The organism is Corynebacterium nasorum, assembly GCF_032821635.1.
GTDB classification, from domain to species: Bacteria; Actinomycetota; Actinomycetes; order Mycobacteriales; family Mycobacteriaceae; genus Corynebacterium; species Corynebacterium kefirresidentii.
On record NZ_JAVBIE010000004.1, the window covers coordinates 1 to 200,524 of the forward strand.

The 200,524-nt window shown below is 61.1% G+C and carries 189 protein-coding genes, 7 tRNA genes, 1 other RNA gene, 7 pseudogenes and 1 riboswitch; of the genes and pseudogenes, 75 read left to right on the forward strand and 129 right to left on the reverse strand.

The genetic code is table 11. The annotated features are described in order from the left end of the window. Positions 1–364: 364 nt before the first annotated feature. Positions 365–678: pseudogene (locus RAE07_RS04420) on the reverse strand (DMT family transporter). Positions 679–686: 8 nt separating this feature from the next. Continuing rightward, positions 687–752: riboswitch (guanidine-III (ykkC-III) riboswitch) on the reverse strand. Positions 753–783: 31 nt separating this feature from the next. On the opposite strand from RAE07_RS04420, the gene RAE07_RS04425 reads away from it, so the two are divergent. Both RAE07_RS04425 and RAE07_RS04430 read left to right on the forward strand, forming a co-directional pair. Beyond that, complete coding sequence (locus RAE07_RS04425) at positions 784–1,632, forward strand: NAD(P)-dependent oxidoreductase (RefSeq protein ID WP_284835591.1); 849 nt, start codon at positions 784–786, stop codon at positions 1,630–1,632. Positions 1,633–1,748: 116 nt separating this feature from the next. Continuing rightward, a pseudogene (locus RAE07_RS04430) lies at positions 1,749–2,821 on the forward strand (HNH endonuclease signature motif containing protein). Between the two features lie 99 nt (positions 2,822–2,920). Here the strand turns inward: RAE07_RS04430 and RAE07_RS04435 are convergent. From RAE07_RS04435 to RAE07_RS04475, 9 genes are all read right to left on the reverse strand, one after another. Further along, positions 2,921–4,300 carry a protoporphyrinogen oxidase gene (locus RAE07_RS04435; RefSeq protein WP_317001406.1) on the reverse strand — a complete coding sequence of 460 codons (1,380 nt, stop codon included), beginning with the start codon at positions 4,298–4,300 and terminating at the stop codon, positions 2,921–2,923. Further along, on the reverse strand, positions 4,301–5,335 hold the full coding sequence (gene hemE, locus RAE07_RS04440; RefSeq protein WP_317001407.1) for a uroporphyrinogen decarboxylase: 1,035 nt from the start codon (positions 5,333–5,335) through the stop codon (positions 4,301–4,303). Between the two features lie 37 nt (positions 5,336–5,372). Beyond that, positions 5,373–5,864: a tellurium resistance protein TerC gene (locus tag RAE07_RS04445; RefSeq protein ID WP_239208699.1), complete on the reverse strand. Its 492-nt coding sequence runs from the start codon at positions 5,862–5,864 to the stop codon at positions 5,373–5,375. Beyond that, a complete protein-coding gene (locus RAE07_RS04450; protein WP_239208701.1) occupies positions 5,861–6,544 on the reverse strand; it encodes a CCDC34 family protein in 684 nt (227 codons plus the stop codon). The genes RAE07_RS04445 and RAE07_RS04450 overlap by 4 nt, the downstream gene beginning before the upstream one ends. Positions 6,545–6,553: 9 nt before the next feature. Then, a complete protein-coding gene (gene hemB / locus RAE07_RS04455) occupies positions 6,554–7,537 on the reverse strand; it encodes a porphobilinogen synthase (RefSeq protein ID WP_200288314.1) in 984 nt (327 codons plus the stop codon). Between the two features lie 28 nt (positions 7,538–7,565). After that, the gene (locus RAE07_RS04460) at positions 7,566–9,242 is read right to left on the reverse strand and encodes a bifunctional uroporphyrinogen-III C-methyltransferase/uroporphyrinogen-III synthase (RefSeq protein WP_232212573.1); all 1,677 of its coding nucleotides are present in this window, start codon (positions 9,240–9,242) and stop codon (positions 7,566–7,568) included. Between the two features lie 208 nt (positions 9,243–9,450). Then, positions 9,451–10,338: a hydroxymethylbilane synthase gene (gene hemC / locus RAE07_RS04465; RefSeq protein ID WP_316330965.1), complete on the reverse strand. Its 888-nt coding sequence runs from the start codon at positions 10,336–10,338 to the stop codon at positions 9,451–9,453. Next, on the reverse strand, positions 10,339–11,673 hold the full coding sequence (locus tag RAE07_RS04470) for a glutamyl-tRNA reductase (RefSeq protein ID WP_316330964.1): 1,335 nt from the start codon (positions 11,671–11,673) through the stop codon (positions 10,339–10,341). A gap of 73 nt (positions 11,674–11,746) precedes the next feature. Further along, positions 11,747–11,989, reverse strand: coding sequence for a glutaredoxin family protein (locus RAE07_RS04475; protein WP_200288316.1), 243 nt, complete (start codon positions 11,987–11,989; stop codon positions 11,747–11,749). 88 nt (positions 11,990–12,077) lie between these two features. On the opposite strand from RAE07_RS04475, the gene RAE07_RS04480 reads away from it, so the two are divergent. Continuing rightward, complete coding sequence (locus RAE07_RS04480; RefSeq protein ID WP_239204749.1) at positions 12,078–13,115, forward strand: HAD family hydrolase; 1,038 nt, start codon at positions 12,078–12,080, stop codon at positions 13,113–13,115. A gap of 87 nt (positions 13,116–13,202) precedes the next feature. On the opposite strand, the gene RAE07_RS04485 is transcribed toward RAE07_RS04480, so the two are convergent. From RAE07_RS04485 to RAE07_RS04505, 5 genes are all read right to left on the reverse strand, one after another. After that, entirely contained in the window at positions 13,203–13,304 is a 102-nt protein-coding gene (locus RAE07_RS04485; protein WP_003855542.1) for a 30S ribosomal protein bS22, read from the reverse strand. A 239-nt stretch (positions 13,305–13,543) separates the two neighbouring features. Then, complete coding sequence (locus RAE07_RS04490; RefSeq protein ID WP_005527601.1) at positions 13,544–13,732, reverse strand: helix-turn-helix domain-containing protein; 189 nt, start codon at positions 13,730–13,732, stop codon at positions 13,544–13,546. 225 nt (positions 13,733–13,957) lie between these two features. Further along, complete coding sequence (proC, locus tag RAE07_RS04495; protein WP_316327921.1) at positions 13,958–14,749, reverse strand: pyrroline-5-carboxylate reductase; 792 nt, start codon at positions 14,747–14,749, stop codon at positions 13,958–13,960. 72 nt (positions 14,750–14,821) lie between these two features. Next, complete coding sequence (locus RAE07_RS04500; RefSeq protein ID WP_316330963.1) at positions 14,822–15,922, reverse strand: Rv0497 family membrane protein; 1,101 nt, start codon at positions 15,920–15,922, stop codon at positions 14,822–14,824. A gap of 9 nt (positions 15,923–15,931) precedes the next feature. Next, positions 15,932–16,861, reverse strand: coding sequence for a Ppx/GppA family phosphatase (locus RAE07_RS04505; protein ID WP_080971159.1), 930 nt, complete (start codon positions 16,859–16,861; stop codon positions 15,932–15,934). A gap of 33 nt (positions 16,862–16,894) precedes the next feature. Here RAE07_RS04505 and RAE07_RS04510 point away from each other — a divergent pair, with 33 nt between their 5' ends. Further along, a complete protein-coding gene (locus tag RAE07_RS04510) occupies positions 16,895–17,821 on the forward strand; it encodes a DUF3109 family protein (protein ID WP_284835593.1) in 927 nt (308 codons plus the stop codon). On the opposite strand, the gene RAE07_RS04515 is transcribed toward RAE07_RS04510, so the two are convergent. The 4 genes from RAE07_RS04515 to mshA form a co-directional block, all read right to left on the reverse strand. Beyond that, positions 17,818–18,525: a response regulator transcription factor gene (locus RAE07_RS04515; RefSeq protein ID WP_049358745.1), complete on the reverse strand. Its 708-nt coding sequence runs from the start codon at positions 18,523–18,525 to the stop codon at positions 17,818–17,820. The two genes, RAE07_RS04510 and RAE07_RS04515, sit on opposite strands and share 4 nt — an antisense overlap. After that, entirely contained in the window at positions 18,522–19,784 is a 1,263-nt protein-coding gene (locus tag RAE07_RS04520) for a sensor histidine kinase (protein WP_200288320.1), read from the reverse strand. Before RAE07_RS04520 ends, RAE07_RS04515 begins: the two co-directional genes overlap by 4 nt. 63 nt (positions 19,785–19,847) lie before the next feature. Beyond that, entirely contained in the window at positions 19,848–20,594 is a 747-nt protein-coding gene (locus tag RAE07_RS04525) for a phosphoglyceromutase (RefSeq protein WP_023020469.1), read from the reverse strand. 40 nt (positions 20,595–20,634) lie between these two features. Next, the gene (gene mshA, locus RAE07_RS04530) at positions 20,635–21,900 is read right to left on the reverse strand and encodes a D-inositol-3-phosphate glycosyltransferase (RefSeq protein ID WP_301732886.1); all 1,266 of its coding nucleotides are present in this window, start codon (positions 21,898–21,900) and stop codon (positions 20,635–20,637) included. Positions 21,901–21,966: 66 nt separating this feature from the next. Between mshA and RAE07_RS04535 the strand changes: the two genes are divergently transcribed. The 4 genes from RAE07_RS04535 (at position 21,967) to RAE07_RS04550 (ending at position 27,490) form a co-directional block, all read left to right on the forward strand. After that, a complete protein-coding gene (locus RAE07_RS04535) occupies positions 21,967–23,682 on the forward strand; it encodes a long-chain-fatty-acid--CoA ligase (protein WP_023020467.1) in 1,716 nt (571 codons plus the stop codon). Between the two features lies 1 nt (position 23,683). Next, positions 23,684–24,169: a methylated-DNA--[protein]-cysteine S-methyltransferase gene (locus RAE07_RS04540; protein WP_023020466.1), complete on the forward strand. Its 486-nt coding sequence runs from the start codon at positions 23,684–23,686 to the stop codon at positions 24,167–24,169. A 70-nt stretch (positions 24,170–24,239) separates the two neighbouring features. Beyond that, the gene (locus tag RAE07_RS04545) at positions 24,240–25,949 is read left to right on the forward strand and encodes a long-chain-fatty-acid--CoA ligase (protein WP_023020465.1); all 1,710 of its coding nucleotides are present in this window, start codon (positions 24,240–24,242) and stop codon (positions 25,947–25,949) included. 11 nt (positions 25,950–25,960) lie between these two features. Further along, complete coding sequence (locus RAE07_RS04550) at positions 25,961–27,490, forward strand: AMP-binding protein (protein ID WP_316330961.1); 1,530 nt, start codon at positions 25,961–25,963, stop codon at positions 27,488–27,490. On the opposite strand, the gene RAE07_RS04555 is transcribed toward RAE07_RS04550, so the two are convergent. Continuing rightward, positions 27,487–28,743, reverse strand: coding sequence for a YihY/virulence factor BrkB family protein (locus RAE07_RS04555; RefSeq protein ID WP_316330960.1), 1,257 nt, complete (start codon positions 28,741–28,743; stop codon positions 27,487–27,489). The genes RAE07_RS04550 and RAE07_RS04555 overlap by 4 nt on opposite strands. 71 nt (positions 28,744–28,814) lie before the next feature. Between RAE07_RS04555 and RAE07_RS04560 the strand changes: the two genes are divergently transcribed. Further along, the gene (locus tag RAE07_RS04560) at positions 28,815–29,291 is read left to right on the forward strand and encodes an S-ribosylhomocysteine lyase (protein WP_023020462.1); all 477 of its coding nucleotides are present in this window, start codon (positions 28,815–28,817) and stop codon (positions 29,289–29,291) included. Positions 29,292–29,435: 144 nt separating this feature from the next. On the opposite strand, the gene RAE07_RS04565 is transcribed toward RAE07_RS04560, so the two are convergent. Continuing rightward, complete coding sequence (locus tag RAE07_RS04565; RefSeq protein WP_239208715.1) at positions 29,436–30,542, reverse strand: UDP-N-acetylmuramate dehydrogenase; 1,107 nt, start codon at positions 30,540–30,542, stop codon at positions 29,436–29,438. A 24-nt stretch (positions 30,543–30,566) separates the two neighbouring features. Between RAE07_RS04565 and RAE07_RS04570 the strand changes: the two genes are divergently transcribed. The 3 genes from RAE07_RS04570 to RAE07_RS04580 all read left to right on the forward strand — a co-directional run bounded on the left by RAE07_RS04570 (position 30,567) and on the right by RAE07_RS04580 (position 32,852). Beyond that, the gene (locus RAE07_RS04570; protein ID WP_200288327.1) at positions 30,567–31,058 is read left to right on the forward strand and encodes a DUF2505 domain-containing protein; all 492 of its coding nucleotides are present in this window, start codon (positions 30,567–30,569) and stop codon (positions 31,056–31,058) included. A gap of 20 nt (positions 31,059–31,078) precedes the next feature. Continuing rightward, a complete protein-coding gene (locus tag RAE07_RS04575; RefSeq protein WP_239208717.1) occupies positions 31,079–31,891 on the forward strand; it encodes a class I SAM-dependent methyltransferase in 813 nt (270 codons plus the stop codon). A gap of 109 nt (positions 31,892–32,000) precedes the next feature. Further along, the gene (locus RAE07_RS04580; RefSeq protein ID WP_034655702.1) at positions 32,001–32,852 is read left to right on the forward strand and encodes an LmeA family phospholipid-binding protein; all 852 of its coding nucleotides are present in this window, start codon (positions 32,001–32,003) and stop codon (positions 32,850–32,852) included. Here the strand turns inward: RAE07_RS04580 and RAE07_RS04585 are convergent. The 8 genes from RAE07_RS04585 to RAE07_RS04620 all read right to left on the reverse strand — a co-directional run bounded on the left by RAE07_RS04585 (position 32,849) and on the right by RAE07_RS04620 (position 39,656). After that, positions 32,849–33,352: a beta/alpha barrel domain-containing protein gene (locus RAE07_RS04585; protein WP_023020457.1), complete on the reverse strand. Its 504-nt coding sequence runs from the start codon at positions 33,350–33,352 to the stop codon at positions 32,849–32,851. The genes RAE07_RS04580 and RAE07_RS04585 overlap by 4 nt on opposite strands. Continuing rightward, the gene (locus RAE07_RS04590; protein ID WP_200288329.1) at positions 33,352–33,642 is read right to left on the reverse strand and encodes a DUF2516 family protein; all 291 of its coding nucleotides are present in this window, start codon (positions 33,640–33,642) and stop codon (positions 33,352–33,354) included. Before RAE07_RS04590 ends, RAE07_RS04585 begins: the two co-directional genes overlap by 1 nt. Before the next feature lie 5 nt (positions 33,643–33,647). Beyond that, positions 33,648–34,085 carry a CGLAU_01105 family protein gene (locus tag RAE07_RS04595; protein WP_259824741.1) on the reverse strand — a complete coding sequence of 146 codons (438 nt, stop codon included), beginning with the start codon at positions 34,083–34,085 and terminating at the stop codon, positions 33,648–33,650. A 19-nt stretch (positions 34,086–34,104) separates the two neighbouring features. Continuing rightward, positions 34,105–35,439, reverse strand: coding sequence for a DUF445 domain-containing protein (locus RAE07_RS04600; protein ID WP_317001410.1), 1,335 nt, complete (start codon positions 35,437–35,439; stop codon positions 34,105–34,107). A gap of 250 nt (positions 35,440–35,689) precedes the next feature. Further along, positions 35,690–36,064: a hypothetical protein gene (locus RAE07_RS04605; RefSeq protein ID WP_023020453.1), complete on the reverse strand. Its 375-nt coding sequence runs from the start codon at positions 36,062–36,064 to the stop codon at positions 35,690–35,692. A gap of 56 nt (positions 36,065–36,120) precedes the next feature. Beyond that, positions 36,121–36,870: a succinate dehydrogenase/fumarate reductase iron-sulfur subunit gene (locus RAE07_RS04610; protein ID WP_023020452.1), complete on the reverse strand. Its 750-nt coding sequence runs from the start codon at positions 36,868–36,870 to the stop codon at positions 36,121–36,123. Beyond that, entirely contained in the window at positions 36,870–38,885 is a 2,016-nt protein-coding gene (locus RAE07_RS04615) for a fumarate reductase/succinate dehydrogenase flavoprotein subunit (protein WP_317001411.1), read from the reverse strand. The genes RAE07_RS04610 and RAE07_RS04615 overlap by 1 nt, the downstream gene beginning before the upstream one ends. A gap of 15 nt (positions 38,886–38,900) precedes the next feature. Next, entirely contained in the window at positions 38,901–39,656 is a 756-nt protein-coding gene (locus RAE07_RS04620; protein WP_023020450.1) for a succinate dehydrogenase cytochrome b subunit, read from the reverse strand. Between the two features lie 369 nt (positions 39,657–40,025). On the opposite strand from RAE07_RS04620, the gene ramB reads away from it, so the two are divergent. Further along, positions 40,026–41,435, forward strand: a complete 1,410-nt coding sequence (ramB, locus tag RAE07_RS04625) for an acetate metabolism transcriptional regulator RamB (protein ID WP_200288334.1) — start codon at positions 40,026–40,028, stop codon at positions 41,433–41,435. Positions 41,436–41,570: 135 nt separating this feature from the next. On the opposite strand, the gene lpdA is transcribed toward ramB, so the two are convergent. Then, positions 41,571–42,983, reverse strand: a complete 1,413-nt coding sequence (lpdA, locus tag RAE07_RS04630) for a dihydrolipoyl dehydrogenase (RefSeq protein ID WP_023027802.1) — start codon at positions 42,981–42,983, stop codon at positions 41,571–41,573. A 534-nt stretch (positions 42,984–43,517) separates the two neighbouring features. On the opposite strand from lpdA, the gene RAE07_RS04635 reads away from it, so the two are divergent. The 7 genes from RAE07_RS04635 (at position 43,518) to rfbA (ending at position 52,295) form a co-directional block, all read left to right on the forward strand. Next, a complete protein-coding gene (locus tag RAE07_RS04635) occupies positions 43,518–44,894 on the forward strand; it encodes an alpha/beta hydrolase (protein WP_023020446.1) in 1,377 nt (458 codons plus the stop codon). 51 nt (positions 44,895–44,945) lie between these two features. Next, complete coding sequence (locus RAE07_RS04640) at positions 44,946–46,025, forward strand: alpha/beta hydrolase (RefSeq protein WP_317001412.1); 1,080 nt, start codon at positions 44,946–44,948, stop codon at positions 46,023–46,025. A 45-nt stretch (positions 46,026–46,070) separates the two neighbouring features. After that, the gene (locus RAE07_RS04645; RefSeq protein ID WP_317001413.1) at positions 46,071–47,396 is read left to right on the forward strand and encodes a M1 family metallopeptidase; all 1,326 of its coding nucleotides are present in this window, start codon (positions 46,071–46,073) and stop codon (positions 47,394–47,396) included. Positions 47,397–47,537: 141 nt separating this feature from the next. Then, the gene (locus RAE07_RS04650) at positions 47,538–49,019 is read left to right on the forward strand and encodes an HNH endonuclease signature motif containing protein (protein ID WP_301732898.1); all 1,482 of its coding nucleotides are present in this window, start codon (positions 47,538–47,540) and stop codon (positions 49,017–49,019) included. Between the two features lie 73 nt (positions 49,020–49,092). Further along, on the forward strand, positions 49,093–50,088 hold the full coding sequence (rfbB, locus tag RAE07_RS04655; protein WP_301732952.1) for a dTDP-glucose 4,6-dehydratase: 996 nt from the start codon (positions 49,093–49,095) through the stop codon (positions 50,086–50,088). A 2-nt stretch (positions 50,089–50,090) separates the two neighbouring features. Next, entirely contained in the window at positions 50,091–51,446 is a 1,356-nt protein-coding gene (locus tag RAE07_RS04660; protein WP_317001415.1) for a sugar nucleotide-binding protein, read from the forward strand. Beyond that, positions 51,447–52,295: a glucose-1-phosphate thymidylyltransferase RfbA gene (gene rfbA, locus RAE07_RS04665; RefSeq protein ID WP_248099230.1), complete on the forward strand. Its 849-nt coding sequence runs from the start codon at positions 51,447–51,449 to the stop codon at positions 52,293–52,295. It abuts the gene before it with no gap. A 3-nt stretch (positions 52,296–52,298) separates the two neighbouring features. Here the strand turns inward: rfbA and RAE07_RS04670 are convergent, their stop codons facing one another. The 3 genes and pseudogenes from RAE07_RS04670 to RAE07_RS11975 all read right to left on the reverse strand — a co-directional run. Then, the gene (locus tag RAE07_RS04670; protein ID WP_086588734.1) at positions 52,299–52,913 is read right to left on the reverse strand and encodes an MBL fold metallo-hydrolase; all 615 of its coding nucleotides are present in this window, start codon (positions 52,911–52,913) and stop codon (positions 52,299–52,301) included. Then, positions 52,913–53,998 (reverse strand): S-(hydroxymethyl)mycothiol dehydrogenase, encoded by a 1,086-nt coding sequence (locus RAE07_RS04675; RefSeq protein WP_317001416.1) that lies wholly within the window; start codon positions 53,996–53,998, stop codon positions 52,913–52,915. Before RAE07_RS04675 ends, RAE07_RS04670 begins: the two co-directional genes overlap by 1 nt. Positions 53,999–54,050: 52 nt before the next feature. Beyond that, positions 54,051–54,479: pseudogene (locus tag RAE07_RS11975) on the reverse strand (SGNH/GDSL hydrolase family protein); the annotation flags it as partial. A gap of 4 nt (positions 54,480–54,483) precedes the next feature. On the opposite strand from RAE07_RS11975, the pseudogene RAE07_RS04685 reads away from it, so the two are divergent. Next, positions 54,484–54,975, forward strand: a pseudogene (locus RAE07_RS04685) (AMP-binding enzyme); the annotation flags it as partial. A gap of 66 nt (positions 54,976–55,041) precedes the next feature. Here the strand turns inward: RAE07_RS04685 and RAE07_RS04690 are convergent. Both RAE07_RS04690 and RAE07_RS04695 read right to left on the reverse strand, forming a co-directional pair. Further along, positions 55,042–55,117: transfer RNA gene (locus RAE07_RS04690), tRNA-Thr, on the reverse strand. A gap of 88 nt (positions 55,118–55,205) precedes the next feature. Then, complete coding sequence (locus tag RAE07_RS04695; protein WP_317001417.1) at positions 55,206–56,444, reverse strand: DNA polymerase III subunit delta'; 1,239 nt, start codon at positions 56,442–56,444, stop codon at positions 55,206–55,208. Between RAE07_RS04695 and RAE07_RS04700 the strand changes: the two genes are divergently transcribed. After that, on the forward strand, positions 56,443–57,975 hold the full coding sequence (locus RAE07_RS04700; RefSeq protein ID WP_317001418.1) for an adenylate/guanylate cyclase domain-containing protein: 1,533 nt from the start codon (positions 56,443–56,445) through the stop codon (positions 57,973–57,975). The two genes, RAE07_RS04695 and RAE07_RS04700, sit on opposite strands and share 2 nt — an antisense overlap. 12 nt (positions 57,976–57,987) lie before the next feature. Continuing rightward, positions 57,988–59,226, forward strand: coding sequence for a DUF418 domain-containing protein (locus tag RAE07_RS04705; protein WP_234288133.1), 1,239 nt, complete (start codon positions 57,988–57,990; stop codon positions 59,224–59,226). Here RAE07_RS04705 and RAE07_RS04710 read toward each other — a convergent pair. Together RAE07_RS04710 and topA are read right to left on the reverse strand one after the other, a co-directional pair. Beyond that, the gene (locus RAE07_RS04710) at positions 59,176–59,757 is read right to left on the reverse strand and encodes a hypothetical protein (RefSeq protein WP_239207854.1); all 582 of its coding nucleotides are present in this window, start codon (positions 59,755–59,757) and stop codon (positions 59,176–59,178) included. The two genes, RAE07_RS04705 and RAE07_RS04710, sit on opposite strands and share 51 nt — an antisense overlap. Before the next feature lie 18 nt (positions 59,758–59,775). After that, the gene (gene topA, locus RAE07_RS04715; RefSeq protein WP_317001419.1) at positions 59,776–62,751 is read right to left on the reverse strand and encodes a type I DNA topoisomerase; all 2,976 of its coding nucleotides are present in this window, start codon (positions 62,749–62,751) and stop codon (positions 59,776–59,778) included. Between the two features lie 248 nt (positions 62,752–62,999). Between topA and RAE07_RS04720 the strand changes: the two genes are divergently transcribed. Beyond that, positions 63,000–63,629, forward strand: a complete 630-nt coding sequence (locus RAE07_RS04720; RefSeq protein ID WP_023020430.1) for a DedA family protein — start codon at positions 63,000–63,002, stop codon at positions 63,627–63,629. A gap of 17 nt (positions 63,630–63,646) precedes the next feature. Here the strand turns inward: RAE07_RS04720 and RAE07_RS04725 are convergent, their stop codons facing one another. Beyond that, positions 63,647–63,850: a cold-shock protein gene (locus RAE07_RS04725; protein ID WP_023020429.1), complete on the reverse strand. Its 204-nt coding sequence runs from the start codon at positions 63,848–63,850 to the stop codon at positions 63,647–63,649. A 177-nt stretch (positions 63,851–64,027) separates the two neighbouring features. Here RAE07_RS04725 and sftH point away from each other — a divergent pair, with 177 nt between their 5' ends. Further along, complete coding sequence (gene sftH, locus RAE07_RS04730; protein WP_317001420.1) at positions 64,028–66,391, forward strand: DNA 3'-5' helicase SftH; 2,364 nt, start codon at positions 64,028–64,030, stop codon at positions 66,389–66,391. Positions 66,392–66,414: 23 nt separating this feature from the next. Here the strand turns inward: sftH and RAE07_RS04735 are convergent. From RAE07_RS04735 to ssd, 7 genes and pseudogenes are all read right to left on the reverse strand, one after another. Further along, positions 66,415–66,741 (reverse strand): annotated as a pseudogene (locus RAE07_RS04735) (Rv3654c family TadE-like protein). Beyond that, complete coding sequence (locus RAE07_RS04740; RefSeq protein ID WP_317001421.1) at positions 66,734–67,048, reverse strand: hypothetical protein; 315 nt, start codon at positions 67,046–67,048, stop codon at positions 66,734–66,736. The pseudogene RAE07_RS04735 and the gene RAE07_RS04740 overlap by 8 nt, the downstream one beginning before the upstream one ends. Positions 67,049–67,104: 56 nt before the next feature. Continuing rightward, complete coding sequence (locus tag RAE07_RS04745) at positions 67,105–67,293, reverse strand: DUF4244 domain-containing protein (RefSeq protein WP_023020425.1); 189 nt, start codon at positions 67,291–67,293, stop codon at positions 67,105–67,107. A 24-nt stretch (positions 67,294–67,317) separates the two neighbouring features. Next, the gene (locus RAE07_RS04750; RefSeq protein ID WP_317001422.1) at positions 67,318–67,914 is read right to left on the reverse strand and encodes a type II secretion system F family protein; all 597 of its coding nucleotides are present in this window, start codon (positions 67,912–67,914) and stop codon (positions 67,318–67,320) included. Then, positions 67,911–68,699, reverse strand: a complete 789-nt coding sequence (locus tag RAE07_RS04755) for a type II secretion system F family protein (protein ID WP_317001423.1) — start codon at positions 68,697–68,699, stop codon at positions 67,911–67,913. Before RAE07_RS04755 ends, RAE07_RS04750 begins: the two co-directional genes overlap by 4 nt. Beyond that, on the reverse strand, positions 68,692–69,870 hold the full coding sequence (locus tag RAE07_RS04760; RefSeq protein WP_316330945.1) for a TadA family conjugal transfer-associated ATPase: 1,179 nt from the start codon (positions 69,868–69,870) through the stop codon (positions 68,692–68,694). The genes RAE07_RS04755 and RAE07_RS04760 overlap by 8 nt, the downstream gene beginning before the upstream one ends. Beyond that, complete coding sequence (gene ssd, locus RAE07_RS04765; RefSeq protein WP_317001424.1) at positions 69,867–70,934, reverse strand: septum site-determining protein Ssd; 1,068 nt, start codon at positions 70,932–70,934, stop codon at positions 69,867–69,869. The genes RAE07_RS04760 and ssd overlap by 4 nt, the downstream gene beginning before the upstream one ends. Positions 70,935–71,396: 462 nt before the next feature. Between ssd and RAE07_RS04770 the strand changes: the two genes are divergently transcribed. Further along, a complete protein-coding gene (locus RAE07_RS04770) occupies positions 71,397–72,278 on the forward strand; it encodes an HAD family hydrolase (RefSeq protein WP_316330943.1) in 882 nt (293 codons plus the stop codon). On the opposite strand, the gene RAE07_RS04775 is transcribed toward RAE07_RS04770, so the two are convergent. Continuing rightward, positions 72,275–72,991, reverse strand: a complete 717-nt coding sequence (locus RAE07_RS04775) for an oxidoreductase (protein WP_316330942.1) — start codon at positions 72,989–72,991, stop codon at positions 72,275–72,277. The genes RAE07_RS04770 and RAE07_RS04775 overlap by 4 nt on opposite strands. 108 nt (positions 72,992–73,099) lie before the next feature. Here RAE07_RS04775 and RAE07_RS04780 point away from each other — a divergent pair, with 108 nt between their 5' ends. Further along, entirely contained in the window at positions 73,100–73,603 is a 504-nt protein-coding gene (locus tag RAE07_RS04780) for a phage holin family protein (protein ID WP_023020417.1), read from the forward strand. 136 nt (positions 73,604–73,739) lie between these two features. Next, a complete protein-coding gene (locus RAE07_RS04785) occupies positions 73,740–74,654 on the forward strand; it encodes an alpha/beta fold hydrolase (RefSeq protein ID WP_239204827.1) in 915 nt (304 codons plus the stop codon). Here RAE07_RS04785 and RAE07_RS04790 read toward each other — a convergent pair. The 4 genes from RAE07_RS04790 to nth are packed head-to-tail and all read right to left on the reverse strand — an operon-like array spanning position 74,651 to position 77,832. Further along, a complete protein-coding gene (locus tag RAE07_RS04790; RefSeq protein ID WP_316330941.1) occupies positions 74,651–75,847 on the reverse strand; it encodes a MarP family serine protease in 1,197 nt (398 codons plus the stop codon). The genes RAE07_RS04785 and RAE07_RS04790 overlap by 4 nt on opposite strands. A 57-nt stretch (positions 75,848–75,904) precedes the next feature. Next, positions 75,905–76,606 carry an NUDIX hydrolase gene (locus RAE07_RS04795; RefSeq protein ID WP_023020414.1) on the reverse strand — a complete coding sequence of 234 codons (702 nt, stop codon included), beginning with the start codon at positions 76,604–76,606 and terminating at the stop codon, positions 75,905–75,907. Beyond that, positions 76,603–77,166: a TlpA family protein disulfide reductase gene (locus tag RAE07_RS04800; RefSeq protein ID WP_316330940.1), complete on the reverse strand. Its 564-nt coding sequence runs from the start codon at positions 77,164–77,166 to the stop codon at positions 76,603–76,605. Before RAE07_RS04800 ends, RAE07_RS04795 begins: the two co-directional genes overlap by 4 nt. Before the next feature lie 9 nt (positions 77,167–77,175). Next, on the reverse strand, positions 77,176–77,832 hold the full coding sequence (gene nth / locus RAE07_RS04805; RefSeq protein ID WP_316330939.1) for an endonuclease III: 657 nt from the start codon (positions 77,830–77,832) through the stop codon (positions 77,176–77,178). Between the two features lie 341 nt (positions 77,833–78,173). Between nth and glxR the strand changes: the two genes are divergently transcribed. Next, on the forward strand, positions 78,174–78,857 hold the full coding sequence (gene glxR, locus RAE07_RS04810; RefSeq protein ID WP_005323128.1) for a CRP-like cAMP-activated global transcriptional regulator GlxR: 684 nt from the start codon (positions 78,174–78,176) through the stop codon (positions 78,855–78,857). 176 nt (positions 78,858–79,033) lie between these two features. On the opposite strand, the gene RAE07_RS04815 is transcribed toward glxR, so the two are convergent. Genes RAE07_RS04815 through RAE07_RS04830 form a run of 4 tightly spaced genes read right to left on the reverse strand, consistent with a single transcriptional unit; the run spans position 79,034 to position 80,854 of the window. Then, positions 79,034–79,849 carry an MBL fold metallo-hydrolase gene (locus RAE07_RS04815; protein ID WP_200288356.1) on the reverse strand — a complete coding sequence of 272 codons (816 nt, stop codon included), beginning with the start codon at positions 79,847–79,849 and terminating at the stop codon, positions 79,034–79,036. An 18-nt stretch (positions 79,850–79,867) separates the two neighbouring features. Continuing rightward, positions 79,868–80,326 (reverse strand): RidA family protein, encoded by a 459-nt coding sequence (locus tag RAE07_RS04820; protein WP_239207842.1) that lies wholly within the window; start codon positions 80,324–80,326, stop codon positions 79,868–79,870. Beyond that, positions 80,327–80,485: a Sp36 family protein gene (gene sp36, locus RAE07_RS04825; protein ID WP_005323131.1), complete on the reverse strand. Its 159-nt coding sequence runs from the start codon at positions 80,483–80,485 to the stop codon at positions 80,327–80,329. A 45-nt stretch (positions 80,486–80,530) separates the two neighbouring features. Next, a complete protein-coding gene (locus RAE07_RS04830; protein ID WP_023020408.1) occupies positions 80,531–80,854 on the reverse strand; it encodes a WhiB family transcriptional regulator in 324 nt (107 codons plus the stop codon). A gap of 144 nt (positions 80,855–80,998) precedes the next feature. Between RAE07_RS04830 and RAE07_RS04835 the strand changes: the two genes are divergently transcribed. Continuing rightward, the gene (locus tag RAE07_RS04835) at positions 80,999–83,488 is read left to right on the forward strand and encodes a transglycosylase domain-containing protein (protein WP_200288357.1); all 2,490 of its coding nucleotides are present in this window, start codon (positions 80,999–81,001) and stop codon (positions 83,486–83,488) included. 30 nt (positions 83,489–83,518) lie between these two features. Here RAE07_RS04835 and RAE07_RS04840 read toward each other — a convergent pair whose 3' ends face one another. Beyond that, the gene (locus RAE07_RS04840) at positions 83,519–83,983 is read right to left on the reverse strand and encodes a GatB/YqeY domain-containing protein (RefSeq protein ID WP_023020406.1); all 465 of its coding nucleotides are present in this window, start codon (positions 83,981–83,983) and stop codon (positions 83,519–83,521) included. 33 nt (positions 83,984–84,016) lie between these two features. Between RAE07_RS04840 and RAE07_RS04845 the strand changes: the two genes are divergently transcribed. Then, on the forward strand, positions 84,017–84,907 hold the full coding sequence (locus RAE07_RS04845; RefSeq protein WP_200288358.1) for a metallophosphoesterase: 891 nt from the start codon (positions 84,017–84,019) through the stop codon (positions 84,905–84,907). Between the two features lie 78 nt (positions 84,908–84,985). Then, positions 84,986–85,062 (forward strand) — tRNA-Pro (locus RAE07_RS04850). A 34-nt stretch (positions 85,063–85,096) separates the two neighbouring features. On the opposite strand, the gene RAE07_RS04855 is transcribed toward RAE07_RS04850, so the two are convergent. Together RAE07_RS04855 and RAE07_RS04860 are read right to left on the reverse strand one after the other, a co-directional pair. After that, a complete protein-coding gene (locus RAE07_RS04855) occupies positions 85,097–86,461 on the reverse strand; it encodes a CitMHS family transporter (RefSeq protein WP_317001425.1) in 1,365 nt (454 codons plus the stop codon). Between the two features lie 457 nt (positions 86,462–86,918). After that, positions 86,919–88,367: a hypothetical protein gene (locus tag RAE07_RS04860; RefSeq protein WP_317001426.1), complete on the reverse strand. Its 1,449-nt coding sequence runs from the start codon at positions 88,365–88,367 to the stop codon at positions 86,919–86,921. Positions 88,368–88,452: 85 nt separating this feature from the next. Between RAE07_RS04860 and RAE07_RS04865 the strand changes: the two genes are divergently transcribed. Next, positions 88,453–89,040, forward strand: a complete 588-nt coding sequence (locus RAE07_RS04865; RefSeq protein ID WP_317001427.1) for a hypothetical protein — start codon at positions 88,453–88,455, stop codon at positions 89,038–89,040. 91 nt (positions 89,041–89,131) lie between these two features. On the opposite strand, the gene RAE07_RS04870 is transcribed toward RAE07_RS04865, so the two are convergent. Then, positions 89,132–90,682, reverse strand: coding sequence for a catalase (locus RAE07_RS04870; protein WP_316331003.1), 1,551 nt, complete (start codon positions 90,680–90,682; stop codon positions 89,132–89,134). A gap of 105 nt (positions 90,683–90,787) precedes the next feature. On the opposite strand from RAE07_RS04870, the gene RAE07_RS04875 reads away from it, so the two are divergent. Together RAE07_RS04875 and RAE07_RS04880 are read left to right on the forward strand one after the other, a co-directional pair. Further along, positions 90,788–91,330: an RNA polymerase sigma factor gene (locus RAE07_RS04875; protein WP_200288363.1), complete on the forward strand. Its 543-nt coding sequence runs from the start codon at positions 90,788–90,790 to the stop codon at positions 91,328–91,330. 284 nt (positions 91,331–91,614) lie between these two features. Then, positions 91,615–93,021: a YkvI family membrane protein gene (locus RAE07_RS04880; protein ID WP_317001428.1), complete on the forward strand. Its 1,407-nt coding sequence runs from the start codon at positions 91,615–91,617 to the stop codon at positions 93,019–93,021. 108 nt (positions 93,022–93,129) lie between these two features. On the opposite strand, the gene RAE07_RS04885 is transcribed toward RAE07_RS04880, so the two are convergent. Next, positions 93,130–94,161, reverse strand: coding sequence for an aspartate-semialdehyde dehydrogenase (locus RAE07_RS04885; RefSeq protein WP_317001429.1), 1,032 nt, complete (start codon positions 94,159–94,161; stop codon positions 93,130–93,132). 32 nt (positions 94,162–94,193) lie between these two features. Continuing rightward, the gene (locus RAE07_RS04890; protein ID WP_317001430.1) at positions 94,194–95,459 is read right to left on the reverse strand and encodes an aspartate kinase; all 1,266 of its coding nucleotides are present in this window, start codon (positions 95,457–95,459) and stop codon (positions 94,194–94,196) included. A gap of 224 nt (positions 95,460–95,683) precedes the next feature. Here RAE07_RS04890 and RAE07_RS04895 point away from each other — a divergent pair, with 224 nt between their 5' ends. After that, positions 95,684–96,562 carry a DMT family transporter gene (locus RAE07_RS04895; RefSeq protein WP_200288367.1) on the forward strand — a complete coding sequence of 293 codons (879 nt, stop codon included), beginning with the start codon at positions 95,684–95,686 and terminating at the stop codon, positions 96,560–96,562. On the opposite strand, the gene RAE07_RS04900 is transcribed toward RAE07_RS04895, so the two are convergent. Beyond that, entirely contained in the window at positions 96,559–97,686 is a 1,128-nt protein-coding gene (locus RAE07_RS04900; RefSeq protein ID WP_317001431.1) for a mannosyltransferase family protein, read from the reverse strand. The genes RAE07_RS04895 and RAE07_RS04900 overlap by 4 nt on opposite strands. Positions 97,687–97,905: 219 nt before the next feature. Between RAE07_RS04900 and leuA the strand changes: the two genes are divergently transcribed. From leuA to RAE07_RS04935, 7 genes are all read left to right on the forward strand, one after another. Then, positions 97,906–99,723, forward strand: a complete 1,818-nt coding sequence (leuA, locus tag RAE07_RS04905) for a 2-isopropylmalate synthase (RefSeq protein WP_248099251.1) — start codon at positions 97,906–97,908, stop codon at positions 99,721–99,723. Between the two features lie 44 nt (positions 99,724–99,767). After that, positions 99,768–100,544 (forward strand): hypothetical protein, encoded by a 777-nt coding sequence (locus RAE07_RS04910; protein ID WP_259824771.1) that lies wholly within the window; start codon positions 99,768–99,770, stop codon positions 100,542–100,544. A gap of 108 nt (positions 100,545–100,652) precedes the next feature. Next, positions 100,653–102,845 carry a hypothetical protein gene (locus RAE07_RS04915; protein WP_317001432.1) on the forward strand — a complete coding sequence of 731 codons (2,193 nt, stop codon included), beginning with the start codon at positions 100,653–100,655 and terminating at the stop codon, positions 102,843–102,845. A 51-nt stretch (positions 102,846–102,896) separates the two neighbouring features. Next, a complete protein-coding gene (locus RAE07_RS04920) occupies positions 102,897–104,297 on the forward strand; it encodes a 3'-5' exonuclease (protein ID WP_524535618.1) in 1,401 nt (466 codons plus the stop codon). Between the two features lie 27 nt (positions 104,298–104,324). Further along, a complete protein-coding gene (locus RAE07_RS04925; protein WP_239207834.1) occupies positions 104,325–105,602 on the forward strand; it encodes a Mur ligase family protein in 1,278 nt (425 codons plus the stop codon). Continuing rightward, complete coding sequence (locus tag RAE07_RS04930; protein WP_317001433.1) at positions 105,595–106,368, forward strand: type 1 glutamine amidotransferase; 774 nt, start codon at positions 105,595–105,597, stop codon at positions 106,366–106,368. Before RAE07_RS04925 ends, RAE07_RS04930 begins: the two co-directional genes overlap by 8 nt. Before the next feature lie 109 nt (positions 106,369–106,477). Beyond that, positions 106,478–107,578, forward strand: coding sequence for an HNH endonuclease signature motif containing protein (locus tag RAE07_RS04935; protein ID WP_316330995.1), 1,101 nt, complete (start codon positions 106,478–106,480; stop codon positions 107,576–107,578). 48 nt (positions 107,579–107,626) lie between these two features. On the opposite strand, the gene RAE07_RS04940 is transcribed toward RAE07_RS04935, so the two are convergent. From RAE07_RS04940 to ffs, 6 genes are all read right to left on the reverse strand, one after another. Beyond that, a complete protein-coding gene (locus RAE07_RS04940; protein ID WP_316330994.1) occupies positions 107,627–108,283 on the reverse strand; it encodes a recombination mediator RecR in 657 nt (218 codons plus the stop codon). 128 nt (positions 108,284–108,411) lie between these two features. After that, the gene (locus tag RAE07_RS04945; protein ID WP_317001435.1) at positions 108,412–108,723 is read right to left on the reverse strand and encodes a YbaB/EbfC family nucleoid-associated protein; all 312 of its coding nucleotides are present in this window, start codon (positions 108,721–108,723) and stop codon (positions 108,412–108,414) included. Between the two features lie 62 nt (positions 108,724–108,785). Then, entirely contained in the window at positions 108,786–111,077 is a 2,292-nt protein-coding gene (locus tag RAE07_RS04950; RefSeq protein ID WP_200288375.1) for a DNA polymerase III subunit gamma and tau, read from the reverse strand. An 18-nt stretch (positions 111,078–111,095) separates the two neighbouring features. Then, positions 111,096–111,677, reverse strand: coding sequence for a hypothetical protein (locus tag RAE07_RS04955; protein ID WP_239207830.1), 582 nt, complete (start codon positions 111,675–111,677; stop codon positions 111,096–111,098). Then, complete coding sequence (locus RAE07_RS04960; RefSeq protein ID WP_317001437.1) at positions 111,640–112,911, reverse strand: aspartate aminotransferase type Ic; 1,272 nt, start codon at positions 112,909–112,911, stop codon at positions 111,640–111,642. Before RAE07_RS04960 ends, RAE07_RS04955 begins: the two co-directional genes overlap by 38 nt. A 60-nt stretch (positions 112,912–112,971) precedes the next feature. After that, an RNA gene (ffs, locus tag RAE07_RS04965) (signal recognition particle sRNA small type) lies at positions 112,972–113,070 on the reverse strand. A gap of 179 nt (positions 113,071–113,249) precedes the next feature. On the opposite strand from ffs, the gene RAE07_RS04970 reads away from it, so the two are divergent. Continuing rightward, a tRNA-Ser gene (locus RAE07_RS04970) sits at positions 113,250–113,338 on the forward strand. 90 nt (positions 113,339–113,428) lie between these two features. Here the strand turns inward: RAE07_RS04970 and RAE07_RS04975 are convergent. Genes RAE07_RS04975 through gluQRS form a run of 3 tightly spaced genes read right to left on the reverse strand, consistent with a single transcriptional unit; the run spans position 113,429 to position 116,251 of the window. Continuing rightward, positions 113,429–113,764 (reverse strand): hypothetical protein, encoded by a 336-nt coding sequence (locus RAE07_RS04975; RefSeq protein WP_317001438.1) that lies wholly within the window; start codon positions 113,762–113,764, stop codon positions 113,429–113,431. 10 nt (positions 113,765–113,774) lie between these two features. After that, on the reverse strand, positions 113,775–115,355 hold the full coding sequence (locus RAE07_RS04980; RefSeq protein ID WP_200288377.1) for a cation:proton antiporter: 1,581 nt from the start codon (positions 115,353–115,355) through the stop codon (positions 113,775–113,777). Between the two features lie 11 nt (positions 115,356–115,366). Further along, a complete protein-coding gene (gene gluQRS / locus RAE07_RS04985) occupies positions 115,367–116,251 on the reverse strand; it encodes a tRNA glutamyl-Q(34) synthetase GluQRS (protein WP_317001439.1) in 885 nt (294 codons plus the stop codon). Between the two features lie 33 nt (positions 116,252–116,284). Here gluQRS and RAE07_RS04990 point away from each other — a divergent pair, with 33 nt between their 5' ends. Beyond that, on the forward strand, positions 116,285–116,959 hold the full coding sequence (locus RAE07_RS04990) for a queuosine precursor transporter (protein ID WP_524535619.1): 675 nt from the start codon (positions 116,285–116,287) through the stop codon (positions 116,957–116,959). Here RAE07_RS04990 and tgt read toward each other — a convergent pair. The 6 genes from tgt to RAE07_RS05020 form a co-directional block, all read right to left on the reverse strand. Further along, positions 116,944–118,188, reverse strand: a complete 1,245-nt coding sequence (tgt, locus tag RAE07_RS04995; RefSeq protein WP_284799283.1) for a tRNA guanosine(34) transglycosylase Tgt — start codon at positions 118,186–118,188, stop codon at positions 116,944–116,946. The genes RAE07_RS04990 and tgt overlap by 16 nt on opposite strands. 2 nt (positions 118,189–118,190) lie before the next feature. Then, positions 118,191–120,746, reverse strand: a complete 2,556-nt coding sequence (locus RAE07_RS05000; RefSeq protein ID WP_239207825.1) for an MMPL family transporter — start codon at positions 120,744–120,746, stop codon at positions 118,191–118,193. A 204-nt stretch (positions 120,747–120,950) separates the two neighbouring features. Next, positions 120,951–121,038, reverse strand: a tRNA-Ser gene (locus tag RAE07_RS05005). A gap of 90 nt (positions 121,039–121,128) precedes the next feature. Further along, entirely contained in the window at positions 121,129–121,329 is a 201-nt protein-coding gene (locus RAE07_RS05010; protein ID WP_005323174.1) for a CsbD family protein, read from the reverse strand. Positions 121,330–121,380: 51 nt separating this feature from the next. Beyond that, positions 121,381–121,812, reverse strand: coding sequence for a nucleoside deaminase (locus RAE07_RS05015; protein WP_200289076.1), 432 nt, complete (start codon positions 121,810–121,812; stop codon positions 121,381–121,383). Positions 121,813–121,837: 25 nt separating this feature from the next. Further along, positions 121,838–122,317: a tRNA adenosine deaminase-associated protein gene (locus tag RAE07_RS05020; RefSeq protein WP_239206280.1), complete on the reverse strand. Its 480-nt coding sequence runs from the start codon at positions 122,315–122,317 to the stop codon at positions 121,838–121,840. 39 nt (positions 122,318–122,356) lie between these two features. Here RAE07_RS05020 and RAE07_RS05025 point away from each other — a divergent pair, with 39 nt between their 5' ends. Then, positions 122,357–123,385: a prephenate dehydrogenase gene (locus tag RAE07_RS05025; protein WP_023020372.1), complete on the forward strand. Its 1,029-nt coding sequence runs from the start codon at positions 122,357–122,359 to the stop codon at positions 123,383–123,385. Here the strand turns inward: RAE07_RS05025 and RAE07_RS05030 are convergent. From RAE07_RS05030 to RAE07_RS05070, 9 genes and pseudogenes are all read right to left on the reverse strand, one after another. Continuing rightward, a pseudogene (locus RAE07_RS05030) lies at positions 123,382–124,407 on the reverse strand (trypsin-like serine protease). The gene RAE07_RS05025 and the pseudogene RAE07_RS05030 sit on opposite strands and share 4 nt — an antisense overlap. Before the next feature lie 2 nt (positions 124,408–124,409). Then, a complete protein-coding gene (locus tag RAE07_RS05035) occupies positions 124,410–125,333 on the reverse strand; it encodes a DUF418 domain-containing protein (protein ID WP_200288382.1) in 924 nt (307 codons plus the stop codon). Between the two features lie 168 nt (positions 125,334–125,501). Next, on the reverse strand, positions 125,502–125,693 hold the full coding sequence (locus RAE07_RS05040) for a hypothetical protein (protein ID WP_200288383.1): 192 nt from the start codon (positions 125,691–125,693) through the stop codon (positions 125,502–125,504). 61 nt (positions 125,694–125,754) lie between these two features. Beyond that, positions 125,755–125,827: transfer RNA gene (locus tag RAE07_RS05045), tRNA-Arg, on the reverse strand. 120 nt (positions 125,828–125,947) lie between these two features. Beyond that, positions 125,948–127,021: a GTP-binding protein gene (locus RAE07_RS05050; protein ID WP_200288384.1), complete on the reverse strand. Its 1,074-nt coding sequence runs from the start codon at positions 127,019–127,021 to the stop codon at positions 125,948–125,950. A 42-nt stretch (positions 127,022–127,063) separates the two neighbouring features. Then, positions 127,064–128,638, reverse strand: coding sequence for an SLC13 family permease (locus tag RAE07_RS05055; RefSeq protein WP_200288385.1), 1,575 nt, complete (start codon positions 128,636–128,638; stop codon positions 127,064–127,066). Positions 128,639–128,896: 258 nt separating this feature from the next. Then, on the reverse strand, positions 128,897–130,261 hold the full coding sequence (mgtE, locus tag RAE07_RS05060; RefSeq protein ID WP_023020367.1) for a magnesium transporter: 1,365 nt from the start codon (positions 130,259–130,261) through the stop codon (positions 128,897–128,899). Between the two features lie 138 nt (positions 130,262–130,399). Beyond that, a complete protein-coding gene (locus RAE07_RS05065) occupies positions 130,400–130,708 on the reverse strand; it encodes a DUF202 domain-containing protein (protein ID WP_200288386.1) in 309 nt (102 codons plus the stop codon). Further along, a complete protein-coding gene (locus RAE07_RS05070; RefSeq protein WP_200288387.1) occupies positions 130,701–131,063 on the reverse strand; it encodes a YidH family protein in 363 nt (120 codons plus the stop codon). The genes RAE07_RS05065 and RAE07_RS05070 overlap by 8 nt, the downstream gene beginning before the upstream one ends. A 117-nt stretch (positions 131,064–131,180) precedes the next feature. On the opposite strand from RAE07_RS05070, the gene RAE07_RS05075 reads away from it, so the two are divergent. From RAE07_RS05075 to RAE07_RS05085, 3 genes are all read left to right on the forward strand, one after another. Then, a complete protein-coding gene (locus tag RAE07_RS05075) occupies positions 131,181–131,942 on the forward strand; it encodes a hypothetical protein (RefSeq protein ID WP_200288388.1) in 762 nt (253 codons plus the stop codon). A gap of 28 nt (positions 131,943–131,970) precedes the next feature. Next, positions 131,971–132,354 carry an NUDIX hydrolase gene (locus RAE07_RS05080; RefSeq protein ID WP_200288389.1) on the forward strand — a complete coding sequence of 128 codons (384 nt, stop codon included), beginning with the start codon at positions 131,971–131,973 and terminating at the stop codon, positions 132,352–132,354. 98 nt (positions 132,355–132,452) lie between these two features. Next, the gene (locus tag RAE07_RS05085; RefSeq protein ID WP_023020362.1) at positions 132,453–132,659 is read left to right on the forward strand and encodes a hypothetical protein; all 207 of its coding nucleotides are present in this window, start codon (positions 132,453–132,455) and stop codon (positions 132,657–132,659) included. Between the two features lie 80 nt (positions 132,660–132,739). On the opposite strand, the gene RAE07_RS05090 is transcribed toward RAE07_RS05085, so the two are convergent. Beyond that, positions 132,740–132,828: transfer RNA gene (locus RAE07_RS05090), tRNA-Ser, on the reverse strand. A gap of 108 nt (positions 132,829–132,936) precedes the next feature. Here RAE07_RS05090 and hisC point away from each other — a divergent pair. Both hisC and RAE07_RS05100 read left to right on the forward strand, forming a co-directional pair. Next, the gene (gene hisC, locus RAE07_RS05095; protein ID WP_200288391.1) at positions 132,937–133,989 is read left to right on the forward strand and encodes a histidinol-phosphate transaminase; all 1,053 of its coding nucleotides are present in this window, start codon (positions 132,937–132,939) and stop codon (positions 133,987–133,989) included. Then, the gene (locus RAE07_RS05100; protein ID WP_023020361.1) at positions 133,990–134,382 is read left to right on the forward strand and encodes a phage holin family protein; all 393 of its coding nucleotides are present in this window, start codon (positions 133,990–133,992) and stop codon (positions 134,380–134,382) included. Here the strand turns inward: RAE07_RS05100 and RAE07_RS05105 are convergent. After that, positions 134,379–134,639: a MoaD/ThiS family protein gene (locus RAE07_RS05105; protein WP_200288392.1), complete on the reverse strand. Its 261-nt coding sequence runs from the start codon at positions 134,637–134,639 to the stop codon at positions 134,379–134,381. The two genes, RAE07_RS05100 and RAE07_RS05105, sit on opposite strands and share 4 nt — an antisense overlap. Before the next feature lie 58 nt (positions 134,640–134,697). On the opposite strand from RAE07_RS05105, the gene RAE07_RS05110 reads away from it, so the two are divergent. The 4 genes from RAE07_RS05110 to RAE07_RS05125 are packed head-to-tail and all read left to right on the forward strand — an operon-like array spanning position 134,698 to position 137,765. Further along, positions 134,698–135,834: a molybdopterin molybdotransferase MoeA gene (locus RAE07_RS05110; RefSeq protein WP_200288393.1), complete on the forward strand. Its 1,137-nt coding sequence runs from the start codon at positions 134,698–134,700 to the stop codon at positions 135,832–135,834. Next, a complete protein-coding gene (locus RAE07_RS05115) occupies positions 135,831–136,310 on the forward strand; it encodes a MogA/MoaB family molybdenum cofactor biosynthesis protein (RefSeq protein WP_023020358.1) in 480 nt (159 codons plus the stop codon). The genes RAE07_RS05110 and RAE07_RS05115 overlap by 4 nt, the downstream gene beginning before the upstream one ends. Further along, positions 136,300–136,761 carry a molybdenum cofactor biosynthesis protein MoaE gene (locus RAE07_RS05120; protein ID WP_023020357.1) on the forward strand — a complete coding sequence of 154 codons (462 nt, stop codon included), beginning with the start codon at positions 136,300–136,302 and terminating at the stop codon, positions 136,759–136,761. Before RAE07_RS05115 ends, RAE07_RS05120 begins: the two co-directional genes overlap by 11 nt. Then, complete coding sequence (locus RAE07_RS05125) at positions 136,758–137,765, forward strand: ThiF family adenylyltransferase (RefSeq protein ID WP_317001442.1); 1,008 nt, start codon at positions 136,758–136,760, stop codon at positions 137,763–137,765. Before RAE07_RS05120 ends, RAE07_RS05125 begins: the two co-directional genes overlap by 4 nt. Positions 137,766–137,782: 17 nt before the next feature. Here the strand turns inward: RAE07_RS05125 and RAE07_RS05130 are convergent, their stop codons facing one another. Both RAE07_RS05130 and RAE07_RS05135 read right to left on the reverse strand, forming a co-directional pair. Beyond that, a complete protein-coding gene (locus tag RAE07_RS05130; protein WP_317001444.1) occupies positions 137,783–138,037 on the reverse strand; it encodes a PLDc N-terminal domain-containing protein in 255 nt (84 codons plus the stop codon). A gap of 317 nt (positions 138,038–138,354) precedes the next feature. Beyond that, positions 138,355–138,442 (reverse strand) — tRNA-Ser (locus RAE07_RS05135). Positions 138,443–138,608: 166 nt separating this feature from the next. Here RAE07_RS05135 and RAE07_RS05140 point away from each other — a divergent pair. Then, positions 138,609–139,565 carry an NAD(P)H-quinone oxidoreductase gene (locus RAE07_RS05140; RefSeq protein WP_317001472.1) on the forward strand — a complete coding sequence of 319 codons (957 nt, stop codon included), beginning with the start codon at positions 138,609–138,611 and terminating at the stop codon, positions 139,563–139,565. Here RAE07_RS05140 and RAE07_RS05145 read toward each other — a convergent pair. Beyond that, positions 139,562–140,818 (reverse strand): aminotransferase class V-fold PLP-dependent enzyme, encoded by a 1,257-nt coding sequence (locus RAE07_RS05145; protein ID WP_317001445.1) that lies wholly within the window; start codon positions 140,816–140,818, stop codon positions 139,562–139,564. The genes RAE07_RS05140 and RAE07_RS05145 overlap by 4 nt on opposite strands. 212 nt (positions 140,819–141,030) lie before the next feature. On the opposite strand from RAE07_RS05145, the gene wzm reads away from it, so the two are divergent. Continuing rightward, a complete protein-coding gene (wzm, locus tag RAE07_RS05150) occupies positions 141,031–141,882 on the forward strand; it encodes a galactan export ABC transporter permease subunit Wzm/RfbD (RefSeq protein ID WP_051138321.1) in 852 nt (283 codons plus the stop codon). 46 nt (positions 141,883–141,928) lie between these two features. Further along, complete coding sequence (gene wzt, locus RAE07_RS05155) at positions 141,929–142,732, forward strand: galactan export ABC transporter ATP-binding subunit Wzt/RfbE (RefSeq protein WP_023020351.1); 804 nt, start codon at positions 141,929–141,931, stop codon at positions 142,730–142,732. On the opposite strand, the gene RAE07_RS05160 is transcribed toward wzt, so the two are convergent. Continuing rightward, a complete protein-coding gene (locus RAE07_RS05160; protein WP_317001447.1) occupies positions 142,729–143,397 on the reverse strand; it encodes a GNAT family N-acetyltransferase in 669 nt (222 codons plus the stop codon). The genes wzt and RAE07_RS05160 overlap by 4 nt on opposite strands. A 93-nt stretch (positions 143,398–143,490) precedes the next feature. Between RAE07_RS05160 and glfT1 the strand changes: the two genes are divergently transcribed. Continuing rightward, positions 143,491–144,408 carry a galactofuranosyltransferase GlfT1 gene (gene glfT1 / locus RAE07_RS05165; RefSeq protein ID WP_301732956.1) on the forward strand — a complete coding sequence of 306 codons (918 nt, stop codon included), beginning with the start codon at positions 143,491–143,493 and terminating at the stop codon, positions 144,406–144,408. Positions 144,409–144,529: 121 nt separating this feature from the next. On the opposite strand, the gene RAE07_RS05170 is transcribed toward glfT1, so the two are convergent. From RAE07_RS05170 to RAE07_RS05180, 3 genes are read right to left on the reverse strand one after another with little or no spacing between them, the layout of a single operon-like run. Then, positions 144,530–144,970, reverse strand: coding sequence for a GtrA family protein (locus RAE07_RS05170; protein ID WP_317001448.1), 441 nt, complete (start codon positions 144,968–144,970; stop codon positions 144,530–144,532). Between the two features lie 11 nt (positions 144,971–144,981). Further along, on the reverse strand, positions 144,982–145,890 hold the full coding sequence (locus RAE07_RS05175; protein WP_200288398.1) for a plasmid pRiA4b ORF-3 family protein: 909 nt from the start codon (positions 145,888–145,890) through the stop codon (positions 144,982–144,984). 9 nt (positions 145,891–145,899) lie between these two features. Further along, positions 145,900–146,364 (reverse strand): hypothetical protein, encoded by a 465-nt coding sequence (locus tag RAE07_RS05180; RefSeq protein ID WP_200288399.1) that lies wholly within the window; start codon positions 146,362–146,364, stop codon positions 145,900–145,902. A 34-nt stretch (positions 146,365–146,398) separates the two neighbouring features. Between RAE07_RS05180 and RAE07_RS05185 the strand changes: the two genes are divergently transcribed. The 5 genes from RAE07_RS05185 (at position 146,399) to RAE07_RS05205 (ending at position 154,705) form a co-directional block, all read left to right on the forward strand. After that, positions 146,399–146,674, forward strand: a complete 276-nt coding sequence (locus RAE07_RS05185) for a hypothetical protein (RefSeq protein WP_200288400.1) — start codon at positions 146,399–146,401, stop codon at positions 146,672–146,674. A gap of 126 nt (positions 146,675–146,800) precedes the next feature. Continuing rightward, on the forward strand, positions 146,801–148,216 hold the full coding sequence (dprE1, locus tag RAE07_RS05190; RefSeq protein WP_239279094.1) for a decaprenylphosphoryl-beta-D-ribose oxidase: 1,416 nt from the start codon (positions 146,801–146,803) through the stop codon (positions 148,214–148,216). Positions 148,217–148,253: 37 nt separating this feature from the next. After that, positions 148,254–149,012, forward strand: a complete 759-nt coding sequence (gene dprE2, locus RAE07_RS05195) for a decaprenylphospho-beta-D-erythro-pentofuranosid-2-ulose 2-reductase (RefSeq protein WP_023020343.1) — start codon at positions 148,254–148,256, stop codon at positions 149,010–149,012. 180 nt (positions 149,013–149,192) lie between these two features. Beyond that, entirely contained in the window at positions 149,193–151,169 is a 1,977-nt protein-coding gene (locus RAE07_RS05200; RefSeq protein WP_284798786.1) for a galactan 5-O-arabinofuranosyltransferase, read from the forward strand. Between the two features lie 74 nt (positions 151,170–151,243). Then, positions 151,244–154,705: an arabinosyltransferase domain-containing protein gene (locus RAE07_RS05205; protein WP_317001449.1), complete on the forward strand. Its 3,462-nt coding sequence runs from the start codon at positions 151,244–151,246 to the stop codon at positions 154,703–154,705. Here RAE07_RS05205 and RAE07_RS05210 read toward each other — a convergent pair. The 3 genes from RAE07_RS05210 to RAE07_RS05220 form a co-directional block, all read right to left on the reverse strand. Further along, positions 154,644–156,020, reverse strand: coding sequence for a PepSY-associated TM helix domain-containing protein (locus RAE07_RS05210; RefSeq protein WP_317001450.1), 1,377 nt, complete (start codon positions 156,018–156,020; stop codon positions 154,644–154,646). The genes RAE07_RS05205 and RAE07_RS05210 overlap by 62 nt on opposite strands. A gap of 63 nt (positions 156,021–156,083) precedes the next feature. After that, a complete protein-coding gene (locus RAE07_RS05215; RefSeq protein ID WP_317001451.1) occupies positions 156,084–156,977 on the reverse strand; it encodes an alpha/beta hydrolase in 894 nt (297 codons plus the stop codon). A gap of 39 nt (positions 156,978–157,016) precedes the next feature. Next, entirely contained in the window at positions 157,017–158,951 is a 1,935-nt protein-coding gene (locus RAE07_RS05220) for a M13 family metallopeptidase (RefSeq protein ID WP_317001453.1), read from the reverse strand. Between the two features lie 42 nt (positions 158,952–158,993). On the opposite strand from RAE07_RS05220, the gene RAE07_RS05225 reads away from it, so the two are divergent. Both RAE07_RS05225 and RAE07_RS05230 read left to right on the forward strand, forming a co-directional pair. Continuing rightward, positions 158,994–159,575, forward strand: a complete 582-nt coding sequence (locus tag RAE07_RS05225; RefSeq protein WP_239207801.1) for a hypothetical protein — start codon at positions 158,994–158,996, stop codon at positions 159,573–159,575. Beyond that, positions 159,576–160,427, forward strand: coding sequence for a PrsW family intramembrane metalloprotease (locus RAE07_RS05230; protein ID WP_317001454.1), 852 nt, complete (start codon positions 159,576–159,578; stop codon positions 160,425–160,427). A gap of 58 nt (positions 160,428–160,485) precedes the next feature. On the opposite strand, the gene RAE07_RS05235 is transcribed toward RAE07_RS05230, so the two are convergent. The 12 genes and pseudogenes from RAE07_RS05235 to RAE07_RS05290 form a co-directional block, all read right to left on the reverse strand. After that, on the reverse strand, positions 160,486–161,352 hold the full coding sequence (locus tag RAE07_RS05235; RefSeq protein WP_248099296.1) for a hypothetical protein: 867 nt from the start codon (positions 161,350–161,352) through the stop codon (positions 160,486–160,488). Between the two features lie 27 nt (positions 161,353–161,379). Continuing rightward, positions 161,380–161,697 carry a DMT family transporter gene (locus RAE07_RS05240; RefSeq protein ID WP_023027792.1) on the reverse strand — a complete coding sequence of 106 codons (318 nt, stop codon included), beginning with the start codon at positions 161,695–161,697 and terminating at the stop codon, positions 161,380–161,382. Next, positions 161,694–162,053 (reverse strand): DMT family transporter, encoded by a 360-nt coding sequence (locus RAE07_RS05245; protein ID WP_023020326.1) that lies wholly within the window; start codon positions 162,051–162,053, stop codon positions 161,694–161,696. Before RAE07_RS05245 ends, RAE07_RS05240 begins: the two co-directional genes overlap by 4 nt. After that, on the reverse strand, positions 162,050–162,355 hold the full coding sequence (locus RAE07_RS05250) for an MGMT family protein (protein WP_023020325.1): 306 nt from the start codon (positions 162,353–162,355) through the stop codon (positions 162,050–162,052). The genes RAE07_RS05245 and RAE07_RS05250 overlap by 4 nt, the downstream gene beginning before the upstream one ends. A gap of 5 nt (positions 162,356–162,360) precedes the next feature. After that, positions 162,361–163,188, reverse strand: coding sequence for a VOC family protein (locus tag RAE07_RS05255; protein WP_023020324.1), 828 nt, complete (start codon positions 163,186–163,188; stop codon positions 162,361–162,363). Continuing rightward, on the reverse strand, positions 163,189–163,473 hold the full coding sequence (locus RAE07_RS05260; RefSeq protein WP_023020323.1) for an RNA-binding S4 domain-containing protein: 285 nt from the start codon (positions 163,471–163,473) through the stop codon (positions 163,189–163,191). Between the two features lie 35 nt (positions 163,474–163,508). Then, entirely contained in the window at positions 163,509–164,444 is a 936-nt protein-coding gene (locus tag RAE07_RS05265; RefSeq protein ID WP_023020322.1) for a CE1 family esterase, read from the reverse strand. Then, positions 164,437–164,766 (reverse strand): YbjQ family protein, encoded by a 330-nt coding sequence (locus RAE07_RS05270; RefSeq protein ID WP_023020321.1) that lies wholly within the window; start codon positions 164,764–164,766, stop codon positions 164,437–164,439. Before RAE07_RS05270 ends, RAE07_RS05265 begins: the two co-directional genes overlap by 8 nt. A 9-nt stretch (positions 164,767–164,775) precedes the next feature. After that, complete coding sequence (locus RAE07_RS05275; RefSeq protein WP_317001456.1) at positions 164,776–165,450, reverse strand: LysE family translocator; 675 nt, start codon at positions 165,448–165,450, stop codon at positions 164,776–164,778. 136 nt (positions 165,451–165,586) lie between these two features. Next, positions 165,587–165,733 carry a hypothetical protein gene (locus RAE07_RS05280; protein ID WP_023020319.1) on the reverse strand — a complete coding sequence of 49 codons (147 nt, stop codon included), beginning with the start codon at positions 165,731–165,733 and terminating at the stop codon, positions 165,587–165,589. A 20-nt stretch (positions 165,734–165,753) separates the two neighbouring features. Further along, positions 165,754–165,954, reverse strand: a pseudogene (locus tag RAE07_RS05285) (LysE family transporter); the annotation flags it as partial. 251 nt (positions 165,955–166,205) lie between these two features. Beyond that, positions 166,206–166,556 carry a VOC family protein gene (locus tag RAE07_RS05290; RefSeq protein ID WP_034656146.1) on the reverse strand — a complete coding sequence of 117 codons (351 nt, stop codon included), beginning with the start codon at positions 166,554–166,556 and terminating at the stop codon, positions 166,206–166,208. A gap of 113 nt (positions 166,557–166,669) precedes the next feature. Between RAE07_RS05290 and RAE07_RS05295 the strand changes: the two genes are divergently transcribed. Beyond that, positions 166,670–167,395 carry a TIGR02391 family protein gene (locus RAE07_RS05295; RefSeq protein WP_200288405.1) on the forward strand — a complete coding sequence of 242 codons (726 nt, stop codon included), beginning with the start codon at positions 166,670–166,672 and terminating at the stop codon, positions 167,393–167,395. A gap of 916 nt (positions 167,396–168,311) precedes the next feature. Here RAE07_RS05295 and RAE07_RS05300 read toward each other — a convergent pair. From RAE07_RS05300 to betA, 5 genes are all read right to left on the reverse strand, one after another. Further along, complete coding sequence (locus RAE07_RS05300) at positions 168,312–170,204, reverse strand: heavy metal translocating P-type ATPase (protein ID WP_200288406.1); 1,893 nt, start codon at positions 170,202–170,204, stop codon at positions 168,312–168,314. Further along, the gene (gene cmtR, locus RAE07_RS05305) at positions 170,201–170,560 is read right to left on the reverse strand and encodes a Cd(II)/Pb(II)-sensing metalloregulatory transcriptional regulator CmtR (RefSeq protein ID WP_150851294.1); all 360 of its coding nucleotides are present in this window, start codon (positions 170,558–170,560) and stop codon (positions 170,201–170,203) included. The genes RAE07_RS05300 and cmtR overlap by 4 nt, the downstream gene beginning before the upstream one ends. An 82-nt stretch (positions 170,561–170,642) precedes the next feature. Beyond that, positions 170,643–170,795: an alkane 1-monooxygenase gene (locus RAE07_RS05310; protein WP_200288407.1), complete on the reverse strand. Its 153-nt coding sequence runs from the start codon at positions 170,793–170,795 to the stop codon at positions 170,643–170,645. A 344-nt stretch (positions 170,796–171,139) separates the two neighbouring features. After that, positions 171,140–171,259: a chemotaxis protein gene (locus RAE07_RS05315; protein ID WP_200288408.1), complete on the reverse strand. Its 120-nt coding sequence runs from the start codon at positions 171,257–171,259 to the stop codon at positions 171,140–171,142. A 179-nt stretch (positions 171,260–171,438) separates the two neighbouring features. Next, the gene (gene betA / locus RAE07_RS05320) at positions 171,439–173,214 is read right to left on the reverse strand and encodes a choline dehydrogenase (protein WP_200288409.1); all 1,776 of its coding nucleotides are present in this window, start codon (positions 173,212–173,214) and stop codon (positions 171,439–171,441) included. 333 nt (positions 173,215–173,547) lie between these two features. Here betA and RAE07_RS05325 point away from each other — a divergent pair, with 333 nt between their 5' ends. Both RAE07_RS05325 and RAE07_RS05330 read left to right on the forward strand, forming a co-directional pair. Then, positions 173,548–175,797: a choline BCCT transporter BetT gene (locus RAE07_RS05325; protein WP_259824801.1), complete on the forward strand. Its 2,250-nt coding sequence runs from the start codon at positions 173,548–173,550 to the stop codon at positions 175,795–175,797. A gap of 45 nt (positions 175,798–175,842) precedes the next feature. Further along, entirely contained in the window at positions 175,843–177,420 is a 1,578-nt protein-coding gene (locus tag RAE07_RS05330) for an aldehyde dehydrogenase family protein (RefSeq protein ID WP_317001458.1), read from the forward strand. Between the two features lie 141 nt (positions 177,421–177,561). On the opposite strand, the gene RAE07_RS05335 is transcribed toward RAE07_RS05330, so the two are convergent. After that, complete coding sequence (locus tag RAE07_RS05335; RefSeq protein ID WP_317001459.1) at positions 177,562–178,107, reverse strand: NADPH-dependent FMN reductase; 546 nt, start codon at positions 178,105–178,107, stop codon at positions 177,562–177,564. Between the two features lie 38 nt (positions 178,108–178,145). Further along, positions 178,146–178,835, reverse strand: coding sequence for an alpha-ketoglutarate-dependent dioxygenase AlkB (locus RAE07_RS05340; RefSeq protein WP_317001460.1), 690 nt, complete (start codon positions 178,833–178,835; stop codon positions 178,146–178,148). Between the two features lie 150 nt (positions 178,836–178,985). Here RAE07_RS05340 and RAE07_RS05345 point away from each other — a divergent pair, with 150 nt between their 5' ends. Both RAE07_RS05345 and RAE07_RS05350 read left to right on the forward strand, forming a co-directional pair. Then, positions 178,986–179,453 carry a MepB family protein gene (locus RAE07_RS05345; protein ID WP_317001461.1) on the forward strand — a complete coding sequence of 156 codons (468 nt, stop codon included), beginning with the start codon at positions 178,986–178,988 and terminating at the stop codon, positions 179,451–179,453. Positions 179,454–179,793: 340 nt separating this feature from the next. Continuing rightward, positions 179,794–180,504, forward strand: a complete 711-nt coding sequence (locus tag RAE07_RS05350) for an ASCH domain-containing protein (protein WP_259824803.1) — start codon at positions 179,794–179,796, stop codon at positions 180,502–180,504. Positions 180,505–180,598: 94 nt separating this feature from the next. Here the strand turns inward: RAE07_RS05350 and RAE07_RS05355 are convergent, their stop codons facing one another. Then, positions 180,599–180,928: a hypothetical protein gene (locus tag RAE07_RS05355; protein ID WP_234288138.1), complete on the reverse strand. Its 330-nt coding sequence runs from the start codon at positions 180,926–180,928 to the stop codon at positions 180,599–180,601. A 170-nt stretch (positions 180,929–181,098) separates the two neighbouring features. On the opposite strand from RAE07_RS05355, the gene RAE07_RS05360 reads away from it, so the two are divergent. Both RAE07_RS05360 and RAE07_RS05365 read left to right on the forward strand, forming a co-directional pair. Further along, positions 181,099–181,764 carry a sugar O-acetyltransferase gene (locus RAE07_RS05360; protein WP_200288415.1) on the forward strand — a complete coding sequence of 222 codons (666 nt, stop codon included), beginning with the start codon at positions 181,099–181,101 and terminating at the stop codon, positions 181,762–181,764. Next, a complete protein-coding gene (locus tag RAE07_RS05365; RefSeq protein WP_317001463.1) occupies positions 181,765–184,032 on the forward strand; it encodes an ATP-dependent RNA helicase in 2,268 nt (755 codons plus the stop codon). It abuts the gene before it with no gap. On the opposite strand, the gene RAE07_RS05370 is transcribed toward RAE07_RS05365, so the two are convergent. After that, positions 184,033–184,803, reverse strand: a complete 771-nt coding sequence (locus tag RAE07_RS05370; RefSeq protein WP_200288417.1) for a TSUP family transporter — start codon at positions 184,801–184,803, stop codon at positions 184,033–184,035. 113 nt (positions 184,804–184,916) lie between these two features. Here RAE07_RS05370 and RAE07_RS05375 point away from each other — a divergent pair, with 113 nt between their 5' ends. Further along, a complete protein-coding gene (locus RAE07_RS05375; protein WP_200288418.1) occupies positions 184,917–186,008 on the forward strand; it encodes an AbrB family protein in 1,092 nt (363 codons plus the stop codon). Here the strand turns inward: RAE07_RS05375 and RAE07_RS05380 are convergent. Together RAE07_RS05380 and RAE07_RS05385 are read right to left on the reverse strand one after the other, a co-directional pair. Then, on the reverse strand, positions 186,005–187,675 hold the full coding sequence (locus RAE07_RS05380; protein ID WP_317001464.1) for a DUF885 domain-containing protein: 1,671 nt from the start codon (positions 187,673–187,675) through the stop codon (positions 186,005–186,007). The two genes, RAE07_RS05375 and RAE07_RS05380, sit on opposite strands and share 4 nt — an antisense overlap. Before the next feature lie 69 nt (positions 187,676–187,744). Continuing rightward, the gene (locus RAE07_RS05385; RefSeq protein WP_034656137.1) at positions 187,745–188,314 is read right to left on the reverse strand and encodes an LOG family protein; all 570 of its coding nucleotides are present in this window, start codon (positions 188,312–188,314) and stop codon (positions 187,745–187,747) included. Positions 188,315–188,422: 108 nt separating this feature from the next. On the opposite strand from RAE07_RS05385, the gene RAE07_RS05390 reads away from it, so the two are divergent. Further along, positions 188,423–189,556, forward strand: a complete 1,134-nt coding sequence (locus RAE07_RS05390; RefSeq protein ID WP_239207773.1) for an ROK family transcriptional regulator — start codon at positions 188,423–188,425, stop codon at positions 189,554–189,556. Here the strand turns inward: RAE07_RS05390 and RAE07_RS05395 are convergent. From RAE07_RS05395 to RAE07_RS05440, 9 genes are all read right to left on the reverse strand, one after another. Beyond that, on the reverse strand, positions 189,539–190,135 hold the full coding sequence (locus RAE07_RS05395) for an HAD-IA family hydrolase (RefSeq protein ID WP_317001467.1): 597 nt from the start codon (positions 190,133–190,135) through the stop codon (positions 189,539–189,541). The two genes, RAE07_RS05390 and RAE07_RS05395, sit on opposite strands and share 18 nt — an antisense overlap. Before the next feature lie 13 nt (positions 190,136–190,148). Further along, positions 190,149–190,502 (reverse strand): hypothetical protein, encoded by a 354-nt coding sequence (locus RAE07_RS05400; RefSeq protein ID WP_200288422.1) that lies wholly within the window; start codon positions 190,500–190,502, stop codon positions 190,149–190,151. An 82-nt stretch (positions 190,503–190,584) separates the two neighbouring features. Beyond that, the gene (locus tag RAE07_RS05405) at positions 190,585–191,085 is read right to left on the reverse strand and encodes a ferritin (protein WP_023020290.1); all 501 of its coding nucleotides are present in this window, start codon (positions 191,083–191,085) and stop codon (positions 190,585–190,587) included. Positions 191,086–191,370: 285 nt separating this feature from the next. Next, a complete protein-coding gene (locus RAE07_RS05410) occupies positions 191,371–192,852 on the reverse strand; it encodes a SulP family inorganic anion transporter (RefSeq protein WP_284798802.1) in 1,482 nt (493 codons plus the stop codon). A 21-nt stretch (positions 192,853–192,873) separates the two neighbouring features. Further along, a complete protein-coding gene (locus tag RAE07_RS05415) occupies positions 192,874–193,386 on the reverse strand; it encodes a phosphoribosyltransferase (protein WP_005326355.1) in 513 nt (170 codons plus the stop codon). Between the two features lie 73 nt (positions 193,387–193,459). Continuing rightward, positions 193,460–194,863, reverse strand: coding sequence for an AMP nucleosidase (amn, locus tag RAE07_RS05420; protein ID WP_034656130.1), 1,404 nt, complete (start codon positions 194,861–194,863; stop codon positions 193,460–193,462). A gap of 233 nt (positions 194,864–195,096) precedes the next feature. After that, a complete protein-coding gene (locus RAE07_RS05425) occupies positions 195,097–196,245 on the reverse strand; it encodes an MFS transporter (RefSeq protein WP_317001468.1) in 1,149 nt (382 codons plus the stop codon). A gap of 884 nt (positions 196,246–197,129) precedes the next feature. Next, positions 197,130–197,843 carry a response regulator gene (locus RAE07_RS05435; protein ID WP_200288998.1) on the reverse strand — a complete coding sequence of 238 codons (714 nt, stop codon included), beginning with the start codon at positions 197,841–197,843 and terminating at the stop codon, positions 197,130–197,132. Beyond that, positions 197,836–200,415 (reverse strand): ATP-binding protein, encoded by a 2,580-nt coding sequence (locus RAE07_RS05440; protein ID WP_317001469.1) that lies wholly within the window; start codon positions 200,413–200,415, stop codon positions 197,836–197,838. Before RAE07_RS05440 ends, RAE07_RS05435 begins: the two co-directional genes overlap by 8 nt. Positions 200,416–200,524: the final 109 nt, after the last annotated feature.

Here is a 200,524-nt window from a genome sequence, read left to right on the forward strand (position 1 = left end):
CTCCCCACCCTCTCACCCCTCGCGACCTGCCGCAGGAAGACACGGCGCCTCCTTCGCCGTCGACCGCGGAACCTTCGCCGCCAACCGCGACGCCCGCGCCTGAGTCCGCGCCGGCCCCTCGCCCAGAACCGGGCCTGGCTCCCGCTCCGGCGCCTAGGCCCGCGCCGGCGCCCCCACCGCGACCAGCAGCGCCACGCCCTCCCGCGCGGGATAAGAGCGGACTGCCGAACCTCAACATTCCGCCGCATGAGGTACGCGGGCGCATCGAGGACGCGGTGCCTGATATGCCGGCAGTGCCCGCCGTGCCTGCGCCCGCCCCACCGCCTGCGCCGCCGCTGCCTCCCGCGCCGCGGATTCCGGGTCTCTAACTCACCGCTTTCAGCCCCACGATGCCGCCGATGATCATGGAGAGGAAAAACACCTTCCACACCGTGGCGACCTCGTGCCCGGCAGCGAAGGAATAGATAACCGCCCCGACGCGCCAACACCCGCCCACACCGCATAGGCCGTGCCTACCGGGATGCTGCGCATCGCCCACGCCAGCCCGCCCATGGAAATCGCGCAGGCCACGAGGAAAATAAGCGAGGGCCACAAACGCGTAAAACCTGCGGATTTATCCAATGCCGCCGCCCACACGGCCTCGACTGCGCCGGAGAAAATCAAGATGAACCACGTCATAACTGCTTCCTGGCCGTCTTGTCGCGTTGCCGGGTACGGCTCCCCCGTCCGGGGCTCGCGCAAGACGCGGCGAACCTGCACCCAATGATGGCACACTGGGAAACCATGAGGATTGCATTTCTTGGAACTGGCCGCATGGGAACCGAACTAGCCCGCCGCCTGCTCAATGAGCAAGACGGCATCGAATTGACCGTCTGGAACCGCACCGCCGAGCGTGCCCAGCCGCTGGTGGAGGAAGGCGCCGAGCTTGCCGCCTCGCCCACCGAGGCCGTAGTGAACGCCGAGGTCATCATCACCTCGCTCTTCGGGCCTGACGATGTCCGCGAGGTCGTCGTCGAGCCGCAGCTCATCCCCGCCGGCGTGACCTGGATCGATACCACCACCGTCTCGCCCAACGATGCCCGCGAATTCGCCGCCGCCGTGGAAACCTACGTCCACGCCCCGGTCGTCGGCACGCTCGGCCCGGCCCGCGAGGGCAAGCTCGGCATCTATGTGGGCACGCCTGACGACGCCCGCCGCGAGCAAGCCATGTCCCTCGCCGAGTCCTGGGCGGGAGAAGACAAGCTCATCGGGGTGGAGGCGGCGGCCACGGCGGCCATCGGAAAGCTGCTGGCGAACCTCGCGCTCGCCGTCACCGCCGAGGGCCTGCTCGAAGCCCTGCAACTCGGCGAATCCGAGGGCCTAGACTCCGAGGTTGTGCTGCAAATGCTTGATATCACCGGTCTGGCCTTCATCGCCAATATGAAGGCGCCATTTATCACCGGCGAGCGCAATACCGACCCGGGCGATTTCACCGTCGACGCCCTGGCTAAGGACGCGAAGCTCATGGAAATGACCTCCACCAAGCCGCTGCCAGCCCTTACCGCCGCCATTGGCCGCTTCGAGGAAATGCAGGCGATGGGCCACGGCAATCAGGACTTCTCCTCCATCTTCGTCTTCCGCAATAAGGGCTAGTTATCCACAGGCCCGCAGCGAGTGCGGGCCGAAATTCGCCCTTCCGGCCCTAGTTATCCACAGATTCGCGCGCTCGCCCTCGCACGGATTGCGCGCGGTGGCTTAGGCTGCGGGGCATGACAGCTCTTCAGACCTATCTCGCGGCCTTGGCGCCCGGCATCGATATCGTTGCCGGGTGCGCTGGCATGTCTGAAGACCAGCTGTGCGCCGCCGGCGCGCCCAATAAAACGGCCCGCACCTTGCTCACGCTTGCCGACGCCCTCTTTGCCCCCACCTCCTTTAGCCGCCTCCAACGCCAGGCAGTTAACGCCGCGCGCGAGCGCGCCCACCCGCTGCCCACGCTGGAAGTAATCGAGCGCTACGCCGCCCGCGCCAAGACTAAGCGCGACGCCTGGCGCCTGCGCGTAGAGCTATGCCGCACTGCCGCCGATACCGAGGAAATGGAAAAGCTCGCGCGCAAAAAGCTGCGCGAGCTCAATCCCCCGGCCCCTCCGCGCCCCGGCGTGCGCATCCGCCGGCGCAAGGACGCGCCATGGACTCTCGCGATTACCGGGCCTTCCTCGCTCATCGCGGACTTGGAATCCAGCCTGGACGAGGACGCGCCCCTCGATTCCGTTGCGGAGCTCTTCTCCCCTTCCGGCGCCGCCCCAGCCACCCGTCCAACCATTACGACGAATGCAATTATCACGCTCGACGAACTCGACCGCATCATCGACGGCGACGGCGAAGAAATCACCATCCAGCTCACCGACGGTGCCCGCCTCACCGGCGCGGAACTTGTCTCGCGCACGCTGGCAGAGCGCGGGCTTATCACCCTCGTCCATCCTTACGAAGGTGCGGTCAACCTCTACCGGACGGAACGCATGGCCAGCGAAAAGCAGCGGCTCATGGCTGCCGCCGAAACCCTGTGTGCCCGTGGCCCGCGTGCAACTACCCGGCGGATAAATGCCAGGTGCATCACCTGCAAGCGTGGCGACACGGCGGCGAGACCAACATGTCAAACCTCGCCACCTGCTGCCCGTACCACAATGGTGTCAATGACGATGACCCGAATGCCCCGCCTGTCCGCGGGCGACTCGTTCGCCGCCGAGGTCGCGTGGTATGGCAACCGCCATGGGCCGATACCGCCGCATCGCCGTCCAGCCCGAACGAGCCAGTGCAACCGACCCCGCCGGATCCACCGCACTAGCACTCATGCCGCTAGGCAGCAGGATGCCCTGCTGCCACTTTGGCATGCCCGCACCACGCCACAGCGTATGACCCGGAATGCACGAATCGTGCGGCACCGCTAGCCGACGATGCGCGCGGCGGCGGCGCGGGCATCCGCAATGACGTTGGGCACTCCAACGCCGCCGGCCCAGGCGCCGGTGACATCGACTCCCGGCGTCGCCGCGAGGGTACCGCGTGCGCTGGCCACAGTTTCGAGGTGCCCGGCGTCGTAGCGCGGCAGGCCGCCGAACCAACGCTGGGTGAAGATCTCCGCGACACCCGCGGCGCGGCCGTCGAAGCCGGTGAGTCGCTGGAGGTCATCGAGGGCATAGTCGACGAGGTCGTCTTCTTCGGCGCGGACGATGGCGTCGTCGCCAAAGCGGCCGAAGGAGGCACGTACAAGGGCACCGCCACGCTCAGCCAAGTGCGGCCACTTGCGGGAGGAAAGTGTAAAGGCCTTGGCGTGCACATCGTCTTGGTCGGTGGCCACGAGAATGCCGGAATTCTGCGGCAAAGCGTTTCCCGAAGGGTCTGTATCGGACTCGAATTTCAACCCCACGACGGCCGACGCCGCCAACTTCACTCCCTTCAGCCGTCCCGCCGCCTGCGGGGCGACCTTGCTAAGAAGTCGCGCCGCGGTCGGAGCCGGGGTAGCCACCAGCACGCGATCAAACGGCGCCGCATCGGCCGGTGCTCCGGACAGATGAAATTTCTCGCCCTCGCGAGTGATGCCGGAGATAAAAGTATCGAGGTAGATCTTGGCGCGGGATTGCTCGGCCAGTGCCTCATAAAGCTGCGCGTAGCCGCCGCGAAAAGTCTGGAAGACGGGGCCGCCGCTGCGGGGCGCGGCCGCGCGGGCCTCCTCCAGCGTGCGGACCGCGGCCGAGAGAGTCACTGGGCCGCGCTCGGACAGCGCGTCGAGGGTCTCCGCCAGCGCCGGGATGGTCGCGCGCAAACCCAGATCATCGGCCGAACAGGAGTACACGCCGCCGAGGAGGGCGGAGATAACGTGGTCGACGAGGTCGTCGCCAAACTGCTGGCGCACCAGCTGGCCTACAGAAACGTCGCTGCCCGCCGTCCACTCGAAGGGCTCCTCATTGTCGATGCGGCGCGCGGTCTCGGCCGAGACCAAATGCGCGACCGGCTCCGAGTGCGAAGGAATGCCCATCATTCCGCCGCGCGGCAACGGCTTGAGCTCGCCGGAGTACACCAGCGAGTGCAGACCGGAGGGCTCGACCAAGCTATCGCCGAGACCGAGGGATTCGATAAATTCCACGGCATCGCGCCGGCGGGCGAGGAAGGCCTCGGCGCCCATGTCGGTCGGGCCGTCGTTAAACGGCACAGAGTACAGCTTGCCACCGATCCGGCCGGCGGCCTCGAAAACCTCGACGTCGTGGTCACGCAGCTCGTAAGCGGCCGTCAAGCCCGCCAGGCCGGCACCGATAATCGCAATACGCATTTAGCCCTCCTCGTGGATGATAGATACGGCGCGGGTGATGGCCTCCGCGTCGGTGGTTGGCAGGACCCCGTGGCCGAGGTTCCAGATGTGGCCGTCGATATAGCCGCGCTCGCGCGCCCGATCGACCTCGCCGCGGATGGTGCGTACGGCCTGGCGCACGGCGTCGTCGCCGGCAAAAAGCATGGCCGGGTCAAGGTTGCCCTGCAGCACGCGGGCGCTCACGCGCTCGGCCGCAGCATCCATGGGCACGCGATAGTCGACGCCCATGACCTCCGAACCCGCCTCCGACATTGCTGGCAAGAGCTCGCCGGTTCCGACGCCGAAGTGGATGCGCGGAATGTCCACGCCGGCCAGGATTTCTCGCGAATACGGCAAAACGAATTCGCGGTAGTCGCGCTCGTTGAGGTAGCCCGCCCAGGAATCGAAAAGCTGCATGGCGTCGATGCCGGCGTCGACCTGCACCTGCAGGAAGCGGGTGATGGTAGGCACCAGGCGGCGCATGAGCAGATGCCAGGTCTCCGGCTCGGCGTGCATGAGGGCCTTGGTGCGCTCGTGGTTCTTAGACGGCCCGCCCTCAATGAGGTAGCTAGCCAGCGTGAACGGCGCACCAACGAAGCCGATAAGCGCTTGGGTTTCGGTGAGCTCGGTCAGGATGCGGGCGATGCCTTCGGTGACCTCGGGGACATCGGCCTCTAGCAGCGGCAGCTTGCCGACGTCCTCCCTACTCCGCACCGCCTGCTCCATCACCGGCCCGCGACCCGGCACGATGTCGACCTTGACGCCGGCGGCTTTGAGCGGGACGACGATATCGGAAAATAAAATGGCAGCATCAACGTCATGGCGGCGCACCGGCTGCAGGGTAATTTCTGCTAGCAGTTCTGGCATGAAGCAGGAATCGAGCATGCTAATCCCCTCGCGGGCGGCGCGGTATTCCGGCAGCGAACGGCCAGCCTGGCGCATGAACCAGACTGGGGGTCGGGAGGGGGTGCGGCCGAGGGCGGCGTCGATAAGCGGGGCACGATTAAGTCGAGACATGCCCCAATTATGAATCAAAAGTTGGAGTGGGGGCTAATTAGCCACGCAAGCTGCGGTCCTTAATAAAGCGGTTGGACTGCGGCTGGAAAAGCAGCGCGAGGGCGATGATCAAGGAAATGGGGATAATCAGCAGGCTAAGCCCGCCAATGCCAAGCGCCAGGGCGGCGATATTATTAAAGAGCGCGATGGCGATGACAATGGTGATGATGCGGCGCGCCCACTTGGACCCGCTGGCCAGCTGCGCGGCAAAGAGCGCCAGCACGACGGCGCCGACGGTATTGGTCACCGCAACAAATAGGCGATTTGAATGGAGATACTCCGCGACCTGCGGGTTCTGGGGCTCTACCTGCGGCCCGCCCGAGCCGAAGATGCCCACCAGGCCGCTGACCAGCATGAGCACGGCGCTGACGACGAGCACCCAATAGGCCCAGCGCAGCGGCCGCGGCCAGGCGTCGAGGTTCTGGCTGGCGGAGGTATTTCTGGCCGCGCGGTTATAGTCCCGGGGTCCGGGCCGCTCGGTATTGCTCATCGCTTGTCCTCCCGGTCAGTGCGCTTGCTACGCTGGTCATCCTTGGCACGCTTGCGTTCTTGCTCGGCGCGCTTCTTCTCGCGCTGCGCTTGTTCGAGTTCCTTTTCCAGCTCGCGCATCTGCTCGAGCTCGCCGGTGTAATCCAAGGTATCGACCCGCACGGAGAAAATCAGGCCGAGCACCGCCGCGACGCCGACCAGGATCTGCACCATGCCATCGGCAGCAAAGAGCCAATCGGGCACATCAGCGCCGGCCGGGGTAACCATGAAGGTCAGCAGGATGCGGAAGCCAAAATACAGCGAGAAAGCGAACCACACGCGCCGCGAGGTACCGGCCCGCTTGCCGCGACGCGCCAAGGACCGCAGCAGGAAGGCCAGCAGCACGATAATCGCCAAGGAAATGGCTGCCGAAAGGGCGACGGAGGCGTAGGCGGCGGTGCGGAGGAAGGCGTCGGAAAGCTGGGCTTCATCGACGCCGGCCGGTGCGGACTTGGCCATCTCCTTGGCCTGCGACATGAGTACGTCGTGGTTGAGCAGCGTCAGCACCACGTTGAGCACCTGGTGCACGGCCTCGCCGCACAGCGCGCCCATCCACAGCCACAGCATGTACGCCACGGATTCCGGGCGTTGCGTGCGCGGCGAGCGCGGAGCAGGGGCGGACGACGGGGGCGTAACAGTCACAGGGATCCTTTACTTGAGCAGGCGGGCGGCTTCGGTAGCGAAGTAGGTGAGAATCTGGTCGGCACCGGCGCGCTTGAACGCGGTTAGGGACTCGAGCATGATGGCCTCGCCATCAATCCACCCATTGGCGGCCGCGGCCTTGACCATCGCGTACTCGCCGGAGACCTGGTAGACCGCAACCGGCACGGGAGAAGTCTCCGCCACGGCCGAAAGCACATCCAAGTAAGGCAGGCCGGGCTTGACCATGACGAAGTCCGCGCCTTCTTCGATGTCGAGCTCGACCTCGAGCAGGGATTCGCGGAAATTGCGCGGATCCTGCTGGTAGGTGCGGCGGTCGCCCTCGAGGGAGGAGCCGACGGCGTCGCGGAACGGGCCGAAGAAGGCGGAGGCATACTTGGCGGAATAAGCCATGATGGCCACGTCCTCGTGGCCGGCCTCGTCGAGGTCGGCGCGGATGGCGGCCACCTGGCCGTCCATCATGCCGGACGGGGAGACGATGTGGGCGCCGGCGCGGGCCTGGGAGCGGGCCATGTCTTGGTAGAGCTTGACGGATTCGTCGTTAAGCACGCGGCCCTTGTCATCCAGCACGCCGCAGTGGCCGTGGGAGGTGAATTCGTCAAGGCAGGTATCGGCCATCACGATGAGGTCATCGCCGAATTCCTCGCGCAGGCAGGAAATGCCGCGGTTCAAAATGCCCTGCGGGTCCCACGCGACGGAGCCGGTATCATCCTTGTCTTCCTCGAGCGGAACGCCGAAAAGATCGACGCAGGTCACGCCGGCTTCTAGCGCCTCTTCGGTCGCGCGGCGCAGGGAATCAAAAGTGTGCTGGTAAACGCCCGGCATGGAGGGAATCTCGCGCGGGGCGTCGAGACCGTCCACGATGAACATGGGCAAAATCAGGTCCGAGGGGCGGACCTGGGTTTCGGCCACAAGGTTGCGCATCGCGGGGGTGGTGCGCAGGCGGCGTGGGCGGCGGGCTGGGAAGGTGCTCATTGGGTACTCCTTAGAGCGAGACTAAAACTTATGCCTTGTCGACCTTAGTAGCCTTCTTGCGCGAGCGGCGCTTCTTCCTCGGCGCGGGAAGGTTTCCGGCGGCGCGGAGGGCGGCGACGTGGTCTGCGAGGGCGTCGACAAGTGCGGGTACGTCCGCGACCTCGGGCACGACATCAACGCGCAAGCCCATCTCTTCCGCGGCCGCTCTTGCCGACGGCCCGATACACGCAATGATCGTCCGCTGGTGCGGTTTGCCCGCAATGCCCACCAGGTTGCGCACGGTGGACCCAGAGGTGAAGGCGACGGCGTCGAAGCCGCCGGTCTTGATCATGTCGCGGATCTCGGCCGAAGGCGGGGCGGCGCGGACGGTGCGGTAGGCCACGACGTCATCGACTTCCCAGTCGAGGGCCTTGAGCCCATCCACGAGGGTATCGGCCGCGATATCGGCGCGCGGGAGCAGGACGCGGCCGACGGCGTCGATATCTTCCACGAAGTTGGGGAAGACATCGAGCAGGCCCTCGGCGTTCTGCTTTTTCTTGTGCGGTAAAAGCTCCGGGACCATGCCCTTGGCGCGGATGGCGGCCGCTGTCTTGGTGCCCACGGCCGCGAGGTGGACGCCGGCGAAATCGCGGGCGTCGAGGCCCAGCTGGGCGATCTTATCCCACACCGCGCTCACTGCGTTGACGGAGGTAAAGACGATCCACTTATAGCGGCCCTCGACGATGCCCTTGATGGCACGATCCATCTGTGCCGGATTGCGCGGCGGCTCGATGGAGATGGTGGGCACGTTTTGGGGAATGGCTCCGTAGCCGGCCAGGCGCGCGGACATCGGGCCAGCCTGCTCCTTAGTGCGCGGCACGAGCACGCGCCAGCCGTAGAGGGGACGGTTTTCCCACCAGGAGTATTTGGTGCGGTCGTCGATGCTGCGGCCGAGGGTGACCACGAGCGGGCCGACAAGGTCAGCGTCGAGCTTGCCCATGGTGCCCAGAGTGGTCTCGTAGGTGCGCTGCAGGCGGGTGGTGCCGTGCACGGTGACAAAAGCCTCGGTCTCGGCCGGCATGCCGCGTTGTTGTAGCTCTTCGGAGATGACCGGCAGGTCCTCCTTCGTGGCCTGCAGAACGATGGGCTGCGTGGCGTTGGCCAATGCGTCCCAATCGGCACCGTTGGTGACATCGGCCTCGGTATAAGTCGAGCCGAGTGCAATGCCAGCAAAGGACGGCACGGTCGACGGCAGGGACATGCCCGGCACGACCTGGAATTCCAGGCCTGCGGAGGCCACGGCATTGATTTCGGCCTTGATGGACTCGCGGTGCAGCGGGTTGCCGGTCACGAGGCGGATGACATCTTCGCCGTCGGCCTCAACCAAGCATTCACGCAGCTGTCCGACGATATCCTCTCCCGGTTCATACAGCACCGCCGCCGTTGGCGGGGCGGGGCGGGGCGGCTTGCGGCGCGCGCCCTTGGCCTTGGCGTCGGCGCACATTTGGGCGTATTCGGCCTCGGCGGCGTCGAGAAGCTCTTGCGGAACGGGCAGGGCGGCTGCGACGGCATCGCGCACCCCCTGCATGACCTCTGGATCGGTCACGGCGATGGCACTATTTGCCAGAACCTCGCGGGCGCGGACGGTCAGCAGGTCGGGATTACCTGGACCAGCGCCCACAAAGACGATCTTGCCCAATTGGGTGTCTGGCGCGGCATTGCTCATAAAGTTCTTTTCTAAATTCGGGCGCGCGGCACCGCGCACGGACATGATCGCATGCGGTGTGGTTCCCCGCGCCGGCGGTGGGTGACACGGTCATAACGGCCAAAATCCCAGGCCTTAAGTCCTGGGATGCCCTTAAAGGGGGCCGGATCATTGCGGGACAATGATTTGTGGTATCTACACCTTAAATTATTAGCGCCTAAAGGCGAAATTACTTGCCCAGCAGCTCGGCCGCACCACCGGCGAAAAGCTCGTCGGAAACGCGCGCGCCGAGCTCGGCGGCTTCGGCCGCAGGCCCGGAGGCGGTGGCAGTAAGCTGACGCGAACCATCGAGCGCAAAGACGCCACCGCGCACGGTGAGCTGGTCGCCGTCCCAGCGCGAGGTGGCGGCCACCGGCGCGGTACAGCCGGCCTCAAGGCGGGCCAGCACGGCGCGCTCACCGGCCGCGGCGGCCGAGGCGCGGTCATCGACGATGGCATCGAGGGCCGCGGCAGCCTCGGTTCCGGCCACAGCCTCGATGGCGAGGGCGCCCTGGGCCGGCGCCGGCATGAAGACGGAGGGCTCGAAGATTTCGGTGGCGCGGTCCGCGTAGCCGCCGCGCAGCAGGCCGGCATAGGCCAGCAAGACGGCGTCGAGCTCGCCGTCGGTGACCTTGGACATGCGGGTATCGATATTGCCGCGCAGCGGGCGAATCTCCAGGTCGGGGTGGATGGCGGCCAGCTGGGAGATGCGGCGCGGGGCGGAGGTACCCACGCGCGCGCCCTGCGGCAGCTGCGCCAGGCTCAGGCCATCGCGGGCGACGAGCGCCTCGCGGGAATCCTGGCGCTGCGGCACCACGAGGCGGAAGCGATCATCGGGCGCGGTGGGCAGGTCCTTAAAAGAGTGGACGGCGATATCGCACTCGCCGGCATAGAGGGCCTCGCGCAGCGCTTGGGTAAATACGCCGACGCCGATACGCTCGACCGGTGCCATATTGACGTCGCCGGCGGTGGTGACGATGTGGAGCTGGGAGTCAAAGCCGGCGTCGATAAGCCAATCGCGGACGTGGCCCGCCTGGGTGGTGGCAAGCTTGGAGCCGCGGGTACCAATCTGAAACATTTAGGCCTCCTTAGTCATGGTGGGCAATTCATTAACGGCCACGGACACTCCGGAGCCTTCCAGTTGCAGGCCAAAAAGTTCCTGCAGGGCATTCTCGCTGCTGACACTGCTTTCCGACGCCGCCAGTTTCTTCGCCCGCACCGTTGGTTCATGCAGCAGCTTATCGGCCACGCGCTTGAGGGCGCGCTGGACGTCCTCAAGTTGCTTGCCCGAGATTTCGGGGTGCTTATGTTGCAGGCGTGCGGCCTCGCATTCCACGAGGTCGGCCGCGCGGCGGTGCAGGGCGCTCACGGCCGGGACGACATCGCGTACGCGCTGCGCAGAGGTATAGGCTGCCAGCTCTTCGTCGACGATGCGGCGGGCCTGCGCGTGCGGGCTGGTGCCGGCCGCGACGTCGGTATCCGCGGCCGAGAGCGACTTGCTCAGGCGCTCGATATTGACTAGATCCACGCCCTCGGCCGCGGCGGCGGCATCGTCGATATCGCGCGGCAGGGAGAGATCGATGAGCATGAGCTCGCGACCGGCGGGAATGTCGGTGGCCTCGATGGTGAAGTTATCGGCGCCGGTGGCGGAGATGGCAAGGTCGACGTCGGAAAGCGCGGCGGCACGTTGGGAAAAGTCCACGACGCGGGCGGCAACGCCCGCCTCCTCGGCGTGGCTGGCCAGGCGCTCGGCGCGCTCACGGGTGCGGTTGGCCAGCACCAGCTCCTTGACCCCCAGCCGGCCGGCGTGGGTGGCGGCGAGCGATGCCATAGCGCCCGCGCCGAGGACCAACGCGGTCTTGCCGGCCAAGTCCTCAGCGTCTAGGCGCTGCAGGGCTTGGTCGAAGGCGAAGGACACCATGGAGGAGCCTGCCTCATCGATGTCGGTCTCGGAGTGCACGCGCTTGCCCGCCCGTAGTGCCGACTGCGCCAGCGCGTGGATGCGCGGTCCGGCCGTGCCCTGTTCGGAGGCGGCCTGGTAGGCGCTGCGCACCTGGCCGATGATCTGCTGCTCTCCTACCACCATGGAATCCAGCCCAGAGGTCACCGACATCAGGTGCTCGGCCGCGGCGTCGGCATAGCGCACGTAGAGGTAGCTGCGCAGCTCCTCCTCGCTCACGCCCGATACTTGGGTGATCACGCGCACGACTTCCTGCACGCCGGCGTGGAAGGAGTTGGTGACGGTGTAGACCTCCATGCGGTTGCAGGTGGAGATGATCATCGCCTCTGAAAGTGAGTCGGCCGCCACCAGTTTCCCGCAGGCGGAATCCTGGACCGCACTATCCATGCTCAGCTTCTCCAGCAGCGCCACTGGCGCCGACTGGTGGGACATGCCCACGACGAGCACGCTCATGCACAACACTCCTCAACCATTTGATTGATTTTAACCCACCAAAAGAGTACCCGTCGGTGGCAGGGATCCCGAATTATCTGCTTAGCTCGGCCGCGAGCTCGGCATTGTCTACTTCCCAGCAGGCGAACTCTTCGCCGTCGATAACCACGACGGGTACGCGATCACCGAACTCCATGGCCAGCTCCGCATCCTCATCCACGTTACGCACGGCAAGCTCCGCACCTGCCTGCGTGACAACGGGGGTAATCTGCTCCCTCACGCGCGCACAAGAACCGCAGGTGGTGCGCACCATGAGCTCGACGAAATGCTGAGACATATTCTCCTCACAGGGACGGCGGCGGTCGAAACCATTACTATGGACACGTTAGTCCACCCCGCGTTTGCGAAAGCTGTTTGTCTGACTCGTGTCCGCTACCACTCCCCCAGGGTTCCCTGAAACTCCCCGCGAATTCTTGGCCAACTGGACCGCTTCGCGCGGCAATCTGCGTAATTTTTTAGAAAACCAGGCGCTCGCCCCGCTGGATGAGGAATCCCAGCGCACCGCCGGCGAAGCCGCGGCCGCGGCGGCATTGGAAGAATTCGGGCTGGAGCTAGAGGATTTTGCCTCCGGTGTGGATTCGGTAACCGGCTCTTATGACGCGGCGGGCGCGCAGCGTATTACCGCCCAGGACCCGGACGTACCGGTAGATGTGGGCGCGGCGGCGTTTTTCGACGTCGACAATACCCTCATCCAAGGCTCCTCCCTCGTGGAATTCGCCTTCGGGTTGGCGCGCAAGCGCTACTTCCGGTTATCAGAGATCTTGCCGATTGCGTGGAAGCAGCTTAAATTCCGCGTCTCCGGCAGCGAAAATGCCCGAGACGTCGCCGCCGGCCGTGCGCAGGCGCTGGAGTTTGTCAAAGGCCGCAGCGTCGACGAGCTGGTCGATCTATGCGAGGAGATCGTGGACGCCTCGCTCGCACGCCGCGCATACCCTGGCACTACCCAGTTAGCAGAAATGCACTTAGCCGCCGGCCAGCAGGTGTGGTTGGTCACGGCCACCCCGGTGCAGCTAGCGCAGGTGCTCGCGCGGCGATTCGGGTTTACGGGAGCGCTCGGCACCGTCGCGGAGGTCAAGGATGGCAAGTTCACCGGCCGGCTGGTCGGCGATATCCTGCACGGCCCCGGCAAAAAGCACGCCGTAGCCGCGCTCGCGACCATCGAGGGCTTGGACCTTTCGCGCTGCACCGCGTATTCGGATTCCGCCAACGACGTGCCCATGCTGTCCATGGTCGGTACCGCCGTGGCCATTAACCCAGACCGTAAGCTGCGCACCATCGCCAGCGAGCACGGCTGGCTGGTGCGCGACTATCGATCAGTGCGCCGCGCTATCCGCACCTATGGCCTGCCGGCCCTGGCCACCGCTGCCTTTTCCTATGGCGGCTGGCGCTACTACCGGCGGTAGCGAGGGCGGTAGCGGGCGCTGGGGGGGACATCGGCAAGCATGCAAAAACCCTCCGCACAATGGCGGAGGGCAAGAAGCGGGCTGGGTTTACTTGCCCAGCTTACGGCGCTGCACGCGGGTGCGGCGCAGCATCTTGCGGTGCTTCTTCTTGGACATGCGCTTGCGGCGCTTCTTAATGACGGAACCCATAGAGTCCTCACTTTCAAATAGTACGTACTGTCAAACTTGTCAGCGCTAAAACGGCGAAGGTGCACTCTTGCCGCCGTGGCCACACGGACCGCGGGCCACATCAGCGAGCCGACACGAATGCACACCATCTTACCCAGCTCCCAGCCCGTGACCAAAAAGGGCCCAGGAGAAAGAACAGCGCCCACCACCGCTGACCACGATGGCCAGCAGAGGTGGGCGCTGTCTAGTGCGGCGCGAGCCTAGGCTCCGTAGACGGATGCCTCCAAGTACTCGTTGACGGCGGACTCGTGGACGCGGAAAGAGCGTCCAACGCGAACAGCCGGCATTTCGCCTGCGTGAACCAAACGGTAGACGGTCATCTTGGAGACGCGCATAATCTCGGCGACCTCCGCGATCGTCAGAAAGGTTCCCTTATCTTCATTTGCCATATATATCTAACCCTTCAGCTCGGTGCGCGCTGTAGGCTTCCCCTCCCACAGGACTTCACGCACGTGCTTGTCCTAGCCTATCGTGAAACATGTGACTAATGCGACCCAAGTGCCAAATTTCTTCACAGCATTCATTAGGGTTTACCCCGAAAGCGCTGCTTAACACCCGCCCCAACGCTCCCGGGCGGGTACACCCCCACCACGGGAAGGTCGCGCACGGAAGCTTTAGCCAAGCTCCTTAGCCTTGTCGGAGCAGGCCTCTGCCGCGCGGTAGAACGCTCCGCGCAGGCCGGACTCCTCCAGCTCGCGAACAGCGGCCGCGGTGGTGCCGCCCGGCGAGGTCACTCCGGCACGCAGCTGGGTGGCCGAGCGGCCAGAGCTAGCCAACATCTCGCCGGAGCCGACCGCGGCCTGAGCGGCAAGCTTCTCAGCGACGTCGCGGGGAAGGCCGAGCTGCACGCCGGCGTCGACAAGCGCCTCTGCCACGAGGAAAAAGTATGCCGGGGAGGAGCCCGCCAGCGCGGTGGCGGCGTCGATATTCTTCTCTGGGATAACCGCAACCTCGCCAACGGCTTCGAGCAGCTCGCGCACGCCGTCCATCTGGGCATCGCTCACATGCTCGCCGGCCGCGCAGGTGCACATGCCGCGGCGCACCAACATGGGGGTATTGGGCATGACGCGCACCACCGGCTGGCCTTCGCCCACCGCACCCTGCAGCTGCTCTAGCGTTAGGCCTGCGGCCATGGAAACGACCACGGCGTCCTTCGCCGGCGACAGGCCTTCGAGCAGTTCCAGGATGGCGTAGGGCTTCACGCACGCGAAGATATAGTCCGCGCCGTCTACCGCGGCCACATTATCGCTGGTGGTATTCACGCCATAGGTCTGTTCGAGTTCTTGGCTGCGCGATTCGGTGCGATTGGTAACCGTGATATCCGAGCCCGCAAAGCCCGATGCCACGAGTCCCGAGGTCAAAGCCTCACCGATTTGTCCGCCGCCTAAAATTGCAATCTTTGTCATAGTCTCCACCATGCCAAAAATGTGGAACCCCGGCTACCACGTGGGGTAACCGGGGCATCGACAAGCGCGGGGTTAAAGCATAACCAATAGCAGCGGGCCGAAGGTAAGGACGAGGCCGGTAAAGCCGGCCAGGAACATGGAGAAACCATCGCGTGCGGTGCGCAGCGCGTGGGTCACACCGACCATAATCGCGGTGACGCACAGCGCTAGGACAGCCACGACCAGGCGTGGGAAGTTATCCCACAGAATCTCAAAGCCCTTGAAAATGACAATCGCCAGCAGGATGCCCGCGAAAATCATCAGCAGGATGGATACCGGGTTGAGCTTCTCGTGCTCTTCTTCCACCCAATCCTCGTTGTCCTCGACCTTGGGTAGGTTGCCGGTTTCCTCTGCGCTCTTGGCGACGCCCGTCTTCTTCGACGCTGGCACCGCCGCCGCGGCCGCTCCAGCACCTGCCGCTCCAGCGCCCGCTGCCGCAGCTCCTGCTCCGGCCGCCTTCGCGCGCTTGTCATCCTTAGGCTTTTCAGCAGCAGGCTTCGCAGTGCCCTGCTTTTCAGCACGGGCCTTGTCTGCGGCTGGCTTCTTTGCCGCTGGTGTGTCCGCAGCAGACTTTGCCGCAGCAGGTTTAGCCTCGCCCGCCTTATCCACCCGCTGGATTACCGCGGTGTCATCGGCTGAAGGCTGGTTCTTCTTCGCCGCGTCCGGTGCCGCGCCGGTAGCAGCAGGCTTCTGTGCGGCCGGAGTAGCGGACGAAGCAGCTGCAGTCTTTGTGGTGGGCCTTGCGGCAGGCTTGGTAGTCTGCGCCGCCTTAGCTGCGGGCTGTGCCGCGCGCTTTGCCGCCGGCTTTGCGGCTGGGTCCGCGGCGGGCTTCTTCGTGGAATCGGCACCGGCCTTCCCGGCAACCGCCTTCTCGGCACCGGCCTGTTCGGCTGACTTGGGGGAACGGATGACGGGGGCGTCTTCGTCGATAGAGACGGAGGTGTGCTTGGCCTCAGCAGGAGAAGCCTTGACCTTTTTGAGGTTGCCGGTCAGCTCGGCAACGGAAATGCCGCCTTCATCCAGGCTGCGGCGGTGGCGACGAGAACGGTTATCTTTCTTGCTTTCCTTCTCGCCGCGGGCTTTGTTATTGCGAGCCAGCAGCTCTGCCACGGTCAACTTATTCTGGTCAGCCATGATCTCTTCCTATTCCAATCCCTTGTCGGTCCGGCGCAAAATGACGCCCTCACGCAGCGCCCACGGGCAGATTTCCAGCTTCTCGATTTCCAAGGCTCGCATGGATGCCTCGGCCACCAGAGCGCCGGCAACGATTTGGTGCGATCGGTTAGAACTTACACCTTCTAGGTCCGCTCTGTCTGCCGCAGTCATGCGGGAGATGAAGGAAATTAGCTGACGCAGACCCGGTGCAGTCAGCGTGCGCTTGACGTATGGGCCGGCAGACGAGGGTGCAGAGCCGGTAAGTCGTGCAAGCGTACGGAAGGTTTTAGAGGTGCCCACGGCGAGGCCGGCGGGACCCATCGCCTTCATCTGTGCGGCAACGTCCTCAAGCTCCGCATCAATAAAATCGCGCAGCGCACTTACCTTCTTCTTCTCTGGCGGGTCGGTATCGAACCAATTATGGGTCAACCGGCCGGCACCTAGGTCGAGGGAGAAGGCAAGGTCGGGGTGCTCATCAGTACCGGTGGAAAGTTCCAGCGAGCCGCCGCCGATATCCAGATTGGTGATACGGCCAGCGGACCAGCCATACCAGCGACGCGCGGAGAGGAAGGTCAGCTGGGCTTCTTCCACGCCGGAGAGGATTTGCAGGCGCACGCCAGTATGCTTTTCCACCTCATCGAGAACCTCCTCCGAATTGGGCGCGGAGCGCACCGCCGAGGTAGCAAAGGCAATGAATTCAGCGCAGCCCAGCTTTTCACCCAGCTCGCTAGCTTCAGCTACGGCACTGACCAGCTTCTTTACACCCTTTTCATGGATGTTGCCCTTCTTATCCAGCTGTTCTACCAGCCGGAGCGGGGTCTTCCAATCACTCATCGGAGTCGGCCGTCCGCCCGTCGCGGCATCGACCGCAACAAGGTGGACAGTATTGCTTCCGACGTCTAATACACCTAATCGCACACTAATAGCGTAGTAGGTCTACCGTGGTTAGGTGTGAATCGCCCAAAATCTGACACGGTATATCTAGGTTTTCCCGCGAGCTCGCCCGCGGCGGCGTCGATAAGAGCGGGCCGCGAAGAGGCCCCCGATTTCCCGCGGGAGTGGTTTGAATTTACCAATCCGAACGACCCACACCACGTCTTTTCCATCGACCTGACATGGGTGGAATCGCACTACAGCTGCCAGTTTGGTACTTCGGCATGCCGGGGCATCGACAAGCGCCAGCCCGAAGTGGGCTGCTGCGTGCATGGCGCTTATATGGCTGATGAGGAAGACCGCGACCAGCTTTATGACGCCGTCGCGCGCATGCCCGCCGAATATTGGCAGCTGCGCCCAGCGGGGGTAGATGAATTCCTCGCGCAAGACGATACGGATGAATTAGAGCCGTGGCTGGAATGGGACGAGCTCGACGGCGAGGACGGGGAACCGGAGCCGGCCCTTAAGACGCCGATTGTGGATGGCGCGTGCATTTTTGCCAACCGCACCGGTTGGGCAACGGGCACGGGCTGCGCGCTGCACCAGTGGGCGGTGGATGCTGGCGAAGAGCTCACGGTGGTCAAGCCGGAGGTGTGCTGGCAGCTACCGCTGCGCCGGTACGAGGATTATGAAGAACGCCCGGATGGGCAGGAGATTTTACGCACCCAGATAGGCGAGTATGACCGTCGCGGCTGGGGCAATGGCGGCGAAGATTTTGATTGGTATTGCTCAGCCGATTCCGCCTGTCACGCCAACCCGCTGCCGATGTGGCAGTCGCACGAGGACGAGCTGGTAGCACTAATGGGCCGCGAGTCTTATGAAATTTTGGCCACGCACTGCAAGGCCCGAGCGGCGGCGGCCGAACACGGCGTCCAGCTCACGCAGCACCCGGCCAGTGTGAAGGCCGGGAGCCTGCAGGCGGAAAGCCCGCAGGCGGAAGATTAGAGCTCGAATTTATAGCCCAGACCGCGCACAGTAACCAAGTGCTTCGGGCGGGAGGGCTGTTCCTCAATCTTGGAGCGGAGGCGCTTGACGTGGACGTCGAGCGTCTTGGTATCGCCGACATAATCAGCGCCCCAAATGCGGTCAATGAGCTGACCGCGGGTGAGCACGCGGCCGGCGTTGCGCAATAGGTACTCCAAGAGGTCGAATTCCTTGAGAGGCATGGATACCGGCTCATCGGCAACGGTAACGGTGTGGCGCTCCACGTCCATCTTAACGCGGCCGCCTTCGAGGATCTGCTCGGCTACCTCTTCTTCGGCCTCGGCCTCGGCACCGGCTCCAGAATCATGGCCGCGGCGCAGTACCGCACGGATGCGGGCGATAAGCTCGCGGGAAGAATAAGGCTTGGTGACGTAGTCATCGGCGCCCAGCTCGAGGCCGACGACCTTATCAATCTCGGAGTCGCGCGCGGTGACCATGATGACGGGCACGGACGAAGTAGTGCGCAGCTGTTTGCATACCTCGGTGCCGGACATGCCGGGCAGCATGAGGTCCAAAAGGACGATATCGATGTCGTTTGCGGCAAACTTTTCCAGCGCGGTAGGGCCATCATGCGCGATGATGGGTTCAAAACCTTCCTTGCGGAGGAGGAATGCCAGCGGATCTGCCAGCGACTCTTCATCTTCAACGATGAGGATGGTGGTCATTGTGCTTTATCCTTTCGACGTGCTGCAACGCGTGCCACTGCACGCGGGAGCCCAGGCGCCGCCGCGTCGACGGCATCCCTTTTCTCATTATCCTTCATGCCAGCTTCCTGCGCTGGCTTTTCTTCCCTGTAGATGGGCAATTCAATGGTGAATGTAGAACCCGTACCCGGCCGGGACCATAGTTTGATATTGCCACCATGGTTGGCCACCACGTGTTTAACAATTGCTAATCCTAGGCCAGTGCCTCCGGTCTGCCGCGACCGGGCTTGGTCTACACGGAAGAAGCGTTCAAAAACACGTTTCTGGTCATCCGGTGCGATGCCAATGCCACGGTCCGTGACGCGGATGAGTACGACCCCACCATCCACCACCTTTTGGGAGACAGACACCGGCATTTTCTCCGGCGAGTAGTTAATCGCATTGGAGACCAGGTTGGATAGTGCTGTTACCAGCAGGGATCGATCGCCTTTAACCTGCACGCCGACAGAGGCGCCGCGGTTGAGCTCGATGGAACGGGCCTCGGCAGCAAGGTGGTTGCGCGAGAGGGCTTCATCGATGAGATCATCTACGGCCAGCGGTTCCATCTCCGGCAGGGCCTCGGCGCCCTGCAGCTTGGACAGGGAGATAAGTTCGCTGACCATATCGGCCATGCGGTTGGCTTCCTTATAGACCTTATTGCCAAAGTACTCCACGGTCTCTTGGTCACCGGGATCTTGTAGCAGGGCCTCTGCCAGCAAGGCAATGCCGCCGACGGGTGTCTTGAGCTCGTGGGAGACGTTCGCCACGAAGTCACGGCGGGCGGACTCCATGCGGACATTTTCGCTTTCATCGGTGCCGTAGACGATGACAAAGCGGCCGTCATTAAGAGTCAGTGGCTTAATCACCGCCCTGACCTGCGTGACGCGGTGTCCCGTGCGCCGTTTGGGAATAGCTATGTCAACGGTGCGGGTCTCCTTGTCTTCGAAGACCTCCTGCGCGGTCTCCCATACCTCTGGGTTAACGGCGCGGTCATGCACCAAGGACATCTCATGCGCGGCCGGATTAGACATGACGATTTCCTGGCTGCGGTCCAGCACCGTCAGCGCCGTCGGCGAGCCTTGCACGGCCAAGTGCAGCACCTGGCTAACCGTCGTAACCTGATTGGCCCCGACATCGGTAGCCTGGCGGTAGCGCGCAATGCGCCCGCGCGCCCAGGACATCGCCGGCAGCGCCAACCCGCAGGCCACCACGCCGGCGGCAAAGGAAAGAATCAATTCCACGTGTCTAGCCTATCCATCACAAAGTCCCCAGGGAATACTCCCCGGGGACTTTAGCGCAGTTACTTACTTACCGCCCTGCGCAGCAACGGCGGCGGCACCGGCAGCAGCAGCTTCCGGATCCAGGTAGGTACCGCCTGGGTTTGCTACCGAGCCGTCCTCGGTAATCTCATAAACCAGCGGGATGCCGGTGGGGATATTCAATCCGGCAATATCATCATCAGAAATATTGTCCAGGTGCTTGACCAGTGCGCGCAGGGAGTTACCGTGAGCGGCGATGAGCACGGTCTCGCCCTTCTTGGCGCGCGGGAGGATTTCCTCTTCAAAGTACGGCACAAAGCGGGCGACAACATCCTTGAGGCACTCGGTCTGCGGGACCTTATCTAGGTCTGCGTAGCGCGGGTCATTGGCCTGCGAGTATTCGGAGTCATCGGCCAGCTCTGGCGGGCGCGTGTCATAGGAGCGGCGCCATGCCATGAACTTTTCCTCGCCGTACTCTTCCTTGGTCTCAGCCTTATTCAGGCCTTGCAGGGCGCCGTAGTGGCGCTCGTTGAGACGCCAATCGCGCACTACTGGGATCCAGTGACGATCGGCGGCATTGAGCGCGATATTTGCGGTGCGGATAGCGCGGCGCAGAAGAGAAGTATAAAGGACGTCCGGCAGAATGCCTTCCTGCGCGAGCAGCTCGCCGCCGCGCTTGGCTTCCGCCTCACCCTTTTCGGTCAGGTCTACATCGACCCAGCCAGTGAACTGGTTGGACTCATTCCACTTGGATTGGCCATGGCGAAGGAGAATTAGCTTTCCGTTAGTCATGTTTCCAGCATGCCACGAAATGGCTCCCAGCGTAGGAGGTTTAATCTCCACTTGCCCGCCGTTGATGGCAGTCTGGAACCTCGATATGGCTGGCCTCGTCATAGATTTCTGCGAGCGCTGCGGCGGAGCTGGCCCAGCTAAAACGCGCGGCGTGGGCGACGGCGGCTTCGCCCATGGCGATGCGCATGGGGTCGTCGTCAAGCAGGCGGGCCAAGGCATCAGCCCAATCCTCCGGATCGTGCGAGTGCACCAGCAGGCCAGTTTCCCCGTCAGCCACGGCAATGGGTAGCCCGCCGACGGCGGCAGCAACCACCGACGTGCCAGAGGCTTGGGCCTCCAGAGACACTAGGCCGAAGGACTCGTTATAGCTGGGCACCGCCACAATATCAGCCGCGCGGTAGACCCCCACCAGTTCCTCCGGCGGGCGGGCACCCAAAAAGCGCACCCGCTTATCGACGCCCAACTCACGCGCCAAGTCCCTATATGCCTCCGGCGCTGTATTGGCCCCCGACGGGCCACCGCAGATAACCACCCGCAGGTTGCGGGCCGGCTCGCGGCGGAAGAGCTCGGCCGTGGCGCGGATGAGTACCTCCGGGCCTTTGAATTTTTGTAAGCGGCCGACAAAGGCCACCACCTTGGTGTGCAGCGGAATGCCCAACTCGCGGCGGGAGCGCTCGGTATTGCGGTCCGTGCCAGGGGTAAAAAGCTCTACGTCGGCGCCGGGCGAGACCACGCGAATATTGGCTCTCTCGGCATCATAATGTTCGGCCAAGTCGCGGGCTTCTTGCTCGGTATTGACCACCAGCAAGTCCGCGTTATCCACCAATTGCTGTTCGCAGATGCGGCGGGCTTCGGACTCCAAGGTGTCATCCGCCGTCCGCGAGGCGTTTTTCACCGCGGCCAAGGTATGCGCTGTGTGAATAAGCGGGATACCCCAGAGATCCCGCAACAGCCAGCCCACCTGGCCAGAAAGCCAGTAGTGGGAGTGAATAAGGTCATATTTTTTACCCTGCCATTTGGCAAATTGCACCATGCCGCCGGCGAAAGCGGCCAGCTGGGTAGGGAGATCCTCTTTATCTAGCCCCTCGTACGGGCCCGCGACGATATTGATAACGCGCAGGCTAGGCTCCACCGCAATGATTTCGCCTTGGCTGGGCCGGGTGGCGCGGGTATAGACGTCTACCTCGATTCCCCGGCGGGCCAATTGGCGGGCAATATTGAGGACGTAGACGTTCATTCCACCCGCATCCCCTGAGCCAGGCTGCTCGATAGGGGATGTATGCATAGAAATCATGGCGATGCGCATGGCGCTCCATTCTAGCGGCGCTATACTGGCCCCTGCCAGAAACCTACGCTACCGAAAGGTCACGTTTTGTCCGCATATGAAACAAAGGCTTGGCTCCAGTATTACCCGGAATGGACACCGCATACGCTGGACTACGGCGATACCACGCTGCTGGATATTTATGACAACAACCTAAAAATCAACGCGGATCGGCCGGCTACCTATTTCTTTGGCCGTACGCAGTCCTATGCTGAGCTAGACCGCCAGGTTCGCGCAGCGGCCGCGGGCCTGAAGGCCTTCGGCGTGCGGCCAGGTGACCGCGTAGCGATCGTCGCGCCCAACTCGCCGCAGTACATCGCGGCGTTTTATGCCATTCTGAAGCTCGGTGCGCAGGTGGTACTGCATAACCCGCTCTACACCGCCCACGAGCTGGAAGGACTCTTCCAAGATCACGGCGCGCGCATCGCCATCGCTTGGGACAAGGCCGCGCCCACGCTGGAGAAGCTGCGGGCAACCACCAACCTGGAAACGGTCGTGTCCATCAACATGATCAACGCCATGCCCACCCTGCAGCGCGCCGCTTTGCGCCTGCCTATTCCGCCGCTCAAGTCCAAGCGCGAGCAGCTATCTTCCCCGGCGCCAAATACCGTGCCGTGGGAAACTTTGGTGGGCAACGCAATCGGTGGCGACGGCAGCGATATCACCACGCCGGAAGACGTGGACAAGGACACCATCGCGCTCATCATGTATACCTCTGGTACCACCGGCGCCCCGAAGGGCGCCATGCTCTCGCACGGGAACCTGTTTTCCAACCTCCTGCAGGGCAAGGCGTGGGTACCGGGCTTGGGCGATAAGCCCGAGCGCATGCTCGCCGCCCTCCCCTTCTTCCATGCTTATGGCCTGACCATGAACGTGACCCTGGCGCAGTTTATCGGCGGCGAGCTGGTTATCCTGCCTAAGCCAGATATGTCGCTCATTATGCAGCTGATGAAAAAGCACACCCCAACCTGGGTACCGGGCGTGCCGACGCTCTACGAGCGCATCGTGAAGGCCGCCGAGGATCAAGAAATCCCCATCAAGGGTGTGCGCGCGGCCTTCTCCGGCGCATCTACCCTGCCTTCGGACACGGTCAACAAGTGGGAGAACTACACCGGCGGCCTCTTGGTGGAGGGCTACGGCCTCACCGAGTGCTCGCCGATTATTGTGGGCAATCCCATGAGCACCGACCGCCGCCCAGGCTACGTGGGCATTCCGTTCCCGGATACCCAGGTGCGCATTGCCAACCCGGATAACCTGGACGAGACCCAGCCGGACGGCGTCGAAGGCGAGGTGCTGGCCCGCGGTCCGCAGATCTTCAAGGGCTACCTCAACAACGAGGAGGCCACCGAGGCCGCCTTCCACGGCGAATGGTTCCGCACCGGTGACATGGGCGTCATGGAAGAAGACGGCTTCATCCGCCTGGTCAGCCGCATCAAGGAAATCATCATCACCGGCGGCTTCAACGTGTATCCGGGCGAGGTGGAAGAAATCCTGCGCGAGCACCCGAGTATCGATGACGTCGCCGTGGTCGGCCGCCCACGCGAAGACGGCTCCGAGGACGTCGTGGCCTGCCTCGACCTCGCCGATGGCGCCGCCCTGGACCCGGAGGGACTCAAGGACTACTGCCGCGAGCGCCTGACCCGCTACAAGGTCCCGCGCACCTTCTACCACTTTGAGGAGCTGGCCAAGGACCAGATGGGCAAGATCCGCCGCCGCGAGGTCCAGGCAGACCTCATCCGCCGCCTCGAGGCCGAGCAGAATTAACTTGTTCCGCCTAATCGATAGCCCCCTCGGACCCCTGCGTTTGCAGGCGAGCCCGCGGGGGGTTTCCCGCGTCGAATTCACCGCGGCCAGCACCCTGCAGGAAGCGGTGGGCGGTGTAGAGGAAGGGGGCATCGAAAAGCGCAGCGCGGACGTGCTCGACGCCGCCCAGGCACAGCTCGCGGAGTATTTCGCCGGCCAGCGCCGCGCCTTCGAGCTGCCCCTCGACCCGCCTGCGACGACCGACTTTCGCGCCGCAGTGCATGCGCAACTGGCCGAGATTGGCTATGGGGAGACGGTCACCTACCGCGACGTCGCCAAGCTGCTGGGCCGGCCCGGCGCGACGCGGGCCGTGGGCAGTGCGTGCGGTGCCAATCCCCTGCTCATCGTGCGGCCATGCCACCGGGTGCTGCGCAGCGACGGCGGGCTCGGCGGCTATGCGGGCGGTCTGGAAGCCAAACGTTTTTTGCTGACACTGGAAGAAAACTAGAGGGCTTCTTCACGTTTTCTCTATACTGATTTTTTAAAACTAATTATTTACCCAAACGAAAGGTTTTTGCGTGTCCGCTTCCACCTCCCGAGCTTGGCTCGATCACTACAGCGAATGGACCCCTCACACGCTGGACTACGGTAATAAAACCATCGTCGACTATTACCGCGATAACCTGCGGGTCAACGCCAATAAACCCGCCACCTATTTCTTCGGCCGCACGCAGACCTACGCGGAGCTCGACGCCCAAGTGCGCGCCGCCGCGGCCGGGCTCAAGGCTTTTGGTATTCGCCCAGGCGACAAGGTGGCCATCGTGCTGCCCAACTGCCCTCAGCACGTCGCGGCCTTCTATGCGGTGCAGCTACTTGGTGCCACCGTGGTCGAGCACAACCCACTTTATACCGCCCACGAATTGGAAGGCCTTTTCCGAGATCATGGTGCCCGCGTAGCAATCTCTTGGGATAAAACCGCCTCCACGCTGGAAAAGCTGCGCTCGACTACCCCGCTAGAGACCATCGTCTCCGTCAACATGGTCGATGCCATGCCACCACTCAAGCGCCTCGCGCTCCGCCTGCCTATCCCACCGCTAGCTGCTAAACGCGAGCAGCTCACCGAGCATGCACCAAACACAGTAGCGTGGTCTACCCTGATCGGCTCAGCTATTGGCGGCGACGGCAGCGCCCTAGAAATGCCACGCATCAGCCAGGCTGACGTCGCGCTCATCCTTTACACTTCCGGCACCACCGGAAAACCCAAAGGCGGAATGCTCTCGCACGGTAATCTCATAGCTAATTGCGTCCAAGGCCAAGCTTGGGTTCCAGAAATGGGAAAGCACAAAGAGCGCTTCCTCGCCGCATTACCGATGTTTCACGCCTACGGCATGACCACACTGTGCATTTTTAGCGTGTACATGGGCGCCGAGCTTATCTTGCTTCCTTCCCCACAAATGCCGCTCATCCTGGACATCGTGAAAAAGCGCACGCCTACCTGGCTGCCAGGGGTTCCCACCCTCTATCAGAAGATCATGGACGCAGCCGAAGACAAAGACGTGGACTTAAGCGGCATCCGCAACGCTTTTTCCGGTGCCGCTACACTGCCCGTAGAAATCGTGGAACGGTGGGAGTCCATGACCGGCGGACGACTCGTAGAAGGCTTTGGCATGACCGAGTGCTCCCCCGTGTTAATTGGCAACCCAATGAACGGAAAGAATCGCCCTGGCTATGTGGGGCTCCCATTCCCAGATGCCGAGGTACGCATTGCCAATCCGAAGAATCTGGATGAAACCCAGCCTGATGGCCAGCCAGGCGAGTTGCTCGCGCGTGGTCCGCAAATTTTCCAAGGCTATTTTGGCAACCAAGAAGCAACAGAGGAGTCCTTCCATAACGGCTGGTTCCGCACCGGAGACATGGCAGTCATGGAAGAAGACGGCTGGGTCCGCCTAGTCAGCCGCATTAAGGAAATCATCATCACCGGCGGCTTCAACGTCTACCCCGCAGAGGTAGAAGAGGCAATTGCAGAGCACCCCGACGTGGTGGATGTCGCCGCCGTGGGCCGCCCGCGCCAGGATGGCTCCGAGGATGTCGTCGGCTGCGTTACCCTGCGCGATGGCGCCGTGCTCGATCCCGAGGGCTTGAAGGAATTCTGCCGCGAGCGCCTCACCCGCTATAAGGTGCCGCGCACCTTCTATCACTTCGAAGATCTGGCGCGCGACCACCTGGGCAAGATTCGCCGCCACCAGGTGCGCAAGGACCTACTCGAGCTGCTGGAGGCAAAGGCCTAAACTTAGCGGCTATGGCAGAAATTCACTATGGCGCTACCTTGACGGATTTCCTCGCGGCGGCCGTCGCGAGGTTTCCGCAGCGCCCCGCCACCTACTTCGCCGGCCAGACACTGACCTATGGCGAGCTCGATGCCCAGGTGGCAGCCGCGGCTGGGGTCCTGCACGAGATGGGCGTGCAGCCCGGCGACCGCGTGGCGCTCCTGCTGCCCAATTGCCCGCAGCACGTGGTGGCATTCTTCGCCATCCTGCGCTTGGGCGCGGTGGTGGTGGAGCATAACCCGCGCTATACCGCGCACGAGCTCACCCCGCTGCTCGCCCACCATGGCGCCCGCGTGGCTATCGCCTGGGAGGACATCGCCCCCACCGTTTCCGCGCAGGTAGAGACCACCATTTCCGTTTCCCTTAGCGAGCCGCTTCCCCTCAGCGGCACCCCGGTGGAGACGCACCCCGCCACGCTTGCCGACGCTGCCCTTATCCTCTACACCTCCGGCACCACCGCCCGCCCCAAGGGCGTGGTCTTAACCCACGGCAACCTCGCGGCGAACTGCCTGCAGCTAGAAACCCAGGCCCCGCTGCGCGCTGGCCACGAGCGCTTCCTGGCCGCGCTGCCCATGTTTCATTCCTATGGCCTGACAATGAGCGTGTTGCTCGCGGTGCGGTGTGCGGCCGAGATCATCCTGCTTGCCGCTCCACACACCGACGCAGTGACGGAAGCGCTTGCCACCCGCCGCCCCACCTGGATGCCGGGCGTGCCGACCATCTACGAGCGCGCCATGAACTACGCTGCCACTGCCGCTGATTCCGAGTCTCCCTCGGATCTCGGCGGGGTGCGCTATTCCATCTCGGGCGCGGCCTCGCTGCCCTCGCGCATCATCGACCCGTGGGAGGCACGCACCGGTGGCATGTTGGTGGAAGGTTATGGGCTTACAGAAACCTCTCCTGTGCTGACCATCAATCCCCTTGATGACACCCGGCGCGCCGGCACCATCGGCCTGCCTTTGCCGGACACACAGCTGCGCATCGGCGATCCTGCCGATCTCAGCCGTACCCAACCGGATGGCGTGGCCGGCGAGATCCTCGCCCGCGGCCCGCAGGTTTTTGGCGGTTACCTTGCCGACGCCCCCGCTACCGCAGCCGCCTTCCACGAGGGCTGGTTCCGCACCGGTGACATGGGCGTGCGCGAACCCGATGGCTATATCCGGTTGGTGGGCCGCATTAAAGAAATCATCATTACCGGCGGCTTCAATGTTTATCCCGGCGAGGTGGAGGAGGCTTTAACTTCCCACCCCGATATCGCCCAAGCCGCCGTCGTAGGCACTCCCCGCTCCGATGGTTCTGAGGACGTCGCTGCCTGCGTGGTCCTGTCTCCTGGTGTCCGGCTCGACGAAGCCGCCTTGCGCGAGCACTGCCGCGGGCTGCTGGCGCGTTATAAGGTACCGCAAAGATTCTTTGCCATGGATAAGCTTGCCGGTGATCAGCTAGGCAAGCTGCGCCGCCGCGATGTCCGGCGCGATCTCCTCGCCCGCCTTCACCGCGACTAGTCCGCGTCGTTTTCTGCTCTGCGCACCGCTTGTTTGTAAATGCGCTCGGACCGTTCTTCCAGGTCATGTTGGGCACGGGCTTGGGATTTGGCGGCGGCATCGGAACGCGGCGGGGCCTGAATATGCCGCGCGGCGTGCAGACCCAGTTGCAGTTCTTTGGCGCGCAATACCTCCGCATCGATTTTGATACCCAAAATGAGCATCGTATTAGATAGCCATACGGCCATGAATACGGCCATGATGAGGCTGAAGGCTCCGTAGACGCTGGCCCCAGCAAAGCGCTGGGTATACAGCGCGAAGGCTCCCCACACCACGACATTGGTGCTAAGCGCCACCACGGAACCGAGAGTTATCCAGCGGAAGCGCGCCGGCCGCACATTCGGGGAAAAGTGGTACAGGATGGCAATCAACGTCAGCACGACCACCACGGTGAGTGGGAAGCGCAGCCAATTCCACACCGGCATAAAGATGCCGCCCAAAAAGTCCGCGGTGCCTTGCATCTCTAGCTTGCCGGCCAGCGGTTCGACCACACCGCTGACAATGGTATCGCGCAGCAGGTTAGCAAAAAGCACGATCACCGCGCCGATGACCAGGACGATAGTAAGCCCCCACATGAGTGCCCAGGTGCGGATTATTCCGCGGCCCTCTACCCGCCCGTAGACGGTATTGGCGGTGCGCGAGAAGGCACGCACATAGGCCGAGGCGGCAAAAAGAGAAACCAGCACGGATACCACCAGCGCGAAGGTGCCTTGGGCTGTGGAGCCAATGATGGAGCCCACGAGGTGCTCGGCCTGCTCCGTCATCGAACTGGGCACGTAGTCTGCAATGAACTGCGAGGTTAATTCATGTACCTCGGCGCGCCGAGAGGAAAAGATGAGCGTGGCTATCGAATAGGCCGCGAGCACCGTAGGAGCAAAGGCCATGAGCGTGAAATACGTCATCGTGGCGGCGCGATCCATCAAGGCATCGTGGAAGAAGTCCGCCCACACGCGGCGGAGCACCAGCCCCCAGCTTTCCTTGCGCAAGCGGTTACCGCGGGCCAGCGGGTCCACATTTTCGGTGTGGCCTTCGATCTTGACCACGGTGGGCGCGGTACTCGGCACGATTTTATCCGCGCCCTCATAGACGGATTCTCTTACCGGAGTGGCTGAAGCGCTCGGCCGTGCAGTGGCGGACGGGTCGCCAGCAGACAGATCGTCGGCCGCCATGTTCGCGGCGCCAGGAACCTCGGCGGAATCGTCCAGTGTGCTCATATTATCCCAGCGTATGCGGTAAAGAATCTATTTCAGGAAGTGACACTCAGCTGTGATTACACTGGAGAAGCATGACTGAACAGAATGATAAGAAGCTCAACGTGAAGTCCTTCGAACTCGACCACCGCCTCGTCAGCGCACCGTATATTCGCGTGGCCGACCGCACGGATTTGGGTGGCGGCGTCGAAATCATTAAGTACGACTTGCGCTTCTGCCAGCCTAATCAGGATCACCTTGATACCAAGGCGCTGCATTCGGTGGAGCACATGATGGCCAACTTCATGCGCAATTACACCGATAAGCTCATCGGTTTTGCCCCAATGGGCTGCCGTACCGGCTTCTACGCCATCACTAATGGCATGGAACAAGACGAGCTGCTGCGCGCGGTAGAAGGCGCGCTCAACGATATTCTTAACGCCACCGAGGTACCCGCAGCCAACGAAGAGCAGTGCGGCTGGGGTGCGCACCACAGCCTGGAGGGTGCGCAGGAGGCGGCCCGCGCTTTCCTAGGTGCTAAGGATGAGTGGCTTCAGGTCATGGCGGCCTAATCCAGAAACCTTCGCGGGCGCGACAAACGCGACAGGCGCCACGCCCGCAAAGCGGCCACGATAGACCCGAAAACCGTGTGGTTTAGGGCGCTATCGTGGCTGCTTTATAGGTTTTAGGCCCCAGTGTGCAGGGGCAACCCCACGCTACTCGTCGAGGGCGAGGCCAATCCAGACGGGTTCGGGCACGAGCTCCACGCCGAAAGCATCGCGGACGCCATCGCGGATGGTGCGGGCAAGGTCCACGATATCGGCAGCCGTAGCCTCGCCGCGGTTGGTAAGCGCCAGCGTGTGCTTTGTCGAAAGCGTAGCCCGGCCAGAGCCTGGGTAGCCCTTGGCAAACCCGGCGCGATCAATGAGCCAGGCCGCGGAAAGCTTTTCCCGGTCGGCCTCGGAGGAGGGGTGGCGGGGCATGGAGTCTGCGGTGGCGTCGCCAAGCGAGGCACGAACCTTGGCCTGCACGGCGTCGGCAAGAGCGGAGTCCACCACCGGGTTGGTAAAGAAAGAGCCGGCGGACCAGGTGTCATGATCGGAAGGGTCGAGCACCATGCCCTTGCCGCGGCGCAGTTTTAAGACCTCCTCGCGGACCTCGGCCACGGGGCGGCGCTCGCCGGGGTTCTGAGTAAGTTGGCCAAAGCGCAACGGGCGGGATAAGCCATCGTTGTTGAGCTGGAGTTCTACCTCGAGCACGACGGCGCGGCCGGTGAATTTCAAGTTGGAATAGCGATACGCCAGCTCCAGATCGGAGGCGGGGACCCACTCATCGGTATCGGTGCGGCGATTATAGAGGCGCACGCGGGTAAGTACCTCGGAGATTTCCGCGCCATAAGCACCCACGTTTTGCACCGGAACCGCGCCCACCGTGCCGGGGATGCCGGACAGGCACTCGATGCCACCCAGGCCAAGCTGAACGGAGCGGGCCACCACGTCATCCCAGTTGGCGCCCGCCTGCGCGCGCACCAGACCGGATTCGGTGTCCATGGACACCTCAGCAAAGTCGAGGATGACGGCGACGACGTCCACGGAGCCATCGGCCACCAAGAGGTTGGAGCCGCCGCCAACGACTATGAACTTCACCGCAGCGCGATCCAGGGCGCGGACAACGGACACGGCGGCATCCGGCTGCGAGCAGCGCAGTGCGGCCTGCGGTTTTCCACCCACACGCAGCGTAGTCAGATCCGCAAAGGTGGCGGTAGAGTCCAGTTCCACGCCGTCGATCGCTGTGAGCTGTTGCGTCAAAGATTTATCAAGCACGCCTACCAAGGTAGTCTGTTAAGCATGTCAACCCGTAGTGAAAACACCGTAACCATCAATCAGCCCATCGAAAAGGTGCACAAGGCGCTGCTCACCAAGGAATACTGGGAGTTCATCGTGGCCAACCTCTCCCCTGAGGCGGGTCAGGTGCACGACTTCAGCGATAATGTTGCTACCCTTTTCGAGGTTCTGCCGACCACCCTGCTGCCAGAGGCAGTGCGCGCCATGGTCTCCCAAGACCTCAAGGTCAAGCGCGTGGTCACCGTCGGCGAGCTCAACGGTGAAGCCGCTGACGTTAACTACACCGCAGATGTCAAGGGCACCCCGGTGGACTTCAAGGGCGATATCTCCCTGGCTGGCGAGGGCGAGATGACCAAGCTGTCCTACGTCAACGAGATTTCCGTCAATATCCCGATGATGGGCGCCGCCATCGAGCCGAAGGTGGGCGAATCCCTGGCTGAGCTCTTCGATAACGAAGGCAAGCTCACCGAGCAGTGGATCTCTGAGAACGCCTAAGTTCTACAGCACCGAAATCTATGGCCGACCACGCACATAATCTGCGCGCTAGCGCAGCTGCGGGTCGGCCTTTTGGCGTTATTACCCGCGGCACCACCAATCACAATCGCCTGCGCCGCTGCGATAGATGGATGCTCGCGCATCCGGAGATTTCCACGCTGCTGCGGCACGTGGAAAAGCCGCTCGCGCTCGACGTAGGCTACGGGGCCTCGCACGCCACCACCGTGGAATGGGCAGGGTGGCTGCGCCGGGCGAATCCGCAGGTAGACGTCCGCGGGCTCGAAATCCACCCGGACCGGATCCTGCCACCGCGCGACGGCGTGCGCTTCGAACTTGGCGGCTTTGAACTGGCCGGCTACCGGCCACAGCTGGTGCGCGCATTCAATGTGCTACGCCAATACGACGTGGACCAGGTCCAGGAGGCCTGGCAGACGGTGTGTTCTCGGCTTGCCCCCGGTGGCTTCTTTGTGGAGGGCACCTGCGATGAGCTGGGCCGGCGCGCGGCCTGGTTGCTGCTGGATGCCCACGGCCCACGGACTCTCACCCTGGCGTGGGACCCGTTCGATGTGGCGCGGCCCTCAGACATCGCCGAGCGCCTGCCCAAAATCCTCATTCACCGCAACGTTCCCGGCGAGCCCATCCACGAGCTGCTTAAGGCCGCCGACGAGGCCTGGGACCACGCGGCGGGGTGGGCGCCCTACGGCCCGCGCGTGCGTTGGCGCATGGCACGAGCCACGCTTGCCGACGCCCCCTTTACTATCCACACCATCCGCCGGCGCCTGCGCGATAATGTGCTGACCGTGGACTGGGAGTCCGTCGCGCCACGGGACTAAACGCGCCGCGCGATGATGGCAGCTGGGGCAGCTGTGAAGTGCCTAGCAATGTGCCCGAGAACTCCCGCAAACTTTGCCCCGCGCCGTCTCATGCGCCACACTGGTACGCATGGCTTCGAAGAAATCGGCGGGTTCACTCGCCTGGAAAATCATCATTGGCATCCTCGTGGCACTACTCGTGCTCATCCTCTTGGCCGAGTTCGGCCTGCGCTGGTTCATCGGTCACCAGATGACCTCGCAATTTAACCAGGCTGCCGAGGAAGAAGGTATCCAGGTCAAAGAAGATCCCTCCGTCAGCTTTGGCGGCAGCCCGCTGCTCGTCGGGCTATTTAAGGGCTCCATTTCCCAAATGGACATGACCACGCCGTCCACCCTGCAAATCGATGGAACTGATATCAAGGGCCAGCCTGCCTCAGAGATCCACGTAGAAGATATGAGCACCGACCAGGAGAATCCGGTGGCCGGCAAGCTGCGCGCTTCTACCACCGTGCCGGATGACTACCTGCTGGCGTCTTTCCAGAAGGGCATTTCCGAGCAGGCCGGCAGCGAGAAGGTGGGCAATATGGTGGTCACGGAGATTAACGCCAATGAGCAAGACCACGTGCTGGACGTGAAGTTTGCCGGCGGCCTTGCCAACCTCTCGCTGGAGCCCACCGCCCACGATGGAAAGCTCGATATCCGCGCCACCGAGGCCTCCATCTTTGGCCTCGAGCTGCCGGATCAGGCCACCGAAGCCATCTCCTCCGCCCTGCAAAATGGCATGTCGGATCAGTTCGTGGGTTCTGACATGAACGTCGATTCCGTAGAGGTGCTCGATGGCGAGCTCAAGCTCACCATCACCGGCACCGATGTCCCGATGAACGACATGGATAAGTTCGCCGGCGGCGGTGACTCCGCGGGCCAGGGCGGCGCCACGGGCAATGGCGCGCCGCAGCAGGACGCGCAGGAGAAAGCCGCCTAAACCGCGGGAGCGGGAAACTCGAGGACCGGAAGTGTGGCAGCGGCCAACTCCGGTCCTTTTTTCTTGCCTTCTTCACCGGCCGCGGATTCCGCGTAATCCGCGGCCTTGCGGCTGCGCACAATGAGGCGCTGGTAGCCGGCTTGATGGGCGGCTTTAAGGGTGGCGTCGGCAAGCGGGGCGTCCGGCACGATGAGGCCCAAGCGGGCCGGATCCGGGCAGGCCTCGCGGATGGCAATGAGCTCGGAGAGCACGGCATTGGCATCCGTTAAGGTCTCATCGAGGCTGACCCATACCTCGCTGGCGCCCGATTGGATGGCCAGGCGCGCCTCGGAGGCCTTGATGAGAGTATGGTGGCGGCCGGTAGGATACCCCGCGACAGAAATAATATCGGCCGCGCCCGCGCCTGCGGCAAGGGAAACATGGTGCGGGGAGACAAGGACGGTGTTATCGGCGGCGCGCTCCTTGACCGTCGCGGCCGGGGCGTCAAGCAAATTAAGCATTAGTAGCTGTAGTCGCCGTTGATAATGGCCTTGAGCTGCGGGCGCACATCAAACCAGTACACGCCGGTAATGACCGCGCCGATCCAAGACAGGAATGGCATGCCGGTGGCCATCGCTACCGCCGAGCCCGCCAGCAGGCCTACCCACACCCACTTACCTTGTCGGTCACCGGCTCGGAAGGCATCCTCGCGGGTGGTGGCAGCGAGGACCGCGCCGATGATGGCGGTCAGGGCGAGGATGCGCAAAATATAGGCATCCAAGGAGTACGCAATTTCAAAAAGTGAATTCATGCAGGTTAATTCTGTGGGTCGTCGGTGTCGATTACTTCGCCATCGATAATATTATCGCCCTGCGAAGGAGCCGAATCCTGGCCAGGGCGCGCCGCATTCTTCTTTTCCGCGCGGCGGGCCTGGGCGGAATTATAGGCGTCCATGACGCCCTCGCGGGTCTCGTTATAGGCGGTGGAGAACTTGCCCTTAGCGGCGTCGAAAGCAGCGGACTCACGGGTGCCATCGGCGGCCTTCTTCACAGTGGCACCGAGCTCCTTCGCGGTGGCAGTGGCCTTATCCACCAAGCCCTCCTTGCCGGAGGCGCCATAGGGGCTTTTGGCCTCCGCGCCTTGAGCGTGCTGTTCGCGCTCCTCCTGCAGGCGGCCGCCGAAGTCCTTGGCTACGTCAAAGGCAGCGCTGCCAGCATCCTTCAGGGAATCAAAAATCTTCTTATTATCGCTCATTGTTCATTACTCCTTTTGTCTAAGCGCCAAAGATAAGGTGATTGATTGCGAATATCACCAATCCTGCCAGGGAACCGACGACGGTGCCGTTCAAACGAATAAATTGTAGGTCCTTGCCCACCATGAGCTCGATATTCTGGGAGGCTTCCTCCGCATCCCAGCGCTTGATGGTCTCGGGGATAATCGCGATGATTTCCGGCGCGAATTTCTCCACGGCATAGCGCGCGGCTTTGTCCACGAGCGCATTTGCCTGGTCCAGAAAATCAGAGTCCTCGAGCAGGCGGTGCGCCAGCTCCTTGACCTTGGCCGTAATCTTTTGGCGCAGGAAGGACTCCGAGTCATTGAGCTGGTCAATGAGAGTGGTGGAGACCGTGCGCCACATGGCCGCGGGTGCCTGCTGTGCTTGGTCAGAGGCGAGCATCTCTTGCTTGATGCCCTCGATGCGCCCGCGCATGTCCTCGTCCCACTGCAGATCGGATGCCAGTTTGGACAGGTTACGGCGAATGGCTAGGCGGGCCTCGTGGTTACCATTGCGGCGGACCTCATCGGCGAATTCTACGAGCTCGGTATAGACCTTCTCCCCCACCATCTCGCGCGCAAACCGCGGTGCCCAGCCCGGCATGCGCTCATCGATGGCCGTGACCACGGTGGACTCCATGCTTAAAATCTTGCCGTGTGCCCACTCAATGAGGTCATCCTCCAGGGGGCGCGCCTTCCCATCTGCAATATAGCCCTCCAGCAGCCTGCCCAGCGGCGGGCCCCATTCCGGTTCGGCTAGGCGGTCCATGACCTGGGTGCGGATGAAATTCTCTGCCTCTTCCGCATCCAAATCCGACACCACGCTGGCCGCACGCTCACCAATCCACGCGGAGACCTCCTCCGCCTTGCCGGGCTCGACTCCCTGGCGTGCCAGCCACAATGGCAGCTCCGCCTCGCGCACCTTGGCGCTCAGCGCATCTGCGGTCAGGAAGTTTTCCTCCACAAAGTCACTCAGGGCATCGCCCACGCGGTCCTTATTATTCGGAATCAGCGCCGTATGTGGGATGGGCAGTCCCAACGGCCGGCGGAAAAGCGCGGTCACTGCAAACCAGTCCGCCAGGCCACCCACCATGCCGGCCTCCGCCGCTGCACGCACGTAGCCCACCCACACAGGTGCCCCGCTTTCCGACGCCTGCCACCACGAACACCCCAAAAAGATCACCGCGGCACCAATCAGGAACGACAGCGCAATCGCCTTCCACCGCCGCAAGTCCGCCCGCCGGGCCTCCTGGTTACCAGCCTGCGGCACGGGAGCAGCACCCGACGATGCCGATGTCGTAGCCGTTTCGAGGCCTTCGTCCGCGCGGTGGGTCATGAGTTCTCCTTGGGGTTGTGAAGGTGCTTTCGAGCTTCATTCTCTAACACTAGTGCCAGCAACGAACATGCTCGGTGGCAGTCGTCGTTGCAATGATGTCCTGAATCGCCGCCTGGTCCATCTGACATTGCCACTTGGGTACTGAGAGATCACGCAACCCCCGCCTCCTTGCATGGATTGCATGCTGTGGAGACGGGGGTGACGTCGAGTCAGTACAGAAACTTAGGCATTGCCTGGTACAGCAAGCGCCTTAGTTAGCTCGGCCAGTTTCCTTGCGGTACTTGCGGTAGTAGCGGCGGCCATAGTGGACGGTGCTGAAGGCGGCGATAGCCACAACGGCTAGAGCGATGATGCCGATGATGGTGGTCAGGGTGTAGTCACCCTCGCCGGCGGTGCCCAGCGGGGTATCCCACACGCCGAGGCCCCAGATGAGGATTCCGGCAGCCGGGAGGCAAGACAGGATCAGACCCATGCCCACCCAGGTGGAGGTGCGAATGAGGGAAGAATGAGGAGCACCGAAGGAAACTGGGTCGTAGCCTTCAATGTAGGTGTCCTGAATCTTTCCGGAGAACTCCGGGTAGGTCTCGCTGGTGTAGTCAGCGACTGCGTGGGTGTTATCGCTCATGGCGGAGTCTTTCTGTCTTTCTCTCGTTCCTTGTATTCCTACGGAATAACCTTAGCTTAGTCGTCCTTGCCACGGAAAGCAGCACGTGCACGTTCGCGGGTAACCGCGGAAACTGCGGTCAGCGGAACGCCGGCCGGGCAAACATCAGCGCACTCACCGTAGAGGGAGCAGTGGCCGAAGTTGGCTTCTAGGTCATCGACCATGTTGCGGGCACGGCGGCCACGCTCTTCCTTACCCAGCGGCATGAGGGAGAGGTGCACCAGCTTCGCACCGGTAAACAGGTGAGCAGCACCATTCGGGCAGGCAGCAACGCAGGCGCCGCAGCCGATGCAAGCGGCGTGGTCCAGCGAGTACTCGGAAGTCTCATGATTGACGTGCAGGGTATCCGCATCCGGAGCGGTACCAGCGTCCATGGAAACGTAGCCGCCCTGCTCCATCACGTGATCCAGTGCCGCACGGTCGACGATCATGTCCTTGATAACCGGGTAGGCAGCGGAACGGAATGGCTCCAGCTTGATGGTCTGTCCTTCGGTGAAGTTGAACAGGCGCTGCTGGCAGGCCGGGGTGTTCTGTCCAGGGCCGTGTGGACGGCCGTTGACGGTCAGACCACAGGTACCACAAATGCCCTCACGGCAGTCAGAGGCGAAGGCGAAGGGCTCCTCGCCGCGCTCAATGTAGCCCTCGTTGACGTGGTCCAGCAGCTCCAGGATAGACATCTGCTCAGAGGCATCGTCCACCTGGACGGTCTCGAAGTGGCCTTCTTGGGTCGGTCCGGCTTGACGCCAGATCTCAAGTGTCAGTTTCATTACTTGTAGTTCCTTGTCATCAGCGGGATCGAATCAAAGTACAGCGGCTCGGCGTGGCGGATGAACTCGTTCTTATTAGCGCCCGGCTCCCAGGCGGATACGAAGCACCAGTTCTCGTCGTCGCGTTCTGCCTCGCCGTCCTCGGTGAGGTGGTCCTCGCGGAAGTGAGCGCCACAGGACTCGTCGCGGTCCAGGGCGTCAACACACATGAGCTCGCCCAGGTCCAGGTAGTCGGCAACGCGCAGGCCGTATTCCAGCACCTGGTTCATGTCGTTGGCCTCGCCCGGGATGCGGACATTAGCCCAGAAGTCCTCGCGCAGCTCACGGATCTTGGTGATGGCTTCCTTGAGGTCTTCCACGTTACGGGACACACCGCAGCCGTGGTACAGGATGTCGCCTAGCTGGCGGTGGTAGTAGGAAGGACCGTGCGGGTTCTCGCCGCGCACGCCCATGAGGCGGTCGATGCGCTCTTGGGACTGGGCCAGGGTTGCCTGTGCCTCTGGGGAATCCTCAGCCAGCTTCTCCTCATTGAGGTGGTCAGCCAGGTAGTTCGGGATGGTAAACGGCAAGGTGAACCAGCCGTCAACGGAAGCCGAAAGCAGGGAGTTAGCTCCCAGTCGGTTAGCACCGTGGTAGGTCCAGGAGCACTCACCGGCAGCAAAGAGGCCGTCGATGGAGGTCATCTCGTTGAAGTCGGTCCACAGGCCACCCATGGTGAAGTGGCAAGTCGGAGCGATGCGCATTGGAGTCTCGTAGGCGGACTCGCCAATGGCCTCTTCGTACATCTCGATGAGGTTGGAGTAGCGCTCGCGGATCTTGTCCTTGCCCAGGCGCTCGATGGCGTCGCGGAAGTCCAGGTACACCGAGTTGTGCAGTGGGCCAACGCCCAAGCCGGCGTTAATCTGCTGGGAGATGGCACGGGAAGCAACGTCACGCGGAACCAGGTTGCCGAATGCCGGGTAGCGGCGCTCCAAGAAGTAGTCGCGCTCTTCTTCCGGAATGGTATTCGGGTCGCGGTCGTCGCCCTCCTTCTTCGGGGACCAAATGCGGCCGTCGTTACGCAGGGACTCCGACATCAGGATGGTCTTGGACTGCCAATCGGAGTTGACCGGTAGGCCCGTCGGGTGGAACTGCACGAAGGCTGGGGAAGCCAGGTAAGCACCGCTGTCGTACGCACGCATCATGGCGCTGGCGTTGGAGTTCTTAGCCAGGGTGGACATGTGGTAGACGTTGCCGTAGCCGCCGGTACCCAGCACGACTGCGTGGCCGGTGAAGGCCTTGAGCTCACCGGTGATCAGGTTGCGGGTAACGATGCCGCCAGCACGCTTCTTGCCATTGTCGTTGTAGACGATGATGTCCTGCAGGTCGTTGTGAGCGAAGAGCTCCACGTTGCCCAGGCCAATCTGGCGGTAGAGCGCCGAGGTGGTGGACAGCTGCAGCTGCTGGCCTGTTTGGCCACGGGTGTAGTAGGTACGGGAGACCTGCACACCACCGAAGGAACGGGTAGCCAGGGTGCCGCCGTACTCGCGAGCGAATGGTGCACCGATGGCATTCATGTGGTCAATAACGCGAACGGATTCGTTGGCCAAGCGCCAGCAGTCGGACTCGCGGCAGCGGTAGTCGCCACCCTTGACGGTGTCCTTGGTGTGGCGGTAGGCGGAGTCATTGTCCACCTTCTTGGCACGGGAGGCGTTGACGCCACCCTGCGCGGCGATGGAGTGCGCGCGGCGCGGGGAGTCGTGGTAGGTAAATACCTTTACCTTGTAGCCCAGCTCGCCCAGTGCGGCCGCAGCGGCGCCGGCGGATAGGCCGGTACCAACCACGAGGACCTCAAACTTGCGGCGGTTCAGCGGGGAAACCAGCTGCATGTGGTCCTTTTGGTGGGACCACATATCCTTCATTGGCACGCCGTGCGGCTCATTGGATTCCAGAATGTTGCCGGCAGATACGCCCGGAACGATGGACTGCGGATGCGAGAACTTGGGGTGCTCGCGCTTGAGTTCAATATTAGTCATGGGTTTCTAACTCCTTTAGCTGACCAAGCCCAGGGCAACGGACAAAGGCATAACGATGTTGCCGATGCAGACAACGGCCGGGATGACGTACGCCAGGATCAGGAAGGTCTGACGCCACTTCGCACCGGTAATACCCAGGTCAGAAGCAGCGAGGCGAATGCCGTGGGTGAGGTGCAGGAACAGGAAGCACATGGCGATCACATACACGATGGTGACCGGCCAGCGGCTAAAGGTTGCGATCATATTGGCCTTCACCGCACCCTCCACAAAGTCACCTGGGGCGATGGGCTGTACGCCCAAGGTCAGGTCTAGCAAGTGGAAGATGATGAACAGCAGCAAGACGATGCCGGTAACCAGCATGGACTTGGTAGCGAAGGAATCAAGGCCGCCCATCAGGTTGCTACGGCGGAACTTGCCGCGGGACGCCTTGGAACGTGCGGTGAGAGCAAACGCACCATAGATGTGGGCGATGATGGCAACCAGCAGGACTGCGCGGATGATCCACAACGCACCCTCATGCGGGAACAGTGGCTCGCCCATGGAGCGCAGGAATGCACCATATTCATCAAGAGCCTCGTCGCCGCCCTCAGCCGGCAAGTACAGCTTCAGGTTGCCGGCCATGTGGCCGACGACGAACAGTGCAAATAGCAGGCCGGTGACGGCCATGATGAGCTTCAGAACCCAAGAGGGCACTCCCGGCTTCTGACGGATTGGTTCGTTAGTAATGTGACCGTGAGCTACTGCCTCACGGTCGGGATTTCTTAAAGTCATGACACCTCCATTGTCGTCCTCACCTTAACTGGGCTTAACCGCTGGTTACCAGTCAATTCCGGCGGCGTTTCATCTAACGGTACGGCGGTACGGTTAAACTCAGAATTCTTTTAGGTAAGGGTTGCCTTAGATGGCCGGATTCAAAACGCCACTACCTTGGCTGCTCGCAATTTCGCAATATTGACGTTGCGTAAATCTTCCTCCAGTTGTGAACTTGGTCACCAAGTGTTACGGGAGTGATCCCCTTACCCCTTTATGTGTCAAACTTTCGCATGAAACCCACATATTCCCCACAGGAGGGTGAATATTCTTCACAAGATCTTTGCAATTAAGGTGCACACGCGCAGGCCACCCAGTAACCTTTCCGGCATGAGTAAGACGTATGTGGGATCCCGCCTTCGCCAACTTCGCCGTGAGCGCGATCTCAGCCAGGCTTCCTTAGCCGCCACGCTGGGCCTTTCGGCCAGCTACGTCAACCAGATCGAGCACGACGTTCGGCCACTTACCGTTCCGGTCCTCCTTCGCATCACCGAGGTCTTCGGAGTTGACGCCACCTTCTTCTCCCGCGACGATGACTCGCGCCTCCTCGCGGAGATCCAGGACGTCATCCAGGACAAGGAGCTGTGCCCCTCCCCCGTCGAGCTGCAGGAGCTCTCCGAGCTGGTCTATAACCACCCCACCGTCGCCCGCACGCTGGTGGATGTCCACCGCCGCTACCGCAATGTGCGCGATAAGCTCTCACTCGCCACCGATACCCGCCGCACCACCGAGGCCACCCAGGCACTGTCCATGCCGCACGATGAGGTGCGCGATTTCTTCTATGCCCGCCAGAACTACTTGGACGGCCTGGACCACCATGCGGAGCAGCTTGCCGACGCCCTCTCGGTCACCCAATTCGGCATCCGCGACACCGAACATGCCCTAGCCCAGCGCCTGCGCGATCTCCACAACGTAGACATTCACATCACCTCACAGATGGATGGCACGCTGCACAGCTTCGACCGCGAGACCGGCGAATTTCGGCTCGCCTCGCGCTTAAGCGAAGGGCAACGCGCCTTCCGCATGGCCGCGGAGCTGAGCTTCCTCGAGGCTGGCGAGGAGATCGCATCTTTGGTAAAAAATGAGCCGTTTACCTCGGATGCCTCGCGTAACCTAGCACAACGCGGATTGGCCAGCTACTTCGCCGCCGCCACCGTGATGCCCTATACCCTGCTACATTCTGAGGCTGAACGCTCCGGCTACGACGTGGAATACCTCTGCCAGGTCTTCGGAGTGGGCTATGAATCCGTCGCCTCTCGGCTGTCCACCCTGCAGCGCGATAACCTGCGCGGCATTCCTTTTACCTTCGTCCGCGTCGACCGCGCCGGAAACATGTCCAAGCGACAATCCGCCACCGGCGTGCACTTTTCCAATAATGGCGGCACCTGCCCGCTGTGGAATGTCTACGAGACCTTCACCCAGCCGGGCATTATTTCCCGTCAGTTGGCCCAGATGCCCGATGGCCGCAATTACCTGTGGATCTCCCGCGCGGTACAGCACCATCAAGGCCGCTTTGGCGATACCAATAAGCTTTTCGCCATTGGCCTGGGCTGCGAGGCTCGCCACGCCGACCGCACCGTCTACGCAGAAGGTCTCGACCTCAAAGATCTCTCTTCTGCTACCCCTATCGGCTCCGGTTGCCGCACCTGCCCGCGCGAGAATTGTGCGCAGCGCGCCTTCCCACCCATTAACGAGGTCATCAGCATCGATGCCCACCGCTCAGCGGTGGCACCGTACTAGTTACACATCACCACGACGAGCCTTTTCGGGGGCGTAGACATACAAAACGGCACCGCGGTCCCTTTGCCCGGTGGGCGGGGGACGGCGCGGTGCCGTGGGTGTTGCGCTCAAGGCGACGTCGCCAAGCGCCCCTGCTTAGAGGTTAATCATGTGGCCGCCGATGCCCTCGGCAGCTTCCTTCATGGCCTCAGAGAGGGTCGGGTGGGTGTGAACGTTGCGGCCGATTTCCTCAGCGGTGAGGTCGAAGCGCTGCGCCAAGGTCAGCTCCGGCAGCAGCTCGGAGACATTGGAGCCGACCATGTGGCCGCCGATGAGCTCGCCATACTCGCCATCCGCAATGAGCTTGACAAAGCCCGCGGTCTCGTTGAGACCGGCAGCCTTGCCGTTGGCGGAGAACGGGAAGGTAGCGACCTTGATATCGCGGTCCGCGAACTTCTCCTTTGCGGCCTCTTCGGTGTAGCCGAAGGAAGCGACCTGCGGGTTGCAGAAGGTAGCGCGCGGCATGTTCATGTAGTCACCCAGAAGCTGGGTCTCCACGCCGGCGATGGTCTCTGCGGCGACAACGCCCTGTGCCTCAGCAACGTGTGCGAGCTGCAGCTTCGCGGTGACGTCACCGATGGCGTAGATGTGGTCCACGTTGGTGCGCATGGTGTCATCGATGGCGATGGCGCCGCGCTCGGTGAGCTCAACGCCGGTGTTCTCCAGGCCGAAGCCCTCGGTACGTGGGGCGAAGCCGATGGAAATCATGGCGCGGTCCACGGTGAGGGTGTCCTGCTTGGAGCCATCCTTGGACTCGACCTCAACGGTGACATTATCGCCGTTGTCCTTCACGGAGGTGGTCTTGTAGCCGGTCAGCAGCTTGACGCCGAGCTTCTTGTACTCCTTGGCAATGGCCTTGGAGACGTCCTTGTCCTCGTTCGGCAGGACGCGGTCCATGAACTCCACGATGGTGACGTCCACGCCGTAGTTGGACAGAACATAAGCAAATTCCATGCCGATGGCGCCAGCGCCGACGATAACCATGGACTTCGGGGCCTCATCGTTGAGGATCTGCTCCTCGTAGGACACGATGTTGCCGCCGAGCTCTACGCCCGGCAGGGACTTGACCACGGAGCCGGTAGCGATGATGCAGTCATCGAAGGTGACGGTCTTGCCCTTGTCATCGCCGTCAGTGATTTCAATAGTCTTCTCATCTTTGAAGGAGCCAAGGCCGTTGATCTCGGTGATCTTGTTCTTCTTCATCAGGTAATGAACGCCCTTGACGATGCCCGCGGAAACCTTGCGGGAACGCTTGTGGGCTACACCGAAGTCGAAGGAAACATCGCCGGAGATGCCGAAGTCCTTTGCTTCATGGTTGAAGGTGTGGGCAACCTCAGCGTTCTTCAGCAGTGCCTTGGAAGGGATGCAGCCTACGTTGAGGCAGACACCACCCCAGTACTGCTTCTCGATTACGGCAACTTTCTTACCAAGCTGAGCTGCACGGATGGCGGCCACGTAGCCGCCAGGGCCCGCGCCGAGTACTACTACGTCATAATGTTCATTAGTCACGCCCTACAGGATACGTAACTTTCCCCTCCATGTCGCGCATTGGGTCACACTCTTTTGCCCGTGTACCCCACGCTTCGGGGGTAAAACGCACAAAGGCCCTGCACGGTGACGTCGGCAAGCGCGCGACGTCGTGCAGGGCTATGGGCTCGGTATTTTAGAACAGGCCGAGAGCCAGGGCAGCGTTGGAGGACATGGAGGAACCCATATGCAGGAACTGGCCCAGAACTTCGTTGATGGATACGAGGATGGAATCGAAAACGTTCATTTTTCTTCTTTCTGTTTTTGCCTAGAGCGAGGGATGGGCCCGCGGATGGGACCGCACTATTCACACGTTTAGAACTAACGGGAATTGTAGCGCCGCCGTTACATGAGCGCTGGGTTAGCGCTGCGTTCAGAATTATGACACACAAACCACATGCGTCACAGGTTTTGCTACATTAAAAGGGCTATTAAGGCATAGAGTCTTGCTAACACTCCCGCTATGCGGAACGATACCTACTGAGAAGATTCTCTTAACTCGAGGAAGCTAAAAATATGCATACTTTGCGCTCTATCGGCTCCAGCGTCGCAGGCATCGCCATCGCGGCAGGAGTCCTCTCCGCCCCTATCGCCTCCGCCGTCGAGCCGGCCAAGATTCAGGGGGACGCCACCCCATCCACCATCCGCGAGGTAAACCTCACTGACTCGGCAGATCCGGAAAATATCAACTACGCCATCACCACCGAGGGCGAAAACCGCGTGGTAGATATTGCCGGACTAAAGGACAAGGACAAGTGGAAGGGTTATGCCTTCGGCCACAAGAGCGCCCAGGGCAACCACTACGGCAACCACGTCAAGGTCATGACGGCTACCTCCGCCGCCATGGGTGGCCGCGAGGTCCCGCTTGCGGTCATCTCCCCAGACGGCAACTTTGAAAAGAAGCGCCCCACCCTGTACCTACTCAACGGCGCGGGCGGCGCTGAGCAGGGCATGGACTGGATCACCGCCACCGCGAAGCGCGACGTCAACCCAGAGCAAGAGGGCGTGCAGGACATGGTGGATTTCTACACGTCCAAGGACGTCAATGTGGTCATCCCACAGGCCGGTGCCTTCTCCTACTACACTGACTGGGTTTCTACGCCGGATGCCGGCTACCTCAAGGGCCCACAGAAGTGGGAGACCTTCCTGACCAAGGAGCTGCCAGGCGCTCTAGAGGATCATATCGGAGGCAATGGCAAGCGCGGCATCGCTGGCATGTCCATGGCCGCTACCTCCTCCCTGCTGCTGGCGGAGCACAACCCGGGCTTCTACAACGCGGTGGGCTCCTTCTCCGGCTGCGCGGCTACCTCTCGCCCGCTGCCGCGCCTGTACACCCAGCTGACTGTCAACCGCGGCGGCGGCTCGGCCGATCAGATGTGGGGCGCTATGGGCAGTGAGTACAACGTGTACAACGACGCATTGGTCAATGCCACCCCGAAGAATTTGGGCCCATCCGAGACCTACGTCTCCGTGAATAGCGGTTTGGGCGGTGCCAATGACTGGGGCGCTAAGGGATCGTCCACCCTCATCGTGGAGGGCGGCGTCATCGAGGCTGCTATGAGCTCCTGCACCCACGATCTCAAGGCCAAGATGGATTCCCAGGGCATGAAGGCGGATTGGAACTTCCGCAATACCGGCACCCACTCCTGGCCGGGCTGGCGCGATGACATCTTCTCCTCGTGGAAGACCTTCGAGCGTGGCTTTAACAAGGACGCCGCAGAAGCTCCGGCCGAGCCGGAAGTAAAGCCCAACGAGCTTTCCATCGATGCGCCGCAGGCTCAGGAAAATGCGCAGATCAAGGACGCCCCGAGCGCCGCTGACCAGTCCCCTGATAAGGACTTCGTCGAGGGCAAGGAAGCCGAAGCTCCAGAGGCTGCCGGCGCTGCGGAATAAGTAGCGCAGAAGTATAATCAACGAGTTCATTAACTACAGGAAAGAAGCACAATGAAGCGTCTTAGCTCCATCCTGGCCGCCACCGCAGTGTGCGCAGGCTTGGCTAGCGCCCCGATGACGGGCGCCGCACAGCTCACCCCGCAGCAGGTAGCAGGCAACGCCGCCCAGTCCACCCTGGCCCCACTAGAGGTCACCCCGGAGTTGGAGCAGCAGACCTGGTACCAGAAGTACAAGGACGATCCGCGCGTCGATAAGCTGCAGGCCACCTCCCCGGCTATGAACGGCCGCAAGATTCCGCTGGCTGTCATTCGCGCGACGGATGAGAACCGCCCGACCATCTACCTGCTTAATGGCGCAGGCGGCGCGGAGCAGGACATGGACTGGCTGAAGCTTTCCGATGCCGTGGATTTTTACCACTCCAAGAACGTCAACGTGGTCATCCCGCAGGCTGGTGCCTTCTCCTACTACACCGACTGGGTATCCGAGCCGAACTCCCAGTATCTTAAGGGCCCGCAGAAGTGGGAAACCTTCCTCACCAAGGAACTGCCGGGCGCTATCGAGGGACACATCAAGGCCGATAACCACCGCGCCATCGCGGGTATGTCCATGTCCGCTACCTCCTCCCTGCTACTGGCGGAGCATAACCAAGGCTTCTATGACGCCGTTGGTTCCTACGCCGGCTGTGCGGCTACCGCCTATCCGGTAGAGCACAAGGCCGTTGAGCTCACCGTTAACCGCGGTGGCGCTTCCGCAGAGCAGATGTGGGGCCCCTTCGGTTCCCCCACCAACCGCTATAACGATGCGATGATGAACCACGAGAAGCTGCGCGGCACGGAGCTGTACATCTCCTCCGGTTCCGGTCTGGCCGGCAAGGAGGATACCTTCTCCTATCACGTGGCTCAGGGCACGAACCCTGCGGCGGCCGCGGCAGGCTCCGCTGTCCTGCAGGGTGAGGGCGGTGCCATCGAAGCTGGCGTGAACTACTGCACCCACAACTTCAAGGCCAAGTTGGACCAGGCTGGCATCCCGGCTACCTATAACTTCCGCAATACCGGCACCCACTCCTGGCCGCACTGGATTGCGGACCTCAAGGATTCTTGGCCGGTCTTCGAGCGCGCTTTCAATAAATAAGCTCGTTTCTTTCCGCGGCTAAAAGGGCGGTAGGCTTGCAGCATTATGAAGTTGCTTCCTACCGCCCTTTCGCGTACCCACACTGACCCTTATACCGGCGTGGATTTTAACCTCGGATTTGAGGTGTCCCACTACACGCTGGATCTGACCTACCGCGTGGAGCCCAACTTGCTCCACGGCGAGGCCGTTTTAGCAATCCGAGCGACCGCCGATTTAACGTCTTTGACCTTGGATTTGGGCGGGGCGATGGTGGCCCGTCGCGTGACCGCGAAGGGTGCACCGCGGGTGGCAAAGTTCCGCCAGTCTTCCGGTAAGTTGCGTCTTCGTTTCGCTGCAGAAATCGCCGCCTGTACGGAGTTTGAGCTGGTTATTCGCTATGGCGGTAGCCCTCGCCCCATCCGCACCACCTGGGGCGAGATTGGTTGGGAAGAAACCGAGTCCGGCTCGCTGGTAGCCAGCCAGCCCAATGGCGCGCCGAGCTGGTTCCCCTGCGACGATACACCGTCTGAAAAGGCGCTCTATGACATCATCATTACGGCCGATGATCCCTTTATCGTTGTGTCTAATGGCGACCTCGTCTCCCGCAGGGCGGGCGGCTCCACCACGCGCTGGCATTACCGTACCCGCCAGCCCATGGCCACCTACCTGGCTACGGTGCAGGTAGGTGAGTTTTCCAGCTTTGCCTTGGGCCCTTCCACTCGGGCTTGGGCTCCAGCCACGCTGCGCGAGCGGGTGCTGAGTGAATTTGCCCAGCAGCAGGAGATGGTGGACTTCTTTACCTCCATTTATGGCCCCTACCCGTTTGCGGATTACCAGGTGGTCATCACGGAAGATGAGTTGGAGATTCCGCTCGAAGCGCAGGGGCTTTCTATCTTTGGATCCAACCATGTGAAGGGAGACCACGCCTTCGAGCGCCTTATCGCGCATGAGCTTTCCCACCAGTGGTTTGGCAATTCCGTGGGCCTAGGCGAGTGGAAGGATATCTGGCTCAATGAGGGCTTTGCCTGCTACAGCGAGTGGTTATGGGCCGAGCACAAGGGCGAGACCACCGCGCGCGAGGCAGCACGGTCCCACTACAACGTCCTAGGCCGCAAGGCGCAGAACCTCACCGTTTCCGATCCGGGTGCGCGCGATATGTTCGATGACCGCGTGTATAAGCGCGGTGCTTTGACCGTGCACGCCATTCACCGCCTGCTTGGCGACGCCTTCTTTAGCACCCTCCGCAGCTACCTCACCGAGCACCAGCATTCGGTGGTGGAGCCTTCCATGTTGCTAAATTCCTTCCGCGCCGCCGCTCCTGACGCCGCGCTTTTCGACGCCACCGTAGACGCTTGGCTCAACCACACGGCCCTTCCCTCCTTCCCGAGTTAGTGGTTTGGGCCCCGTTTCGTGGGCTTGACCCTGCGGCTCTTTGGGGATTGTCTAATCTATTGACCAATCCCTTCTTTCCTGTTGACGGGGTGTTTTATCTAGGTAGAATAGAACATGTAAACGAACGGGAAGGGAGGGATTATGCAGACCACCAAACACGCGGAGATAGACTCCGCCATCGCCCAAGTTGCCGCCGGGTTAACCCAATTGCGCGGCCTCATGCAGGATCCCTCCGACCTCTCTTTCGAGCTTCTTCACCCTCATTTCGAGCACCTGGAAAGGGCCCTGGGCAACAAGGCCGCTATTGACGCTGCCTTCGCCTTCATCGCGGAGCGCGATGACGCCGGCCGCCGCGTGGGCTCCTCCAAGGCCAAGGACTACCTGACCGCCCGTCTAGGTCTTAGCGAGTCCGAAGCCGCCGCCCGCCTGCGCAACGGGCGCAACCTATTTGCCCCTATCCCCGAACCGGAGCCCACTCCCCCACCTGCTGATCCCGATGCCGATGACGCCACACGCGCACAGGCCGAGGAATTAGCCCGCCGCCGCGCCGACCGCGAGCGCCGCGAAGAGGAAAAGCGCCGCAAGAAGCTTTTCGAAGAAGAGCCTATCCCTGAGCGCATCCTTAACCTCATCGAGAATGAGCTGCGCAGCCTCAGCAAGTACGCCATCCCCGGCCCAAGCGAGCTGCGCAACCAGGCCCTCGAGCAGGCCAAGCGCCGCTCCTTCGATTCCTTACGCGAGTGGCTGCGTAAGGCAGTTCGCAAGGCGAATAAGCACGCCCTCAATCCTGCCGGCGAGCCCGATCCGCACGCCGCTACCCGCAAGCGGCGCTTTAGCATCTCCCGCCAAGATGCTGACGGCGGTGTGCATATCTCCGGATACCTCGACGCCTCCGCGGCCGCCATCCTCGCCAGCGCTTTTGCTCCCGCCAAAAATAAAGGCAGCGACGATCTCAGCGCCGAGGATGATACCCGCACTTATGCCCAGCGCATGGCGGACCAATTGACCGCTGCCTTGTCGAGCTACCTTTCTGCCACCCAAAAGGACTCAGCGGGCCTTGGCTCTTTCTTCGTCGCCACCACCTTGGAGGAACTGGAGGCGATGGGCGGCGATACCCGCTTCGCCACCAGCACCGGCATCGAGCTTTCTCCGCTCGATCTCCTCCGCTTGGGTGCCGCGCAGCACGATTTCTTCTGTGCGGTGGATGAGAAGGGCTTTCCCCTCGAACTTGGCCGCACCAAACGCACCGCTTCCCTCTGGCAGAAGCTCGCCCTCGCGGCCTCCGAGCTTGTCTGCACCCACCCCGAGTGCCACCGCCCCTGGCAGGACTGCGATGTCCACCATCTGCAGGCTTGGTCTCACGGTGGCGCCACCGACCTCAAGAACCTCACGCTGCTGTGCCGGCGCCACCACGTAGACAATAACGACTACCGCGATGGCCGCAACGGAATGGGTCACGCCGAGCGAGACCCCGCCACCGGCCGGGTAGGCTACCGGGCCGCGCACGCGAGCGGGCTATCGCCCACAGTAGAGGTCAACGACCACCCCGCCGCGGAACAAGCCCCGGCACGCAGGCTCACTGATCCGCCCTCGCCACCACCGTCTCCCCCGGGCGCGGCCTGACCTCTTGCGCGCGGGCCCGCGGCCTGCCACAGCAGCCCGTCCGACTGCCCTACACTGGATAACCATGCAAACGATGCTCGTCACTGGCGGCGCCGGTTTTATCGGCGCCAATTTCGTGCGCCTCATGCGCCAGGCGCGCCCCGATACCCGCGTTACGGTGCTTGACAAGCTCACTTACGCCGGAAACCGCGCCAACCTCGCCGATCTGGATATTGACTTCGTCGAGGGTGATATCGCCGATTCTGCGACGGTAGAACCACTCGTCGCTGCCGCCGATGTAGTAGTTCACTTCGCCGCCGAATCCCATAATGACAATTCTTTGCGTGACCCCTCCCCCTTCCTCCACACGAATATCGTGGGCACGTTCACGCTGTTGGAGGCGTGCCGGAAGCACGATACCCGCTTCCACCATGTCTCCACCGACGAGGTTTTCGGTGATCTCGAGATTGGGGCAGAAACCAAGTTTGACGAGAACACCGCCTACGCCCCCTCCAGCCCGTACTCCGCCACCAAGGCAGGTTCTGACCACCTCGTGCGCGCATGGGTGCGTTCTTTTGGGCTGCGCGCCACCATCTCGAATTGCTCCAATAATTATGGGCCGTATCAGCACATCGAGAAGTTCATTCCCCGCCAGATCACCAATATTCTCTCCGGCCGCACGCCCAAGCTTTATGGGACGGGCGAGCAGGTCCGCGATTGGATTCATGTCGATGACCACAACGAGGCAGTGCTCGCCATCCTAGAGCGCGGCCGGATTGGAGAGACCTACACTATCGGCGCGGATCAGCCGGATATCAGCAATAAGCAGGTCATCGAGCTTATCTGCGAAATTATGGGCCACACCCGCGATGGGCGCGCCCTCTATGAGCACGTGGCGGACCGCCCCGGCCATGATCAGCGCTATGCCATGGATGCCACCAAGCTTCGCCGCGAGCTGGGCTGGGCCCCGCGGTTTACGGATATCCGCGCCGGCCTCGAAGACACCATCGCGTGGTACCGCGATAACGAAGACTGGTGGAAGCCCGAGAAAGAAGACGTAGAGACCCGCTACAAGCAGCAAGGACAGTAGACATGCACATAACTGAAACCGCCATCGCGGGACTACTCATCATCGACCTCGACGTGCACGGGGACAATCGCGGCTGGTTCAAAGAAAATTGGCAGCGGGAAAAGCTCACCGGTCTCGCGCCCGAACTCGCGAGCTTTCAGCCGGTGCAGAACAATATTTCCTTCAACCACGCCGGCGCTACCCGCGGGCTGCACGCCGAGCCTTGGGACAAGCTCATCTCGGTGGCGCAGGGCAAGATTTTTGGTGCGTGGTGCGACCTGCGCGAGGGGTCGGAGAGCTTCGGCGAGGTTATTACCCACGAGATTGGGCCGGAGACGGCGGTGTTTGTGCCGCGAGGCGTCGCCAATGGCTTTCAAGCGCTGGAGGATACCTCTTATAGTTACTTGGTCAATGAGCACTGGTCGGCCGAGGCGCGCTATGCCGCGGTGAACCTCGACATCGTGGACTGGCCATTAGAGCTCACCGAGATTTCGGAGAAAGACAAGCAGCACCCCAGCCTCGAAGAGGTGAGCCCGATGCCCGCCCGGCGCATCCTCGTCACGGGTGCGAATGGGCAGTTGGGGAGGGCGCTGAAGCGCCTGCTTGGCGACGCCGAATTTTGCTCCCACGCCGACTTCGACATCACCAATCCGCCAGAGCGAAATTGGAAGCAGTACTCGACCATCATTAACTGCGCGGCATATAACGACGTCAACGGCGCCGAAAACGACCGCGCCGCCGCGTGGGCCGTCAACGCGGAAGGGCCGGCAAAGCTGGCACGCATCGCCGCAGAAAACCAGATCACGCTGGTGCATGTCTCGAGCGACTATATCTTCGATGGGGCGAACGAGGTCCACACCGAGGCGGAGTTGCCGTCGCCGCTCAGTGCGTACGGGGCGTCGAAAGCCGCGGGTGATACCGCCGCGCAGACTGCGCCGCAGCACTACGTCATTCGCACCTCGTGGGTCTTTGGTGATGGCGAGAATTTCATGTCCACCATGCGCCGGCTGGCTAATAAGGGCGTGGAGCCGAAGGTCATCCATGATCAGCGCGGCCGCCCCACGTTTGCCGAGGACCTAGCCAAGGGCATCGTGCACCTGCTCAAGTCCGACGCGGACTACGGCGTGTATAACCTATCCAATTCGGGCGATACCGTGGGCCGCGATGAGATTGCCATGGCGGTATTCATCGGGCTCGGCCACGATCCGTCCGAGGTCACGCCAGTGACGACCGAGCAGTACCGCGAAATCGCGGGACCGGAGGCGCCGCGGCCCAAGGAATCGACGTTTGCGCTGGATAAAATCGAGGCCACCGGCTTCAAGCCGCAGAATTGGCGCGCCGCCCTGGCCCTGTACCTAGCGCTCTACCCGGAGGATTAAATGAAAGGCATCATCCTGGCCGGCGGTTCCGGCACGCGGCTCTACCCGATTACCAAGGGCATCTCGAAACAACTCATGCCCATCTATGACAAGCCGATGATTTACTATCCGCTGACCACGCTCATCCAGGCGGGTATTCGGGAAATCCTCATCATCACCACCCCGGAGGATGCGGGTGCCTTCCAACGCCTCTTTGGTGACGGCTCCCAGCTCGGACTCATGATCGATTATGCGGTCCAGCCGCGGCCGGAGGGGCTCGCGCAGGCCTTCTTGATTGGCGAGGATTTTATTGGAGACGATAGCGTCGCACTGGTGCTCGGCGATAATATCTTCCACGGCTTCGGCGGCGAGCTCACCCACTGCCAGGATCCGGAGGGTGGCATCATCTTCGCCTACGAGGTCTCGGATCCGCAGCGCTACGGCGTGGTGGAATTCGACGCTGCGGGGCATGCGCTCAGCATCGAAGAGAAGCCGGAGGTTCCGCGGTCGAATCACGCGGTGGTGGGCTTGTATTTCTATGACAACTCCGTCGTGGACATTGCCAAGGGCATCCAGCCCAGCGGCCGCGGCGAATTGGAAATCACGGCCGTCAATGAGGAGTACCTGCGCCGCGACGAGCTGAATGTTCAGCGGCTGCACCGCGGTAGCGTCTGGCTCGATACCGGCACGGTGGACTCTATGAGTGAGGCTTCCGCCTATGTTGAGGTGATGCAAAAGCGCACCGGGATCGTTATCGGATCGCCCGAGGTTGCTGCCTATGAGGCGGGCTTTATCGACCGCGCCCAGCTAGAAGCACTCGCCGAGCCGCTGCTTAAGTCCGGCTACGGCGAGTACCTGCGGGCGTACTAGAGGCTAGTAGCCGCGCTCGATGTATTCGTCGATGCGCGCAGCCTCCGCGCCCACCGTGGTGGCGTCGCCATGCCCCGGCAGAACCTTGGTGTCCTCCGGCAGGGTGAAGACGACGTTCTTCAGCGACTCGATGATCACATCGAAGTCGGAGTACTTGCGGCCGGTGGCACCGGGGCCGCCGTTGAAGAGCGTATCGCCCGACAGCAGCGTCTCGCCCACGTGCAGCACCACGCAGCCCGGCGAGTGACCCGGGGTGTGGTAGACCGTAATCTTCTCGCCGCCAATATCGAACTGACCGCGATCCGCAAGCGGCGTATACGGGGCATCGCCATTGGACTCCTGCCACAGCATGTCATCGTCCGGGTGCAGATAAACCTCGGTATCGAAGCGCTTGGCGGCCTCGGGTGCGAGCTCGCAGTGATCGTTGTGCGCGTGGGTGAGCAGGATACCTTCCACGTGGCGATCACCTACCAGCTCCGCTACGGCATCGAGATCGTGAGAGGGATCCACCACATAGACATTGGAGTCATCGCCCACGACGTAGACGTTATTATCCACGTCCCACTCGCCGCCGTCGAGGCGGAACTTGCCAGAAGTAACCGTGCTATCGATGCGCATTAAAACTCCACCACCGAACGCAGGACCTTGCCGGACTTCATGGTGGCGAAGGCCTGCTCGACGTCGTCAAGCGCAATGCGCTCGGAAACGAACTTGTCCAGCGGGAAATTTCCGGCCTTGGATAGCGCTACATAAGCGGGGAAATCGCGCTCCGGGAGGCAATCGCCGTACCACGCTGGCTTGATGGAACCGCCGCGGCCGTAGAGGTCGATGGCGGGGATATCCACGTGGTCGGTGAGGTTAGGCACGCCCACCATGACCATGCGGCCGGCGTGGTCGCGGGAGTAGAAGGCCTGGCGCCAGGTGGGCTGGATACCCACGGCGTCGATGGAAACGTCGGTGCCGAAGCCGCCGGTGAGCTCGCGGACGGCGTCGATGACTTCCTGTTCCGACAGATCCTTGGAGCAGATAGTATCGGTCGCGCCGAATTCGCGGGCGGTTTCCAGCTTGGATTCGTCAATGTCCACGGCGATGATCTTTGCCGCGGCTGCCAGCTTGGCACCCGCAATGGCGGCCATTCCGACGCCGCCGCAGCCAACGACGGCAACGGACTCGCCGAGCTGGATATCACCGGTATTCACGGCCGCGCCGAGGCCCGCCATGATGCCACAGCCCAACAAGCCGGCAGCGGCTGGGTCGGTGTCTTCCACCTTAGTGCACTGGCCCTCGTGCACCAGGGTCTTCTCAGCGAAGGAACCGATGCCCAGCGCAGGGGTGAGCTCGGTGCCGTCCTCGAGGGTCATCTTCTTAGAGGCGTTGTGGGTATTGAAGCAGTACTTTGGCTCGCCCTTCTTGCAGGCGCGGCACTCGCCGCACACGGCGCGCCAATTCAAAATGACAAAGTCGCCCTCCTCTACGTGGGTGACCGCAGAGCCTACGGTCTCCACCACGCCTGCGGCCTCGTGGCCGAGCAGGAACGGGAAGGCGTCTTCAATATCGCCATCGCGGTAAGCAAGGTCGGTGTGGCATACGCCGCAGGCCTGCACGCGCACGATGACGTCATTAGGGCCGGGGTCGGGGACAACAATATTGACGGTCTCGACTTCCGCACCCTTGGAGCGGGCAATAACAGCTTTTACAGTCATGCGCCCGAGCGTACCTATATTTTCAAAACCGGCGCATTATTGAAAACTCTTTTTAAGAGCGGGCGATGACGTTGGCCGTATGCTCGTGGCCGCGCTGGTTCATGTGGATGGGCAGGTTGCCGTCACCACCAGTAAAGTCCACCAGACCAGCCCACATGCGCTGGTTTGCATCGGCGCACATGCCGTTATTGCGGGTGGAAGGTTTCATATCCAAGAACTGCACGCCAGTGCGTGCCGCCAGGTCCACCTGCATCCACTGTGCCTTATTCTCAAAGTCCTGGATTGGCGGCAGGAAGGTGGGGTCGGCCGGGCGCGGACCGAAGTGGAAGAGGCAGTAGTACGGGCCAGAACCGATGGTGGGGTAGCCAACGATCTGGACGCGGGCGTTCGGGGCCGCGCGCTTGATGCGTTCGATTTGTGGGGCGGTGCGGTCCGCAAACTGCTTGCGAATCTGCGGCAGGTTGAGCTCGCGGTGGCTATAGGGAGAAGGCCGCCCGGTTGCACGCGGAGAGGTGGGCGAGATTTACCTGACCAACTCCACCGCAATGACCGGCTATACCAACCCCAACCTGCGGCTCAATAAGGTGGACGGGCTCATCTCCATCGGTGACTTGGGCTATATCGACGAGCATGATTTCTTGCACGTGGTCGGCCGCGCCGATGACATGATCATCGTCGGCGGCGAGAATGTTCACCCGCAATCCGTTACCGAGGTCCTCGAAGCCATGCCCGGCATCCACGAGGTCCATGCCGGTGGCGTGGAAGATAGCGAGACCTTCCAGCGCATCGCCGTGTGGGCGGTGCCTACTGCCGACGCCACCGGAAAGGCTCTCACGGCCGACGCCATCCGCGAGTGGGTCCGCACCAAGCTCGCCGATCACTCCGTGCCGCGCGATGTGCACTTCCTATCCCAGCCGCCGCGCAACGCCACCGGCAAGGTGGTCCCGCGCCTACTGCACAACCACGGCGAGGCTTAACGCTCTGCACCCACTGCCGTGCCCACAACGGCGAAAGGCCGCAGGCCAGATAACCTGCGGCCACTGTGGAGCCGCCTGCGAGAATCGAACTCGCGACCTTTTCATTACGAGTGAAATGCTCTACCGACTGAGCTAAGGCGGCACGCTGCTTGGCATATGCCAGTGCAGCAAGAGAAAGTTTAACCTAGGGGCGCCGCGGAATAGAAATCGGCCCCCGACTACGCACCCGCTTATAGGCACGCGCGACGCAGCCGGCCCACCAACCCGTCGAAGGCAATCTGCGTGCCGACGTTTTGTGTGAGCTGCTCGCGGCACAACGTGATGGCGGCCTGGCAGTCCAGCAGACCTTCCTCACTCACGCGTTGCGCTAGCTCGCCAGAAAGACCGGCGAAGTCCGGGTGGGTCAGGTCCACCTGCGCGCCAACTTTCTGCATGAGCGCATCGCGGTACACACCGGAGAGATCGATAAGTACTAAATCCAGGTTGTCGATCACGCGCCGCTTCGCCCGCTTCTTGTGCTGCTCCTGCAGTTCCTTAATGGCGGATCGGGCATCGCGCTGCGCTTTAGCCGCGCCTTTGCCCTTCGCACCTACGCCGAGGGTCTGCTCCAGCTTCGCCAGTTCGGCTTCTTCTTGTTCCTTATGCGATTCCTTCGCCTCCGAGTCGACCAATTTCAGCAGCGAGGTGACCGCCTGAAAGCCTTGGGAGCCGTGGAAGACCTCTTCTGCCAGGTTGATGGCCACCGCGCGGCGCTTTTGTACCGCCGGGTCGTTGACGAGGCGCCGCGCCCTGCCGACGTGGCGGAGGGAGGTGAGGGCGGCCAAGTGGGCGTCGTGATCCGAGGCGCCCTCGCTGACCAGCTGGGCGGTAATGCTCTCTACGGACGGGGAAGGAATGTAGAGGTGGCGGCAGCGCGAGCGGAGGGTCTGGGAGAAGTCCTCGGGGGCGTCGGAAGGAGCACACATGATGATCACTGTGCGCGCCGGCGGTTCTTCCACGGTCTTGAGCAGGGCATTCGCACCGTTATTATTGAGGCGGTCGGCATTGTTGAAGATCACTACGCGCCAGGGCGCCACCGTGGGCAGGCTCGCGGCGCGGCCGATGACGTCGCGCACCGTATCCACCGGAATGATGACTTCCTGCGGGTCCACCAGCACCAAGTCAGTATGCTGCTTCGCATCCAGCACCGCCTGGCAGGCCTCGCACCGGCCGCAGCCCGGCTCTTCCGGGTCCGTGCACATGAGTGCGGCAGCAAAATCGAGGGCGGCCAGGGATCGGCCGGAGCCCGGCGGGCCGGTAAATAGCCAGGAATGGCTCATTGCCCGCGGGTCTGCCCCCGGCATCCCCCGAGCTGCCCGAGCGGCATCCAGGATGGTGCGGGCCACGCCTGGGGTATCTGCCAATCTTTGCGCAACGCTTCCGGTATTCACTCGCCCTAGCCTACTGGTCTTACTAAAGTATGAAGACATGAACAGACTATTGCGCGGCGCACGATGGCTCATGGGAACCCAATGGCCGGTCTACGCTGCCTTAGTCCTCGGTGCGAACCTCATCGGCGCCATCGCGATCATGACATTCGTTCTCTATTTCCTTCCCATGCCGGAAATCAAGGACTTTGCCGCCGAGCTGCCAAGCTTGATGGGTGTCGCCGCGGTGTACCTCATCTTCGCCGTGATTATCGGAATTGCCGTAACCCTCCTGCTCTTCCGCCCGGTGCTGGACTGGCAGCGCAACCCGGACGAGCACGATCCAAATATGGTGCGCAACCTGGTGCTGCGCATCCCCGTCTACCAGTCCGCAGTGGCGGCCGCGGTATGGCTCATCGGCATCATTTTGGCCGTGGTCATTTCCGGGCGCGAATCCGGCCGCTTGGGGCTTGTCGTAGGCGTATCCGCTACCTTGGCCGGCTTGGTGGTTATCATCCTGACCTACCTGCAGGCAGAGCGCCTCGTGCGCCCGGTTGCCGCCCAGGCGGTGGCACGGCGCTTTGAGGATTCCACGCTCGAGCCACCCATCAAATACCGCCTGATATCCACCTGGCTCATGACTTCCGGTGTGCCACTGATCGGCATTCTCCTGGTACTGATTGCCCAGCTCACCGGGCTTTTCCCTGGAACCGCCGGCGCTCTAGTTCCCGCCATCACCGCCTTGGCGCTTACCGCTCTGGCTACCGGTTTTATCGGCACCAGCTTTGCGGTGATGAGCGTCGTGGACCCGATTGTGGAGCTACAGAACGCCATCAATCGGGTGCGCCGCGGTGAGACCAATGCCGAGGTCGATATCTATGACGGATCCGAGCTAGGCGTGCTGCAGGCCGGTTTTAATGAAATGATGCGTGGCCTGCGGGAGCGCAACCGCGTGCGCGATATTTTCGGCCGCTACGTCGGCAGCGAGGTGGCCCAACGTGCGCTGGAGGAACGCCCAGAATTAGGCGGAGAGGACCGCAAAGTAGCGGTGCTTTTTATTGACGTCATCGGTTCCACCACGTTTGCCGTTAACCACTCCCCCGAAGAAGTTGTGGAGGAGCTCAATAAGTTCTTCGAGCACGTCGTCAAGGTGGTACACCGCAATAAAGGAATTATCAATAAATTCCAGGGCGATGCAGCCCTCGCTGTCTTTGGCGCTCCCCTCAACGTTTATGATTCCACCTCCATGGCCCTGCAGGCCGCCCGCGAGCTACGCGGCGAATTGCGCGGACTCGAGTTGCAAGCCGGCATCGGCGTGGCCGCGGGGCACGTTGTCGCCGGGCACATCGGCGGCGCCGATCGCTTTGAATACACCGTCATCGGTGATGCCGTCAACGAGGCCGCGCGCCTGACCGAGCTGGCCAAGGACACCCCGGGCCAAGTATTGACCAACGCCGCCACGCTCAAAACCGCTAACGAGGCCGAGCAGGCCCGCTGGACTATGATGAAATCCATTGAGCTGCGCGGCCGTCACCGCATGACCCAGCTGGCTCGCCCTATCCGCGCTACCCTGGCAGAACGTTCCGAGGTATAACGAGGTTTTTAAGTGAGCTCAGCTCCCCGGCCCCGCATGATCGTGCCCGATGTGGCGCGCGGCATGGCCCTTCTAGGCATCGCCATGGCCAATATGACCACGGCGTGGATCATCACCACCGACCGGCCAGCAAGTTATTTCGGCGGCATCATCGATGGCAGCGTGTGGGATAAGGCGGCCGTCGTCTTCGCCGCCTTCTTTGTCCACAACCGCGGCCTGCCCATGTTTTCCACCCTGCTGGGTTTTGGCGTGGGGCTCATCGCGCTGAGTCTGTGGCGGCGCGGGTTTCCGGTGCAGGGGGCGCGCAGGGTCATCGCCAAGCGCTATGCCTTCTTGGCGGTGATGGGAGCGGCGCACATGGTGCTGCTGTTTTGGGGCGACATCATGTTCTTCTATGGCGTGGCCGGAATCGTGATTGCATTCCTGCTGCGCAAGCGGGATTCCTCCCTCATGCGCGTGGCCTATATTCTATTCGCACTATGCGCGCTGGGCGGGATTGTGGCCTTCATTTCCGGCGCGCTGGATCCCCTCGGCGTGGTGGCCACGGAGGGCATCGGCACCATCGAGTCCTACCCCGATTTGCTGCTCAGCCAGCTTGTCACCCTAGGCAGCCAGGCCTTGGCCACGCCGATCATTTTATTGATGTACCTGCCCGTCATGCTGGTGGGCTTTGTGTGGGCGCGCCAAGGCGTGCTTGCCGACGTCCCTTCCCACCGCCCCACCCTCCTGCGCTGGGTGGCCGTCGCGGTGGTCATTACCGTGGTTATCGGTACCTTGTGGTCTTTGAGCACGCTTGGGGTCATCGAGCAGCGCTGGGCGAATGCAGCCAATAATGCCAACTCTTTCCTCGGCGTCTTCACTGGCCCCGGCATCCTGGCCGGGCTCGCGTTGGTGCTGCAGCCAGTACAGGAGCGACTTTCGGCCGGGGCACCGCTGCCCGCAGTGTTATGGCCCTTTGCGGCGCTGGGCAAGCGCTCCATGAGCGGCTATGTGGGGCAGTCCATCCTCTTTTTCTGCCTCGTGCACCCGTTTATGCTGAACTTCGGTCACGAGCTGGGGGCCTTCGGCCAAGCGGTGATGGCCTTCGCGGTGTGGTTGGCCACTCTCATCTTCGCCTGCGTGCTGGAGGCCTGCGGCCGCCGCGGCCCCTTCGAGGCGGTGCACCGCCGCCTTTCCTATGGTCCGACGATGCAGCCGCAGTTACCGGGTGCGGTGAAGGCCGTCAATCAGCAGCAGATGGCCGATAACTAGGGCGCCGGTTTCGGCCGCGCACACTAGCCGCGCCTTGTGCTTGCGCTGCTTCAGCGCCGCACGCAAGGCGGTTAGCCCCTCGGCCGCGACGAGCACATTAGCGCCGTGACTCATGCCTTTGCCGGCGTCGGTGCGCAGCACTGGGTCGCCCGCCAGCGCCGAGGTGGCAAGCACGGCCGCGCCACCCACTGCCACTGCGGCGGACGTCGGCTGGCTACGGGTAGCGGCAACGCCCGCACCCCATGCGGCCGCGCGCAGGCCCCAGCCCAGGGCATCGTTGCGCGCGCCGCGGCGATACAGGCTCCAGGCATAGGCGGCGTGGTTCGCCGTTACAGCCGCCACGCCCAGCGCCGAAGGACGAGTCAGGGTGCGGGCCTTTTCCACTTGGGCGATGACCCCGGCTAGGATACCGGCGCCAACGGCGGGGTCTTCGCGGACCGAGGCGATAAGCTGCGGCTGTGCGCTGATATCGGATACGGCGCGCCGCAGGGCCGCAGCGCCTTCCTGGGTGCGGGCAAGAAAATCGTTCATGCCCGCCACCTTACGCGGTTATTTCTTGCGCGAGCCGGCCTTCACCACGTTCTTCGTGCCGGGCGATGGTTTCTTGGTTGCCTTCTTGCCGGCCTTCTTCGTGGACTTTTTGGTGGCCTTCTTAGTCGTCTTCTTCTTGGTCGTCTTCTTAGAGGACTTCTTGGTGGACTTCTTCTTGGTTTCGCCGGATGCTTCCTTGGCGCGGCGCTCGGAGAGGAGCTCGTTCGCACGGGCGTCGGTAAGCTGCTCTGGATCATCGCCGCGGCGCAGGGAGGCGTTGGTGGTGCCGTCGGTGACGTACGGGCCGAAGCGGCCATCCTTGACGGTCATGGGCTTGCCGGAGACGTCATTATCGCCCAGCTGCTTGATCGGCGGCTGGGCCGCGGCGCGGCCGCGACGCTTCGGCTCGGCATAGATGCGGCGGGCCTCGTCCAAGGTGATGGTGAAGATCTGCTCTTCCTTGGCCAAAGAGCGCGAATCGGTCCCCTTCTTCAAGTACGGGCCGTAGCGGCCATTTTGGGCGGTGATCATCACGCCGTCGTCCTCGCCCACCTCGCGCGGCAGGGACAGCAGCTGGAGGGCTTCTTCGAGAGTCACCGTAGAGGGCTCCATCGAGCTAAACAGCGAGGCCGTACCCGGCTTCAGCTTATTCTCGATGTACTCCTTGACGCGCTTTTCCTTCTGCTTTGCGGCCGTCTTGGTCTCCCAATTCTTGGCGCGCTTGCCTTCCTCGGCGCGTTGCTTGTCCTCCTCGGCCCGCTCCTTGGCGACGACCTCTTCGGCCTCACCCTCGGCCTTCTCCCGCTCATCATCGCGGACCACCTCGGTGACATACGGGCCGAAGCGGCCCTCCTTAGCCACAATCATGCGCCCATTTGCCGGGTTTTCACCCAGTTCGCGGCCGCCCTGTGGGGTGGCAAAGAGTTTTTCCGCCAGCTCCTCGTTCAAGCCGTCCGGAGTGACGGTTTCAGAGAGGTTGGCGCGCTGGTACTCGATGCTGCCGTCGTCATTGGTGCCGACGGCGCGCTCGATATACGGGCCATAGCGACCCACGCGGACGAAGACATCACGGCCCTCGGTATCGGTGTAAAGGCGCAGGGAGTTGACCTTGCGGGCATCGATGGCTTCTAGGTTGACGTCGATAAGCGATTTCAAGCCACCGTGGCGGGCAATGGAGGCTGCCTTTTGCTCGTTGGCCTCGGCGTTGCCGAAATAAAAGCCGTTGAGCCAGGCGGTGCCGTCCTCGATACCGGTAGCAATCTGGTCCAGCTCATCCTCCATAGAAGAGGTGAAGTCATAGTCGACCAGCTCGGTGAAGTTCTCCTCCAACAGTCCCACGACGGCAAAGGCAACCCACGATGGCACCAGCGCATTGCCGCGCGAGACCACATAGCCGCGGTCCTGGATGGTCTTGATAATGGACGCATACGTGGACGGGCGGCCGATGCCCAGGTCTTCCATCTTCTTGACCAGGCTGGCCTCGGTATAGCGCGCCGGCGGGTTGGTGGAGTGGCCCTCGGCGGAGACCTCCTTGGCGTTCAGGGCGCGACCCTCTTCCAAATGCGGCAGGTGGGTCTCGCCCTTCTTGTCACCCTTGGCGTCATCCGCGCCATAGGCCTTCAGGAAACCCGGGAAGGTAATGGTGCGGCCGGTGGCGGAGAATTCCACGTCATAGCTGCCATTATCCGTGGTGGCGGTGCCAGCCACGGTGACCTTCATGGAGGTTCCCTTGGCATCGGCCATCTGGGAGGCGACGGTGCGCTTCCAAATCAGGTCATAGAGCTTAAACTCCTCCGCATCCAATTGGCCGGAAAGCTGGCCCGGGGTGGCGAAGGTCTCGCCAGCCGGGCGGATGGCCTCGTGGGCTTCTTGGGAGTTTTTCACCTTGCGGTCATAAACACGCGGGGAATCAGAAACGTACTCTGCGCCATAGATGCTGGTGGCGGAGTTGCGCGCAGCTGATAGGCCCTGCTTGGACAGCGAAGTGGAGTCAGTACGCATATAAGTAATGTGGCCGTTTTCGTACAGGCGCTGCGCAATGCGCATGGTGCGCTCGGAGGTAAAGTGCAGGCGGCGGCCGGCCTCCTGCTGCAGCGTAGAGGTCATAAACGGCGCATAAGGCTTGCGTGTATAAGGCTTGTGCTCGACACCAGCGACCTGCATGTCCGCGCCGCTCAGTGCGGTTTCTAACGCCTTGGCCTGCGGCTCGGTGATGACGATGACGTCTTTGCTCTTCACGTTTCCGCGGTCATCAAAGTCGCGGCCCAGGGCCACGCGCTTGCTATTGACGGCTGTGAGGCGGGCGTCGAACGTAGCGGGATTATCCGCATCCGCAGCGCCGGTATCTAGCGTGGCGGCTAGATCCCAATAATCCGCAGGGATAAACGCCATGCGCTCGCGCTCGCGCTCGACGATGACGCGGGTAGCCACCGACTGCACGCGGCCGGCAGAAAGCCGCGGCATGACCTTCTTCCACAGCACCGGGGAGACCTCGTAGCCGTAGAGACGGTCAAGGATGCGGCGGGTTTCCTGGGCGTCGATAAGGTTGTAATCCAGATCGCGCGTATTATCCGCCGCCTCCAGGATGGCGGATTTGGTGATCTCGTTGAACACCATGCGGCGTACCGGAACCTTGGGTTTTAAGACCTCAAGCAGGTGCCAGGCGATGGCCTCGCCCTCGCGGTCGGGGTCTGTTGCGAGGTAAAGCTGATCGCACTGCTTCAGTTTGGACTTTAGGTCCGCGACTTTCTTCTTCTTATCGGGGCTCACCACATATAGCGGGGCGAAGTCATCCTCCGGGTTCACGCCGAGGCGCGCCCAGGATTCCTTCTTATACTTAGCCGGCACGTCCGCAGCGCCGCGGGGAAGATCGCGGATATGGCCCACGGAGGCCTCCACGATGTAGTTATCTCCGAGGTAAGGCTGAATCTTCTTCGCCTTCGTCGCCGACTCGACGATCACCAAGGTCTTTCCCGGCCCGGCTGCTTCTGCCACTTCGACTTCATCCCTTTCGATGATGCGAACAATAAGGTATGCACGCTTTCAGCAATCGCCCCTAGCGTACACAGTTGATCTGTGTTTCCTTTCTCGCACCATATACGCGGTTCTGCCAAAAGGTCGTTTTCAGGGGCACTATGTACCCCCACGGAACGGGTCTATACTGGCCTACTTAGAATGCCCAGTAACTGTGAAAGCATTGTGGGGCACGATAGCACACCTAAGCCGACACCCGGGGAGGATTCATGGTCGACACAATCACTATGTGGATCGAAACCGTCATGTCCACAGAGTGGATCTACCCGCTGGTCGCCGCGCTGATCTTTGGTGACTGCTTCTTCCCCGTCCTGCCGTCAGAAATCCCGCTCAATATGGCCGGCGCCTGGTCCGGCTCGCAGGGCTTCCCCCACCTGCCCACCATGTTCTTCGTGGCGCTCATCGCCGCCATGATGGGCGATAATCTCTGTTTCCTGCTAGGCACGCGGTTTATGCCCTTGCTTAAGCGCGTGCCAAAGGGATCTAAGGCCTACGAAGGGCTGAACTGGGTCAAGCGAAATATGCGCCGCGGCGGAGGGGCCGCCATTATTATCGCCCGCTTCATCCCTTCAGCACGCTTGTTTATGACCATCCTGCTGGGGTCCATGAGGTTCCCGTGGATCGTCTTTGTTTTCTTCGACACCATCGGCGTCGCCCTCTGGGCTGGCGAGGCGCTGGCCATTGGTTATCTCGGCGGCATGGCCTTTTCTAATTCGCCAGTACTCGCCGTGGTGGTCAGCATCATCGCCGCCATCATCATCGGCGTGGGCCTGCAGAAGCTGCAGAATAAGTTCACCGAGTGGTGGGATACCCGCCGCGGCTACGCGGAGACGCCGTAGCGGGGAGAACAGGCCGCCTAGATGACGGACACGGACTGGGCCTGATCACCCTTCGGGCCGGAGCCAACCTCGAAGGTGACCTGCTGATTTTCCTCTAGGGTGCGGAAGCCGCTGCCCTGAATCTCGGAGTAGTGGACGAAGATATCGCCGGCGCCATCCGCGCGCTCGATAAAGCCGTAGCCCTTTTCAGAGTTAAACCACTTAACGGTTCCTTGTGCCATGGTGTGCAGTCCTTTTCTTGCTTATCGGTGCAGCGATTCCGCACCAAGGGGGTTCGGTAAATGCGTCCTTTAGCAGTACCTTAAAGTGTAAACACCGCACCAAGACATCATTGGCCTTATATCAGTGTGACACGTTCCACGCCAAAGCGATAGACCAAACCCACGAGGGGGTAAAAATTGTCTCACCCGGAAACAGATAATCCCCTGGGAACAGAGCTCCTCGAATTCATCCAGCGCCGCCTCGATGAGTCCACTCTCACCTTTCACACCACCCTGCCCCCTCAGCGCGCCCAGTATGCGCAGTGGCCGGAGTGGGTATTGCCGCAGTTGCGGGAGAAGCTGGTAGAAGGGGGCGTCGGCAAGCTGTATCGGCACCAGGCTGAACTCGCACAGGCCGCCTGGGAAGGCGAGGATGCGGTGATTGCTACCGGCACTTCTTCGGGAAAGTCCCTGGGCTACCAGCTGCCCATTTTGAGCCGGCTGGCGCAGGAGCCGACCGCTTGCGCGCTGTATCTCACCCCCACTAAGGCACTGGGTTCGGATCAGCTGCAGGCGGTGCTGGAGCTGTGCCGGGGGATTCCGGCGCTCAAGGGTGTGGTGCCCGCGCCCTATGACGGCGATACGCCGCAGGAATCCCGCGCGGGTGTGCGCGATCATTCGCGGTTCATTTTTTCCAACCCGGATATGGTGCATATGTCCCTGCTGGCGGCGCATGCCCGGTGGGCGCGGCTGCTGCGGCACCTGGAATTCATCGTCATCGATGAATGCCATTCCTACCGGGGCGTATTCGGCGCCAATGTGGCGCTCGTGTTGCGGCGGCTGCTGCGCTTGTGCGCGCACTATGGCTCGCGGCCGACGGTTATCTATGCCTCGGCCACCATGAAGGACCCGGGCCGGCATGCACAGCGCCTCACCGGCCGGCCGGCCCGCGCAATTACGGAGGACACCGCCCCCACCGGTGCGCGCACCGTAGCCCTGTGGGAGCCAGGCTTCATCGAGGGCGCCGAGGGTGAGCACGGGGCGCCGGTGCGCCGCGCCGCCACCACCGAAGCGGCCGAGATGATGGCCTCTTTCATCGCCGAGGGTGCGCGCACCATGACCTTCGTGCGTTCGCGCCGCTCGGCCGAGGTGGTGGCCATGCGTGCGGCCGAGGTGCTCTCCGGTAGTTTGGGCCGGCCCGATTTTGCCCAGCGCATCGCCGCCTACCGCGCGGGTTACCTGGCCGAGGACCGCCGTGCATTAGAGCGCGCGCTTGACGACGCCTCCTTGCTCGGCGTCGCCACCACCTCCGCGCTCGAGCTGGGCATCGACGTCGGTGGGCTCGATGCCGTGGTCACGGCCGGCTTCCCGGGGACCGTCGCCAGTTTTTGGCAGCAGGCCGGGCGCGCCGGCCGCCGCGGGCAGGGCTCGCTCGTAGTACTCATCGCCCGCGATGAGCCGATGGATACCTATCTGGTCCACCATCCCGAGGCGCTGCTGGGCAAGCCGGTGGAGGCCAGCGTATTCAACCCCGCCAATCCCTATATCCTTTTCGGCCATGTCTACTGCGCTGCGGTAGAAAAACCACTGGATGATGCCACGATTGCTGCCTGGGGAGCCCAGGACGTGGTCCATCAGCTGGCCGAGTCTGGCCTGCTGCGCCGCCGCGAGCGAGGCTGGTTCGCCGTACCCATTCCTGCCCACTCGCCGGAGGAGCTCTCCCCGGAGACGGCGCATACCGCCGTTTCCTTGCGCGGCGGGTCAGGCGAGGAAGTGATGATCGTGGATTCTTCCGACGGCCGCCTGCTCGGCACCATCGATGCCGCTCGCGCCACCAGCCAGGTGCACCCCGGCGCGGTGTACCTGCACCAAGGCGAAAGTTTTGTCATCGAGGAACTCATCCTCAGCGATTACCTGGCGCTCGCCCGCCCAGAGACCCCGGATTATTCGACGACCCCGCGCTCCACCACGAATATCCGCATCCTGCGCGAGGCCGATAACCTGGTCAATTATTCCCCGGGCCTGTGGGTAGCCGACGTGGAGGTAGAGGTCACCGATCGCGTCACCGGTTACCAAGTGCGGCTTGCCGATGGCACCATTGGTGACGACATCCCCCTCGATCTCCCCGAACAGCGCCTGGTTACCCGAGCCGTGGCCTATACCATCGATCCGCTGGCACTTTCCGCCATGGGCGTGACGGCCTCCGATACGCCCGGCACCCTACACGCGGCCGAGCACGCCGCCATCGGCTTACTGCCGCTTATCGCCACCTGCGACCGCTGGGATATCGGCGGCGTATCCACCGCACTGCACCCCGATACGCAGCTGCCCACCGTTTTTGTCTATGACGGCCATCCGGGCGGTGCCGGCTTTGCTGAAGAAGGCTTCCGCCGCTTCCCCGAATGGATAGAGGCCACCTTCGAGGCGGTGCGCTCGTGTCCTTGCGAATCCGGTTGCCCGTCGTGCGTGCAATCACCGAAGTGCGGCAACGGAAATAATCCGCTCAGCAAAGATGGTGCTATCAAGCTACTCGGCGCGCTGGTCACCATGACGCAGGGCTAGCCGCGCTGCCTCCTTCCGCTGGCTCACACCGGCCCGGCCTTGGCCTGGGTAGAGCGGCCGCGCACTGCCGCGGTGACGATGACGTCGCGACCGGATTCGGTGCAGGTTTCTAGGGTGGCGCCATTCAGGGCGGCGGTATCGCCCGCGGCGGTGCAGGCATCCTCGCCAGTAGCAAGTGCTCAGGCGCCAGCGACCGCAGCGAGGTCGGCGGCCACTTGCGCCTCGTGGCGTGCGGCTACGCGCGAGCCCACCGCCGCCACGATAAGCAGCAGGCTCACGATGGCGACAATGATGCCGGCCGCGGCGATGGTGGCATAGCCTTCCTCGCCCCAGCGTTGCGGCTTACTCATTTCCGCCCACCTCGGCGGAAAAGACTGCCTCGGAGCGCATGGTGCCGATGGGGGCTTCCACGCTTACCGACGCCTTCACCAGCCCACCGCTTTCCTCCACGCTGACTTGGGCATCTTCGCGCGCGGGGTGGTATTCGACGCCGATGGCATGCGCACGCGCGGCCGCGCCCGCCATGTCCACAGCGGCGATATAGGATGCCAGCGTGGCAATAGCACCCACGATTCCCGCCGCGACCAAGACTAAGGAGCTTAAAGCTAAGGCGGCCTCGATGGTCACGGAGCCATCGTCATCAAATACCTTGTGCATTATTCCTCCTTTCTGCCGGCGGGAATGATCCCGCCAGCTGGGGTTAGGTAGAGCTGCTAGCTGGGGGTATTAGAGAGGGCGTCGGTAATGATGCCTTCGATGGCATCCACCACGCCGCCGCCGTTGATGACCATGTAAAGCACCCCGGCAAGCGCCGCTGCTGCTAGAGAGCCCATGGCATATTCGATGGTGCTCATACCCTCGTCATTGCGGATGAGCTGGGGATACTTAGTAAGTGCGTGCATGATTAGTGTCCTTTCAAGTGAGGTTTAGAGAAGTTGCGCGCCCAGGCTGATTACTACGGGCGCAAGGCCTAGAACGATGAATGCCGGCAGGAAGCACACCGCCAGCGGGAGGGCAATGAATACTCCTGCGCGCTCCGCCTGTGCTGTGGCGTGGACGGATGCTTCCGCGCGCAAAGAAGTACAGATTCGATGGCATCCGGCCGCAATGGTGGCGCCGGATTGGCCCGACATGATGACAAGCTGTGCTAAGTCCTCCAGCCCCGCCTGGCCCTTCATATGGCCCCACGCGGACTGCGTGGAAACTCCAACGCCTAGCAGCGCGGAGACGGTCTCCCACAGGTCCTGCGTCTGAGCGTCCGCGGTGCGAGCGACCGCGGTGGCGGCTCCGTGCACGGACAGCCCTGCGGCCAGGCACGCTGCGAAGAGTTCGACGTCACCTGCTACTACCAGCGGGTCCAGCGGTGCTGCGGGCTTGAGCTTGCTTATCAGTCCCCCACGCGCTTTCGGGCCATCGCGCGGGGTCTTGGCGGTGGTCTCAGTCGCACTGGTAACTGCCAGCCGGCCAGTGTGCGGTGGGAGGCCAACGAGGGCGGCTAAGGCCACAAAGATGAGCGGGGTCATGCAGCCGCCTTCCGAATAATGATGCGCGACCAAGCGAAGCCGCCGCAGGCCAGCGCCGCGCCTACCACGAGAAGGACGCCGCCTAACCCGCCGCCGAAAAGAAAGCCGAGCGAGTTAGCGCCCATGGCCCCGCCCATGGCGATGCCGGCTATTGGCAAGCACGCGAGCACCGTGGCGGTCGCTTGGGGGCCTTGCAGACTAGCGGAGGTGGATTGCTGGTGGCGTCGAGAAGCATCGAGGCGGCTTTGGGCTTGGTCGAGCAAGCTGGCCACCGCAATACCGTGGTAGGTGGAAAGCTCTAGCAGATGGCCTAAGCGGGAAAGCTCCGGCAGGGTCTTTGTATCCTCTGCATCCGTGAGCGCCATGTGGGGCGGCGCGCCACGCGCAGCGAGGGCGGCCGTTGCTTCCAGTGCGGCGGATACCTCCCGCGGGGTAGTTCCCGGCAGGGCCTCCACCCCGCGGGCAAGCGCCCCAGCCAGGGTCGCCCCTGCCCGCAGGTCCGCGGTGACCACTCCCAAATAGGCGGCCATCCCTTCGCGCCCACGCCGCTGCGTGCGCGCAGCCACGAGGTCTTTGGTGTACCAGGACACGCACCAGGCGATTATGGCGGCGGCGATAGCGACGCTGATGCGACCCACTGAGTAAAAGACCAGGCTGCCGCAAAATACCGCCCCCAGGATGACCACGGAGCTAGCTCGTGTCTGGCGCGTTGCGGAAGCTAGGCGGCCGGTGATAGAGGGCGCGGGCAGGAGCAGTGCGGCGGCGAGCAGGAGGAAACTAAGCATGGCTGGCCTCCCCGGCGCGCTCGCCCAGAAGTTGTGCGGAAAATTCCGCAAAGCCATCCGCCGGTCCGTCTTCGGCACTCCAGATGATGCGTGGGGTAACCGGGTTTCCCTCGAGCACGCCAATATGGACAAGGCGGCGGCCCTGCGGGGTGCGTTCCATGGTCAGCACCATGTGTACGGCCGCTGCCAGTTGTGAGTGCAGTGCCGCGCGGTCCAGGCCGCCAAGGGCGGCGAGGGCCTCCATGCGGGCGGGGACTTCAAAGAGCGAATTGGCATGGAGCGTACCGGCGCCGCCGTCGTGTCCGGTGTTGAGGGCGGCGAGGAGATCGACCACCTCGCGACCGCGGATCTCGCCTACCACGATGCGGTCTGGGCGCATGCGCAGCGCTTGTCGGAGCAATTGTGACATCGTGACCTCGCCGCTTCCCTCCGCATTGGCCCGACGCGAGACCACGCTGACGCAGTGCGGGTGGTGCGGGGAGAGCTCGGCAGTGTCCTCGATGACGAGGATGCGTTCGCGCTCGGAGACGGTTCCCAAAAGCGCCGATAGCAAGGTGGTTTTGCCGGAGCCGGTTCCACCTATAACCAGGAATGAGACTCGCTTGTCCACCACAGCGCGCAGCAGCGTAGCGATATCTTCTGGCACCGTGCCGTTGTCTACTAGTTGGGGCAAGGTGGTCTGTGCTTGGCGCAGTACGCGCAGGCTCAGGCAGGTTCCGGCCACCGCAGGCGGGCTCAGCAGGGCGTGGACGCGCAGGACGACGCCATCAGGGCGGCTAACGCGGCCATCGGCATAGGGTTGAGCATCATCGAGGCGCGTGCCGGAGGCTGCCGCCAGCCGGCTGGCCAGTTGGCGGACTTCGCCATCATCGCGGAAGGTGATGTCAGTGCGTTCGAGGCCCTCGCCGCGGTCCATGAATACCGCATGCGGCCCGTTCACAACGACATCGGTAACCCCCTCTCGCCCCAGCAATGCATCAAGCGGGCCCATTCCGGTGGCGTCCTGGCGCAGGCGGCGTAGTAGGTCGAGTACCGCGACGTCACTAATCACGCCGGCTTCTGCACGGATGCGCCGAGCCAGGGCTGCCGCATCATGCACCAAGTCGGGCTCGACGGCGATGATACGCTGCATCTTTTCCAGCGTTTCCTGTGCTACTTTCTGCTCACTCACGCGCCTACCTCCTCGAGGACCGCGTGTGCAGCCTTGCGCAAGGGTGCCGGGAGGCGCTGCGGGAGGCCGCCTATTTCCACCGCACGCGTAAGGCCCCGGGCCGTTGGCAGTTCTGCCAACACCGTGCTGTGGATGATGCTTTCTACTTCCGCCGCGCTTAACGATGCCCACTGGCGTTGCCGCAGCACCACCACACAGCTGCGCCGCGCGGCTCCGAAGCGCGTAATTAGTTGCGCGGCCGATGCAGCCGAGCGCACTTCTGCGGCCACCACTATGACCACGTGGGTACACGCATCCGGAACGGTCTCCGGGGTGCAATCCACCACGCATAGCCCTTCGCCCGCGTGGGCCGCGCCCACTACTCGCGCGAGCAGGTCCTTTTCCAGGCGGAAGGGATCCGCGACGGTACTGCGCGCGGTCGAAAGCACCGCTACCCCATCCGGCGTAGTGGGCAGCGCGCGGTAGAGATCGGCGGCATCGATACTGCCATCGCCCACGGTAAGCTCCGGCCAGCGCGCCCCCGCTTCGGCCTCTACGCCAAGCAGGAGGTCGAGGCCACCGGAGTATGCGTGGGCGTCGATAAGCAGGGCGCGTCCATCCGCAGCGCACTGGGTGCGGGCCAAGGCGGCCGCGAAGGTAGAAGCCCCCACCCCGCCGCTCGCCCCAACCACGGCGATGGTGGCGCTACCCGGTCGCGTGTCCTGCGGGGTGCCCGCGGCGGCAATGCCCGCGAGCAGCTCCTTGATCTGGGCGGGAATGATAAAGGCGCTCTCCGCGTGACAGGCTAATGCCGCTTCATAGTCAATCGGTCCAGGGTCCGCGGCAAGGAATAGTACTGGCACAGGCGCGGAGTGGGGGCGTTGCGCTGCCGCCACCACGCGGGCCATGAGGGAATCAACCAGGACCGCAAAGGCGCCTGGCAGACTGCGCGGGACGTCGCGGGGATCGGTTACGGTAAGCACATCGTGGCTGGTAGCAGCCGCGGCATGGATAGCCTCGGCGCGCAGTGCTTCGTCACCGACGGCAACGACGATGGCAGCGGAATCAGGATGTAATGCGTTCATGTCTCATAGCCTGAAGCATCCGTGCAACCGCAGCGAGGGCTCTTCGGCGGCACTGTGGATAACCCGCGACAACTCACCGTATAGCCCTGATTTGGTTGCCGCTTCAACTAAAAACCTGTGGATAACCCCGCATCACATGGCGCTAGATATAGGTGACGGCCCGTGCATCGGGGGGGTCTGCGCACGGGCCGTCAGTAACCCGGCCTCGGGGGGGGTGAGCCGGGGCAGGCCGCACAGTATATCGGGGCCTTGCACGCATTATTATGACATGTTCGCCACCCAACCACAACAGCTAACAGCAGTTTTTCCACGGCCATGGCGCTGACCTGCACCGAATGCGTGTTCACTACTTTATCCCCCGCATGGGCTGCCAATCCCACTTTATTGACACGCCAACCACCATTAACTGCAGCCACTTCAACACCACTAAGCGCGAAGGGCGGCTACACTCGGCAGCACACCATGACGAATTCCCGCGAATCCTTTCCTCCCCGCCCCGCTAGCACGAGTCGCGCCGGCGGCGAACACGCACGCACCGCGGCGTTTTTCGATCTCGATAAAACCACCATCGCCACCTCCTCGGCCTATGCCTTCGGCCGCGAGTTTTTGCACAACGGGCTCATCTCCCCGGCCGAAGCACTGCAGCTCTCCCTGGCGAAAGCCAGCTATATGTTTTCCGGCCTCTCCAGCGAAGGCATGGACGCTAGCCGCGATCAGCTCACCACGATGGTCACGGGGTGGTCCGTGGAGGAAGTGCGCTCCATCGCCCGAGACACCATGCACCACGTGGTCACTCCCTCCATCTATGCCGAGGCCCGGGAACTTATCCGTGCCCACCGCGCCGCGGGCGACCACGTGGTCATTGTCTCTGCGTCCGCTACCGTGCTGGTAGACATCATCGCGGAGGAGCTCGGCGTCGAGCACGTCATCGCCACCGAATTGGCAGAAAAAGACGGACGCTTTACCGGCGAGGTGCTCTTTTATTGCAAGGGCCCACATAAGGCAGAAGCACTAGAGCGCACTGCCGCCGCAGCAAACATTGATCTTAATGCCAGCTATGCCTATTCGGATTCCGCTACGGATATCCCGATGCTGGAGAAAGTTGGCCACCCCGTCGCGGTCAACCCGGACAAGCAATTAAAGCGCCACGCCATCAGCCATGAGTGGGATATTCGATCCTTTAAGGACCCAGTGCCGCTCCTGCCTGCGCCGACCGCTAAAGAAATCGGAATCGGGGCCTCCGTGCTGGTGGGTACCGTGGCGGCTATCGGCGCCGGACTATGGCTTGCCCAGCACCCTGACCGCCCCAGCTTCCCCAAGCGCGGGCCACGGCATACCTCTTAAGCGGCTCGCGCAATCGCGTCGGCCTCTGCACCACCGGCTGCCCAGGCAGCGAGGTAGGTAAGGAGGGCGTCGGCAAGCGCGGTGCGGTAATTATCCACCGCATCGGCATACTCAGCGCGGTGGCGGGTGTAGTAGACCTCGGGCACGGCGAAACCGCGCGGGTCAAACCCCGTATGCACAGCGGCAAGGCGGGAAGCAACGCGAGCGACGAGGCCGCTGCGAGGGCCGAAAAACTGCCCTGCGGCAATCTCGGCATGGACCACGCTCGGTAGAAGGAGATCAAAGGCGGGACCATTACCCTGGGCGATAAGCCGGCCCAGCCCTTGCAGCCGCGCGCTTTCACCGGTGGGGATACCGGTGCCACCGGCCGCGACGTCAATGCGCGCTAGAACCTGCAGCGGCGCTCGGGCAAAGGAGCGCACCGTGGTGTCCAAGAGCTCCGGCGCGGCCACAGAGTAGGCGCTTACGGCGCTGGCCAACGGCCCTTCTTCCACATTCTCTGGGCCCGGATGTGGGGGGATGGCGTAGCCATCAAGCGCCACGCTAGAACGGGCGCCGCGAATAAGGGACTCGGCGGAAATGACCTCAAACTTTCGCAATCCTGCAGGTCGGCGGTGTGCACGGGCAATGGCAGCGGCGGCTTTTTCTGCACTTTCTTTCACCCCCGGCAGGCGAAACAGAGGGGATAACGCGTCAATTTCTGACATATACATTAGGATAGCCGTGGAAGTCCCTACGTATGCGTGGCACCATGGGAGAATAGTGATTCCATTATTATTAGGGACATTACAAGGTTTAGATAAACGCGAGGAGAATTAATCGTGAGCAACGATGGACTGTATACCGACGGTACTGATCAATTTGCACCGAAGGTGAACTCGATCCCATTGAGTGACGTGGATACGTCCTCGTCCGAGACCTCGGTAGGCCAGCTGGTCTCCAACGCCACCGAGCAGATGTCCCAGCTCGTACGCTCCGAGGTGGAGCTGGCTAAGACCGAACTGGCAGAGTCCGCAAAGAAGGGCGGAATTGGCGCTGGTCTCTTCGGCGGCGCTGGCACCATCGCGCTGTATAGCTCTTTCTTCTTTTTCTTCTTCCTGGCAGAGCTCCTCGCCATCTGGCTGGACCGCTGGGCAGCGTTCCTGATCGTCTTCTTGATCATGATCGTCCTCGCCGGCATCTTGGCCTTTGTTGGTCTGAAGAACGTCAAGCAGGTGAAGGCGCCGCAAAAGACCATTGACTCCACCAAGGAGCTCAAGAACCTGGTTCCGGGCAAGGCACAAAAGTCTCTGGACCGAAAGACCACCCACGGCCTCTACACCTAAACCGGCAGGCGCCACGCACACGCAGCACGCCACGCAGTCGTGCTCCCCTCTATCCGCCCTAGCTAGCCTGGGGCGGATTTTGTGTACTTTCCCCTATCCTCTACCGTTTCTGCCCCAACTATAGAAAGGCGGCACCATGGCCTTTGCACCCCTGCCTCCCTCAACGGTGGAGCTGGAGGGACCTTATGCGCATGACTTCGTCCATACCCGCGGCATCCGCCTGCACGTGGCCACGGCGGGAGAGAGCACGCAGCCACTAGTGGTACTCATCCACAGCGCCTTTGGTGGGTGGTTCGACTATCAAGACGTCATTGCGCCGCTTGCGCAGCGCGGCTTCCACGTCGCGGCGGTAGATATGCGCGGCTTTGGCATGTCCGATAAGCCACCTATCGATGCGGGGCAAGATATTCGTACCTTAGTGGGCGATATCAGCGGGCTCATCCAAGCCTTGGGCCACGACGATGCCTTTGTGGTCGGTGCCGATACCGGCGGCGCGGTGGCTTGGTGTTTAGCCGCTGAGCGCCCCGAGCGGGTACGCGGATTAGCTTCCATCTCCGCCGCCCACCCGGTGGATCTGCGCCGAGCGATTGCCGCCCGGCCGTGGGATTTTGGGTGGATTAACCTGCGCTCGCTGCTGTGCCGCCTACCCCGCGTTACCCGCGCCCAGAACCTGCTACTTAGTCCGCGCGCCTACCGCAAGGAGTTGGAGCTGGATACGGGGCCTTCGCTTAACGGAGCCACCTTTGACCGCATCCTCGATCTACGCCTGCGCGCCTCCCGGATCGGCAGCGTTCGGCGCGGAATCTTGTGGAACCACCGTATGCGCACCGCCGTTGTCCCCCTGAACTGGGTGGAACTGACAGTGGAACGACCCGTCCTTTTCATCCACGCCCAACAACGGCTGTGGAATCCCGTGGTCCGTCGCGCCGCCTTGCGCGCCCGCCACGGTTTTACCGCCACGACCGTGCCCGGTGCGAAGAACCTACCTCACGTGGAAGCACCGGCGGAGTTCGTCTCTACGCTGGGGGCGTGGCTCCAGGAAAATAGCTAATGGGCCACGCACTCACCGGTATCGACCGGGTGGGTAAGTTGCTCGACGTCCCCGATCTGACTGTTGACTTCATCAGCGGTGAGCGCATAGCCCGTCTCAGAGTCATCTACCGAGGCGCCAAAGACCACGCCTAGGACCTCGCCGGCCGTATTGACCAGTGGGCCGCCGGAATTTCCTTGCTGGATATTGCCGCGAACGGTGTAGGAATCGCGCTCCACATGCCCGTGGGAGTAAATATCCGGACCAGAAATGGTGATGCGATCGCGCACACGCGCCATCTCGGCGTCAAAAGGCCCGGAATGCGGGAAGCCCATGACCATCGCATCATCGCCCGTCTGGGCCGGGGTCTGGGCCCACGGCAGCGGATCGATGCCGAGGTCGCGCGAATGCAACACCGCCACGTCCACGTCTGGGTTGTAGTAGACCACGGTCGCGTCTTTAAGCCCCAGCTTAGTATCAAGGCGCACGGTCTGTGTGCCGGCCACCACGTGGGCATTGGTGATCACGTAGTCATCGGCCGTTACGAAGCCGGACCCCATGAGGCGGCGGGAGCACTCTTCGGCGTCGCCAAGCACGTGAATGATGGAGGGCCGCATGCGGCGCACCAGCTCCGGGTCCTGCACGTCTGGGTCCGGCTCTTCTACCTCCTCGGTGCTAATAGAGTTTTGCCACGGCGACACCAATGGCGGCAGACCGGACTCATTGAGCATCGCCGCCACACCATTGGGCAGCGCCGCTACCCGCGCCGGCGCGGCCAAGTTGAGGTTGCCCAAGATCCGCGAATCGCGCAGCCCCTGGCCAGCCGCGCCGCCCAAGTTGGTGGCCACAGGGATAGAAATCAGCCAAATAACCACCAAGGCGGCAAAGGCTTGAAATACCGCGCCTACCGCAGAATCGAGGCGCTGTGTCTTGCGCGCCTTCATGCGGTCGCGCACGCTGCCGCCCAGAGAGGAGCCGATGAGCTGCCCGATGCCCACGAATAGCACCAAAATTCCTACCAAGAGCAGCAAGCGCAACGAGGGCTGATCCACCAGGCGCAATGCGGCAGGTGCCACGGCAATGCCCAGCACTACCCCAGCACCCAGTCCGATGGAGGCCAAAACTGCCGCGAGGGCACCATTGCGCCACCCACTAAGTAGCGCCAACAGGACGGCGACCACAATCAGGCCGTCAACGATAAGCGCAGGAGTCATGGCTATGGATTCTTTCTATTTGGGGGTTAAGACGTACACGTACCGCGGCACAAGCGGTTAGGACATCTTCTCATTATTGCGGGAGTTTTTGAGGGAGTCACGCAGGTCCATGACTGAATTATTATCCCAAGGAACACTCCACCCAGAGTGCTGCAAGAGGGCCGAAAGCACGCCGGCGGTAAACCCCCAGATGACATAGCCATTGGCATGAAATGCTGGTCCTTGCCATTTTCTAAAGCCCACCACGAAGCGATTGCGTGGATCGACCAATTCCCGGATGGGAACGAGAAAGACATCATCGGTTTCATCAGGGCTGGCGGGATAGACCTCCCCCGGCTGGTTCCAATGCGCCAGGATCGGGCTCACGGGATTGCCGGTGGCACGGATATGCAGTTGGCTCCACTGCTCTAATGGGGTCACGGAATTACGCTGCAGGTCCGTTTCTTCCCAGGCTTCCCGCAGCGCAGTATCCACTAGCGAGGTATCACCGGGATCTCGGCGGCCGCCTGGGAAAGCAATTTGTCCGGAGTGAGAACGCATGGACGGCGAGCGGTGTGTGAGCAAAATGCTGCCCTCCTCCGCGCTTTCGCCGCTAAGCAGCATAAGCACAGCCGCCTCCCGTTTGACCGGCACCTGCGCAGTAGTGCCATTGAGGGACGAAGCCTGCCGGTTGCCTATGAGCTCTTGCACCTGGCTCGGATCTACCCCCAACGCTGGCTTGAGCCATTCTGGTGTGCACTCGGGACGAAGTTGGCTCATGCCGCAATCGCCTCTTTCACGGCCTGTTCAATCTCCGCTGCGGAGCTAAACGGCTGTGCAAATTGCTTGCGCACTTCGCCGTCCTTGAGCACCACTGTCACCGGAACTACGCCTGGCAGGCTCAACTGACCGGAAAATTTATTATCCGCATCCTGGAAGCTCGGCAGATCCACTCCCACGTCATTCAAGAAAGCTGCACCGTTTCCCGCGTTCTTATCCGCGTGCACACCCACGACCTGCCAGTCTGGGTGCGTCTCCGCCACCTTTTGCAGATAGGGAAGCTCCGCACGGCACGGCTCGCACCACCACGCCCACACGTTGACCACGCTCACACCTTCATCGGCACGCTTTCCGGTGGCCTTACCGCCCAAGCAATCCAGCTCTACCCCAGCTACGGTGCCGGCTGGACAGTCTGGACGCTGCGGAACTTCTTGCGGAGCAACCTCGGTTGGCACTGCCTCCTCGGCTTCGTCCCCACCCCGCAATTGCGAGACCCCCACTACCGCGATAACGGCAATGAGGATCGCGGCAATCACCGTGCCAAGGACGTAGTTCTTCATGCCTTAAGCCTAGCGCCCACTAGCCGCTGGACACATATCCCGCAGCACGCATGCACCGCACTCCGGCGTGCGCGCATGGCATACCTGGCGCCCATGAAAGATGACGCGGTGAGAAAACATTGTCCACTCTTCTTCTGGCAGGAGCTTGGCGATGTCCCGCTCAATCTTTAGCGGCGTCGTCTCCCCTGTGAGTCCGAGCCGCTGCATGAGGCGGCCGAAGTGCGTATCCACCGTCAGCCCCGGAATCCCAAAGGCATTTCCAAGCACCACCAGCGCGGTTTTACGCCCCACGCCGGGCAGGCTGGTGAGCTCCTTAACCGTGCGGGGAACCTCGCCTGCATAATCTGCCACCAGCTTCTCCCCTATGCCCAAAAGGTGTCCCGCCTTAGCTCGTTGAAAACCCAACGGGCGCAGGATGCGCTCCAGTTCCGACCGCTGCGCTGCTGCATAATCTGCGGCCTCGGGGTAGCGGTAAAAGAGTTCAGGGGTCACCGAGTTCACGCGCTCATCCGTGCACTGGGCAGAAAGCACCGTGGCTATCAAAAGCTGCAGCGGGGAGTCATAATCCAAGGCACAACGCGCATCTGGATACTCCTGTGCCAAACGCCTATTTATCTCCGGTGCCCGTAGCTCCGGCGCGCTGGCCGCTGACAGTGCTGAATTCATGGCATAAAGCTTAGTAGACTAGGAAAACATGATTTCACTTGTGATTCTGGTACCGCTTGCGATCGCCCTTTTCGCCCTCCTGATGGAAAAGCTCGAGGCAGTTGTTTTCGCTGACTAAGCCGCAAACTCGCTGGCCGGAGTTGTGCCTCTAGCACGATCAGAGTTTCTATAGTGTGACAAAAATTCACTGAAGTACCAAAAGTGACCAATTACACTGTAAGATGAAACTCGTTACACAGTGACCCCGCTTGTTCCGCATTGTCGAGTGCATGAAAGACCGCACCCAGATGTGGCGCAGGCGCATCTATGGACTTTCGTAGTCGACATCCAAGGAGTAAAACGTGGAAGGCGTACAGGACATCCTCTCCCGCGCCGGAATCTTCCAAGGCGTTGATCCCGTTGCAGTGCAGCACCTCATCGAGCAGATGGAGACCGTGCGCTATCCGCGCGGAACCACCATCTTCGACGAGGGCGAACCTGGTGACCGCTTGTACATCATCACCTCGGGCAAGATTAAGCTCGCTCGCCACGCCCCGGACGGCCGCGAAAACCTCCTGACCGTCATGGGCCCATCCGATATGTTCGGCGAGCTGTCCATCTTCGACCCGGGCCCGCGCACCTCTTCCGCAGTATGCGTGACCGAAGTTCAGGCGGCCACCATGAACTCCGAGCTGCTCAAGAAGTGGGTTGGTGACCACCCCGAAATCGCACAGCAGCTGCTACGCGTCTTGGCACGCCGCCTGCGTCGCACCAACGCCAACTTGGCCGACCTCATCTTCACGGATGTTCCCGGCCGCGTGGCAAAGACTTTGCTGCAGCTGGCCAATCGCTTCGGCGTCCAGGAAGGCAGCGCCCTGCGCGTAAACCACGATCTCACCCAGGAAGAGATTGCCCAACTGGTCGGCGCCTCTCGTGAGACCGTCAACAAGGCGCTCGCCACCTTTGCCCACCGCGGTTGGATCCGCCTCGAGGGCAAGTCCGTGCTCATTGTCGATACCGAGCACCTCGCCCGCCGCGCTCGCTAAGTAAGCGCGAGCTCGCCACACCCCCGCTTAAAGCGGGGGTTTCGCTGGTTTTCGCCCCCCCTTGCCCAGCATTACGTGAAGGCCAGCCCCACTTCCCTGGTGCACCAGCGCAGGGGCTAAAACAATTAAGCCCCTTTTCCTACTAGGAGGAAAAAGGGGCACATAGGAGATACGGCTTATTTAGTCTTGCCGTCCAAATACTTCAGCGCGGTGCGAGTGGACTGCTCCGCAGCGTGGCGCAGTACCGGATCCACATCATCGTACATCTCGTTGACCAGGGTATTCAGATCTACATCCTCACCCAAGCGGGAGCGGATCTCCTTAATCTGATCAAGGCGGTAGTGGCGGCGGTCGATATACTTGCGAGCTACCTGGGACGTGTCATCCAAATCTGGCCCGTGCCCTGGGAACAACGCGATATCCTTACCGCGCTCCTCTAGGGTATCCAAGGTGTGCAGATAGTCGGCCAAGTTTCCGTCCGTCTCCGAAAGCAAAACGGTGTGACGGCCTGCGATGGTGTCACCGGAAATAATGCCTTCGAGACGGGAGTTTCCTACTTCACCGCTCCACACAAAAAAGCAGGTGGAGTCCGCGGTATGGCCAGGGGTGTGAACAACCTCGAGGCGAGGGGTGATGCCGTCGAGGGAGATATGCTCACCATCCTGCAGCGCCTCGGCACCGTTGCAGTAACTCGGATCGAATGCGCGAATGGGGGCGCCGGTCATCTGCCGCAGGCGCTGCGCGCCAGATGCGTGATCATCGTGGCGGTGAGTAATCAAAATCAATGCCACCTCACCTGCGTTGCGGTGCACAACGTTGAGATGGCCTTCATCCTCTGGACCCGGGTCTACGACGATCGCCCGGGAGTCTTCAGCGGCGCGAATAATCCACGTATTCGTCCCCTCAAGGGCGGTGTAGCTGGGGTTATCACAAAGGACTACGCCAACGGATTGGCTGACGAGACGCAATTGACTATATGCAGGGTGCTCCATAGTTACTAGCCTATCCGATCAAGCAGCAATTTCTACGATTAGTTCGATCTCTACCGGCGCGTTTTTAGGCAACGCAGCCACACCAACGGCGGAGCGAGCATGCGTTCCGGCATCCCCAAAGACTTCACCAATGAAATCCGAGGCGCCATTGATAACTGCTGGCTGATCTGCATAGCCCGGATCAGAAGCCACGAACCCCACAATCTTTAGCACGCGGGAGATATTATCTAGGCCCACCTCAGCATCGATGGCGGCGAGCGCATTGAGCGCCGCGATACGGGCCTGTTCTTGGGCTTGTTCCGTAGTGATTTCGGCACCAACCTTGCCGGTCAGCGGCAAGGTTCCCTCCACGAGGGGAAGCTGACCGGAGGTCCAGACCTGATTCCCTACGCGTACGGCCGGCACATAGGAAGCTAGCGGCTTGGCGACGCCCGGTAGCTCGTACCCCAGCTCCTGCAAGCGAGCATGAAAGCCCATTTACTCTGCCACCTCGCGCTTGAAGTAGGCCACGACGTTTTCTGGGTTCGGGCCAGGGGTGACGGTAACCAGTTCCCAGCCGTCTTCACCCCAAGAATCGAGGATCTGCTTCGTAGCGTGGGTAAGAACAGGTGCGGTTGCGTATTCCCATTTAGTCATGGGTCCCATTCTAACTATTAAATACGCCCCACGCCGTCAAAATTCTTAAATCCCGACGAGCTCGCCGCCCTCAGCCAAGTAGTGCGCCCAATCCGTGATGTGAGGGTTCTTGCGCAGCAATGCACGGCGCTGACGCTCGGTCAGCCCGCCCCAAACACCAAACTCGACGCGGTTATCCAAAGCATCGGCACGGCATTCGGTCAACACCGGGCAGTGGCGGCAGATGACCGCCGCCTTGCGCTGTTCTGCACCGCGCACAAAGAGGGCATCCGGGTCACCCTTACGGCATTTAGCCTGGGTAACCCACTCACCACGCTCGGGATTTCGGGCTGTATTAGACATTCCAGCAGTCTTCACACGAACGGTCATGGGTGAGTGTGCTCCTTCCCAGACGGAATACTATGTAACGCGCCTAAGTCTATTCACCCAGGTAGAAGATTGTCTAACACGTCACACTTTAGGGGGTGCGAGTGATCTTCCCCCCACCGAGGGCGACCACGTAGTGTATGGGGCGTGACTGTCATCAAATCTTTGGCCAAGATAGCCCTGTCTACGGTCTTGGTAGGCGCGCTGATCGCCCTGGCCCTTGCCCCCTTCGCGGGCATTTCCGGGGTAGCGATTGCCCGTACTAACGAAACCATGCAATCTGACCTGCAAGATCTGACGGCCGGAAATATCCCTGGCGTCACCACCATTAAAGATGCCAAGGGCAAGGACATGGCCTATGTCTTCAGCCAGCGCCGCCACCCAGTGGAGGGCAAGAAGATTTCTAAAGCCATGAAAAACGCCATCGTCTCCATTGAGGACGAGCGCTTTTATGATCACGAAGGCGTAGACTTCCAGGGCAATTTCCGCGCACTGTGGACCAACCTGACCTCGGGTGGTGTCTCCCAGGGTGCTTCTACCATCGATCAGCAGTACGTAAAGAACTACTTGCTGTTGGTTTCTGCTACCACCGATGAAGAGCGTGCCGCGGCCACCGAGCAATCCATAACCCGCAAGCTGCGCGAGATGCGCATGGCTACCAAGATGGATGAGGAGTTAGATAAGGATGACATCCTCACCAACTATCTCAACCTGGTGTCTTTTGGTAACCATGCCTATGGCGTCGAGGCCGCAGCCCGCACCTATTTTGGCACCCACGCCTCTGAGCTCACGGTGCCACAAGCAGCAATGCTGGCGGGCATGGTCCAATCCTCTGAGCGTCTCAACCCCTATACCAACACTGGCGAAGTAACCGAAAGGCGCAATCTCGTCCTGCAATCCATGGCGGATAACGGCTATATCAAGCAGCAGGAAGCGGATAAGTATAAGGGGGAAAAGCTGGGCGTCGGCAAGAAGCCCCAAACGCTAGCCAATGGCTGCATCGGCGCGGGTGACCGCGGTTTCTACTGTGATTATGTGCTGAAGTACCTGGATAAGAAGGGCATTAGCGAAGAACAGCTGGCGCGCGGTGGCTACACCATCAAAACCACGCTGGATCCAACGGTGCAAAATAAGGCCCTTCAGGCCGTGCAAAGCCACACCAACCCGGACGCCCCGGGCGTGGCGGAAGTCATGGACGTCATCAAACCCGGTAAATCGGATCGCAAGGTGCTGGCCATGGTCTCCTCCCGTGACTATGGCTTGGACTTGGACAAGAATGAAACCATCCTGCCGCAGCCCTATTCCCTGGTAGGCAACGGCGCCGGCTCCGTGTTTAAGGTCTTTGCCGCCGCGGCCGCGCTTGAGGCAGGCTATGGCATTAAAAACACCGTGGATGTGCCCACCCGCTACGAGGCGGAAGGCCTTGGTCACGGCGGCGCCGCCGGCTGCCCGGCGGACCGCTACTGCGTGGAAAACGCTGGCGCCTATAAGGCCACCATGACGCTGCAGGAAGCACTGGCCCACTCGCCCAATACGCCTTTTATCAAGCTCACCGAGCAGGTAGGCGTAGCCCCCATCGTTGATATGGCCGTGCGCTTGGGCCTGCGCTCCTACGATGACAAGGGCAGCTTTGATAAGGACACCTCGATTGCCCAGCACACCAAGGAAGCCAATTCGGGTTCCTTTACCCTGGGCCCAGACCAGGTCAACCCGCTGGAGCTAGCCAATGTGGGTGCCACGCTGGCCTCGGATGGCAAATGGTGTGAACCCAACCCCATCGCCCAGATCACCGATAAGGAAGGCAACGAGGTCTACCTTAAAGAAACCCCTTGTGAGCAGGCGGTGGATAAGGACGTGGCCCGCGCCATGAGCAATGCTTTGTCCGAAGATGCCAAGCAGGGCACGGCCAAAGATGCCGCCCAGGCGGCCGGCTATTCCAGCCCTATCGCGGCAAAGACCGGCACCACCGAGTCCAACCAGTCCTCTGCTTTCTTGGGATTCAATGAGGGCATTTCCGCCGCTCCTTATATTTATAACGACGGCACCTCCACCGTCCCGCTGTGTACTGGCCCGGTGCGCCAGTGTGCGGGTTGGGGCAACCTCTACGGCGGCCTGGAGCCGGCGCAGACCTTCTTCAGCATGGCCTCCCAGCTGCCGATAGCAACCAAGGCTGGTCTGCCGAATTACAATAAGAAATACGATAACGGCACCACGGCCGATAAGACCCTAGATGGCCTGCGTGGCAAGTCCGAGGCCGAGGCGCGCCAGGCCTTGGAAGCTAAGGGCTATGTGGTCAAGACTTCCCGCGTCATCGGCGGCGATGTGCCTTATGGCCGCGTAGTTCGCGCCATTACCGGCAAGGACGGAAAGAAGAAGGGGGCAGAAATTACGCTGCAGCTCTCCGACGGCGCCGGGGCCTCCCAATCCCCCTCCTCCGGCGTGGCCGATGCTAACTCCACCGGCACGCAAAATAGCACCGGCGGCGCTAATACCGACGGTGCTACTAGTCCGGGCCGCTCGACTGGCGGCACAGGCGGTGACGGTGGAGGGGGCGGATTCTCGCCGGAAGACTTTGGCATCCGCCAAGAGGACATCGATAACTTTGCCAACGATATCCGCAGCCTGCTTGGCCGCTAGGCTCCGCCGCCCAGTGTGGTCTCGCCCGCTCTAGCTCAGCTGGGCTTTGACCTCAGCGGACAGGCGCTTGCCGTCCGCTTGGCCGGCGGCCTTGGCATTGGCCACCTTCATTACGGCACCCATCTGCTTCATGGTGGGTGCTTCGCCGTTTTCGGCTTCGACCTCGGCGATGGATTCCTTCACCAAGGCCTGCAGCTCGGACTCGTCTAGCTGGCGGGGCTGGTAGGCCTCGAAGAAGGGGACATCAGCAAGCTCGGCTTCAGCCAACTCCGGACGCCCATTTTCCTCATAGACCTCGGCGGACTCGCGGCGCTTTTTGATTTCGCGCGCAATTACCTTAAGGATATCGGCGTCCTCCAGCTCGTGCCGGGAGCCGTTAGTCTCCTCGGCCTGGATGGCGGCCAGCAAGGCACGGATGGCGCTGGTGCGCTGCTTCTCCTTCGCCTTCATTGCGGTTTTCAGATCTGCACGGATGGTTTGTTTTAGCTCGCTCATGCCTATCAATGTACGCCAGGTAGGGTGGTAGCCGTGAAACTTTTACGTATTCTTGGCGGCCTCACCGCTGCGGGCCTGGGCGCCGCAGCATGGGGCTATAGCGAACTGACCAAATTCGAGCTCAAGGAATATACGCTCCCTCTCCTGCCCAAGGGCACTCTGCGTGGCAAGCCGGAATTTCGGTTGCTCCACCTTTCTGATCTGCACATGATCCCGGACCAAGAGACCAAGATTGCCTGGGTCTCCGCCCTCGACGCCCTGGAGCCGGACCTCGTAGTCAACACCGGCGATAATCTCTCCGATCAGCAGGCCGTACCCGATACGCTGCGCGCTCTCGGTCCGCTGCTGGCCCGCCCCGGCCTCTTTGTCTTTGGCACCAATGACTACTGGGCCCCGCGTCCGGTCAATCCCTTCAAGTATCTGCTGGGCAAAAAGCGGGAGCCTTCCTATGTGGATCTGCCCTGGCGCGGTATGCGCGCCGCCTTTATGGAGCACGGATGGCGCGATGCCAACCAGGCTCGGCATGAGTTTAAGGTGGGCAACGTCCGTCTTGCCGCCGCCGGCGTGGACGATCCACACCACGATCTGGATGATTACTCCGAAATCGCGGGTCCTCCCAACGAGGATGCTGATTTGTCCCTGGCCCTCCTCCACGCTCCCGAACCCCGCGTGCTGGAGAAGTTCGCGGCCGACGGCTACCAACTCTCGCTCTCTGGTCACACCCACGGCGGCCAAATTTGCCTGCCGGGATCCCGTGCACTGGTAACCAATTGCGGCATCGACCGCGACCGCGTGCAGGGGCTCCACGATTTCGGCCCGATGAAAATGCATGTCTCCAATGGCTTGGGCACCTCCAAATTTGCCCCCGTACGCATCTTCTGCCGGCCCTCCGCCACGCTGCTAAAAATCACTGAGGTGGACTAAACGCAACCACCTGCCGTTTTGTTGATTGCGCTTAGCTTGCGTTAAAGTATCGAGGTACCGCTTTTCAAGGCGGAACGCCGGGATATGGCGCAGGTTGGTAGCGCGCTTCGTTCGGGACGAAGAGGTCGCAGGTTCAAATCCTGTTATCCCGACCATGAGCCCGCAGCTGTGCTGCGGGCCTTTTCTTTACTAGGCCAACATTCCCATAAACAGCGCCGCGGCCACCAAGATGGCGGAAAATAGCCACGCAATGGGGAAAGCCAGCTTGAGATATTTACCCATCTGGCCTTCCGCTAGCCCCAACGCCAACCATAATGCGGGTGAGAACGGCGAGACGAAGGTGCCCACCACGTTGCCAATGATGAGCGCGCAAGCCGCACCCATACCGCTGACCCCAAAGCTTTCCACGGTTCCCTGAACAATAGGAAGAACTGAGAAGTAATAGGCATCCGTCGAGGTCAACAAGTCAAGCGGTACACCAAAGAAGCCCACAATAACGTGGAGATGCGGCGCGACACCCTCCGGCAAGACGTTAACTAGCGTCAGGGCGATTTCTTCAAGCATCTTCGTTTCATTGAGAACGCCCAAGAACATGGCCGCGGCAAGAATGACGCCCGCCATGGCCAATGCATTAGGCGCATGGCGCCGTAGGGCCTCGCCTTGTTCCATGGAACCGCTGAAATTAATGGCTAGCGTGATAGTAGTGGCCACGAGGAAGGCTGGGGCGGGCGGAACTACGCCCGATAGCAGAGCCACTAAGACCGCAAGGGCTACGACAACGTTGACCACGGTAACCCAGCGTCCCGTGCGGAAGTGGTAGCCCAATTTATGTTGTTCACGTACCTGTGCAGCAGCGAATTCATCGGCCAATTCATTCACGTCTACTGCCGTGCCGCCTGCTAATTCGCCGCTTTCGCGCAAACCCGCTATGCGGCGCTTTTCCCGCCACCCCAAAAGCGCAGCCAAAAGGAAGACCAGCACAATCGCTACGCCCTGCATGGGCAAAAGTTGCACCCAGATGGCATTGGGCTCTTGATCGACTACGGCGCCGGCCCGGCCTAGCGGGCCGCCCCAAGGAACCATATTCATTATGGAGGCGGCCATCGCCACAATGGTGATAAGCACGTAGCGCGACATATTCAGCGCACGATAGAGCGGGAGTAGCGCGGGGATGGTGATAAGGAAGGTGGTAGAACCAGATCCATCGAGGTGCGCTACTACGCCGATCGCCGCAGTGCCCAACGTTACGGCCATGATTTTTCCGCGGGTAGCCTTGATGAGCGCGCGGATAACCGGAGTAAATAGGCCAACATCTTGCAATATGCCAAAGAAGATGATGGCAAAGATAAACATCACCACAACGTTGATGACGGAACTTAAGCCTTCACTGAAAAAGTCAGATATTTCGCCTAGACCAAATCCACATACTAGGGCACCAACTACAGGCACCAATGTCATGGGAATGATGGGGTTTACCCGGCCGCGAATTAAAATTCCCACCGTCACGAAAATGACCAAAAGGCCTACGGTCGTAAGGCCGAGCGGGGTCTGCATAGTGCTCCTTTACAAGTTGACGTCCCGCCGTGCCGCACGTGACACAGATAGACGGGGTGTGACTCAGATTAAACCCTGGCCACCGGCAGCACTACCACTACCTCAAAAAAATTCACACCACTTTGAATTGAATTGTCTATAGATAAGTGTCGTCAAAAAGGTATGCAAAGCGTGAAAACTACCCCACCCCGATAAAACGGCGGCCGTTGTGTACGGATTCTTGCGCAGAAAATGCAGATAAATACCCCATATATGGGAAACGACGCGGTGCCCCTACAGCGCCGCGTCGTCCCTATTCCCTATCACTCACAACGGATTGGAGAAACCGTTTGCCTACCCCCTAAGTAGGCTTTGTGAGCAAGACCAACTGTAGCATTCACACAATGCAAACGGTAGCGGACACCAAGATTCCCAGTTTCCACCAATATTTTTTATTCTTAGGTCTGCATTTTCAGACCTAATTAACCGAATCTTTAGTTTTTACTGTGGACAAGGCCCACCATTTTGCACTTAACCCAACGAGAGTGACAGCCAACAATACCGCAATCCCAGCCCAGAGGACGGCTTGTTCGCCTTCGTTGCCCGCCACCGTGACAGCCGCGGTAGTCCAATTCAGCGGCAAAAGATTAGAAATAACTTGCCATACCTTAGAAACCCCGGCAATTGCAGCGGATTTCCACAACCAGCCCACCAGCGCGGTCTGGCCGATGCCAAAGAGTGCCGCAAGAATACTGCCGGCAGTAATACCGCACAGGCCTAGCAGGCCACGCGTAATGGCCGTCATGGACAGCGCGCCCAGGAGAAGCGCCACCCCAGCCCAAGCCGCCGCCACGGGAGTAAAACCAGTGGCAAGCACGAAGAGGAGGATTTCCCCGATGGCCACCGCAGCCAGCGTTCCGCCAGCCACCATTAGCCAAGGGCGGAACCCTACGTGCCAGGCCATGCCAGCTGCCGCACCTGCGAGCAAGACCAAGGCGGAGATCAGCAGCGCCACAATAGGACTCAGCAAATGCGTCGGGCCTTGGGATGCAGTAGGCACCGGCGGCAGGGCACGCTGAATATCGCCCACGTTCGTCTGATTTTGGGCCGCCATGCCGGAGAGCTTGCCGGCGCCGTCGTCAAGCTTGTCCACGCCTTCCTGCGCCTCACCGACGCGCTTGCTAAGCTCCGCTATACCCTCATTGAGCTCTTGCGCGCCCGATACCGCCTGATTCACGCCATCGTGATAGGCGTAGCCATTGACTGCCAACTGATTGGACAGATCGCGCGAGCCGTCCTTGAGCTTCTTGAGCTGGCCAGTTACCGAATTATCCAGGCGGAAATTATTCACCTGCGCGCGGAGATCACCCAGCTGCGCGCGAATATCCTTCGCTTCTTTGGATTTATTGCCTTCTAGATCGTGCATCGTGCCATCGATGGCCTGCAGGATCTGCCCCTGGACGGCCCCGAGGCCGACCACCTGGTCCACAGCGCCACCTACGCCATTGGCCAGCTCCGTGGCGCCGCCACCGAGCGTATTGGTTCCAGACTGCAGCTGATTGAGGCCGGATACCAGTTCTTGGGAGCCCGTCGCCAGCTTGTCGACGCCCCCTCCAAGCTCATCGGCCCCCCTGTTGAGCTCCCCCGTGCCGTCATCAAGCTGCTTGGCGCCCGATTTAAGCATGCTTGCCTGTGCCTGGGCGCGGCTGGCTGCTTCGGCGGCTTCTTTCACCTCTGGAGAGGAAGAATTTTCCCGTGGCGCGCCAAACGGCTGCGCGGCGCTAGACCAAGCATGGGCAGGTTCCCACTGCGCGAGACCCGCCACCGTAGCTCCGATAACCAACGGCAGGGCAAGCAAGAAGATCAAGAGGACGCTGCGCCACCGGGAGGGAGACGCAGCGTCTGGGGAAGCAAGGCGTGAGGTCATGGTAATGAACCTATCCTTGCAGGTCACTCCCCTGCTGCAGGCGCGCCGAGCACCCCACATTGCCGATTACTCTAGAATATATGGCATGCCCCACATTTATTCCCTAGCTCCTTCCCGTTACCTTGCCACCGCGGCCTTCGTGCCGCTGTGCTTTGGCCTTGTTGCCTGCTCCAACGACGCCGATACGTCCGCAGAACCCGAGTTTTCCGATGCCGCTGCTCTTAGCTCCTCCGCCGAGGAGACCTCCTCCGAAGAAGCCACGAGTGAGGCCACCACGTCGGCAGCCGCAGAGACCACCGCCGAGGCTGAACCTACTTCCGTAGAAGCAGCTCCCTCCTCATCCCCCGCAGAAGCCGGCGATAAAGAGAGCGAAGACCAAGCCGCCGCGCCCGCCGATACAGGCCAGGGCGATTGTTCCCCAGAAGCACTGCAGCCCGCGGCCCCAAGCATGACAAATATCCGAGTCAGTGACTGCGATGGTCAATGGGCGCACTTCGGCAAGGACAGCACGGACTGGACGGCTTGGGCACGCTACGACAATGGCCAGTGGGTAGCCATTGAGCCCATTGGCCAAGCCACCTCCGGCATGACCGCCCCGTGCTACGACGTAGACAAATGGGCCGCCGAGGGTGCGCCCGCTTTCCTTACCGAAAATATGCGCCGCTGCGACTAGTCGCACAGCATGACTTCGCCCCCGTACCGCGCTTTATAGCTGCGCGATACGGGGGCGGCGTTTTTAGTGCGGAGGGACTGCCGCGGAAGGATTACTTCTTCTCGGCGTAGACCTCACGCACGCGCTGGCCAAGGGCTGGGTGTACCTTAGTCCAGTAGTCATAAATGCGCTCCTCGGTTTCCTCAGATACACCTGCCATAGCATTGGTGATATTGGTAACCAAGCGCTCCTTGGCGGCGTCATCATAGACGTTTTCGTACAAGTCGCGCGCCTGCACGAAATCATCATCTTCGGAGTGGCGAACGTACGGTGCCCGCACCAGATCGCCGCCGTAGGACTCCGGATTGATATAAAGCTCCGCCGCGGTGGTGGTCTCGAGCTGGGAGCGGTCATTCACAGCGGCGTCGTCAAGCACGCCAGTGCCCTTTTCATAGCGGTTCGGCGAGTACACCGGATCCTCCGGGGCATTGAAAAGGAACTGCATGCTGCCCTCGTGCTCGTAGGTATTGACCTCATCCACGTTCTGCGGCTGGTTTACCGGCAGCTGCTTATAGTTAGCACCGATGCGGTAGCGCTGCTGGTCAGCGTAGGCGAAAACGCGTGCCTGCAGCATCTTATCTGGGGAGAGACCAACACCCGGCACGATATTGGATGGATCGAGCGCCACCTGCTCAATCTGCGCAAAGAAATTGCGTGGGTTGCGGTTGAGCACGAAGTAGCCCACATCGTGCAGCGGGTAATCCTTCTTGGACCAGACCTTGGTTAGGTCGAAAGGATTAAAGCGATAGTTCTCCGCCTCATCCAGCGGCATGATCTGTACCTTGACGTCCCAGACTGGGTAATTGCCCTCCTCGATGGCGTTGTAGAGGTCCTCGCGGTGGCAATCCGGGTTCTGGCCGGCGGTGGTGGTGGCCTCCTCGTCGGTGAAGTTCTCTACGCCCTGGCGGGTCTTAAAGTGGTACTTCACCCAGAAAGCCTCGCCTTCTTCATTTACCCACTGGAAGGTGTGGGAGCCGTAACCATTTTGGTGGCGGGTCGACTTCGGGGTGCCGCGGTCACCCATGAGGTAGGTGACCTGGTGGGCAGACTCCGGGTTGCGGGTCCAGAAATCCCACTGCATATCCGCATCACGCAAACCATTGGTGCCCAGACGCTTCTGGGAGTGGATGAAGTCAGGGAACTTCTGACCATCGCGAACAAAGAAGACTGGGGTGTTATTGCCCACGATATCGAGGTTGCCTTCCTCGGTGTAGAAACGCAGCGCAAAGCCGTGTACATCGCGCCAGGTATCCGGGGATCCCTGCTCACCGGCGACGGTGGAAAAGCGGCCCATCATCGGGGTGACGGTGCCCTTCTGGAAGACCTTGGCCTTGGTATAGGCGGATACATCTTCCGTAATGTGCAGCTCACCGAAGGCGCCGTGGCCCTTAGCGTGCGGGGTGCGCTCCGGCACGCGCTCGCGGTTGAAGTGGGCAAGCTTTTCAATGAGGTGGATGTCATTGAGCACCACTGGTCCCTGCTGGCCAGCAGTCACCGAGGTGTTCTCGGAAGGAACTGGTTGGCCAGACGGGCGGGTGGTATTGCCCTTGCCAGCGGGGCGCTGGCCCTTGTTCAGGATGTCATCAGCGGTGAAATCAGTCATTTTGCCTCCTGGCAATCAGTGGATATGTACCACCAGTGTGGCAAAAGAATCACCGGTTGTCAGGGATCTAAAAGGAGTGTAGGGGCTACTGGTAGATTCATTCAGGTGACTCACCACTCCGCAGCAGATGACGCCCGCGTCACCGACCTTGCCCTTCGGGCCGGTCGCGGTGACCGTGCGGCGCTGACGGAGTTTATTAGGGCTACCCAGGATGATGTGTGGCGTTTGCTAGCGCATTTAGGCGGGCCGGAAGGCGCCGACGATCTCACCCAAGAGACCTATCTGCGCGTGATCAGCGCCCTGCCACGCTTTGCGGCCCGGTCCTCGGCACGCACGTGGTTGCTGTCTTTAGCCCGGCGGGTGTGGGTGGATAATATTCGCCACGATATGGCCCGGCCGCGCAAATCTGCCACCGAATACGAAGACGCCATGGGTGCGGCACCAGAAGAGTCCACGGCATGGAGTGAATGGATAGATGCCCGCGCGCTTATCGACGCCCTCCCGGCCGACCGCCGCGAAGCCCTCATTCTCACCCAGGTGCTGGGCTACACGTACGAGGAGGCGGCCAAGATTGCTGGCGTGCGGGTAGGTACTATCCGCTCCCGCGTCGCGCGCGCCCGCAAGGATCTGATCGCAGGGACAGGTTAATACCCCCATACCGGCCCCTTGAGGCGGCGAGATAATTTCACCTGCAAATTGTTACGCTCTGGTTACCTTGCACCCCAAGAGCCCCAATTTTTGGCATTTAGCTGCAGGTTGTACACCGGATACTGGGTGAAGGAGGCCACAATTAGGGCGATTCTTGCCCGAAAAATCTGTCCAATGTGTGGTTTATTAGATGTGTACACACGTGATAAATCGACCGTCGATCCGGGCCCGTGCGATCCCAATGCCGGGCCCGGCGCGTGTGAGTAAGAGAGTTTCTCCCTTTCATGTTAAAACGCGCAATCGGAATTTCCATGGCGTTTATCGGCGTCGTCGTGGGCGCAGGCTTTGCCTCCGGCCAGGAGGCCATGCAGTTCTTCGTAGCCTTTGGCGAGTGGGGTCTGTGGGGCATCGCCCTAGCCGCTGGCCTGATGATGATCACCGGCGTGTCCATCCTGCAGCTCGGCTCGTATTTCCAGGCAGAGGAGCATACCGCTGTCTACGACAAGGTCGCATCGCCGTTTACCGCCAAGATTTTGGACTGGTCCACCCTGGTGACCCTATTCGCCATCGGCTTCGTCATGTTCGCCGGCGGTGGTTCGAATATCAATCAGCAATTCCCGTCCATACCTGTATGGGTAGGCGCCACCGCGATGCTGATTCTGGTACTGCTCGTCGGCCTGATGGATGTTGACCGCGTGACCGCGGTCATCGGTACCATCACCCCGTTCATCATTATCTTCGTGGTGATTGCCACCGGCTACACCATTCTCAACGCAGATGTTGATTTTTCTTCCCTCAATGACTGGGCAGTAGCTAACGTCGATACCTCGCTACCTAACTGGTGGTTGTCTGCGTTGAACTACACCGGCCTGAACGTTATGACGGCTGTGTCCATGTCCATCGTCATTGGCGGTAACTTCCTGGATAACCGCGCAGTCGGCATCGGCGGCCTCATTGGTGGCCTGCTCTACCTGATCCTTTTAGCCCTGCTGGTCTTCGCCCTCTTCTTCGAGGCCGAGACCGTCAACGGCGAGGATATGCCGGTGCTGGCCCTCATCACGAGCATCCACCCGGTATTCGGCGTGTTCATGACCTTCATTATCTACGGCATGGTCTTCAATACGGCTATCGGTATGTTCTACGCCTTGGGCAAGCGCTTGACCCGCAATAATCCCAAGCGCTTCTACCCTGTCTACGCTGTGTGCTGCATCATCGGCTTCGTCCTGTCCTTCGTGGGCTTCCAGACGCTGGTCAGCAATGTTTACCCAATTCTGGGCTACCTGGGTCTGTTGATGATCGTGGTGATGGTCTTCAACCGCATTAAGAACGGCAGCAAGCTCTCGGATGAGTCCGACCGCCGCATGCGCGCGCACGAGCTGGTTTCCCGCCGCCTGGATCCGCGTAAGCGCTTCACCAAGAAAAATGAGCGCGAGCTGCGCAAGCTGGCTGCGGCGTCCAATATGGAAACCACCGAGTTCGTCACCAATATCGCCGAAGAGATCCACGAAGAGCTCGAAAACGATGACGATCTCGATTACGACCGCGAAGATCCGGAGCCATCCGTGACCTACGTGCAGCACACCAAGCCGGAGGTTCCGTCCTCCGATAGCGACCTTGACTTTGGCAAGAAGGATGCTGCCGCTGATAGCGGCAAGGCTACGGGCACCGCCAAACCAGTCTCTGAGTACTAGCCTTCTCGCCCACGTCAATCAAGATAAAAGCTCGGCGCCCTCCTTATCCCGTAACGAGGAAGGAGGGCGCCGAGCTTTTTGTGTAACCTGCGACGAAGCGGAACCTGCTTAAACGAGTAGCTCCGCGATCTGGATGGTGTTGAGCGCGGCCCCCTTGCGCAGATTATCGCCGGCGACAACGAGCACGAGGCCCTTATTATCGTCCACCGTCTGGTCCTGACGGATGCGGCCTACCAAGGATTCGTCGATGCCGGTGGCAGCGAGCGGGGTGGGGACGTCGGCAAGCTTAACGCCCGGGGCACCGCTCAAAAGCTCGGTGGCCTGCTCGGGGGTGATTGCCTTGTCGAACTCGGCGTGGATGGTCAGGGTGTGGCCGGTAAAGACCGGGATGCGCACGCAGGTACCTGCAACCTTCAGCTCCGGAATGTCTAGGATCTTGCGGGATTCGTTGCGCAGCTTTTGCTCCTCATCGGTCTCTAGGGAGCCATCATCCACGAGGTTGCCGGCCATCGGCAGCGCGTTATAGGCAATGGGCGCCACATAAGGGCCAAAGTCCTCGTCATTGAGTGCAGAGCCATCGTGGACCAAACCCACATTGTGCTCGCCAACCGAATAGACCTGCGCGGCCAGCGCCTGCACGCCGGCCAGGCCGGAGCCGGAGACCGCCTGGTAAGAGGACACATGCAACTTGTTCAGGCCCGCGGCATCGTGCAAGACCTTCAGCACCGGCATAGCGGCCATGGTGGTGCAGTTTGGGTTCGCGATGATGCCCTTAGGGGTGTTCTTGGCTGCCTCGGGGTTGACCTCGGAGACGATGAGGGGAACCTCTGGATCCTTGCGGTAGGCCGAAGAGTTATCCACCACGGTCGCACCGGCCGCGGCAAACACTGGAGCCCATTGCTTGGAGGTAGAACCACCGGCAGAGAACAAGGCGATATCAACGTCGGCGACGGATTGCTCGGTAACCTCGGCGAGGTCCTCGACGGTAATCTGCTCGCCGCGGAATTCCAGCTCGGTGCCGGCGGAGCGGGAAGAGGCGAAAAAGCGCACCTTATCGGCCGGGAAATTGCGTTCTTCCAAGATGGAGCGCATAACGCGGCCGACCTGGCCGGTAGCGCCTACTACTGCAACAGTGGTCATGACTATAAATCCTCTGTAGTTGCTGTGGGTGTTTAACGTCCGGTTCCAGCATAAACCGTGGCTTCTTCTTCGCCACCAAGCTGGAATTTCTCGTGCAGTGCACGGGCGGCCTTTTCCAGGTCAGCCTCGCGGGTGAGCACGGAGATGCGGATTTCAGAAGTGGAGATGAGCTCCATATTGACGTTGACGTCGCGCAGGGCCTCGGTGAACTCTGCGGTAACGCCCGGGTGGGATTTCATGCCGGCGCCGACGAGGGAGACTTTCCCCACTTGGTCGTCATACAGCACATTGGCCCAGCCTCCTTCAGATTTCAGCTTGCTCAGCAGCTCCATGGCACGCGGGCCGTCGGCACGCGGGCAGGTGAAGGTGATATCGGTGGTGCCGTCCTCCAGGGAGGAGACATTTTGCAAGACCATATCGATATTGATCTCTGCATCGGCAATGACGCGAAAGACCTTCGCAGCCTCCCCCGGGCGATCCGGGATGCCCAGGACGGTGACCTTTGCCTCGGACTTATCGGTTGCTACACCAGTTAGTACTGCTTCTTCCACGGGGATATCCTCCATCGATCCGGTAACTAGGGTGCCGGGGTCATTTGAATAAGACGAGCGAACTCGCAAGGGTACATTGAATGCGCGGCCGTACTCCACGCTGCGCAGGACCAAAATCTTGGAACCTACCGCGGCCATCTCCAACATCTCCTCAAAGGAGAGCTTGTCTAGCTTCTGCGCGTCTGGGACGATGCGCGGGTCTGCGGTGTAGACGCCATCAACATCGGAGTAAATCTCACACACGTCCGCGTTTAGCGCGGCAGCAAGTGCCACCGCGGTGGTGTCGGAGCCACCGCGACCCAAGGTGGTGACATCGCGCGATTCCTTATTAACGCCCTGGAAGCCGGCGACGATACAAATCTTGCCTTCGTCCAAAGCCTCGGTCAGGCGGCCCGGGGTGACGTCCACGATGCGGGCATTGCCGTGGCGCTCGGTGGTGAGCACTCCGGCTTGGGAGCCGGTAAAGGACTGGGCGTGGGCACCAAGCGATTCCACTGCCATGGCCACCAGAGCATTAGAGATTCGCTCGCCGGCGGTGAGCAACATATCCATCTCTCGCTGCGGCGGGACAGGATTGACCTGGGCGGCAAGGTCGAGCAGCTCATCGGTGGTATCGCCCATGGCGGAACACACCACGACAACGTCGTTGCCCTGCTTCTTGGTGGCCACGATGCGCTCCGCAACGGCGCGGATGCGGTCTGCGGATTCGAGGGATGAGCCGCCATACTTTTGCACGATCAGGGCCACGGTAAGGATGCCGCCTTTCGTCGTTCAAGGCATCCCTGGCGTGTGTGTACACGCCCGGAAATACCTGTCGTTCATTAGTCAAAGACCCATGCTACCCCGCAGGGTCTTTGCCCTCATCATAATTCCTAGACAATGCTTAATTTTTATTCACACGCCCCCAATGTTAAGCGCACCACACGCTCGCTTCCTCAGCGCAGAAAAACGCGCGCCATGCAGGGAAGAATATGCATATAGCAGGATTTTTTACTACCGTTGAGCGGGTGTTAAGCAACCTCCTCGCCATCTTTTTCGCGCTCGCATCCGCGCTGACGGTTGCTTGGGGCACGGTCATCCGCCACCGCATTGCCCTCGACGCCGATGATTCGGTCATGCGCGCCGCCATGTCCAACCCCTTGTGGTGGGTGGGCACCGCGGCCGCCATTGGCGCCTATGGCCTGCAGGTCATCGCCCTCGGTTTTGGTACCTTGCTGGTGGTCCAGCCCATCTTGGTGCTGTCCTTAATGTTTACCCTGCCGCTTTCGGCGTGGTATTCCGGCCGCAAAATGCCTTTCCACGAGGTCTTTTGGTCTATTGCATTGACCATCGCGGTGGGCATCATGGTCGTCTACGGCCGTCCGGTCGCAGGAAACCCCCGCCCGGAATGGAGCGATTGGTGGCCGGCGCTCCTTGTAGGGTTGGTCACCCTCGCCCTACTTGCTGCGGTAGCCACGAAGCTACCGGATAACCGTCCCTTAGCGTTGGGCACGGCCTGCGGCGTCATCTACGGCTTCGTCGCCCTGCTATCAAAGGCCGTGGTGGACATTTTCACCCACGAAGGCCTTGCCACGCTACTGGCAAGCTGGCAGTTCTACGGCCTCATCGGTCTCGCGCTCACCGGCACCGTAGTGCAGCAATATTCCTTTAATGCCGGCCCCCTAGCCCATTCCCTGCCGGCCATGACCATCTTTGAACCCATCGTGGCCTTCGGCTTGGGCTACATGGTGCTGGGAGAGAAATTCCTCATCGATACGGCCGTCGGTTGGGCAATTATGCTCATCGCCCTTACCGTTATGGTGCTCTCCACCATCGTGCTCTCCCGCAGCCCGGTAAGCCAGCGCGGCTAAATGGCCCACTCAAATACGCCGAGCATATAGGCCGAAAACCACGCCCCGAACAGGGCCCAGGCGCCAACCGCCACGCTTGCCGACGTCCCCTTTTTCACCCACGGCAACAACACAATCACCGCCGGCAGGAGCAGCCGGGGCCGCGAGTGCATAATGCCATCAGAAAGCAGCACGTTCGCCATCAGCACCGCAGAGAATAGCCAGGCCGCTAACGGCAGGCGGCGCCATGCCAACACAAGGAAAACCGGGGCAGCGATCATCACGCCGGCGCTGAGCAGATATCCACCGTTAGTAGCCCCGCTAAGCGTCTCCCAAAGCCAGATAACCGTGGCTTTGCCGCCATCAAAGCTGGAGTTCCAATGTTCTTTCTGGATCCCAAAATAACCGCCAACTTCTTTGAGATGGCTGCTCGACCACCACAAATACCCCACCAGCGGCACGACCGAAAACACCACCGCGGCCCAGGACCGCCAGTTCTTTCGCGCCCGCAGCAGCACCATGAATGCAAAGACCGCAACGAGATCCACCGCGGTAAGACGCACGAGTCCGGCTACAAAAATTAGTGCCGCGGCAGCCCACCATCGCTCATCTACGAGCGCCACCACCGCCCATATGGCCAGGGCCCCAAAAAGTGCCTCGGTATACGGCATGGAAAACACGATGGACATCGGCGCACAGGTCACCATCACAGCACTGAGCACCTGGGCCCACTTCCCCATGCCCATGCGCGCAGCCAAGGCCATCACACCGGCAGCCAGCGCGATGCTAAAGAGCACATTGAGCGCAATGGCCGTGCCCGCTTCGTCGGTACCAAAGATGCTGCTTAACCCACGCACGAGGAAGGGGAATCCCGGGAAGAAGGCCATGGTCGTCTCATGGACCGGCCCATCCGTAGAAATATCCGCACCAAAGTACCCGCCGCGGGCGATTTCTACGTAGTGCTTAGCGTCCCACTTATTGAGCAGCCCCCACAGCTTATCGTCCTGCGCGGCGGCCACCGCTGCGAGTACGCCTACGCGCAATGCGGCTCCAATGAGTGCAACGAGTGCGGCAGGCGCCCACAAGGAACGCAATATGGATGATGTTTGGGGCTTGGCATGGCGGGGATTAGACACGAAAGGCATGGTACCCCACCACCACCGCGTCTCATTGAATGAAATCTCTTGCCGCACAGTGAGAAAGCCTGTAGTGTGACCGATATGACACAGCGGAATGACCTACTCCTTATCTGCCGCGGCGGGATTTCGGCCTAAGCACTGGCCAGCGCCCCGTCGCGGAGTCCGGCTACCCAAGCCCAGCTGGCCGTCTTTCCCCATAGACACCAGAAAAGGAAACCGCACCCCATGTCCCCCACCGACTCTTTTATCAGCGCCCCGCGCGACATCACCACCCCCACCGGCCCACGCCGCGAAGGACAACCCGCGTGGAATAAGCAGCGCGGCTCCGCCATGCCCCACGAGCGCTATCAACCCTTCGCCGTCGAGGTAGAAAACATCGACCTGCCGGACCGCACATGGCCTAGTCAGAAAATCACCCACGCTCCCCAGTGGTGCGCGGTGGATCTGCGCGATGGTAACCAAGCGCTGATTGATCCCATGAGCCCAGAGCGCAAGCACCGCATGTTCGACCTGCTGGTCAAGATGGGCTACAAAGAAATCGAGGTGGGCTTCCCCTCTGCCTCCCAAACCGATTTCAACTTTGTCCGCGAAATCATCGAGGGCAATAAAATTCCCGATGACGTCACCATTCAGGTCCTGGTACAGGCCCGCGATCACCTGATCCGCCGCACCTTTGAAGCTTGCGAGGGCGCCAAGAACGTCATCGTGCACTTTTATAACTCCACCTCGAAGCTGCAGCGCCGCGTAGTCTTCCGCAAAGACAAACCTGCCATTAAGAAGCTGGCCACCGATGCTGCCACACTCATTAAGTCCATCGCCGCCGACTACCCAGATACCACTTGGCGCTGGGAATACTCCCCCGAATCCTTCACCGGTACCGAGCTGGACTTCGCCCGCGAGGTCTGCGATGAGGTGGTAGACATCATGGATCCGTCCCCAGAGAATCCAATGATCATCAACCTGCCATCCACCGTGGAGATGATTTCGCCCAATATCTACGCCGATTCCATCGAATGGATGCACCGCAATCTTGCCCGCCGCGAGGACGTCGTGCTCTCACTGCACCCGCATAATGACCGCGGCGAGGGAATCGCCGCCGCCGAACTTGGCTTTATGGCGGGCGCGGACCGCATCGAAGGCTGCCTTTTTGGCAACGGCGAGCGCACCGGCAACGTAGATCTCGTCACTTTGGGCCTGAATATGCTCACCCAGGGTGTGGACCCGCAGATTGATTTTTCCGATCTGCCGCAGATTCGCGAAACCGTTGAATACTGCAACCAGCTGCGCGTGCCGGAGCGCCACCCCTATGGCGGCGAATTGGTCTTTACTGCGTTCTCCGGTTCCCACCAGGACGCAATTAATAAGGGCTTGGACGCGCTGGCAGCCACCATCCGCCCCGGCGCGAATAATACCGAGGTCTCGTGGGAAGAAATGCGCGAGGCCATCTGGGAGGTTCCTTACCTGCCCATCGATCCAAAGGACGTGGGCCGCGACTACCAGGCGGTCATCCGCGTCAACTCCCAGTCTGGCAAGGGCGGCGTTGCCTACATCATGAAGACCGATCACGGCATCAATATGCCTCGCGCCATGCAAGCGGAATTTTCCAGCGTGGTCCAGGAAATCACCGACTCCGAAGGCGGCGAGGTCAATTCCAAAAACATGTGGGATATCTTTGCCACCGAGTTCCTGGACCGCGAGGATCCGCTGACCCTGGAGTCTTTCCATATGGACAATGCCCCAACAGAAGATGGGGATGCATCGGTGACCGCCACCGTGGCTTTCCACGGGGAAAAGTCCACCGTCTCAGGCAGCGGTAACGGACCCATTGCGGCTTATGCCAACGCCCTGGAATCCCTGGGCATCGACTTCGAGGTCATGGAATACTCCCAGCAGTCCCGTTCCGCCGGCGACGACGCCGAGGCCGCCTGTTATATCGCCGCCGACGTCAACCAGAACAAGGTCTGGGGAGCGGGCATCGCCGGGTCCACCACGCGGGCTTCCATCAACGCGATTAACTCCGCCGTCAACCGCGCCCTGGCCTAGGCCTGCTCGCCGGCGCCGCGGCCCGGCGTGGTAGAAGGGTGGGTATGCCTTCTTCTACCTACCTCATACCGCACCGTGGCTTGGGCGCCGTGCAGGCCCTGCCCATCTATGATGCGCAGACGAAGGAAAACCGAGAGTTCACCGTCACCTTGGCACCCCGCCCGGACGGCGGGTTGGAGGTGCGTACCGACTCCACCATCGGGCACATCACCAGCGCCGACCGCGCGGAGTATCCCGAAATAGATCTACTACTTCGCGCCGGGCTGACCCCTGCAGCCACCGCCGCGCCGCAGCCCGATGGCTCTCTCTCGCTGCTGCTGCCCCGGCCGGGCCTTTGCCTGCCGGCGAATAATCCGCCAGCGGGCCCGTGGACAATGCTGGGCTATGCCCCACCCATCGACATCGCCGATCTTCCCGCGGATCTGGACATTCCCGCCCACGCCCGCATGCACGTATTGGTTACGCTCTCGCCCAGCACCACCGGTTCCGGCACCGATGCTTATTTGGGCCCGCAGTTTGTGGGGCGGTTGGAAGGGGTGGACGTCGCCAAGCAGGGCATAACCCTGGCCCATGCCTACCATGCGCCGCGCAACACCGGCCGTGTGCTCAGCATCTACGCGGGGGCGCCGCTGCCGGATTCGAAGGAAGCCTCGCTTGCCGACGCCGCCCCTACCTCCCCCGCCGCCACCGAAACCTTCGAAACCACGAGCTTCCGCGCCATAAGCACCGATGACCCCACACCCCGCCGCCGGTGGTGTCCCGCCGTCGTGGCCCTACTAGTGAGTGCAGCGCTCATCGCCGTGCTCATTTTTATTCTGTAAAACTTTCGGGCAGGATAACACCCTTGTTCACCGGCCGGGGAAATTGGAAATGGCCCACGGCAGTGCCTAAAATACAGTGTTACTATTACCCCCTATCGAAAGGCCCCAATGACTTCGCTGGATTCCGCCACCTACGTGGTCCCTGACCACGGTTTTGGCGTGATCCATAATCTGCCCATCGAGGATGTTTCGCCAGAAGTTTTCAGCGAACTGCTCGAGTCCACCGCCGCAGAAGGCGGTTACCTCTCTGCGGAGCTCGGCCCCCGCACCGCCCAGGACGGCTTCGCGGTGTGGATCGGCGATTCTCTCCTTGGCCGTCTCAGCGCCGCCGATTCCCAGGCCTACGCACTCTTTGACTGGGTTCTCAGCGCCGGCCTACGCCCACGCGCCACCGCCCACGTGAGCATGACAGATGCCTCCGGCGAAGAGTGGCCCACGCTCAACCTGCTCCTGCCGGCACCGCACCTGTGCATCCCCGCCAATAACTCGCCGGCGCAGCGCTGGACCATGCTGCCGGGCGAGGCTGCCGCCACATTGACGGAGTTTTCCAAAGACGTCACTGGCTTTCCGCACACCGACGAGCACTACCTCGTCTCCTTGCGCACCCGTGGTTTCCTGCGGCGAAATACCGTTGATGTCTATGTCAATAGCATCTTCTTAGGCTCCCTCCCGCGCGATGCCGCCCGCGAGATTGCCCCCGCCGTGCTCGACTGCACCAAATCCGGCCGCCTCGCCATTGCCCACGGCTACTTCCACTACGACGCCGATGACCGCCCCGCGCTGACCATCTACGCGCACAACGCTGCCAATAGGCACCACGCCGGCCTAGTTCTGGGCGTTGTCGCCGGTGGCGCCGCCGTCATGTCCGCGGCCACCGCAGCCCGCGCACAGGCCGCAACCAGCGTTCCCAGCGGCCCCACTGCCGGAATCTCTGCCGCTGGCACCTCCTCCACAAGTGGTTTTGCCATCACCTCTGCCGCCAATGCCGCCGGCGTTTCTGGGGCCGTGACCTCGAATCTGCTGGCCGCAGCCGGTGTCGCCGTGCTAGTTGGTGGCGGCACCACCGTGGCTACCCACATGCTTAGTGAGGACGAAGCTCTTTCGGACACCCACTCGCATTCCACCGCGCCTGCTCCGAAAAGCAATCATTCCACCGACGATTCTTCCCATTTCGATGGCATTGGTCCCAAGCGCCCCGCGCACCCCGCCACGCCCCGCATCCACGATGCTGGCCCCACCAGCGGTGTCGCCGCGCCATCCCGCGCGGATTCCCCGACCCAGCACCCGCTTGCCGACGCCCCCTCTGAGACACCACCGCAGCACCGCCACGCCCCCGCGCCCCAACCGTCTAAGCAGGCGCGGCCGACGCACACCCCTCAGACTGACCGTGCCACGACCCCTGCCGCCGGCCACCACGGCAAGCACCGTGGTGAGGACCATGGCGAGCACCACCGCCAGGATTCCCAGGCAATTTCCCGCGCCACCTCCGCCGCAGCCGCTGCCGCCGCCGCTACGGCTAATAACGTCGAATCGACCCCGGCTTCGACTCCGGCCGCGGCGCCATCTTCCAGCTCTGAGCCGGCGCCGCAGCTAGCGGCGAAGGAACCGACTGCAACCTCCACGTCTTCGTCATCGGCCGAGCCTTCCCAGACAACGCAGACCACGGAGCCCGCGCAGACCACGGCATCTACGGATTCTGCAACTTCGACGTCACCATCGAAGGCCACGACGTCGACGGAGGCTACCGCACCTGCCGAGCCGTCCGACCTACCTACTTCAAATACGCCTACTTCGGAAAAGACTTCGGCTGAAACGACCACAACTGAAGCCGGCGCCACCACCTCGACGGATAAGCAGACGCCACTGCCCGCACCAGAGTCCTCAGAGCCAACGCCTGCGGAGCCGACTGCGCCTACAACGACATCTTCGTTATTGACCTCGGAGCCCCAGGCTGAGCCGGCACCGGATACCACCGTGCCAAGCACCACTATCCCAGGTTCCGAACTCGAGCCAACGCCAGAGCCGGAAACTACTGTCCCAACGACGACCATCCCTGGCTCGGAAATCGTGCCCACCCCGGAGCCAGAACCAGAGGTCGAACCGGAACTGCCCACGGCAGACCGCGGCGCGCCGGACGGCTCGGATGACCCCCTCGTACCGCTCGAACCAGAAGAACCGACAGAGCCGAAAGAGCCGAAAGAGCCGGCTGAACCGCAGCAGCCAGAGACACCGGGGCACCCTGAAGAACCTGAGGAACAAACAACCCCGCCGAAGGTCATTGTCGTCGTTGTAGAAGATTAAGCGGCGCGCCCTGTCCCCCTGCACGAAATGCGGGATACTACACTGAGTTTAATGAACAACACACCTGGCCCCTCCCCGCAGCACCCGTCGGCGTCGGCCCCAGCGCCGTCGCCCGCGACGGTAGCTTCGCGCCACGCGGCCAGGTCCACAGCGCCCAAACCAGGCATGGAACAGCGCCGCACTAAGCCCCGCCGCGCGATCCGTGCCTCCGGAGAGCCAGACGCCCCGAAACCCAAGCCGAAACCGAAACCGCACCCACCGGCCCAGCAACAGCCACAGCAGGCCGACTCGCCCAATGAGGAAGCGGACTTTCCCTATGTGGCGCTGACCATCCAGACCACCGGCATCCATCCCAGCACCGGGCGCATCGTTACTATCGACGCCATTACGTTCAACGACGCCAGCGAGCAGGGCCAGCAATTCCACGCCGTCCTCAAGCCCGATATCGATGCCGGGCCGCGCCACCTCCACGGGCTGAGCACCACCGATATTGAGCAGGCGCCAGCTTTTGGCAAGATCCTCAAATCGCTGGACAAGCTTATTGACGGCCGCACACTCATCGTCCACGACCTCCCCTATACCTGGGGTTTTCTCGTCGCCGAGGCCCGCCGTGCCATGATGGCCGCCGCCCGCCAAAATCGCGCGCGCAACCGCGGCCGCAACAAGGGCCGCCGGCGCCGCCAGAAGGTCGGACACGTACCCACCCCCGTCCGCATCATCGATACTTTGGGCACCTCCTATGCGCAGCAGGTGCGGTCGAATGATGTGCGCTTAGGGGGTGTCGCTAAGCAGAGCGGCTTGGACGCTTCGCCACAGGCCTCGGTGGAGCGCGCCAAGCGGCCCGAACCCGAGACTTCGCGCGAACAAACCGAACTGCTCATCGCGCTCTACCGCAAGCAACGAGGTGGCACGGTGCGCAGCTATGCGCCCGAGGACGTGCGCGCCGACCGCTTCGGCCTGCAACGCTCCCACGTGCGAGTCGACGCTGCCGAAGCCCCCGCCCAACACCACAACCCCGGCAAATACGAGCCGGGCAAGGAACTGCGCCGCGGCATGGAAATCGTGGTCGCTCCGGAAATCCTCGAGGACCCGGACACCATCATCGCCGCGCTCATGCGTGAGGAGCTCAATTATTCCGAAAAGCTCACCCGCGAATCCTCGCTGGTCGTGTGCAACGTGACCACTGACCTGGTGGGAAAACCCATGCACGCCCACCGCAAGGGCATTCCGCTGATGTCCGATACCGCGTTTCTTGACGCCCTCACCCGCATCGAAGACGCCGTGCCGGAACCCGAATCCGGCAAACCCACGCCCCGGCCCCAACGCTCATCCCACAACAACAAAAAAGGCGGCGCTAAGAACCAAAAGCGCCGCCGTCGCCGGGGCGGCCGCGGTGGTCGCGGCAGGGGCCGACGAAATTCTGGCGGCTCGGCGGGGAAAAAGAACGACTAAGCCGCCCGCGCGACTACCCTAGGGGACATGAGTTTTAGAGTCCCGGGTGCGCTGAGGAAGTTGCGCACCACCACCGCCACTACCGCCGCGAAGCTGGCCACCACCGCTTCCCGCGCCACCGGCCGTGGCGCCGGCGGAATGATCGGTGGTCTAATCGCCAATGCCATTGACCCTTCCATCATGACCAACCTGGGCGGTGGGCGCCCGGCCGTGCTAGTGACCGGCACCAACGGCAAGTCCACCACCACCCGCATGCTAGCCGCTGCAGTCCGCGCCGAGCACACCGTAGCCACCAACGACGGCGGTGACAACATGGATGCCGGCATCATCTCCGCACTCATGGCCGGCAAGGACGCCTCCCACCTGGTACTCGAGGTGGACGAGCTCCACGTGCCCCACGTAGCCGATAACCTGAACCCGCAGGCGCTAGTTCTGCTCAACCTCACCCGCGACCAGCTCGACCGCGTGGGCGAGATTAATAAGATCGAGCGGGCTCTGCGCGGCGCTGTGGAAGCCCACCCGGACATGCTCGTCATCGCCAACTGCGATGACGTTCTGATGACCTCCGTGGCCTATGACGCCAAGAATGTCATCTGGGTTTCGGCCGGCGCCGGCTGGCTCGGCGATTCCGTTACCTGCCCGCGCACCGGCGGGCACGTCGTGCGCACCGAGGATGACTGGTACGCCGTCAAGCCGCTTGCCGACGGCCGCGAATTCCGCCGGCCGCAGCCAACGTGGGGCGTCGATAAGCATGGCATTATCACCCCCACCGCTAAACGCCCCCTGAACCTGGCGCTGCCTGGCCGTGCTAACCGGGGCAACGCGGCCCAAGCCATCGCTGCCGCCGTCGCAGGCTTCGGCGTGGACCTCGACAAAGCCATTGCGGCCGCCGAAAGCATCGATGATGTGGCCGGTCGCTACTCCACCATTCACTGGCGCGGCCGCGAGATTCGCTTGCTGCTGGCCAAGAACCCGGCCGGCTGGCAAGAAGCACTGTCCATGGTGGACCGCAGCGCCGATGGCTTGATCATCGCCACCAACGGCCAGGTGGCCGATGGCATTGACATGTCCTGGCTGTGGGACGTGAAATTCGAAGGCTTCAATGGCCTCAGCGTGAAGGCCGCCGGCGAGCGCGGCACCGACCTGGCGGTGCGCCTGGTCTACGCCGATATCTCCCACGAGCTCATCCCGGATCCGCTCGATGCGCTCGCCGCCTGCCCGGAGGGTCGCATCGAGGTCCTCGCCAACTACACCGCCTTCCGCGATTTGAAGAAGGCGCTTTCCAAGGAGGCCACCAATGCTTAATATCGGCCTAGTGCTTCCCGACGTCCTCGGTACCTACGGCGACGACGGCAACGCCCTCGTCCTGCGCCAGCGCGCCCGCATGCGCGGCTTCGAAGCGGAGATTCACCCGATCCGCTTGGGCGAGCCCGTGCCCGAGATGCTGGATATCTACACCCTCGGCGGCGGCGAAGATACCGCGCAGATTCTGGCCGCGGACCACCTGATTTCCGATGGTGGCCTGAGCCGCGCCGCCAACGCCGGCCGCCCGGTCTTTGCCATTTGTGCTGGCCTGCAGGTCCTGGGTGAGTCCTTCCGCGCCTCCGGTCGCATCATCGACGGCGTCGGCCTGCTCGATGCCACCACGGCCGGCATGCAGGACCGTGCCATCGGCGAGGTGGCTTCCAAACCCACCCACGCTGGAGTTACCGCGGACCTCACCGAGCCGCTGACCGGTTTTGAAAACCACCTGGGCGCCACCATCCTTGGCCCCTCCGCGCAGCCCCTCGGCACGCTCACGCGTGGCAATGGCAATGCAGACCAGGCCGCCACCGCCGACCTTGCCGATGGCTCCACCCAGCGCACCTACGAAGGCGCCGTCCAAGGCAGCGTCATCGCCACCTATATGCACGGCCCGGCACTGGCCCGAAACCCGCAGCTGGCCGATCTCCTCCTCGCACAAGCGATGGGCGTGGCCCTCGCGGACCTCGAGCCGATTGAGATTCCGGCCGTCGACCGCCTGCGTGTCGAACGTTTCAACGCCTCCGAGCCCCCGCGCTCCCAAAGATAGGCCCAAGCCTGTGGATAACTGCGCCCGACGGCCTTGAAACTCCGAGTTATCCACAGGCCCGGCCGCTGCCCCTTGTAGCCGCGCATCCCACGCCAATAGGCTGCGGGGCATGACATTATTGGAGCAGCTGGGCGACATCGCTAAGCGCGGCGTGGATCTTCTCGAAGAGGCCCACGCCGCCTCCAGCCTGCCCCTGCCCGCGGACCAAGCGCGCACCCTGCGCCGGACCGCCGCGGCCTTTCTCTCGCCCACCAGCCATTCGCGCTACCAAGCCCGCGCACTGGCCGCCGCGCGCCGCAATCACCACTGCCTAGAGACCCTCGCGCTTATCGCCCGTCGCTCGCGCAGCATTAGCGACCCCACCAAGCGCTGGCAATTCCGCGAGCAGCTCTGCGCCACCGCCGGCACCACCGCGCATGTCTCGCGCGCGGCTACCCGTCTGCTGCGCGAACTCAACCCTCCGCCCGAGCGCGAAGACGGCGGACGCCGGATAATGCACGGGGAGAAAACCACCCTGAGTTTCACCGGCCCCGCCGCACAAATGGCCGATATCTGGGCCGCCGCTAAATCCGACCCGCTAGCCTGGCTTAACGGCTCCCGCGCCGCCGCGCCCGCTACCGTGACTACCAATGTCATCATCGAGCTGCCGGACTACCTGAAAATCCTCGCCGGAAACGGCGATGATATCCGCCTCGCTATGACCAACGGCGCCACCATCACCGGCGCCGAACTAGTCCGCCGCACCCTAGCCGGCGCGGGACTCTTCACGCTCATCCATCCCGAGCGCGGCCCAGTCAACCTCTACCGCACCCGGCAGGCCTCCGCAAAGCAACGCCGCATGCTCGAGGCCGAAGGCGCCCGCTGCGCCTGGCCCGCTTGCCGACGCCCCGCCTCCGAATGCCAAGCCCACCACCTCCTGGAATACTCCCGCGGCGGCCACACCCATCCTGAGAACATGACGCTATTGTGCCCGTATCACAACTCCATCAACGGGCTGCCGGGCCGCGGCCGGATGGCGCGCATTCGGGGCCGGATCGCCTGGCTCCTGCCCGCTAGCCAGGACAGGCATACACACATAGGGCACAGCAATGAACCCGGCAACAGGCGAAGCGGGCGCAGCAGCAGATGCAGTACGACGACAAAGGAGACGCACGGCCCGCCGGTATTCACCGGCCGAGCGCGAACCGGGCCCACGGCCGCGGTGCCCTAGCCGCTGTAGCTCCGCATTCGCCCAGTACTGGCCGGGGCGCTCAACGTGCTATATGGTCAGGCGGCCGGAAAGCGCCCGAGACAAGGTGAGCTCGTCCACAAACTCCAAATCGCCTCCGAGCGGCATGCCGGAGGCCAACCTGGTGATCTTCAAATCAGGGAAGTCGCGCAGCAAGCGCACCAGGTATGCGGCGGTCGCCTCGCCCTCCGTATTGGGGTCGGTGGCGAGAATGACTTCGTGGATGGTGGGGGTGGCGTCGTAAAGCGGGGTTTCGGGGGTGGAGTCTGCAAGCTCTCGGTCCGGCAACACGCCGCCTAGGCGCTGCAGCAGTGTGGAGATATTCAAATCACGCGGACCCACATTCGCCAGCGGGTCCAACGCGCCGCCCAAAACGTGATAGCGGCCCTCATACTCGCCGGTGCGCTCAATGACCTGGATATCCTTAGGCTCCTCGACCACGCAGATAGTAGTGGCGTCGCGCTGCGAGTTAATGCAGATGCGGCAGACATCCTCACGCGAAATATTGCAGCAAATGCGGCAGAAGGTCACGCCGTCGCGCACCGCGCCCAGCGCGTTTTGCAGCCGCTCGATGTCCTCGGGTTCCATGTGCAAAACGTGAAACGCGATGCGCTGCGCCGACTTCGGGCCGATTCCCGGCAGGCGCGAAAACTCGTCGATGAGGTCTTGCAGAGGTCCTTCAAACATCAATTACTCCCAAAATCGGCAAAAGCCGCCGCCCCACCCCGGGGCAACGGCCTTATATCGTATCGCGCGGGCTACTGGTTGCCGCCGAAGACATCCTCAAAAGACGGGCCTCCCTGGCTACCCATGCCCTAGGACAGCGGGCCAATCTTTTCCTGTGCCAGGCGTCCGGCCGCAGCGTGGGCCTCCTTGAACGCACCCATAACCAGGTCCTGCAGCGTATCGACGTCCTCTGGATCCACGATGGACTTATCAATCTGCAAGTCCACGAGCTCGGCGCCGCCAGTCATGGTCACCTTGACCAGGCCATTGCCTGCCTGGCCCTCGACGTTGGTAGCGAGGATTTCTTCCTGCGCCTTCTGCAGATCCGCCTGCACCTGCGCGGCCTGCGCGATGAGGTCGTTCATGTCATTTGCCTGCTGCATTGGGTCTTGGTCAGCCATGGTGTTTCCTTTCTAAATCAACTTTAAATTTCGCTACCGCCCGAGTGTACCGTGCTCGCCGCCTAGGCACGCCGCGCGCCTAGTTCCCGCTCCAGCAATTCCATAGCTACCTCGGTAGCGCTGCGATGATCCATTTCACCGGTGGACTGCGCGGCCTCCATCATGTCGCGTTCTTCGTCATCGCGGGTATAGGCCGGCGGTTCCTCGGGCGGTACCTCATCGGGCTCCGGCTCGGGTTCGGGCGGCAGCGGCACGCCGTTGCTGAACTGCGATTCATCGCGCTGCTTGGCGGCCTGCGTCGCCCGTGCGATGCGCGAGCGCCAGCCCGGCGTGTTTTCCTGCTTACTCTCCGCCTCCTGGTCGTCGGCAGGCTCGCGCGCGGGCTGATTCGGTGTCCACGCCTCCTTGCGCTGCGCCGGCCGTGGGGCATTGAAACCGGCGGTCTTCGGGTCAGTGCCTACCACGCAGGTCACGGCCACATCGCGCTGGAACTCCTCCTTGAGTACCTCCACGATAACGGCGTTATTGGCGGGCGCATTGATTCGCTCGGCAAGGGCACCGGTGGTGTGTCCCAGCGTTAGCGTGCCATCGCGGAAGCCAAGCACGCGGGCTTCGGCAAGCATAATTTCCGCTACCTTATTCCGCTTTCCGACGCTCCCCCTCAACGCCACCCATTTCTCCCTCACGGCTTCCGCAAAGTCGCCTTCCGGCTCTTGCGTTGCCTGCGGTTGCGCCGTTTCCGACACTCTTTCCGACGCCGTCTCCGCAGCGGGCTGGCCCCCAGATCGCGCCGTTGCTTCCTGGGCGGATTCCTCCGCGCGGGCCGGTACGGGTTTCTCCAATGGCTCGCGCTGCTCCTGCCGCTCCTGCTGGGCCGGCGCCGACTGCGGTATGCGCCGTTCGCGCTGCCACGGATCCTGGGACTCTTGCGGCTCCGGCTCCGGCTCCGGCTCCGACTGCGGCTCTACCTGCGGCTGCTGTTGTTGCTGCGGGGTTTGCTGCTCGGCGGACGATTGCGCGGTCTTAGCCGGGGGCTGGGTTTGCGTTTGCGGCTGAGGGGCGGGCTCAGAGCCAGCGGAGTGCTGCTCCTGGGACTTGGCGCGACGGCGCGCGATAATGGCGGCCGCAGCGGACTGGGGGTCTTGGGCACCTGCGACAGCTGAGGTTGCCGCGGCGGCACCGCCCGGGGTCGCTGAGCCGGCAGGCACGGGCGTTCCGGGCGCGGCCGCGGGGACGGTGGCGCCGGTGGCCGCGGGGCCGGTGGACCCGATAAGCAGGTGCGCGCACATGATTTCCAGCAGCAGGCGCGGCGACGTCGCGCCGGTGAGATCGCTGATGCGGTCGTTGACCGTGGAAGCCAAGTAGGTCAGCTGCGGGCCGGAAAAACGCTGCGCCTGGGCGGTAAGCACAGAAGCGCGGTCGGTGGGCGCGGAGACGAGGCCGGCCTCGATAGCGCCGGGCACAGCCTGCAGGATCATCAGATCGCGCAGGCGGTCGAGCAAATCGATAGCGAAGCGACGCGGGTCGTGGCCGGCCTCGATGACATGGTCCACCATCGCGAAGAGGCCGGGTTTGTCTTGGTTGGCGAGGGTGTCGATGGCGTCGTCAAGCAGCGAAACATCGGTGACACCCAAAAGCGGCCGGGCGAGGTCATAGGTCAGGCCATCGGGCCCGGCACCGGCCAGCAGCTGGTCCAGCAAGGACAACGTATCGCGCGGGGAACCACCGCCCGCCTCAATGACCATGGGGTATACGGCGTCCTCGACATGCACGCCCTCGGCCGCGACGGTGCGCTGCAGCAGGCCCTTCATGGCCGGTGGGGTCAGCAGGCGGAAGGGATAGTGGTGGGTACGCGAGCGAATGGTGCCGATGATTTTCTCCGGCTCCGTGGTCGCGAAGATGAAAATGACGTGCTCGGGCGGCTCCTCTACCACTTTGAGCAGCGCGTTCGCACCGGAGGGCGAAATCATATGCGCCTCGTCGATGATGAAGATGCGGTAGCGCGATTCGGCCGGCGCGTAGTAGGCGCGGTCGCGCAGCTCGCGCATGTCCTCCACGCCGTTGTGCGAGGCGGCGTCGAGCTCCGTCACGTCCAAGTTTCCGGGGCCGCCGGGGGCGAGGGAGACGCAGGAATCGCATTTACCGCACGGCGTCGAGGTCGGCCCGTGCTCGCAATTGAGCGAGCGGGCCATAATCCGCGCCGAGGAGGTCTTGCCGCAGCCGCGCGGGCCGGAAAAGAGGTAGGCGTGGTTGATGCGCCCTGCATCAAGGGCGGCGGATAGCGGCGTGGTGACCTGCTCTTGGCCCACGACCTCCGCGAACGTTGCTGGACGGTATTTCCGGTATAAAGCCACGGTTAGCCAGTTTACCGGCTAACCCTCGCGCGACCAGTCCAGCAGGTCAATGCCCTGCTCGGCCACTGCCCCCTGCAGCTTGCCGACGCCCTCTTCTACCCCAAACGCATATTCCGAATCTGTCAGCATGACCAGCTGCAGGATGAGGGTCAGGCGGCCCTCTTCGCGAAACTGCGGGGTCTGCCCGCCCCACAGGTACGGCGCGATGAAGAGTCCGTGGTGCACGGTAATTCCCGGCGCGTCGAGGATGGACGGCAGCATCACGCCCGGCTGCGCCGGAAGCAGACCGTCGGCCTTCTCGAAAGTATCGGCCGCGGCGTTTACGGCGGCAGCCACCTCGGGCTGCCCGGTACGCGCCACCGTCAACAGCTCGCAGCGCACATCGGTGCCGTCGTCCTGGCTCTGCAGGCCGGTGTCGGTGTTATTGAAGGTGGTGGTGAGGGCGAGCGATTGGGCGTCGGCAAGCGCGGCGAGGCCTAGCCGGCGCTCATCGACGTAGCGGAACTCCAGCGGCGCCGGGATAATCTCGCTCAGCCACAGGGCAGACTCGTCGGCGTTGATTTTAGGCCCCCAGCTTCTCCACGGCGGCAAGCAGCACACAGGTAGCGACGCCGTCCATCGCGGCCTCAACCTCTTCCTGCGGCGGCAGGGTTGGGGCGAGGCGGATATTGCGGTCATTGTCGTCCTGGCCATAAGGGAAGGCCGAGCCCGCCTGGGTAAGCAGGATGCCGGCGTCGCGCGCAAGCTCCCAGACGCGGTTGGCGGTGCCGTCGACAACGTCGAGGGAGATGAAGTAGCCACCCTTCGGGTTGGTCCACTGCGCCACCTCGTACTCGCCCAGGCGCTTTTCCAGGATGCGCAGCACCGCATCGAACTTCGGCTTAATCAGCGCGGCGTGGCGGCGCATTACCGCGCGCACCCCTTCTGCGGAGCCGAAGAACTCGTGGTGCGCGAGCTGGTTGATCTTATTCGGGCCGATGCCGCGAATGCCGGCATGCTCTAGGTACCACTCGAGGTTATCCTCCGAGGTGCCGAAGAAACCCACTCCCGCGCCCGCGAAGGTAATCTTCGAGGTGGAAGACATGGCCCAGAAGCGGTTCGGGTTGCCTTCTTCCGCGGCGATATCCAGAATCGGCAGGATTTCCGGGAATTCTTCAGTCAAGGTATGCACGGCGTAGGCGTTATCCCACACGATGCGGAAATCCGGTGCGCCGGCCTGCATACGGGCGAGGCGACGAGCCTTATCCTCAGAAATCACAGCGCCGGTGGGGTTGGCGAACATCGGCACCACCCACATGCCCTTGACTGTCGGGTCCGCCACCAGCTTTTCGACGGCCTCTACATCCGGCCCGTCTTCCTCCATCGGTACCGTCACCAGCTCGAAGCCAAATTGCTCCGTGATGGCAAAGTGGCGGTCATAGCCCGGCACTGGGCAGATCCACTTGAGTTTTTCTTCCTTGCTCCACGGCTGCGCGGAATCATTGGTGCCGAAGAGGAACGCCCAAGAAATCAGGTCAAACATGATGTTCAGGGAGGAAGAATCTGCGGCCACGAGCAGCTCGGGGTCAATGTTGGTCAGCTTGCCCCAGATGTCGCGCAGTTCCTTGATGCCCTTTTGGTTGCCGTAGTTACGCAGGTCGTTTCCGGCCGCGTCGGTGTAATGTCCTAGGCCGGGCAGCGCCAGCAAATCATTGGAGAGGTCCAGCTGTGCCTTGGCCGGCTTTCCGCGGGTCAGGTCCAATTTCAGGCCCTTAGCCTTAAGGTCCTCGTAGTCCTTACGGACCTGGGCGGCGAGCTCCGCGAGTTCGGACGATTCCAAAGTAAGAAGCGACATGCGTATGTCTACCTTCCATGCATAGGGCGACTTTTAGCCCCCAATAGTAACGCACGCCATACAAAAAGGGGACCCCGCGCACCCGTCAGAGCCTCCTGACCCTTGCTGCATTCCTGCCCTGGGGGAGTTCAGAGGATGGACGCCACGCGGAATCCTGTCCCATACTTTAACGCCCGAGCGCCGGTTTAGCCAAATGGGACTCCGGCGGCGCAGCCCTCCGCCGCTCGCGGGTACCGCTCTCGATACCTAGCCACCACACAACGGTTAAAATTCCCCGAAAACACGACCTGACCTGGCGATTGGTAAAATAATTGCCACGGCTGCTAATGTTTCTTCTCGGAGGATTCGACTAGCGGCCTATGTCACACGCCTGGAACGCGTGCGGGGTTCACGCCCCTCGTGGGTTCAAATCCCACATCCTCCGCCACAAGAAATCCCGGCTCCTGCTGCATAGCAACGGAGCCGGGATTTTTGTTATACCTGCGCTTGGCCGCGCTAGCCGACGCCGCGCTAGCCGCTAATCGATGACCGACGGTTCGTAGCCGTCTTCTTTTAGCCACGCAATATGCGGCGGGGTGTTCATGCCCCACTCAGTGCGCGCCCAGAGGAAGGCCTGGGCGACCTCGGCCTCGGGATAGCCTCCGTCGCGCAGGTACTGCCGGAAGCCGTTCGGGCCCGAGTCCTTGATCCACAGCCAGACGTAGTCGTCGAGGGAGTCGTCGGCAAGCAGGCCTTCGAGCCCGGCCGGCACAGACTCGCGCTCGGCGCGCACGCGATCCGCCAGATCCTGGTCGAGGAAGTCATAGAGGTAATCCAGCGCGTCCTCAAGCTGCGCATAATCGAAGGCATTCATGCCGCCCAGCCTAGTGGCGCTTGGTGCCCAGGACCATGCGGTCGATTTCTTCCAGCACCTCGTCCACGATGGCCGGGTTATAGGCGCGATAGCCGCGCATGCGCAGCAGCTCCTCCTGTGCCGCCGTCAGAGCGGTCCGGCGGGCCTCCAGAGCCACGTGGCGGAACTGCCAGGCGCGTTGCTTGCGGGAGTCTTCGGAAACATCCTCGCCATCACCAATCCGGTCTTCCAGCCATTGGATAACGTTGGCGGAAATTTCCGGATCCACCTTTTCGGCGTCGGGCGCTATATGCCCATCCGGCCGGAAGTTCGACAGTGCCTCGATGCTGGCCGCACGCGCACGGCCAACCACGGCAGCGCGCATCTTATCGCTGGCAATCTGGGAGGCTTCCGTGAGGTCGAGTCGCTCCATCAACCACGGCAAGAGCAGGCCGGGCACCACCATCGTGGCCAGCAAGACCGTCAACGCGATGACGGCGAGCTCATGGTGGAAACTAAACACGCCCGCCGGGATGGACAAAACCAGCGCCAAAGTGACAAGTCCACGCATGCCGGACCACGTCATCAGCAGTACCTCTTGCAGGCGCAGCGGCGCCACGCGCGGGCGGCCGCGGGAGACGTTGATGCGGTAGTAGGCATACATCCACACCAAACGGACAACAAAGGCCACGAGGGACAAGATGACGCCCACGACCACCGAATGCCACAGGTCCGAGCCCACTTCGCCGATGGCGGTATTGACCGTCAGGCCAATGAGTCCGAAGGCCACGCCGGTAAAGAGCAGTTCGATGGTCTCCCAGAAGGACTGACCGGATAGGCGGTCCTCGGCCTGGATATCGGCCCGGGAATTAAGTTCTACGGCCGCGATGACCACGGCGATAACGCCGGAGGCACCGAGTTCCTCCGCGATGAGGTAGACGGCAAATGGCGTCACCCAGGTCAGCGCGTTGCGCGCGGTGACGTCGTGGACGTGGGTGATAAACAGCGCCACCAGCCGGCCGACGATCCACCCCAGGCCGCCCGCGACGAATGCGGAGTAGAAGAAGTTCAGCACGCCGCCGCCGAAGGAGAGATCATCGCCTTGGGTTACGGCCGTCAAGGCAAGATTGAAGGCGACGATAGAGGCGGCATCGTTAAATAGGCCTTCGGTCTGCAAGGTGGTGATAATACGCCGCGGGATGCCGGCGGGCTCGGCCACGGCATCGACTGCGACGGGGTCCGGTGGGGCGATGGCCGCACCGATGAGGATGGCGGCGGCCAGGCTAATGCCGGGTAAGAAGGCGTAGGCCGTGGCACCGACGGCCAGCGTGGTGGCGACAACCAACAGCACGGAAAGGCTCAGGATGGTCACCCATTGTTCGCGGATAACGCCCCACGAGGTGCGCCGGGCCAGCGCCCACAGCAGCGGCGGCAGGAAAATCGGCAGGATGAGCTCGGTGGGCGGCTCAAACCTGGGCAGCCCCGGCACGAAGACGGCGCAAGCGGTAATGATCGTCAGCAACGCCGGCCACGGCAGCCCAATCTTGTCACCGATGGCGACGACGAACACGGTCAGCAGCATGAGCCCAATGAGCACCAGAAGAACGTCCATGGTCCCAGATTTTACCCGCGCCAGATATAGGGATCAGGGCTTAAGCGGTCGGGCGCGAATTGCGCGAGCAGCTCTGCGGCACTGTGAGCTTCGTACCCCAGCGAGGCCGCCAGCTGCTTGACGACGTCCCCCATTTCCCGCATGGTCACCACACCATCGCGCTTGGCCAGACGTTCGCCAGATTCATTGAGCACGAGCGGGACGTGGATATATTCCGGCGGCTCGATACCGAGCAGCGAGGCGAGGTAGGCCTGGCGCGGCGCCGAGGAGAGCAAGTCATCGCCGCGGACCACCTGGTCGATGCCCTGGAAGGCATCGTCGACGACGACGGCCAAGTTATACGCCCAACCGGTGTCCTGGCCGCCGCGGCGCAGGATGAAGTCATCGACGTCGCCGGTATAGGTTCCGTGGAGGGCGTCGTGGATGGTGAATGTGGGGACGTCGGCAAGCAGGCGCAGGGCAGGCTGGCGATTCTGGGCAGCAAGCTCGGCGCGCTTGGCCGCCCGCTGGTCGTCGGTGAGGTTGCGGCAGGTCCCCGGGTACTGGCCGGGAATAGCGTGCGGGGCCCGGGAGGCTTCGCGGATGTCCTTACGCGAGCAATAGCACTCGTAGGTGGGCAGCTGGGCCAAGGCTTGCTCATAGGCAGCGTCGCGATCGTGCTGGTAGATGACCTCACCGTCCCAATCCAGTCCGAGCGCGCGTAGGTCCGCCAGCTGGCGCTCGGCCGATTCCTGGGAAGAGCGCTGCTTATCGATGTCCTCCACGCGCACCACAAAGCGCCGCCCCGTCGAGCGGGCAAAAAGCCACGCCAGAAGCGCCGTGCGGAGGTTGCCAAAATGCAGATCGCCAGAGGGGCTCGGCGCATAGCGGCCGGCGCCGGTGGTCGCAGAATTCATGCCCACAGTCTACGGACTGGCACAATGGCGGGTATGGAAAAAACGAACGGCGCTGAAGTGCACTTCATTCCCGTCCGCTCTACTCTCTACCCTTGGCTGGTCACCGTGTTTGTGGTGACCTTCCTGATTTCCAATATCAACGCCACCAAGGGCGTCCAGCTCGGCCCGCTGGTGACCGACGGTGCCTTCTTTCTATTCCCGCTGGCCTATATCGTCGGCGACGTGCTCTCCGAGTGCTATGGCTTTAAATCCACCCGGCGCGCGGTCTACATCGGATTCGCGATGGCCATCTTGGCGGCCGTGTGCTTCTATATCGCCATTTGGCTGCCGGCGGCCGATTTCTATGAGGGCCAGGAGGCCTTCGCGGCCACGCTTGGCCTGATGCCGCAGATTCTGTCCGCCTCGCTAGCCGGCTATCTCGTGGGCCAGCTACTCAATGCCTGGACGCTGACTGCGATGAAGAAGCGCTCGGGCGAAAAGGGGCTTTTCGCGCGCCTTATCGCCTCTACCGTGGTGGGCGAGTTCGGCGATACGCTGCTGTTTTGCGCCATCGCCGCGCCGGTAATCGGCGTGGACACCGTGGGCAGGTTTATTAACTACGTCATCGTGGGATTCGTGTGGAAGACCCTGATGGAGGCCGTCATGCTGCCGGTGACGGCCATGGTTATCTCGTGGGTTAAAAAGCGCGAGGACTACTTGCCGGCGTAGTAGCGGCCGAGGAATTCATCGCGGTAGGCCTCGTAGTAGCCGCCGTCGATGGCGGCGCGGATATTATCCACCAGGCGAATCATGAACTCCACGTTGTGGATGGTGCACAGCGTACCCGCAAGGAATTCCTTCGCCTTGAGCAGGTGGTGCAGGTAGGCGCGGGAATAGTTCTCGGATACGTAGCCGCCGAATTCCTCGTCGACGCCAGCGAAATCGCGCTTAAAGCGCGCATTGGTGAGGTTCATGCGGCCGTCGAGGGTGTAGACGCCGCCGCGGCGCGCCAAGCGGGTCGGCGCCACGCAGTCGAAGGTGTCGGCACCGGCCTCGACTGCGGTGAAAATATCATCCGGCTCGGAGATGCCGAGCAAGTGGCGCGGCTTGTCCTCGGGTAGCTCATCGCAGACCCAGCCAACGATGGTGCCCAGGTTTTCCTTCTCTAGCGCGCCGCCGATGCCAAAACCGCCAAAGCCGCGCTTGCCTTCCTCGCGGGCGGTGCGATCGAGGTCGAGCAGGCCGCGGGTGGCCTGGCGGCGCAGGTCCTCATACTGCGCGCCCTGAACGACGCCCCACAGGGACTGCTTCGGCCGATGGGTGCGCTCGCGAGTGAGGCGGTCGTGCTCATCCAGGCAGCGCTTAGCCCAGCGGTGCGTGCGCGCGACGGATTCTTCCTGGTAGGTACGCGTATCAACGAGCGTGGTCAGCTCGTCGAAGGCGAACATGATGTCTGCCCCCAGCCCGTGTTGGATCTGCATGGACTTCTCGGGGGTGAAACGGTGCTTGGAGCCGTCGATAACGGATTTGAAATCCACGCCGTCCTCGTCCACCTGCGCCATGCGCTCTTTCTTTGCCGCGCGGATGTCCTTATCGCTAAGTTCCGCGATATCCATCGCAAGGACCTTCTTGAAACCTACGCCCAGCGACATCACCTGGAAGCCGCCGGAGTCGGTATAGGTCGGGCCGTGCCAGTTTTCAAACTCCGCCACGCCGCCGGCCTCGTCCACAATGTCGTGGCCTGGCTGCAGGTAAAGGTGGTACGCATTCGACAAAATGGCTTGCGCGCCGGTGGAGCGAATCTGCTCCGGAGTCAGGGTCTTTACCGTGGCTTTAGTGGCCACCGGGATGAAGGCCGGGGTCTGAATATCGCCGTGTGGGGTGCGGATGACACCGCTGCGGCCGTGCTTGCCGGGACCTTCGGGCAGGCGCTTGCCGATGTCGAAGCTCAAGTCCATTTCTATTCTTCTTCCTTGTCTGCAGGGATAGGGGCTGGGGTGGCGTGTTTAGCTTCCCATTCTTCTTCCAGGGCGGTGCCTTCGATGTCCAGGGTGGGCAGAATCTTGGCCAGCCACTTTGGCATCCACCACGTCGCGCGGCCCATAAGGAACATGGTGGCGGGGACGAGGGTCATGCGGATAAAGAAGGCGTCGAAAAGCACGCCGGCGGCCAAGGCAAAGCCGAAGATCTGGATAAATGGCAGCGGCTGGTTAATAAACGCCACGAAGACCGAAATCATAATGATGGCTGCGGCCGTTACCACGCGGGCGCCTTGGGTAAAGCCGGTGATGGTGGCCTCGTCGACGGCGCTATAACGCCCGCCGGTGCCCTCCGGGTGGCGAGAAATGTGCTCGCGCATGCGGGTGACCAGGAAGACCTGGTAGTCCATCGCGAGGCCAAAGGTCACGCCGATGAGGAAGATGGGCATGAAGGAAATCAGCGGGCCCGGCGCGGGCACCAGGTTCCACAGGCCTTCCTGCCAGACCAGGACGGTCAGGCCGAAGGCGCCGCCGACGGACAACAGGAAGCCCAAGCCCGCAACCAGCGGCACCAAGATGGAGCGGAAGACCAACAGCAGCAGCACAATGGCCAGACCCACGACGATGGCCAGGTACGGCACCATGGCTTCCTCGAGGCGCTCGGTGATATCGAGCTGCACGGCCGTCAGGCCGGTCAGGCCGATGTCGGTACCGGTGGCGTCCTCGATCTCGCCGGTGGCCGAGCGCAGCGCGTGCGCAACGTTCACCGTTGCGGCGTCCGTGGGCGCGGTTTCAGGGGTAACCATTATCTGTGCGGCGCGCTTGTCCTGGCTCAGGCCGACAATCTGCGCGTGCTTCACCCCGCCCAAGCCCTTGAGCTGGTCCGCGGTGTAGAGGAAGGACGCGAGCGCGGCCTTATCCTCTGCGGAGGTGTCTACCACCTCAGCGGCCGGGGCGATCTCCGGCTCGGCTGAGGGCTGGTCCCCCAGCGGCTGCTCAGGCATCTCCTCTTCGGGGGCAGCATTCTCGGCCGCGTCCTGCTCCGGCGCGGGAGCGGGTGCGGGGGCTGGGGCTGGTTCGGGTTGGGACTGGGCGTCGACAAGCGGGGCCAAGGCGCCGGATTCCGCGTTGACCGTGTGGGCATCGACCACGGCGAGGAAAGGACCGTTGACGCCGGGGCCAAAGCCCTCGGACATGATGTCGGCGGCCTTGCGCTGGGTGGTATCGGGGTTCGACGTGGTATCGGCCGGAAGGGCAAGCTCCATCTGGAGTACCGGCGCGGTCATAGCCCCCAAGGAGAGCACGACCAGCGCCATAGCCAGGCCGGGCACCTTCTGGACTAAACGCACCCACCGGTTGCCCATGGTGGGCCCGCGGCGGCGCTTGCCCTTGCGGGTCGGGTTGCCGGCCACGCCGGGGATTCGGCCATGGAAGGCCTTATCGCCCAGCAAGCCCAGCATCGCAGGGATGAGCGTGAGCGAGACCAAGACGGCGATCGCGACGGTGCCGGCGGCGGCCAAGCCCATGGCTGTGAGGAAGCCAATGCGCGCAATGATGAGCGCGAAGAGCGCGGTAAAGACCGTCGCGCCGGCAAAGACCACGGAGGAGCCGGCCGTACCCACCGCCATGCCTGCGGCATCGGGCCCATCCATGCGGCGGCGCTCGGCGCGGTAGCGCGAAAGAATAAACAGCGCATAGTCGATGCCCACAGCCAGGCCGATCATGATGGCCAGAACCGGGGTCATATTATTGAGCTCAATCCAGTGGGTGGCAATAAACATGCCCAGCGCGCCGAGTCCCACGCCAATGACGGCGGAAACCAATGGCATCCCCGAGGCCACCAGCGAGCCGAAGGTAAAAATGAGCACGAGGAAAGCGACGCCCAGCCCGATGATCTCGGAGGTGGAGTTGACCGCGATCTCATCGCCAAAGCCGGCGCCATTGCCTTCGACGGTAAGGCCGCGGTCGCGGGCGATATTCATCGCCTCCGTGACGGTGTCTTTATCTGCTTGCTCCACGCTATAAGGCGACTCGGCGTCAAAATTGAAGGTGGTATACGCGATGGTCTCATCGTCATTGACCATCGCGAGGTTATCCGCGTCAGCGCGGGCGGATGCTTCCGGCAGCCCCATATCCGTGAATTGGTGGATGACCTGATCTTGCAGACGGGGCGAGACCTCAAGCGGGTTGCCAAAGCGCGTGGTATCGCCCATCTTCAGGTTGTCCTCGAGGTAGGAGATGGTGGCGTCGATGGCCTCGCGGTTTGCTGGATCAGAAAGCTTCTGGCCATCTGGGGCCTTGAAGACCACGTTGACCGAGGGTGAATTGGCAGGGTTGCCGCCCTCTGGGAAGAGGTCCATGGTCTTATAGGTGGCATCGATAGACGGGGTTCCCTTAATGGAGAACTCGCTCGTCATCGGTTTCATCAGCAAGGCGGCGGCACCGCCAACGGCGGCGAGCAGCAGCAGCCATGCCACGATGACCTTCCACTTATGGAGGAAAGACCAGCGCCCAAGACGATAAAGCAATGTAGCCACGGGTAGATGTACCTTCGCATTCACGTGGGGGACGGGGTGAACTTCGCCCTAGTGTAGTGGCCGCACCCTATAATCCCCTATCGCGAAGCCACCTGCGTCCCAGTTTTCACAGCTGGCGGCCAGCCGGGCCCCTCCCCCCGTGCCCCGCGGCCTAGCCGGGAAAAAGAAAATCCCGGCCTGCGCAAACAGACCGGGATCTCGGTGCGGTGGCGGCGGGATTTGAACCCGCGGTTGGGGGTTACCCAACAATCGCTTTCGAGGCGATCACCTTCGGCCGCTCGGACACGCCACCGCGTTCCAGATTACGGGAGTGCGCCCGAGCGACAAAATCGCTGCGCCAGCGGGGTGCCAGCGCAGCGATATGCAGAAATACGGATGAGGATTAGTCGTCCTTCAGGCCGCCGATAACCTCGTTAGCCTTGTCCTTGATACCCTCGGCAGCGTCGGACAGCTTGTCCTTAGCCTCGGAGGTGACCTGGTCGGCCTTGCCCTCGTTAGCTACGTCCTTGTTATCGGTAGCTTCGCCGTAGGCTTCCTTTGCCTTGCCTACGAGGCCATCCTTCTTGTTTTCCAAATCGCCCATAATCACTCCTTTGAGTAGACGGATAATGTATGAGCACCAGTGTACGCACTTTCAGCGCAGGTCGCCGAAGAAGTTTCTGAGCAACATCGCGCATTCCTCTTCCAGAACGCCGCCGCGAACCTGCGGGGCAAAGGGGGCGGTGGGGGCACGCAGGACATCGATAAGCGAGCCGCACGCGCCGGTCTTGGGTTCAAAAGCGCCGAAGACTACGGAAGAAACGCGCGCAGCCTGCAAAGCACCGGCGCACATGGCGCAGGGCTCTAGGGTGACGACAAGTTCGCAGCCGGAAAGGCGCCAGCCGTCTCCATAGACGCGCACTGCTTGGCGGATGGCCTCTACCTCGGCGTGGGCAGTGGGATCGGCGCGTTGCTCGCGGCGGTTTACTCCGGTGGCGAGTTCGGCTCCGGTGGCGTCAAAAAGCACCGCACCCACCGGTACATCGCCTGCCGGGGTGCACTTGGCGACGTCCAGGGCGCGGCGCATGCGGGCCTCTGCGCGCTGGAGGGGCTCAGGCGTTATCAATGATGTCTTCCAGTTCATCGCCGAAGCCGAGCTCGCCGGCGATGCGCAGCAACATATCAGAAGGCCAGTCTTCGTCATTGTCGATGATGTAGCCCACCTGATCCTCGGATAGGCCGAGATCGGCGAAGATATCGAAATCGCCCTCACCATAAGGGTCGGCCTCTTCAGGGTCCACATCCGGGATTTCATGGTCGTTGATATCCATGAAATCGGCCGCAAAGTCATCATCAACGCCATAGGTGGCATCCGAAATGAGCATCTTCACCCCGCCCGGCACGGGGCGCACGGCAATGAAATAGGCATCCTCCACACACAGCAGCGCGAACGCAGCGCCCTCAGAGCGCAGGCTGCGCACCGCATTAATGGAGGTCTGCGGATCCTCGAAGTCATCGTTGAAGCTGCGCACCAGCCACTGGCCCGCAGTGCGGGCGACGGTTACCGCGAAGGAGTAATTTTCGTTGCTCATACCTCGTGAGATTAGTCGTGTTGTGCCACAATTGTCACCGTGAGTTCTCAAGATGTTCAACGCCCTATCTGCATTATTGGCCTCGGCCTCATCGGCGGCTCTCTGCTGCGCGATCTAGCCGGATATAAACACCCCGTTTTTGGATATAACCACTCCACTTCTGGCGCCCGCACTGCAGTAAAGCAGGGCTTTGACGTCACCGATGATCTTCCCGCTATTTTGACCCGCGCGGAAGCGGAAAACGCGCTCATTGTGATTGCTGTTCCCATGACCGCAGTGGGCGAGGTCCTCGATGCCATCCAGGAGCACGCGCCTAGCTGCGGCATTACAGATGTGGTTTCCGTGAAGACCGCGGTACGCCAGCAGGTCCTCGAACGCGGCATGGAATCGCGCTACGTGGGTGGCCACCCGATGGCGGGCACCTCCAAGTCCGGTTGGGATAACTCCCAGCGGGACCTCTTCCGCCGTGCGGCGTGGGGCATTACTTATGACTATGCCGCAGAGTGCGAGGCGCGTGGGGAAAAGATTCCTAAGCAGTGGATTGAGACCTTTACCGAGGTTGTACGCATGACGCAGATGGTGCACGCGGAGGCGGTTCCTATTCGCGTAGCTAACCACGATGCTGCGGTGGCGCGCATTTCCCACCTGCCGCATGTCTTCGCCGAAATTCTCGCCGTGGTGGGCGATAACGGCGGAATCTTGGCGCAGTCCCTGTCTGCCGGTTCCTTCAAGGACGCCACGCGCGTGGCCGGTACGCACCCAGAGCTAGTGCAGCAGATGTGCGAAACCAATGCCCCGGCGTTGGTGGAGGCTTTGGACGAGGCCTTGGATCTGCTTCGCGACGCCCGCGAGAAGCTCGACTCCCCCGAGCCTTCCATCGCCGAGCTTTCCGACGCCGGTTATCGCGCCCGCACCCGTATCGATGCCCGTTCTGGCGCGCGCAAGGAATCGGTTTCCCCGGTCAAGATTTCTTCCCGCCCGGTGCTGCGCCTGCACCCAGGCGGTCCGAAGTGGGTAGCGCAGCTGCGCCAATCCGAGTCCCTGGGCGGGCGCATCGAGATTTTCTAGTGCTTGCGCCCCCGTAGGCCGGGAATGCGGGATACTACCGCGGCGGCAATAAGACCTAGCACTGCTATTTCGGCATAAAGCCAAGCGTGGTCGGCGCTGGTCTGCGGGGTTTTCGGCGGTTCGGGAGTGGTTTCCGCGGTGAGAATCGCTTCCTTATCGCGTCCGCTTACCACTCCCTCGATCCAGTCCTTGGTGCCGGCCAGCGTGGTAATAGCCGCGCTAGGTCAAGGCAGGTCTGGGTCCCCGTTCGCGGTGCCCGCCGTGGCGAGTCCGGCGAGTTTACCGTCGACAAAGAAGGGGCCACCGGAGTCGCCGCCTTGCATACCGGCTCGGCCGGTGGAGTGAACATCAAGGATGGCGCTTTCGATAAGCGGCATCGGGCCATCGGGCGCCCCACCCGGCATCGCCTCGCCGGCTGGCACGCTTTCTGTACCCTCCGGTGCTTTAAGCCCCGGCATAGCCTCGGCCGCGGGAACGCTTTCTCCGACATCGGCATCCTCACCGGCGCTCGCGGCAGCGTCCGCGGCAGTAGGTCCGGCGGGGCTACCGCCGAGGAGCTCGGCTACTTCCATTTCCGCTTGGGGCAGCTGACCGCGGCGCGCCATAGAAGAACTACTGCTCCAGCCGTAGAGTGTGCCGCGTTTGCCCGGTTCCGGAACTTGGGTGGAAATCTCTGCGGGCTTTGTATCGGTGACAGGGGCGGTGAGGTGGAGAAGGGCGGCGTCGGAAAGCGGGGACAGTGCCCAGGAATCAGTGTCGTAGGTGGTTCCGTTGATGCGGGCCTGGGTGCCCGTGTTATTCACGGACTCGAGGCAGTGACGTGCGGAGAGCACCCATTGGGCGGCCACGAGAGTACCGGTACAATCACCGAAACTACCCACGCGTCCTATCTTGAGTTGGGCGACGGTGCGGGCCTCCGGGGAGTCCGTTGCTGGATCACCGTGTTCGAGTGCAGTGGCTGGGGCGGCAGTCAGTGCCACGATGCTGGCGGCGAGCAAGGCGGGGAAAATTTTGTGCTGCATGATTAGTCCTTCTTTCCGGCAGGAACGGCGATGGCAATGGCTTTGGCGACGGCCCATTCGGCCGGCCCCTTCCCTATCAGGCGGCGCCACAGGGTTGCGATAACGAGGAAGAGGGCAATGAAGGCACAGGCCCAGGCGGTGTTGTGCAGGGCGATGTGGCTTTGCCAGTAGTAGGCGGTGAGCACGTGCAAGATGTAGATGCTCAGCGACATCGCACCCAGCGCAGCAAAGGGATAGACCAGCTTGGACGCAGCTCGACCAGCAAGCAGGCAGAGATGTAGGACGACTGCAGCGACGGCAATGGACAGCACGATCTCACCCACGACACCGGTGTGGCCGGTAAAACGTAGCCAGACAGGAATGTCCGTAGTAAAGCGGAAGTAAAAACCGATAGCGGCAACGATGCCGGCTATAGCAGTGGAAGCCCACTGCGCAGCTGCGCGTTGCTTGCGAATATAGATTTCATAGAGCAGCATGCCGGCGAAGAAATAAGCGATATAGGCCAGCAGTGGGTAGACCTGCGGTAGGGTCAGCGGAGCGTATTTCACGGTCGCGGCTACGGTGGCCGCAGCGAAAAGGATTAGCTTCCAGGCCCAGTGCAACGGGGGAACCCAGCACAGCAACATCATGGTGATGCCAATTACTACTAGGACGACCTGAATCTCTCCTCCAAGGGGCAGTAGAGCAAGGCCGATGAGTGTAATTATGCAGCCTCGGGCGAGGATGCGCAGAAGCGTCGTCACCGTGAAATTGCGGGCAATGATCATCAATGTGATGCCCGCCAAAATGGCAAAAAGCGCGGCGGGCAGGCCGTTGAGAATGACTTTGGTATGCCACACGAGGGAGGCCATGTGCAGGACTACCATGCCAATAATGGCAAGTGAGCGGGCTATATCAAGCCCAACGATGCGCGAAGATGCGGACACCGGGCGTTCTCCTTCAAGACAGAGGGGAGCGCGTTGCCGCAGTCCCCTTATTAATAAAGACTTTCTTTTTCTACTAAGTCTGTCTGGGAGGTTGCTGTGAATGTTTTATACGTGTCCTGCATTTTATAAAGGGGTTACATATGACTTATTGCGGCAGTGAAAATCCGCCTAATCGCGGAAGTTATCATCGCGATATTTGCGCGACCGAAAGGGATCAGCAGCAAGCTTGAGAAGCGGGGCGCATATTAGACTAAGCACAACTCCGCCCAGAAGGAGCCACAGGCTCCCAGAACCGAGCCATAGTGCGAGGCCAAGGACAATGCCAGCAATGAGCCCCGGCAGCAATGAGGAAGACTTCATAGACGGGCACCTGCGAAATAGATTAGATACAAGAAAAGCCGCCCGAAGGCGGCTCATTTTGTGCGCCCGGAGGGATTCGAACCCCCAACCTTCTGATCCGTAGTCAGATGCTCTATCCGTTGAGCTACGGGCGCAGACCGTTGGTAAGCAGTGCGTGTGCTCTGCTGTGCAACGAGAAATAACTATACCCACGGTCTGGGAAACTACCAAATCCCCAGTTCACTTGGTGTTTACCCACGAGAAGAAGGAAGGCTTTAGGAAGGAATGAGGGCGGCAACTTCGGCGTCGGAAAGCAGGGCGTCCCGGAAAGCTTGCAGGGTGGCCTCGTGATCGAAGTCAATGCCGATGAGAACAATTTCAGCGCCAGGGGTCACGCCATTGGCCGCCCAGAGGGACGCGGGCATGATCTGGAGGTTCGGGCCGGCTTGCTGCCAGGCGTGCGCGACGCGCAGATCGGTATCGATCCAGCAATAACCCTTGGAACGCACCAGACCGGTACTGGCCCGCAGGGCGGCAAGTAAGCGCTCGCGATTAAAGGGCCGATCCGCGCGAAAGACCACCGAGGAGATGCCATATTCCTCGGTCTCGGGAGTATGTGGGTTGGCCAGTTCTTCGGCGTAGCCGTGATAGGCGGCAGCGGTAGCTGTGTCATACAAGTGGGCATCGAGGACGAGTCGCGGGTCGATGACACCGTTGGTAACAATCACGACGCGGGCACGGGGGTTCATGGCGCGCACGGTAGCGATGACCCGTTCGGTTTCGGCAGCATCAACCAAATCAGTCTTGGTGATGAGGATAAGGTCAGCAAACTCAACTTGGTCCACTAGGAGGTCAGCCACGGTGCGGTCGTCGCCAGGCGTGGCTTCGATGTTCTGGGACGCGAGACTCTTGCCGCGGCGTAAGTGCGTCAGGAAGGTCGAGGCGTCAACGAGGGAAACCATGGTGTCGATAGACGCGGCTTCGGCAAGCGTCGTGCCATCCTCAAACTCCCACTCAAAGGTGGCCGCAACGGGCATGGGTTCGGAAATGCCAGTGGATTCGATGACAATCTGATCGAAGCGGCCGGAGCGGGCGAGTTTGCCCACGGATTCGATGAGATCCTCGCGCAAGGTGCAGCAGATGCAGCCATTGGATAGCTCGACAAAGCGATCCTCGCCGCGCTCAAGGTGGCCCTCGCCGGCAACGAGGGCGGCGTCAATATTGACCTCGGAGAAGTCATTGACAATGACGGCCAGCTTGCGCCCCTCGCGGTTAGCAAGCAGGTGGTTTAAAAGCGTGGTTTTTCCGCTGCCCAAAAATCCGGACAGCACGGTAACGGGTGTAGCCATTCCCTAATGATAACGTTTTTCATTAGGGAATGGCTATGTCGCCTAGATTGAGAGGCCGAAGATAGGCACTGCCAGTAGATACACCGTAAGGGTAATGAGGAAGATGCCGATGATATTGAGTCCGAGACCGCCCTTGATCATCTCGCCAATCTTGACGTAGCCAGAACCATAGGCAATGGCGTTCGGCGGGGTAGCCACGGGGAGCATAAATGCACAGGTTGCCGCGAGCGCCACTGGGATGGTGAGCAGAAGAACGTTGATATCTCCCTCCGCGGTCAGGCCAACCCCCACGGCAACGCCGCCCATGATTGGAATGAAGGTGGCAGCCGTTGCGGTATTAGAGGTGATCTCAGTCAGGAAGAGCACCAGTGCGGCTACGGCGGCGACGATAAGGACAACTGGGAGGACGCTCAGTCCCTTAGCCATCTCACCAATCCACAGGGACAGTCCGGAAGAATTAAAGACCGAGGACAGCGACAGGCCGCCGCCGAAGAGCAAGAGAACGTCCCACGGCATCTCATTGGCAGTCTTCCAGTCGAGCAGTCGAGTGCGACGCTGATTATCCGCCGGAAGAATAAAGAGCACGATGCCGGCAGCGATACCCACGATGGCATCGTCATAGTTCTCAAATTCCTTAAGCACCAGCGGCAGGATTACCCACGCTGCGGCGGCCAGAACAAAGATGATGCCGGTCATAATCTGAGGGCGGGTCCAAGGGCCGAGGGCCTTAATCTCATCGTCGATAAGCTCACGGCCGCCCGGAATATCCTTCATCTCTGGCTTGAAAATGGTGATAAGTAGTGCCCAAGCAATCAGCAGGAAGATCACGGCGAGCGGCACACCGACCGCCATCCATCGACCAAAGCCAAGGGTAACGCCCCAGGTATCGGCCATATACGCGTTCAGGAAGGCATTCGGCGGGGTGCCAATGAGCGTACCCAGCGAACCAATGGACGCGGAATAGGCAATGCCCAGCATGAGGGCCGTGGCAAATTTCTTTTGCTTCTCCCAGCCACCTACGGTCTCTGCGGTCAGCGCGAGCACCGAGGTACCAATAGGCAACATGACCACGGCCGTAGCCGTATTAGAAACCCACATGGACAAAAATCCGGTGGCCAGCATAAAGCCCAAGATAAGGCGCTTGGGAGAGGTACCAATCACCTTCACCACATAAAGGGCCAAGCGGCGGTGCAGGTTCCAGCGCTGCAGGGACAGCGCGATGAGGAAGCCACCCATGAACAAGAAAATGGTGGCGGAGGCATACGGGGCGCCTACTTCCTTGATTGATCCGACGCCAGCTAGAGGGAAAATAACCAACGGAAGCAGCGCGGTGGCAGCGAGCGGAATAGCTTCAGTCATCCACCACACGCCCATAAGGATCGTCACCGCTGCAACAGCGCGGATGGCACCAAGCGTGTACTCGGCTTCCGGATCTGCGCCAGAGGAGCCTTGGACTGTCTCAATGGCATTGGAGGGGAAAATAAAGAAGACAAGTACCGCCAATGCCAAGCCCGCGAAGAGGCCAATAAACTGCCGGCGCCATTCGCCGCGTGGGACTTTAGGGGCTTCGTCACCTTCGGTGTGGGCGGTGGATTCGTGAGTATGCGGGGTGGTCATACCGCGCGCTCCTTCACTAAGAGAGGACTGTGCTGAGGGATATGCTCCGTACTTCCCAGGTTATTAGCTGGCCTAGACAGCAAATAGAAAGTTATCTAATTCACTGCGAAGCATGCACTGACCATACAAAACATGTGACGCAGAAACCATATCCCGTCACAATAAACCACCCCCGCACCCCCGAATAGCACACACCACACCTGCCTAAAACCAGAAATGGTTCCACCACTCCTCCACCCCCGATCGATGAAGGATGGGTTAAATGCCCAGGACGGTCTTAGCAATGAGGAAGTAAATAATGAGGCCCGTAGCATCACAGAAGGTAGAGATAAACGGGTTAGAAAAGACCGCCGGATCGGCACCGATGGTCTTAGCCACGATGGGCATCAGCCCGCCTACGGTCGCAGAAATCGAGCAAATCAAAAACAGCGTCGAACCGATGACCAAGCCGATGCTCATGCCATAGACCAGCGTAGCCAGGCCCAGTCCCGCCAAGCCGAGCACGGCGCCTAACAACATGCCGACGCGTAGCTCGCGCCACAAAACGGCAACGAGGTCGCGGGTGCGGACATCGCCCAGCGCCAAAGCACGAGTCACAGTGGTGGCAGCCTGATTGCCGGTATTGCCACCGGTGCCGGTCAGCAGCGGGATAAATAGTGAGAGAACCACGGCCTTGGCCAGCGTGCCTTCAAAGGAGTCCAATACTTGCACAGTCAACAGCGCAGAAACTGCCAGCACGAGCAGCCATACGATGCGCGAGCGCACCAGCTTGAGCAAAGGCGTGGATAGGTACGGCTGTTGAAGGGCCTCGGTACCGCCAGCACGAGCGGAGTCCTCGCTATCTTCTTCCTCCACAATGTCCGTAGCATCGTCCCACGTCAGCAGACCAACCAAGCGGTGCGAATCATCCACGATTGGCAGCGCAAGAATGTCCAATGGGAGGAACCAACGCGCGGTTTCTTCCGCATCAGCACTAGCACGGGCAAAAATGGGGTCGTGCATAATATCGGCCATGGTCAGCGCGGCATCAGCGGTGAAGATTTCGCGCAGGCTCACCACCCCCACAAGACGCCTATCCTCGCGGGTAATGGGCACGGTGTAGATAGTTTCCAGCTCATGTGCGGTCTCCCGCAGTTTAAACAGCGCGTCCCTAACGCTCATGTCCGGGTGGATTCCAGGCACCTCGGGTGACATTCGGCGCCCCACCGAACCCTTGACATAGCCCAACACCACGCCTGTGACATCGCGCTTGGATTGAGTCAGTGAGCGCAGCAGCCGGTCCGCAATCTCCGCGGGCAGCTCATCCAGCAAAGCCACGCGGTCTTCCGGGTCAAGCTCGTCGAAGAACTCATAGACATCAGCATTGCCCAGCTCATCGATGATATCGGCCTGATGCTTTGCATCGAGGGCATCAAAGACGACGATTGATTTCTGGCGCGGCAGCAAGCGCAGGGCCAAGGCCGACCGGACGGCATTTTGCCGCTCGACGACGGCGATGAGTTCCTGCAGGGGCACCCTCTCCAGGAGTTCCTGGAGGCGCGGGGCCTTGGTGGGGTCAATGGCGTCTTCTTGTTTGAGCCATGCCTCGACAATATCGCTAGCCCGCTCGGTGGTCTCCGCCATGGCCTACCCGCCTTTCCAGCCCCAGGTTATTGACTTCAGCCTTCTTAGACTACGTCATTTGCCCAGAAAATCCGCCAGAGATCCTCCCTGGCCGCATGACGACGCCCAGAAGCCACCTCAATGACGACACCGGGATGACTACAGGAATAGACCCCACAGGGCGAAGGCTGCCAGCAAAGACACCAGACCGGCGGTACTGGCCAAAATGATTGCATGCGGAAGGGGAGCCTGGGAAGACAGGGCGACGTCGACAAGCGAGGCACGTTGCCACACCGCCAAGACCAGCGCCAGCACCCCGGCGGCAAGGAGGACGAGCGGCAAGAAGACGTGCACACTCACCGCCCGCATCACGCCTAGCAACACTAAGGAAAGCGCCAAAAGGGTGCGCTGCCAAGACAGGCGCGTGCGCTCTGGTTGCAGACCAGGATCAAAGGGCTGGTTAGACAAGGAACTCGCCTACCAAAAGCGCACCAGCCACCACCACGATTACAGCAACAAGGACCGGAAGGCCGAAACTAAATGGTAGCGATCGATTCTCTCGCATTGCGCGCTCTGATTGCTTCCAATGCCCCCACGCCACCACGGGCAAGATTATGGCGACTATCAGCATGAAGACCGATACCGCGGCACGCAGGGTGCCTGGCAGCGGAACGTCAAAGGCCTCAAGTGCTACTCCGCCAGCAATCAACGCCAGGGAAGTGCGAATCCACGCCAGGAACGTGCGCTCATTAGCGAGCGTGAAACGCGGATCAGGGTCGGCGCCAACTGCAAACACCGAACGGGGAAACCTCGAGTCACTCATGGGCACCACTTTATATTCATTTGTCTCTTGCGTCGCGACAAGCCCACGCAACGCTTCGCCTTTCCGTAGCCTCATAGGCACAGGCCAGCCCCCTGAGCAAAGGAGCATCCATCCCCTATGAACCTGCGCTTGTGCAACTACGTGCCATCCTCCCCGAACGAGGACGAGTTTTTCAGCAAAGAGAACATCAAGCGCGTTAGCACCCCAAATACCCGCCCCGATGCCACCGGCTTGCGCGAGGCCGTTATTAATAACGGCCCTTGCCCCTCCAAGAACCATACGAAATTCGACTTCCTCTTCCAGCTCTTCCATATGGGTAGCATCGTAATTCTCGGACTCTTCCCCTTTGCTCTTACGGGACTCGATTTCCGCATCGCCTTGCTCATCAGCCTGCCCATCATCGCATTCGGCATTTCCAAGCCCGTTCGCTGGCTGGCCTCGACCCACAATGAGCGCACTCTGCTCCGCACAGCGTGGGCCAATAACTGGCTCGAGTTTTATCCCGTACTGGTGGGAAACTTCTACCACTTTGATACCAAGGAAGAAAAGAACCCTGTAGGCGATGACCACTATTACTTCCACCAGGCGCGCATCATGGTGTTCTTTCCTGATGGCTCCACGGAAGTACTACCAGAGCTCGCAACCGTGAAAGCTGTCGACTATCCGCCTGAATTGATGAGGTCAGATGGCACTGCCATTGCGGAAAACCCCGACGATCTGCGTGTGAGCCCCAGCGTTAATAATGGCTGGACACTACTTGCCGTGCTCGCCGGTGACCCGGTATCCACAGGCACTCCCAATATCGGCTTGAAAGAGCAACAAATAGAAGCAGCGCTTGCCCAAGTGGAGCGCGAGTGGGCACCCGGCATTCTGAATTAAGCCGTCGCGGCGAGTTATAGTCGGGCCCATGATTGAAGTTGCCGCCGTAGTTTTCCGAAATTCCTTTGGCCATGTCCTCACCGTGCGCAAAGATTCGTCCACCAAGTTCCAGTTACCTGGCGGCAAGCTTGAGGCTGGCGAAACCCCCGCACAGGCCGCAGCCCGCGAGGTCGCAGAGGAAATCGGTGTGGAGGTCCGCCTCCCGGAGCTTTCCCCGCTCGGCACCTTCGACGCGCCGGCCGCCAACGAGCCCGGCGAAACCGTGCGCGGCCACATCTTTACCTATCCGCGCCCAATCCTTACCCGCGCAGCCGCAGAGATTGCGGAAGTCGCATGGGTAGACCCCACCAACCCAAATCGCGAGCTCGCCCACCTGCTGCGCGACGAGGTCTTTCCTGCCCTAGAATCCTAAGGCCCTGCTTGATCCCTTAAGAATTTCCTATTGCAGCTCCTGGGAGGGCAACCTAGAGTTATTTTCATCAGATTTGAGTGATGAAAGGACTGACCTCCATGCCGCAGCAATCCACACCGGGACCTATCGTGACGATTACTTTCCTCGTCCTAGGAGTCATTAGCTCTGTTATCGCCATTCTCATGGTGCCTGCCCTCTTCCACGAGGTCACTTCCCTGCGCGCTGCGGCTTTTACCGGAAGCTTCATCTTCGGCGTTGGCATGCTCACGCTCTTCCGCCGCTGCGCCAAGTACCAGCGCAAATAGCAGATTTCTCCGCTTTACGGAGCCGACGAGAATAGAAAACGCGAATTAAAAAATCCCGAGCGTGCGCGCTCGGGATTAGATGGCGGAGATGAGAGGATTCGAACCTCCGGACCCCAGAAGGGTCAACTCCTTAGCAGGGAGCCCCATTCGGCCGCTCTGGCACATCTCCACGGTTCACAAGGAACCTCGTTTGAGAATACCTGCCTGCCCCGCCGCTGCCAAACTAGCCCCCTGCTTTCGCTCCCGCAACAAAGGCGCAGGCCCTACAGTGGTAGGCATGATTCGCCCCGATCTGAAAGCCATCCCTGCCTATGTCGCTGGTGCGCGCAACGATGACGTACTCAAGCTCTCCTCTAACGAGGCGGCTCACCCGCCCCTGCCAGAAGCGGCCGCGGCCATGGCGGAGGCAGCCGCACAGGCTAATCGCTACCCGGATATTGCGGCCACCGCACTGCGCGAGGACCTATCCGCGCACCTGGGCGTGGATCAGCAGCAGGTAGCGGTGGGCACCGGCTCCTCCGCATTGTGCCAACAGCTGGTAGAAATTGCCGCCACCCCTGGCGAAGAAATCCTCTTCCCATGGCGCTCCTTCGAGGCCTACCCCATCTTTGCCCAAGTGGTGGGAGCCCACCCTATCCCGGTTCCGCTCAGTACAGACCAGCGCGTGGACCTTCCTGCCATGGCGAAGAAAATCACGGATAAAACCAGGCTCATCTTCGTGTGCAATCCCAATAACCCATCGGGTACCACGATTACCAAGGCCGAGTTCGCCGCATTCATGGATGCCGTGCCTGCCGACGTCCTCGTAGCCCTCGACGAGGCCTATATCGAATACAACCGCGCCACCGACACCCCGCTGGGCACGGAGCTGGTGGGTACCTATCCCAACCTGGTGTGCCTGCGCACCTTCTCTAAGGCTTATGGGCTAGCCGGCGTGCGCATCGGTTATGCCTTCGGCCCGGAAAATATCATTGAAGCCCTCAATAAGGTGGCTATCCCCTTCTCCGCCAGCACCGTAGCCCAGGTTGGCGCCCGCGCGGCACTGGCGGCGCAGGATTCGCTGCGGGAGCGTACCGAGGAGACCGTCGTCCAGCGCGAGCGCTTAGAAGCAGCCCTACAGGACTGGGGCGTGCCGCATTCCGAGGCGAATCACGTGTGGCTGCCGGCTCAGAATCTTGCCAGTCTTGGCACTCCGCAGGAGATAGCCGCCCGCCTCGCCGAACGCGGCGTGCTCGTTCGCGCCTTTAGCGAGGGAATTCGTATTACCGTTACTACCGAGGAAGAAACCGACACTTTGCTTAAGGCATGGAATGCAACCGTAGGAGGCTAAATGCGATCGCTTATTAACTTCGCCCTGAATGTCTTTGCCATTGCGGTGGCGCTGTGGGCCGTGGTCACTGTCATTCCCGGAATCTCCATCACTCCGGCCGAAACCGGAAATTTCATCGCCATTGCCATCGTATTCATCATCATTAATGCCGTAGTCACGCCGGTGCTGCGCATCCTCGGTGCACCGCTGACCTGCCTGACACTCGGGCTTTTCTCCCTCGTCATAAACGGCGCAGCGCTCATCATCGTGGAGTGGGCGCTCAATACGCTTGACCTCGGGATTGGCCACCTTGTCATCGACTCTTGGGGCGCCGCGATTATCGGCGCCATCGTGCTTTCCATTGTCAGCAGCGTCATTAATTTCTTTACCAGTCCGCTGCGCCAGCGCGATTAGCCGCCCGCAAAAGGCGGCAGGACGTCCACGCGGGTCACGCCGGCCAGGGGGGAATCCATGGCGGTGTTCCCAGCGCCGTCGATAAGAAAGCTACAGCGCCCCAGCACTTCTTTCAGGCTCATGCCGGCCGCAGTGGTGCCGGTATGGTCCCTGCCCAGCTGCACTACCAAATCACCCAAGGTAGCGGGGGCGTCTACCTGCTCAGAAGCCACCCCCGCGGCGGCGCGTGCGGCAGCGAAATAGTGAACGGTCAACATGCCTTCTACTATGCCTACGCACCCCTGCCGTGTCGAGACCGTGGGTAAACTAGCCGTCATGCGCACACCTGAAGCCCACGCGCGTGAAGTCGCCGCGGCCCTGCCCGTACGTCACGTAACCACCGTGGCCCTCAATCAGGCACAGGAAATGGTCTTAGCTGCGGATATCCGCGCTGATTTCCCTTCCCCGCGCTTTGATAATTCACAAATGGATGGCTACGCCCTCCCCCAGTGTGCGGCCGAGACTTACCAGGTAGGCCCCACCATCGCCGCCGGTACAGAGCCCGCCCAAGTGCTCCACGGCTCACTCAACGCGGCCTGCCCCATCATGACCGGCGCCAAGGTGCCGGAAGGAACTGCAGCCATCGTGCCCATTGAGCACTGCGAACCACAAAAATTCCTCGCCCCTGGTGACCGTGTCACCGTGCCGGAGACCCAGCCGGAACAATTTATACGCCGCGCCGGCTCGGACTTAGAAGAAGGCGCCCTCCTGGCGGCCCAAGGCGATAAGCTCACACCGGTCCGCTTAGCCGCTCTTGCTTCCCAAGGCATCGCCGAGGTGGAGGTCTACCGCCCCGCCCGCATCCTGATTTGCACCGGCGGAGCAGAGATTGGCAGTGGTAGCGCCGCCATCCCTGACGCCAATGCGCCGTTATTGACGGCATTGGCCCACCGCGCCGGCATCGACGTCGCGGGCTATATCACCACCGATGATGACCCGCAGGCCTTAACCCACGCTTTGACAGAAGCCATTGCGCAGCATCACCCAGACGCCATCATTACCTCGGGCGGAATCTCTGCTGGGAAGTTTGAAGTAGTACGCCAAGTGCTCGATGGCTGGTTTGGTCATGTGGATCAGCAGCCTGGCGGGCCACAGGGTATCGCTGCTTTCCACGGCACGCCGGTGATCTGTCTGCCGGGAAATCCCATTTCCACGTTGGTAAGTTTCCGCCTCTTCGTGGCCCCGGCACTGGGCTGGGCTCCGGAGCCATTCCGCGTTCCGCTCGCGGCAGGCATTGAAGGCCTCCCATGCAAGGACCAATTTCGCCGCGGGCGCGTCGATTCCCACGCCCATATCCTCGGTGGCGCTAGCTCCCATCTGCTCGCCCAAGCGGCCGATGCCACCCATCTCATCCGCATCCCTGCCGGCCAACGCCTTGCGGAAGGCCAAGAAGTCGAGGTTTACCCACTATGAGTCCGCAACGCACCGCCATCGTCATCGTCGCCTCTACTCGCGCCGCCGCGGGTATCTACGAGGACCGATCCGGCCCCATCGCGGTAGATTTCCTGCGACGCAAGGGCTTTGACTGCCCCGCTGCACGCATCGTCCCCGATGCCGATATTGCCGCCACCGTTGCTGCCGCCTTCGCCGAAGAACCCTCGGTCATCCTAACCTCTGGTGGCACCGGTCTGACCCAAGACGACAAGACGGTAGAGGCTGTCGCGCCGCATATCACCCGCGAGCTGCCTGGCATCGCAGTGGCCTTCTGGCAGAAAGGCTTGGAAAGCGTGCCCACCGCGGTGGCTTCCCGCGCGATTGCCGGTGTTAATGACTCCACCTTTGCTATGACGCTGCCTGGTTCCACCGGCGGGGTAAAAGACGGCTGTGCGGTTTTGGATAAATTAATTGTTCCGATCGTCGATATGTTAGAAGGAGTACATGAGCACTGATCCCTCCTATGTGGCCGAACAGACCGGCTGCACCATTGGCACGCTTTTGAGCGATCAGCCCCTTGAATCCCACCTTGCCGCTGCCAAGGAAGAGACCGCCACGGCCGCCATGGGTGCCGTTGTCACCTTTGAAGGCGTCGTCCGCGATCATGATGGCGGACGGCCGAATGTCACCCTTCTTTCCTATAGCGCCCACCCTTCCGCGCCAGAGAAGCTGCAGGACATCACCGACGCCGTCTCCTCCAGCCATCCGGTGCGCCTCTGGGCCGCTCACCGCACGGGGGATCTTCAGGTCGGCGACCTGGCCTTTGCCGTAGTTGCGGCCGCCGCGCACCGCGGCGATGCCTTCCGCGCGGCCGAAGAATGCGCCGATCGCGTCAAGGCAGAAGTGCCTATCTGGAAGGAACAAAGCCACGGCGATGGCTCCACTAACTGGGTGGGTCTGGAATGAGCATCCGCTATGCCCGCCAAGAAGCGCTCTGGGGCGAGGAGGGACAGCGCAAGCTCGCTCAAGCCCACGTAGCGGTTATCGGCGCCGGCGGCCTAGGCTCCCCCGCCTTGCTCTACCTGGCCGGTGCGGGCGTAGGCCACATTTCGCTTTTCGACGACGACGTGGTCTCCCCTTCCAACCTTCACCGCCAAGTCATCCACACCACCGCGGCCATCGGCACGCCGAAGACGGATTCTGCCGCGGCCGCTCTCCGCGCGCTCAATCCGGAGGTGGACATCACCTGCCATGGTCGCCTCGAAACGGCCACCGCCCTCGAGCAATTGCGCGGCTGCGACGTGCTCCTCGATGGCACGGATAATTTCGACGCCCGCTACCTGTGCTCTTGGGCCGCCCATAGCTTGGGCATTCCGCACATTTGGGCCTCTATCTTGGGATTCGATGCGCAAATGAGCGTCTTTTGGTCGGGCAAGGGCCCCGTGTACGAGGATGTCTTTCCCACTGCCCCTGCCCCAGGCGAGGTTCCTTCGTGCTCCCAGGCCGGCGTTCTGGGGCCGATCGTCGGCGTGGTGGGATCCGCGATGGCCTTGGAAGCCTTAAAAATCATTACCGGCGTCGGCACCCCGCTTATGGGCACGCTCGGCTACTACGAGGCCCTTTCTGGGACGTGGGAGTATATCCCCATCCGTTCCACCGGGGCGGAGCCTACCCAGCCGGACGATGCCCCCGAGGTCCGCGAGATCCCTGATCACGCCATGCTTATCGATGTCCGCACTGACCCCGAGCGCGCCCGGTCCACCATTCCTAATTCAGCGCATCTTCCCCTCAACCGCATCCTCGCCGGTGAAAACCCCGATATCGCACGGGACGAGGTAGCCGTTATATATTGCGCCAGCGGCATCCGCTCCGCCCAAGCCGTCCACGCTCTGCGCGAGCGCGGATACTCACAGGTGGTTTCCCTGCGTGGCGGTATTAACGCGTGGTTGGAACAACAAGGAGCGTCTTAACGCCCCCGGCGAGTCGTCTAGACCCTTCTATTCTTGTCTTCTTTTCCGCGAACAAAGAGGAACCAGATCAGCGGTCCTAAGAAGGGCAGTGTGAAGGTAGCGACGATAAAGAGCACCTTCGCCGCAAGCGTGTACCCAGAAAAAATGATAGAAATTATGGCCGCTATCCAGAACGCGACGAGCAAAAGGATGGGAAGGAACCCGAGGAACCACCACGTATCGTTAGGGTTAGTAGATTCCGCTGCTGCTAGGTAAAACTCCGAAGTGCTCATAGTGTCCTTTCGCCGAGTGATTTTTATCTTCGCTACAGAGCTTGACCACAATCACATCTCACTTGCCCTGTACATTTCCAAGATTAAGTCTGCGCCGCACCAGGCACATCATCCCCCGGTATGAAATGCCGCAGCACCACAAGAAGCAGGTTTTAACCCCAAGCCGTTTTCCGGTGCCCCGCCATGACCAAGTTCGGGTTAACACCATCCAGGGTGAGGCCTCCCGGGATAGCCGCACATAAGTAAAACGAGAAAACGGTAACTCCTAGCGTGAGCCAGAAGCTACCGAGGTATCGCCGAGTCATAAATTATGACGTTGGCGGAGACGGCGGGATTTGAACCCGCGGAGGAATAAACCTCGCCGGTTTTCAAGACCGGTGCATTCGGCCGCTCTGCCACGTCTCCACGTTGTATATCGAAGGCACTTTTCTTGCCCACGAAGCAACTTGGTCAGTGTACTAAATAGATGGCCTGGTTTCCCAAAAATCCACCTGTAGTTCTGAAATGCAGCCCCTTTCGTGGCGCAGGACACATGAGCTCCGTTAGATTGGGCCCTATGACTACAACAAAGATGAAGGCAATCGTGCAGACCGATCCCCAGGAGCGTCGCTCCTTGGAACTCCAAGAGGTCGACGTTCCGCAACTGCAATCAGGCGAAGTGCTCGTCAAGGTGCAGGCAGCGGGCGTTAACCGCGGCGATATCCTGCAAACGATGGGAGCTTATCCGCCACCACCGGGGGCGTCGGAAATCTTAGGCTTGGAGGCAGCAGGCACCATCGCGGACGCCGGGGATACCGACTGGGAGGTAGGCACCGACGTGGGCTGTTTGCTCGCCGGTGGTGGCTACGCCGAATACGTTGCGGTCCCACAGGGCCAGCTACTCCCTCTACCCCAGGGGTATAGCGTTGAGGAAACCGCGGCGGTAGTCGAGGTTGGATGCACCGTCTGGTCCAACTTGGGCATTGAGGCGAACCTCCACGAGGGCCAGCGTGTGCTTATCCATGGTGGAGGCGGTGGCATTGGTACTTTTGCCATTCAGGTAGCCAAGGCGCTAGGAGCAGAAGTGGCGGTAACGGCCGGTTCGCAAGAGAAGTTGGAGCGTTGCCGCGAGCTGGGCGCCGACATTCTCATCAACTATAAGAAGCAGGACTTCTTAGACGAGTTGAAGGGAAGCTGCGATGTCATTTTGGACATCATCGGCGCAAAATACCTTGAAAAGAATATGAAGTGCCTAGCTAAGGACGGCAAGCTCATCATTATTGGCATGCAGGGCGGCACCAAAGCAGAAATTAACTTGGGCGCCATGTTGCCCAAGCGTCTGACTATTCAGGGTACGACGCTGCGCGCCCGCGACTTAGACGATAAGGCCCAGATTGTGGCCGGCACGGTAGAAAATGTCTGGCCCATGTTGGCAGACGGCCGAGTAAAGCATGCGCTGCATGCCACTTATCCGCTTGCCGACGCCGCCCGTGCCCACGCTGCACTCGATAGCGGCGAAGTCACCGGCACCCTGGTGCTTAGTGTTTAAGCCAGTGAGGCTACAACACGGGTGAGGTGTTCGACGTCGTGATAAGTGTTGAAGGGGCCAAGCGCAACGGTAACGGCGCCGCCGATTTCCTCCACGCCCATCTCCGTTAGCAACGGGGTCTGCGGGGCAAGCGTGGTGACCAGCCCATTATCAAAGAGACGCTTGTACACGGTCTCCGCTGGAACACCCCTCACAGCAAAGGTAAGGCGCGGCAGGCGATCATCGGATGCGCCTGCGGCCGCCTCTCCCGTCACTCCGAGGATGTGTACGGCAGGCAAGGTGCTCAAGAAGGAATAAAGGTCCCCGCGCAGGTCCTCGAGGTAGGCGCTAAGCGCATCCATAGAGGTGCGCAGGCGCTTGCGGCGGGAGCCATTCTCCCCACCGGCGAGGGCGGCAAGATGGTCCACGAGTGGTCCGACACCGCCGGCCAGGCCAGAGGAAATTGGCGTTTCCAGCTTGCGAGCGCCCTTGCTGGCATGCACCGGATCGAGGGCATCGAGGCGGCGGAACATACGGGTATCGCGGAATACCAAGGCCGCTAGCTGCGGGCCGCCCAGCAGACCAAGGTCGAGACCCAAGATATCGGCACCGAGCTCATCGAAGTTGATGGGGCGGTAGGGGGCGATCCCAGAGACGTCGAGAAGCGTCCAGGCGCGAGAGCGTTCATGCACGGTGTCTATGATCTCAGCCGTCGGGGAGACCGTACCCAAAAGCTCGTGGGCGGCAGAGAAAGCGACGAGTCGCGTGGAGCCGTCGACAAGCTCGGCGAATTGGAAACCCGGCAACTCACCCGTACCTAAGTCCGGCTGGGCCCAGCGGGTTTCTGCTTTAACCTCAGAAAATGCTGAATACAAGGAAGGCGGGTCCAGCTTTGAGAGCACTAGTGAGGAATTGCTGCCGAGCAGCGGGCGCGCCGCATGCGCCAAGGACTGGTATAGCACCGGCAGGGAGGGACCGAGCACCACGCGGTCTGCTTTGGAACCGGTCAGATCTGCTACGGCCATGCGCGCAGCGGTGTAATTCCCATCTCCTTCCAATCGCCCCGGGGCGGGTGTGGCAGAGTGGGCGCCGCCCGGCCCTTCCTGGGGCGCCACCGCGGTAGACATACGGAAAGAGCGGGCCACGCCGGAGGCTACTCGCTCAGAAATCTGAGGAACCGCGTGCGCGTTGAGGTAGGTCCAACCATCAGATAGCCCGGTGTATAAACCGCGCACACTGAATACGTCATAGTGCGCCGAAGCTCCTGCTGGCATTTCGGTCCCTTCTTTTTCGCGCTAGGCATCGCCACTCAGTGGCGGTCGATTCCCTACTGTATACGCGTTTGCCGCAAGTTTCCCAAATCTGTATTTTCGCTGAATATGGCCGTTTTCGCAGGCTAGCGGCGTGTAGTTCCCGTTTGCGCAGCCCGCGCGCTAGGGTGTTGAGCGTGCAAGATAACAATCAACTGCGCGCTGATATCGCCCGCATGACCTCCCAGCCAGACGGCGAGGCCACCCCAGCGTCCCAGTCCGAGACCCTCAAGGCCGCCTTCGCGGACCTTGCGCAGGGTGCACAGCAGCGCGAGCTGTGGTTCAAACTGGGTATTCAAGATATTAAGCAGCGCTACCGCCGCTCTGTCCTGGGCCCGTTTTGGATCACCATCGCCACCGGCGTGATGGCCCTCGCCTTGGGCCTTTTGTACTCCATGCTCTTCCAGATTCCCGTCGCGGAGTTCCTCCCCCACGTCACCGTGGGCCTTATTATGTGGACCTTCATTTCGGGCTGTATCAAGGAAGGCTCCACCGTCTTCATTGATAATGAGGGCTTGATTAAACAGCTTCCCGCCCCTCTTTCGGTGCACGTCTACCGCTTGGTGTGGCGCCAAACATTATTTTTGGGCCATAACCTCATCATCTGGCTGTTGCTTATCCTCATCTTCCCGCGCAGCCTGGGTTGGGAGTTCTTCCTCTTTATCCCAGGCTTGGCGTTGTTGTTGGTCAACGGCGTGTGGGTCACGATGTTCTTTGGCATCATTGCCACCCGCTTTCGTGACGTAGCCCCGCTGCTGGAGGCTTTAACCCAGCTCTTGTTCTACGTCACCCCGATTGTGTGGATGACCAATACCCTGAAGGATCAGGGCGGTGCCGTGGCCGGGCGAGCCCGCATCGCGGAGATCAACCCGCTCTATCACTACCTAGAAATCGTCCGCGCACCCATGATCGGTGAGCCGGTAGCCGCCTACCACTGGTGGATCGTTATCGGCTGCACCGTGCTCGGCCTGCTCATCGCCGGCTTGGTCATGCGCAAGTGGCGCTTCCGCGTCAGCTACTGGGTCTAAGCCCACGCCCTGTACTTGTGGAGATTCCTCGAAAGGATACTGACTGATGGTCTCGATTGATACGTATAACGCGTGCGTGGACTTTCCCATCTTTGATGCCAAATCTCGCTCACTGAAGAAGGCCATGCTCTCTTCTGCCGGTGGCGCCATTGGCAAAAATGCCCAAAACACCGTCGTGGTGGAAGCCCTGAAGGACGTTAACCTGCACCTGCGCGAGGGCGATCGTGTGGGTTTGGTGGGCCATAACGGCGCCGGCAAATCCACCTTGCTGCGCCTCTTGTCTGGGATCTATGAGCCCACCCGCGGTTCTGCCGATGTGCGCGGGCGGGTGGCCCCCGTTTTTGATTTGGGCGTAGGCATGGACCCGGAAGTTTCTGGCTACGACAACATCATTATCCGCGGCCTGTTTTTGGGCCAGTCCATCAAGCAGATGAAAAAGAAGATGGATGAGATTGCGGAGTTTTCTGAGCTCGGCGATTATCTCTCCATGCCGCTGCGCACCTATTCCACCGGTATGCGAGTGCGCTTGGCACTCGGCGTGGTGACCTCCATTGAGCCGGAAATCCTGTTGTTGGATGAGGGCATTGGTGCGGTCGACGCCGCCTTCATGGCCAAGGCACGCGTACGCCTGCAGGAGCTGGTGAAGCGCTCCGGCATCCTGGTCTTTGCCTCCCACTCCAATGACTTTTTGGCCCAGCTATGCAATACCGCCTTGTGGATCGACCACGGTGAGATCCGCTCGGTAGGCGAAGTTTCCGAGGTCGTCGGTGAGTACGAAGGACCTGAGGTGGGCGACTACGTCCGCGACCTGCGCGAGCGTTTTGAAAATGAGGACACCAGCGGCAACTAGCTGAGCATATGCAGCAGCGGGTCCCCCACACCCGTCACGTCCACCTGCACCCCTTCCGGCCGGTGATAGTCCGCAGCGCTTAGGCGCGCGCTGACCACCGGCCGGTTAATTTTTCCTGGGCCCGCAGGCTCTTCCTTTTCCTCGGTGCTAACGCGGTAGCCCAACTTTTCACTCACCCGGGCTGAGGCGCGGTTGGTTTTTATCCAACTGGTGCACAGCGAACCCGCATCGAGGTGCAAGAAGGAAAACGCCGCCATCGCCTGGCGGACAAGCGTGCCATAGCCTTGGCCTTGAAAGCGGTGCAGCACCCATGATGCAGTTTCTATTTCCCGTGCGGCCGCAAAATTTTCTGCCGCCAGGTCCACCACGCCTACTAATTCTTGGGTTTCTACCTGGCGAGCGATGAAATCCAAGGTCCACTTCTGGGGGCACAGCTTCGCTCGGTGCTCCCATCGGTGCTGGGCCATGGCAGCGGGGGTATTCGTCTTCTCATCAAAAAGCCAGGGAAATGCATGTTCTGGAATGTCGTCGCCATAGATATCTTCCGCACACACCTGCGCTACCTGTGCGATGTCCTCATCGCGCATGACACGCAGGTCAACTCCGCGGCCCGTATCATCGCAGACCCGAATGGTCACCGCAAAAGGCGGCCAGAAGTTTTCCATAGGTTTCACAGTCTCCGCAAAGTGGCGCCTATATCCACTTTTCGCTCCACCAATGCGGAGTGTTTCTGCGCTGGTCCCCGCCCCGGTGGCAAGATGGAACCCATGACTGCCACCCTGACTTCTACCGGTTCTACCGCCGCCGTCATTGTTACTCATCAGCGCGCCGAACTGCTGCGGGCATCGCTCGAACAGGTGGTACACCAAACCCACCCCGTGCAATGGGTGATCGTGGTCGATAACGGTGCGGAAAATGCAGTGCGTGAACTTGTCGAGTCCATGGCGGGAGACCGCGGCGTCTACGTGCCTTCGGAGACCAATCTAGGCGGAGCTGGCGGCTTTGCGCTGGGCTTTCTCACCGCCCTTTCTTTGGGCGCGGATGCCGTGTGGTGTGCCGATGACGATGGCCGCCCCGCCGATCACACGGTACTTGCGGAGCTGTATCGGGTGGCCGAGGCCAACCGTTTGCATGAGGTCTCGCCAGCGGTATGCAATATCAACGATCCCGACCAGCTCGCCTTCCCCCTGCGCCAAGGTCTGGTGTGGCGCCGGCGAATGGATGAGCTGGAGGGCGATTTCCTGCCTGGCATTGCATCGCTATTTAACGGCGCGCTGATTTCCGCAGCGGCCATGGAGATCATTGGTGTACCGGACTATCGACTCTTCATTCGTGGCGATGAGGTGGAATACCACCGCCGGCTGGTCAATTCCGGGCTTTCTTTCGGCACGGCGCTGACCACAAGCTACCTGCACCCAGATGGATCGGATGAGTTTAAGCCCATTTTGGGCGGCAAGATGCACACCCAGTTCCCAGAGGGTGAGTTCAAGCGGTTTTTCACTTACCGCAATCGCGGCTACCTGCTGTGGCAACGCGGCATGCGCAAGCTACTGCCACAGGAATTCGCCCGCTTTGGCTGGTTCTTCCTAGTCCAGCGCCACGATCCGGCCGGCTTTCTCGAATGGCTCAAGCTTCACAACCGCGGGCGCAGGGAAGATTTCCGGCGCCCTAGCTAGGCCGAAGCCGAACTGCAGGGGCTGGGCAAGGGGGGCGTCGATAAGCGCGGCATATAACCGCCACCACCGAGAGCTTGACACCCCGCGCGCAGATTGGTCGGGCTCGATTCCCGTGGTGAGGTTATTTTTCTTTAAAAATGAAGGCCCTCTGAATGGCAAAATTGGTCACTGTGGCCACGCCCTGGGCGATGACAAAGGCGATGGTGTCTTTAAGCACGCCTTCTAAGCCAAGGGATAAAAGCGGCTCATTGAGCACCCAGTACAAGAAGTTTTGAACCGCGAAAGTGGAGGCGTACAAGATCCCCACGGTAACGGCCGTACGGCCGGAGACCTTGACCCCAAAGGTCCACCGCGCATTAGCCAGGTAGGCGGCAATGGTGCCAAAGACCCAACCGATGGCCTTGGCGGCGGAACGGTGGAGTCCCACATACGTCAATAAAAGCGTCAGGCCATAGTCAATGGCGGCGGCACCTACACCCACGGAAATAAATCGCACCAGTTGGGTGTGCAGCGAGGTGGACGAAGGTTTTACTTCTACGGCGTCATCAGCGGAGTTAGTCACGAGTGAGTAGCCTACCCGCGCAAGAGCGCTCGGTACATGTCCAACCGATCCACCGGCGCGGCGGATTCGGCACCATAGGCGCCTATCCCAGCCAATTGCTGCAACGATGCCGCACATAACTCCCGCACTTCAGCCCCTGTCAGCGCCGAGCCATCGTCATTGACCCAGCCGAGGGCATCCATGGTGGTCTCCACGACGGAATCGGTCAGCTCCGCGCCACCCATGCACGATAGGGCTAGCGCCATGGACCAAAAGGCGTCTTTGCCTTCATGGGTAACCTCGCGCGGCAGGCTGGCGAGCACGCGGGCAGTTTGCGGTGACAATTCGGTACCCCTGCTCAGGTCCATCGCCTGCAGCAGCGGAACAAAGTCATAGAGCTTGGTGCGCTCAATCAAATCACGCACAGGGGACGCTACCGCGGAAAGGACCTCATCGGTGACTTCTTGCCCGGTCAATTCCCGGTTGACGCTGGTTAATTCAAAGGGTGCAAAGAGCGAGCCCGAGCCTCCCACGCATAGCGCTTCCGGGGTGCCATTATCGCGCGGATAAATTTCAGCTACCACCAGCTCGAAGTCCCATAGCCCCCAGGCGAAGTCGATTTGATCGCCTTCGCGCCACAGGAATTCGGAGGCCTGACGTTCCGGATCGATGCGCGGGCCACGCGCCTCGGTGTGTTCATAAAAGTGCCAGGGGGATTCCTCCTCCGGCAGGCCAAAGCAAATGCGCAGCACACGGTGCAACTCGGTGAAGGTCAGGGCATCGCTAAAGCCAATCTGGCGGTGCACCTCGCCATCGGCGCGGATGTTCGCGGCTTGGCAAATGATTGTTAGGGGCTCGCGTTTGAGGGATACCACGCTATTGGCGCGTTTGGCCCGCGCCTGTGCGATATCGGTGACCCCTGCGTTCATGGGCCCCACCATACGCAAGTTTTAGGAAGCTAGTTTTGCAATATCGCGCGCTTCCAGCTCACTAATCAGGAACGTCAGTGCCGCGCCAATGGCGCCCAACAGAGTCCAGGGCCGCTTGGCACCGCGCTTGCGCAGGAACTTTACCATTCGGCGGGAAATTGCAACGTTCATCCAGCCGCCTAGGATGAGCAGCAGTACCACCGCGGCAAAAATGGCCCAGGGTTTGAGGCCCTGATCGGATGCATCCTGCGGTGAGCGCGGCTCATCACCATCCTGTTCCGCGTGCGCGTTGGTATAGGCCACCAGGGCACCAAAACCAAAGAAAGACAAGGTATAGGCAGTAATCAAACCGCCTTTGGATGTGATCCAATCAGGATAAGAGGTCGCGATACCCACGGCAGCGGCTTGGGTAATGCGGCCCGCCAGGGTGTCATCGAGGGCGTAGTTGTCTTGGCGCTGATCTTGCGTCTCGTGGTTGTTGGTCATAGCGACCACTTTAAGCGGCGGTAAGCTAATGCGCATGTACTCGGATAAGACAGAGCACATGACGCCAGCGCAGCAGGCGGCTCAGGATGTGCGTGCGGAAGACGATAAGCGCAACGGCCACTTCGAGGCCACGGAACACACCGATGTGCCGTTGAGTCCTTTCATGACTCGCCTGATGGCAGAGGAATTGCCCATGCTGGATTCCTCCTCGCGCGCTCGTGTCTATGACCTTTTGCGGGAGTACGATGGCCCGACTATTGAATCTCAGGAAGAGCTGCCGGAGGAAATCCGCGCGCTTATGGATCTATAAACGGACACATTCGGGCAGTACAAGCGTCCGTTTTGTTCTGAATATCACTCGCGTCACTCCGTCCACCCTCGTGTGAGCTAGGTAGGCTAGGGAGGCGACACAAATCCGTCGAGCAAAGAGTAAGAGATGGAATTACATACCACTGAAAAGTCCCTGCACGGCTGGGGCCGCACCGCCCCGACGACCGCCCATGTTCTCGCCACCGAAGACGTGGACGTGATCAAGAAGGCCGTGGCCCAGGTGGCAGAAGATAACTCGGATAAGCCCGCCCACCTGCGCCGTGGCGTCATCGCCCGCGGTATGGGCCGCTCCTACGGTGACCCCGCCCAAAATGGCGGCGGCTTGGTCATCGACATGCAAAAGCTCAATAAGATCCATTCCATCGACCCGGAGTCCGCTCTGGTGGACGTCGATGGTGGCGTCACCCTAGACCAGCTGATGAAGGCTGCCCTGCCTTATGGCCTGTGGGTTCCGGTTCTGCCGGGTACCCGCCAGGTCACCATCGGTGGCGCAATCGGCCCGGATATTCACGGCAAGAACCACCACTCCGCCGGCTCCTTTGGTAACCACGTGGTCTCCATGGAGCTGCTCGTGGCCGATGGCCGCGTGCTGCACCTGACCCCGGAAGGCTCCGAGGATGACCCCAGCGGCGACCTCTTCTGGGCCACCGTTGGCGGCATGGGCCTAACCGGCATCATCCTGCGCGCCACCATCCGCATGACCAAGACGGAAACCGCTTATTTCATCGCGGATACGGACCGCACCGATAACTTGGATGAAACCATCGCCTTCCACTCCGATGGTTCCGAGCACAACTACACTTATTCTTCCGCCTGGTTCGATGTCATTTCCCCAGAACCAAAGCTGGGTCGCTCCACCATTTCCCGCGGTTCGCTGGCCACCTTGGCACAGCTGGAAGAGCTAGCCCCGAAGCTGGCTAAGGATCCGTTGAAGTTCAATGCGCCGCAGCTGATGACGGTGCCGGATATCTTCCCGTCCTGGACCATGAATAAGCTTTCCCTCTCCGCTGTGGGCTTGGCATACTACACCATGGGTGCACCGGCCAAGAACCAGGTCAAGAACCTGACGCAGTTCTACCAGCCGTTGGATCTCATCGGCGAGTGGAACCGCGGCTACGGTTCCAAGGGCTTCTTGCAGTACCAGTTCGTGGTACCGACCGAGGCCGTGGAGCCGTTCAAGGAGATCATCCGCGATATGCAACGCTCCGGCCACTACTCGGCCCTCAACGTGTTCAAGCTCTTCGGTGAAGGCAACCGCGCGCCGCTGTCCTATCCAATGCCGGGTTGGAACGTCTGCGTGGACTTCCCCATCCGTCCGGGCCTGGGCAAGTTCCTGGATGACTTGGACCGCCGCGTGATGGAATTCGGCGGCCGCCTCTACTTGGCCAAGGAGTCCCGCACTTCCGCGGAGAACTTCCACAAGATGTACCCGGGCATGGAGGGCTGGCTGAAGACCCGCAATGAGATCGACCCGACCGGCGTCTTCGCCTCCGATATGTCCCGCCGCCTCGAGCTGCACTAATCACTGGAAATAACACCTTTAAGGAGATTTACTGACCATGCTTAATGCAGTAGGCCAAGCACAACACATCCTGCTTCTGGGCGGCACCTCTGAGATCGGCCTCGGCGTCGTCTCCGAATTCCTGCAGCGCGGCCCCGCCAAGGTCACCCTGGCTGCCCGACCGGAGTCCCCGCGCATCGCCCAGGCCAAGGCAGACCTGGAATCTCGTGGCGCTGACGTGGAGGTTTTGGACTTCGACGCCACTGACTTTGACTCCCACCCAGAGGTAATCAATAAAGCCTGGGCACGCGGCGATGTAGACGTGGCCATCGTTGCCTTCGGCACCCTGGGTGACCAGGAGGAGCTGTGGCAAAACCACGACAAGGCCGTCGCCTCCGCGCAGACCAACTACACCGCCCCGGTTTCCGTGGGCGTGCTTCTGGGCGAGAAGTTCAAGCACCAGGGCCACGGCACCATCGTCGCCATGTCCTCCGTGGCTGGCATGCGCGTGCGCCGTTCCAACTTTGTCTACGGTGCTTCCAAGGCAGGCGTGGACGGCTTCTACATCAACCTGGGAGAGGCTCTGCGCGGCACCGGCGCCAACGTGCTGGTTGTCCGCCCAGGCCAGGTTCGCACCAAGATGTCCGCCGAGGCTGGCGACGCCCCGTTGACCGTCAACGTCTCCGATGTTGCCGAAGCCACCGTGAAGGCCGTGCTCGATGGCAAGCAGTCCATCTTCGTGCACCCGCTGTTTGAATACGTTTCTTTGGCATTCAAGTTCATCCCGCAGGCCATTTTCCGCAAGCTGCCGTTCTAAATCACCGCGGTTTCTGCACTGGCGCCTGCCAGCCGCCTCGCCCCCGCTTCTCCTTCTCGCTGCACGCCCGCGGCGGGGAGGGGCGGGGGCGGTGGTGTATAAGGGGGCGTCGGAAAGCAAGTGTTTTCCTGCCCGCGCCAAATCTGGGTTGTGGCGCTTGGGTATGCGAAACTAATGGGCATGACAAGCACAGCTATACCCACCCAGTCAACGCCCGTGAGCGAAAATCCGCGCACCGAGGCCTACCGCGCCGATGCGCTGACTCATCGCGCGACCCTGCTGGGTATTGTGTTGACCGCGCTAGCCAGTGGTGTGGTCACGCTGCTGGGCTGGTTTGCCTTCAAGACGGTATCTCTGCCTTCTTTTAATACCTCCATGGTCACCCGCGCGCTGAGCACGGTGGGCGTGGTGGTCACGCTGGCTCTAGCCGGCGGGCTGTGCGTGTGGTGGCTTTATGACCACTACAAGGATTCCTTTACTCGGCCGCGCTGGCGGGTCTGGCTGACCTACGCGGTCACCTATCTCTCCCCCGCGCTGCTGACCTTGGCTGCCGTGGGTCTGCCGCTGTCCGCCTCCCGTTTGTGGCTCGACGGCGTGCAGGTGGATCAGGCTTTCCGCACCCAGTTCCTCACCCGCTCAGTGGATGAGATGGGCTATGCGGATATGAACTACCAGGATATGCCGTCCTTTTACCCCATTGGCTGGTTCTGGCTGGGCGGCCGCTTGGGAGCGCTATTGGGCATTCCGGGATGGGAGGTCTACCAGCCCTGGGCGCTTATCTCCATCGCTGTAGCCGGCTGCATTTTGGTGCCCCTCTGGCAGCGCCTCACCAGCTCCCTACCGGTCGCCACCGCCATCGCCCTAGTCACCACCGCGATTACGCTCACCATCGCGGCCGAGGAGCCCTACTCCGCGGTCATCGCCATGGGCCTGCCCACCGTCGCAGTGCTCAGCGCCCGCGCCTTCCGTGGCTCTTGGCTCTCCACCCTGGGTGTGACACTCTACCTGGGCATTTCCGCCACGTTCTACACGCTTTTCACCGGTGCGGCCGCGCTCACCGTGGTCAGCCTCATCGCGCTCTTTACCGCGCTATATGAGCATACGTGGCGCCCCATCGTGCGCTTGGCGGTAATGGCGGCAGGCTCCATTGCCATTGCGCTCATCGCCTGGGGCCCCTATGTATGGGCGGTCATGCACTCGCCAGTACCGCTGCAGACCACCGCGCAGCACTACTTGCCGGAGGAAGGCACCCAGATTCCGGTGCCATTTTTGTCCTTTAGCATTGTGGGCTTCCTCTGCCTTATGGGACTTATCTACATGGTCATTCGTCTCAATGACCAAGAGGTGCGCGCGCTGGGCATCTCCCTCATTGGCAGCTATCTATGGATCGTTGTGTCTATGGTGGCAACGCTGGCCGGCACCACGCTGCTGAGCTTCCGCCTGGAAATCATCGTGGTACTCCTTTTTGCTACCGCCGGTGTCCTAGCCTTAGCCGAGGTTCGCCTCTTGGGCGTACACCGCCTCTACCCGGCGCGCTTCTCCCATACCACCAATAAGCAAATCACCGCGGTCTTGGGCATTATCCTTGCCCTGGCCGGCGTCTTCTATGCACAGCAGATTCCGGAGGCCAACGAGGACGCCATCGACCACGCTTATAGCGATACCGATGGCTATGGCGAGCGCGCCGACCGCTTCACTAGCGATTCTGCTCATTACTACCTGGATATCCACAACTTCATCCAGGACCAGGGCTATACGCCGGATGACACGGTGGTGCTTACTGATGAAAAGATCTTCATGTCTTACTACCCTTATTGGGGTTTCAACGCCTTTACCAGCCACTATGCCAATCCACTGGGTGAGTTCAGCACCCGCAATGAGCAGATTGAAACCTGGGCCAACGATTCCTGGGACATGAAGCCGGATGAGTTCCGCAAGGCCCTGGATTCCGCTGCGTGGCGCAGCCCAGATGTCATGATCTTCCGCGGTGATTTAGAAAATAAGGACGATGGTTTCAAGCTACATTTGGCAGAAGATATCTACCCCAATCAGCCGAATATTCGCTATCGCGCGGTCTTCTTCAACGCCGATGTCTTTGACAAGGGCTGGAAGCTAAAGCAGACCGGCCCCTTCGTAACAGCCGTTCGCACCAAGTAAGTTCACCCACACTTCCCGCCCGTGGCAGGGTGTGCCCGCGGGCGGAGAGGGTTATCTGACGTAGACTAATCGCCGTGTCAGATAGCCTCACTACGAATACCACCCAAGCGCGACCTGCTAGCTCCCGCTTCACCGCCGCCCCCGCGGGCCTGCGGTGGACCGCGATCATTGCCGGACTGATTGGTTTCCTGTGTTTTGTAGCCACCCCGCTACTGCCGGTGACCCAAACTCAGTCCTCTTATGACTGGCCGCAGCATGATTCCGTGCAGTCCATCAACGCGCCACTCATTTCCGTGGCGCCGGAGGATCTTCAGGCCACCATCCCTATCTCCGCAGTCGATGAGCTGCGTGAGGGACAGTCCATGGTCTACGGCACCGTCCCGCCGGAGTCCAAGAAAGCCTCCAACCGCGGTCTTTTCGTCCGCGCGAATGAAGAGGGCCTTTCCGTTGTCTCCTTGGATGAGGTTCTGCTTACCCTCAACTCCAAAGAGGTAGCCAAGCTCCCTAAGGACGCCAAGATTGAGATTTCCGCTACGGGCGATGGCACCAGCGTGCGCGTGGGGGATCATGAAAAGACCACCGAGGAGGATCTGCGCCCGCAGGTCACCGGTGTCTATACCGAAATAGACGATAAAGCGGACGTGCAGGCCCTGCTTGACGACGGCCTCAATGTGCACGTCGATATCAACTCCCGCTTCACCTCCTCCCCGACGGTGCTCAAGACCATCGCCATGTGGCTGGGCACCGCCATGGTGGTCGTATCCCTGTTCTGCCTATGGCGCATCGACCGCCTCGATGGCCGCCGCTTTGGCTTCATGCCTAAGACGTGGAAGAAGGTGCGCCCGCTCGATGGCGCGGTGGCCGCCGTCTTGGGATTTTGGTATATCTTCGGCGCCAATACCTCCGATGATGGCTTCATCTTCTCCATGAGCCGCGTCTTCGATCACGCGACCTACATGGCCAACTACTACCGCTGGTACGGCGTGCCAGAGGCGCCCTTCGGCGCCCCCTATTATGACCTGGTTGCCGTTCTCTCCCAGATTTCCACCGCCTCGGTCTTCGTGCGCTTGCCCGGCCTGATTTCTGGGCTCATCATCTGGTTTATCCTCTCCCGCGAGATACTTCCGCGCTTTGGCCAGCTTGTCGACGGCCGCCGGGTCGCTCACTGGACCGCGGCGCTTATGTTCTTGGCCTTCTGGCTGCCCTATAACAACGGCACCCGCCCCGAGCCCATCGTGGCGCTTGGCGTGATGTTTACTTGGGCCTCTTTTGAGCGTGCCATTTCCACCCACCGCCTGCTCCCGGCGGCCGTGGGCACCATCGCCGCAACCATCACCCTGGCCGCCGGCCCCACCGGCCTCTTTGCCGTGGGCGTTTTCCTGGTCAGCCTGCCGCACCTCTTCCGCGCCATGGCCGAGCGCGTGCCGTCCATGGGCGGTGGCACCTTGGGCTGGCTCGCGCTCATTGCGCCATTCCTTAGCGCTGGCACCGCCATCATGGTTGCCGCCTTTGGTGACCAGACGCTATCGACCGTGCTGGAGTCCACCCGCGTGCGCTCCGAGGTCGGCCCCTCCCTGCCGTGGTACGCGGAGTACGCGCGCTACTCCACCCTCTTCCAGGAATCGGTGGATGGCTCGCTCACCCGGCGCTTCGCGGTCTTCACCATGCTCTTCTGCCTGGTGCTGATTGTGGCGGCCTTTATCAAGGACCGCCGTGTCGTCGGTGCTGCCGTTGGTCCGACCCAGCGCCTTCTCATTATCGTGGCGCTGTCCATGTTCTTCCTCATGTTCACCCCCACCAAGTGGACCCACCACTTTGGCATCTACGCCGGCGTGGCCGGTGTTATCGCCGCCCTCGGTGCCGTGGTGCTCTCCCAATTCGCACTGCGCTCGCCGCGCGCTCGCACCTTCGCTATCGCCGCGGTGGTCTTCTTATTGGCCATCTCCTTCGCCGGCTGGAACGCTTGGTGGTACGTTTCCTCCTTTGGCATCCCGTGGTGGGACCGTACGGTGCAATTCAAGGCCATCGAGGCCAATAAGGTGCTCCTTGCCATCGCGCTGGTCATCTTCGCCATCGGCATAGTGCAGTCCCTGCGCCATAGCTACCGCAAGTCCCAAGCAGAAGAGGCCGGCACCCTGGCGGAATTTAAGAAAAATGCCGCCGCTAAGGTTTCGCGCTCCGCCGGTATCATGTCCGCGCCCATCGCCTTGGCCTGTGCCATCGTGGTAGCGCTATCGTGTGCTTCCTTTGCCAAGGCCACCGTCTCGCAGGCGGATTCCTACTCCGTGGGCAAGGGCAACGTGGCCTCCCTGCGCGGCAATACCTGCGCTCTGGCGGATCAGACCATGGTGGAGACCAACACCAATGATTCCTTCCTGACCCCGGTTGAAGGCGACTTGGGCGATTCCCTGGTGGACCAGGACGAGACCCACAAGGGCTTCGATCCAAACTTCATCCCTGAATCCATCGAGCCGGAAAACCAGAATTCCGCCTCCGTAGGTGCCATCGCGGATGGCTCCAGCGACTCCTCCTCCGATAGCGCGGAGACCGCTACCTCGGGTGCGGATACCGAATCCGGCGGTAGCAGCGATTCGGCTGATTCCCAGGAGACAAAGAATAAGCAAGACAAAAAGGACAAAAAGTCCAAGGAAACTACCAATACCTCGGAGGGTGGAGTACGCGGCACTGAGGGTGTCAATGGCTCTACCATGCACCTACCGTTCAACCTGGATTACACCAAGGTCCCGGTGCTCGGCTCCTATTCCGAGGCGCAAGACTCCACCTCTGAGGTGACCACCAAGTGGTACAACCTGCCAGAGGCCAAGGACAATACTCCCGTGCTCGCCGTATCTGCAGCCGGCAATATCTACCACCACGACGTCAACGGGGTAGAGCAGGAAGGCATGAAGCTTAGCCTCGAATACGGCACCATCGATGGCTCCGGAAAGGTCACCAATACTGGCGAGGAAGAACTCTCCGCCGTCGGTGCCACGCCAAAGTGGCGCAACCTGCGCCTGCCGCTGGATAAGTTGCCAAAGGATGCCAACGTGGTGCGCCTGGTAGCAACGGATGACTCCACCGATGAGGATGACTGGCTGGCCTTTACTCCGCCGCGCGTCCCAGAGCTAGACACCATCAATAACCAGTTCTCCAAGGACACCCCGGCACTATTGGACTGGGCCGTAGCCCTACAGTTCCCGTGCCAGCGCACCTTTGACCACTTTGCCGGCGTTACCGAAATTCCGCAGTACCGCATCCTGCCGGACTCCTCGGCACAGACCTCGCTGACGGATTTCCAGTCCTTCTCCGGCGGTGGCGCCATGTCCACCGCGGAGGCGGTCAACTACTCCTATGAGATCCCGAGCTACCTCAATAATGACTGGGCCCGCGACTGGGGTGCCATCGAAAAGTACGAACTGCGTACCGATTCACAGGGCAATGCCCCAGTCCCAGCCGAGATTGATTATGAGGACATTACCCGTTCCGGACTGTGGAAAGACTCCGAGATGAAGATTCGCCCCGAGGGCGAGGAGTAACCTCCCCAGCGGCCGCGCCCCGATCCCGCTTCGGGGCGCGCAGGCGCCGCACGATCCAATCACCTACGAAAAAGAGCAACAGCGAAGCGCCAAAGAGCGGCGCGATGATTGAGTAGGCCACCGCCCCCGCCAGCACGGCGGGGGTAATTTTTAGCTCGGGCAGGCTGCGGCGCGGTTTCTTCCACCACATCCACAGGCCCGCAATGCTCACCACGAGCAGGCCGAGGGCGAGTACCGCCAATGCAACCTGGCTATAGATTCCAAAAAGCGTCCCCATGTGCAGCTGGATGAGCCACGAAGTAAGCTGCGCGGCAAGCGGCCAATCGGCGGAATTGATGCGGTCGATGACCTCGCCGTTCGGAGTAACCGCTACGGCGTCGCTGCGTAACTTGAAGGCCGCACGAGCCTCCCGCACGCCCCACGCATCGCCGGGCTTTTCCGGCGGAGTCATTTCCAGCACCCCGGTCAAACCCTGGCTACGGGCGGTCGATTCTGCAGTTTGGGCTCCGGCGAGTTCTGCAGCATCGTGGTGTCCCGTATGCCCGGCGTGACCCGCGTGCCCGGCGTGGTTGGCATGCTCCCCTGTCCCAGTGCTAGCCCCCGCTTCTGCAACGGAGGTGGCCACGGACGGTTCCTTCCAATTAAGTTCCTCCCGCACCTTGCCAATACTTGTGCCCGCTACCAGCGACCATGTCAGGCCAGTAACCGTAAGAAAGAGGAAGCCCGGCAACAACCAGGCACCCACGCGGGCGTGCAGCGCCAGTACCTTAGAGGGCTGCTTCTTATTCCTTTGTTTACGCTTGAGCCACAGGTAGAGACCGAGGATGCTCAGCGCGCCGAGCCACGAGGCCGCAAGTTCGGCATAGAGACGGCCAGGCTCGCCCAACCATAGGGTGCGGTGGCCATTAGAGGCCCACGTACGGAAAGGCAGCGCCCGCGAGCCGCCATATTGTTGTAGTTCGCCAGTGATGTGCAGGTCCACCGGGTCTACAAAGACAGCGTGAGTATAGCTGGAACTGGGGGCGGTGGGGTCGTCGAAAAGCACGCGGGTGGTCTCCTGCGGGTCTTCGGAAGGCTCGACTCGAACCACGGTCCCATCCGGGTGCTGGCGCTGGGCGGCTGCAATCTGTTCATCGAGGCTGCGCGGGCTGCCTTGCGCGGTGGCTGTCACCTCATCGTGGTAAATCCACGGTTCAAAGGTGGGCGCCAAGGCGTAGAGAAACCCGCTTAACGCTGCGACGATGAGAAAGGGCGCAATGATTACGCCGGCGAATTTATGCAGGCGCGATAGCGCGCCATGAGTGGATATGGTCATGCGGAACTAGTCGCGAGCCTATTGAAACTAGTTCCCTTTTAGCATGGAACCTCCAGGCAATTGTTATTTTTCTAGCTCTCCTGCCAGGAACGCGGCCGCATCCCGCACGCGCTGACGGGCAACCGCCGGGGTAGACACGCGGTGGGTAGAGACATAATCGCGCGCCACGGCGCCGGGCACAGAAACACGCGCAGCAATCTCATCCTCGGTCGCGGTCTGGACGAAAATATCCGGGCAGAGCTTAGAAAGGTCCGCCGGAATTGCATAGCCGGCACGGAGGTCCTCAGGCAGATTCGCCAAGGCACCGAAATCGGGGAAGGTGAGCAGGAGGGCGTCGGCAGGCGCAAGCGCCGCCAGAGCCCCGCCGGAGGAATACCCCCAGGTGGTGACGTTGGAAGCACCCTGCTTGCGGGCATAGTCGATGGCGTGATGCACGGCAGTGACCATCTCTGCCACTGTGTGCGCGGGTGCAAGCGGATAGTCCACATCGATGATGGTGGTGCCAGATAGTTGCGCGGCGGCGGCTACCTCAGGGCGCCATTGCATCTCTAGTGCCTGGCCAGCACCGCGCCACCAGCCGCCCGAGTGGAGCGAGACCGCCCAGCGGCCGGTGGACTTTGTGGGCCGAAAAATGGTTCCCACCTCGGATTCTTCCACGCTGATGCCCTCCGTATAGGCGGTGCCCGGCAACGCATGATCCACCGCAGTGCCGAGCACCATCATTGCCGCGTGTGTAATCCGGTCCGGCAAGAGCGCGCAATATTGATCCGCTTCAGGAGAGCCGCCCCCAGCCCACGGCGGGCGGAAATCCGGGGTGTCATAGTGGGCAGCGATATAGGCAACGAGCTGCTCGAGCTGCTCCTTGTCGTCCATCTGGCGGTCCTGGCCGCCGATATGCCACTCCTGGCCCGGCTCCAGCGGGCGGTGCGGATCCTGGTTAGCATCTGCGTTAGTCATGCCACCGAGCTTACGCGCACCGCCTACCGGCGGAAAGAGCTACCAAATGGTGACGCGATCCTCCGGCGCAATGTACATGGCAGAATCCTCTGCCACGTCAAAGGCCTCGTAGAACTCCGCAATATTGGCCGCAATGAGGTTGCAGCGGAACTCCGCCGGCGAGTGCGGGTCAATGGCTAGGTACTGCGTGGCCATCTCCGGACGGATGGCGGTACGCCATACGCGGGCCCAGGACAGGAAGAAGCGCTGCAGGCCATTGTAGGTGTGCTCAGCCAGCTCTGGCTCGGCACCGTCTACCTCGAACCTTTCCTCCTTGCCCTGCAGGTCGATGCCCTTATCGGCGCAGTAGTTCTTAAAAGCCACCACGGCGATACCCAGGCCGCCTAGGTCACCGATATTCTCGCCCAGGGTAAAGCTGCCGTTCACCCCAGTAGATTCGATGCCGGCCTCCTTGAGTACCGTCGGTACCTGGCCATTGAACTGCTCCACCAGCTTGGCGGTGAGCTTTTCAAAGGCGGCGCGATCCTCATCGGACCACCAGGAGTTCAGGTTGCCCTGACCATCAAACTGCGAGCCCTGGTCATCAAAGCCGTGGCCAATTTCGTGGCCGATGACAGCACCGATGGCGCCGAAGTTTTCTGCGGCATCGACCTTCGGGTTATAGAACGGCGGGCGCAGGATGGCGGCCGGGAAGGTGATGTCATTGACCACTGGGTTATAAAAGGCGTTGACCGTTTGCGGGGTAGTCACCCATTCATCGCGATCGGCCGGCTTGCCAATCTTGGCCAGCTCGAAGTCGTGAGAAAAGGCAGAGCCGGCACGCGCATTAGCCAACAGGTCCGCGCCCTTGCCGGAAACCTCGAGGCCGGAGTAATCGCGCCAGGAATCTGGGAAGCCAATCTTGGCCTTGAACTGGGAAAGTTTCTCCAAGGCACGCTCGCGGGTGGTCGGGGTCATCCACCCCAGCTGAGAGATGCGCTCGCGGTAGGCAGCAATGAGGTAGGCCACCAGCTCATCCATCTCGCGCTTGGAGGAGTCCGGGAAGTGCTTATCCACGAATACCTGGCCAATCTCTTCGCCCACGAGGGACTCAGCCAGGCCTACCGCGCGCTTCCACCGGTCGCGCTGCTGGGTGGCGCCGGAGAGCTTGGTGCCGTAGAACTCAAAGTTCTTCGCGCCTACTTCCTCCGGCAGCATGGCCGCGCGGGAGCGCAGGATGTGCCAGGTGGCCCACAGCTGCCAATCGGCCATGCGCTCGGAGGTAAAGAGACTCTCGAAGTGCTCGAGGTAGGACGGCATCATATTGACTACGCGGTGCTCCGGCAGGTTGCCGCCGGAGAGCACGGCCCGCGCCATGGCGGGCAGCTCGCCAAACTCACACGGGTTATAGGTCTTGACCGCATCGCGGGTGGAGACCACATCCCAATGGCCAGCGGCAAGTTCCTTTTCCAAACCCACGATGCGCTGGGCGGCTACCTCGGCGCCCAGGCCGAAGAGGCGGGCTGGGTCGAGGAACTCCAGCATCTCTGCCACATGCTTTTCATAGGCGGCCAGCGTTTCGGCGTGGGCTTCCTCGCGGTAATAAGCCTCATCCGGCAGGCCCAGGCCGGATTGAATGACATAGGCAATGGCGTCCTCGGAACCAGAGTCCTTGGATACCCAAAAGGTCACCGGGGAGCCGACACCGGTGCGCTCGAGTTCACCCAGGCGTTGCGCTAATTCCTCTGGGTCGGCCGCGCTCAGGCGGTCCAGATCCGCATCCAATGGAGCCATGCCGGCCGCATTAACCCCTTCGGTATCCATAAAGGAGGCATAGAGCTTGCCCGGTCGGCCATTGTCCTTTTGCACGATATCGTGGACGAGTTCTTCGGCCTCGTCGCGCAGCGCGTGGAAAGTGCCGTCCACGCCGCGATCATCGGGAATGACGTGGCTTTCCAGCCAGGGTCCATTGACTAGTTGATAAAGATCTTTCATGCTTGCCACTCTAGGGCAAAGCGACAAGATAAGGTGTGGTCCATGAATTTTTATCGCTTTCCTCCAGCGCAGCCGCGGCGCCTTTTCTGCGCCGTCATTGCGTTCGTGGCGGTGGTTCTTGCCCTGCCCATGATCGTGCAGGCGGCGCTGGGGGATTCTTCCGCAGACGTCGAGCAGGTCACCCTAGCCGAGCCCAGCCAGGACTGGGAGATTGACGTTCCCGATCTTTATTGCGAGCGCGACTATGAATCCCTCGCCAGCATCGGCTGGAACTGCGGCGATGTCAGCGTACAAGCCACCCTTACCGAGGATGCCAAAGACGATGCCACCACCTTGCGCCGCATGGTCCGCGCCCTAGCCATGGCGCCTTTGCCGGCCGATGCCCCTACCTTCGACGGCACTAACGGGGCACTCCTGCTTGCCGACGCCCCCTCCTCCACCGCCGCCCTCTCCCTCGACGGCACCGGCGAGGACGAAAACAAGGATTGGGTGGTCACCGTGACCGGCAAGGGTGAGCAGGCCCGCGCCACCGCTTCTCGCATTTGGCATGCCTTCGGCCAAAAGGATCTACCCGCCGATGCCGATTCAGAATTCGCTGATTTCTCCGGGGAGTTGATGTTCTAGATGTCTAAGCTCTTTCGCACCACGCTGTGGATCTTATCCGCCATTGGACTCATCGCCTTCTTTTTCCAGACGCTAAGCACATTTTTGATTTCTCCCCTGATGGGCCTGCTCAGCCTGCTCATCGCCGCCATACTCGTGGCGCTGGTCATCTACCTTCTGCAGCGCAGCCCCATGTGGGCCCGCCCGGCGCGCCTATGGTCCACGCTGGCTTTCCTTTGGGGCGGCGGAGTAGCCGTTGCCTTGGCGCTTATCAGCGCTGGGCCGGTCATGCAGCTCGCCATTGGCTCCGGCTGGGTCGACGCCATGATGTCGTGGAGCGGTGCCTATCCGGAAGAAATTTCTAAGGCCACCGGCGTAATCTTCGTGCTCATGTCCTTCCGCCAGCTCAACCGCCCATGGCATGGCTGGATGGTGGGCGCAGTGGTGGGCCTTGGCTTCGAGGCCTGCGAAAATATCCTCTACGGCGCCATGGGCGCCACCATGCATCCTGATAGCGATATCCAGGGGCTTTTTGAAATGTGGGGCCTGCGCCTTATCGCCGGTCCTGGCCTACACGTATTGCTCACCGCGCTGGCCGGCTGGGGCATCGGCTGGGCACTCTATGCCGCCGCCAAACCCGGGTGGTGGCGCATCGGAGTCTTTCTCGGCACCCTAGCCGCCTCATTCACCCTGCATTTTTGTTGGAACTACCTGCACGATTCCGAGGTGGCCTCGATCATCCAAGCCGTTGTCGTGGCGCTTATTCTTTACCCGCTGAGCATCTGGCTGGTGCTGCGCGGTAATAAGCTTGCCAAAACCGACGAGAGCTACAGCCACAGCACCGCCGAAGACGCCCTCGCCTTCATCCGCTAAAGCCGCCTGCGCCATCCAACCCCAGCACGCTTTGTAGTTCTGTCGAGCTCTGCAAGTCCTAGTTGCACACACGCATCGGCGTTACCTGCGCCAATGCCTGGTTCGCGCTCGCGCAGGCTTGACGCTCGTAGCTCGCTGCCGTGCGGGTGGCATCGCGAACGGCCTGTCGCGCGGGGCCTTGTAGATTCAAATCGCGTTCGATGCGCGCGCCAATAGCTTGGCTAGAACCGCCCGCTGCGGGTAGTGCGCCTGGGTCATTATGTACGGCCCGGGTGACATCTGCGGTATGAGTGCCCGCGTCACCGTAGGTATTGGCGGCTACGGTAAATCCAGGGGCGGTGGATACCGAGGCATGGATGCGGCGATTATCGGACCAGCCAAACTTGGTACCGATAACGCCCGGAATTCGTGAGGTACCAAAATCTTGGCGGTAGCCATCGGCAGCCACAGGGGCGGCGTTGGCCATACCGGTCATGATGGGTGCGGCAATGGGATCGTGCTGAATACGCGAGGTAAAACGCGCTACGTCCTCGGTGGACGTAGTGGTCGTTCCCCAATACCCGGTGTAGTGCGTTTCGCGCAGTCCAAACTCGTGGATGGTGCTGGGGATGGCTTGCGGGTAGCGGCGATCCAAGTCGGTAGCCACGTTGTCATCGCTGACGCGGATCATGTGCTCCACGCGGGCTTTGTCGGCCGGCGCACCGTATTTTAGGACCCAATAGCCCAAGTAGAGCTTGCTCAATGACAGCGCGGGACGAGACTCATGGGCATTAGCGGTGGACACAGTCGCGCCAGAATCATGCCGGACGGTGATCTGGGTGCGCGCGGGCACAGCGTGCGGATCGAGGGTGACAGCCTGGGCGGCAGGGGCGATTGCGAGGGAGAGTGCGGTAACCAGGGAACCTACCGCCAGCTTTTTCATCATGAAAATATAGTAGCGCCCCCGCAGGTGCTACGCACCAGCTTCTACCAGCAGCACTCCCCCGACGATCAGAACCACTCCGAGGGATTTTAACCAGGTGAATGGCTCCTTGAAGAGGAGATATGAGGCGACGGCGGTAAGCGCGACACCAGTGGCAGCCCAGATGCCATAAGCCACGCCCAAGTCCATGCCGGCCTTGAGCACGAGCGCCAAGAAACCATAGGCGCTGACATAACACAGGGCGACGAGCACAACCCAGAAGCGACGACCGGTCACCGCGGACATGCGCAGGCACAGCGTGCCGGTGACCTCAATGGCGGTAGCGAGGAAAAGCAGAAACCAGATCATTGCGGTGCCACCTCCACCGTGCGGTTTTCATCCTCGTGCGGTTTAGCGCCCATTTCCACGCAGAATACGCCGGCCATAATGAGCGCGATGCCAGCGAGTTTTACTGCTCCGAGCGGCTCGCCAAAGAGCGCGGCGGAAAGCAGCGCGGTGGAAATTACTCCGCCGGATGCCCAGAGGCCGTAGGCCACGCCCACATTGACGCCTTTTTGCATGACGCGGTGCAGGAGCACGAAGGCGAGGATGAAACAAAGAGCGGCCACACCGTAGATCCAGAAATGGTCCACGGCGTATTTCAGCGCGATGGTACCCACGACTTCGCTCGCAATCGCGAGAAAAAGGATGACCCAGGCCCTCACTCCATCAACTCCTGTAATTCGCGGGTGTCGATTCCGTGCTCGTGCATTTTAACGCGGCCGCCAGCGTGGGCGATGGCCTCCCGGTCCCAGTAGTCCGCCGCGCGGACGGGATCATGAGAGGTGCCATCGGCGCGGACCACGCGCCACCAGGCGGTACCGGCACCGTGGCGCTTTAACACGGTACCGACATTGCGCGCGCCGCAACCGGCCACCTTAGCCACCTCACCATAGGAGGTGACGTTGCCGGGTGGAATCACGGCCACGACCGCCAATACGCGCTTGACCAGTGGCGACTCACTCATCGCGATTACTGCGGGTCGAGCCCCAGCACGTCATCCGCTTCGGTTGGCTCCTCTTCAGGGGCGTCTTCGACCTCGGTGAGGGTGATGGTCGCACCAGTGGAATCGGCCAAGAGGCACATGCGGCCAAAGGGCGAATCCCATGGTTCGCGGATGACCTCGCCGCCTAGTTCCACGGCCTTCTTCGCAGCGGCGTCGATATCGCGCACGCCCAAGTAGGTCTGCCAGAAGCTCGGCACCTGCGGCGGGAACTGGCCCTCGGCGTTCCACAGGCCGGCAAACGGCGCACCGTCTTCTTCCGCGGTGGCGTAAATGAAGTTCTCATCCTCGGACTGCATGGCGCGAATTTCCCAATTGAAAAGCTCGCCATAAAAATCCATTGCGCGCTGGAAACCCGAGGTAGCGGTGAGCTCGTGCCATACCGGGGTGCCGGGCTCGCCGGCAGCGACAAAGTGTTCTGGGCCGGTGGGTTGAATGAGGCCGAACATGCCACCGGCGGCGTCGGCAAGCAAAGCCATGTGCCCTAGCTGCACTTGCTGCGGCTCCACCAGGATGCGTCCGCCTAGGCTCTCGGCGCGCTGGCAATCACCAGCGATGTCCTTGGAGAGGAAGTAGGTCACCCAAGTATCCGGCATGGGTGCTTCTTCCGGTTGCGGGATAAGTCCGGCGATGGGCAGGCCCTGTAAGCGCGCCATCTGATAGGGCTTTTCCTCCGCGGACTCGGCGGAAATCTCCCACCCCAGCATTTCCTCGTAGAAGTGCGCGGACTTGCGCGGATCCGAGGTGGTCAGGTCAATCCAGTAGGGCATGCCCACTTCAGCTTCGAATGCTGGCATCTACATATTCCTCCACTTTTCCGGATCAAAGTCATCGTCAGCCGTGGCTTCATCAAAGTAATCATCGTCTTCGTCCGGCTCGCCCACCCGTGCGCAAGCATCCTCGATGCACACTTCGTCGCCTGGGTGGAGCGTTGCACCCCGGCGCGTCTCGGGCTCGCCATTGACCGTAACCACGCCTTCCGCGATGAGTTCCTTGGCCTCGCCGCCGGTAGCCACCAAGCTGGCCAGCTTGATGAACTGTCCCAATTTGATGGAATCGCCGTTGATAGGAATGTCTAGCATGCCGCCCAGCTTACCCAGCCCGCGCGTTGCGCTGACTACGGGTGGGCAATATGGAAGAAATCCAGCACCGTATCGGTGGTCCATTCTGCCTTAACTAAGCCGGAATGGTCCGTGGCCCCACCGTTCCACGTGTGCGTGCCGCCGTGGATGGTGTACTGCTCGGTGCGTGCATCACATACCCGCCAGGTAAAGTGCTCCACTGCTTCTTTCCGACGCCTCTTTGGAAACGGATTGCACCCATTCTCTTTCGCAATCCCGCGTAGTGATTTTTTGACCGAGTGGTAGTGCGCACCGTGCTGGCGCCCACCGCCATATTTCATCAGCACATCCTCGGTGCCGTGGATATCTAGGTAATCGGTGGGTTCGCTGGCGCAGTCTTTTTCCACGCGGTCATATTTTGCCGCCGAGACCGTGGCCACCGCATCGAATAGGCCCGGCCGCTTGCACGTCACCGCGCGGGCGAATCCACCACCATTGGAAAAGCCCACGCCATAGGTGGTGTCCGTGGCGGGATAGTGGCGGCGGACGAAATCGATCGTGTCATCCACGTATTTGAGATCTTCTTCCAAACTGGTCACCGCATAGGGTGCCGGTGCCCACGCCTTGCCCGCACCTTGAACAAAGACGGTAATGGCATCGCCTTGGGAAAGGTCGGTGCCTTTAAACATATTTCCGGCGTCCATCTCATAGCCGTGCATCGCCATGACCACGGGCAGGCGGTGGTGCTTATCCGCATTAAACGGCACATGCACCACAAAACTGCGATGATTTTGTAGGTTAATGATCTGGTAGCGGCCATTGGCCGTTGTGCCCTGGTCCGGCAGCGTGGTGATATAGCCATCGGCCGCACCTTGCGATTCATTTGGCACGCTGCCCGGCTGCGGCGGTTCTTCCTCGCACCCCGCCATGAGTCCGGCGGCCGCGCATAACCCAGCGCACAGGGCCAGTGTTTTCTTGCCTACCTTAATCACGAGCGCGCAGCTTCACCGCCGTGCCGGTAGCCGTAACCATCAGCATGTCATTCGACGTTCCCATGGGCGAATAATCAAAGGCGATGCCCACCACACCATCGGCCCCGAGCTCCTGCCCGCGCCGCCACAAGTCATCGAGTGCCGCTTCGCGTGCTTTGATGGCCTCGCTTTCGTACCCGGCGGAGCGCCCACCGGTGATATTGCGGATGGATGCCCCGAAATCCTTCAGCATATTAATACCGATGACGGTTTCCCCGGCGATAATGCGGATATAGTCCGTAATCTCATAGCCATCAACGGTATTGGTAGTGGTAAAAATCATGGCCCCAGATTACATGGCTATAAGACCACGCACTCCCTCGAAAAGGATGATGACACCCAGCAAGAGGAAGACCACACCGCTGACAATATCCACCCAGGCGGAGTTCTTAGCCATCCACTTTGAGACCGCGCGGGTACTCAAAGCCACGCCCACAAACAGCACAAGGCTTTCCAGAATCAATACGGCCCCCACCATGAGATTGGCGCCGATGCCCATGCCGGGATCAATGAAATTGGCAAAGATGGCGCCAAAGAAGATGACCACCTTGGGGTTCGAAAGATCGCAGATAAATCCCATGCGATAGGCAGTGCCCGCCTTGATGATGCCGTCCGGTGTAAACCCGCGCGGCTGCGGGGCGCGGGCTTCGGTGCCCACGACGGTTGCGGGCGCGCGACGCTCCTTTATGCCACCGGTAATGGCGGTATAGGCCATCCACAGCAGGTAACAGCCACCGAGAACCTGCAGCACCACGAGGATCCCAGGGTGCGCAGAAATCAGCGCGGACAACCCTGCCAAGGAGGCCACGGTCCAAATGGTAAGGCCGGTGGTACTACCCAGCGCCGCCCATACGGCTGCGCGCGTAGAACGCGCACCTAAGCGAATGATTTGCACTACGTCTGGGCCCGGCGAGGCCATCGCCGCGAACCACACGCCCATCAGGGTCACGAGGGCGCTAATAGCCACCTAACACCTCCATACTCGCATGCCATTGGATCAACGCATGCCACTATAAGGACGCTCTCACCTGCAGCGAAACAGGTAAGTTCTGTGATTTAGGTAGCTCCTATATCAACTCTTTTATAGAAATCCGCCACCTGCACTAACCGAAGAGCTCGATGACGCCCTCCACCGCCATAACGAGTCCCAGCACCGCAAAGATAAGACCCGAAACGATATCGATGGCCGCGGAATGATGCGCAATCCAGCGCGATGCCGCGCGCACAATGAGAGCAAAGGTAGAAACCATGTCACAGACATCGCCAAGAGGATTACCGCCACTGCAACGGTCCACGTGAGCGACATATCGGGGCGAATAAACTGCGCGAAAACCGCGCCGAAGAACACGAGCGCTTTCGGATTGGATAGGTTCGTGACCACCCCGAGCTTATAGGCGAGCCAGCCAGTCAAGTCATTAATGCTGCCGGCCGCGATGGCCTGTTCCGTGTAAGTCTCGGTGCCCGCCACCACGGTAGGTACGCGGCGGACTTAAAACCGGAACGAATCGAAGACACGCTCATATGGACAAAAGCCCGCCAATGAGTTGCAGCGCACCCAACACACTAGGCCGTGCAGTGATCACCGCGGAGCGCCAGCCAAGGATGCCGTCACCCAAAACTCTGTGCCGCTGCACACCCCAACGCGCACATCAACCCGGCGCCGGTCGACCGCGGGGCCACGCGGATGACTTGAACCAAGTCGAGTTCAAGTTCAACGTGTAGCTAGGCCCCGGGGTTACCCACGCAGAACTCGTTGCCTTCCGGGTCCTGCATGACGGTCCACACCAATCCCGGCGCTTCGTGGGTGGTGAGTTCGGTGGCGCCTAGGTCTTTGAGGCGTTCTATTAAAGTTTCGCGCTCCGCCCCGCCAACGTCGACGTGCATGCGGTTTTTCCCAGGTGTCGGTTCCTCAACGCGCTGAAATCCCAGCGCCGGGGTGGAATCAACCATCACGAAATCGCCGTAATCCGCGGCGATTTCGCAGCCGGTTGCGGCGGACCAAAACTTGGCGAGCTTTGAGGGATCGTGGCAGTCGAAGGTGATCTGGCGGATCGTGAAGTTGGGATCGCTCATGGTTTCCATGATGGGCGCGCGTCAGCGCGCCTGCAACAATGCGGGGTGTTTCTGGTGGGGGTATCAGACCAGTTCTCTCCGGCCATGTCAACCCCATACGTCATAATGGAGGCATGGCCGAGCTGGACCCCGAGTGGGCGATCAATGAGATAGACGCGTTCCTGCAAGTCACAGCGAAGGTAGTCCCCGACATGGGCCCGGGCATCGCCTACCTTGGAACCGTTATGAGTGGATCGCCGACTGAGGCTGCGGCACGCGCCCATGTCGTTGAAATGATCCTTGACCGAGTGCTTCCCGGGTGGAGACAAGGACGCCCGGTCCAGGACAAGGAGTATAGCTGGCTGAGGGGTCAAGCGGCCCGGGCCAAGACAGCGCTTGAACGTCGGTCTGAACTCGCTGAAAAGCTCGGAGAGAACACGCCAGACTTAGATGCAGCCAATCTGCATCCGTGGGCGTGGGAAAATGGCAAGGGTTACTGGAATCACGGGCACTACCATCAAGCCGTGATGCAGGCTGCCATCCGCGTCAATGCAGAGCCCCAAGCGAAACTGAACCGCCTAGACGTACCTGAAACAGCACTTTTCAACGAGGCGTTTTCACTCCATGATCCGAAGCGTAATGTGCCGCGCCTTCGGCTTATGGAAAATGATGGCAGTAAGACGTTTGAGAACCTGCATCGGGGCGCCCGCGCCTTTGCAGAGGGCTTGTACGCGGCTATCCGCAATCCCGGGATGCATGTTCCACACGACGGTGGTGAGGAGCAAGTCGCGTTGGAGCAGCTCGCGGCTTTCAGTCTATTGGCTCGCTGGGTTGATAAGGCTACCGTCCTGGAGGGGTGACAACATCGGTTTACGGGATAGAAGTCCGCTTGAGCGAAGGATGTGGGGAGCACGAACGCCTGTGATGGAGGTGCCGGGTGCTCAGTCAGCAAGGCCGTCCAGGACCATCGCCGTAGTTTTGTGCAAGGTTAACGCCAGCGACTGGGCTGGGTCCAAGAATGAATCTCGCACACGTTAAACTGCGCCGACACTCTGTGGAGTTCAAATTAAACGTGTAACGCGGGGCGTTGATGACGCTTCGCGTTATTAGGGGTAGGTTGAAGCGCGGTCCGTTCGTTCACCGACGCAGCCGACGCCGGATTCTCGGCGGCGATTCCGGCCCGAACCTCGGGGACATCCCCCCATCTTCGATAGCTTTAGTGAGCACGACCACGACCATCTGATCTGGTGCGCTGGTTTTCGTTCGGCTCTCGGTCTATTCCGCCACCTCATGCGCGGCCGCGAAACCGCGGTGAAGAATCTGCATCTAGTCGGTTACGGCAACTGGAACGGCGAGGGCTCGGCAATGCTGATGAGGGTGGGGTCCTTTATCAAACACACTGCCCAGGTAGTCACGGGCTGTGTCGATGAGACTCGGCAGCACTCCGAATGGATGTCCGCGGTATCAAGGCCGCTGAACTATTCAAGTTGCGGGACGAAAAGAGTCTCGCAGTGACGCTTGGTCCCTGAGCAAGTTCGATCCTTCCACGATCTGCGCTGGAGACGCCGAGCGCTCGGGGGCCCTTGACCGGCTGGGGCACGTGCCGGGTGGTGGCTCGCCCACAGCCCCCATGCCCACACGCACCGAGAAGGGACAGGTCACCGAGTACGATCCCGATTCCACGGAGACGGACCGTGAACTCGAATGACGTGCCTGGCCCAAGGTGTGTCCGCTCGGCGTGTGGTTTAACCCTTATGAGACTTGCCGGTCACAGCCTCAGCGCTTCGCTTGCGCAGCCCGCAGGCCGTTCAAGATCACGATCACTTCGGCGACCTCGTGAACCAGCACGACGGCAGCCAGGCCCAGCACGCCGCTGATCGCCAGTGGCATCAACACGATGATGATGGCCAGAGACAGCACGATGTTCTGGTTGATGATCCTGCTTCCTCGGCGGGCGTGCTGCAGCGCCTTCGGGATTAGCCGGAGGTCGTGGCCGGTGAAGGCGACGTCAGCGGACTCGATCGCGGCGTCAGAGCCGGTCGCTCCCATCGCTATGCCCACCGTCGCGCCCGCCAGTGCCGGCGCGTCATTGATGCCGTCGCCGATCATCGCCGTCGGCGTCTTGGAGGAGAAATCGGCGACGATGCTTGCCTTGTCCTCAGGGCGCAGCTCGGCGCGCACGTCGTCGATTCCGGCGATTCCAGCCAGCGCCCGGGCGGTGCGAGTATTGTCGCCGGTGAGCATGCTTACTTCCACGTCGTTGGCGTGCAGGGCCTGCACGGCTTCGGGCACCTCGGGCCGCAACTCGTCACGGACCCCGATCGCCCCGGCGAGAGCGTCATCGACGGTGACCAGGACGCAGGTCTGGCCCTCGGACTCCATGCGCTCAACGTCTGCTTTCAGTGGTCCGGCGTCGATCCATCGGGGGCTGCCCACCAGCACCCGTCGGCCTTCGACGGTGCCGCCGATGCCATGCCCAGCTTCCTCGCTGATGTCCGAGGCGGTGGGCGCTTCGGGCCCCGCTGCCGCGATCGCCGCAGCGAGGGGGTGTGTCGATTGCTGCTCAACTGCTGCCGCGAAGGAAAGCACCTGCGTCCGATCGAATCCGTCTGCCGGGACCACTCCGGTAACCTCAGGCTGGTTGCGGGTAAGGGTTCCGGTTTTGTCCACTGCCAGGTGACGGATACTGCCGAGTCGCTCGAACGCCGCGCCGGACTTGATGACCACTCCGAACTGGCTGGCCGCGCCGATCGCGGCCACGACCGTCAGCGGCACGGAGATTGCCAGCGCGCACGGCGACGCTGCGACCAGGACTACCAGCGCACGGGTGATCCACGTCTCAGGGTCGCCCAGCAGCGAGCCGATAACGCCGACCAGCACCGCCAGGATCATCACCCCGGGCACTAGGGGTTGGGCAATCCGGTCGGCGATCCGGGCGCGGTCGCCCTTTTCCGCCTGCGCTTGCTCGACTAGGTCCACGAGTGTGGTCAGCGAGTTGTCCGTCCCAGCTGCGGTCGTCTCGACCTCCAGCACCCCGGCGGAGTTGATCGCTCCCGCAGGCACTTCGTCGCCGGGCGCAACCTCCTCCGGAATGGATTCTCCGGTGATCGCTGAGGTGTCAAGGCTGGAGCGCCCGGATCGAATGATGCCGTCCGTGGCGATCCGCTCCCCGGGGCGCACGAGCATTAGCTCGCCAACCTCGAGGTCCTTCGCTGCGACCTCGGCCGCTGTGCCGTCGCGCAGCACCGTCGCGGTCTGCGGTACCAGCTTCAACAGTGCCCGCAGTCCGCCTTGAGCCCGGTCCATCGCCTTGTCTTCCAGTGCCTCGGCGATCGAGTACAGGAATGCTAGCGCCGCGGCCTCTCCGACGAATCCGAGGATCACCGCGCCGACCGCGCTGATCGTCATTAGCAAGCCAATGCCGAGCTTGCGCTTCGTGACAAGGTTCCGGATCGCTCCAGGCGCGAACGTGTAAGCGCCCAACAGCAGGCCAACCCAATACAGTACCGTCGCGGGCGTCTCCAAGTCGGACCAGTCCAGCGCCAGTCCTGTTATGAGGGCTACCCCGGAGAAGATCGGCAGCAGTAGCTCAGGGTCCTTCCACCATGGCCGATCGAGCTCGTCAATCTCCGTGACGGGTTCGTGTTCGCATCCACATGCTGAACTCATGCGTCCGTTCCTTTCTCGCCGCAGTCGGGCACCGAGCACTCAGTGTCGATGCAGGGGGCATTCTCGTCGACGGCCAGCGTCGCGTGGACCAGCGCTTCGAGCGCTGCCGCGAGGTGGGGATCGGCGATTTCGTAGCGGGTCTTGCGGCCCTCCGGCTCAGCGACGACAATGCCACAATCGCGCAGGCAGGACAGGTGGTTCGAGACGTTCGAGCGGGTCAGATCCAAGCTTTGCGCGAGCACGGCCGGGTAGCTCGGACCGTCTAGTAGGGTTAGCAGGATTCGGGAGCGCGTCGGATCAGCCATGGCCCGGCCGAGCCGGTTCATGACGTCGAGGCGCGAAGCAATAGTCAGCATGCGCTGAATTATACAGTATGCGATGAACTATTTAAAATGGGCTGAACTAACAGTCACGCGAAAGTCCTGCCACCTGCAAGAATTAGTCGATGGGATAGCCGATGACTGGTCCTTCGCGGTTCGGCTGCCAACCCAACGCGGGGGCGACGTGGGCGGCGAAGTTCTCCAGAATCTTCACGTGGATGTCCACACCCACCCCTGTGGGGATGGTGATGAACAGGGTGTCGGCGGACATGACGGCGGCGTAGGTGCGGCCAGCGACACCGACACCAGGTTCTCCATCAAGGGCTAGACACTCACGGACATTACGTACGGGTCAAACCACACGTAGCGAAGCTTTCTAATATCCAAATGACTATCTCTTTTCGCTAGTATCCGGGAATGATACTTCCTTGAAGTCGGCAGTGTTGTCTACCCCGCATACGAAGTACTGGAACTGCTGCTTGGAAACCACTTTGGTCTACGAAGCCATAGCCCTTCAAGCTACATCGCAGGAAAATTCCATTTCACGGTCGGTATAGGCCTTTTGCAGTTGGTTAATTCGAAATTCGTCCACCATCTCCTTAGCCACCCGCACGATTAACGCGGTGTTTCGCCATCTTCGCGCGACGAGAGCAGCTCCTTTAGGTGCTTATCTATGTCGTCGAGTTTTTTAATAACGGCCAAGGCAGCAATGACCATCGCGATAAGAATTAGCATCCACAGGCTCCTTTTCTCTGACGCTTCGATTCACTGGGGCAATCGCTTGCCAGGGTATTAAACCATGGCTCTTACCTAGACGTTAGGGAGACGGTGGGAACACGGGGACGTCGGCAAGCAAAAGCGCCGCGCCCCAAGGAAGGGAAACGCGGCGCTAGAGCAATCCGGTAGGAGGTTGCTTAGTGGTCAGCGCCCTGGATGGAGTGCTTGTGATCGCGGACTGCTTCGCCCTCAGCGTAGAGCGGCATATCGTGCTTAGCCTTGTACCACTCGGCGTAGTTTGGCTCCAGCGGGGTGCGGCCGGCGATGAGGTCGGCGGCCTTCTCGCCCACCATCATGGTTGGGGAGTAGATATTGCCGTTGGTCACGGATGGGAAGACGGAGGCATCCGCAATGTAGAGGCCCTCAACGCCCCATACACCCATGGTGTCCGGATTAACGACGGCCATCGGATCGGACTCCGCGCCCATCTTGGCGGTGCAGGATGGGTGCAGCGCGGTCTCGCCATCGTTGCGGACCCACTCCAGTATTTCCTCGTCGGTCTGGACATCCGGGCCCGGGCTGAACTCGCGGGCGCCTACCTCTTCCATAGCCTTGGTATCCAGCAGGGAGCGGGCAACGCGTACGGCCTCAACCCACTCGCGGCGGTCCTGGTCGGTCTTCAGGTAGTTGAAGAGGATGGACGGCTTGTCGTGGATATCGGCGCTCTTGATGTGAACGTGCCCCTTGGTATCGGAGAACATCGGGCCGACGTGCCACTGGAAGCCGTGCTTGACGTCCGCCTTCTGGCCGTCATAGCGCACAGCCATCGGCAGGAAGTGGAACATGAGGTTCGGGTAGTCCTCATTGTCATTGGAGCGCACAAAGCCGCCGCCCTCAAAGTGGGAGGTAGCAACCGGGCCCTTGTGGGTGAGCAGCCACTGCAGACCCATGAACGGCCAGCGCCACTTATCCAGGTAAGGCTGGGAAGAAGCAGTGGACTTGGTGGTCTCGTACTGAATGTAAACCTCGAGGTGGTCCTGCAGGTTCTCGCCCACACCTGGCAGGTGCTTGACGACGTCGATGCCGTGCTTCTCCAGAATCTCGCGGTCACCAATGCCGGAGATTTCCAGCAGCTGCGGGGTGTTAATGGCACCGGCGGACAGCACGATCTTCTCGGCATAGACGCGGTGAACGCCGCCCTGCCACTCGTACTCGACGCCGACGGCCTTCTGGCCCTCGAAGAGGATCTTGGTGGTAAATGCGCGGGTACGGATCTCGAGGTTCTCGCGATCCATATTGGGATAGAGGTAGGCACGGGCAGCGGACCAGCGCTTGCCGTTCTTAATATTGCGGTCGAACGGAGCGAAGCCTTCCTGGCGGTAACCATTGACGTCATTGGTCAGGTTGTAGCCGGCTTCCTGCACAGACTTGAACAGGGCCTGGAAGAGCTCGGAGGTAGCCGGACCGCGGGAGAGGTACAGCGGGCCATCGTGGCCACGGCGCGGGTCATTCGGCTCAGCTGCAGCGGCGGTTTCCATGCGGTTGAAGTACGGCAGGCAGTGGGCGAAGTCCCAGTTCTCCATGCCCGGGTTCTGGCCCCACTTCTCGTAGTCCATCGGGTTACCGCGCTGGTAGATCATGCCGTTGATGGAGGAAGATCCGCCAAGGACCTTGCCGCGAGCATGGTAGACACGGCGGCCGTTCATCTCTGGCTCTGGATCGGACTCATACATCCAGTCATAGTTCTTTGCGCCGATTGGGAAAGAGAAGCCGGATGGCATGTGAATGAACAGATCCCACAGGGAATCTGGGCGGCCAGCCTCAAGGACCAGCACGCGGGTGTTCTTGTCTTCGGTCAGGCGTGCGGCGATGACGGAGCCTGCGGAGCCACCGCCAACGACGACTACGTCGCTTACTTCATCGGTGACCTTTTTAGCGGAACGCTTCTTGGTCAGCTTGTCCATAAAACCCATAAATCCCCTTCTTTCTGTGAAATATTTCACACGTCAAGATTGCCCCACCGGAAGTGAAAATATTGTAATTTATACAAAAGTCTGTAATTATTCACATCGCCTTATGTGCGGGCACCGCCTCCAGAGTACACATCCCGCTAGAAGTTTGCCCATCTTAATGTATATTTACCTTGTCCGGATGGATTTCTCTGGAGATGAAATCCGCAGTCTTTGCGCATAGTTCGCCCGAATATGATTCATTTCACTCACCTATCTCTCCCTGCGATCTTGTGAGCATTTTGGGGCACTCGTGCGAAAGATTCGGCCCAAAACAACCAGCAATAGGAGAAGTAGATGGCTAACTTTGATCCTCACAATCCTGAGGAGTCTCTCACTTCACATAAAGACCCCCAAGAAGGGGGTAAAAACACCTCTCTCGCAACCCCCTCTGGAGAGCCCAAGAAGCGCAGTCCGCGCTACCAAGTCCGCGCCCTCGTCGGCAGCTACAAGGCCGAAACCGGCGATGCCGTAGGCGCAGATCAGGTCCCTGCTCCCAAGACAAACTGGCCGGTATTTATCATCTCTGGCGTCCTCATTATTGCCATGGCGCTCTATGCTGGGCTCGGCCGCGATTCCGCGGCAGAAACCCTCGCCAGTGTGACCGGCTGGATCGGCCACAACCTTGGCTGGTTCTATGTCCTCACCGCCACCATCGCCGTGGTCTTCGTGCTCTATATTGCCTTTTCCAATGCCGGCAATATCCGCCTTGGCCCGGACCACTCGCGGCCGAAATTCAATACCTTCTCCTGGGCGTCCATGCTCTTTGCCGCTGGCATCGGCGTGGACCTCATGTTCTTCGCCGTGGCCGAGCCGGTCACCATGTACATGCAGCCACCGGTCGGTGACGGCGAAACCATGGAGGCCGCCAAGGAAGCCGTGGTCTATGCCATGTTCCACTATGGCCTCACCGGCTGGGCGCTTTATGCACTTATGGGCATGGCCTTTGGCTACTTTGCCTACCGCCTGAACATGCCGCTGGCTATCCGCTCCGCGCTCTACCCGCTCATCGGCAAGCGCGTGCACGGCCCTATCGGCTCCGCGGTGGACATCGCCGCCATGCTGGGCACCGTCTTCGGTGTGACCGCTTCCCTGGGCATCGGCGTGGTGCAGCTTTCCTATGGCTTCCACCTCATCTTTGGAATTGAGCAGGGCCTTGGCCTGCAGTCCGCCCTCATCATTATTGCGGTGGCCATTGCCACGCTGTCGGCCGTATCCGGCGTCGATAAGGGCATTCGCTTCCTCTCCGAGCTCAACGTCTATTTGGCCATCGCACTGATGGTCTACGTCGTGGTCTTTGGCAAGACCGCCTACCTCTTCGATGCCATCGTGACCAATATCGGTGACTACGTCGCAAAGTTCCCATCTTGGACCATGGAGACCTTCGCCTTTGCCGAAGACCAAGCCAACGTAGATACCTGGATGCAGTCCTGGACCCTCTTCTTCTGGGCATGGTGGATCGCCTGGGCGACCTTCGTCGGCCTCTTCCTGGCCCGCATCTCCCGCGGCCGCACCCTGCGCCAGTTCATCTTCGGCACCCTGACCTTCCCGTTCCTATTCATCCTGATGTGGATGTCCTTCTTTGGTAACACTGCCTTGGACATGGTCCGCTCCGGTGACTACCCCGAATTCGCCGAGAACGCTATTAACGTGCCAGAACAAGGCTTCTACGACATGCTGCACGAGTTCCCAGGCTCTGGCATCGTCATCTTCCTGACCACCTTTATTGGCCTACTGCTGTACATCACCTCGGCCGACTCCGGCGCGCTGGTGATGTCCAACTTCACCTCTCGCATCACCGATAACCGCCAGGATGGAGCACGCTGGCTGCGCATCTTCTGGTCCGTAACCGTGGGTGCGCTGACCTTGGCACTGCTGCAGATCGATGGCATCGCCACCGTGCAGTCCGCGACCGTCGTGATGGGCCTGCCCTTCGCCTTCGTGGTCTACCTCATCATGTTCTCCCTGTGGAAGTCCCTGCGCCTTGAAAACGTGCAGCGCGAGGCCCGCACCACCGCAATGCATGGCGTGATTTCCTCCCGCACCGAGCGCGATCCTTCGGATTCCAACCTGTGGAAGAACCGCCTCGACCGCGCCAATACCTTCCCTTCCAAGAAGGAGATGGATACTTACCTGCGCGATACCGCCACCTACGCCTTGGAGCAGGTTGCTACCCACATGCGTACCCGCGGCTACGACGCCATCTTGCTCACCAGCGAGCTTCCCGACGTCGAATTGCCCCAGCTCGACCTAGAAGTAAAGCTGCACAATGAGCGCATGTTCCGCTACCAGCTCTTCCCAGTCGCGGCCGAGCGCCCCGATTTCAGCGCGGGCGAGGGCGACGAGTACTACCGCCTCGAGGTCTACGATATGACCGGTTCGCTGGGCTATGACGTCTACGGCTATTCCGAGAACCAAATCATCAATAACGTGCTGGATCTTTATGAGCGCCACTTGGCCTTCCTTTACATGCAGCAGACCCAGCCGGGTGACTCCGACGTCTCCGATGGCGCCGAGCCCGAGCGCACCTGGCGCGAAGATAGCTAAGCTGGCCACTACAACTACCTCTATGAGAGAAAGGTTGCTTTTCACTTGAGCACCCAGAACACTTTGTTCGACCCCACCCAGACCGAGCTGCTGAAGGGCGTGCATGCCGATGGCGCCCCGAAGTCCCTGTTCATCAACGGTAAGTGGGAAGCCGCCCAGAGCGGCGAAACCCGCACCATCATCTGCCCGGCCGATGGTTCCACCGTCGGTCTAGTCTCCGAGGCATCCGACGAGGACACCGAGCGCGCCATCAAGGTTGCCCGTGAAACCTTCGATAACGGCGAGTGGGCCAATACCCCGTCCGCCGAGCGCGGCAAGCTCGTTATCCGCGTTGCCGATTTCATCCGTGAACACAAGGAGCTTTTCGCTCAGGCCGAGTCCGCTGATACCGGCAAGCGCTATGAGGAGTCTTTGGGCGATATGGATGATATCGCCAACGCCTTCGAGTACTTCGGCACCCTGGCCCAGCACCAGGCCGGTCGCGTAGTCGACCCGCAGGATCCCAACCTGCGCTCCCGCATCGATGCCGAGCCCGTCGGTGTCTGCGGCCTGATTACCCCATGGAACTACCCGCTGCTGCAGGTCTCCTGGAAGGTCGGCCCGGCCCTGGCCGCCGGCAATACCTTCGTCCTCAAACAGGCGGAGCTCACCCCACACACCGCGATGCTGCTCATGGCCGCCCTCAAGGAGTGCGGCCTGCCGGACGGCGTAGGCAACCTCATCACCGGCGCTGGCGCTAACTGCGGCAACCCGCTCTCCCAGCACCCAGATGTAGACATGGTCTCCTTTACCGGTGGCCTGGTCACCGGCAAGATCATCGCCAAGAATGCGGCTGAGACCGTCAAGCGCACCGCGCTCGAGCTCGGCGGCAAGAACCCGAACGTCATCTTCGCCGATGCCGATTTCGACGTCGCTGTGGACAACGCCCTCAACGGTGCCTTCTTCCACTCCGGCCAGGTCTGCTCCGCAGGCTCCCGCATCGTCGTAGAAGAGTCCCTGCACGATAAGTTCGTCGATGCCCTGGTAGAGCGCGCCAAAAAGATCAAGATCGGCGGCCCGACCGATGACAAGGCCGAAACCGGCCCGCTCATCTCCGCTGAACACCGCGAGAAGGTCGCCGCCTACGTGGACAAGGCTCGCGAGCAGGGCGCCAAGATCCTCACCGGCGGCCGCGCCGCCACCAGCGAGGACACCAATGGCCAGCACGGCACCGGCACCACCGACTTGGGCGCTGGTGTCTACTACCTGCCGACCATCATTGATGGTGCTACCCGCGAGATGGTCTGTGTCCACGACGAGGCCTTCGGCCCGACCGTGACCATCGAGACCTTCACCACTGAGGAGGAGGCCATCGCCATCGCCAATGACACCGAATATGGTCTGGCAGGCGCCGTCTACACTTCCGACGCCGGCCGCGCCGAGCGCGTAGCCCGCGCCCTGCGCCATGGCACCATCTGGATCAACGACTTCCACCCGTACCTGCCGCAGGCAGAGTGGGGCGGCTTCAAGCAGTCCGGCAATGGCCGCGAGCTTGGCCCCACCGGTTTGGCCGAGTACCAGGAGCACAAGCACGTGTACCAGAACCTCTCCCCTGCCGCGTGGGATCAGTTCGGCCTGCAGTAACTAAACCGGCCACATAGCATTCAGCCCCCGCGCTCTTCGTGAGCAGCGGGGGCTGGATTTTTATATGAGGCCAACATGTGGCCACGTTATCGGTCTCGTTCGCCTAATGCGGGGCCAGAACGTGGCCGCTGTGCGAACTGATTATGCGGAAACGGCATCTTCCAGCTCGGCCAGCAAGGAATTGGTGCGTTCCACCTTGGCATCTACAGGGCGGAATTCGCCTTCGGTCCAGTCAGTAAAGAAGCCGAAGTCGAGCTGATTGCGCAGCTGCGGCATGGAGAAGTTCACCACGATGGTGCGCCATGCTTCCACACCGCGGATTGCGCCCGCTGGACCGTAACCGGCGAACGCAACCGGCTTGCCGGTCCACTCCCCGGCCAAGCAGTCGAAGGCATTCTTGAACGGACCCGGCACGGAGCGGTTGTACTCCGGGGTAACAAATACGAAACCATCGCAGGCATCCACTGCATCAGACCACGCCTGCACCTTTTCATCCGCATACTGCTTATTGGCGGTGGCAGGAATGACGTCAGTGGTTAGCAGTGGAACATCAAACTCCTTGAGGTCCAGCAGGATGTACTCCACCCTATCGTGGCGCCCCTGGGCAAGATCATAAATCCACTCACCCACTACCTTGCCGGCCGAGTTATCGCGGGTAGTGCCGATGATGATGCCGATACGAGACATAAGAGGACCTTCTTTCCTTCAAGCTTTATGTAACGTCCCTAGCTTACCGCCCGCGCAGATACTTGTCTGATGGTGATGTTGATACGTCCATCACTCAACCCGCACCCCTCCGGCAACGTGCCGTCATTAACGCGCACTACCCCGTGGTAGGCAAAGCGCTTTGGCCCGCCAAAGACCACCAAATCCCCAGAGCACAGCGTGATATCATCCCACGGCCGCGTGCGCGATTCGGTATGGCCCATGCGGAAAAGAGCCTCATCCCCAATGGATAGCGAAATCACCGGGGCAGGTGACTCCTCCGAATCATCCACATGCATGCCCATGGCCGAGCCCGGCGGATAGTAATTAACTAGCGCCATCTCCGGCACGAAGTTCTCCACCCACGGCTCTAGCTCAGGTGCTACCTCAGCCGCAGCGCGCAGCGCCCCCGGAGCAATCCGCCGCAGGCTCCCCGGCACCGGCGGAACCCGTGTACCGTCCATATTGTCCACATACCGATAGCTGGGATAATGCCAATACCTGCCCAAATGCAGCTGAAAAACGCTCATTTGCCCGCCGGATTTCAACCGCGGCCGCACCATCGCCATCGGCGTACCCGCATACTCGCGCGCAATGCCGCGCATCTCTTCTACCAAGGCCCTCTGCTTATCGACGCCCACCCATCCCGGCACATGCCCCACCCCCGGAGCCACACGCACACTCGGCCGCGGCAGCGAATCAAAAAGCATGACCTCACCCTAATCCCAGCACCCCAATAAATCGATCCAGAAATTTCCTTCAACAAGGGTAAGAATCGTTTCAAGACAAATCGGCCCCAACCCTGGACACTTCAAATAACGTGGGAATTTGTTGCCCTCCGCAGCTTTCCTTAAGCTTCAATGCTGGACGAAAAAGATGCGGATATCGCCTTGAAGATGAAGTTTGATTCCTTTTACCAATTTGTGGCGGCCTTTAATTTAGAAGCCAACATAAATGAAACAAGTGATAATGCGAATTATGAATCGGGAATAGCCAAGTTGGGAGCTAAAACCTGGCATGTTCGCACAGCACGCACCACGCCTTCTAAGCCGGGAGCCTTCGTAGCATTCTGGCAACGCGACCATGAAGGGGAATCCGTGCCTTTTGAAGATTCTTTCTGCGGCGACGGTCTCCTAGTCTTTGTGATTCAAGGAGATCACCGAGGTGTGTTTCAATTTAGCAATCAAGATTTACAACGTCTCGGTATTACCTCCGGAGCAACCCCAGGAAAGAGAGGATTTAGAGTATATCCGCCATGGAGTGAGGGGCTGAACTCCAACGCTTTAAAGACTCAAAAGCAGCAACAGGCATCGTTTACAGAATTTTGATTTGTGTGTACACAAGCAAATCGATCACAATCTGCACACCCAGTACGCAGAAGGGTGGTAAACGCTCAACTTACGCACTAACGCGGTTTTCGGCGGATCCACCCACCTATTAAAGCGCAAAGAAAGAGGACTGCTTCTGTCATTGCTGCGGCACATTGCTTATTCCGACTGCCGTCCTGCATTCTCTGCCCACACGCGCGCTCCCACAAAAGCGGTAGTCATAGCATTCATGAGGACGTCTGTTAAGCCCAGCAATTTTTTATGCATCCCAGAAACCCCGATGTTCCCGATCTCTGTCTTCACCTAGATGAAGCGCGTCGGCAATCATTACCCTTAAAGAGTGATTACGAACGAACTTCGAAATTTGCTAGCCAAAGCAACTACTCACGCACGGCGCTTTCAGGACGGAGGAAATCACACTGTAGCCGCAGCACTCCTCACCAAATCAGGAAAACACGTACTCGGTTTGAACGCGCACCACTTCCTCGGTGGTCCTTGCGGGGAAGTCTCGGCTTTAGCTAACCATGCTGCTAGTTATCCAGAGGACCCAATCCAAGCAGTAGTCGCCGTATACGGACCTACTGGTCAAGTTATTCCTCCCTACGGTAAATGCCGCCAGGTGCTTTTTGATGTTGATCCGTCCATTCGGTGCATCGTGCGCGGAAGCAATGGACTTGAAGCACCTACCGTAGAAGAACTCTTGCCATTCGCATTCAACTGGCGAGATATGGAACAAGAGCAGCGCATCTACATGTGGGAAGGCTACGAGGAATCAATTCGTAGCGGAGAAAAGCAACAGACAATTCGGGTAGATGATCCTTTCCATGAAGGAAATGCCCAAATAGTCTTCGAGAAAGAATCCGGAGAGGTCGTCACCATTCCTGCACAGGTCACGGCCGTTTCCTCTATCCAGCGAAGTAAATTGTCGGAAAAGCAAGCTCGAAATGACGGCTTTGGCTCTCTCGCCGAGCTTCAGAAAGCGCTAGATGCTCACTATCCCGGATTAGCTGCCGATGATGAAGTAGACGTCGTCGAGTTCAAACTGCGATAATCCATTCAGACCGAAAGGTGGAATAGCCCTCCTCCCCACGTGCAGAATTCACCTCATCGATAACGTCATTCTTGCGGGGTGAAGATTGCGGGAGCTACCGCTGGGGGTCTTCTATTTCCCTTATCCAGAAGTTCATCATCTCAACGATAGGATCCGAGGAGGAAAACACTTCGCTCGCTATTTCCCTAGGAGACCAAGTATCCGGAAGGTCTTGAAATCCTGCGCCGAGCTTTCCAAGTGTCACTGCTGAGGAGTTTTTGACTGCGCTAAGGATGGTAACGACATCGTCATACGTAGCATAAAACGAGTTTTTCCCATTCGCCCCAGTTGCATCAGCAATACAGATCCAGTCATTGAGTTCCGCCATATCGCTCAAAATATTATCGACGATTTTTCTTGAATCTGTTTCCATATGCTCACTCATTGTGCTTGGCCTTCTACTTACGCTCAACCTTAACTCTGAGAATTAGCAACCGCTTTGCCAATGTCGTCTACAAATTTTATCGAGCCAACAAAAGCGGCCTGTGAGTTTGTGATTTACCGGAACCTAAGTGATTTCCGCAGATACTTATTAAGCACCACTCACCCTCTACAATGACACCCATGAACGAACAGGTGCGGCAGGACTTGGAACGCTACGGCTCATGGGAGCGGATGACCAGTGGGGAGTGGTTCTTGCCGAGCATGCCGGAGGCGAAGGAAGAGCACCAGCGCACTTTCCGCTTGCTTAAGCAGCTCAACGAACTACAGAATACGGACCAAGAGCGTGCCAAAGGCATCCTGCGCGAGATACTGCCGGAAGAATCAGCGGTGCCGGGCCTGCACGTGCCGTTCAACTTGGAGTACGGCTGCAACCTAGTATGCGGCGAGCGCGTCTTCATTAACTTCGGCGCTACGATCTTGGCTCAGGCCCAGGTAACGCTCGGCAATGGTGTCATGGTGGGTCCCAATTGCTCCCTGATTACGGTGGGGCATCCGGTAAACGATCATGAGATGCGCGCCGGCGGCTGGGAGATAGCCAAGCCCATCACCATTGGTGATAATACGTGGCTCGGTGCTCATGTCACCGTGCTGCCGGGCATCACGATTGGAAAGAACTGCGTCTTAGGCGCGGGCACGCTTATTACCACCGATATCCCGGATAATTCGCTGGTCCTGGGATCACCCGGCCGCGTGGTGCGCAAACTGGAAGACAATGAGGAAGCCTGGGAGCGCCAGGATCTCAAAGGCCCTGTCGAGGGTTTTGGAGCCGCCAACTAAATGTTTGATCTCGCTCGCATCGGCGCGGGACTTCCCGTAGCCGAGACCATCGATTCGCTACCTAGCACCGGAAACGTCGTCATCCAGGCCCCGCCCGGCACGGGTAAGACCACACTCGTGCCTCCGGCGCTGGCCAATCATGCGACAGGACGTGGCAAGGTCATCGTCACCGCCCCGCGACGTGTGGCCGTGCGCGCGGCCGCGCAGCGCTTGAGCACACTTAACGGCACGCCGGACAAGGTCGGCTTCGCCATCCGGGGCGAGTCCAGCAAGGGCAGCGAGGTCGAGTTCGTCACGCCGGGCGTGCTGCTGCGCCGCCTGCTGAAGGATCCGGAACTCGAGGGCGTGGCCGCCGTTGCCATCGATGAGGTCCACGAGCGTCAGCTCGATACGGATTTGGTGCTAGGCATGTGCCTGGAGCTAGCCGAATTGCGTGAGGATTTTCGCGTCATCGCCATGTCTGCAACCGTGGATGCGCAGCGTTTTTCCCAGCTTATGGATGCGCCCGTCCACGTGACCGAGGCGGTCACCCATCCGCTCGACATCCAGTACGCCCCCATGCCGGGCAGGGCGGCGGGAACGAGGGAGTTTTACGGGGACGTCGCCAAGCAGGCAGCTCGCCAGCAGGAATCAACGCTGGTCTTTGTGCCCGGTGTGCGCGAGGTCAACCTCGTGTGCGATGCCTTAGCAGGCCATAATGTCTTCCCCCTGCATGGCAAGCAAACCACCGCGGAGCAAGACGCCGCGCTATATACCGAGGAACAGCGCATCGTCGTGGCTACCTCTATCGCGGAGTCCTCGCTGACCGTGCCGGGTGTGCGCGTAGTGGTAGATGCCGGGCTTTCCCGCGTTCCCCGACGCGATGCCCAACGCGGCATGTCCGGGTTGGTGACGGTTTCTACCTCAAAGTCGAGTGCCGATCAGCGCGCTGGTCGTGCCGGCCGTGCGGCACCAGGCACCGTGATTCGCTGCTATTCGCAGGACGATTACCAGCACTTTTCCCCACACACCACCCCGGAGATCCTCTCCGCGGACCTCACCCAGGCCGCGCTGTTTCTGGACTGCTGGGGCGCGGGCCCGGATTTCCCGCTGCTCGATCCGCCGCCGGCCCAGGCCCTCGCCTCCGCGCAGGCAACGCTCAAGCGCATTGGCGCGACGCAAGAACTCGCCCTCCTGCCCACCGATCCGCGCCTCGGCGCCTCCTTGCTCCGCCACGGCAGCCAAGCCGCGCCCATTATCGCCTCGCTTGCCGACGCCCCCTTAACCCCCGATCTCACCCGTCACCGCCCACCGCAGAGGGAGGTCAAGCGGCTTGCCCGTCTCGTAGAGGATCTCGGCCCGGCTGATCCCGGAGAGGTCGTAGCCACCGCCTTTCCCGAGCAGGTGGCCAAGTGCATGGGCGAGGATTATCTGCTGGCCAGCGGCACCCGCGCGCGCCTGCTCGATAACTCGGGCTTGGCCGGAGCGCCGTGGCTCGCCATCGCGGAGGTATCCCTATCCAATGCGGGCAATGCCATCATTCGCTTGGCCGCCCGCATCGAGGAATCGGCAGCCCTGGCGGCCATCGGCGTCACCGAGGAAACCCGCGCTTTCTTGCGCGATGGCCGCGTGCGCGGTGTGAAGGTCAAGGCCGCGGGCGCCATCACCCTTTCTGAGACCCCGGTTAAAGTCACGGGCCCCGCAGCCGAGGAGGCGCTTGCCGCCGGCATCCGTGAAGAAGGCCTAGGACTTTTTACCTTCAGCGAGAAGGCCCAAAGGTTAAAAGACCGCCTGCGCCACCTGCACTCCCACTTTGGCGATCCGTGGCCCGATGTCGATTCCGCGGATCCCGCCGAGTGGCTCGGGCCCGAATTACATCGCATCGCCGAGGGCACTCCCGCCGCCAAGCTAGACATGTACCCCGCGCTGCAACGCCTCCTTCCCTGGCCGGAAGCCACCCACCTGGACGAGCTCGCCCCTGAGCGCCTTCCGGTGCCCTCCGGCCGCGATGCCATAATCGACTGGTCCGGCGATCGCCCCGTGGTTCATATCAAGTTGCAAGAATGCTTCGGCCTAGCCGAATCCCCCGAATACTGCGGCCACCGCGTGCAATTCCACCTGCTCTCCCCCGCCGGCCGGCCGCTCGCGGTGACCGATGATCTCGCCAGCTTCTGGTCCGGACCTTATGCCGGCGTGCGCGCCGATATGCGCGGCCGCTACCCCAAGCACCCCTGGCCGGAGGACCCGTGGAATGCGATTGCTACCGCGCGCACCAAGAATCGGATGTAATTAACCCCATTGCTGCCAGCCCAGGTAGCAGCTCATGACCACCACCAGGGTAAGCAACGCGTAGCGGATGAATTTGGCACCGCCGCCAAGTACGGTACGAGCACCGAGAAGTGCGCCGGCGATATTGGCTACGCCGAGCACGATGCCGAGCGTCCACCACACGTGCCCGCCAATAATGAACACGATGAGCGCGCCGAAATTGGTAGCGGTATTGACCACCTTGGCCATGGCCGCAGAGGTCAAGAAGTTCTGCGCAAAAATAGAGGTAAAGGCCATGATCAAAAACATTCCGGTACCCGGACCGAAGATGCCATCATAAAAAGAAATGATGCCGGAGAGTAACAGGACCACGACGGTCCGCCAACCGCCACGGGTACCGGCCGAATCGCTACTGCCAAAATCTGGCTTGAAGGCAACGAAGATACCCACAGCCACCATGAGCACGATGATGATGGGCCGCATAACGTCTTTATCGAGGCTCGAGGCCACGCTGGCCCCCAACCCGGAGCAGACCAGTGCGATGAGGATGAACCGCGCCATTTCTGCCTTGTCCAGCTTCACCTTGCGCGCAAGGGTCACAGCAGCGGATCCGGTGCCAGTCACCGCAGCAAGCTTGCTAGTGCCCAAAGCGGCGGCCGGAGCAAGGCCCGGCAGGACCGCCAGCAGCATCGGGATCAGGATCAATCCGCCACCGCCGATGACCGCATCGACCCACCCCGCGGCCGCGGTACCAAAGAAGAGAATTACCCACTGCACCACATCGATTTCCATGCCCCCGATCATAAATCTTGAATGATGTAAGGTGATAACCCGCCTACCGGCCTCCCCATAGTGGAGTAAAAGAAGGCATTATACTTTTGTCGCAGCAGAACGAGGAGGCTCGCATGGCCGCACAGCAGGAAGGCGCCGGGCTAAGTGCCCACACCGTGGCACGGTGGTCCATTGTCGTTCCGGCATCGGTCGTATTGGGCTGGCTGTTTAGCATGTGGCACGTACCTGCGGCCTGGATCTTGGCAGCGATCCTCTCCTCCGGCGCCATGGCGCTTTGTACTGGGGAAGATCTGCGCGTGAATCGGAGTTTTTATAGCATGTCGCGTGGTTTTATCGGCATGATGGCTGCCATCCCGCTGACCGTTGTGCCGGTGAGCCAATTGCTTGGCTTCCTGCCTGCCGCCCTGACGATCTCCTTTGTCACACTGATGGTAGGCGTTATCGGTGGCCACCTCTTACACCGCGCACAGCCGCACGATGTCTCCTCCGAAACCGGCATTTTATCCATGCTGCCGGGCGGTGCGTCCCTCATGCCCGCGCTTGCCGACGAACTCGGGGCCGACTTCCGCTACGTCGCCCTCACCCAATACCTGCGCCTGTTAGTAGTCTCGGTATCGCTACCGGCCGTGGTCGCCTTATTGGACACGCCTGCCGGCGAAGGAGCGGATCTTTCGGTCGACGGCGAAACTACCTGGTGGATAGTTGCCCTAGTGATTGCCATTGCCTGCATAGGAGAAAAGGTAGGCAAGTTCCTCCATCTCCCCGCCGCCGCGGTACTCGGCCCCTTGCTGCTGACGGTTCTAGCCTCTTTCGTGTTGCCGGAGGGCCACACGCTCGAGCCGCTCTATGCTTTTAAGGTGATGGCCTTTTTGTCCATTGGTTGGGTCTGCGGCGGGGGGCTTTCGCTGCCGGCGCTCAAGGCCTTTGCCAAGCAATTGCCCGCCACGGTTCTTTTCATCGTGGTCATTATCGGCATCTGCGCCGCCACCGCTTGGCCGCTGACCAAGTGGCTGCACATCACCTACTTTGAGGCCTACCTGGCCACCAGCCCCGGCGCGCTAGAGACGGTGCTCGCACTCTCGGCCGAGGGCGGGGCTGGCCCCGCGGTCATCGCAGTCCAGCTCACCCGCCTCATCGCGGTACTGGTCGTAGCGGGCTACTTGCCACAGCTGCTACGCCTGGCCCAGCGACTGCTGCGCCGCTAGTTATCCAGAACGGCCTCGCGCAGCACGGACATCGGCACGGAACCAAGGGCGAGGGCCTCGGAGTGGAACTCGCGCGCACTCATCCCCTGCTTCTCGGCCGCGGCGCGGGTCTCCTGCCACAAGCGCTGGCCCAAAGCATAGGACGGCGCCTGGCCCGGCCAACCGAGGTAGCGGTTGACCTCAAAATTGAGGTTTGCATCATCCATAGCGGTGTTCTCACGCATGAAGGTCTTCACGTGCGCCTTGTCCCACATGCCGGACGTCGAGCAATCCGGCAACTGCTTGCCCAAGTGCAATCCGATGTCCACGACCACGCGGGCAGCTCGCAGGCGCTGCGCATCCAGCAGGCCCATGCGGAATCCCGGATCATCCATATAGCCCAGCTCGGCCATGAGCTGCTCGGCGTAGAGCGCCCAACCCTCGCCGTGGCCGGAATTCCACGTCACCGCGCGGCGCCACAGGTTGAGATCCTCCTGTACCAGCGCGGAACCTAGCTGCAGGTGGTGGCCTGGCACGCCCTCGTGGTGAACGGTGGTCAGCTCTTGCCAGGTGTGGAAGGTGTCTTGGCCTTCTGGCACGGACCACCACATGCGGCCCGGGCGGGAGAAGTCATCGCTCGGCGGGGTATAGAAGATGCCGCCGGTACCGGCCGGATCGATGCAGCACTCGATCTCTTCTACTTCTTCCGGAATATCAAATTCTTTGCCGTTGAGCTCTGTAATGACGCCATCGGCGGTAGATTGCATCCACTCCACCAAGGCATCGGTGCCGCGCAGGGTATAGCGCTCCTCGTGGTTGAGCTTGCGCATCGCCGCGCGTACCGAGCAATCGGAACCGTAGAGCTCGTGAGCTATCTTTTCCTGCTCCGCGCGCAGGGTGCGCACCTGATCAAGGCCCCATTCATAGGCCTCATCGAGGTTGACGGCATCGCCCACAAAAAGCTTGGAAAAACGCTCGTAGCGCTCGCGGCCCACTGCGTCCTTGTTAGGCGCCTGGGGCTGCAGGTCATTGGAGAGCCAATCGGAGAACTCGCCAAAGGCTTCCTTGGCCTGCTGCACCTCGGCGGAGTCGGCGTCGAGGCCGAGGGACTCGAGCATGGAATCGGCGTCGGCAAGCCGCTCGCACTGCACAATAACCTCAGAGATCTGGCGGTGCGGTGCCACCATGCCATGGGAGGCCGCCTCTTCCAGGGAGCTGCGGTAGCCGGCCAAAGAGTTCTTCACCTGGGATAGGCGGGAGCGAATGGCATCGCGGTCCTCCTCCGTATCCTGCGGCATTAGCAGCAGGGTATCGCGGATGGTCTGCACCGGTGAGGCGATATTATTCAGGCAGCGCACATCCTCGCTGTGGTGGTGCAGATCTAGATCGAGACAAAGGCGATCACGCAGGACGGCCGCGGTGACGTAGTCCACCTCATCAAAGTCATCCTCATCATCGGATTCATCGGTGGTGTCATCTAGGGCATCCAAGTCTGCGACCATCTCACGGGTGCGATCCGCGATGGCGGTGAAGTATTCCGGGGAGAAATCCTGCAATTCGCCCTCGAAGCCATCAATTCCCCACGCGGTGGCATCGGTGGGGGAAAGCTCGGCTAGGTCGTGAACGAAGTTATCGCACGAAGCGTCCAGTAGAGAGGGCTGGCGCTTAGCGGTCTGCTCAGAACTCATAACGAGGAAGTCTATCCCTAAGTATCAGCTATAGGCCACCCGGGGAGGATGAAGTTGCGAACTTGTTAGCTAATCGTTGTCCCACTTTGTACCGGGATAGCTCCAGTGGCTGAACTCATCCAGGATGTCCTGCGGTTTCTCTTTCATTACCAGCGCGTCTACAAAGCGCGGCAGAATGAAACCGGATTCAGCCATGGCGGCGTACATGGCGTAGAAGGGGCGCCAAAAGTCCGCGGTATTAACTAGGCCTACCGGGCCGCGGATGTGGCCCAGCTGCTGCAAGGTGAGTACCTCAGTAAGTTCTTCAAGGGTGCCGACTCCGCCGGGGAGGCAAATATAGGCATCGGCAAGCTGCTCCATGCGGGTCTTGCGCTCAGCCATGGAGCCCACGACCTCTAGGGTGGTCAGGCCGGGGTGGGAAATCTCTAGATCCACCAGTGACTGCGGCATCACGCCGGTGACGGTGCCGCCGGCGGCTAAGCAGGCTTGCGCCACCTCGCGCATCAAGCCGATATTGCCGCCGCCATACACCAAGTTCAGGCCGCGTCGGGCCAGTTCGGTGCCCAATTCCTGTGCCGCCTGAGTATAGGCCGGGGAGTTTCCTGTTGCTGAACCACAATAAACCGCTACTGACTGCATGCTCTCCAGCATAGATATCTGCGCCCCCACCACCACCTTTAGACTATTCGGTACATGAAACTTTTATCAGGTTAGACAAAGCAGTCTGGGATGCTTATACTCCTTTTTATGATCAAATCTGGCCCAGTGTTCACGCGGCCCCGCACGCCGGCCGCAAAGTGCCTCCATTTGGTGCGCCTGAACCCGATCATCACCCGGAGCGAGTTGGTGGAAGCCACCGGACTTTCCCAGCCCACCATCACGCGCGCTACCACTTCCCTACTCAACGCGGGCCTCATCCAGGAACGCACCGACCTCACCCAGTCCCGTGGGCGCGGTCGGCCAACTGTGCCGCTTGAGGCGGCCGATAATGACTGGGCGCTCGGCGGCATCTCCGTGGGCACCAAGCAGACCTACATCGGCCTCTATGACATCAAGGGCCGCACCTTAAGCGAAGAAGAGTTGGCCACGCCGGTAGCAAACCTCAGCGAGGATGACTTCCTCGAGCACATCATGGCCGGCATCAATCGCCTGATGACCAACCTGAACCACCGCTTGGTCTCCCTCGGCGTGACCACCTCCGGCACCGTGGATGACAACGGCTTGGTCACCGCAGAAAACCTCAACTGGCACGGCGTGGACATCGCCGAACGCCTGCGCTTCCAGTTCGGCGTACCCGTAGTAGTCTCCTCCGCGATCCCCGCTATTTTGGGTTCCGAAACCCAAGCGGCCGAGATTGGCACCAGCGAGCGAGTTCTGGTGCTCTTTGCGGATGATTCCATCGGCTCGGCACTCTCCATCGAGGACGAGGTCAGCCCCATTATTCCCGTACCGCAAACGCACTCTGAGCTCCTTGGCCACGGCGCTTCCGAGCGCCTGCTGGCCACCCGGCACATCCTCGAGGCAATACGGCAGGAGGGAGTGAAGGCTGCCTCGCTTACCGAGGCCGCCCAAATCGCCGAATCCAATCCCACCGTCCGCACCATTCTGGACGAGCGCGCCCGCCAATTGGGCACCATCACCGCGGAACTGGTCAAAGCCCACTCCCCGGCCACCGTGGTCATCGCCGGCGGCGCGTTTACCGACGACCCGAAGGCCCCCAAGCAATTCGCCGCCACCGTCCGCGCCTCCGCAGGCGATGAGTTGCAGCTGCGCATGATCCCCAGCCATAAGGAGATTGTCCGCGCGGTAGCCCGCACCGTGGCCACCGACCAGCTCCTGCGCCAACCGCTGGAGCTAGGCCGCTCACTCCAGTGTGCTTAGCACCTCACGTACCGAGTCGATGCCGCGAAAGAGGTGGGCATTGAGCCCGCAGTAGCTAGCGCCCTCCACGTAGTCGATGCGGTCATCAAAAAAATAGGTATCTTTCGGCTGCGCGGACAGCGCATCCACGGCTACGCGAGAGGCCTCTGGGTGCGGCTTTGCCAGCCCAATATCGCAGCTGAAGGTCACCGCCGCACAGTCCTCCAGCCAGGTATGCTTCTCGCGCACCTGCCCCGCCAGCGTGGTGGGAATATTGGACAAAATGCCTACACTATAGCCTTCCCCGATAAGCCCCTTGACCAAAGCGACCATCCCCTGGTCGGCCTCCAGCAAACCGCGGTTTTCACACGCTACCGCCTCCGCGACGGGTATCTCCCCCAACCCTGCGCGGGCCGCTACCTCATTCCAAAAGTGGCTATCACTAAAGATGCCGGCATCATAGTCCGGGCGATAAAACCCGTAGGCCTCCCACATCGCCTCGGCATCGGATGGCGCGAGGAGGCGCTCCAAGGCTGCATGACTTTCTGGGGTAGCCGGGCGCATGAGCACGCCATACATATCAAAAAGGAGTTTGGGCATAACGAGAGCCAGTTTATGCGCGTTTCGGCGCCTGGGTCAGCACGGCTACGATTCCCACACCGGCGCCGGCCACAAAAACGGGCAGCATCGCGGAGACCTGTTCCATAGACAAGGCGAAAATGCCGCCGATCGCACCGATGAGCAGCATGCCACCAAGGCTATACAGCGAGCGAGTAACCAAGCCGCGCTTTCCCGCGGCACCGTACACCAGCAGCGCGAGCCCGGCGAATGGACCGAGCATGAGCGCCGCAGTGGTCAGGAATACCCCCAAGGCCACGTGGGTGGACATAATCGCCGCTCCCACGATGAGAAAAAGCGCCAGGATCAAAAGCGTCATGGCACAGAAAGCCTTGCGTTGTGTTGACATAGAAGCAATCCTCCCACGGCACTGCAGTGCCGTGGGAGGATTGCTCTAAATCTTGATGGGTTTGTTATTCACCCAGGCGCGCTTAGGCAGCGCCACCTTCGGTGCGACCAGCCAAGCGCTCATCGATGCGTAGCAGGCCAGAGCCGTCATTTCCTACCAGCTTGATCTGATCCAGAATCTCAGAAACGGTAGCTTCTTCTTCCACCTGCTCGCTCAGGAACCAGTCAACGAGCTGGCGGGATTCCAGGTCCTGTGCGTCCAGCGCCGCGCGAGCGATGGTGCGGATTTCCTCGGAGACCTTCTGCTCGTGCTCCAGGGAAGCCTGGAAAGCATCCTGCGGGTTAGCGGCCTTCACCGAACCAACCGGAATGTCATTGAGCTCTACGCGATAACCGCGGGAGAGCAAATGGTCCGCAATCTTTTCGGCATGCACGCGCTCTTCAGCGGCCTGGCCCATGAACCAATCGCGCATGCCCGGGAAGGAGAGGTTGTCCATCTCAAAGGCCAACTGGGTATAGACCATGGAAGCGCCGTACTCGCTAATGACCTGGTTATTCAGGAGGGTTTGCAGTTTCTCGTCCATTGTAAAAACCTTTCTGTGCAGGAAAATCAATAAGTGCTAAGCACCACACTACCGAAGATTCTCCCGCAATCCAGCAAGGCCTACTTAAGTAAACTTGCACGTCATTATGCTTTTTTAGATTGGATAACCTAAGTTAGCCAAGACAAAGCTATCCATCGCACGCAGGCAAAGTTCCCCTAAGAACGCGAGGTCATCGCGGAAACTATACATTTACGCCGACGCGCGCCCGAGTCCAGTTCGGCGCTTCTCGCTTGAGCGCTCGCACCCTAGGCCAATAATGTGACTTTATTCACCCAAGCGCCCACTGAGGCGATCGAGGCGCTGCGCGCTCGCTCCTTCCAGGCCGCGGAACTCTACGTCGATGCCCCTCTCGGCGTATTTCTTCTGCACCGCATCCAGCGTCGCCACGGTAGAGGCATCCCATACCTCGGCCTCGGTCATATCCACCAGCACGCGCTGGGTGTCCAGCGTGTAGTCGAAGGCGTAGACCAAGTCATTGGAGGAGGCGAAGAACAGCTGGCCACGCACCGTATACTCGGCATCGCCTACTTGTTTTACCTCCACCAGATGCGCCACGCGGCGAGCAAAACCAATGGATGCTGTCACCACGCCGAGCACCACACCGACCGCCAAGTTATGCGTGGCCAGCGTGCCTACGACCGTCACCAGCATCACCAGCGTTTCTGATAGCGGCATGAGCTTAAGCGTGCGCGGGTGAACCGAGTGCCAATCCACCGTAGTTGCGGCCACGATGATCATCACCGCCACCAGGGCGGCCATCGGAATGCGGCCGACGGTCTCGCCCAGAAGAAGGCAAAGGATGAGGAGGAAGACGCCCGCGAGGAACGTCGACAAGCGCGTGCGCGCCTGGGATGCCTTCACGCCGATCATGGTCTGGCCAATCATGGCACACACGCCCATACCGCCAATGGCCGCGGCGAGGATATTGCCCACGCCCTGGCCAAAGGACTCGCGCGTTTTATCGGAGTGGGTATCCGTAATATCATCCACCAGCTTCGCCGTCAGCAACGACTCCATGAGCCCCACCAACGCCATGCCAAAGGCATAGGGCGCAATAAGCCGCACGGTATCCAGGTTCCACGGAATATCCGGCACGAAAAGCCCCGGCAGCGAGGTAGGCAGCTCGCCTTGGTCCGCCACATCGGGGACCTTCCACCCGGCCGCGACCGCAATAATGCTGACCACCACAATGGTAACGAGCGGGGCGGGAATCACCGTGGTCAGCCGCGGTAGTCCCAGCATGATGGCTAGGCCAATGGCCACTAGCACATAGACCATCCACGGCACATCGGTAAGGTGCGGCAGCTGCGTGGTAAACATCATGATTCCCAGGGCATTCACAAACCCCGTCATCACCGAGCGCGGAATAAAACGCATAAGCTTGGCGACGCCCACCGCGGCCAGCACCACCTGCATGATTCCCGCCAAGAGCACCGCGGCGACCACGTAGTCATGCCCATGTTCATGCGCGAGCGGAGAGACAACGAGCGCCACCGCGCCGGCCGCTGCGGAAATCATCGCCGGCCGGCCACCGGTAAAGGCAATGGACATTGCCATGACGACGGAAGAAAACAATCCCACCCGCGGGTCCAAGCCCGCAAGGATGGAAAAGCTTAAGACCTCCGGGATCAAAGCAAGCGCCACCGCGAGTCCGCCAAAGACTTCCTTGCGCAGACGAGCGGGCGAGGAAAATGCATAACGGAAACTGGCGATGACGCCGGTTGGGGCAGGCTGTTCTTTAATCACGCCTGCTCATCCTAGTGGACTTTAGGAGCCTTCCTTAAAGGAGCCATCTGCAGTGATAACTGGCAGCACGGACCAGGCGAAGTTGATCCACTGATCGGTCTTCTTCCACGAAAAGTCCGGTTCAAAGATGGTCTTCGGCTTGGTGTAAATGACGGCTGAGCGCACCTCGTCTGCGGTTTCCTTAAGTAGATTAACCACCAGATCCAGGGTCTTGCCGGAGTCCGCGACGTCATCTACGACCAGTACCTTCTTGCCCTTTAGCGAATCCGTGTCCAGCTGCGGGGACAAGATGATCGGCTCTTCCAGGGTCTGGCCGATATCGGTGTAGAACTCCACATTGATAGCGCCCATGGCCTTCACACCGATGGCATAACCGATAGCACCGGCTGGAATGAGGCCGCCGCGGGCGACGCCCACGATGAGGTCAGGGAACCAACCAGATTCCACAATCTGTTCCGACAGGTTACGGCTCGCCTCGCCGAAGACCTCCCAGGTGAGGTTTTCCCGGTCCGGGTGGATCCAATTTTCAGTCACGATTGTGTGGCTCCTTTTGCGTCATGGGATTTCTTTGTAGTTTAACGAGCATTGCCTGCCAAAGAAAAGGCACCTACCGGAATGGAACCTCGCCCAAAGTCCGGCGCAGCTTGCGAGTGCGCAGGCGCTCCGGATTTTCGGCTAGATGCTCCATCGCGCGCACCGCGCACATCACGTGAGCTTCCTTCGAGTTGGAGTAGAAGGCCTGCGCCTGGGCCGGCAGCTTCGGCACCGCATGCAATGGCAGGTCAGAGACCGAAAGGAGTGTGCCGTAGGGAACGCGGTAGCGATAGCCATTGGCCGCGAGCGTGCACGATTCCATATCGACAGCCACCGCGGTGGAGGTACGCAGCCACTCCCACAAATCCCGGTTAGTGCGCCACTCCCAATTGCGATCATCGGTGGAGAGCACCGTACCGGTTCGCATGAGCGAATTATCGTCGCCATATACCGCCTTCACCGCAGACTCAAGCATGCGCTGTACCTCCGGAATCGCCGGGATGGGAGAGGTCGCCGCAACCTTTTGGTCCAAGATGTGGTCATTGCGCTGGTAGGCATTGCCCAAAATCAAATCCCCGATGCGCATGCGCCCATCCATGCCAGCGCAGTGGCCAATCATGATCCAGGCTTCCGGCCGCAGTACCGCCAAGCAATCTGTGATCGTCTTGGCGTTGGAGGGCCCTACACCGATATTGATCATCGTGATGCCATCACCACCGGCAGTGATCAGGTCAAAGCGCGGCATTTGGAAGCGAGACGTCAAGGTCAGACCGTCCACATCGAGGTCCACCGCATCGTTGGGATGAATGGTCTCGCCATTGGGCAGCACCAAGGCGGTATAACGCGAGTCTTCCCTGGTCAACTCGCGCAAACCGAATTTCACAAACTCGGTGGTGTGCATCGCGTAGTTAGTAAACAAAATGTATTTTTGCACCGTATCGACCTCGATGCCGGTGTAATGCTCAATGCGCGCACACGCGATATCAAAGCGCTGGGCACCAAAATGAAAAAGCGGCTTTTCCGCACCGTGGAAGGCATCCCATTCGCCATCAATGATTGCATCATTGACCTCATCCAGCGTCGGACGCGGAATAGGCCCGCGTTCCTGCGGGGCTTTCCTTGTGTCCTTGATGTACTCCGGTGGAATGCGCTGGTCCGATTGACCGACGAAAATATCGCACGGATAGTTACCCGCCAGGCGAGTCAGCTGCTCGTGCAGGTAGTCCCGAATGATGTACGGCTTGGAGATTACCGCCGAGTACTTGCCGGCCTCGTTAACGTAGCCGAAGGGCTCGGAACGATCGATGGGCTGCCATTTGCGGATATCCACCGTGACCTTGGGATAAACCACGTAGCGATAGTCATCAAGGTTTCCTGATTCCAAAGTCTTGCGCGCAAGCTCGCAGGAATTCTCGTAAATCTCGATCAGGCGGTTTACCGCCTCATCAACGGAGTGGACATGCTGCAGATCGGTCATAAGCGCGAGTGTAGCGGGGACTTCGCAGCGCGGCAGCGGTCCGCGCATTTCATTATTCTTTTCCGCGGTAGCTTCAGTGATACCGATACTGACATGATTTACTGCGAGAAAATCAAAGGCCTAGGATCAGTCCTTTTAGCTGCTAAGAGTGTCAAAGCAAAGGTCTCAAAGGGAATGCGACGAAGAGCTCGACTATGTCAATTCGGGCATCGTCCCATCAATCCGAAGTATTCCTAATTCACATTGCCCCCACTATGAGAGCGAGAAGAGGCACTGGCCCCAATACTGCAGACGATTCCTACTAGGACTGCACCTAGTGCTCCTAACAGGATTCCCGTGGAGGAGGGCAACAGTAATCCACCCACTGCGGAGCCGACTGCCGAGCCAAGGTAGTTCGCAGATGCATTAGCAGCAACAGCAGTCGCCCCTTCATTAGGGTTTGCACTGAGCATCGAATGCTGCTGTGGCGCCATTGACGACCACCCCAAAAGCCCCCAAGCAAAAAGACACACCACTGCCACCACGTGGCACGAAGGGAAGAGCAGCAGTAGAGCGAAATCAGTCACGAGTAATGCAATGATAGTGACCGTTAGTTTGCGTGAACTATTAACCTTGTCAAGCACCCTCCCAATCCCAAAAGCACCCACTGCCCCGCCGATACCCCAGACCCACATGCCAGCAATGGTGTCTACCTGCACACGATCAAGCACTACAGGAATATAGGTGTACAACCCCAGCGAACCCACTCCAACAAAGAAAGTAACTAAGGTCGTCAGGAAGTTATCCACTCGGCCGATGACTCGGAGTCGCTGCCCCAACGAGGAGGAGGGCACAGCTGGTACCACACTCGCTTTGCGCAACGCTAGACCCGCTAACGCCACTATTCCAATGGCCGAGACCAAACCGATGGTAGCCCTCCAGCCTAGCTGTTTAGCTACCCCCAATCCCACCGGTACGCCCACGACAGTTCCCACCGCTAAGCCAGCCAGCACCATTGACAGTGCGCGCCCGCGATACTTTGCTGGGACAGACATCCCCGCTACGGCTGAGGACAGCGGCGAATAAATTCCCGCTGCTGCACCTGCGATTAAGCGCGACACGAGAAAAACGCTCACTGTAGGCGAAACTGCAGTCACGACATTCGCCAAAGAAAACACAGCAACAGCTCCAAGCAGACCACTCCGCGGATCTTTGCCTGCCCTACCCGAGAACAGCGGACCAGATATTGCGTACGCGCCGGTAAAGGCGGTAACGCCCAAGCCGATCACACTGCCACTTGTACCCAAGTCGTTTGCAATCTGTGATAGCAGCCCAGCGATAACATATGCGTCCAATCCGAGCGCTACACTGCCCAAAACTAACGGCCACAGCTGTTTAAGCATTCGAAATCACCATATCGAGCAAACCAGGGAACCGTTCGTCTAGATCGCCTCTGCGCAAAGAGATAACACAAGTTCGTCCCTGGCTTCTTGTCCACGTCACACCGGCTTCACGCAGCTGCCGAGTGTGGTAGGTCAGGGTAGATCGAGGCAGGTCATCAGCGAGCGTCAAACTATCGTGCTCCTGACCGTCTGCCAGGCGCCTAACCATCTCTAACCGGATGGGATCACTTACCGCAGCCAGAACACGGACGAATTCAAGGTCCTCGGTGGCCGGATGCTCATACTTTCGTGGGCTCATCACAACTCCAATCGTGCAAGAATTCCTGAACGATCGACCACAGTAAGCTACCCGAGAGATTCGTGCAAGATTTCTTGCACGAATGCAGGTGCGCAGATAAAGCCCCACCCAGACAGCGATAAATGAACACCGGAGTCTTGAGGAGCTCTATTTTTAGATACCAAGCTTTCAACCCCAGACGTCTCTAATTCATAACCTTCAACGTTGGCACAATAAATCGAGCCAAGTTTATGAAAGTAGAGAGCCCTATTCCTTCTTCTAACGGTGCGTACAACGTAGCTTGATTTAATAGACCCTTCTACCCAAAAATATGCTCGAAGGTTCTTTGGTCAGGAAAGCATGACAGACACCGTCACCCCTTCAGGGAAAAGCAACTAATCTGCAGCACCAGAAATGATTTAGAGAACGAACAATCGCTGGTGACCAGTTGAAATGTTTAGTTCTTACGCGCTTGCAGTTGGTTAAATGCGCAGGGCACACCGAAGCCCTCGACGCATAAGCGTTATGGATACCAACTCGCACCCCTCCACTGCACAGAATTGCCACTGCAAGAGTAGTTCCCTGCAGAAAATGGCGTCAGCTACTCCTAGACTTCTGGGGAGGTAACAAAGCGGTATCCCAACCCGGGTTCAGTAAGGAGATATTGGGGATCAGAGGGATCGGTTTCCAGTTTGCGGCGCAGCTGCGAGGTATAGATGCGCAGGTAGTGGCTTTGCCCTTCGAATCCCGGGCCCCAAATCTCTGCGAGGAGGTCTTCTTTGCGCACCAAACCGCCGTGGGCACGCAGCAGCGTCGTAAGCACGCCCCACTCAGTAGGGGTCAGGTGAAGGGGCTTTCCTGCCTTGGTGATGGAGTGTCGAGGGACGTCGATCAGCACATCGCCCGCCCGCACCATCGTGGCTTCCCGCTGGGCAGATGGCTGCTGCGGGCTGCCATGCCGCAAAGCCACGCGCACGCGGGCCAAGAGCTCTTCCATAGAAAAGGGTTTGGTCACATAATCATCAGCACCGCGATCTAGGGCCGAGGCACTAAATAGGGGATCGGACCGGGCCGTAAGAATCAGAACGGGAATTGCTGACCACCCTCGAATCCCATCGAGGACCTCCCGCCCATCCATATCCGGCAGACCCATATCCAAAATCACCACATCGGGCTGATGCTGGGAGACCACCTGCAGACCCTCCGCCCCGGTGCTGGCTGAATACACCTCATATCCACGCGCCTTGAAGTTAATGCTCAAGGTGGTGAGCAAACGCGGATCATCATCCACGATGACAATCGTGGCCTTCTTATCAGTAATGGCTTTTCTCCTCCCGCAGCGGGAAACTCAGGATAAAGGTCGCTCCTGGAGTGGCCTCTACGGTGATAGTACCGTCCATAGCCTCCACAAATCCGCGTACGACGGAGAGGCCTAAACCCACCCCGTTGTCATTGCTGGTATCGCCCAAGCGTTGAAAAGCTTGGAAAAGCTCCTGCTGCTTTTCTGGTGAAATTCCCGGCCCTTCATCGCTCACACTCAGCTCCACGCGCTCATCTGTAACCTGCGCATCAACGTTGACTGGTCCGCTCGGCGCATAGCGCAAAGCGTTATCGAATAGGTTCGCCAGCACGCGTTCCAGCAAAACGCTATCCGCGCAACAGGTGCGGCCACGGAGTCCAGAACCAATATGAATGCGACCAAGTTGGTCCTTGCTATGTCCAAAGGCACAGGAAGCAATAGCCCGATTGGCTACCTCGTATAACTCCACAGTATCCCGGCGTGCAGTTACCGCTCCTGCACTCAAACGCGAGTGATCCAATAGGTTGGTCACGAGCAGCGTGAGTTGATCGATGCTAGCCGCGGTTTCCGCCAGTAGTACTTCTTGATCCTCTGGGGTGAATTCGATTTCGGAATTCCGCAAAGAGGACACAGCCAGCTTGGCCGTTGCTAGGGGCGTGCGCAGATCGTGGCTCACGCTCGATAGCAGCGCACGACGCAATTCATCAGCGGCAGCAATGGCATCGGCACGTGCGGCTTCAGCCGAAAGCTTGTCGCGGCGCACTATGCCGGCTAAATAGCCTGCCACAACCGCCACCAAAGCACGGTCGCGGGCGGATAACGCTGGGCCTTCCATCACAATCTGGACCGTAGTGTCCTCGCTGGAGACCAACGTTTCTACCTCACGTTTATGAGTCTTTGCGGGGATATGCAGGTGTCTACTTTGCCGGGGCGAGGCCGCCGAAGCGTGCCAGGTAGAGAGTATGTCCCCGGAGGCGTCAAGAAGCACGGCCTTATGGCAGCCGAAGGTCTCTCCTACCTTGCGAAGCACTGCGTCGATGGGAGATACGTCCGCACGGCGGTTGAGGGCTGCGCGGGAAAAGACCGTCAAGAGCTCAGCATCGCGCGTGGCAATGGCCGCATTATGGTGCTCTATTTTGGTGCGCCGCACTTGTAGGCCCACGGCCAGGGCAATGGCTACCATGACCACGAGGATGACAGCGTTAGCCGGCTCAGCAATATCGAACGTGTACAGGGGCTCGGTAAAGAACCAATTGACCGCCAAGCCCGAGGCAAACGCAATAATTACCGCCGGCCACAGGCCAGCGAGCATGCTCACGAGGAGGATCAGCGCAAAGTAAAAAGCAGAACACGTGCCTGTTCCCAATGCCGAGCCGTCGATGCCTTGCAACAGTGCGGTCAAGGCGATGAAAGCGACAGCCGCGCCCACCCAAGACACCGCCCGGCGCGGAAGGGAATGCAATGGTCGCAGCAGTGGTGAAAGAGGCGAGGGTTTATCGGACGGAAGATTAACAATGTGACAATCGATCTTGCCTGAATCCCGCAACACGGCCTCAGCAACGGTGCCGCGCCAGTGCAGGCCTAAGCGACGCCGTGGTGAAACACCCAAGACCAGCTGGGTGGCGTTGACGCTGCGGGCAAAATTAAGCAGCGCTTCTGGCACCGAGTCACCGGTGACCTGATGCAAACGGGCACCCACGTCCTGAGCCAAGGATTGTAATTTGGCCAGTTGTTGAGCGGAACCTGCAACAGAAGATTCACCGGAAGAAAAGGAATCCCCAAAAATTACGTGGACCACATGTAGCTCGGCTGAGGATTTGGACGCGATGCGGCGCCCGCGGCGAATGAGCAGTTCTGCATGCGCGACGTTCTGAATGGCCACAACCACCCGTTCCCGCGCTTCCCAGGTATCAGTAATGTCTTGTTCAGAACGGTAGGACGCGAGAGCCTCATCAACCTGGTCCGCCAACCACAACAGGGCAAGCTCCCGCAGTGCAGTCAGATTGCCCACCCGAAAATAATTATTCAACGCTGGGGCAATGCGTGCTTCTTTATAGATTTGGCCATCACTCAAGCGGGTGCGCAAGAGCTGCGGGGATACATCCACCAACTCGATCTCATTCGCCGCACGCACCACCTCGTCTGGCACCGTCTCCTGCGGGGAAATACCGGTGATCTGCTTTATTACGTCATTGAGGCTTTCGAGGTGCTGGATGTTCAGGGTAGAAATCACATCGATTCCTGCGGCTAGGAGTTCCTCTACGTCCTCCCAGCGCTTAGCGTGTTCCTCACCGCGCGGATTGGAATGGGCAAATTCATCGACCAGAACGGTTTCCGGCTGGCGCGAGATGATGGCTGCAGTATCGAGTTCTCCGGTGGATAGCCCGGCAGCGTGGCGCCGCGGGATGGTCTCAAGGCCATCACACAGCGCCCGAGTGAATTCGCGCCCATGATCTTCCACGATGCCAATGACCACATCGCGGCCGGCCAGCACAAGGCCGTGCGCCTCGTTGAGCATTGCACAGGTCTTACCAGACCCAGGCGCCGCGCCGAGGTAGATCTTCAAAGCGCCACGCTTGGTGGGCGGAATCAAGCGGTGGATGCGCCACGCTTGAATAGTTCGTTAAGTATTTCACGTGGGGTTGCGCCGCCGAGGATTTGTCGGGGTGTTTCGTTGAGCTCATTTTGCACCCACGCGACAT

Excerpts from the sequence above, each read along its gene's own strand:
- RAE07_RS05375 (WP_200288418.1), top strand. The coding sequence starts at position 184,917 with ATGGCCGCACAGCAGGAAGGCGCCGGGCTAAGTGCCCACACCGTGGCA.
- RAE07_RS04435 (WP_317001406.1), bottom strand. The coding sequence starts at position 4,300 with ATGCGTATTGCGATTATCGGTGCCGGCCTGGCGGGCTTGACGGCCGCT.
- RAE07_RS04570 (WP_200288327.1), top strand. The coding sequence starts at position 30,567 with ATGTCAACCCGTAGTGAAAACACCGTAACCATCAATCAGCCCATCGAA.
- RAE07_RS05240 (WP_023027792.1), bottom strand. The coding sequence starts at position 161,697 with ATGATCTGGTTTCTGCTTTTCCTCGCTACCGCCATTGAGGTCACCGGC.
- rfbB (WP_301732952.1), top strand. The coding sequence starts at position 49,093 with ATGCTCGTCACTGGCGGCGCCGGTTTTATCGGCGCCAATTTCGTGCGC.
- RAE07_RS05270 (WP_023020321.1), bottom strand. The coding sequence starts at position 164,766 with ATGATTTTTACCACTACCAATACCGTTGATGGCTATGAGATTACGGAC.
- RAE07_RS05280 (WP_023020319.1), bottom strand. The coding sequence starts at position 165,733 with ATGGTTTCTACCTTTGCTCTCATTGTGCGCGCGGCATCGCGCTGGATT.
- RAE07_RS05020 (WP_239206280.1), bottom strand. The coding sequence starts at position 122,317 with ATGAGCAACGAAAATTACTCCTTCGCGGTAACCGTCGCCCGCACTGCG.
- nth (WP_316330939.1), bottom strand. The coding sequence starts at position 77,832 with ATGAATTCAGCACTGTCAGCGGCCAGCGCGCCGGAGCTACGGGCACCG.
- RAE07_RS04615 (WP_317001411.1), bottom strand. The coding sequence starts at position 38,885 with ATGACTAATATTGAACTCAAGCGCGAGCACCCCAAGTTCTCGCATCCG.
- RAE07_RS05380 (WP_317001464.1), bottom strand. The coding sequence starts at position 187,675 with ATGAGTTCTGAGCAGACCGCTAAGCGCCAGCCCTCTCTACTGGACGCT.
- wzm (WP_051138321.1), top strand. The coding sequence starts at position 141,031 with ATGACCTCCCAGCCAGACGGCGAGGCCACCCCAGCGTCCCAGTCCGAG.
- RAE07_RS04775 (WP_316330942.1), bottom strand. The coding sequence starts at position 72,991 with ATGTATATGTCAGAAATTGACGCGTTATCCCCTCTGTTTCGCCTGCCG.
- RAE07_RS05215 (WP_317001451.1), bottom strand. The coding sequence starts at position 156,977 with ATGACTAACGCAGATGCTAACCAGGATCCGCACCGCCCGCTGGAGCCG.
- RAE07_RS05110 (WP_200288393.1), top strand. The coding sequence starts at position 134,698 with ATGCGCACACCTGAAGCCCACGCGCGTGAAGTCGCCGCGGCCCTGCCC.
- RAE07_RS05145 (WP_317001445.1), bottom strand. The coding sequence starts at position 140,818 with ATGCCAGCAGGAGCTTCGGCGCACTATGACGTATTCAGTGTGCGCGGT.
- RAE07_RS05360 (WP_200288415.1), top strand. The coding sequence starts at position 181,099 with ATGACACCCATGAACGAACAGGTGCGGCAGGACTTGGAACGCTACGGC.
- RAE07_RS05335 (WP_317001459.1), bottom strand. The coding sequence starts at position 178,107 with ATGTCTCGTATCGGCATCATCATCGGCACTACCCGCGATAACTCGGCC.
- RAE07_RS05395 (WP_317001467.1), bottom strand. The coding sequence starts at position 190,135 with ATGCCCAAACTCCTTTTTGATATGTATGGCGTGCTCATGCGCCCGGCT.
- RAE07_RS04960 (WP_317001437.1), bottom strand. The coding sequence starts at position 112,911 with ATGTCGCTTCTTACTTTGGAATCGTCCGAACTCGCGGAGCTCGCCGCC.
- RAE07_RS05180 (WP_200288399.1), bottom strand. The coding sequence starts at position 146,364 with ATGACCAACAACCACGAGACGCAAGATCAGCGCCAAGACAACTACGCC.
- RAE07_RS05385 (WP_034656137.1), bottom strand. The coding sequence starts at position 188,314 with ATGCAGTCAGTAGCGGTTTATTGTGGTTCAGCAACAGGAAACTCCCCG.
- RAE07_RS05355 (WP_234288138.1), bottom strand. The coding sequence starts at position 180,928 with ATGAGTGAGCATATGGAAACAGATTCAAGAAAAATCGTCGATAATATT.
- RAE07_RS04650 (WP_301732898.1), top strand. The coding sequence starts at position 47,538 with ATGCAGACCACCAAACACGCGGAGATAGACTCCGCCATCGCCCAAGTT.
- ssd (WP_317001424.1), bottom strand. The coding sequence starts at position 70,934 with ATGAACGCATTACATCCTGATTCCGCTGCCATCGTCGTTGCCGTCGGT.
- tgt (WP_284799283.1), bottom strand. The coding sequence starts at position 118,188 with ATGGACTTGAGCTTCGACATCGGCAAGCGCCTGCCCGAAGGTCCCGGC.
- RAE07_RS04670 (WP_086588734.1), bottom strand. The coding sequence starts at position 52,913 with ATGCGCATCGATAGCACGGTTACTTCTGGCAAGTTCCGCCTCGACGGC.
- RAE07_RS05310 (WP_200288407.1), bottom strand. The coding sequence starts at position 170,795 with ATGTCCGCCGACACCCTGTTCATCACCATCCCCACAGGGGTGGGTGTG.
- RAE07_RS04755 (WP_317001423.1), bottom strand. The coding sequence starts at position 68,699 with ATGCTTAGTTTCCTCCTGCTCGCCGCCGCACTGCTCCTGCCCGCGCCC.
- mshA (WP_301732886.1), bottom strand. The coding sequence starts at position 21,900 with ATGCGCATCGCCATGATTTCTATGCATACATCCCCTATCGAGCAGCCT.
- RAE07_RS04700 (WP_317001418.1), top strand. The coding sequence starts at position 56,443 with ATGAACAGACTATTGCGCGGCGCACGATGGCTCATGGGAACCCAATGG.
- gluQRS (WP_317001439.1), bottom strand. The coding sequence starts at position 116,251 with ATGAATTCTGCGACCACCGGCGCCGGCCGCTATGCGCCGAGCCCCTCT.
- RAE07_RS05055 (WP_200288385.1), bottom strand. The coding sequence starts at position 128,638 with ATGACCACCCCGCATACTCACGAATCCACCGCCCACACCGAAGGTGAC.
- RAE07_RS04525 (WP_023020469.1), bottom strand. The coding sequence starts at position 20,594 with ATGACTAACGGAAAGCTAATTCTCCTTCGCCATGGCCAATCCAAGTGG.
- proC (WP_316327921.1), bottom strand. The coding sequence starts at position 14,749 with ATGACAAAGATTGCAATTTTAGGCGGCGGACAAATCGGTGAGGCTTTG.
- RAE07_RS05315 (WP_200288408.1), bottom strand. The coding sequence starts at position 171,259 with ATGCTAATTCTTATCGCGATGGTCATTGCTGCCTTGGCCGTTATTAAA.
- RAE07_RS04870 (WP_316331003.1), bottom strand. The coding sequence starts at position 90,682 with ATGACTGATTTCACCGCTGATGACATCCTGAACAAGGGCCAGCGCCCC.
- RAE07_RS04580 (WP_034655702.1), top strand. The coding sequence starts at position 32,001 with ATGGCTTCGAAGAAATCGGCGGGTTCACTCGCCTGGAAAATCATCATT.
- RAE07_RS04910 (WP_259824771.1), top strand. The coding sequence starts at position 99,768 with ATGCCTTCTTCTACCTACCTCATACCGCACCGTGGCTTGGGCGCCGTG.
- wzt (WP_023020351.1), top strand. The coding sequence starts at position 141,929 with ATGGTCTCGATTGATACGTATAACGCGTGCGTGGACTTTCCCATCTTT.
- glfT1 (WP_301732956.1), top strand. The coding sequence starts at position 143,491 with ATGGAACCCATGACTGCCACCCTGACTTCTACCGGTTCTACCGCCGCC.
- RAE07_RS04930 (WP_317001433.1), top strand. The coding sequence starts at position 105,595 with ATGCTTAATATCGGCCTAGTGCTTCCCGACGTCCTCGGTACCTACGGC.
- RAE07_RS05120 (WP_023020357.1), top strand. The coding sequence starts at position 136,300 with ATGAGCACTGATCCCTCCTATGTGGCCGAACAGACCGGCTGCACCATT.
- ramB (WP_200288334.1), top strand. The coding sequence starts at position 40,026 with ATGAGTAAGACGTATGTGGGATCCCGCCTTCGCCAACTTCGCCGTGAG.
- RAE07_RS05390 (WP_239207773.1), top strand. The coding sequence starts at position 188,423 with ATGATCAAATCTGGCCCAGTGTTCACGCGGCCCCGCACGCCGGCCGCA.
- RAE07_RS04610 (WP_023020452.1), bottom strand. The coding sequence starts at position 36,870 with ATGAAACTGACACTTGAGATCTGGCGTCAAGCCGGACCGACCCAAGAA.
- RAE07_RS05400 (WP_200288422.1), bottom strand. The coding sequence starts at position 190,502 with ATGTCAACACAACGCAAGGCTTTCTGTGCCATGACGCTTTTGATCCTG.
- RAE07_RS04895 (WP_200288367.1), top strand. The coding sequence starts at position 95,684 with ATGCATATAGCAGGATTTTTTACTACCGTTGAGCGGGTGTTAAGCAAC.
- RAE07_RS05075 (WP_200288388.1), top strand. The coding sequence starts at position 131,181 with ATGAACCTGCGCTTGTGCAACTACGTGCCATCCTCCCCGAACGAGGAC.
- RAE07_RS04560 (WP_023020462.1), top strand. The coding sequence starts at position 28,815 with ATGACTGAACAGAATGATAAGAAGCTCAACGTGAAGTCCTTCGAACTC.
- RAE07_RS04770 (WP_316330943.1), top strand. The coding sequence starts at position 71,397 with ATGACGAATTCCCGCGAATCCTTTCCTCCCCGCCCCGCTAGCACGAGT.
- RAE07_RS05140 (WP_317001472.1), top strand. The coding sequence starts at position 138,609 with ATGAAGGCAATCGTGCAGACCGATCCCCAGGAGCGTCGCTCCTTGGAA.
- RAE07_RS05225 (WP_239207801.1), top strand. The coding sequence starts at position 158,994 with ATGAATTTTTATCGCTTTCCTCCAGCGCAGCCGCGGCGCCTTTTCTGC.
- RAE07_RS04695 (WP_317001417.1), bottom strand. The coding sequence starts at position 56,444 with ATGTCTTCATACTTTAGTAAGACCAGTAGGCTAGGGCGAGTGAATACC.
- RAE07_RS04635 (WP_023020446.1), top strand. The coding sequence starts at position 43,518 with ATGCATACTTTGCGCTCTATCGGCTCCAGCGTCGCAGGCATCGCCATC.
- RAE07_RS05080 (WP_200288389.1), top strand. The coding sequence starts at position 131,971 with ATGATTGAAGTTGCCGCCGTAGTTTTCCGAAATTCCTTTGGCCATGTC.
- RAE07_RS04860 (WP_317001426.1), bottom strand. The coding sequence starts at position 88,367 with ATGACCTCACGCCTTGCTTCCCCAGACGCTGCGTCTCCCTCCCGGTGG.
- RAE07_RS04820 (WP_239207842.1), bottom strand. The coding sequence starts at position 80,326 with ATGGGCTTTCATGCTCGCTTGCAGGAGCTGGGGTACGAGCTACCGGGC.
- dprE2 (WP_023020343.1), top strand. The coding sequence starts at position 148,254 with ATGCTTAATGCAGTAGGCCAAGCACAACACATCCTGCTTCTGGGCGGC.
- RAE07_RS04490 (WP_005527601.1), bottom strand. The coding sequence starts at position 13,732 with ATGGCAAATGAAGATAAGGGAACCTTTCTGACGATCGCGGAGGTCGCC.
- dprE1 (WP_239279094.1), top strand. The coding sequence starts at position 146,801 with ATGGAATTACATACCACTGAAAAGTCCCTGCACGGCTGGGGCCGCACC.
- RAE07_RS05085 (WP_023020362.1), top strand. The coding sequence starts at position 132,453 with ATGCCGCAGCAATCCACACCGGGACCTATCGTGACGATTACTTTCCTC.
- RAE07_RS05100 (WP_023020361.1), top strand. The coding sequence starts at position 133,990 with ATGCGATCGCTTATTAACTTCGCCCTGAATGTCTTTGCCATTGCGGTG.
- RAE07_RS04940 (WP_316330994.1), bottom strand. The coding sequence starts at position 108,283 with ATGTTTGAAGGACCTCTGCAAGACCTCATCGACGAGTTTTCGCGCCTG.
- RAE07_RS05185 (WP_200288400.1), top strand. The coding sequence starts at position 146,399 with ATGTACTCGGATAAGACAGAGCACATGACGCCAGCGCAGCAGGCGGCT.
- RAE07_RS04925 (WP_239207834.1), top strand. The coding sequence starts at position 104,325 with ATGAGTTTTAGAGTCCCGGGTGCGCTGAGGAAGTTGCGCACCACCACC.
- RAE07_RS04675 (WP_317001416.1), bottom strand. The coding sequence starts at position 53,998 with ATGACTGTAAAAGCTGTTATTGCCCGCTCCAAGGGTGCGGAAGTCGAG.
- RAE07_RS04745 (WP_023020425.1), bottom strand. The coding sequence starts at position 67,293 with ATGCACGCACTTACTAAGTATCCCCAGCTCATCCGCAATGACGAGGGT.
- RAE07_RS04475 (WP_200288316.1), bottom strand. The coding sequence starts at position 11,989 with ATGTCTCAGCATTTCGTCGAGCTCATGGTGCGCACCACCTGCGGTTCT.
- RAE07_RS05115 (WP_023020358.1), top strand. The coding sequence starts at position 135,831 with ATGAGTCCGCAACGCACCGCCATCGTCATCGTCGCCTCTACTCGCGCC.
- RAE07_RS04485 (WP_003855542.1), bottom strand. The coding sequence starts at position 13,304 with ATGGGTTCCGTCATTAAGAAGCGCCGCAAGCGCATGTCCAAGAAGAAG.
- RAE07_RS05325 (WP_259824801.1), top strand. The coding sequence starts at position 173,548 with ATGGCTAACTTTGATCCTCACAATCCTGAGGAGTCTCTCACTTCACAT.
- RAE07_RS04855 (WP_317001425.1), bottom strand. The coding sequence starts at position 86,461 with ATGCAGACCCCGCTCGGCCTTACGACCGTAGGCCTTTTGGTCATTTTC.
- RAE07_RS05250 (WP_023020325.1), bottom strand. The coding sequence starts at position 162,355 with ATGAGTGAGTCGCCACTGGTCAAGCGCGTATTGGCGGTCGTGGCCGTG.
- RAE07_RS04945 (WP_317001435.1), bottom strand. The coding sequence starts at position 108,723 with ATGGCTGACCAAGACCCAATGCAGCAGGCAAATGACATGAACGACCTC.
- RAE07_RS05070 (WP_200288387.1), bottom strand. The coding sequence starts at position 131,063 with ATGAGTGACTCGAGGTTTCCCCGTTCGGTGTTTGCAGTTGGCGCCGAC.
- RAE07_RS05300 (WP_200288406.1), bottom strand. The coding sequence starts at position 170,204 with ATGAGTTCAGCATGTGGATGCGAACACGAACCCGTCACGGAGATTGAC.
- RAE07_RS05160 (WP_317001447.1), bottom strand. The coding sequence starts at position 143,397 with ATGGAAAACTTCTGGCCGCCTTTTGCGGTGACCATTCGGGTCTGCGAT.
- RAE07_RS04605 (WP_023020453.1), bottom strand. The coding sequence starts at position 36,064 with ATGAGCGATAACACCCACGCAGTCGCTGACTACACCAGCGAGACCTAC.
- RAE07_RS05175 (WP_200288398.1), bottom strand. The coding sequence starts at position 145,890 with ATGGTGGGGCCCATGAACGCAGGGGTCACCGATATCGCACAGGCGCGG.
- rfbA (WP_248099230.1), top strand. The coding sequence starts at position 51,447 with ATGAAAGGCATCATCCTGGCCGGCGGTTCCGGCACGCGGCTCTACCCG.
- sp36 (WP_005323131.1), bottom strand. The coding sequence starts at position 80,485 with ATGACTAAATGGGAATACGCAACCGCACCTGTTCTTACCCACGCTACG.
- RAE07_RS04425 (WP_284835591.1), top strand. The coding sequence starts at position 784 with ATGAGGATTGCATTTCTTGGAACTGGCCGCATGGGAACCGAACTAGCC.
- RAE07_RS05040 (WP_200288383.1), bottom strand. The coding sequence starts at position 125,693 with ATGAAGTCTTCCTCATTGCTGCCGGGGCTCATTGCTGGCATTGTCCTT.
- RAE07_RS04620 (WP_023020450.1), bottom strand. The coding sequence starts at position 39,656 with ATGACTTTAAGAAATCCCGACCGTGAGGCAGTAGCTCACGGTCACATT.
- RAE07_RS04460 (WP_232212573.1), bottom strand. The coding sequence starts at position 9,242 with ATGAGCAATGCCGCGCCAGACACCCAATTGGGCAAGATCGTCTTTGTG.
- RAE07_RS05365 (WP_317001463.1), top strand. The coding sequence starts at position 181,765 with ATGTTTGATCTCGCTCGCATCGGCGCGGGACTTCCCGTAGCCGAGACC.
- mgtE (WP_023020367.1), bottom strand. The coding sequence starts at position 130,261 with ATGGCGGAGACCACCGAGCGGGCTAGCGATATTGTCGAGGCATGGCTC.
- betA (WP_200288409.1), bottom strand. The coding sequence starts at position 173,214 with ATGGGTTTTATGGACAAGCTGACCAAGAAGCGTTCCGCTAAAAAGGTC.
- RAE07_RS05105 (WP_200288392.1), bottom strand. The coding sequence starts at position 134,639 with ATGTTGACCGTTCACTATTTCGCTGCCGCACGCGCCGCCGCGGGGGTG.
- RAE07_RS05370 (WP_200288417.1), bottom strand. The coding sequence starts at position 184,803 with ATGGAAATCGATGTGGTGCAGTGGGTAATTCTCTTCTTTGGTACCGCG.
- cmtR (WP_150851294.1), bottom strand. The coding sequence starts at position 170,560 with ATGCTGACTATTGCTTCGCGCCTCGACGTCATGAACCGGCTCGGCCGG.
- RAE07_RS05050 (WP_200288384.1), bottom strand. The coding sequence starts at position 127,021 with ATGGCTACACCCGTTACCGTGCTGTCCGGATTTTTGGGCAGCGGAAAA.
- RAE07_RS04980 (WP_200288377.1), bottom strand. The coding sequence starts at position 115,355 with ATGGACGTTCTTCTGGTGCTCATTGGGCTCATGCTGCTGACCGTGTTC.
- RAE07_RS04660 (WP_317001415.1), top strand. The coding sequence starts at position 50,091 with ATGCACATAACTGAAACCGCCATCGCGGGACTACTCATCATCGACCTC.
- hisC (WP_200288391.1), top strand. The coding sequence starts at position 132,937 with ATGATTCGCCCCGATCTGAAAGCCATCCCTGCCTATGTCGCTGGTGCG.
- RAE07_RS04720 (WP_023020430.1), top strand. The coding sequence starts at position 63,000 with ATGGTCGACACAATCACTATGTGGATCGAAACCGTCATGTCCACAGAG.
- RAE07_RS04710 (WP_239207854.1), bottom strand. The coding sequence starts at position 59,757 with ATGAACGATTTTCTTGCCCGCACCCAGGAAGGCGCTGCGGCCCTGCGG.
- RAE07_RS04795 (WP_023020414.1), bottom strand. The coding sequence starts at position 76,606 with ATGAGCCAACTTCGTCCCGAGTGCACACCAGAATGGCTCAAGCCAGCG.
- RAE07_RS05010 (WP_005323174.1), bottom strand. The coding sequence starts at position 121,329 with ATGGGCGATTTGGAAAACAAGAAGGATGGCCTCGTAGGCAAGGCAAAG.
- leuA (WP_248099251.1), top strand. The coding sequence starts at position 97,906 with ATGTCCCCCACCGACTCTTTTATCAGCGCCCCGCGCGACATCACCACC.
- RAE07_RS05255 (WP_023020324.1), bottom strand. The coding sequence starts at position 163,188 with ATGCCAGCATTCGAAGCTGAAGTGGGCATGCCCTACTGGATTGACCTG.
- RAE07_RS04840 (WP_023020406.1), bottom strand. The coding sequence starts at position 83,983 with ATGAGCGAGCTAAAACAAACCATCCGTGCAGATCTGAAAACCGCAATG.
- RAE07_RS04815 (WP_200288356.1), bottom strand. The coding sequence starts at position 79,849 with ATGGAGCACCCTGCATATAGTCAATTGCGTCTCGTCAGCCAATCCGTT.
- RAE07_RS05295 (WP_200288405.1), top strand. The coding sequence starts at position 166,670 with ATGGCCGAGCTGGACCCCGAGTGGGCGATCAATGAGATAGACGCGTTC.
- RAE07_RS04585 (WP_023020457.1), bottom strand. The coding sequence starts at position 33,352 with ATGCTTAATTTGCTTGACGCCCCGGCCGCGACGGTCAAGGAGCGCGCC.
- RAE07_RS04600 (WP_317001410.1), bottom strand. The coding sequence starts at position 35,439 with ATGACCCACCGCGCGGACGAAGGCCTCGAAACGGCTACGACATCGGCA.
- RAE07_RS04515 (WP_049358745.1), bottom strand. The coding sequence starts at position 18,525 with ATGACCACCATCCTCATCGTTGAAGATGAAGAGTCGCTGGCAGATCCG.
- RAE07_RS04900 (WP_317001431.1), bottom strand. The coding sequence starts at position 97,686 with ATGCCTTTCGTGTCTAATCCCCGCCATGCCAAGCCCCAAACATCATCC.
- RAE07_RS04740 (WP_317001421.1), bottom strand. The coding sequence starts at position 67,048 with ATGCACAAGGTATTTGATGACGATGGCTCCGTGACCATCGAGGCCGCC.
- RAE07_RS04800 (WP_316330940.1), bottom strand. The coding sequence starts at position 77,166 with ATGAAGAACTACGTCCTTGGCACGGTGATTGCCGCGATCCTCATTGCC.
- RAE07_RS04590 (WP_200288329.1), bottom strand. The coding sequence starts at position 33,642 with ATGAATTCACTTTTTGAAATTGCGTACTCCTTGGATGCCTATATTTTG.
- RAE07_RS05425 (WP_317001468.1), bottom strand. The coding sequence starts at position 196,245 with ATGCTTAAACAGCTGTGGCCGTTAGTTTTGGGCAGTGTAGCGCTCGGA.
- RAE07_RS05200 (WP_284798786.1), top strand. The coding sequence starts at position 149,193 with ATGACAAGCACAGCTATACCCACCCAGTCAACGCCCGTGAGCGAAAAT.
- RAE07_RS05345 (WP_317001461.1), top strand. The coding sequence starts at position 178,986 with ATGCTGGACGAAAAAGATGCGGATATCGCCTTGAAGATGAAGTTTGAT.
- RAE07_RS05230 (WP_317001454.1), top strand. The coding sequence starts at position 159,576 with ATGTCTAAGCTCTTTCGCACCACGCTGTGGATCTTATCCGCCATTGGA.
- RAE07_RS04725 (WP_023020429.1), bottom strand. The coding sequence starts at position 63,850 with ATGGCACAAGGAACCGTTAAGTGGTTTAACTCTGAAAAGGGCTACGGC.
- RAE07_RS04915 (WP_317001432.1), top strand. The coding sequence starts at position 100,653 with ATGACTTCGCTGGATTCCGCCACCTACGTGGTCCCTGACCACGGTTTT.
- RAE07_RS04640 (WP_317001412.1), top strand. The coding sequence starts at position 44,946 with ATGAAGCGTCTTAGCTCCATCCTGGCCGCCACCGCAGTGTGCGCAGGC.
- RAE07_RS05125 (WP_317001442.1), top strand. The coding sequence starts at position 136,758 with ATGAGCATCCGCTATGCCCGCCAAGAAGCGCTCTGGGGCGAGGAGGGA.
- RAE07_RS04990 (WP_524535619.1), top strand. The coding sequence starts at position 116,285 with ATGGAAAAAACGAACGGCGCTGAAGTGCACTTCATTCCCGTCCGCTCT.
- RAE07_RS04500 (WP_316330963.1), bottom strand. The coding sequence starts at position 15,922 with ATGGCTGACCAGAATAAGTTGACCGTGGCAGAGCTGCTGGCTCGCAAT.
- RAE07_RS04935 (WP_316330995.1), top strand. The coding sequence starts at position 106,478 with ATGACATTATTGGAGCAGCTGGGCGACATCGCTAAGCGCGGCGTGGAT.
- RAE07_RS04975 (WP_317001438.1), bottom strand. The coding sequence starts at position 113,764 with ATGAATGCCTTCGATTATGCGCAGCTTGAGGACGCGCTGGATTACCTC.
- RAE07_RS04790 (WP_316330941.1), bottom strand. The coding sequence starts at position 75,847 with ATGACTCCTGCGCTTATCGTTGACGGCCTGATTGTGGTCGCCGTCCTG.
- RAE07_RS05210 (WP_317001450.1), bottom strand. The coding sequence starts at position 156,020 with ATGACCATATCCACTCATGGCGCGCTATCGCGCCTGCATAAATTCGCC.
- hemC (WP_316330965.1), bottom strand. The coding sequence starts at position 10,338 with ATGTTTCAGATTGGTACCCGCGGCTCCAAGCTTGCCACCACCCAGGCG.
- RAE07_RS04645 (WP_317001413.1), top strand. The coding sequence starts at position 46,071 with ATGAAGTTGCTTCCTACCGCCCTTTCGCGTACCCACACTGACCCTTAT.
- RAE07_RS05220 (WP_317001453.1), bottom strand. The coding sequence starts at position 158,951 with ATGAAAGATCTTTATCAACTAGTCAATGGACCCTGGCTGGAAAGCCAC.
- RAE07_RS04470 (WP_316330964.1), bottom strand. The coding sequence starts at position 11,673 with ATGAGCGTGCTCGTCGTGGGCATGTCCCACCAGTCGGCGCCAGTGGCG.
- RAE07_RS04750 (WP_317001422.1), bottom strand. The coding sequence starts at position 67,914 with ATGACCCCGCTCATCTTTGTGGCCTTAGCCGCCCTCGTTGGCCTCCCA.
- RAE07_RS05015 (WP_200289076.1), bottom strand. The coding sequence starts at position 121,812 with ATGCGCCGCGCCCTGGACGTCGCCAAGTGCACCCCGGCAGGCGATGTA.
- RAE07_RS04920 (WP_524535618.1), top strand. The coding sequence starts at position 102,897 with ATGAACAACACACCTGGCCCCTCCCCGCAGCACCCGTCGGCGTCGGCC.
- RAE07_RS05235 (WP_248099296.1), bottom strand. The coding sequence starts at position 161,352 with ATGATGAAAAAGCTGGCGGTAGGTTCCCTGGTTACCGCACTCTCCCTC.
- hemE (WP_317001407.1), bottom strand. The coding sequence starts at position 5,335 with ATGTCTCGACTTAATCGTGCCCCGCTTATCGACGCCGCCCTCGGCCGC.
- RAE07_RS04785 (WP_239204827.1), top strand. The coding sequence starts at position 73,740 with ATGGCCTTTGCACCCCTGCCTCCCTCAACGGTGGAGCTGGAGGGACCT.
- RAE07_RS04575 (WP_239208717.1), top strand. The coding sequence starts at position 31,079 with ATGGCCGACCACGCACATAATCTGCGCGCTAGCGCAGCTGCGGGTCGG.
- RAE07_RS04880 (WP_317001428.1), top strand. The coding sequence starts at position 91,615 with ATGTTAAAACGCGCAATCGGAATTTCCATGGCGTTTATCGGCGTCGTC.
- RAE07_RS05260 (WP_023020323.1), bottom strand. The coding sequence starts at position 163,473 with ATGCTAGACATTCCTATCAACGGCGATTCCATCAAATTGGGACAGTTC.
- RAE07_RS05290 (WP_034656146.1), bottom strand. The coding sequence starts at position 166,556 with ATGAGCGATCCCAACTTCACGATCCGCCAGATCACCTTCGACTGCCAC.
- RAE07_RS04595 (WP_259824741.1), bottom strand. The coding sequence starts at position 34,085 with ATGAGCGATAATAAGAAGATTTTTGATTCCCTGAAGGATGCTGGCAGC.
- hemB (WP_200288314.1), bottom strand. The coding sequence starts at position 7,537 with ATGAGCACCTTCCCAGCCCGCCGCCCACGCCGCCTGCGCACCACCCCC.
- RAE07_RS05405 (WP_023020290.1), bottom strand. The coding sequence starts at position 191,085 with ATGGACGAGAAACTGCAAACCCTCCTGAATAACCAGGTCATTAGCGAG.
- RAE07_RS04550 (WP_316330961.1), top strand. The coding sequence starts at position 25,961 with ATGGCAGAAATTCACTATGGCGCTACCTTGACGGATTTCCTCGCGGCG.
- amn (WP_034656130.1), bottom strand. The coding sequence starts at position 194,863 with ATGACCGATCTGCAGCATGTCCACTCCGTTGATGAGGCGGTAAACCGC.
- RAE07_RS04555 (WP_316330960.1), bottom strand. The coding sequence starts at position 28,743 with ATGAGCACACTGGACGATTCCGCCGAGGTTCCTGGCGCCGCGAACATG.
- RAE07_RS04885 (WP_317001429.1), bottom strand. The coding sequence starts at position 94,161 with ATGACCACTGTTGCAGTAGTAGGCGCTACCGGCCAGGTCGGCCGCGTT.
- RAE07_RS05130 (WP_317001444.1), bottom strand. The coding sequence starts at position 138,037 with ATGAGCACTTCGGAGTTTTACCTAGCAGCAGCGGAATCTACTAACCCT.
- RAE07_RS04445 (WP_239208699.1), bottom strand. The coding sequence starts at position 5,864 with ATGAGCAATACCGAGCGGCCCGGACCCCGGGACTATAACCGCGCGGCC.
- RAE07_RS05340 (WP_317001460.1), bottom strand. The coding sequence starts at position 178,835 with ATGCTTTTTGATTCGCTGCCGCGGCCGAGTGTGCGTGTGGCTCCGGGG.
- RAE07_RS04865 (WP_317001427.1), top strand. The coding sequence starts at position 88,453 with ATGCCCCACATTTATTCCCTAGCTCCTTCCCGTTACCTTGCCACCGCG.
- RAE07_RS04830 (WP_023020408.1), bottom strand. The coding sequence starts at position 80,854 with ATGACCGTTCGTGTGAAGACTGCTGGAATGTCTAATACAGCCCGAAAT.